Annotated in this window: 165 protein-coding genes and 2 pseudogenes; 115 read left to right on the top strand and 52 right to left on the bottom strand. The window is 52.4% G+C overall.

All coding sequences use genetic code 11. From position 1 onward, the window contains the following. Nucleotides 1-717 precede the first annotated feature (717 nt). The 8 genes from D3P07_RS23860 (at nucleotide 718) to D3P07_RS27220 (ending at nucleotide 8,960) form a co-directional block, all read left to right on the top strand. Nucleotides 718-1,848, top strand: coding sequence for a slipin family protein (locus D3P07_RS23860; RefSeq protein ID WP_119803007.1), 1,131 nt, complete (start codon nucleotides 718-720; stop codon nucleotides 1,846-1,848). Nucleotides 1,849-1,907: 59 nt separating this feature from the next. Continuing rightward, the gene (locus tag D3P07_RS23855) at nucleotides 1,908-2,228 is read left to right on the top strand and encodes a nucleoside triphosphate pyrophosphohydrolase (RefSeq protein WP_119803005.1); all 321 of its coding nucleotides are present in this window, start codon (nucleotides 1,908-1,910) and stop codon (nucleotides 2,226-2,228) included. A gap of 27 nt (nucleotides 2,229-2,255) precedes the next feature. Continuing rightward, nucleotides 2,256-2,924: a peptide-methionine (S)-S-oxide reductase MsrA gene (locus D3P07_RS23850; protein WP_119803003.1), complete on the top strand. Its 669-nt coding sequence runs from the start codon at nucleotides 2,256-2,258 to the stop codon at nucleotides 2,922-2,924. 127 nt (nucleotides 2,925-3,051) lie between these two features. Further along, nucleotides 3,052-3,318: a hypothetical protein gene (locus tag D3P07_RS23845; RefSeq protein WP_259391673.1), complete on the top strand. Its 267-nt coding sequence runs from the start codon at nucleotides 3,052-3,054 to the stop codon at nucleotides 3,316-3,318. Nucleotides 3,319-3,575: 257 nt separating this feature from the next. Continuing rightward, nucleotides 3,576-5,525 carry a LuxR C-terminal-related transcriptional regulator gene (locus D3P07_RS27815; protein WP_310732575.1) on the top strand — a complete coding sequence of 650 codons (1,950 nt, stop codon included), beginning with the start codon at nucleotides 3,576-3,578 and terminating at the stop codon, nucleotides 5,523-5,525. 316 nt (nucleotides 5,526-5,841) lie between these two features. Beyond that, complete coding sequence (locus D3P07_RS23835) at nucleotides 5,842-7,275, top strand: RtcB family protein (RefSeq protein WP_119802999.1); 1,434 nt, start codon at nucleotides 5,842-5,844, stop codon at nucleotides 7,273-7,275. Between the two features lie 2 nt (nucleotides 7,276-7,277). After that, nucleotides 7,278-8,603 (top strand): AAA family ATPase, encoded by a 1,326-nt coding sequence (locus D3P07_RS23830; protein ID WP_119802997.1) that lies wholly within the window; start codon nucleotides 7,278-7,280, stop codon nucleotides 8,601-8,603. A gap of 189 nt (nucleotides 8,604-8,792) precedes the next feature. Further along, nucleotides 8,793-8,960 (top strand): hypothetical protein, encoded by a 168-nt coding sequence (locus tag D3P07_RS27220; RefSeq protein WP_182914485.1) that lies wholly within the window; start codon nucleotides 8,793-8,795, stop codon nucleotides 8,958-8,960. On the opposite strand, the gene D3P07_RS23825 is transcribed toward D3P07_RS27220, so the two are convergent. Then, a complete protein-coding gene (locus tag D3P07_RS23825) occupies nucleotides 8,941-10,071 on the bottom strand; it encodes a hypothetical protein (protein WP_119802995.1) in 1,131 nt (376 codons plus the stop codon). The two genes, D3P07_RS27220 and D3P07_RS23825, sit on opposite strands and share 20 nt — an antisense overlap. 87 nt (nucleotides 10,072-10,158) lie before the next feature. Between D3P07_RS23825 and D3P07_RS23820 the strand changes: the two genes are divergently transcribed. The 6 genes from D3P07_RS23820 (at nucleotide 10,159) to D3P07_RS23795 (ending at nucleotide 15,685) form a co-directional block, all read left to right on the top strand. After that, nucleotides 10,159-10,908, top strand: a complete 750-nt coding sequence (locus D3P07_RS23820) for a polysaccharide deacetylase family protein (RefSeq protein WP_259391670.1) — start codon at nucleotides 10,159-10,161, stop codon at nucleotides 10,906-10,908. A gap of 221 nt (nucleotides 10,909-11,129) precedes the next feature. Beyond that, nucleotides 11,130-11,804, top strand: a complete 675-nt coding sequence (locus D3P07_RS23815; protein WP_119802993.1) for a response regulator transcription factor — start codon at nucleotides 11,130-11,132, stop codon at nucleotides 11,802-11,804. Next, the gene (locus D3P07_RS23810) at nucleotides 11,801-13,228 is read left to right on the top strand and encodes a sensor histidine kinase (RefSeq protein WP_259391669.1); all 1,428 of its coding nucleotides are present in this window, start codon (nucleotides 11,801-11,803) and stop codon (nucleotides 13,226-13,228) included. The genes D3P07_RS23815 and D3P07_RS23810 overlap by 4 nt, the downstream gene beginning before the upstream one ends. 85 nt (nucleotides 13,229-13,313) lie before the next feature. Further along, complete coding sequence (locus D3P07_RS23805; RefSeq protein ID WP_119803038.1) at nucleotides 13,314-14,228, top strand: ABC transporter ATP-binding protein; 915 nt, start codon at nucleotides 13,314-13,316, stop codon at nucleotides 14,226-14,228. Next, a complete protein-coding gene (locus tag D3P07_RS23800) occupies nucleotides 14,225-14,932 on the top strand; it encodes an ABC transporter permease (protein WP_119802991.1) in 708 nt (235 codons plus the stop codon). Before D3P07_RS23805 ends, D3P07_RS23800 begins: the two co-directional genes overlap by 4 nt. Then, nucleotides 14,933-15,685 carry an ABC transporter permease gene (locus D3P07_RS23795; protein WP_119802989.1) on the top strand — a complete coding sequence of 251 codons (753 nt, stop codon included), beginning with the start codon at nucleotides 14,933-14,935 and terminating at the stop codon, nucleotides 15,683-15,685. It abuts the gene before it with no gap. A 155-nt stretch (nucleotides 15,686-15,840) separates the two neighbouring features. Here the strand turns inward: D3P07_RS23795 and D3P07_RS23790 are convergent, their stop codons facing one another. The 3 genes from D3P07_RS23790 to D3P07_RS23780 form a co-directional block, all read right to left on the bottom strand. Continuing rightward, nucleotides 15,841-17,199: an FtsW/RodA/SpoVE family cell cycle protein gene (locus D3P07_RS23790; protein WP_182914484.1), complete on the bottom strand. Its 1,359-nt coding sequence runs from the start codon at nucleotides 17,197-17,199 to the stop codon at nucleotides 15,841-15,843. Further along, nucleotides 17,196-17,528: a PadR family transcriptional regulator gene (locus D3P07_RS23785; RefSeq protein ID WP_119803036.1), complete on the bottom strand. Its 333-nt coding sequence runs from the start codon at nucleotides 17,526-17,528 to the stop codon at nucleotides 17,196-17,198. Before D3P07_RS23785 ends, D3P07_RS23790 begins: the two co-directional genes overlap by 4 nt. A gap of 381 nt (nucleotides 17,529-17,909) precedes the next feature. Next, complete coding sequence (locus D3P07_RS23780; protein ID WP_259391668.1) at nucleotides 17,910-18,704, bottom strand: hypothetical protein; 795 nt, start codon at nucleotides 18,702-18,704, stop codon at nucleotides 17,910-17,912. Nucleotides 18,705-19,245: 541 nt separating this feature from the next. Here D3P07_RS23780 and D3P07_RS23775 point away from each other — a divergent pair. Then, nucleotides 19,246-19,956: a 4'-phosphopantetheinyl transferase family protein gene (locus D3P07_RS23775; protein ID WP_182914483.1), complete on the top strand. Its 711-nt coding sequence runs from the start codon at nucleotides 19,246-19,248 to the stop codon at nucleotides 19,954-19,956. Between the two features lie 71 nt (nucleotides 19,957-20,027). Here the strand turns inward: D3P07_RS23775 and D3P07_RS23770 are convergent, their stop codons facing one another. Further along, nucleotides 20,028-20,840 carry a WYL domain-containing protein gene (locus tag D3P07_RS23770; protein ID WP_119802981.1) on the bottom strand — a complete coding sequence of 271 codons (813 nt, stop codon included), beginning with the start codon at nucleotides 20,838-20,840 and terminating at the stop codon, nucleotides 20,028-20,030. After that, complete coding sequence (locus D3P07_RS23765; RefSeq protein WP_119802979.1) at nucleotides 20,815-22,140, bottom strand: helix-turn-helix transcriptional regulator; 1,326 nt, start codon at nucleotides 22,138-22,140, stop codon at nucleotides 20,815-20,817. Before D3P07_RS23765 ends, D3P07_RS23770 begins: the two co-directional genes overlap by 26 nt. 182 nt (nucleotides 22,141-22,322) lie before the next feature. Between D3P07_RS23765 and D3P07_RS23760 the strand changes: the two genes are divergently transcribed. Then, the gene (locus D3P07_RS23760) at nucleotides 22,323-23,117 is read left to right on the top strand and encodes a nucleotidyltransferase domain-containing protein (RefSeq protein ID WP_119802977.1); all 795 of its coding nucleotides are present in this window, start codon (nucleotides 22,323-22,325) and stop codon (nucleotides 23,115-23,117) included. Nucleotides 23,118-23,174: 57 nt separating this feature from the next. After that, nucleotides 23,175-24,401, top strand: coding sequence for an RtcB family protein (locus D3P07_RS23755; protein WP_119802975.1), 1,227 nt, complete (start codon nucleotides 23,175-23,177; stop codon nucleotides 24,399-24,401). 10 nt (nucleotides 24,402-24,411) lie between these two features. Here the strand turns inward: D3P07_RS23755 and D3P07_RS23750 are convergent, their stop codons facing one another. Then, entirely contained in the window at nucleotides 24,412-24,744 is a 333-nt protein-coding gene (locus D3P07_RS23750; RefSeq protein ID WP_119802973.1) for a hypothetical protein, read from the bottom strand. A gap of 337 nt (nucleotides 24,745-25,081) precedes the next feature. Here D3P07_RS23750 and D3P07_RS23745 point away from each other — a divergent pair, with 337 nt between their 5' ends. From D3P07_RS23745 to D3P07_RS23720, 6 genes are all read left to right on the top strand, one after another. Then, on the top strand, nucleotides 25,082-25,960 hold the full coding sequence (locus D3P07_RS23745; RefSeq protein WP_119802971.1) for an AraC family transcriptional regulator: 879 nt from the start codon (nucleotides 25,082-25,084) through the stop codon (nucleotides 25,958-25,960). A gap of 144 nt (nucleotides 25,961-26,104) precedes the next feature. Beyond that, nucleotides 26,105-27,058, top strand: coding sequence for an ABC transporter permease (locus tag D3P07_RS23740; protein WP_119802969.1), 954 nt, complete (start codon nucleotides 26,105-26,107; stop codon nucleotides 27,056-27,058). A gap of 19 nt (nucleotides 27,059-27,077) precedes the next feature. Next, nucleotides 27,078-27,971 carry a carbohydrate ABC transporter permease gene (locus tag D3P07_RS23735; RefSeq protein ID WP_119802967.1) on the top strand — a complete coding sequence of 298 codons (894 nt, stop codon included), beginning with the start codon at nucleotides 27,078-27,080 and terminating at the stop codon, nucleotides 27,969-27,971. Nucleotides 27,972-28,031: 60 nt separating this feature from the next. Further along, nucleotides 28,032-29,693, top strand: coding sequence for an extracellular solute-binding protein (locus D3P07_RS23730; protein ID WP_119803034.1), 1,662 nt, complete (start codon nucleotides 28,032-28,034; stop codon nucleotides 29,691-29,693). Nucleotides 29,694-29,799: 106 nt separating this feature from the next. After that, complete coding sequence (locus tag D3P07_RS23725; RefSeq protein WP_119802965.1) at nucleotides 29,800-30,792, top strand: N-acetylglucosamine kinase; 993 nt, start codon at nucleotides 29,800-29,802, stop codon at nucleotides 30,790-30,792. After that, nucleotides 30,777-32,084 (top strand): 6-phospho-beta-glucosidase, encoded by a 1,308-nt coding sequence (locus tag D3P07_RS23720; RefSeq protein WP_119802963.1) that lies wholly within the window; start codon nucleotides 30,777-30,779, stop codon nucleotides 32,082-32,084. The genes D3P07_RS23725 and D3P07_RS23720 overlap by 16 nt, the downstream gene beginning before the upstream one ends. A 68-nt stretch (nucleotides 32,085-32,152) precedes the next feature. Here D3P07_RS23720 and D3P07_RS23715 read toward each other — a convergent pair whose 3' ends face one another. Further along, entirely contained in the window at nucleotides 32,153-33,793 is a 1,641-nt protein-coding gene (locus D3P07_RS23715) for a GMC family oxidoreductase (RefSeq protein ID WP_119802961.1), read from the bottom strand. 173 nt (nucleotides 33,794-33,966) lie between these two features. Here D3P07_RS23715 and D3P07_RS23710 point away from each other — a divergent pair, with 173 nt between their 5' ends. Next, nucleotides 33,967-34,356 (top strand): YmaF family protein, encoded by a 390-nt coding sequence (locus D3P07_RS23710; RefSeq protein ID WP_119802959.1) that lies wholly within the window; start codon nucleotides 33,967-33,969, stop codon nucleotides 34,354-34,356. A 59-nt stretch (nucleotides 34,357-34,415) separates the two neighbouring features. Here the strand turns inward: D3P07_RS23710 and D3P07_RS23705 are convergent, their stop codons facing one another. Further along, complete coding sequence (locus tag D3P07_RS23705) at nucleotides 34,416-35,621, bottom strand: DUF418 domain-containing protein (RefSeq protein WP_119802957.1); 1,206 nt, start codon at nucleotides 35,619-35,621, stop codon at nucleotides 34,416-34,418. A gap of 146 nt (nucleotides 35,622-35,767) precedes the next feature. Between D3P07_RS23705 and D3P07_RS23700 the strand changes: the two genes are divergently transcribed. Together D3P07_RS23700 and D3P07_RS23695 are read left to right on the top strand one after the other, a co-directional pair. After that, nucleotides 35,768-36,481, top strand: coding sequence for a response regulator transcription factor (locus D3P07_RS23700; RefSeq protein ID WP_119803032.1), 714 nt, complete (start codon nucleotides 35,768-35,770; stop codon nucleotides 36,479-36,481). Then, nucleotides 36,478-38,220, top strand: coding sequence for a sensor histidine kinase (locus tag D3P07_RS23695; RefSeq protein WP_259391667.1), 1,743 nt, complete (start codon nucleotides 36,478-36,480; stop codon nucleotides 38,218-38,220). The genes D3P07_RS23700 and D3P07_RS23695 overlap by 4 nt, the downstream gene beginning before the upstream one ends. A 134-nt stretch (nucleotides 38,221-38,354) precedes the next feature. Here the strand turns inward: D3P07_RS23695 and D3P07_RS23690 are convergent, their stop codons facing one another. Next, nucleotides 38,355-38,969 (bottom strand): metallophosphoesterase, encoded by a 615-nt coding sequence (locus D3P07_RS23690; RefSeq protein WP_147384563.1) that lies wholly within the window; start codon nucleotides 38,967-38,969, stop codon nucleotides 38,355-38,357. 372 nt (nucleotides 38,970-39,341) lie between these two features. Between D3P07_RS23690 and D3P07_RS23685 the strand changes: the two genes are divergently transcribed. From D3P07_RS23685 to D3P07_RS23660, 6 genes are all read left to right on the top strand, one after another. Next, a complete protein-coding gene (locus tag D3P07_RS23685) occupies nucleotides 39,342-40,124 on the top strand; it encodes a sulfite exporter TauE/SafE family protein (protein ID WP_119802953.1) in 783 nt (260 codons plus the stop codon). A gap of 56 nt (nucleotides 40,125-40,180) precedes the next feature. After that, nucleotides 40,181-40,768 (top strand): sulfurtransferase TusA family protein, encoded by a 588-nt coding sequence (locus D3P07_RS23680; protein ID WP_119802951.1) that lies wholly within the window; start codon nucleotides 40,181-40,183, stop codon nucleotides 40,766-40,768. Further along, the gene (locus tag D3P07_RS23675) at nucleotides 40,765-41,910 is read left to right on the top strand and encodes an MBL fold metallo-hydrolase (RefSeq protein ID WP_119802949.1); all 1,146 of its coding nucleotides are present in this window, start codon (nucleotides 40,765-40,767) and stop codon (nucleotides 41,908-41,910) included. Before D3P07_RS23680 ends, D3P07_RS23675 begins: the two co-directional genes overlap by 4 nt. Before the next feature lie 21 nt (nucleotides 41,911-41,931). Next, a complete protein-coding gene (locus tag D3P07_RS23670) occupies nucleotides 41,932-42,162 on the top strand; it encodes a sulfurtransferase TusA family protein (RefSeq protein ID WP_119802947.1) in 231 nt (76 codons plus the stop codon). Nucleotides 42,163-42,266: 104 nt separating this feature from the next. Continuing rightward, nucleotides 42,267-42,527, top strand: coding sequence for a metal-sensitive transcriptional regulator (locus tag D3P07_RS23665; protein ID WP_119802945.1), 261 nt, complete (start codon nucleotides 42,267-42,269; stop codon nucleotides 42,525-42,527). 158 nt (nucleotides 42,528-42,685) lie between these two features. Next, nucleotides 42,686-43,177, top strand: a complete 492-nt coding sequence (locus D3P07_RS23660) for a DsrE/DsrF/DrsH-like family protein (RefSeq protein ID WP_119802943.1) — start codon at nucleotides 42,686-42,688, stop codon at nucleotides 43,175-43,177. Nucleotides 43,178-43,380: 203 nt separating this feature from the next. On the opposite strand, the gene udk is transcribed toward D3P07_RS23660, so the two are convergent. Next, nucleotides 43,381-44,016: a uridine kinase gene (gene udk / locus D3P07_RS23655; protein ID WP_119802941.1), complete on the bottom strand. Its 636-nt coding sequence runs from the start codon at nucleotides 44,014-44,016 to the stop codon at nucleotides 43,381-43,383. Between the two features lie 239 nt (nucleotides 44,017-44,255). Between udk and glpK the strand changes: the two genes are divergently transcribed. From glpK to mglC, 10 genes are all read left to right on the top strand, one after another. Further along, entirely contained in the window at nucleotides 44,256-45,749 is a 1,494-nt protein-coding gene (gene glpK, locus D3P07_RS23650; protein WP_119802939.1) for a glycerol kinase GlpK, read from the top strand. A gap of 149 nt (nucleotides 45,750-45,898) precedes the next feature. After that, nucleotides 45,899-47,590, top strand: a complete 1,692-nt coding sequence (locus D3P07_RS23645) for a glycerol-3-phosphate dehydrogenase/oxidase (RefSeq protein ID WP_397334619.1) — start codon at nucleotides 45,899-45,901, stop codon at nucleotides 47,588-47,590. A 122-nt stretch (nucleotides 47,591-47,712) separates the two neighbouring features. Then, entirely contained in the window at nucleotides 47,713-48,231 is a 519-nt protein-coding gene (locus D3P07_RS23640; RefSeq protein WP_119802937.1) for a hypothetical protein, read from the top strand. Further along, a complete protein-coding gene (locus D3P07_RS23635) occupies nucleotides 48,228-48,917 on the top strand; it encodes an AIM24 family protein (protein WP_119802935.1) in 690 nt (229 codons plus the stop codon). The genes D3P07_RS23640 and D3P07_RS23635 overlap by 4 nt, the downstream gene beginning before the upstream one ends. Before the next feature lie 136 nt (nucleotides 48,918-49,053). Next, complete coding sequence (locus D3P07_RS23630; RefSeq protein ID WP_119802933.1) at nucleotides 49,054-50,709, top strand: response regulator; 1,656 nt, start codon at nucleotides 49,054-49,056, stop codon at nucleotides 50,707-50,709. Between the two features lie 20 nt (nucleotides 50,710-50,729). Then, nucleotides 50,730-52,538, top strand: coding sequence for a sensor histidine kinase (locus tag D3P07_RS23625; RefSeq protein WP_259391672.1), 1,809 nt, complete (start codon nucleotides 50,730-50,732; stop codon nucleotides 52,536-52,538). Next, the gene (locus D3P07_RS23620; RefSeq protein WP_119802929.1) at nucleotides 52,528-53,538 is read left to right on the top strand and encodes a sugar ABC transporter substrate-binding protein; all 1,011 of its coding nucleotides are present in this window, start codon (nucleotides 52,528-52,530) and stop codon (nucleotides 53,536-53,538) included. The genes D3P07_RS23625 and D3P07_RS23620 overlap by 11 nt, the downstream gene beginning before the upstream one ends. A 246-nt stretch (nucleotides 53,539-53,784) precedes the next feature. Then, entirely contained in the window at nucleotides 53,785-54,807 is a 1,023-nt protein-coding gene (locus D3P07_RS23615; protein ID WP_119802927.1) for a galactose ABC transporter substrate-binding protein, read from the top strand. A 94-nt stretch (nucleotides 54,808-54,901) separates the two neighbouring features. Continuing rightward, nucleotides 54,902-56,464, top strand: coding sequence for a sugar ABC transporter ATP-binding protein (locus tag D3P07_RS23610; RefSeq protein WP_119802925.1), 1,563 nt, complete (start codon nucleotides 54,902-54,904; stop codon nucleotides 56,462-56,464). Further along, nucleotides 56,442-57,461 carry a galactose/methyl galactoside ABC transporter permease MglC gene (gene mglC / locus D3P07_RS23605; RefSeq protein WP_119802923.1) on the top strand — a complete coding sequence of 340 codons (1,020 nt, stop codon included), beginning with the start codon at nucleotides 56,442-56,444 and terminating at the stop codon, nucleotides 57,459-57,461. Before D3P07_RS23610 ends, mglC begins: the two co-directional genes overlap by 23 nt. A gap of 216 nt (nucleotides 57,462-57,677) precedes the next feature. On the opposite strand, the gene fabF is transcribed toward mglC, so the two are convergent. Next, nucleotides 57,678-58,916, bottom strand: coding sequence for a beta-ketoacyl-ACP synthase II (gene fabF, locus D3P07_RS23600; protein WP_119802921.1), 1,239 nt, complete (start codon nucleotides 58,914-58,916; stop codon nucleotides 57,678-57,680). 124 nt (nucleotides 58,917-59,040) lie between these two features. Here fabF and D3P07_RS23595 point away from each other — a divergent pair, with 124 nt between their 5' ends. Then, entirely contained in the window at nucleotides 59,041-59,925 is an 885-nt protein-coding gene (locus D3P07_RS23595; RefSeq protein ID WP_119802919.1) for a helix-turn-helix transcriptional regulator, read from the top strand. Between the two features lie 129 nt (nucleotides 59,926-60,054). On the opposite strand, the gene D3P07_RS23590 is transcribed toward D3P07_RS23595, so the two are convergent. Then, complete coding sequence (locus D3P07_RS23590) at nucleotides 60,055-60,525, bottom strand: CHRD domain-containing protein (protein ID WP_119802917.1); 471 nt, start codon at nucleotides 60,523-60,525, stop codon at nucleotides 60,055-60,057. A 194-nt stretch (nucleotides 60,526-60,719) separates the two neighbouring features. On the opposite strand from D3P07_RS23590, the gene D3P07_RS23585 reads away from it, so the two are divergent. The 7 genes from D3P07_RS23585 to D3P07_RS27215 all read left to right on the top strand — a co-directional run bounded on the left by D3P07_RS23585 (nucleotide 60,720) and on the right by D3P07_RS27215 (nucleotide 69,102). Further along, complete coding sequence (locus D3P07_RS23585) at nucleotides 60,720-61,643, top strand: aldo/keto reductase (protein ID WP_119802915.1); 924 nt, start codon at nucleotides 60,720-60,722, stop codon at nucleotides 61,641-61,643. 161 nt (nucleotides 61,644-61,804) lie between these two features. Then, the gene (locus D3P07_RS23580) at nucleotides 61,805-63,439 is read left to right on the top strand and encodes a diguanylate cyclase domain-containing protein (protein ID WP_259391666.1); all 1,635 of its coding nucleotides are present in this window, start codon (nucleotides 61,805-61,807) and stop codon (nucleotides 63,437-63,439) included. A gap of 140 nt (nucleotides 63,440-63,579) precedes the next feature. Continuing rightward, the gene (locus D3P07_RS23575; RefSeq protein WP_119802913.1) at nucleotides 63,580-64,851 is read left to right on the top strand and encodes an ATP-binding protein; all 1,272 of its coding nucleotides are present in this window, start codon (nucleotides 63,580-63,582) and stop codon (nucleotides 64,849-64,851) included. 159 nt (nucleotides 64,852-65,010) lie between these two features. After that, entirely contained in the window at nucleotides 65,011-66,120 is a 1,110-nt protein-coding gene (locus D3P07_RS23570; RefSeq protein WP_119802911.1) for a sugar ABC transporter substrate-binding protein, read from the top strand. 121 nt (nucleotides 66,121-66,241) lie between these two features. Continuing rightward, entirely contained in the window at nucleotides 66,242-67,744 is a 1,503-nt protein-coding gene (locus D3P07_RS23565; protein WP_119803023.1) for a sugar ABC transporter ATP-binding protein, read from the top strand. Further along, on the top strand, nucleotides 67,731-68,723 hold the full coding sequence (locus D3P07_RS23560) for an ABC transporter permease (protein ID WP_119802909.1): 993 nt from the start codon (nucleotides 67,731-67,733) through the stop codon (nucleotides 68,721-68,723). The genes D3P07_RS23565 and D3P07_RS23560 overlap by 14 nt, the downstream gene beginning before the upstream one ends. A 205-nt stretch (nucleotides 68,724-68,928) precedes the next feature. Further along, nucleotides 68,929-69,102, top strand: a complete 174-nt coding sequence (locus D3P07_RS27215) for a hypothetical protein (protein WP_182914482.1) — start codon at nucleotides 68,929-68,931, stop codon at nucleotides 69,100-69,102. 443 nt (nucleotides 69,103-69,545) lie between these two features. Here D3P07_RS27215 and hflX read toward each other — a convergent pair whose 3' ends face one another. Together hflX and D3P07_RS23545 are read right to left on the bottom strand one after the other, a co-directional pair. Continuing rightward, complete coding sequence (hflX, locus tag D3P07_RS23550; protein WP_119802905.1) at nucleotides 69,546-70,832, bottom strand: GTPase HflX; 1,287 nt, start codon at nucleotides 70,830-70,832, stop codon at nucleotides 69,546-69,548. Nucleotides 70,833-71,441: 609 nt separating this feature from the next. Next, on the bottom strand, nucleotides 71,442-71,783 hold the full coding sequence (locus D3P07_RS23545) for a winged helix-turn-helix transcriptional regulator (RefSeq protein ID WP_119802903.1): 342 nt from the start codon (nucleotides 71,781-71,783) through the stop codon (nucleotides 71,442-71,444). A 232-nt stretch (nucleotides 71,784-72,015) separates the two neighbouring features. Here D3P07_RS23545 and D3P07_RS23540 point away from each other — a divergent pair, with 232 nt between their 5' ends. Continuing rightward, on the top strand, nucleotides 72,016-72,387 hold the full coding sequence (locus D3P07_RS23540) for a DoxX family protein (RefSeq protein ID WP_259391665.1): 372 nt from the start codon (nucleotides 72,016-72,018) through the stop codon (nucleotides 72,385-72,387). A gap of 157 nt (nucleotides 72,388-72,544) precedes the next feature. Here the strand turns inward: D3P07_RS23540 and D3P07_RS23535 are convergent, their stop codons facing one another. Continuing rightward, on the bottom strand, nucleotides 72,545-74,155 hold the full coding sequence (locus tag D3P07_RS23535; protein ID WP_182914481.1) for a bifunctional metallophosphatase/5'-nucleotidase: 1,611 nt from the start codon (nucleotides 74,153-74,155) through the stop codon (nucleotides 72,545-72,547). 248 nt (nucleotides 74,156-74,403) lie between these two features. Between D3P07_RS23535 and D3P07_RS23530 the strand changes: the two genes are divergently transcribed. From D3P07_RS23530 to D3P07_RS23520, 3 genes are all read left to right on the top strand, one after another. After that, entirely contained in the window at nucleotides 74,404-74,682 is a 279-nt protein-coding gene (locus tag D3P07_RS23530; protein ID WP_119802899.1) for a hypothetical protein, read from the top strand. A 228-nt stretch (nucleotides 74,683-74,910) separates the two neighbouring features. Next, complete coding sequence (locus D3P07_RS23525) at nucleotides 74,911-75,303, top strand: hypothetical protein (protein WP_119802897.1); 393 nt, start codon at nucleotides 74,911-74,913, stop codon at nucleotides 75,301-75,303. Between the two features lie 216 nt (nucleotides 75,304-75,519). Further along, on the top strand, nucleotides 75,520-79,365 hold the full coding sequence (locus tag D3P07_RS23520) for a discoidin domain-containing protein (protein WP_119802895.1): 3,846 nt from the start codon (nucleotides 75,520-75,522) through the stop codon (nucleotides 79,363-79,365). 87 nt (nucleotides 79,366-79,452) lie between these two features. Here D3P07_RS23520 and D3P07_RS23515 read toward each other — a convergent pair whose 3' ends face one another. Then, on the bottom strand, nucleotides 79,453-80,271 hold the full coding sequence (locus D3P07_RS23515; protein WP_119802893.1) for a hypothetical protein: 819 nt from the start codon (nucleotides 80,269-80,271) through the stop codon (nucleotides 79,453-79,455). A gap of 140 nt (nucleotides 80,272-80,411) precedes the next feature. Further along, complete coding sequence (locus tag D3P07_RS23510) at nucleotides 80,412-81,221, bottom strand: AraC family transcriptional regulator (protein ID WP_119802891.1); 810 nt, start codon at nucleotides 81,219-81,221, stop codon at nucleotides 80,412-80,414. 111 nt (nucleotides 81,222-81,332) lie between these two features. On the opposite strand from D3P07_RS23510, the gene D3P07_RS23505 reads away from it, so the two are divergent. From D3P07_RS23505 to D3P07_RS23495, 3 genes are all read left to right on the top strand, one after another. Further along, nucleotides 81,333-81,782: an SRPBCC family protein gene (locus D3P07_RS23505; protein ID WP_119802889.1), complete on the top strand. Its 450-nt coding sequence runs from the start codon at nucleotides 81,333-81,335 to the stop codon at nucleotides 81,780-81,782. A gap of 63 nt (nucleotides 81,783-81,845) precedes the next feature. Next, nucleotides 81,846-82,625 (top strand): Cof-type HAD-IIB family hydrolase, encoded by a 780-nt coding sequence (locus tag D3P07_RS23500; RefSeq protein WP_119802887.1) that lies wholly within the window; start codon nucleotides 81,846-81,848, stop codon nucleotides 82,623-82,625. A 98-nt stretch (nucleotides 82,626-82,723) separates the two neighbouring features. After that, the gene (locus D3P07_RS23495; protein WP_259391664.1) at nucleotides 82,724-83,485 is read left to right on the top strand and encodes a protein-glutamine gamma-glutamyltransferase; all 762 of its coding nucleotides are present in this window, start codon (nucleotides 82,724-82,726) and stop codon (nucleotides 83,483-83,485) included. Nucleotides 83,486-83,511: 26 nt separating this feature from the next. Here D3P07_RS23495 and D3P07_RS23490 read toward each other — a convergent pair whose 3' ends face one another. From D3P07_RS23490 to D3P07_RS23475, 4 genes are all read right to left on the bottom strand, one after another. Next, complete coding sequence (locus D3P07_RS23490; protein ID WP_119802885.1) at nucleotides 83,512-83,934, bottom strand: DUF4395 domain-containing protein; 423 nt, start codon at nucleotides 83,932-83,934, stop codon at nucleotides 83,512-83,514. An 86-nt stretch (nucleotides 83,935-84,020) separates the two neighbouring features. Beyond that, nucleotides 84,021-85,214: a lytic polysaccharide monooxygenase gene (locus D3P07_RS23485; RefSeq protein ID WP_259391662.1), complete on the bottom strand. Its 1,194-nt coding sequence runs from the start codon at nucleotides 85,212-85,214 to the stop codon at nucleotides 84,021-84,023. A gap of 146 nt (nucleotides 85,215-85,360) precedes the next feature. Beyond that, nucleotides 85,361-86,137, bottom strand: a complete 777-nt coding sequence (locus D3P07_RS23480; RefSeq protein WP_259391661.1) for a peptidylprolyl isomerase — start codon at nucleotides 86,135-86,137, stop codon at nucleotides 85,361-85,363. A 111-nt stretch (nucleotides 86,138-86,248) separates the two neighbouring features. After that, entirely contained in the window at nucleotides 86,249-86,878 is a 630-nt protein-coding gene (locus D3P07_RS23475) for a TVP38/TMEM64 family protein (RefSeq protein WP_119802881.1), read from the bottom strand. Between the two features lie 137 nt (nucleotides 86,879-87,015). On the opposite strand from D3P07_RS23475, the gene D3P07_RS23470 reads away from it, so the two are divergent. Further along, on the top strand, nucleotides 87,016-87,705 hold the full coding sequence (locus D3P07_RS23470; RefSeq protein ID WP_119802879.1) for a class I SAM-dependent methyltransferase: 690 nt from the start codon (nucleotides 87,016-87,018) through the stop codon (nucleotides 87,703-87,705). Nucleotides 87,706-87,923: 218 nt separating this feature from the next. Here D3P07_RS23470 and D3P07_RS23465 read toward each other — a convergent pair whose 3' ends face one another. The 4 genes from D3P07_RS23465 to D3P07_RS23450 all read right to left on the bottom strand — a co-directional run bounded on the left by D3P07_RS23465 (nucleotide 87,924) and on the right by D3P07_RS23450 (nucleotide 91,814). Further along, on the bottom strand, nucleotides 87,924-88,397 hold the full coding sequence (locus D3P07_RS23465) for a MarR family winged helix-turn-helix transcriptional regulator (RefSeq protein WP_119802873.1): 474 nt from the start codon (nucleotides 88,395-88,397) through the stop codon (nucleotides 87,924-87,926). 226 nt (nucleotides 88,398-88,623) lie between these two features. Continuing rightward, entirely contained in the window at nucleotides 88,624-89,598 is a 975-nt protein-coding gene (locus D3P07_RS23460) for a 2,3-diaminopropionate biosynthesis protein SbnB (protein WP_119802871.1), read from the bottom strand. Continuing rightward, complete coding sequence (gene sbnA / locus D3P07_RS23455; RefSeq protein WP_310732574.1) at nucleotides 89,586-90,560, bottom strand: 2,3-diaminopropionate biosynthesis protein SbnA; 975 nt, start codon at nucleotides 90,558-90,560, stop codon at nucleotides 89,586-89,588. Before sbnA ends, D3P07_RS23460 begins: the two co-directional genes overlap by 13 nt. 33 nt (nucleotides 90,561-90,593) lie before the next feature. Next, nucleotides 90,594-91,814: a phenylacetate--CoA ligase family protein gene (locus D3P07_RS23450; RefSeq protein ID WP_119802867.1), complete on the bottom strand. Its 1,221-nt coding sequence runs from the start codon at nucleotides 91,812-91,814 to the stop codon at nucleotides 90,594-90,596. 241 nt (nucleotides 91,815-92,055) lie between these two features. Between D3P07_RS23450 and D3P07_RS23445 the strand changes: the two genes are divergently transcribed. Further along, nucleotides 92,056-92,865, top strand: coding sequence for a YheC/YheD family protein (locus tag D3P07_RS23445; RefSeq protein WP_119802865.1), 810 nt, complete (start codon nucleotides 92,056-92,058; stop codon nucleotides 92,863-92,865). A 67-nt stretch (nucleotides 92,866-92,932) separates the two neighbouring features. Here D3P07_RS23445 and D3P07_RS23440 read toward each other — a convergent pair whose 3' ends face one another. Then, nucleotides 92,933-94,180, bottom strand: coding sequence for an S-layer homology domain-containing protein (locus D3P07_RS23440; protein ID WP_119802863.1), 1,248 nt, complete (start codon nucleotides 94,178-94,180; stop codon nucleotides 92,933-92,935). 320 nt (nucleotides 94,181-94,500) lie between these two features. Next, nucleotides 94,501-94,839 (bottom strand): bacillithiol system redox-active protein YtxJ, encoded by a 339-nt coding sequence (ytxJ, locus tag D3P07_RS23435; RefSeq protein WP_119802861.1) that lies wholly within the window; start codon nucleotides 94,837-94,839, stop codon nucleotides 94,501-94,503. Between the two features lie 186 nt (nucleotides 94,840-95,025). Here ytxJ and D3P07_RS23430 point away from each other — a divergent pair, with 186 nt between their 5' ends. From D3P07_RS23430 to D3P07_RS23350, 17 genes are all read left to right on the top strand, one after another. Further along, nucleotides 95,026-95,472, top strand: coding sequence for a GNAT family N-acetyltransferase (locus D3P07_RS23430; protein ID WP_119802859.1), 447 nt, complete (start codon nucleotides 95,026-95,028; stop codon nucleotides 95,470-95,472). A 132-nt stretch (nucleotides 95,473-95,604) separates the two neighbouring features. Then, a complete protein-coding gene (locus D3P07_RS23425; protein ID WP_119802857.1) occupies nucleotides 95,605-96,180 on the top strand; it encodes a TetR/AcrR family transcriptional regulator in 576 nt (191 codons plus the stop codon). Between the two features lie 104 nt (nucleotides 96,181-96,284). After that, nucleotides 96,285-98,309 (top strand): YhgE/Pip family protein, encoded by a 2,025-nt coding sequence (locus tag D3P07_RS23420; RefSeq protein ID WP_119802855.1) that lies wholly within the window; start codon nucleotides 96,285-96,287, stop codon nucleotides 98,307-98,309. A 415-nt stretch (nucleotides 98,310-98,724) separates the two neighbouring features. Continuing rightward, nucleotides 98,725-100,542 (top strand): putative bifunctional diguanylate cyclase/phosphodiesterase, encoded by a 1,818-nt coding sequence (locus D3P07_RS23415; RefSeq protein ID WP_119802853.1) that lies wholly within the window; start codon nucleotides 98,725-98,727, stop codon nucleotides 100,540-100,542. 92 nt (nucleotides 100,543-100,634) lie between these two features. Next, the gene (locus tag D3P07_RS23410) at nucleotides 100,635-101,753 is read left to right on the top strand and encodes an ABC transporter ATP-binding protein (protein WP_310732573.1); all 1,119 of its coding nucleotides are present in this window, start codon (nucleotides 100,635-100,637) and stop codon (nucleotides 101,751-101,753) included. Next, complete coding sequence (locus D3P07_RS23405; protein ID WP_119802849.1) at nucleotides 101,743-102,561, top strand: ABC transporter permease; 819 nt, start codon at nucleotides 101,743-101,745, stop codon at nucleotides 102,559-102,561. The genes D3P07_RS23410 and D3P07_RS23405 overlap by 11 nt, the downstream gene beginning before the upstream one ends. After that, entirely contained in the window at nucleotides 102,548-103,354 is an 807-nt protein-coding gene (locus D3P07_RS23400; protein WP_119802847.1) for an ABC transporter permease, read from the top strand. Before D3P07_RS23405 ends, D3P07_RS23400 begins: the two co-directional genes overlap by 14 nt. Further along, nucleotides 103,351-104,424 carry an ABC transporter substrate-binding protein gene (locus tag D3P07_RS23395; RefSeq protein ID WP_119802845.1) on the top strand — a complete coding sequence of 358 codons (1,074 nt, stop codon included), beginning with the start codon at nucleotides 103,351-103,353 and terminating at the stop codon, nucleotides 104,422-104,424. Before D3P07_RS23400 ends, D3P07_RS23395 begins: the two co-directional genes overlap by 4 nt. 231 nt (nucleotides 104,425-104,655) lie before the next feature. Then, complete coding sequence (locus D3P07_RS23390; RefSeq protein WP_119802843.1) at nucleotides 104,656-105,279, top strand: YhbD family protein; 624 nt, start codon at nucleotides 104,656-104,658, stop codon at nucleotides 105,277-105,279. A 17-nt stretch (nucleotides 105,280-105,296) separates the two neighbouring features. Beyond that, the gene (locus D3P07_RS23385; protein WP_119802841.1) at nucleotides 105,297-106,010 is read left to right on the top strand and encodes a hypothetical protein; all 714 of its coding nucleotides are present in this window, start codon (nucleotides 105,297-105,299) and stop codon (nucleotides 106,008-106,010) included. Beyond that, complete coding sequence (locus D3P07_RS23380; protein ID WP_119802839.1) at nucleotides 106,003-106,668, top strand: hypothetical protein; 666 nt, start codon at nucleotides 106,003-106,005, stop codon at nucleotides 106,666-106,668. Before D3P07_RS23385 ends, D3P07_RS23380 begins: the two co-directional genes overlap by 8 nt. Nucleotides 106,669-106,723: 55 nt before the next feature. After that, nucleotides 106,724-108,268 carry an MDR family MFS transporter gene (locus D3P07_RS23375; RefSeq protein ID WP_119803015.1) on the top strand — a complete coding sequence of 515 codons (1,545 nt, stop codon included), beginning with the start codon at nucleotides 106,724-106,726 and terminating at the stop codon, nucleotides 108,266-108,268. 489 nt (nucleotides 108,269-108,757) lie between these two features. Beyond that, entirely contained in the window at nucleotides 108,758-109,423 is a 666-nt protein-coding gene (locus D3P07_RS23370; RefSeq protein WP_119802837.1) for an HAD family hydrolase, read from the top strand. A 138-nt stretch (nucleotides 109,424-109,561) separates the two neighbouring features. After that, nucleotides 109,562-110,059, top strand: coding sequence for a translation initiation factor IF-3 (gene infC, locus D3P07_RS23365; RefSeq protein ID WP_119802835.1), 498 nt, complete (start codon nucleotides 109,562-109,564; stop codon nucleotides 110,057-110,059). Between the two features lie 332 nt (nucleotides 110,060-110,391). Next, entirely contained in the window at nucleotides 110,392-112,749 is a 2,358-nt protein-coding gene (locus tag D3P07_RS23360; RefSeq protein ID WP_119802833.1) for an FdhF/YdeP family oxidoreductase, read from the top strand. Nucleotides 112,750-112,767: 18 nt separating this feature from the next. Next, nucleotides 112,768-113,577 (top strand): formate dehydrogenase accessory sulfurtransferase FdhD, encoded by an 810-nt coding sequence (gene fdhD, locus D3P07_RS23355; protein ID WP_119802831.1) that lies wholly within the window; start codon nucleotides 112,768-112,770, stop codon nucleotides 113,575-113,577. A gap of 90 nt (nucleotides 113,578-113,667) precedes the next feature. Then, entirely contained in the window at nucleotides 113,668-115,386 is a 1,719-nt protein-coding gene (locus tag D3P07_RS23350; RefSeq protein WP_119802829.1) for an ABC transporter ATP-binding protein, read from the top strand. A gap of 409 nt (nucleotides 115,387-115,795) precedes the next feature. Here D3P07_RS23350 and D3P07_RS23345 read toward each other — a convergent pair whose 3' ends face one another. Both D3P07_RS23345 and D3P07_RS23340 read right to left on the bottom strand, forming a co-directional pair. After that, a complete protein-coding gene (locus tag D3P07_RS23345; RefSeq protein ID WP_119802827.1) occupies nucleotides 115,796-117,565 on the bottom strand; it encodes a 5'-nucleotidase C-terminal domain-containing protein in 1,770 nt (589 codons plus the stop codon). Between the two features lie 324 nt (nucleotides 117,566-117,889). Beyond that, nucleotides 117,890-118,717: a purine-nucleoside phosphorylase gene (locus tag D3P07_RS23340; protein WP_119802825.1), complete on the bottom strand. Its 828-nt coding sequence runs from the start codon at nucleotides 118,715-118,717 to the stop codon at nucleotides 117,890-117,892. A gap of 280 nt (nucleotides 118,718-118,997) precedes the next feature. Here D3P07_RS23340 and deoC point away from each other — a divergent pair, with 280 nt between their 5' ends. Then, nucleotides 118,998-119,645 carry a deoxyribose-phosphate aldolase gene (deoC, locus tag D3P07_RS23335; RefSeq protein ID WP_220482047.1) on the top strand — a complete coding sequence of 216 codons (648 nt, stop codon included), beginning with the start codon at nucleotides 118,998-119,000 and terminating at the stop codon, nucleotides 119,643-119,645. On the opposite strand, the gene D3P07_RS23330 is transcribed toward deoC, so the two are convergent. The 3 genes from D3P07_RS23330 to D3P07_RS23320 all read right to left on the bottom strand — a co-directional run bounded on the left by D3P07_RS23330 (nucleotide 119,642) and on the right by D3P07_RS23320 (nucleotide 122,775). Further along, nucleotides 119,642-120,139, bottom strand: coding sequence for a hypothetical protein (locus D3P07_RS23330; RefSeq protein ID WP_119802821.1), 498 nt, complete (start codon nucleotides 120,137-120,139; stop codon nucleotides 119,642-119,644). The genes deoC and D3P07_RS23330 overlap by 4 nt on opposite strands. A gap of 379 nt (nucleotides 120,140-120,518) precedes the next feature. Next, nucleotides 120,519-121,394, bottom strand: coding sequence for an aldose epimerase family protein (locus D3P07_RS23325; RefSeq protein ID WP_119802819.1), 876 nt, complete (start codon nucleotides 121,392-121,394; stop codon nucleotides 120,519-120,521). Nucleotides 121,395-121,596: 202 nt separating this feature from the next. Continuing rightward, nucleotides 121,597-122,775, bottom strand: coding sequence for a foldase protein PrsA (locus tag D3P07_RS23320; protein WP_119802817.1), 1,179 nt, complete (start codon nucleotides 122,773-122,775; stop codon nucleotides 121,597-121,599). 165 nt (nucleotides 122,776-122,940) lie between these two features. On the opposite strand from D3P07_RS23320, the gene D3P07_RS23315 reads away from it, so the two are divergent. The 6 genes from D3P07_RS23315 to D3P07_RS23290 all read left to right on the top strand — a co-directional run bounded on the left by D3P07_RS23315 (nucleotide 122,941) and on the right by D3P07_RS23290 (nucleotide 133,814). After that, nucleotides 122,941-124,956: a putative bifunctional diguanylate cyclase/phosphodiesterase gene (locus D3P07_RS23315; RefSeq protein ID WP_119802815.1), complete on the top strand. Its 2,016-nt coding sequence runs from the start codon at nucleotides 122,941-122,943 to the stop codon at nucleotides 124,954-124,956. A 31-nt stretch (nucleotides 124,957-124,987) separates the two neighbouring features. Next, entirely contained in the window at nucleotides 124,988-126,433 is a 1,446-nt protein-coding gene (locus D3P07_RS23310; protein ID WP_259391660.1) for an HD-GYP domain-containing protein, read from the top strand. A 67-nt stretch (nucleotides 126,434-126,500) separates the two neighbouring features. Continuing rightward, the gene (gene mgrA / locus D3P07_RS23305; RefSeq protein ID WP_119802813.1) at nucleotides 126,501-127,499 is read left to right on the top strand and encodes an L-glyceraldehyde 3-phosphate reductase; all 999 of its coding nucleotides are present in this window, start codon (nucleotides 126,501-126,503) and stop codon (nucleotides 127,497-127,499) included. Nucleotides 127,500-127,546: 47 nt separating this feature from the next. Continuing rightward, nucleotides 127,547-131,410, top strand: a complete 3,864-nt coding sequence (locus D3P07_RS23300; RefSeq protein WP_119802811.1) for a response regulator — start codon at nucleotides 127,547-127,549, stop codon at nucleotides 131,408-131,410. Between the two features lie 109 nt (nucleotides 131,411-131,519). Continuing rightward, nucleotides 131,520-132,236 carry a response regulator transcription factor gene (locus D3P07_RS23295; RefSeq protein WP_119802809.1) on the top strand — a complete coding sequence of 239 codons (717 nt, stop codon included), beginning with the start codon at nucleotides 131,520-131,522 and terminating at the stop codon, nucleotides 132,234-132,236. A gap of 204 nt (nucleotides 132,237-132,440) precedes the next feature. Further along, nucleotides 132,441-133,814 (top strand): putative bifunctional diguanylate cyclase/phosphodiesterase, encoded by a 1,374-nt coding sequence (locus tag D3P07_RS23290; RefSeq protein ID WP_119802807.1) that lies wholly within the window; start codon nucleotides 132,441-132,443, stop codon nucleotides 133,812-133,814. 81 nt (nucleotides 133,815-133,895) lie between these two features. Here D3P07_RS23290 and D3P07_RS23285 read toward each other — a convergent pair whose 3' ends face one another. Together D3P07_RS23285 and D3P07_RS23280 are read right to left on the bottom strand one after the other, a co-directional pair. Continuing rightward, nucleotides 133,896-134,114 (bottom strand): hypothetical protein, encoded by a 219-nt coding sequence (locus D3P07_RS23285; RefSeq protein WP_119802805.1) that lies wholly within the window; start codon nucleotides 134,112-134,114, stop codon nucleotides 133,896-133,898. Between the two features lie 111 nt (nucleotides 134,115-134,225). Next, nucleotides 134,226-134,648 (bottom strand): hypothetical protein, encoded by a 423-nt coding sequence (locus tag D3P07_RS23280; RefSeq protein ID WP_119802803.1) that lies wholly within the window; start codon nucleotides 134,646-134,648, stop codon nucleotides 134,226-134,228. A gap of 158 nt (nucleotides 134,649-134,806) precedes the next feature. Here D3P07_RS23280 and D3P07_RS23275 point away from each other — a divergent pair, with 158 nt between their 5' ends. After that, a complete protein-coding gene (locus tag D3P07_RS23275; protein ID WP_119802801.1) occupies nucleotides 134,807-135,685 on the top strand; it encodes a protein kinase domain-containing protein in 879 nt (292 codons plus the stop codon). A gap of 7 nt (nucleotides 135,686-135,692) precedes the next feature. On the opposite strand, the gene D3P07_RS23270 is transcribed toward D3P07_RS23275, so the two are convergent. Further along, nucleotides 135,693-136,340, bottom strand: a complete 648-nt coding sequence (locus D3P07_RS23270; RefSeq protein WP_119802799.1) for a TraX family protein — start codon at nucleotides 136,338-136,340, stop codon at nucleotides 135,693-135,695. Nucleotides 136,341-136,499: 159 nt separating this feature from the next. Further along, nucleotides 136,500-136,648, bottom strand: a pseudogene (locus D3P07_RS27700) (manganese catalase family protein); the annotation flags it as partial. 456 nt (nucleotides 136,649-137,104) lie between these two features. Here D3P07_RS27700 and D3P07_RS23260 point away from each other — a divergent pair. Next, nucleotides 137,105-141,472, top strand: coding sequence for an AAA family ATPase (locus D3P07_RS23260; protein WP_119802797.1), 4,368 nt, complete (start codon nucleotides 137,105-137,107; stop codon nucleotides 141,470-141,472). Nucleotides 141,473-141,588: 116 nt separating this feature from the next. On the opposite strand, the gene D3P07_RS23255 is transcribed toward D3P07_RS23260, so the two are convergent. Further along, a complete protein-coding gene (locus D3P07_RS23255; protein ID WP_119802795.1) occupies nucleotides 141,589-141,963 on the bottom strand; it encodes a hypothetical protein in 375 nt (124 codons plus the stop codon). Between the two features lie 295 nt (nucleotides 141,964-142,258). On the opposite strand from D3P07_RS23255, the gene D3P07_RS23250 reads away from it, so the two are divergent. Further along, a complete protein-coding gene (locus tag D3P07_RS23250; protein ID WP_119802793.1) occupies nucleotides 142,259-142,609 on the top strand; it encodes a hypothetical protein in 351 nt (116 codons plus the stop codon). 130 nt (nucleotides 142,610-142,739) lie between these two features. Here the strand turns inward: D3P07_RS23250 and D3P07_RS23245 are convergent, their stop codons facing one another. Further along, nucleotides 142,740-144,287, bottom strand: coding sequence for an FAD-dependent oxidoreductase (locus tag D3P07_RS23245; protein WP_119802791.1), 1,548 nt, complete (start codon nucleotides 144,285-144,287; stop codon nucleotides 142,740-142,742). 145 nt (nucleotides 144,288-144,432) lie between these two features. Between D3P07_RS23245 and D3P07_RS23240 the strand changes: the two genes are divergently transcribed. From D3P07_RS23240 to D3P07_RS23230, 3 genes are read left to right on the top strand one after another with little or no spacing between them, the layout of a single operon-like run. Beyond that, nucleotides 144,433-145,221 carry a MerR family transcriptional regulator gene (locus D3P07_RS23240; RefSeq protein WP_119802789.1) on the top strand — a complete coding sequence of 263 codons (789 nt, stop codon included), beginning with the start codon at nucleotides 144,433-144,435 and terminating at the stop codon, nucleotides 145,219-145,221. After that, nucleotides 145,202-145,552, top strand: coding sequence for a DMT family transporter (locus D3P07_RS23235; RefSeq protein WP_119802787.1), 351 nt, complete (start codon nucleotides 145,202-145,204; stop codon nucleotides 145,550-145,552). Before D3P07_RS23240 ends, D3P07_RS23235 begins: the two co-directional genes overlap by 20 nt. Next, nucleotides 145,552-145,866, top strand: coding sequence for a DMT family transporter (locus tag D3P07_RS23230; RefSeq protein ID WP_119802785.1), 315 nt, complete (start codon nucleotides 145,552-145,554; stop codon nucleotides 145,864-145,866). The genes D3P07_RS23235 and D3P07_RS23230 overlap by 1 nt, the downstream gene beginning before the upstream one ends. A gap of 26 nt (nucleotides 145,867-145,892) precedes the next feature. Here the strand turns inward: D3P07_RS23230 and D3P07_RS23225 are convergent, their stop codons facing one another. The 3 genes from D3P07_RS23225 to D3P07_RS23215 form a co-directional block, all read right to left on the bottom strand. Continuing rightward, entirely contained in the window at nucleotides 145,893-146,291 is a 399-nt protein-coding gene (locus D3P07_RS23225; RefSeq protein ID WP_119802783.1) for a hypothetical protein, read from the bottom strand. Then, nucleotides 146,288-146,923, bottom strand: coding sequence for an ImmA/IrrE family metallo-endopeptidase (locus tag D3P07_RS23220; RefSeq protein WP_119802781.1), 636 nt, complete (start codon nucleotides 146,921-146,923; stop codon nucleotides 146,288-146,290). Before D3P07_RS23220 ends, D3P07_RS23225 begins: the two co-directional genes overlap by 4 nt. A 459-nt stretch (nucleotides 146,924-147,382) precedes the next feature. Then, nucleotides 147,383-147,805 carry a helix-turn-helix domain-containing protein gene (locus tag D3P07_RS23215; protein ID WP_119802779.1) on the bottom strand — a complete coding sequence of 141 codons (423 nt, stop codon included), beginning with the start codon at nucleotides 147,803-147,805 and terminating at the stop codon, nucleotides 147,383-147,385. A 205-nt stretch (nucleotides 147,806-148,010) separates the two neighbouring features. Here D3P07_RS23215 and D3P07_RS23210 point away from each other — a divergent pair, with 205 nt between their 5' ends. From D3P07_RS23210 to D3P07_RS23100, 22 genes are all read left to right on the top strand, one after another. Further along, a complete protein-coding gene (locus tag D3P07_RS23210) occupies nucleotides 148,011-148,508 on the top strand; it encodes a hypothetical protein (RefSeq protein ID WP_119802777.1) in 498 nt (165 codons plus the stop codon). Between the two features lie 279 nt (nucleotides 148,509-148,787). Further along, nucleotides 148,788-149,225: a phage tail terminator family protein gene (locus tag D3P07_RS23205; RefSeq protein ID WP_119802775.1), complete on the top strand. Its 438-nt coding sequence runs from the start codon at nucleotides 148,788-148,790 to the stop codon at nucleotides 149,223-149,225. Next, nucleotides 149,222-149,404: a hypothetical protein gene (locus D3P07_RS23200; protein ID WP_119802773.1), complete on the top strand. Its 183-nt coding sequence runs from the start codon at nucleotides 149,222-149,224 to the stop codon at nucleotides 149,402-149,404. The genes D3P07_RS23205 and D3P07_RS23200 overlap by 4 nt, the downstream gene beginning before the upstream one ends. A 1-nt stretch (nucleotide 149,405) precedes the next feature. Further along, nucleotides 149,406-150,725 (top strand): phage tail sheath family protein, encoded by a 1,320-nt coding sequence (locus tag D3P07_RS23195; protein WP_119802771.1) that lies wholly within the window; start codon nucleotides 149,406-149,408, stop codon nucleotides 150,723-150,725. A gap of 1 nt (nucleotide 150,726) precedes the next feature. Further along, the gene (locus D3P07_RS23190; RefSeq protein ID WP_119802769.1) at nucleotides 150,727-151,191 is read left to right on the top strand and encodes a phage tail tube protein; all 465 of its coding nucleotides are present in this window, start codon (nucleotides 150,727-150,729) and stop codon (nucleotides 151,189-151,191) included. Between the two features lie 33 nt (nucleotides 151,192-151,224). Further along, nucleotides 151,225-151,644 carry a phage tail assembly chaperone gene (locus tag D3P07_RS23185; RefSeq protein ID WP_119802767.1) on the top strand — a complete coding sequence of 140 codons (420 nt, stop codon included), beginning with the start codon at nucleotides 151,225-151,227 and terminating at the stop codon, nucleotides 151,642-151,644. A gap of 242 nt (nucleotides 151,645-151,886) precedes the next feature. Continuing rightward, the gene (locus D3P07_RS23180; protein ID WP_119802765.1) at nucleotides 151,887-153,968 is read left to right on the top strand and encodes a hypothetical protein; all 2,082 of its coding nucleotides are present in this window, start codon (nucleotides 151,887-151,889) and stop codon (nucleotides 153,966-153,968) included. Beyond that, entirely contained in the window at nucleotides 153,965-154,672 is a 708-nt protein-coding gene (locus D3P07_RS23175; protein WP_119802763.1) for a LysM peptidoglycan-binding domain-containing protein, read from the top strand. Before D3P07_RS23180 ends, D3P07_RS23175 begins: the two co-directional genes overlap by 4 nt. Continuing rightward, entirely contained in the window at nucleotides 154,669-155,640 is a 972-nt protein-coding gene (locus D3P07_RS23170; protein WP_119802761.1) for an XkdQ/YqbQ family protein, read from the top strand. Before D3P07_RS23175 ends, D3P07_RS23170 begins: the two co-directional genes overlap by 4 nt. Continuing rightward, nucleotides 155,637-155,897: a DUF2577 domain-containing protein gene (locus tag D3P07_RS23165; RefSeq protein ID WP_119802759.1), complete on the top strand. Its 261-nt coding sequence runs from the start codon at nucleotides 155,637-155,639 to the stop codon at nucleotides 155,895-155,897. The genes D3P07_RS23170 and D3P07_RS23165 overlap by 4 nt, the downstream gene beginning before the upstream one ends. Next, a complete protein-coding gene (locus D3P07_RS23160) occupies nucleotides 155,894-156,289 on the top strand; it encodes a DUF2634 domain-containing protein (RefSeq protein ID WP_119802757.1) in 396 nt (131 codons plus the stop codon). Before D3P07_RS23165 ends, D3P07_RS23160 begins: the two co-directional genes overlap by 4 nt. A gap of 9 nt (nucleotides 156,290-156,298) precedes the next feature. After that, the gene (locus D3P07_RS23155) at nucleotides 156,299-157,327 is read left to right on the top strand and encodes a baseplate J/gp47 family protein (RefSeq protein ID WP_259391671.1); all 1,029 of its coding nucleotides are present in this window, start codon (nucleotides 156,299-156,301) and stop codon (nucleotides 157,325-157,327) included. Nucleotides 157,328-157,330: 3 nt separating this feature from the next. Next, nucleotides 157,331-158,782 (top strand): tail fiber protein, encoded by a 1,452-nt coding sequence (locus D3P07_RS27695; RefSeq protein ID WP_259391658.1) that lies wholly within the window; start codon nucleotides 157,331-157,333, stop codon nucleotides 158,780-158,782. Then, nucleotides 158,782-159,399 carry a putative phage tail protein gene (locus D3P07_RS23140; RefSeq protein WP_119802753.1) on the top strand — a complete coding sequence of 206 codons (618 nt, stop codon included), beginning with the start codon at nucleotides 158,782-158,784 and terminating at the stop codon, nucleotides 159,397-159,399. The genes D3P07_RS27695 and D3P07_RS23140 overlap by 1 nt, the downstream gene beginning before the upstream one ends. A gap of 3 nt (nucleotides 159,400-159,402) precedes the next feature. Beyond that, complete coding sequence (locus tag D3P07_RS23135; RefSeq protein WP_119802751.1) at nucleotides 159,403-160,554, top strand: hypothetical protein; 1,152 nt, start codon at nucleotides 159,403-159,405, stop codon at nucleotides 160,552-160,554. A 100-nt stretch (nucleotides 160,555-160,654) separates the two neighbouring features. Next, nucleotides 160,655-160,909, top strand: a complete 255-nt coding sequence (locus D3P07_RS23130) for a hemolysin XhlA family protein (protein ID WP_119802749.1) — start codon at nucleotides 160,655-160,657, stop codon at nucleotides 160,907-160,909. Between the two features lie 24 nt (nucleotides 160,910-160,933). After that, nucleotides 160,934-161,749 carry an N-acetylmuramoyl-L-alanine amidase gene (locus tag D3P07_RS23125; protein ID WP_119802747.1) on the top strand — a complete coding sequence of 272 codons (816 nt, stop codon included), beginning with the start codon at nucleotides 160,934-160,936 and terminating at the stop codon, nucleotides 161,747-161,749. Further along, complete coding sequence (locus tag D3P07_RS23120) at nucleotides 161,742-161,996, top strand: phage holin family protein (RefSeq protein WP_119802745.1); 255 nt, start codon at nucleotides 161,742-161,744, stop codon at nucleotides 161,994-161,996. The genes D3P07_RS23125 and D3P07_RS23120 overlap by 8 nt, the downstream gene beginning before the upstream one ends. A gap of 756 nt (nucleotides 161,997-162,752) precedes the next feature. Continuing rightward, nucleotides 162,753-164,102: a glycosyltransferase family 2 protein gene (locus D3P07_RS23115; RefSeq protein WP_119802743.1), complete on the top strand. Its 1,350-nt coding sequence runs from the start codon at nucleotides 162,753-162,755 to the stop codon at nucleotides 164,100-164,102. Between the two features lie 23 nt (nucleotides 164,103-164,125). Continuing rightward, nucleotides 164,126-165,238: an acyltransferase gene (locus tag D3P07_RS23110; RefSeq protein WP_119802741.1), complete on the top strand. Its 1,113-nt coding sequence runs from the start codon at nucleotides 164,126-164,128 to the stop codon at nucleotides 165,236-165,238. Further along, on the top strand, nucleotides 165,235-166,401 hold the full coding sequence (locus D3P07_RS23105; RefSeq protein WP_259391657.1) for a glycoside hydrolase family 18 protein: 1,167 nt from the start codon (nucleotides 165,235-165,237) through the stop codon (nucleotides 166,399-166,401). The genes D3P07_RS23110 and D3P07_RS23105 overlap by 4 nt, the downstream gene beginning before the upstream one ends. A 126-nt stretch (nucleotides 166,402-166,527) precedes the next feature. Beyond that, nucleotides 166,528-166,920 carry a hypothetical protein gene (locus D3P07_RS23100; RefSeq protein ID WP_119802739.1) on the top strand — a complete coding sequence of 131 codons (393 nt, stop codon included), beginning with the start codon at nucleotides 166,528-166,530 and terminating at the stop codon, nucleotides 166,918-166,920. Nucleotides 166,921-166,988: 68 nt separating this feature from the next. On the opposite strand, the gene D3P07_RS23095 is transcribed toward D3P07_RS23100, so the two are convergent. Then, a complete protein-coding gene (locus D3P07_RS23095; RefSeq protein ID WP_119802737.1) occupies nucleotides 166,989-167,636 on the bottom strand; it encodes an NUDIX hydrolase in 648 nt (215 codons plus the stop codon). Then, entirely contained in the window at nucleotides 167,629-168,096 is a 468-nt protein-coding gene (gene mscL / locus D3P07_RS23090; protein ID WP_119802735.1) for a large-conductance mechanosensitive channel protein MscL, read from the bottom strand. Before mscL ends, D3P07_RS23095 begins: the two co-directional genes overlap by 8 nt. A gap of 214 nt (nucleotides 168,097-168,310) precedes the next feature. Here mscL and D3P07_RS23085 point away from each other — a divergent pair, with 214 nt between their 5' ends. Further along, nucleotides 168,311-170,089, top strand: coding sequence for an ATP-binding protein (locus tag D3P07_RS23085; protein WP_119802733.1), 1,779 nt, complete (start codon nucleotides 168,311-168,313; stop codon nucleotides 170,087-170,089). 99 nt (nucleotides 170,090-170,188) lie between these two features. Further along, on the top strand, nucleotides 170,189-171,307 hold the full coding sequence (locus tag D3P07_RS23080) for a DNA alkylation repair protein (protein ID WP_119802731.1): 1,119 nt from the start codon (nucleotides 170,189-170,191) through the stop codon (nucleotides 171,305-171,307). Nucleotides 171,308-171,381: 74 nt separating this feature from the next. On the opposite strand, the gene D3P07_RS23075 is transcribed toward D3P07_RS23080, so the two are convergent. The 6 genes from D3P07_RS23075 to D3P07_RS23055 form a co-directional block, all read right to left on the bottom strand. Next, the gene (locus D3P07_RS23075) at nucleotides 171,382-171,678 is read right to left on the bottom strand and encodes a transposase (RefSeq protein ID WP_119802729.1); all 297 of its coding nucleotides are present in this window, start codon (nucleotides 171,676-171,678) and stop codon (nucleotides 171,382-171,384) included. A gap of 34 nt (nucleotides 171,679-171,712) precedes the next feature. Further along, on the bottom strand, nucleotides 171,713-171,856 hold the full coding sequence (locus D3P07_RS27210; RefSeq protein ID WP_182914480.1) for a hypothetical protein: 144 nt from the start codon (nucleotides 171,854-171,856) through the stop codon (nucleotides 171,713-171,715). An 88-nt stretch (nucleotides 171,857-171,944) separates the two neighbouring features. Then, nucleotides 171,945-172,310, bottom strand: a complete 366-nt coding sequence (locus D3P07_RS23070) for a hypothetical protein (protein ID WP_147384561.1) — start codon at nucleotides 172,308-172,310, stop codon at nucleotides 171,945-171,947. A 1-nt stretch (nucleotide 172,311) separates the two neighbouring features. Then, on the bottom strand, nucleotides 172,312-172,920 hold the full coding sequence (locus tag D3P07_RS23065) for a TVP38/TMEM64 family protein (protein WP_119802725.1): 609 nt from the start codon (nucleotides 172,918-172,920) through the stop codon (nucleotides 172,312-172,314). After that, complete coding sequence (locus D3P07_RS23060) at nucleotides 172,920-174,086, bottom strand: MFS transporter (protein ID WP_119802723.1); 1,167 nt, start codon at nucleotides 174,084-174,086, stop codon at nucleotides 172,920-172,922. The genes D3P07_RS23065 and D3P07_RS23060 overlap by 1 nt, the downstream gene beginning before the upstream one ends. Before the next feature lie 30 nt (nucleotides 174,087-174,116). Further along, nucleotides 174,117-175,286, bottom strand: coding sequence for an MGDG synthase family glycosyltransferase (locus D3P07_RS23055; protein ID WP_182914479.1), 1,170 nt, complete (start codon nucleotides 175,284-175,286; stop codon nucleotides 174,117-174,119). Nucleotides 175,287-175,417: 131 nt separating this feature from the next. Between D3P07_RS23055 and D3P07_RS23050 the strand changes: the two genes are divergently transcribed. Further along, nucleotides 175,418-176,398 carry an aldo/keto reductase gene (locus D3P07_RS23050; RefSeq protein WP_119802719.1) on the top strand — a complete coding sequence of 327 codons (981 nt, stop codon included), beginning with the start codon at nucleotides 175,418-175,420 and terminating at the stop codon, nucleotides 176,396-176,398. Between the two features lie 73 nt (nucleotides 176,399-176,471). Here D3P07_RS23050 and ilvA read toward each other — a convergent pair whose 3' ends face one another. Beyond that, a complete protein-coding gene (gene ilvA, locus D3P07_RS23045; RefSeq protein WP_119802717.1) occupies nucleotides 176,472-177,740 on the bottom strand; it encodes a threonine ammonia-lyase IlvA in 1,269 nt (422 codons plus the stop codon). Between the two features lie 137 nt (nucleotides 177,741-177,877). On the opposite strand from ilvA, the gene D3P07_RS23040 reads away from it, so the two are divergent. Continuing rightward, nucleotides 177,878-178,426: a hypothetical protein gene (locus D3P07_RS23040; RefSeq protein ID WP_119802715.1), complete on the top strand. Its 549-nt coding sequence runs from the start codon at nucleotides 177,878-177,880 to the stop codon at nucleotides 178,424-178,426. An 854-nt stretch (nucleotides 178,427-179,280) separates the two neighbouring features. Here D3P07_RS23040 and D3P07_RS27205 read toward each other — a convergent pair. Then, nucleotides 179,281-179,900 (bottom strand): annotated as a pseudogene (locus D3P07_RS27205) (collagen-like protein); the annotation flags it as partial.

Below are 179,900 nucleotides of genomic sequence, written 5' to 3'. Positions count from 1 at the left end.
TTCATGCTCCTTCAAAATGGCTAATTTCTCTTCCACGCAGTACTCATTTATTTTGGACATGAAAAAAAACTCCCCTTGATAAACAGGTTTTATTATTTCACCTGTCTACCTAAAGGGGAGCATATCATGATTTGGCTGGCTTTTTTTTTGCGTTGTAATACTTCCGCCATGTTCGCGGTTGCCGGATTCTGGCATGATGAAGGAGGTTTAATCGTTAGCCGCAATGTTCCAAGGCGAGAACTTCTGATGTTCCGCAGTGCCGGTCCGGATCGGTCCAAGTATACTGAGCGATTGGGCGACATTAATCCAACAAAGTTATTATTGGGTTCGAATCCCAATCGTCTATCAGGGCGCCAGGTTGGATACTCGATACAATCAATCGAGCAATAGAGCATGTAGAAACGATCTTCCCGGGAACGGTCGGAGCAGCGGCGGTACGCCCATTCCTGTCCGTCTTCAAAAGAAGGCGCGGCAAGCAATGCGCGAACGCAGCAGGTTCCGCTTTGGCCGGACTATGCAATCAGGGAATACCGCGTAGCAGAAGCCGTTCGCGCCAGGCTGGCTGAAGCATGAGGCAGACATGGATGGCAAGGGCTCCATCGTCTGCTCATGACCAATGCAGCCGATCGGCGGCGCACGCTATTCGAAACTCGGATTCCGTCCCGATGCTGAAGGACCGCTCTTCGCGGAAGATCAACTTATGAAGAGGTGAATGTGATGAAAAAATGGATAGAAACGACAATCGTCAAATCGGATGAGCGGGGACTGCTCTTTCATAAAGGAAGCTATAAACACAGCTTAAAGCCGGGAACGTACCGCAACTCCGCATGGTCGGGGAACGAGATCGTCGTCATGGACGTATCCAAGCCGTTCGCGGTCCACGGCAAAGAGCTTGCGCTGTTCCGCCAGGATGCGGAGCTTGCTCAGGAGCTGACGTTCGTAGACGTTCAAGACCTTGAATATGTGCTGCATTATGAGGACGGTCGTTTCGTCTCCGTGCTGGGAGCGGGCAGCTACGCGTATTGGAATGTGCTGAAGGAGCATCGCTTCATGCGCATCGATATCCGCGAGCCTGAGCTGCCGTCCGAGTTGGCGTCGTCGATTCCTCTGCGGCTCATGCCTTATTGCACGGTCTTCGAAGTGGCGAGCCATGAGCGGGGAATGCTGCATTATAATCAGGTATTCCAGAGAGAGCTTGCACCGGGTAAATATGTTTTCTGGAAAAACGGTCCGGTCGGCGTTCAAGTGAAATTGGTCGATCTGCGCCAGCAGCAGCTGGATCTGACGGGACAGGAGATGATGACGGAGGATAAAATAACGCTGCGGCTTAACTTTGTCTGCCAGTATCAGATCGTAAGTCCGATCAGAACGCTCGAGATACGAGGCTTCGATGAACAGGTCTATATTACGCTGCAGCTTATCCTGCGCGAATATGTCGGCACGATGAAGCTGGATGATCTGCTGCGCGTGAAGCAAGAGATCGGCGGGTATGTGCTGAATCGCTTGAATGAGCATAGCGACCGGTTTGGCGTTCGATTCGCTTCCGCTGGTGTGAAGGACATTATATTGCCTGGCGAGGTGAAGGATATCTTGAATACAGTACTGCTGGCTGAGAAGAGAGCGCAGGCGAACCTCATCATGCGCCGCGAAGAGACGGCATCGACTCGAAGCCTGCTCAATACGGCGAAGCTGATGGAGGAGAGCGGGACGCTGTACCGGCTGAAGGAGCTGGAGTACCTGGAGAAGATATGCGACCGGGTAGGCAGCATCTCGCTTACCGGCGGGGGCAACCTGCTGGAGCAGCTGAACGCTTTGGTCGGCGCGAAGAAAGCCGGAGATCATTCGTGATATAATGATCTCTGGTTTTTTTTATTTTCGGGAACAAACAGATAAAAGGAGAGAGTGGCATGCCCGATTACCAAAAGCTTGTCCGTGACCGTATCCCTCACATCATCAGAGCCAAAGGCGAGAGCTGCCGCATCCGGGTTCTGGGCCTGCCGGAATACCGTAAGGAATTGAGGGCCAAGCTGCAAGAGGAGCTTCAGGAGTATCTGGAGGCGGCTGATCCCGCGGATGCGCTGGAGGAACTGGCGGATATGCTGGAGGTGATTCGCGCCTTGGCGCTTGTACACGGCAGCGATGCAGAGCAGCTAGAGGCGATTAGGTCGGAGAAAGCGGAGCAGCGAGGCGGTTTTACGGAACGTGTGTATCTCATCGATACGGACTAGAAAAGCGGCGAAAGGAGGAACGAACCCATGGATATAGACCAAGCAGACAGCAAGAACGGACCAAATAATGGGGAGGCAGAGCGATTCACGCTGGGCATGGGCTGCTTCTGGACCCCGGAGGCGCTGTTCGGTGCCATGCCGGGCGTGCTTTGTACCCGGGTAGGCTATGCGGGAGGCAAAACCGATAAGCCGTCATACCGTGAGATGGGCGACCATACGGAATGCGTTCAGCTGGAATTTGATAGCGGTAAAGTGGCTTTTGAGGAGTTGGTCGCCATCTTCTGGGAACGGCATCAACCTATCAATATTAACGGCTACAAAGGCAGGCAGTACCAATCGCTGCTCGTTTATGAGAACGAACGGCAACGGGCGGCGATTGAGCGGGTGCTGCACAACCGGGAGCGGAGCGGGCTCGGAAGACCGGAGACGGACATTGTGCCTTGCAGCGCCTTCTATGTCGCAGAGGAGCGGCATCAGAAGTATTACCTCAAGCGGTATCCGCAAGCAATTGAAGCGCTCAGCGCCAGATATCCCTCGCCCTCCCAATTGCAAGATTCCACGATTGCCGCCAGGCTGAACGGGTTGGCGAAAGGCTATACCAGCATGGAGCGCATCAAAAATGAAATAGAGGCATGGCAGATTAGCGATGGGGAGAGAAGCGACATATTGAGCTTGATATCCTCCATTCGTTGGTAGAAAAACGATAGCTGGGTTTGATCATTAATGCTATAATTTGTTAGCATTGTTCCGGCAATCGAAGGCTGAGGGCGCAGGTTGTGCTTCGAGATTGGCCTGTCAGCGAATAGGAGAGATAGGTTTGAAGGTGTATTTGATTCTGACTCAAATTGTATATGTCATTTTCTTGCTGCCCTGGCTGGTGTTCTGGGGATTGTCTTTCATGAGCTTTGACAATGGCATCGGCGTTGCCAATACGTCTTTCGTGCTGGCTATTACGGCGTATCCCATTGCGGTGGTGGCTTGCTCGTTAATCGCTTGGTTCATTCATAAGCGAAAGAAGAAGACAGCGGTTATCGTCAATTTGATACCGATGCTTTGGGTGCTGGGACTTGGATCTCTTCTACTATTATAAAATCAAAGTTCATTCAGACCGTTAGGGTGAGGAGACTCGCCGCTGACGGTTTTTTTAATAATCGCTGTGACCTGATGCTACGGTTGATACATGATTTATGGCGTTAAATGCTCAGCAGTACCAAGAAGCTTGGGGCCTGTGGCGCTACAGATTTGCATACGGAACGGATGCGCTTGTGATCTTTTGCTGAATGCCTTGTCATCCTCACCTGATCATAATAAAGTTAAGGTAGTGAAAAATTCGGAGGCTAATCATCGATGAACATGCCGCGTGAAGAGGTCAGGAGTCGTTTTGTAGGACGGACCAAGGAGAAATCATACCTGAAGGAGTGGCTGACCCATGCGGAAGCCCCTCTCTCCGTGCTGGCCGTTACGGGAATCGGCGGAGTCGGCAAGTCGACGCTGCTGTCGGAATATATGCGCATATGCTCGGAGCGAGGCGTGCTGTGCCTGTGGCTGGACGGGAGGCATTTGGTTCCTTCTCCGCTGGCCTTCATGGATCATTTGACGGCGGCGCTTGTTATGGAAGGCGGGGGGTACCCTGCTGCTGCTCCTTTGGCGCCTCTCTTAAAGGCAACGCCGGAGAAGCGCGTACTGGTCTGCATCGATAATTACGAGGATATGCGGATGCTGGAGCGCTGGATGATGGACGCTTTTATTCCGAAATTGTCCAAGCAAGGCGTAATAGTAGTGCTTGCCTCTCGACCGGCATTCTCGATTGATTGGTCTAGCCATCCGCGGCTGGCCTCATCTTGCCGATTGATTACGCTTGAAAATTTTAATCGTACAGAAACGGAGAGCTACTGGATAACGGCGGATAAGAGGCAAGGGGATCATTCGCTTCAAGAAGCCAGCTTATATGATTTAACCGGCGGCCATCCGTTAACGCTGGCGCTTACGATGGATACGCTCGGGCGGAACGGGGAGCTGCATCTGCCTCCGCAAGGAAGCTTCCATATTTCCAGTCAGCTTAGCGCACGCATGCTGCAGGAGCTGGCCGGTTCCGGTCTGCTCCCGATTGTGGATGTATTGTCCGTGCTGCATACGGCGAATCAGGAGGAGCTGGCGCATATAAGCGGCAGCGCTGTCTCCATAACGGAATTCCAGGCGCTTGCCGGACTTTCGTTTATTCGGCAGACACCGGGAGGCATTACGCTGCATGACTTTGCGCGCCTCCATCTTCTGCGGGATCTGAAGCTTCGCGAGCCGGACCGGCTGCATGCGCTGAGGGATCGCGCTATGAACATGCTGCAAAGCCGATTGCAGCAGAGTGAGATTCCCGCCATGCGGCTGCGAATTGCTACTCAGATGCTGCAGATTTGTAGGGAAGCCCTGCCGCTGCTGAATCGTCAATACGCGAATATCTCAGCGGAGCCTTTCACAGGGAGCCTGGATTTGCCGCGCAAGGAAGATCTGCCGTTGCTTCAGGAGCTGCTAAGGCAATGGTGCGAATATAGCGTCGATCCCGTGCAAGCCGTGAAGTATCATAGGCTGCTGGATGAGCTGTACCTCCACGCGCCGGAAAGCATCGCCGTGCTTCGCGATCGCGATGGGGAGCCGATCGGGATGATTATCGTGACCCTTCTGCACCGGGAGACCAGTGAACTGCTGGCTCGGACCGAGTTCGATGAACTGGAGGAATGCGAGGCGGTGATGGATGTCTATGTCTCGCCGGAGGAGGCCGATACGCATTTGGCTGTCCTGGTTGCTGCCCGGGAGGATTATCCGGGCTATACGAGAGAAGAGCTCGTCGGCCATATGGTTCTGGACAGGCTGTCGCTGCTCGGCGAGGGGACGAGAGTGTTTCTTGTCGCGACCAACGATCATTTGAAGGCATTCCTGTCGGGTCTGGGGTTTGTGGCGGGTCCGACTGTAACCGGCAAATGCGATACGTCTTTCGCGAAGTCCGAGCTGTTATCATTCGACCATCGCAACGGCGGATTCGGCGCTTGGGTGATGGACTTTTGGCGGAAGGCCCATTCCGCCGCCGAGGATCCGGCAGGCTTGCCGCTTGAGTTGACGGAGCGAGAGAAGGAAGTGCTGCAATGGATGGCGGAAGGCGCCTCCAACAAGGAAATCGCCGCCAGGCTGACGGTGACAAGCGAAACCGTGAAGACGCATGTCCGCAACATATTCAGGAAGCTGGACGTAGACCGCCGGATGAAAGCCGTCGCGAAGGCTGAGAAGCTGAATTTGCTGCATTCTTAAGTATGCCAAAACAGTTATAACCGTTTTTTACATTGAAGCTGCTGAATACATGAAGTATGATTGCTCTATTACATTTGGAGAGGAGGCCGAGGGCCGTGATCGTTAAGATGATGAGAATTCGCAAAGCAAACCTAACCTTCCATAGCTTCATTGTCCTTCGGCCTCTACGGGCCTGAGCTGAGATTAGCGGCAGCGCGCATCCATCCGGATATTCGGATGGCGCTCGTGCCGGTTTATTCTTTATGCTTGAAGACCGTAAGCCACTGGGCTTACGGTCTTTTTTCATTTTCCAAAACAAGAGAGGATACACGAATATATGAATACTAGCAATCAAGAAACGTATTACCGGCAGATTGACCTCCCGGCAGGCGATCTGCATATTTACGCGAGTGACGGGCTGTTCCGCGACATGGGAGCCAAAGTGCTGGAGATGGCGAATAACAATTTGCAAATTCCGAATATCCGCTATATGAGCTATACGCCGGATGCCCATGTAGGCGTCGGAACCTGCATCGGCACGACGGCGGTATGGGGCGAGGAGGACGGCTTTGTCTCCCCCTCTATCGTAGGCAGCGACATCGGCTGCGGCATGCGCGTCCATGTGACGAACCTGAAAGCGGACCAAATCAAGGATGTCCGGCTGCGGCGGAAGCTGGTGAAGGCGATCGAGCGGCTCATTCCGGTGGAAAGCCATACGAGAGGCTACTTCTCAGACATCAGACTGGAGCATGTGCTGCGCAAGGGTCTTCACGGCTTGCCGGGCAAATATGTGCCGGATGCCTATACGCCAAGACGCGCCACTTCGCTGACTCATGTGGAGAGCAGCGGGTTCCGCTTCGACGAGAATGCGCTGAACCGCCTGCCGGAGCCGGTATGGCACCGTTCGCACCGCCAGCTGGGCACGCTGGGCGGCGGCAATCACTTTGTCGAAATTCAGTCGCTTCAGATCAACCCTGAGAATCGGGAAGTGGCCGAGCAATGGGGTCTCTTCGACGGTCAAGTCATCGTCATGATTCATAGCGGGTCCCGCGCCTGGGGCGGAGCGGTGAATCAATATTGCAGCACCGATGTAGCCAAGACGATGCGCAGGCTGGGCCTTGGCACAGCCGATCCCAAGCTGCAGTTCGCGCCGCTGGACAGCGAGGCTGGGAACACGTATACGAATCTGATGTACTCCGCTCTGAATTATGCCATTGTGAATCGCCACTTGCTGGCTTATGCGGTGCGGGAGGCGTTCCGCGACGTCCTTGGCCCTGCCGTGGAGCTGAAGACGCTGTACGATTTGATGCACAATTATGCCTGCGGCGAGGGCGAGGAAGAGGAAGAGCGTTATTTCATTCACCGCAAGGGAGCGACAAGGGCGCTTCCGGCAGGGCATCCCGGTAATCCGTCACCTTATGCAGCGACAGGCCACCCCGCATTAATCCCGGGCTCGATGGGAACGTCCTCTTATCTGATGGTAGGAGCGCCTGGCGGTGCCGGCAATTACTATTCCATCTGCCACGGTGCGGGACGCATTCGTTCCCGGAACGCCACGAAGCAGCTGGTAACCGTCGATGAATTCGCAGCCGCCATGCGTGTGGGGCAAGAGGACGAGATCGTCGTCAACCATCGCGCACTGGAGTCGATTCTGGACGAGTCTCCCCAAGCCTACAAGGATGTTGACCAAATCATTGAAAGCGTCGTTGGAGCCGGCCTTGCCACTGTCGTGGCCAAATGCAGCCCGCTCGCGACAGTTAAAGGAGTATAACGATGAGAGCAACCGCACAGTTAACACATGCCGTTATGAGCGCAGCCGCCAAGTCCGAGCCTGTCCCGTTCCTTGCCCCACGGGGCAAGGGCGCTTCCTTGGCGGGAAAGGTTTACTTTGATTATCCAGAGACGGTACGCCGTATCTTCCACTTTCTGCAGGAGCGGTTCGGCTGCCCGTTCCGCCTCTACTATCAGGAGGACAGCAATGACATGTGGGATTCGCTAGAGGAGGATATCCGAAGAGTGCATCCCGGCGTCGAGCATGCAGCCAGCTTGTATGATCTAGTAGAGACCGATATGTTCCGCTATGAATCGGACCCGGTCTTGGCCTTGCGCGAGGGCGCGTACGAGATCAGGCCATCCGTGCGCAATAATCTGTTCCTGTACCCGGACTTTAAGGTTGCGTTCGCCCGCATTCCGAAAATGTTGAATCACGGATTGGGCTACGAGGATCTGATCTTCGCCGAGCATGACGAAGGGATGACCGCGTTCCTGGCAGATATGAGGGAGCGCCAGCTCGCCAGCCGGAAGATTATGCTCTACAGCGATACGCGAGACGGACTGGAGAGGGAGCATATTAGCGCGACCACTCCTGTCGAGCGGAGCGACGTCTTTATGGACGAGACGCTGAAGACGCATATTTACCGCTCGGTCGACGAGTTTTTTAACGAGGAAGGCTCCTTCTTCGAGACATACGGCATTCCTTATAAAAGAGGCATTCTGCTATACGGCAAGCCGGGTAATGGCAAGACGACGCTGGTCAAGTCGATCTCCGGCACGGTGGGAGCGCCAGTCGCCTACTGGCAGATAACGGAATATACGAACAGCGAGTCGATCAGCGAGGTGTTCTCGGCAGCGGTACGGATGGCGCCGATGGTGCTCGTCATTGAGGATATCGACTCCATGCCGGAATCCTGCCGCTCTTATTTCCTGAACATTCTGGACGGAGTGGCTTCCAAGGAAGGCGTCTTCCTGATCGGCACGACCAACTATCCCGAACGGATCGACCCTGCGCTGATGAATCGCGCCGGCCGCTTTGACCGGGCTTACGAGGTGAAGTCGCCGGACGAGCCCCTGCGGCTAGCGTATATGCAGCGCAAGGGGATCGAGAAGCTGGTAGACGGCGAGACGATGCGCGAGGCGGCCAGGCGGACGGACGGCTTCACCTTCGCCCAATTGAGCGAGCTGTATGTGTCGGCGGCGCTGCAGAAGCATTACGAAGGCGAAGTACGGCTAATGGGCATCATTGATGAGATGAAGTCGGACTATTCGAAGGGCAAGAGCGGCGATTGGATGAAGGATAGAGGCTCCGTCGGATTTTTGTAGGAAGTAGAAAGAGTTTCTCCTCTTTATAGTTGAAAGATAGGACCATACAAGGCCATGCAGCGAAGGTTCCGCTGCATGGCCTATTCATGCTGCTTTTTCATACGGGTAGGCATACGCCGTGCAGCGGGCTTTCGCCCGTACATATGCTGGCGATAAGCATCATTTCTGTGAAGGGAAGGTAATGGCGTTATGGCTAAGAAAAAAGTCTCCAAACCGGAGACTTCCTTATCGGACAGCTTGCTTGTTCTCTCGGCGCTGATACTGGTCATCTCCGGTGCATTTGCAATCGCGGGGCTGGAGAAGGCGAGAGAAGAAGACGATACGAGTATTGTTGCTCCTATTGCTGCGACCCTGTAATACTGTCAATTCTCCATGTGTCAAGCGGGGACAGTCTTCCCAGATGAAATACGCTCACGGACTTGTTCACGCATCGGCCTCCGCGCACCTGGCAAGTCTCCACCGGGATGTCAGCTGTTAGCGCCGTGTCTGGAATATCCTCAGGCGCTATAAACAGATGGCGGATAGCGGCTTCTTGGGCGCCGAAGTGCCGGGTATTCGCTTGGGGCGACAGACTGTCGGCAAAAACGCCGCGCATGAGCGCCCGATCGCCGTATTCGTTGGCCAGAAAGAAGGCATTGACCGTATCATACGGATCAAGCGCGCCAATAAAGGGTTCAAGCGTTCCTGATGCTTTGGCGACCATAAGCTGATGACCCAGATCGATATTGCCTTTGCCATGCGTGGAACTGCCCTGGAAGTGGATGCAGAAGTGTCCGTTAAAGCCATTGCCCGGAATGCCGTCTCCGCCATGGGGCATGCCATGCATGGAAGCGGCCAGCGTACGGCCATTGGCCTTGACAAGGATCGCTCTACGATGCCAGCTCCACTTGCCGCCGTAGATTTCTTTCATCGTCTGGCTGTCTGCTTTGGTCAAAGGCTGTACATCCGCATGGCTGCTTCCGGCTCTGCGCTGGGCGTTGAAGGAAAGGCCGGTCTCCAGATCAACGACCGTCAGGTTGGCCTTGCGCGGAACGACCCTCTTCGCTTCCTCCCATGGAAGCAGCTCGCCGTAATGCCGGGCGCGCAGCTGCCCAGCCTCTTGGAGAAGCTTGCTGCGAGCTGCAGGACGCAAAAGGAGGATTTGCCCGTCTTCCCGGTGGAGATTGCCGAGTGCGTCCACTATATAGACGAGCATGCGGTTCCCTGCAGCCTGCCGGATCGAGAGGTAGAGATCGGAGGCGGGCTGCGGTCCTTGTCCTGCATTCGTCGCCCCGTCCAGCAGCGAAGACGGCAATACTTTGACGGATTCATGCCCCGCATCAGGGGAGGAACGGACATGCAGCTCTGCGCGGGAAGGGGCAGCGATCACGCGGCTTGAAGAATACGCCAAGCCGATGACGATAAAGAGAAGAGCGAATAGGATTGCTTTCCTCTTAACGGATTGTAAGCTTTGCAATAAACGGTTCATGAGCATTCTCCTTCGTAAGGTATAGCATGAAGCTGAACAAGGAAATCCTACTCGTTAGGCATCTTGAATCTACAAGTAGGAGTGAGTATGGTGAAATGGAAAGCGGCTGCGGCTTTTTGTTGCGTAATGCTGATGATATCATCGCCTTCCGGTGCTAGTCCGGCAGCAGGTGCGAAGGAACGGAAATATTATGAGACAAGAGGCGAGATCGTCTGGGAAGTGCCAACGGAGAAGAAGGTGATCGCCCTCACGTTCGATGATGGACCAAGCCGGAAGGATACGCCTGAAATCTTGAAGCTGCTGGCGGAATACGATGCGAAAGCTACGTTTTTTATTATTGGAAAACATGCGGAGCGTTATCCAGATATCGTGAGACAAGAAGTAGAAGCAGGGCATGAGCTGGCGAATCATACGTTCAGCCATCCTTTTTTCAACAATCGTTCTTCTCTGGACGCGATGAAGAAGGAAATCGAGCAAACCGAGGAGACGATTACGCGTATTACAGGTCAAAAACCGGCCTTATTCCGTCCTCCGGGCGGTTACTACAGCGATCGGCTGATTGATGCGGCGAAGACTTTTCATTACCAGGTTGTGCTATGGTCCTGGAATCAGGATACGGAGGATTGGAAGCGGCCGGGCGTACATAAGATTGTGAACAAGGTGCTTCGCAATGCAAAGAACGGAGACATCATTCTCTTCCACGATTTTGTGGCGGGTCAGTCCCAGACGGTGCCGGCATTGAAGCAAATCTTGCCTGAGCTGAAGGAGCGCGGCTTCCGGTTCGTCACGGTATCTGAATTGATCGGGTATGATCAGGTGCCTCATGTGAATCAGTAATTATGATGAAAGACCCGGCGGCAACGCCGGGTTTTTTGGCGTTTGCGGCCGAGTTGAAGACATTTGGGTGATGGCTAATGGGCCATGTGCGAGAATGGTAATGGCCATGGTATGATGAATGGGACTAACAAAAGGGTAGAGCTGGCGCATGTCTGGCATGGTCAGGCTGAGTGCGCTGCTCGCTATTCCATGCATTACGCATTGCTGGGGGGAGAGGGCAAGTGTCTGCAACATTGCTGTACATAGAGGATGATCGAGAGATTGGGGAATTCGTAAGCAGCCATCTCGAGAATTGCGGCTATGAAGTGAAGTGGCTGCGGAGCGGGGATCAGGCGCTTGAAGCGGCGAAGGATTGCGATTTGGTCATTCTGGACGTCATGCTGCCAGGGCTGGATGGATTTACGGTCGGTCAGAGACTGAAGAAGTCCCTGCCCGCGCTGCCGATTCTGTTGCTGTCAGCCAGAACGGCCATTGACGACAAGCTGCAAGGGCTGCAGTTCGCGGACGATTATGTCACGAAGCCGTTCCATCCTGATGAACTGACGGCCCGCATTGAAGTGCTGCTTCGCCGCTCCGGTACGGCGGCTCCTGATTGTTTGGCCGTCAAGCATTTGCTTGTTTATGAACGGGAGAATCGAATTGTGAATCAGGATACGGGCGAAGAGGTTGCGCTTAGCGGCAAGCAATTTCATATATTCAATTATTTGCTGAAACATTTGAACCAGATAATGACGAAGGAACAGATCTATGAAGCGGTATGGGGAGAGCCTTATCTCGACGGCGATAAGACGCTGATGGTTCATATCCGCTATCTGCGGGAGAAGATTGAGAGAGAGCCTGCTGCCCCTGAGATCATCGAGACGGTACGGGGCATCGGCTATCGGGTGAGGGCGTGAGCGGCCGTCGGGCGTCCGGCCGAAAGTCCGGCTGGCTGGCGCGGCAATCCTTGCTTACCCGGTACCTGATGATTGTGCTGGGAGCTTTCCTCTTTATTCCGATTATCATTCCGCTCGCCAGCTTGCTCTATATGCTTGCGCAGCTGGCGCTTCACCCCGATACGACAGGAGAGACAAAGTACGGCGGCGCGAGCGAAGTAGAGTCTGCCTGGCATGCCGAAGCAAGAAGGATGGACGGCTTGTCGTCTGCAGAGATCGACGAGCGCATGCGCGCGCTGGCAGTCCAATATCCAGATGCTTCAGTCTTCTGGGTCGACAGAGAAGGTAGAACCCGGCTGGAGCTTCCGGAAGGAGCTGCGGGACAAGGGCAGTGGACGGTGGACAGTGCGATCCGGTTCATGAAAGCAAGGATCAACGGTGATCCGTTCACCGTAGTTTCCTTCCTTGGGAAGGAAAATGCCGATACCGCTTTTATGGTGCTGCAATTGCCAAGGAGCGATCTTCATGCGTCCTCCGGCTCCGCATCGGGTACACCTTTCATTGCGGGCTTTATCTTTCTGATGTTTGCCTTTCTGGCCGCGGTATCGCTGCTGTTCTTCATGCATATCCGCAAGCGGCTTCTGGCGCTGCAAGCAGCTATGTCGCTCAGAGACGAGCATGGATTGCCTGCTCCCGTAGAGGAGAAGCGGCAGGATGAGATCGGAGGCTTGGAGTCCGCCTTTAACGGTATGGTGGAGCAGTTGCAAGAAGGCCGGATCAGACAGTCAGAGGAGGAGGAACTGCGCAAGCGGCTCATCTCGAATTTGTCGCATGATCTCAGAACGCCGCTGACGGTGATGAGAGGACATCTCTATACGCTGAAGAACGAACCTTTAACAGACAAGGGCAAGGAGGCGGTAACCGTTCTGGAGCAAAAGACGGAAGGGCTCGGAGGCTTGATCGATAATCTGCTGTCGTATACGCTTATGACGAGCGGGCGATACCAGCTGTCGCCGGAGCCGCAGGATGTGCTGCGGCTGACGCGCGAGAGCGCCGCATCGTGGTATCCCGTATGGGAGAATGCGGGGATTGAAGCGGATATCAGATTGCCGGAGGAACCTATAATCTGGAAGGTAGACCGCGAAGGCTTCCGCCGCGTGCTGGACAACCTGTTCCAGAACGTAGTCCGGCATGCGGCAGAGGGCCGTTATGCGGGCATCCGCCTGGAGCGGATGGATGGTCAGACCGTTCTTGTCATCGAGGACCGGGGGCCGGGCCTGAATGCCGGCAATGGACATGGCGCTGGTAAGGGGGCGGGCATTGGCCTTGCCATCGTCGAGTACTTGCTGCGGGAGATGGGGCTTGCGTGGCAGCGGGAAAGTCTGGATCAGGGTACGCGTATCCTGATCTATGAATCGAATACAAGCGATGAAGCCGGCAGCTGATGCCGGCTTTTTTTAAACGAAATTTAAACTTGGCCGTCTCTTGTTTTAACCTGGCGCCGGTATGCTGGTAATCGAGGTGATGGAGATGAAGGAATGGATTATCGAGACGAGCGGTCTTAGCAAGAGATATAAAGGACGTTATGCTGTCTCTAACTTGAATTTGAAGATTGGAAAAGGGGAAATATTCGGCTTTCTCGGGCCAAACGGGGCAGGAAAAACTACGACTATTCGGATGCTGCTCGGATTAATCCAGCCAAGCGGGGGGAGTATTCAAATCTTCGGACAGCCGCTGCGCCGCAATCGGCTGCAAATTTTAAGAAGAATAGGCTCCCTGGTCGAATACCCGTCCTATTACGGGCACCTGAGCGCAACGGACAACCTGGAGGCGATTCGACGGATTATCGATGCACCGATGAACAGAATTAGCGAGGTGCTGGAGATTGTCGGCTTGACGAAGGAAGCGAAGCGGCCGGTCAAAGGCTTCTCGCTTGGCATGAAGCAGCGGCTCGGCATCGCCAGCGCCCTGCTGGGCAGTCCGGAGCTGCTGGTACTGGACGAGCCGACCAATGGTCTTGATCCTGCGGGTATTCTGGAGATTCGTGAGCTGATTAAGGCGATGCCGCGCGAGCATGGCATTACGGTGCTGATCTCCAGCCATCTGCTCAGCGAGGTGGAGCAAATGGCGAATACGGTAGGCATAATCCGCCAAGGCGAGATGGTGTTCCAGGATTCCATGGCAGGCCTGCGGGAGCAGGCACAAGGCAGCATGGCGCTGCGCGTATCCGATTCGATGGGGGCGATGCGGGTGCTGGCGGATAGAGGCATTCAGTCGGAGCATGACGGTTCGCTGCTCACCATCGGAAGAACGGATGACGAGTTTGTCGCGAAGGCGGTCAGGGAGCTGGTGGCAAGCGGCCATTCCGTCTATCGGGTGGAAGAGAGGCGAAAGTCGCTGGAGGAGCTCTTCCTGCGCATTGTCGGGGAGGGGCGGGGCTTATGATGCTGAGGGCAATGCGAGCCGATTGGCTCAAGCTGAAGGGGAAGGGCTTCTGGTTTCTCGTCTGTCTTGGACCCGTCGGCCTGATCGCGATGCAGGCGCTTAATTTCGGCTTGCGATATGACTATTTGAAGAAACTGTACGCAGACGATCTGTGGGGCGGTTTGCTCGACAATATGGCTGTTTTTGTGCCGATAGCCCTGCTGATGGGCATTACGATTCTATGCTCGCTTATCGCGAATATCGAGCATAACACAAGCTCGTGGAAGCAGCTGCTTGCTTTGCCGATTTCGCGAACGGCGGTGTTTTTTGCCAAATTTGCGGTCGCCGTGATTATGCTCGGCGTGTCATGCGTACTGCTGGCGTTGGGAACGGCTGCGCTTGGGTTGGGACTTGGCTTCGGGTCGCCGCTCCCTTTGGCTGATATTGCAAAGCTGGGCTTCTATCCGTTCATCGCAGCCCTGCCGCTCCTGGCCTTGCTGCTATGGATGTGTCTGACGCTGCGCAATCAGGCGATTCCCATTACGCTGGGTGTCGTGCTCGCTGTCTTGTCGATGTTCGCCATCGCAGAATGGCTTCCCCTCACCTGGCCGCTGCTTGCCTATAAGGCGCAGAATCAAGAGATTTTTTTGGCGGCAGGAGCTCTGGGCGGATTCATTGTGCTGCTTGCGGGGACGGTTCATTTTGCCAGAAGGGATGTGAACTAGATGAGGTTAAAATCCTTTATAGGCCTGCTGGCATCTGAGCGGCTAAAGCTGGGGCGGTCCCCGATCTGGCTGCTTGTTCCAGTGAGCCCGGTGATCGGCCTCGTCATCGGCCTGCTAGCGTCGTTTGATGGCACGGCTGATGCAGATCGCTATGTCGTGCTTCAATCGGCTGTGCTTACGCTGCATGCGATGCTGCTGCTCCCGATTCTGACCGGCATATTCGCTTCGTTCGTATGCCGTTTCGAGCATGGGGGCGGCGGCTGGAAGAGCATGCTGTCGCTGCCGGTGACAAGAACGGGGCTGTATATGGCAAAGTTCGTAACGGTAGCTGTTTTACTGGCTATTACGCAGCTGCTGATTATGGCCGCACTGGTCCTGGCAACCCAATATCATCATATAGCAGGCGGGGTAGATTGGGCCATCGCTTTGCCTTCGCTCCTGAGTGGATGGGTAGCCTGCTTGCCGCTTGCGGCTTTGCAGCTGTGGGCTTCCATCGGCTGGAGCAGCTTTGCCGCTCCGCTCGCTATCAATGTGGCGTTTACGCTGCCGAATATTCTGATCGTGAATTCCGCAGACTACGGTCCGTTTTATCCATGGGCCCAGCCCGCGCTTGCCATGCTGTCAGTCAGTGGTGGAGGCATGGAATTCGGTGCCTTTACGCTTCCGCTTGAGAATGTGCTTATTACAGTCGGAGGGAGCTTCGTCGTGTTTTTGCTTGGAGGCCTCGCTCACATGCAGCGCAAGGAGATTTAAGTTAACACGTAACTGTACAAACCATAATGAACAAAAGGAATTTGTCCTAAGGAGCGGAGATGTTGCTCGGCAACGGAACTTCGCCTTCTAATAGGTACAAATTCCTTTTTTCTGTCTTGCACGCTAATGGTGTATCGATCACTTCGAATCTCGTATTATGTCTGTGTTGGCGATTGCAAGGCAATGGAACGCCCTACCATATCCTTCCGTCTATACACGCTAAGCATAAGACCGACCAAGGCGAATTCCAAGACGGATACGGAGCTGAGATGGAGGAATGGCAGCTCGATGCCCATGATCGGCAGCACTCCGAGGCACATAAGCAAATTCCAGACAAGACGAATGCCGAACACGGCGCATAAGCCGATCACAAGGCCTCTTCCGTAGAAATCATTAGTCTTGAAGCCCATACGAACAATCCGAACGATAAAAGCCAGGATGAGAAGGGCAATCGCAGCTCCGAATACCCAGCCGAGGCTGTAAATCAGGTAGGAATACATCATTTCATTGCTTTGATGAGGCAATCGGTTATTAGGGATCGCAAGTCCGTGCCCCCACATGCCGCCAGATTGGATGGCTTCCACGGAGCGGACGGATTGGAAATTGGCATCCGGATTGTTACTCAGATATCCTGTGATCCTTTCCCATACATAAGTAAAACGATAGGATGTATGCGTGATCATTATGTAGGTAATAACCGCAAACGACCCTATACATAAGGTCAAAAAGCGAAGTCTGCCATACAAGAGAAGCAAAACGAACAAGCCAAACGAGTATATGATGAGCTCTGCCAACTCAGGAGCGCTCAGATACAAGTAGGCCGGAATTAAAATAAATACAGCTACTCGCTTAAGCCCGTCCATGAACTGACTACGAAAATCGGGGTTAGAAGCAGTATTCTCTTTCTCTCTTTGCATATAGATAATGCCAGCAAACGCGATCATGAGAAGATATGGAGAGTAGGCAAAAATGTTCAGCGATATGGTGCCGATCCTAAGCCATTTCGTAGAGCCATTCATCTCAGACCCGTAGAGTTGTGTAAGTGCCATCAATATAATTGTCGCCCAGTACAGGGGCCACGACAGCTTCAGCAGCTTGTGATAGTTGGCAAAGTAGAGCGCAACGAGCAAAACGATTCCTATTAATCCATAGACGACTTTTGGAAGAAGGGACGTGCTGCTTTGCGTCGATTCCGGCAGGGCGAACAGAAAAGTGAACAACGCAATGCCAATCATGGCGGCGATTAAGCCGATCACGCTCCACTCCGGCTTCGGCTTATGCGCGGCATTGAGGCCAACGCCCACGGGCTTGGCGTCCCCCATTTGCTTCACAGCTGCCTTGATGGCTTCCTCTAGGGAAGTTGATTCGTCTTCCATTAACTCTTCGATCCGCTCCGTAAGATGTCCGAGCAGCTCCAGCTTAATATCTTCATGCACATCTCTGGCTTTCACATGAGCGCAAATCTCTTCTATGTAAGCGATAACCAAAGGGTGGCTGGCGATAGGATCAGTCATAAGCTGCCCTCCCCGATTACGCGATCTACCGTTGTGCGGAACAGCGTCCATTCCTTATGCTTCTCTTCCAGCTGGCGCAGTCCTTCCTCTGTAATACGGTAATACTTGCGTTTCCTCCCGCCTTCTTCATGCCAATAGGCCTCGACCATGCGCTCCACCTCAAGCGTATGCAGAATCGGATATAGCGTGCCTTCCTTGAAGGTGAACACATTGGCCGAGCTCCGTTCGATTTCCTTCGTCATTTCATAGCCGTACATATCCTTTCGGCCAAGTAACGACAGAATCAGGATGACGGTGCTTCCTTTCATCAATTCCTTGTTGATTTTCATGGCTCCGTATCATCTCCTCCCATACCTTTATTTTCAATGCATCGAATATCTAGGTATAAGTATATAACTAGGTTAATGAGATTTCAAGCTATAGGGATTGGAGGTACATGTATTTGTCCGTCATAAGTCGCTACCAAGAATGAACCCGATCCGGCAGATGGAGGGATCGGGCATGATTGAGCGATTCCCATCTTTGTCCGATTGCGGACAAAGATGTTGTTATCGCCCACTTCTACAGACCTACAGCCGCCGACGAATGAGTCCTTCGCCAGGGCGGCTGCCTGTCCAGAGTTCCGGCTGCACCTATAGGCTAAAGGAACCATCATCCTGTTCATGAATGAAGGTTTGTTGGCATACGATGACAGAATAAATGAAGTGTTGTTAGACGAACCAGCTACTCGGCTGTCCCATCCAGACGTAGATTGCCATGAGGCCGAATAATAGCAGCGCGAACGATACAAGTACGCTCGTGTGCCGCAGAATGGGGTTAGGCACTAGACGATGAAGCGTTGTGGAGGCGTCTCTGCCGCCGATGATGAAGACAAGCAGAAGCGTGTGGACAACGGCGTGTCCGATGATTTCGGTTACGCCGAATATCATTGTTGTCGTCAGGAAGAGACCCGTTAACATAAGCGCGCTGAACCGGTTCAACAAGCCGGCTATAAAGGCCCAAGCCAGTCCAATTTCAATAAAGGCGCTGATCAAGACAAAATCCTCTACCGTAAAACCTAAAGAAGGAATGCCGTATTCATGCATCAGCGAGCAAGCGAGCTTGGCGAGCGTGAATTTCTCCATCGCCAGCCAGGCGAGAGAGATTCCCGAGAAGAGATAGAGTACGATGGGGTAGGTGTAGTGAAAGCGAGTATTCGCAACGAACAACGTGTAGATGATACCGAGGTAAAACATATAGTCGAACGCATGAAACAAACCATATTGGCGTGAAACGATAAGGTAAAGCGTAAGAATAGCGGCCCCGCTTATAACAAGCGTTCGCTTGTGAACCAAACCTAGAATGGCGATCGTTAGGATGACATAGACGCCGGGATCATCGGATACAAGTGTTGGCGCCAGGTAGGTGCCGGTAGCCAGTTGCATAATCAACCCGATGCTAAGGCCTACGCGAAGGACGGTAAGCATATGGGGCTTCAGCCGGTTCATGAAGCGGTCGACGGCCATGCTCCATGGATGGCGGTTGAGATATGGGGTGCTTAAAGAAACGATTAACAGTACGAACAGGGTAAAACCTAGCCAAAAAAGAAACGTAGGGGTTATAACGCGAGAAATAGCCTGCGGTGTCCAGTCATGGTCCCGAATGAACCATTTTACGTGTAAGAGTACCGGGACATAGGCCGGCGAAGCAGGGAACATTTTGTAAACCTCCTTCAATCATCGGATTCGTACGTAGCTGGAATGATCGGTATGGTTTATACAATTATGTTTGGACTCCCCCTGATGGTATGGATCGTGCAATCCGAATACGCGAAAGCATTCCCTCCTTTTTCAAAAAACAGTTATAAAAAAACGTAATTAGCATACCTCCTATACAATGCCATTTTCAACCGCTAAAATGACTAATTCATGCAAGATCATTGAAATTTCCCCCAATTCTCACAAAAATCTCCCTTACAAAAGTTGGATGCATTCACTACGATAAGGGTGGGACATGTGTGATGGATATGCGTCCAAAGGCCGACATCGAGTGGGGGTGTTTAACAAGTTGAACGTTGAAATTATCATATTGAACATACCGTCCATTCTGGGGATGGATGACTATAACTGGCTGCTTAATCAGGTATCTGAGGAGAAGAGGGGGAGAGTAAAGAAGCTGAGGTTGTTGAAGGATGCGTATCGGACTCTGCTGGGTGAGGCGCTTGTGCGTGCTGCTATAGTGAGTCGGCTTGGGCTCGACAATGAGCATATTCGTTTTGCAAAAAATGAGTATGGCAAGCCGTCATTAGTCAGCCATGGCTCCTTCCATTTTAACGTGTCTCATTCGGGAGAATGGGTGGCCGTGTTCGTAAGCCAAGCCCCTGTGGGCATTGATGTGGAAGAAATTAAGCCCATTGATATGAATATTGCGGAATCGTTTCTGTCCGAACGGGAATATCAGCGGCTGATGTCCTATAATCACGGGGGGCGATTGCCGCACTTCTACGAATTGTGGACACTGAAGGAGAGCTATATCAAGTGCAGGGGAGAGGGGCTTTCTATTCCGCTTCACTCCTTTTCCATCATGGTGAATGAAGATCGCAGCATTTCGCTGGAGCCGGAAAGCGGGCCATATTTCTTCAAGACGTATGAGCTGGATGAGAACCATAAGCTGGCGGCTTGCTCTGAGGCGGATCAGTTCCCACCGAATGTGACAAGGTGGAGCTTCGAGGAGCTTCGCATGATGCTGGAGTTGGATTGGTCGAAGGGGATTATCTGAAGAGAGCATCGATGGCTGGCATATTGGGCTCTGAGCGGATGGATCATTCCATGAATAAGAGCCTCTGCCCGTTACGGGAGAGGCTCGCTTGCTTCATATCTCATGAGTGCCTTCGTGGAGGCCTCCAGCATCCGTCTTCTCATATAGCCTTGGTCAATCACTTTGACACGGAGCCCGAGAAAACGAATTTTGGAAAGCAAAAATTCACTTTCGTCCGCGAGATGCTGAATATGGATGCGGTACGTATCCGTTTCTTCCTCATAGGACACATTCTTATCGAAGCAGGAGAAGGCTGACAGAATACGGGACAGCTCCGCATTGTACAGCGGATTGACCTCGACGAGTGCCGTCCGTTTGCGCGCCTCCAGCAGTTGGAGAAGTCTTGCTCTGGCTGTGGTTGTACGCTCTGCCGGCAGCTCCCACGGATGCAGCTCGACAATATTGCGAAGCTTGGTCGACATGAGGTTATGCTGCCTTGTGCCGTACCATAGCAGGTACCACTCCCGTTTGACCATGGAATACTCCAGCTTGTAAGGGATGCCGGTCTGATCGGCTTTCTGTCCTCCATGCTTAAGCTTGGTGGTCAGCTTCATGCCTTGGCCCTGTATGATATAGCGTCGAAGCTGGCGCAGCAGGGGATGATACACATGCCGATCCTTGTTTCGGCCCTTCTCGACAATGATGCGCCGAAGATGGAAGGGTGCCTCGTTCTGCAGCAGAGCATTCAGCTTATCCAGCGTTTCCGGCGTAAAGGCATGCCCGGCAGCATCCAGCTCAAGCATCGATTTCAGCCATACCCGCTCCTGAGAGGTAAGGGCGAATGCGCCGCTCTCATCCAGACGCGATAAAATTTGATAGTTAAAGATCTTCTCGAACGGGTTCATAATACGACTGAATCTCCTTCCATTCCGTGATAAATTCCTTGCGCAGCCATAAGGGAGCGAGAACCTCGCAGCTGGAGCCGAAGCTCCTGAGCCAAGGTTTGATCTCCGTTATGCCATTCACGACGATTTCGTAGATGAAGGTCGATTCCGACTCCTCTGTAATCGTCCCCCACTGCCCCTGTGACTCTACACGCTCCCGGACAAAATCATGAGCCGAGCCCTCCGGTCGGAAGAAACGCACTTTGACAGGGAGCGGTCTCATGGAATCGATCACCCAGCTTTGCTGCAATTGCCTCTCGGCATGGGCGAGCCGCATATCGAACTCTTCCTCCGCCACGGCATCGCCTAGCTCCACACCCGTTAATCCTTCCATACGGAATTTCATGACGCCTTGCTTGCCTTGATGCGCGATTAAGTACCATCTGCCATATTGATGGTCATAGATGACGCGAAGCGGCAGGACGGTCAGGTCCGTGCCTTCCGATTCCCGCTCGAAGAGCGGATTCGTATTTTTGGAGGCGTATCGCTTCTCCTTCTTCGGCGACAGATAGAGGAAAGTCAGCTTGCGCCTCCCTTCGATCGCTTGATAGATTGTATAGAGATGCGCTTCGTCCAGAATACGGGAATGGTAGTGGTATTTGTACACATGCGACTCGGTGATATCGGTCTCGAGGCCCCTTAACCTCAGCGCCTTCTTCAGCGTATCCCGCAGCAGATAGCCTTGTACGGAAGGGATCTGCGTATTCGCTAATATATCAACATAATCATAGAGATCGATCAGTTCGTCGTTTGTCAGCGCATCGACAAGTTCCGTTGAGGCACGGTAGCGGTAGGGTCGTTTGCCGTCTGCTCGGAAGATGACCCCGATTTCCTCCAAATATTTTAGATCGCCGCGTATCGTTTTTTCATCGGGCGCCGGATAATCGGCGGGCATGCTCTCGCTGCACAGGTCCATCAGCTCCATGGCGGTTAAAGCTTGCTGGCGCATCGCCGAGAGCAACAGCGTAAGGCGCAGGCTCTCCGAAGCTTTAATAGACTTCGCCCGATAGAGAAACAGCAGCAGCGGATCGGCCGATTCATAGTGGTTGTACCTGATGGCTTCGGTCAATGCCATGTCTTGCTCATTCGTGAGACCCTGTTGGTTGGCGTTCATCATTTCCTTCAAGTAACGCAGCGTTTTGTCATAGGTATGTACGGAGATGCCGAGCCGGGCGGCGAATTGCTGCCGGTTGTACGCATCCCCGGTCAGCGTGAGCAGCCGAAGAAACTGGATTTCCTTATCGAAGCTCTCTCTTGCCATAGCAGCATCTCCTCGCTGGTTGGATTGTTGAATGGTTTACGCTTTATTCTATCAAAAGGATAGAGTGGTGGAAATGGAGGTTTTTTCTTCGGGTCGCCATACTTTCACCCTGTTCGCGCACGCGTAGATAAAGGACAATAGGATCAACGAAAAGAGCGGCTAGAGCTGAAGGGGGTAGGGTAATGACAGACATGACTATAAAGATCCGGCAAGAGCTGGAGCGGCTGGAGCAAGAGGAGGGTGTCCGCATCTTGTACGCCTGCGAATCAGGCAGCAGAGCGTGGGGCTTTCCGTCGCAGGACAGCGACTATGATGTGCGTTTCATCTATGTGCGTCCTGTAGATTGGTATCTCTCCATCTTTGAGAAGAGGGATGTGATTGAGCGGCCGATCAGCGAGATGCTGGATATAAGCGGATGGGATCTCCGAAAGACGTTGAATCTGTTCCGCAAGTCCAATCCGCCGCTGATGGAGTGGCTGGACTCTCCGATTATTTATTCCGAGGCGCTCCAAACGGCGGATCGGCTGCGCCGGCTCAGCTATGAAGCATATTCGCCCAAGGCGAGCATCTATCATTATTTGCATATGGCGCGCGGCAACTACCGGACCTATCTGCAAGGCGAAGTTGTTCGGCTTAAGAAATACTTCTATGTTCTCCGGCCTATTCTCGCCTGCGAATGGATATTGCTCAATGGATCGATGCCGCCGATGTCCTTCGAGAGCTTAGTGGATGAGCTGCTGCCGAAGGACGGCGAGCTCTACCGGTTGATTGAGGAACTGCTTGCTCGCAAGAAGGCAGGAGACGAGCTGGACGATGAGCCGAGGCTTCCGTTGCTCAATGCATATATTGAAGATCGTCTAGCTTCATTGGAGCAAGCCGCAGCGCAATTGCCGGGCGCAAAGTCCGATATTGACGCTAAGTTGGATGAACTGTTCCGCGAGTTGTTGATAGAGGCGTGGAGTGAATCGTTATCATAATTCCTATAATGTATATGTAGCAATGAACGAAAGCATCTAATTAAGGAGAGAAACAAAATGGCTTACCAAACCATAGATGGCGTGCGCGTATGGGGCAATCCCGAGGACGGCGCGCTGTCGCAAGCGAAAACCTGCGCCGAGCACGGCCATGTCGTGCAGGCGCTGCTTATGGCCGATCATCATAAAGGCTACAGTCAGCCGATCGGCGGGGTCGTCGTATACGACGGACAGATATCGCCTTCGGGTGTAGGCTACGATATTGGCTGCGGCAACAAGGCGGTCCGTACCAATCTGATGGCGGCAGACGTCCTCCCACGATTGGATGTAATTATGAACGAGCTCGCCCGCACCATCTCCTTCGGGGTTGGCCGCGTGAATAGCGAACGGGTGGATCATGAGCTGTTCGATGATTCCGATTGGAGCGTCTACGCTCAGGTAGGAAGGCAGGAGCATGACAAGCTGAAGGCGCTGGCTCAGAGCCAGCTGGGAACGGTCGGCAGCGGCAATCATTATGTCGATTTGTTCGTGGAAGGGGAGAGCGGCAGACTGTGGATAGGGAATCACTTCGGCAGTCGGGGCTTCGGACATAAGACGGCTAGCGGATTTCTGAATCTGGCAGCGGGCCGCGAGTTTCTGGGCAAGGCGCCGGGCGAGAGCATGGATCAAGTTCCCGTATTGTTCGATCTGGACAGCGAGCTTGGCGACATGTATTACCGCGCCATGAAGCTGGCGGGCAGATATGCCTACGCGGGGAGGGACTATGTCATCCGCGAGGTGCTATCCATATTGGAGGCGGAAGCAGACTTCGAAGTGCATAATCATCACAATTATGCTTGGAAGGAAACCCATGACGGAGCGGAGCGAATCGTAGTCCGCAAGGGCGCTACACCGTCCGCGCCGGGGCAGCTTGGTTTTATCGGAGGGAGCATGGGCGATATCTCCGTCATCGTAAAAGGGAAGGACACAGAGGAGAATAGGGATTCCTACTATAGCACGGTGCATGGCGCCGGACGAATCATGAGCCGGACGCAGGCGGCGGGGAAGATGAACTGGAAGACGCGCACCCGCTCAGGAGGATTGATCTCGCCGGAGCAGATGCGTGAGGCAGTGCAGCAATACGGTGTTATGCTTAGAGGAGCGGGTACGGATGAAAGCCCGTTCGTCTACCGCAAGCTTCAAGAGGTGCTGGATGCCCACGCCGAGACGATCGACGTGCTCCATGTGCTGAAGCCGATCGGCGTCTGCATGGCAGGTGCAGATGAATTTGATCCTTATAAGGATTAACAACTACCCTTCAGGTACGTTGATCGGCATACAATATGCGATTATGTCTTGGGATGAAGAAATATAGGCATATCGCCATTATGGCGGCAATTAGTGCGCTTTCCTGCAAATCCTTCGTTATGGTTCCGTAGAATATCGCAAAAGCGGCTGCCGTAATGACAATCTCCCGTATGTTGAACGGCTTGTAGCTTGGATTGGAGAACAAATAAATATTGTATCCCAACCATGACCCAATCAATAGCGGAACAACACGTATATCAATAACACTGCCCGCGACCCAAGTGGGAAGAGTGAAGAGAAAGAGGAATATCAGGTTAAGCTTTGCTCGCATTACAAAGGACATACGAATCGCTCCTTATCATGAAGATGGCATGAGTAATCGGTAAGATGTGCGGGTATTCAGTAATACCATTTTACTAGGTATTGGATGCGGTGTGAATGAACTTGATCTTTTTATTTGAAAATGCTTCTGTTACGAAATAGGAAGTTGTCTAGGCGATCTCCTCCGGAAATATCGGATGGAATCGCCTATTATTTTTTATATAGAAGAAAACCGCGTGTGATATTAAATAAATCAGAAAATTACAAAAATATCCTGTTGCCTTGTGGCAGAAATTATGACATATTGGTGTATACGTTAAGCGGTTTCATTAAAACAAGCGTAGCGGAGGCGAGAAAGGATGGAGTCTAATAAACGTGAAGGGGCAATTCCGAAGGAAAAAGTGAAATTAGCTCAAAAATATCCTCTCATTGTCGCAGAGACAGTTGGTGTCACGAGCCTTTATCAGAGGCTGCATTGGCATGATGTGCTGGAGATCAACCTGATCAAATACGGGACAGGGTATTACATCATTAACGGTCAAAGCTATCCATTTCAGCAAGGCGATATTTTCCTCATGAACTCCAACGATTTGCACTGTGCGTACGAGTCGAATGATCTTGTGATGCTGGTCATCACCTTCGACCCCTCCTGGTTTATCCACGGCCTGCGCATCGACCCGGAATTGCTTAGTCCGTTCCGCGAGATGGGAAGGCACTTCACGAATCGTCTCAATCGAGACCATCCACAAATGGCAATGCTGCGAGAACTCCTTCTGGAGCTGCAGGAAGAACATGAGCAAGAACGGCGTTCCTACGCCACTATGGTCCATTCCATCATGCTGCGCTTCCTCGCAATTGTGAACCGCGACTTCCGCAGTGACGGTATTCACCGGCACGATAATGGCATCAGCGAGCAGCAGCTGGAGAAGATGAGACAGGTCATTATGGTCATGGAGCAGCATTACGCTCACCCCTGGACGCTGGAGGAGCTGGCATCGCTCGTCTATCTCAGTCCCTCGCGATTTAGCGATATCTTCAAGCGATCGGTCGGTATGCCGCCTCTCTTGTATCTGATCCAGATTCGGCTGGAGAGGGCTGTAACCCTGCTTGAGAACGGGAGCATGAAGATTACGGATATCGCTCTTGAATGCGGTTTCCGTACGCTCACCAATTTCAATAGGCTCTTCAAGAAGCATGTCGGCGTCACGCCGAAAGCATCGAGAAAGCACCAATGTTAAAAACCAGTGAAATAGTGCTGGTTTTTAATTGTATAGGCAGAGAAACAAGGGCAGGTCTCCTTTACAATAAATATACAGACATCACGAGATTGTGTCAGGAATACTGACGCCAATCTTACTTGTTAATAAGAGAGGGGGAAGCCGATGCCACAAGCCAAATTGGTTGTCGAGAGGCAGACGCATCGCAAAAAGAGTCCTTTCATTCGTTTTCTGAAGCAGTGGGACATTCAACTGATGGCACTGCCGGCTCTGCTGTTTATTTTTGTGTTCAGCTACATTCCGATGTACGGCGTCCTGATGGCATTCCAGGACTACAGCCTGTTCAAAGGTTTCCTTCAGAGCCCATGGGTCGGATTCAAGCATTTTGAGATGTTTTTCAACGCGCCTGAGTTTTGGACGGTCATGCGCAATACGCTGGTTATCAGCATACTGAAGCTCTGCATTGGCTTTCCGGCTCCTATCCTGCTGGCCCTCATGCTTAATGAGATCGGCAGGCGGTTCTTCAAGCGGCTCGTTCAGACGATCAGCTATTTGCCCCATTTCTTGTCTTGGGTTATCGTCTCGGGCTTCGTCACGTCGATTCTGTCCACAGATAACGGAAGCTTAAATCTGCTGCTGCAGAAGCTGAGCCTGATCGACGATCCGATCAACTTCCTGTCCGAACCGAGCTACTTCTGGAGTATTCTGGTCGCAACGAATGTATGGAAGGAGATCGGCTTCTCCTCCATCGTCTATTTGGCAGCGATTGCAGGCATCAATCCGCATCTCTATGAGGCCGCTTCCATCGATGGGGCGAGCCGGATCAGGCAGATTGTAGCCATCACAATACCGTCTATTATGCCGGTTGTAATCGTCTTCTCCATTCTGGCTATCGGCAATTTCCTGAATGCGGGCTTTGAGGATATCTTGCTGCTTGCGGGCAATCCTGTGCTGCGAGAAGTCAGTGACGTTCTCGATACGTATGTGTACCGGATCGGGATACAGAACAGCAGATTCTCCTACGCCACAGCAGCCGGGTTGTTCAAGGCTGTCATTAGTGTAGCGATGCTGGCGGGGGCCAACTACTTGGCGAGAAGGTCGGGGAACAGCTTATGGTAGCAGGAAGGGGCGAGTGGCAATGAAGCTGTCTTACGGAGACCGATTATTCGTTGGCGTGAATTATACGTTGTTGTTCTTACTGGGTTTTGTTGCGTTCTATCCGTTCTGGAACGCTGCCGTCATTTCGTTCAATTCCGGCAGCGATACGATGCTCGGCGGCATTACGTTCTGGCCCCGCGAATTTACGCTATCCAACTATGAGGTTGTATTCAAAGACAAGCGTTTGATCGACGGGTTCGTCATTTCCGTTCTTCGCACGAGTGTCGGAACGCTAATGTCCATTATCGCGACGGCGATCTTCGCTTACGGGATGACGAAGCGCGAGATGATGGGACGCAAATTTTATATGGTCATGTGTATCATCACGATGTACTTTAGCGGAGGCCTCATTCCGAGCTACCTGCTGATCCGCGAGCTGGGACTGATGAACTCCTTCTGGGTTATGGTTATCCCCGGCATCATCAGCGTGTGGAACATGATTATCTTCCGTACCTTTTTCAAGGGCATTCCGGCTGGTCTCGAAGAGTCGGCTTCCATTGACGGCGCTTCGAACTGGGGGATCTTCTTCCGGATCGTGCTTCCGCTATCCGGGCCGGTAATCGCCACGCTGTCGCTGTTCACGGCGGTGTATCACTGGAACGACTGGTTTGCACCGAGCATTTACATCTCGAATGTTGATCTGCTGCCGATTCAGACGAAGCTGCAGCAAATCCTGAATTCCAACATCATGCTGGAGCAGATGCAAAATATGGACTCCGCTGCGCAAGGCCGAATGGGCGCAATGAGAGCGGTCACGACCAAGTCGCTGTCGATGGCAACGATGATGGTGGCAACCGTGCCGATTCTATGCGTGTACCCGTTTGTGCAGAAGTATTTTGTGAAGGGCGTATTGATTGGTTCGCTGAAAGAGTAGCAGAAGGGTGTAAAGCCAATGGCTTTGACCATAGATGAACTTGTGAAGGGAGCGCATGCAATGAAAAGATGGAAACGTAAGCTTCTCGCATCATTGTCAGTCACGCTTGTCATTGTCACAGCTTTAGCGGGGTGTTCGGGTTCTAAAGAGAAAAACAACACGGAGGGTTCGACCAATAAGCCTTCCGAGCCGACGGAAAATGCTTCGGGTGTATTCGAGTTAGGCGCAGAGCCATTGGAATTTTCCTTCTATGGACATTACGACTGGTATACGATGCCGGAGTGGGGAGCCGATCTTGCGACGAAATGGATCAAAGAGAACAAAAAGGTCAACGTCGTACCGATCAGCTCCGGCGGCGCAGCCAAAAATAAGCTGAGCACGATGATCGTATCCGGCGAGCTGCCGGACGTCATGTGGATGGAGCGCGGAGCCGATGTGGAGAAGCTTCGTGCAGAGGGCATGCTGGTGCCGTTCGATGACTATCTAGACAAGTATCCGAATTTGAAGAAGTGGGCCGGCGAATCCACGCTGGATATGCTTCGCTCACCGGATGGCAAGCTGTATCAGTTCCCGAACTGGTATACGACGCAGCCGAACGGAAATGCAGGGTATCTGGTCAATAAGAAGATCTACAATGAGCTTGGAGCGCCAAGCCTGGAGACGACGGACGATCTGTACAACTATTTGAAGCTGGTAAAAGCGAATTACCCGGACGTCACGCCATTGGAAGTTGGTCAGACGGCTTCAGGCGTTGATGTCATGGTATCGGCTTTTGCAGAGAACAGACCGTATACGTTCAACTCGATGATCGCGGTGCCGCAAGGCAATGAACTGGTATCGCTGTTCACGGATCCGGTCTATCGCGAATTGATTCAATATGCCAGCCGGTTGTATCGTGAGAAGCTAATGACACAAGATGCATTCACGCAGAAGCTGGAGCAAGTAGAGCAGAAGATTGTAACCGGCAAGATTGCGGTATACGTGGCGTCCAGCCCGACGGAGTTCGGTTCCAAAGGCAACATGGAGCTGTCCTCGCATGATCCGGAGGCAGGCTACATCATGGTATGGCCGGTTCATAAGGAAGGGCTTGACCGCAACAAAATCTTCCCTGGCGACTACAAACAGCTGGGCTGGAATGTTAGCGTCATTACGAAATCCGCAGATAATCCGGAAGCGATCTTCGCATTCCTGGATTGGCTGACAGGTCCGGAAGGCCAACGTACGATTATGTGGGGACCTGAAGGACTGTACTGGGAAGGTGTAGACGGCGAGGAAGTACCGCTCTTCACTGAGAAATTCACGAGTGATCCGAAGGGACGCGACGAGCTGATGAACTCCACCGTCAACTTCCAATGGAACGGCAACACCGTATATGTCGACAATTCCAAGATGAAATTCGAATCGACGCTTCCGCCAGAGAAGCGCAACTGGGAGACCTATTGGCAGTCGGAGATTACGTGGAAGACACAGTTTAATACGACGGCATACGTCAACTTGGATCCGGCAGGCGATACTGATGAAGGCATCATCGCTCAGCGTGTGCTTGAAATCTACGAGCAAGCAAGAGCAAGGGCGATCAGCACCGCGTCATCGGATGAAGAAGTGCTCGCCATTCTGGATAAAGCAGAAGCCGATGCACAGCAAGCCGGCTATGACAAGCTGCTGAAGTTCAAAACAGAGAGATGGCAAGAGAACGTAAGCAAGCTTAACGCAGCAAAATAATGACCCTGGCTGAGGCCGGCGTACATTGGGCGGAACATGCAGATGGAAGCGCATGTGAGCTGATGGAGCCGGCTTCATCAGTCAGGTGGTATGGGAGAGATCATACTTGACGTATTACTTGGGTATTGATGGCGGCGGGAGCAAGACGCTCGCTGTCGTGTCGGATGGAACGGGACGCATCTTGGGCAGAGGGATGAGCGGCTGCGGCAACCATCAGTTGGGCGTGGAGCTGGCAGACCGGAATATGAGGGAAGCGGCGGAGACGGCCTTGGCGGCTGCCGGCCTGAAGCGGGATGATATCGCCTATGCAATGTTCGGGCTTGCTGGCGCGGACAGGGAAGCTGACTTTCAAATCTTGAGACCAATGGTCGCAGCGATGGGCTACGCCAAGCATGACATTGTCTGCGACACGGTCATCGGTCTACGCGCGGGTACGAGACAATCGGATGGTGTCGTGCTGATCTGCGGCAGCGGGACGAATTGCTACGGCATGAATGCAGCAGGAGAAGAATTGCAGGTAGGCGGGTTCGGTTATGAATTCGGCGATTTTGGCGGAGGCGTCGAACTGGCGAAGGAAGCGTTCCGTGCGGTTATTCGCGCATGGGAAGGCCGAGAGAAGCCGACCGCGCTGACGGAGCTGGTTTTGGATGCTGCTGGTTATGACAATGTGTCCGACATGTTTCATGGTTTTCTCGATGAGGGCAAGCGGGCCCCTCACACGTTTGCGAAGCTGTTATTCCAGGTCGCTGATCGGGATGTCATGGCGCGCTCCATTCTGGAGAGACAAGGGATGGAGCTGGGGCGTGCGGCAAGTGCGGTCATTCATAAGCTGAATATGGAAGCAGATACGTTCGAAGTCGTGCTTGCGGGAAGCATACTCACCCGCGGGGACGGACAATATGTTGTGCCGTTCATTGAGCGCCAGGTTAAGGAAGCAGCGCCGAATTGCCGTCTGCGCACGCTGGGTCTTGAACCGGCAGCCGGCGCATTGCTGCTTGCAATGGATAGAGATGGAATGGCAGTAGAGACAAAGGTATATGAGAATTTGGAGCGCGATCTATCGGTGAAGGAGAGGAACGTCGAATGGGTAATGGACTAAAGGTAGCAGTCATCGGAGGAGGCTCTTCGTACACACCGGAGCTGATTGAAGGATTTATTCAAAGACATGAATCATTCCCGGTCAGCAAGATCGTACTGGCAGACATACCGGAGGGACGACATAAGCTTGCCATTGTAGGCGCTCTGGCGCAACGCATGGTAGAGAAAAGCGGCTTGCCGATTAGTATCGAGTTAACGCTGGATCGGAGGTCTGCGCTTGAGGGAGCGGATTTCGTCTCCACACAGATGCGCGTGGGTCAACTGGAGGCAAGGGGATGGGATGAGTCGATCCCGGTTAAATACGGAATGCTCGGACAGGAGACGACCGGTGCCGGCGGTATGATGAAGGCGCTGCGCACGATTCCCGTCCTGCTCGATATATGCAAGGACATGGAGGAGCTCTGCCCGGATGCCTGGCTCTTGAACTTCACGAATCCTGCGGGCATGGTGACGGAAGCGATCCTGAAGCATTCCAGCATTCGCTCTATTGGCCTGTGCAATTCGCCGATTGCGGCATACAAGTGGCTCTCGTCCCTGTACAATGTCCCAATTGACCGTATTTATTGCGAGTTTGCGGGTCTCAACCATCTGCACTGGATTAGCCGGATTGAGGTCGACGGCGAGTCGAAGCTGGAAGAGCTGCTGGATCGCCAAAGCTCCTATTCGGCAACCAACGTGCCGCAGCTGGCTTGGAACGACAGGCTGGTGCGGGAGCTGGGAGCGATTCCATCTTATTATTTGAAATACTTCTATCTGCACCGGGAGATGGTAGAAGAGGGGAAGGCGGCTGCTGCCAGAGGCGAGAACCGGGCCGAGATGGTGAAGCGCCTGGAGGAGGAGCTGTTCGAGATTTACAAGCAGCCGGAGCTGGCGGAGAAGCCGAAGCAGCTGGAGCAGCGAGGCGGTGCCTATTATTCCGAAGCAGCGGTCAAGCTGATGCACTCCATCTACAACAACACGGGCGATATTCAGACGCTGAACGTGCGCAATGACGGTATCCTGGACTTCTTGCCTGATGAAGCGGCTATTGAAGTCAATTGTATCGTCATGAGCGATGGCGCGGCTCCGGTTCCGGTGAAGTGTGTGCCGGAAGGAACGAAGGGCCTCATCCATGCCGTCAAGACGTATGAGAGCCTAGCAATCGAAGCAGCCGTCACCGGCAGCAAAGAGAAGGCGCTTCTGGCGCTGGCGAGCCACCCGCTCACGGATTCCGCCAATGTGGCCGAGGCGCTGCTGGAAGAAATGCTGGAGCGGAACAAAGCGTATTTACCACAATTTTTTAAAGTCTATTGAATAGTACGAACAAAAAGGCGATCCCTCCGCTCGGTCATAGACCGGGGTAGGATCGCCTTTAGCGATTTTCACTCCTCTTCATTTTCGAACAGATATCTAATTTTTTTGAATTTGCGATGTCTTTGTAATCTTCGCTTATGCATGATTAATTGCCGGGCAATGGTGTAACCAATAAGGAATGATGCGGCAGAGGTATTCCCGTCTACAGTGAACGGGATAATGGAAGCGTCGGCAACCATTAACTTTTTCACTCCGTGGACGTATCCGCGGCGGTCGACAACCCCGCCTTTATTGAGTGGAGCCATGCGGAGCGAGCTTTGCTGATGATGATTGTGGTCGAAGTTGCTTTTAATAAACGCCTCAAGTTTGGAGTCATCGTCAATGATATCGATTGTTGGGGATATAAGTTGATAGGACGAATCGATGGCCGCCAGCTCGGCCGCTATTTTTCGCACATATTCTTTATAGATGTTTTTGACTGCCTCCATATCAGAAGGGTTATCAAGAAAGCCTTCATCTGCCAGCACAATTTTTAGAGGATCTTTGTTTTGGATTTTAATCGAACCACGGCTCAGGGGCCGTAGGTAAATGAGCGCTAACGACAATCGGTTTTCTTCCGAACCGATGCCGACCAATTGTACTGCACGGCGTCTGGGATTTGTGCCAGAAGGCTCCGGCAAGAAGGCTCCCCCGGTATAAAGGGAGTTAGGATCTGAGGCCGGTAATGCCTTGTCATTAGGGTTGGCTGAAAAAACAGCGAAGTTTAAGGTATGGTTTCTTAAGCTCTTTCCTACGTTGGGATTATTAAATATTGGGGTTATTCCTGCTTGTTTAAGAATATGGTACGGTCCAATACCCGATAGCATCAAAATTTGAGCACTATTAATGCCTGCGGAAATAATGACGTTCTTCCGGGCATATGCTTTTACGCATTTCCCTTCTCTTAAAAATTCCACGCCTTTAGCCTCTTTACCGGAAAACAGCACACGAAGAACCGTTGAGTTAGATAACAGTCGCAACCTCCGCCCTCCTACTCCTCGGCCGCCTGGGCTTACAATGTCCGAAGAAAGAAACGCAGTTGACGAGCTCACCCTTCGGCCGTTCGGATTTTGATACAGCTGCCAACGGGTAAAGGGGCCGAGAGGGGTTCTCGGATTATTGTAATCAACGATCTCCGGAAACCCCGTAGCTCGTTCTATAGCAGAAACCAGCTTCTTAGCCATGGCTGTCGGACGAACAGGGGCTTGCCGTATGTCGATCCTCCCGTTATAACCGCGTGCATTCGGATTGGTTGTTTTTCCGTTGTAGTTCTCCAGTTGTTTAAACCGTCGTATAACCCTTGCCGGTGACCAAAGCGGACCCAGGAGCTCTTCCCACTCTTTAAATACGGCGCTTGTATACCGCACATACTGTTCCCCGTTAATCGAGGAGCCGCCGCCGAAAAGCCGCCCGGTGGTCCATTCAAACGTGCGATCGTCTACGCCTGCTTGAGGGGTGCCTTCTCCTTGCCAAAAGTATTTCGGGAAAAACTGTTCCTCCAGTTCAGGAGCAAATGTCGAATGGCTAATCGGTATATCTTTATCATTATTTTCTCCAGCCTCCAAGAGCAGAACGGAAGTTTTTTTCTGGTCGGAGAGGAGTTTGGCAATGACAGCACCGGCGGGTCCTGTCCCTACGATAATGTAATCATAGAATAGTGTGCGTTTCATCCATGTTCTCCTTATTAGTTGGACTCATGCATTATATTGCCTTCTGCTGTCCCATGTACCAGAAGAAAAGAATTGTTTTCGGGCGTTCCTGTTTAATCTAGACGGAAGCCTGCTCCAAACCATGCATATACCCATATAATGCATAGTCAAATTCCCTAATGGAGGCTGTGTATATGGAAATACCAATTACGGGTTTTATCGTCTCGAATGATGATAAGGAATCAGAACACTCGCATCGTTTATATATTACTTCTTGGGATGGACGTCCAGTTCATGTGCACGCTTTTTCCGGCGTAACTTCCTTTGACCAAGGACATAACCATCATTATGCAGGAATGACCGAACCAGCGCCTAGCGGGGGCCAACACGTTCATCAATATTTTGCAAAAACATCATTTAATGACGAGCATATCCATTACATTAGAGGAACGACTGGTCCTTCAATCCCCTTGCCGAATGGGGGGCACTATCATTATTTTGAAGGTCAAACAACCATGAACGGAAGATATCCGCATTCACACATGTACAGAGGAAATACAGGGAATGAAATCATGAATATGTAGAAACGAAAAGGCGTTCCCGCTGCTCGGTCCTGGACCGGGTCGGGAACGCCTTCTTGCGATTAGGCTTTAACATCTATGTCGTTCGTCACTTGCTGTCTCGGCTTGCCGTTCCAGCTCCAATATGTCCAAATCCGAAGCAGCCACTCGACGGGGCCGATCCGGAACCGCTTCAGGTAAAGCGCACTGCCTAATAGCTGGAGCGTATAGATGGCAATGCCTATGCCGATACCTGCGATAATGCCAAGCTTGCCATACCATCCAAAGCCATAGCCATAGAAGAGCGTTGTGCAGATGACGGTCTGCAGCAAGTAATTGGTGAGCGACAGCTTGCCGACGGACTTGAAGCCGTTCCGCAGAGCCGTTGCTCTACCCAGCGAGAGCAGCAAGGCAAACCCCATAATATAACCGAGCGACAGGATCAGCATCCCGAGCGCACCGCTCACTCCGCCAAAGATCGTATCAGGCCAAATCTGCTTTATCGCTTTCATGATCAAACCTGATAGTAGAAAGACGGATGCCCATTTGAAGTAAAAGGCACGCTTGGTCTCAGGCTGATAGAACCAGTCTTTTCTGGCCGCATACATGCCGAACAAAAACATGGGGGCGGTCATGAACGGGACGAGCAGATAAGCGGCAATTAGAATCAGGCCGTCGGCTTCGAGCGGTTTCGGCTCATCATGACGGAAGTCGAATATCTCCGAGTAGCTTCCGCTCTGATACACATCGATAGATTTCAAGACATACGCCTCTGTTTTTTCCTGGATGATTTTTGTTTCTTCAATCAGCGGGCCTGTTGAGTCCATACCGGCCAGACCGATAATCGGCAGAAGCGCGATGCCCCAGATCAAGACCGTTTTGGCCTTGCGTCTTAGGAACAGGAGGAGGAAGAGGCTCATACCGCCGTACAATAATAAGATGTCGCCTTCCCAGAGAAAATAGGAATGCAGCATCCCAAGCCCGATAAGCATGATCGATCGGCGCACGATGACCATCCTGAACCCGGTTCCCTTCGCTTCGAGTCCCTCCATCAGCTTGAGCATTCCGAAGCCGAATAGAAATGCGAAGATGGGCATGAAGCTGCCTTCAATCACGATCTTTACAAGAGTGTGCGCCATGCTATCCGCATCAGAGAGCCCGAACAGATCGATCTCGTCCTTCCCCCACATGCCATACTGAAAGATGAGCAAATTGGAAAGCAGAATGCCAAGCAAGCTCAAGCCGCGAATTTCGTCTACGATGCTTTGTCTTCCTATTTTTTGAATCATTTTCCATCACCTCGATCCCCATTATAGAAACCGTAATTTACCTGCTGTTAATGCCGGTCTTATTTTTTGCTGAAGAGACGGGCATCCGTTAAACGGAAATTAAGGTTTCTATAGTAAAATAAGGATGGAGGGGATAGAGATTGGATATGTCAAACGCGAGAATTGTAATGATAGATGATGAACGCGCTATTACGAAGATGCTGGACATGACGCTTCGCAAGGAAGGCTTCCGTTATCTGTACACCGCCCATAATGCCGTAGATGCTCTCAAGTTGATTGGGAAGCATGGCGCTGATATTGTGCTGCTGGACGTAATGCTGCCGGATCGGACCGGCTTTGATCTCTGTCCCAGGATTAGAGAGCTGTCCGATGCCCATATCATTTATTTGACTGCGCGGGCGTCTGATCTTGATGTGCTGACCGGTTTTGCGACAGGTGGAGACGACTATGTCACGAAGCCATTCAATCCGCTTGAGATTGCAGCCCGAATAAAAGCGCGGCTGCGCCGCGGCGGCGTAACGCCTGTCACGGTACTGGAGGAGAAGCGACAGCGTTATGACTTCGGACGGTTCGTGCTGGACGATGCGGCGGGTGAGCTGCTGGTGGAAGGCAAGGAGGTCGCTTGTCCAGCGATGGCGTATCAGCTGCTTCATTTCTTGTGCAAAAATCCAGGCATCGTTTTTTCCAAGGCTCAGCTGTATGAGGCTGTATGGGGACTCGAGGGCGAGGGCGATGACAATACCGTCATGGTTCATATCCGCAAAATCCGTGAGAGAATTGAGCGCAATCCAAGCGAGCCAAGCCATCTTCTGACCATTCGCGGGCTCGGCTATAAGCTGGCGAAGGTAAAACAGCCATGAAGATTCGAAATGTAAAGCGAAGGCTTACTCTTCATTTTACCTATCAGATGTTATTGCTGTTCGTCTTTGTTCTGCTCATGCTATTTACGATAGTGCTTGTCTTTGTCCAATTATTAGTCAATGAGGATATGAAACAAAGATTTCCGTTCGGGTCGTTGGATGTCATTATGATGGAGACGGATGTGACTCAGCAGAAAGCCATAGTGCCGAAGCGTTGGGTGGATCAGCTGGCAGAACAGCATTACTGGCTCCAAGTGGTGAATAGCCATGGCGATGTGATCTATGAAGCGAACACGCCTGAGGATGTGCCGCAAGCTTATACTACGGGCGAGCTGCTCGTTATCCAGCAGACGAAGCGGTACGGTCCCTACGAAGTGATGATATCGCTGGACGAATCGGTGCCGAACATGGTTCTATTCATGCTTGGTTATGTGAATGACCGTTCGGTTGAGGTGCAGTCCATTTATGCCCAATATGCGAGAGACGGTGTATTGAGGGAAGAATCAGCAGAGCAGCTAAACGAAGAACTGACGAAATCTCGGCATACGCTGCAAATTATAGATGGCAACGGGCAAGTACAGCAATCGGTAGGCGTGCCAATGGAACGGGAACGGTACGCTCCGCTTGAGCTCATTACAATGGAAAAGATGAAGGGGGATTTTCCAACGATCGTATCCGTCCATGCGGATCGTGAAACGAATACATTCTGGGTATTGCACCAAAGCAAACGGGGAGGCTATGTCAAGCAGCCTTTTATGAAAGAAGTCATCATCTCGGCTTCCTTCATTGGAGGAGCCATTCTAATCGCAACACTAGCCTTCTCTATTTATCATGGCTATCGCTATGGCAGGCCGCTGCTGCTGTTCATTGATTGGTTCGCACGGCTTGGCAGAGGACAATATGAAGAGACGTTGTCCGCGAAGGATCAGAAGCGGGTCTATCGCAAGAACGGCAAGCTGCGCCGAAAGTATAAGCTCTACAAGGAAGTCATCGACGGATTCCGCGAGATGACATTAAGGCTGCACGCTGCGGAGCAGGACCGCATTCGGCTCGAGAAGACGAGGGAAGAATGGATGACGGGCATCTCCCATGATTTGCGCACTCCGCTTAGCTCGATACAGGGCTACGGTCATTTGCTGGAGAGCGGGCAATACAGCTTTACAGAGGAAGAGCTGAAGGAGATGGGCGGTACGATTCGGGATAAGAGCGACTATATGATCGATCTGATCCAGGACTTCTCGCTGGCATTCCAGCTTAAGAACAAGCAAGTGCCGTTTGAAGTAAAGCCGATTGAGCTGCAGGAATTCGTCAGACGGATTGTTCTTAACTACGTGAATGATATGACGATGGAAGGCACGACGTTCCAATTCGAGAACGAAGACGAGGAGAAGCGGATTCGGGTGCTTGCGAATGACAAATGGTTCGCCAGGATGCTGGACAATGTGATCATGAACGCCGTCAAGCATAATCCGGAAGGCACGACCGTTACGGTAAGCGTCGCAGTATCAGGCAGCTTTGCCGTTCTGACTGTCGGCGATGACGGCATAGGAATGGACGGGGAGACGCTATTGAATCTGTTCGAGCGTTATTACCGCGGCACCAATACGGAGGAAAAAAACGGTGCGGGCTTAGGCATGAGCATCGCGAAGTCGATTGTCCTCGCTCATAACGGGACCATTGAAGCAAAATCCGATGAGGGCAGAGGCACGACGATTGTCATTTCACTCCCGCTTCTGTAGGAATCGGCGGATATGTGGGCTAGATTCCAAAGCTGAAAACCCTTCCGGGAGAAGCCGGCTGCATCGCAAGAGCGAAGCGGCCGGGCTTTTTTGTGTTTGCGTGGTCGTTTGATGGTTGCAACAAGCTGCTCATTTCACGCGTCTTGCTGCTCGACTCGAAACACGGCGATCTCTGGAGGACAACCAAGACGGACTGGAATTTTAACTGTTCCTAAACCCCGATTGATATAGAAATGTCTCCGGCCGTCCAGAGCTTTAAGTCCACTATGAAAATGCTTGTAGGCGCCAATTGTTCGGTCCCATAATCGGATCTGGCCGCCATGAGTATGTCCTGCAAGCAGCAAGTCGAAGGGCAGCTTGCTTTCCTGTAACAGATCGATAATGCCGGACGAATGGGCAAGCATGATGGTGTAGTCGGAGCGCTCCAATTCCGCGCGGCTGAGCGTTAACCGCTCATTCCCGTAGATGGAGTTATCGAAGCCGTATACGAGACCTTGCTGCCGGGTTATGTAGCTGCTGTTCGTCAATACGTTCACGTTCATTAGCTGCAGCGACTGAATGATGTCCCGGTATTCCTGTTCCGTATATCTCCGCTTGCGGATGCCGCTCCGTGTCTCGCGTTCGTAGTTGCCTGCAAGATCGCCCGTAATGATGATGTGGTCGGGATGAAGGCGATTGACTCTTTGGCTGATACGGCTATTGATGAATCGGGTTCGCCCGTGAAGATCCGTCAGATGCACAACAGTCATGTTCAAGCCGCGTGGGCTTGGCAGGGTATGGCTCGTTAATCTGACCCAATTTGTTTCGAAGAGGACAATCCATACGAACAACAATAGAATGATGCATGCAGCTATCCAAATAATGATCACTACGGTATACCTTTCCCTTTCTGTGGTTGTCAAATTCTAATTTTTTGTGGCAATCTCACCTGTATTCAACAAAGCGGGCACGGTCTCCTTGTTTTAGAGCGGGCTGGCTTGATGCTTCAACTGGAAAATATATACCTGGCTCGCACAGGTTGACTTTCAGTTACCGACAGCTTAATATAATACCCATACGGGTATACCTATAATGCAGACCAGTCATTATGCGTATGCCAATCCAATCAAAGCGAGGTGCTCATGAATGTGGAGATAGGCTGGCTTGTTACGCTATTCGCCATCGGCTTTATCGGTTCTTTCCTATCCGGCATGGTCGGTATCGGGGGTTCGATCATTAAGTATCCCATGCTGCTTTATATACCGCCGGCATTGGGGTTCGCAGCGTTCACGGCGCAGGAGGTGTCCGCGGTGAGCGCGGCACAGGTATTTTTTGCTTCATTGGCGGGGCTGCTAGCTTACCGGAAGGGCGGCTGGATCAACAAAGAACTGATTCTGTATATGGGCATACCAATCGTGCTGGGCAGCTTTCTCGGCGGATTCGGGTCGAAGTTTCTATCCAATTCGGTCATAAACATGACGTATGCCATACTGGCTCTAGTCGCTGCAGTGATGATGTTTATGCCTAAGAGAGGGGAGGAAGGAAGTCTCGACAAGCTGTCATTCAACAAACCCCTTGCAGCGGGATCAGCTGCAGCAGTAGGCATCCTGTCCGGCATTGTCGGAGCGGCCGGCGCCTTCATCACGTTGCCGATTATGCTGGTGCTGCTTCGAATTCCGACGCGCGTAGCGATCGCATCTTCGCTGGCGATCACCTTCTTGTCATCCATCGGTTCGGTGGGCGGCAAGCTGATGGGTGGACATATGCTGCTGATTCCGTCCATCGTTATGATTGTTGCGAGCATTATCGGCTCTCCAATTGGCGCGAAGCTGGGGCAGAGAATGAATGTAAAAGTGCTGCAATGGCTGCTGTCGCTACTGATTACAGCAACCGTTGTGAAAATCTGGTGGGATATTCTAGGGTAAATTTTTTTTGCAGAAACAATACCCCATAGGGTATATAGAGAATGGAGGCATAACGAATGAATGGAAAAGTTCAAGCGGATATGACGCTGGATTGCATCGGTCTGGCCTGCCCGATGCCGATTGTGAAGACCAGGAAGACGATCGGCGATTTGGCCGAGGGACAAGTGCTGGAAATTCAGGCGACCGACAAAGGTTCGCTTGCCGATCTGCAGGCTTGGTCGCAGAAGGCAGGGCATCAATATGTGGGGACGGTCACAGAGGGCGAGGTGCTGAAGCATTACATCCGAAAAGCATCTTCGGCAGAAGCAAAGCCGGAAATCCGTTATCCGCATACAGCGAGCAATGAAGAATTGGCGCAGCGGCTGGCGAGCGGCGATGACATCAGGGTGCTGGATGTCAGGGAAGCGGCAGAGTATGCGTTCCGCCATGTGAAGGGAGCGATCTCGATCCCGCTGGGACAGCTGGAGAATGGGCATCTATCGCTAAGCCCGGATTCCGAGCTTTATGTGATATGCAGAACAGGAACGAGAAGCGATATGGCCTGCCAGTGGCTAAGCGAACATGGCTTCAGCCGAGTGAAGAACGTGGTGCCTGGCATGTCGGCTTGGATAGGCGAGACACAATCTGAAGTGGAGGAGCAATGACGATGACAACAACGGTTAAAGCGATGGAAAGCGGGGAACTGGCGCGTAACTTGATCGACCGCAAGCCGCTGTTTATTCTGGATGTGCGCAATGAAGACGCCTACGGGGATTGGAAAATCGAAGGGCAAAGCATAGAGAGCATCAACATTCCGTACTTCGACCTGCTCGATGGCGTGGAGAAGGCTGTGAAGCAGCTTCCCGCCGGCCGCCCGATTCTCGTAGTCTGCGCCAAGGAAGGATCATCCGTATTTGTGGCGGAGCAGCTTGCGGAAGCGGGTGTGCCAGATGTGCATTATTTGCAAGGCGGCATGAAGGCATGGAGCGAGCATCTGGAGCCGGTGAAGGCGGGCGAGCTTCCGGACGGCGCGTTATATCAATTCGTACGGCTAGGTAAAGGCTGTTTGTCCTACATGGTCGTATCAGGCGGAGAAGCTGCCGTCATCGATGCGATGAGGACAACCGAAGTTTATGAAGAATTTGCCCGGAATCTGGGTGTGACGATCAAGCATGCGCTGGATACGCACTTGCATGCCGATCATATCTCAGGAGGCCGCAAGCTGGCAGAGCGCACGGGAGCGAAGTATTGGCTGCCGCCGAAGGATGCAGGCGAAGTGACCTTCGCTTACGAGAAGCTCGAGGAGGGCGAGCGGGTATCAATCGGTGCTACGGAAATCGGCATCGGCGCCCTCTACTCACCCGGACACACCATCGGCAGCACTTCGTTTGTCGTGGATGGCAAGTATTTGCTGACCGGTGACATTCTGTTTATTGCATCGATCGGGCGGCCGGATCTGGCCGGGCAAGCGGAGGATTGGGCAGGCGATCTGCGCCGGACCTTGTATGAAGGATACCGCTCTCTATCGCCGGATATGATCGTGCTTCCGGCTCATTTTGGCCAGATGGATGAGTTGGGAGAGACGGGTCAGGTTGCGGCCAGGCTTGGCGATTTGTTCCGCGATAATCCGGGCCTTCATCTGGAGGACGAATCGGAGTTCCGCAGAGCGGTTACGGAAAACTTGCCGCAGCAGCCTAATGCCTATCAGCAAATCCGCCAGACCAATATGGGCCGCATGAGCCCGACAGACGAAGAGCAGCAGGAGATGGAGATCGGTCCGAACCGCTGCGCCATTCATGACAAATAACCATCACAGGAGGTATTAACAATGAAAACAGAAGCAGTGGTTGTGGATACGAAAGGACTGGCATGTCCAATGCCGATCGTGAAGGCGAAGAAAGCGCTGGACAGCATGGAGACAGGGCAAATGATGAAAGTATTGTCGACAGACCAAGGTTCCTTGAACGACTTCCGGGCTTGGGTGAAGGGAACAAAGCATGAACTGGTGCAGTATGAAGAAAAGGATGGCTTATTTACGTTTTACGTGAAGAAGCAGTAAGAGCGTAAGCAACCGGCAGTTGCTATTCCCGCAATGACAAGCTATATTACCTCTAGGGGTATCTTTTTCGGCAATATGATTCCAAACAGGCTGGAGGATGTGACATGGAGTACGATGAGAGCGTCATCCGAAGATTGAAACGAATGGAAGGCCAGATTCGCGGCGTGATGCGGATGATGGAGGAAGGCAAGGACTGCAAGGACGTGGTCGCTCAATTGTCTGCTGTGCGCAGCGCATCCGACAAAGCGATGGCCTATATCGTCGCTCATAATTTGGAGCAATGTATTACGGAGGAGAAGGAAAAGGGCGGAGACACCAGCAAATTGGTGAAGGAAGCTGTAGAGCTGTTAGTGAAAAGCCGCTAAGGCTTGCTATAGGATAAGGCGAGGGGGGCTTCTATTAAGGGGCTTGTCTCGGACAGACGGAATGAATGAGCGGGGCAATCCCCCGGGATGGCGTTCCTCTTTTTTTACCGACAACAATACTATTACGGGTATATGTATATTTCGAAAGGAGCGGAACGATGACAACTGCTTTAACGGAGAAGGAAAGAACGACTATTGTGCTGTTCAGCGGGGATTTGGACAAAGCGATTGCGGCATTCATCATCGCGAACGGGGCGGCGGCTTACGATCATGAGGTGACGATTTTCTTCACCTTCTGGGGTCTGAACACCATGCGCAAGGAGGAGGTCGTCAAGACGGACAAAGGCCTGCTGGAGAAAATGTTCGGCTGGATGATGCCGCGCGGTCCGAAGAAGCTGGGGCTGTCGAAGATGAACATGGCGGGTATGGGTCCGCAAATGATTAAGCATGTGATGAAAAAACATAATGCGCTGTCTCTGCCGCAGCTGATTGAGCTGGCTCAGGAGCAAGGGGTGAAGCTGGTCGCCTGTACGATGACGATGGATTTGCTGGGTCTTCAGAAGGAAGAATTGATAGATGGAATAGAATACGCCGGAGTAGCGGCTTACCTGGGCGATGCGACGGAAGCCAAAGTCAATTTGTTTATTTAAGGGTGTAAAGAAAATAAATGCGATAGAGAAGCCCCATGCGCCGCTGATCGGCGCATGGGGCTTCTTGTGGCGATAGACTGACGATTCAGAAAAGTTATCAACAGCCTGCATGAATGTTGGCGGAAAAATAATTATCAACATGTGCATAACGCGTTTAAGCCGTTCATCAACAGCTTCATCCACATATCCATAGCTGCTGGGGATTATGTTTTGCTCCAGATGCGGTCTCCGTTCAAATACTTTTCCGTCAGGATGGAGAGCAGCTGGATGCCGACTTGATTATGCCCGCCTTCTGGCAGGATAATGTCTGCGTATTTTTTGGACGGTTCGATAAATGCTTCATGCATCGGCTTCACTGTATTCAGATATTGATCGTGAATGGATTGGATTGTGCGTCCGCGCTCTTCGATATCGCGCAATACACGGCGAAGAATACGCACATCCGGATCGGTATCTACGAATACCTTAATATCAAGATGCTCGCGCAGCCGTTCGTCGGACAATACATGCAGTCCTTCCAGAATGACGATGCGGCTTGGGAGAAGCTCAATTTGCCGATCGACAAACCGGGTATGCTCCGTAAAGTCATAGACAGGCGCATATGCAGGCTGCCCTTGCTTCAGGAGAAGCAGATGCTCGATCAGCAGCTCGTTGTCGAAGGCCAGGGGATGGTCGTAGTTCACAATTTCCCGCTCCTCCATGCTAAGCTGCGAGTGCTCCTTGTAGTAGTTGTCTTGTGAGATAAAGGTGACTTTATCCGTTCCTTGGTTGTCGATGACAGAACGGGCGACGGTCGTCTTGCCCGATCCCGTGCCGCCTGCGATTCCTATAATAAGCATGAGCGTGTTGAAGCCTCCTGGGACCATATTCGGTTCATAACTTTCGTATTGTAGCACAGCGCGCCGTTGTTTTCATCCCCGCCATGAATATGGAACAAGTTCCAGCTCCTATTCGCTCGCAGCATCGGCAGCGGGAGCCGGATAAAGGAAGCAGGTGAAATCCGGTTTGAATTTTTGTAAAATAAGGTATACCTTTTATAACATTATTGTAAGCGTTCTTATCGATGGGGGAGATCGGAATGGGTCCATATATGCTGGCGATCGATCAGGGGACGACAAGCACACGGGCGCTGCTCGTGGATCGGAACGGAAGCCTGTCGTCTATCGCGCAAGAAGAATTGCCTTTGAGCTACCCGGTGCCCGGCGCTGTGGAGGCGGACGCCGCTTTCATATGGGAGTCTACGAAACGAGTGCTGGAGGATGTATTGAAGAAGAACGGCGTAAGCGCGGATCAGATCGCGGCAATCGGGATAACGAATCAGCGGGAGACGGCGGTCGTATGGGATAAAGCGACAGGCGAGCCGATTCACCCGGCTATCGTATGGCAATCCCGGCAGTCCTCGGACATATGCGAGCGTCTTCGTGCTGACGGCTATGAGGATGAGATTCGCGCTCGGACAGGATTGCTGATTGATCCGTATTTCTCCGGGACGAAGATCACTTGGCTTCTGGAACAGGTGGAGGGAGCGCGGGAGCGGGCAGAGCGGGGGGAGCTGCTGTTCGGCACGATCGAGACCTGGCTGATCTGGAAGCTGACCGGGGGCAAGGTGCATGTGACGGACGTCTCCAATGCCTCCCGTACGTTGATGTTCAATATTCACGAGCGGAAATGGGATGAGAAGCTGCTTGCCATGCTTGGCGTGCCGGCAGCCATGCTGCCGGAGGTGAGATCCTCTTCGGAGATATACGGCAAGCTGGAGATGTCGCTGATCGGCAAGGAGATTCCGATAGCCGGAGCAGCGGGCGATCAGCAGTCGGCTTTATTCGGGCAGAATGCCTTCTCGCGGGGCTCGACCAAAAATACGTACGGCACGGGCTGCTTTATGCTGATGAACACCGGAGAGAAAGCGATCCTATCGCAAAAAGGGCTCCTGACAACCATCGCATGGGAGCTTGACGGCAAGCTGGAGTACGCGCTGGAAGGCAGCGTTTTTGTCGCGGGTGCGGCTATCCAGTGGCTGCGTGACGGTCTCGAGCTGATTGAATCGGCTGCTGAATCGGAGGCGCTTGCCGCCGAGGTGGAGTCGACGGATGGTGTCTATGTCGTGCCTGCTTTTGTCGGGCTGGGTACGCCGTATTGGAATAGCGACGTAAGAGGCTCTGTCTTTGGCCTTACGCGCGGAACGGGCAAGGCACACTTCGTCAGAGCGGTTCTGGAGTCGCTCGCTTACCAGACGAAGGATGTGCTGTCGGTTATGGCGGAAGAGTCCGGACTTAAGCTGCATTCCTTGGCTGTAGACGGCGGCGCGGTCGCGAATGATCTGCTTATGCAATTCCAGAGCGATCTGCTCGGCGTGCCGGTCGAACGGCCGGTGATTGGAGAATCCACTGCGCTCGGGGCAGCGTTCCTTGCCGGACTGGCGGTCGGGTTCTGGAAGGACCGCGAAGAGATTGCCTCCTTGCGCCAAGTGGATCGGCTGTTCCAGCCGAATATGGCGAATGAGCGCAGGGAAGAGCTGTATGGCGGCTGGAAGAGAGCCGTTCGGGCAGCAATGGCCTTTTCTGATAAATAATAGTCCGATACAAGAAACCGTAGGCTGGCCGACGTCCCGGAAGGAAGGGCATGTCGGACACTTGCGGTTTTTATGTTTGGGAATACGCCATGGCGGCAAAGAAGAAGAAATAGCCATATGTTATGAAGAGAGAGACAGGAGGGAGTATCATGCGTGAAGACAGGATGAGCGGGGCAGCATTTCCTTCGGGCAACCGTCTGCAGATGCTGGAGCGGATGGCGGAAGGCAAGTTGGATGTGCTCGTTATCGGGGGAGGCATTACCGGAGCGGGCATCGCGCTGGATGCGGCAAGCCGCGGCTTGAAAGTCGGACTCGTGGAGATGCAGGACTTTGCGGCGGGAACCTCCAGCCGTTCGACCAAGCTGATCCACGGCGGGCTTCGCTATTTGAAGCAGCTGGAGATCGGAGTGGTCGCCGAAGTGGGCAAGGAGCGGGCGGTTGTCTATGAGAACGGCCCGCACGTGACGACACCGGAGCGGATGCTGCTGCCCCTGTATCAAGGGGGGAGCTTCGGCAAGCTGACTACGTCATTGGCGCTCCGCTTCTACGACTTCCTGGCGGGAGTGAGGAAGGAAGAGCGGCGAAGAATGCTCAGCAGCTCCATGACTCTGCAGCGGGAGCCGCTTCTGAGGCGAATCGGGCTGAAGGGCGGCGGACTTTATGTCGAGTACCGGACGGATGATGCCAGACTTACGATTGAAGTGATGAAGAAAGCTGTATCGCTAGGCGTGTTGGCCGTCAATTATGCGAAGGCGGAGGAATTGCGGCGCAGTACGGACGGGAAAATTGCCGGGGCGATGGTCCGAGATAGAATCATCGGCGGGCTGTATCCCGTGGAGGCGGGAATCGTGATTAACGCGACCGGGCCGTGGGTCGATGAGATTCGGGAGTCGGACGGCTCCCGGCAGGGCAAGACGCTTCATCTTACAAAAGGAGTGCATCTGGTGTTCGACGGCTTGCGTTTCCCGCTTCGGCAAGCTCTCTACTTCGATACGCCGGATGGCCGCATGGTATTCGCGATACCGCGAGATGGCAAGACCTACTTGGGTACGACCGATACGGAATATGCGGGAGATACGGCGAATCCGGCCATGACGCAGGAGGATCGCACCTATCTGCTGAAAGCGGCGAATGCGATGTTCCCGACACTGAAGCTGACCCCGGCCGATGTTGAATCCAACTGGGCGGGCTTGCGTCCGCTTGTTCATCAGGAAGGGAAGTCGCCGTCAGAGATTTCGCGTCGGGATGAGATCTTCGTATCCCCATCGGGCCTTATATCCATTGCCGGAGGCAAGCTGACCGGCTACCGCAAGATGGCGGAGGCGGTTGTGGACCGGGCGGTGAAGCAGCTGGGGCAGGCAGCGGGCGCCGCGTCCTTCGGCCCCAGCCTGACTAGAGATATGCCGATCTCCGGAGGCGAGACAGGCGGCTCGAATGGCTTCGCGGCTTACGCGGCGGCGAGGACGGCAGCGGGCATTGCGCTGGGGCTTGAGGAAGCGGCGGCTTCCCGATTGGCTCATCGTTACGGCTCGAATGCCGATAGATTGTTCGGCTTGTACCCGGATGCGCTGATGCTGGCGGAGACTCATGGCTTGCCGATTGAGCTTTCCCTTGGGCTGCTTTATGCTATTCGAGAGGAGATGGCGGCGAAGCCTGTCGATTTCTTCATCCGCCGGACCGGACTGCTGTTCTTCCGTATCCAGGAAGTCCGCAGATGGAAGCGGGCTGTGCTGCAGGCTATGGCCAGCGAGCTTGACTGGAGCAGCACAGAACAGGAGGCGTATGAGAGAGAGCTGGATCAGGCTTTGGAAGCGGCGACCGTGCCAACGTCTGATTCATGACCAACACTTCTCTATTATTGGAATCTTTCAAATGACAGCAATCGACAAAAATATGATAGAATAAGGGAATATACTGTGCGAACATCCTTCGTGCCATCTCGTCCAAGAAGCAGGTGATTCCCATGAGACAGACCAAAGCTATCATTATCGTATTATTGCTACTGATCATAACGTTTCCCCTTGCATCCGCCAAAGCGCATGCAGGCATGTTCGATCGGCTAAAGGACATATACCAGGCGCCGGACAAGCTGGCCGAGCTGAAAGGCCAATACGAGTCGACCAAGCAGATGCTGGAAGGACAGCTGGAGGCGCAGCGCGAGCAGCTTGAGCTTACCCGCCAGCAAGCGTCGGATCTGCTGGCCCAGCAAGAAGCGCTGCTCGCTCAGCAAGAGGGCTTGCTTGCCGAGCAGGAGGAGCTAATGAAGTATAACGAATCGCTGAAATCGGAGAATCAGACGCTCATCGCCCAGATGGAGGCAGCCGAAGCGAAGAAGCAGTCCCTCTACAACAAGGCTATATTCATTGCCGTCTCGCTCATTGCGGTCCTTGCAGCCTATGCCTTGTCGGTCAGAATTTGGCGCTTCGCCGTCTGGCGCAAGCAGAGACGCAGCGGCCACGGTCATGAGGCTATGCTGCCATGAAGATTGACACGCCTTCGCCGACCGGCTATGTGCGGGTGCAGCTGGACGAGCAGGATGCTCTGCATGTGCTCCATCCCAAGTCCATCGTTGCGTATCAAGGCGATCCGCGCAGCCGCGAGGACCGATTTATGGATATCGGGGGCGCATACCGGAAGAAGAAGTGGGTTCGTTCCCGGTTGCAGGGGACCAGCGAATTTCTGCTAGGCCTTCCGCCCGGCTGCTCGCTGGAGACAATCGACATTCCGGCGGACAGCAGCTTGCTGTTCGACTTCCGGCATGTGGCCATGTTCTCTGACGGGATGACCTTCAAGAGCAAAATTCTGAAGTGGAAGACTGCATGGATCACAAGAGAGCTGATACGGATCAAGTTCAGCGGACCGGGTACGCTTGGCGTGCTGACCGCAGGCGATCTGGCAGCGATCCAGCTCCATCCCGAGCGTCCTCTCTTTGTCGACAAGAGCGCATTGGTGGCGTACCCCGAGAATGCGGAGATCAAGCTGTCCGTCTACGGCAACTCACTGGCGAGCCAGCATATGAACGTGCAGTGGGAGCTGCGGGGGAAGGGCCCCGTACTGATTCAGACCGGCTCACGCGATACCGGCCTGCAGGACAAGCTTACGGGCGACGGCTGGTTCAAGCGGCTGCTTCGGGAGGTTCTCCCGTTCGGCAGCGTATATATCAAATAGATTTTGTTCCGATCCATCACCTCGTGAAAAGAGGTGGTGGATTTTTTGCATGGAATGAATAATAATGTTTTACATCCATATGTAAGCGATTCCAATTCAAAGTGGTTATGCAAAGAGACGGAAAGGGGAAACGAAGATGTACAAGGTTCTGCTCGTCGATGATGAAGCGGATGTCAGGGAAGGGCTGCTGGGCGAGATCGATTGGCAGAAGCATGGCTTTGTCATTGCCGGTACGGCCGAGAATGGCCAGGAAGCGTTGGAGCTATGCGAGAGACTGTCCCCGGACGTTGTGATTACCGATATTAGCATGCCTTTCATGAACGGTCTGGAGCTGTCCCATTGGCTGCGCCAGCACCAGCCGCTGGCGAAGATCGTTATTCTTACCGGATACGATGAATTCGATTATGCAAGGCAGGCAGTCAGATTAAGTGTGGATGAATATTTGCTCAAGCCGTTCTCTTCGGACACGTTTGCGGAATTGCTGGACAAGATCAGAAGCCGAATTGAGGCGGAGGTAGCGGAGCGGGAGGATATGCAGCGGCTGAAGGAGCATTACCGCACCAGCCTGCCGCTGCTGGGCGAGGGATTCCTCGCCTCCTTGCTCACACGCAAGCTGTCCAGATCCGTCATTGAGGAAAAGGCGCAAAGCTATGGCTTGCGACTGAAGGGAGCCGGATACGTGGCTGCGGTGCTTGCGCTTCATCAGAGCGAGGATAGTGATAGCGTCGCTGAATCCGATTCATTGCGAGGCTCCGGCGACATCGAGCTGATGCTGCAAGCGATGCTGAATATCGCCAGAGAATGGTGGAGCGCTGCCCAGCTCGGCGGAGCATTCATTCATCAGGAGAGCGTGGCGCTTATCGGTATCGACAGCGAGGGAGATGGAGAAGGATGGACAAGGCGGATGGGCGAGACGCTGGACAATATTGTGCGCAGCATTCGCCACTATTTGAAGCTGTCGACAACGATTGGCGTCGGTTCCGTTGCGGGGGATTTGTCCCATTTGAAGGATTCGTATTCGGATGCTTTGCTTGCGCTTGATTACCGGCTCGTGGTTGGCACCGGCAAAGTGATCTACATTGGGGATATGGAGCATCGCGCTGCCGAGAAGCTGCGGCTTGACGAGTTGAAGACAGGCGCACTCGTTCGAAGCCTGAAGGTCGGCACGCAGGAGGAACTGCGGGAAGCTGTCTCGGCTCTCTTCGCAGAGCCTGCCCGGCACGGGTATGCCTATAGCGATATTCAGGTTTATTTGCTGGAGGTATGCACGGCTGTATGGCGCACGGCTCAGGACGCCGGAATTTCGATGGACGAATTGTTCGGACAGGGCTTTCAGCTTCATATGGAGCTGTTTCGGCTTGCGGGGATACAGGAGATGGAGCTATGGCTTCAAGACGTGTGCCTTCGCATCATGCAGGCGATTGCCAGCAAGCGGCAATATACGTATAAGGATATGGTGGAGAAGGCCATTCGCTATACGAAGGAAAACTACGGCGATCCCGATCTGTCGATTCAGCAGGTATGCGCCATGCTGCATATTAGCACGGGCTACTTCAGCGGGGTGTTCAAGAAGGAGACGCGCATGACGTTCGTGCAATATGTGATGCATATCCGAATGGAAGCCGCAATGGCGCTGCTAAGAGAGACGGAGCTGAAGGCGTTCGAAATCGCGGAGAGGATCGGATTCGCCGATCCCAATTACTTCAGCTTCTGCTTCAAGAAGCGGCTCGGCATATCGCCGAAGGAATACCGCGGACGGCTGGAAGCGGGCAGTGGAGAGCTTCCGTCATGAAAGGCGGATTATTGCGGGTCATGCGCGGCCTCAGGCTGCAGCATTGGCGGGACCGCTTTCGGACCAGCAGCATCCAGTCGATCATTATGTGGTCGTTTTCGCTATGCCTATTGCTTATCGTCATGCTGGCCGCTTTCTTGCTTTATAACAAGTTTTCGCGCACGGCGGAAGAGAATGTGCTGCTTGGAACGAGCCAGATCGTGGATCAAGTCGGCTATAATCTGGAGGATTATGTGGACGGGATGGCACAGCTGTATCGGACAATCGAGCAGTATATGCTGGTCGATGCAGCCTGGGATGACAAGCAGGTGGCCCAGCAGCTGGATATTCTGATGAGCAGCCGGGACGACATTGTGTCGATCGCGTTGTTCGGCGATCAGGGCGAGCTGCTTCGCAACCACCCTGCGGAGCCTGTCCGCCCCAGTGCTCGTGTATCGGCGCAGAGCTGGTTTCATTCCGCCATGCGGGTATCAAACCATCTCAGCTTTTCGCTGCCCCATGTTCAGAATTTGTATGACGGCACCTACAAGTGGGTCGTCTCAATGAGCAAGGGACTAACGATCGAGAAAGACGGCAAGCCCATGAATGTCGTGCTGCTCGTCGATATCAATTTCAAAAAGATCGACGAGCTGAGCAGCCGGATCAGTCTGGGCAAGCGGGGATACGTCTACATTATCGACGAGGGCGCGGGCAATATCGTCTATCATCCGCAGCAGCAGCTGATCTATATGGGGCTGCGCAACGAAAGCGTAGAGAAGGCGCTCACGTCAAGCGGCAGCTATATCGATAAGGCGGATGGCATCAAGCGGCTTAACACCGTCAGGTCAGTCTATAACATAGGCTGGAAGGTCGTCGGTGTGGCTTACCTGGACGAAATGATGACGACGAGGGAAGAGATGAATCGGTATCTCATTCAGGTGGCGGCGATCGTTCTCGTATTGTCTATTTTGATCTCTATGCTGCTTGCTTCTATGCTCGCCCGTCCGATCAGACGAATGGGCGCGACAATGAAGGCAGTGGAGCGGGGAGATTTTGAAGTCGAGCTTCCGCTGCGCGGACCGCTGGAGGTCGTGCAGCTGTCCAGCCGCTTCAACCTGATGCTGGATAAGATCCGGGGGCTGATGCGGCAAATTATCGTCGAGCAGGAATCGAAGCGGAAGTACGAGCTAGAGGCTCTGCAAGCGCAGATCAATCCGCACTTTTTGTACAACACGCTTAATTCGGTCGTGCGAATGGTTGGCATGAGCAAAAATGAGGACATCATTACGATGATTACGTCATTGTCCAAGCTGTTCCGCATTAGCCTAAGCAAAGGGCGGACGGTCATCAAAGTAAGTGAGGAGCTGGAGCATGCGAGGCATTACCTCACAATCCAGCAGATGAGATTCAAGCAAAAGTTCAAGTTCGAGATCGAAGCGGAGGATGCGGCACTGGATTGCTATACGCTGAAGCTGGTCCTGCAGCCGCTGATCGAAAATGCGATTGTTCACGGCATTGAATATTTGGTAGATGAAGGATCGATTCGGCTTCGGGCCAGGCTGGAAGGAGAGACGCTTGTGCTGGAGGTGGCCGACAACGGCGTCGGCATGTCGCAGGAGCAGGCTGCCGGCTTGCTGGAGCCAGAGTCGACTCAACAAGAGGGGACGGCGCGCCCTTCTGCTGGCGGGGGCTCCGGCGTTGCGGTGCGTAATGTGCATGATCGCATCAGGCTCTATTATGGCGTGCGGTACGGATTGTCCTATACAAGCGAACGCGAGGAGGGCACGATCGCTCAGATACGAATGCCTGCCGTGCGCAAGGCGGAAGGAGAGGCTGGCCATGAGGAATAACAAGCATGCAAAGGATGATCGATGCAACCCGTGGTATCGCTTGGTTGTATGGTTTGCTTCTGCGGTATGGATCATGGGAATGGCGGGCTGCTCGTCATCCGATATCGATTCGGGCAGGGCGGAGCCGCGCACAATCTCGCTTATTGCTCCCATTCATGCGGGGGAGCAGGGCGATGCGATGCGGCTGGGTGCGGAAGCGGCGGCGAAGGCATTCGGCTATCAGTTGCAATATGCCTCCTTCAAGCCGGATGAGGATGCAAGCGAGCAGCTGGCTGCTGCGCTGCGCATGGTAGAAGGAGGCGTCTCCGCCATTCTGATCGATCCGGCGAACGAGCATGTACTGGAGGAGCTGGCGGCAGCAGCATCGGCAAGAAGCATTCCGGTCGTGGCGCTTAATGACGAGCGCCTGATCAAAGGCGTGTTAAGCGCGATTACGGTTGACCAGGTTGAGGCGGGGCGGCAAGCCGGAGAGGCGCTGGCGAAGCTGATCGGCGACACGGGTTCGGTTGCTATCATGCGATCCGATCGCAAGGACCCGGATTTGGAGCTTCGGGAAGCTGGGATTCGGGCGTCGCTAGCCCAGCATCCATCCATCCGGATTGTAGAGAGCGCCAGCTGCGGGAACCTGCGAGACGCTTGCTGGAACGCTGCGAAAGGCATGCTTGACGCATCGCATATAGACGGGGCTATTGCGCTTGAATCCGGTGCGTCGCTTGGACTAGCGGATGAGGCAAAGCGGCGGGGCGAAGCAGGCAGCCTGAAAATTGTGGCGTTCGGCAGCCAGGTTGAGCAGCTGTCCTTGCTGCAGGATGGAGTGATCCATCAGCTTGTCGTGCAGAACGACTTCAGCTTCGGCTATATTGGCATGGAGCAGGCAGTTGCGCTGCTTTCGGGCAAAGAGACAACGGGCCATCCGACGATGCTGGAGACGCGGGTCGTTAATGCGGACAATATGTTTTGGATGAATAATCAGAAGCTGCTTTTCCCGTTCGTACAGTGACAGGGCGCAATTGGCGGTGCTTGGACGAATAGCAGCGTCGCGGCAGCGCAGACGCGGAGGACCGGATCGGCAAGAATTGCCGGCTAACAGGACGGGCTGCGTAAAGTGATGAGAATTTTGCTAGAAGTCATGAGAATATTGAATTCGCTTACACGGGGGGATCAGGCATAATGACCATAGCGGGCGGAAGTAAGGGCGATGAAGCCCCGGCGGCTCCGCAGAATGAAATGGAATGGGGGCTATTGGATGAAGAGAACAGGATGGGCGATGCTGGCGATGGCAACGATGCTGGCCATGACGGCCTGCAGCAGCGGAGGCGGCAAAGAATCCTCCGGCGGCGGGGCGAAAATGGGGGTCGCGATCTACAAGTTTGACGATACGTTCATGACGGGCGTACGGAATGCGATGTCAGCGGCAGCGGAGGGCAAGGTATCGCTGGACATTGTCGACAGCCAGAACGCGCAGCCAACGCAGAATGAGAAGGTTGACCTGTTTATCTCCAAAAAATATAAAGCCATGATCATCAATCCGGTCGACCGTACGGCGGCAGGCGTTATTATCGACAAAGCAAAAGGCGCGGACATTCCGGTGGTGTTCCTGAACCGCGAGCCGATTGCCGAAGATATGAACAAGTGGGATAAAGTGTATTATGTCGGAGCAAAAGCAGAGGAATCGGGCACGATCTCCGGTCAGCTGCTGGTCGATTACTGGAACGCGAATCCGGCGGCAGACAAGAATGGAGACGGCAAGCTGCAATATGTCATGCTGCAAGGCGAGCCGGGTCATCAGGACGCGGAACTGCGGACGAAGTTCTCCGTGCAGGCCATTCAGGATGCGGGCATTGAAGTGGAGGCGCTCGCGGAAGACACAGCGATGTGGGACCGTGTGAAGGGCCAAGAGAAGATGCAAGCATTCCTGGCTTCTCATGGTGACAAGATCGAAGCGGTTATCGCCAATAACGATGACATGGCGCTTGGCGCGATCGAAGCACTCAAGGCGGCGGGCTATTTCAGCGGCGACAAGTATATGCCGGTAATCGGCGTGGATGCTACCGCTCCGGCCATTCAAGCGCTGGAGGACGGCACGCTGCTCGGCACGGTGCTGAACGACGCGAAGAACCAAGGCGCGGCATCGGTTGCGCTGGCGGATGTGCTTGCGAAAGGCGAGACGCCGACCAAAGATAACACAGGCTTCGACATTACTGACGGCAAATATGTCTGGATCGCTTACAAGAAAATTACGAAGGACAATGTAGCCGACGCAAAATAAACGGCAGTTGAGGAGGGGGCGACGGCATTCCATGGCGTTGCCCCTTTCGCATCACAGGAGATGGCATAAGAACAACTGACGTGGAGGGAATGCAATGACAGTGACAGATCCTTATGTACTGGAGATGCGCAGAATATCCAAAGCCTTTCCCGGTGTACAGGCGCTGAGCGGCGTGACGCTGAAGGTAAGGCCGGGCACCGTTCATGCGCTGATGGGTGAGAACGGAGCCGGGAAGTCGACTTTGATGAAATGCCTGTTTGGCATCTACAAGCCGGACGAAGGAGAGATTGTACTCGATGGCCAGAGGGCGGCGATCAGCAATTCCAGGGATGCGATCGCGCACGGCATCTCCATGATTCATCAGGAGCTGCATCCCGTGCAGCATCGCAGCGTGATGGAGAATATATGGCTTGGACGGTTCCCGATGTTCTGGGCGGGGCTGTTCCGGCTGGTGAACGAAAAGCGGATGTACCAGGATACGCTGGACTTGTTCCGTGATCTGGATCTGGATATCGACCCCAAGGCCAGGACGGGCTCACTGTCCGTATCCAAGATTCAGTCGCTGGAAATTGCCAAGGCGGTGTCGTTCAATTCGAAGGTGATCGTCATGGATGAACCCACCTCCTCCCTGACCGGCAATGAGGTGGAGCAGCTCTTCACGATTATTAACCGCCTGCGGATGCGCGGCGTCTCAATCATCTATATCTCGCACAAGATGGAGGAGATTCTGCGTATTGCCGATGAGGTGACGATTATGCGGGATGGCTGCCTCATCGGCACTTGGCCTTCGGCAGAGCTGACGACCGACCTGATCATTACCCGTATGGTAGGCCGGGACTTGAAGGAGCGGTTCCCGCAGCGAACGCATATTCCAGGCGCGCCGTTGTTAAAGGTAGAGGGCCTGACTTCCGTGAATCCGAAGTCGTTCCAGGATGTATCCTTCGAGCTGCGCCGCGGCGAAATATTAGGTCTGGGCGGGCTGGTGGGCGCGCAGCGGACGGAGCTGATTGAAGCGCTGTTCGGACTGAGGGGCGTATCCTCCGGCAAGCTGATCATGGACGGCAAGCCGATACGGATCAAATCCCCGTCCGATGCGAAGCGGCATAACATTGCTCTGCTGACCGAGGAGCGGCGCGTGACAGGCATCTTCCCGGTGCTGTCGGTCTACGAGAATACGATTATCGCCAATCTGGGCCGCTACCGGAACCGCTTCGGGTTGCTGGACGAGCGAAAGGGCAGGGAAGAGGCGGAGCGCAATGTTGAGCTGCTGCGGACGAAGACGCCTTCCGTGAACACGCTTATTCGCAATCTGTCCGGCGGCAACCAGCAGAAGGTGCTGCTGGCGAGATGGCTGCTGACGGAGCCGGATATTCTGCTGCTGGACGAACCGACAAGAGGCATCGACGTAGGGGCCAAGTTCGAGATTTATACAATTATTGCGGGACTGGCGAAGGAAGGGAAAAGCATCATCATGATCTCGTCCGAGATGCCGGAGCTGCTGGGCATGTCCGATCGGATCATGGTCATGAGCGAAGGGCGGGTTACCGGCATCGTCGAAGGCAGGGAAGCTACGGAGGCGGAGATTATGCGGTTAGCCGCGCAGCAGCGCAGGACGGAAGCAAAGGGGAATAGCCATGAACTTACAATCCAATTTTAGAGTGAAGGAATATATGGCGCAGCGCGCTATTTTCATTGTGCTGATTGCGCTCGTCGTCGGCATTGCGATCGCGGATCCCAACTTTCTGGCATTCTCGACGCTCCGGGATATTTTACAGCAATCTTCAACGCGGCTAATTATTGCGCTAGGCGCGGCTTTCATTCTCATTACAGGCGGCGTTGACTTATCAGCGGGACGCGTTGTGGGACTGACTGCGGTCATCTCGGCTTCGATGCTGCAGATTGATACGTATGCGAATCGCTTCTTCCCGGACCTGCCGCAGCTATGGGTCGGCATTCCGATTGTGATTGGAATTGTGGCGGGACTTCTGGTGGGGTTCATTAACGGCATTATTATCGCCAAGCTGCATGTGCCGCCGTTCATCGCGACGCTAGGAACGATGGTTGGCATCTACGGCGTCAACTCGATCTACTTCGATATGGAGCCGAACCAGTCTCAGCCAATCGGCGGCCTGCGCAAAGACTTTACGCAGTTCGGCTCAGGCTATATCGATCTTGGCGGCGGTTATTCCATTCCATACATCGTGCTGATTGCGATCGCGGTTGCTCTGATCTGCTGGGTGATCTTCAACAAAACCCGTCTCGGCAAAAACATGTATGCCATCGGCGGCAATGTGCAGGCTGCACATGTCTCCGGCATTAACGTGGCGCGCAACCTGATCATGATTTACGCCATCTCCGGAGCTCTGTACGGCTTGGCAGGGGTGCTCGAAGCTGCCCGCACAGGCGGCGCGACGAACAACTACGGCAATATGTACGAGCTGGACGCGATCGCGGCCTGTGTCGTCGGGGGTGTCTCCACGGCAGGTGGCATCGGCACGGTGCCGGGCGTCATGGCAGGGGTGCTTATTTTCGGTGTCATCAACTACGGCTTGACGTTCATCGGCGTCAGCCCGTATTGGCAGCTTATTATTAAAGGCCTCATCATCGTATCGGCCGTCGCCTTCGACATTCGCAAATATATGGCGAAGAAATAAACGGTTAAGCAAAGGCATCCCTCTATCGATCGACGGAGGGACGCCTTTTTTGATGCGCGGATGGGGTGCTTAGCGTTGTGAGGAAACACTAATAGCAGATGTGCGGCACCGTCATTTTTTTATTTCATTAAGTTTAGGGGGGACAGTGCCGCCACTTTTTATTAGTTACGAATCACCATTAGCAAGATGAACCTTATACGAAACAGCAACTTGGCTTTATTCGTCATAGCGGCGAAGCGCGATGACTGCGTTATGACCGCCGAAGCCGAAGGAATTGGACAAGCCGATTGTAAGATGAGCTTGCCGCGCTGCGTTCGGCACGTAGTCCAGATCACAATCCGGGTCTGGAGACTCCTGATTGATTGTCGGCGGAATGAGGCCTTCCTGCAAGCTTTTCACAAGCGCGATCGCTTCCGCCCCTCCTGCTGCGCCGAACATGTGACCAATCATGGACTTGTTGGCCGTCACGGGGATGTGGCGCGCCTGCTCGCCGAACAGCCGCTTAATGGCGGCAGTCTCGGAGCGATCGCCAAGCTCGGTGCTGGTAGCATGGGCGCTGATGACATCGATGTCCTTTGGCTGCAATCCCGCGCTGCGGAGCGCTTGCTTCATCGCAAGGTAGGCCCCGCTTCCTTCGGGATGGGTGGCGACCATGTGGTACGCGTCGGAGCTGGCTCCGTATCCGATCACCTCGGCATGAATGCGCGCCCCTCTTCGGAGCGCGTGAGAGAGCGACTCCAGCACGACGATTCCTGCGCCTTCGCCCATCACGAAGCCATCCCGTCCGGCGTCGAACGGTCTGCTCGCCCGTGTCGGGTCATCATTGCGCGTAGACAGCGACGTTGCATTGCCGAAGCTCGCGAGGGAAATATCCGCAATAGCGGCTTCTGCGCCGCCTGCGACTACCGCATCGGCTTCTCCGGAGCGAATCAAGCGCCAAGCCTCGCCGATTGCCGTATTGCCGATCGAGCAAGCTGTAACAGGTGATAGAGTCGGTCCGGTAAAGCCGTACCGGATACTGATTGTTGCAGCCGCCATATTGGAGATCAGCATCGGCACAAGCGTCGGGCTGACGCGTTCGGGCCCTCTCTCTGCCAGCACTTTGGCTTGATCGAGCAGCGTGCCGATGCCGCCGATGCCCGAGCCGACGTATACGCCGATCCGTTCCTTGTCCGCCGCATTAAGATCAAGTCCTGAATCCACTAGTGCTTCCTCCGCAGCTGCGAGAGCGAATTGCGTGAATCGGTCCATCCGCCGCGCTTCTTTTCGGCCAAAACGTTCCTCGGCATCGAAGCCTTTTACAAGTCCGGCAATTTTGGTTTTATGCCTGGAGGTATCGAAGGCATCAATGATGCCAATGCCCGACTCACCCCGAATCAATCGTTGCCAAAATGTCGCTGTATCATTGCCAAGCGGCGACAGCACGCCCATCCCTGTTATGACGACTCTCTCCATTTATCTGATCCTCCTTAGCTTATTATCTGAATTGAACCTAGTTTGTCATAGAAGTTATCCTATTACCAGTTTTCGTTTATACTAGTATGAAGAGCACTATGATAATAGCTTGGAGGAAGCACATATGAATTCTGAAGCGAGGCTCCATGCCTTGTCCGAGTTTTTGAAAACCAAGCGAGCCATGCTCCGGCCAGAGTCGTTCGGCATGATATCTGGCTCCCGCAGAAGAACTCCGGGACTTAGGAGGGAGGAGGTCGCTCAGCTTGCGGATGTCAGCCTGACTTGGTATACGTGGCTGGAGCAGGGAAGGGATATCCGGGTATCTCCCTCCGTCTTGAACAGTGTAGCCAAGGCGCTGCAGCTTAATGAGGACGAGCGGAGATATATGCTGACGCTGGCGCTGGAGCCGGACACCGAGCAGCCGGAGCCGGACCATGTCTCGCCGGCCGTCCCGCCGTCTCTGAGGTATATCATTGATGAGCTTAGGCATTGCCCGGTTATCATATCGGATCGCCGCTGCGTTATTGTAGGGTGGAATGAGGCTGCCGCATATGTCTTTCTTGATTTTGCCGAGGTTCCGGTAGCCGAACGCAACATGGTGGAGCTGCTTTTTTCCAGGAAAGAGCTTCGCAGGCTTGCCGCTAATTGGGAGCATTTTGCGGGCGGCTTCCTTGCTATGTTCCGGTCTTATTATGGTCAATACGTTAAGGATGAGTGGTATGAACAATTCATAAGCGAGATGAAAGAAAACTACCCGGATTTCACAAGATTATGGGAGCAAAGCGGGGTCAGCTACGCGCCTGAGGTGTCCCTTGAGTTCCGCCATGCCCAGGCAGGCAAGATGCTGTTTCATCTGACCTCGATGCAGACACAGGGAAGCTCGGAGCTGCGTTGCAGTATCTATACACCGGCACCGGGGTCTCCAACGGAGTCCAAGCTAAGGCAACTGCTCGCTCGCAAAGAAAACCTTGATCGTCACGATCAAACGTTTTCCCTGCCAGGAGATTGATAGAAAAATGACGCGCCAGACTGAAGTCAGTCGGCACGTCATTTTTTTTTGCTGAAATGCGGATAGGCACACGCCAACAGATCCCGCTATTTCTTTCAATAGCGGTTGTAAAAGGCACGGCTGTACGTCTTAACGAAGTTGGCCGCGAATCTCTCCATCCGGGTTCTGGCGAGTGTGCACGTTCACATAAGCATTGCCGCGTTCTATCTCTCGGATCAGGCGGCGAATGGAAGAGCCGGCCAAAGGTCCGACAAGGTCGCTGTCTCGTAATGTGCCGGTAATGACGCCTCGTCTGAACGATACGCCTTGATTGTTCGGGCCGAACAGGAAAGCAACAACAGGACCGTTCTCGCCTGGGCGGCCAAGATGAATGTGAGCCGCGGTTACGCGTCTAATATTGCGAAGCGATAACCGGAATCTGAGGCGGCGATTGCGTCTGCGTCTGTTCCCGTTATTGCGGTCTCCACCATTGTTTTCATCCCCACTGCGGCCGTTGCCGTTGCGGCGGTCAATTTCACGAATAATCACATTGCCGGAAGCATTCGTACGAACAGGCGGCACTTCATTCCGTCCCCTAAGGAACGCTCTGAAGGTTGCGATAGGACATTCCTCCTTTGCGGTTCATACAGTAGCGTATTCACCGCAGGATGGAGCATCCTGTTTTCCTGTACCCGGGGCTTGCATGGAATTTCATAGACTGTAATCTTTTGAAATAAGAACATGTCTTTGTTTTTATTCACGCGTTCCAAAAGGTATAATGGTGTAGAAAACGTATAGCTGAGAGGAGAGTCGTTATGAAGTATAGGCGTTTGGGCAGTACAGACCTGCATGTGTCGGTGATCGGCATTGGGACCTGGCAGTTCGGCGGAGAGTGGGGCCGCGAATATACGCAAGCGGAAGCGGATGCGATTCTGGATAAAGGGCATGAGCTCGGCATTAATCTGATCGACACGGCAGAATGCTACGGCGACCATCTGTCGGAAAGTCTCATTGGCGATTATTTGAGCCGGAGAAATCGCGAGGATTGGATCGTCGCGACGAAATTCGGCCATCACTTCCATAACTTGTTTACGCGTACGGACGTGTACGATGCGGCCGGCGTGACGGCTCAGCTCGACGCTTCGCTGAAGGCGCTGAAGCTGGATTATATCGATCTGTATCAATTCCATTCCGGACCGGATGCCGCGTTCGATAACGATGAGCTGTGGACGACGCTGGACAAGCAGATTCAAGCCGGCAAGATCCGGTTCCTCGGCACATCGATCGGTAAAAATGACAACTTGCATCAGACCGATGCGTCGACAAGCGTCAATTCCCGCACGATCCAGGTCGTATACAACCGGCTGGACCGCAAGCCGGAGGAGCAGGTATTCCCGTCCTGCGAGCGCCAGGATCTCGGAGTGCTTGCCCGCGTTCCGCTGGCGAGCGGCTATCTGAGCGGCAAATATAAGCCTGGAGCGGTATTCGCGAACAATGATGTGCGCCATCGCCATGATGCTGAAGCTACGCGGCAGAAGCTGGAGGAAGTGGAGCGCATCGCGCGCGAGGAAGTGCCAGCCAGTGTGGATATGGCAAGCTGGGCGCTCGCATGGTGCTTGAAGCACCCGGCGGTAACAACGGTTATACCGGGCTGCAAGGATCCGGCTCAGGTGGAATCCAATGCGCGTGCGGCGGAGCTGCTGACGGAGCCTCATCGACAGGATGTAGCCGGGAAGTAAGAAGAGAGCTAATAAACACAGACGCCTCCAAACCCACAAGTCAAGTGGAGATGGGGGCGTCTTTTTTATACCTTCCTTAAATCCCATAAATAGACTATAATACTGCTGAATCCGGCTGCATCCGACACGTATCGACATAGACCGCGGGAGGGGGCGCAACGTTGAAGCTGAGAACGTACTTCTCGTTATCGTTTGCTTTTCTAATTATCGTTGTAATCGTCTCCATGAGTGTAGTGATTAGCCAGAGAACCAGCCATGAGGTCAGAGAGGAGATAGGCGGCTCACTGGCCGCGCTTGCCTATCAAATGTCTGATAAGCTGGATTACTATATGTGGTCGCGCTATAACGAGATTTTATTATTAAGTCATTTGAAAGCGCTACGCATTCCTTCTGATCTGGAAGAAGTAAGCGGGCTGCTGCATGAGCTGAATAAAAATATTCCTTCATTTTCTTGGGTAGGGCTGTCTGATCCTAATGGTGACATTCTTGCTTCAACAGGGGGCGTTCTTGTAGGCAACAGCATTGCCGGCCGTCCGGTGTATGAAGAAGCGCTGGAGAAACCGTTCATTGGTGACGTGCACGACGCGGTGCTCTTATCGGAGCTGCTGCCGAATCCTACGGGAGAGCCGCTTAAGTTTGTTGATATCAGCACGCCTTTGTTTGATGACAACGGGAATCTAACGGGCGTATTGGCCGCTCATCTCAGCTGGGAATGGACCAAGGAAATTAAGTTCTCTGTCCTTAAATCGCTGCAGGGCGACAGCAAAAACGCGATAGAAGTATTCATCTTAAGTGCGAGTGATGATACCGTGCTGCTTGGTCCGGACTCCTGGGCCGGCAAAAAGCTGATGCTTGAAGGAGCCGGGCCATACAGCAGGGCCAATGAATGGACGGTCCAGCAATGGCCGGACGGCCGCTCGTATTTGACGGGGTTCGCGCAGGGCGCCGGCTACAATAATTATCCCGGACTGGGATGGAAGATTATCGTTCGTCAGCCTGCCGAGGTTGCTTTTGCCCCGATTCATTCCCTTATAAAGGACATCGTGCTGCTAGGCATCGTGCTTATGTTGCTCTTCGCCATACTGGCATGGGTATTCGCCGGAAAAATTTCCAAGCCGCTATCCCGAATCGCCGAGGCGGCGGATCGCCTGCGGTGGGGAGAGAAAACGGAGATTCCGCAAACGCGCGGGATTAAGGATATTGAAGTGCTGTCCGGCTCGCTTCGCGAACTAATTGCAGAGCTGACGGCTACGGAATCCGAGTTGGTCAAGATGGAGGACCAGGCTCATCGGGATAAGCTGACCGGACTGCTGAACCGCTCTTCGCTGGAAGCGAGTGTTGCAAGTGCGATCAGGCATGCTGAGGAGAGGGCAGGCGCAGTCGCTTTCCTATACATGGATCTCGACGGGTTCAAGGGGGTCAACGACTCGCTTGGCCATGGAGCAGGGGATGAGCTTCTTCGCCAGGCCGCGACGCGCATAAGGGACTGCATGAATACACAGGATTATGCATTCCGCATGGGAGGAGACGAATTTGTTGTCGTCTTGTCAGTCCCGCTGCAGGGGGCGTTGCTGGAGGCAAACGATGCGGCCAATCGCATATTGGAGATCCTTCGCGAGCCGTTCGAATTGGAAGCCGGTATTGCGAAGGTAAGCTGCAGCATCGGCGGCGCCATGTGGCCGCATAACGGAACGGATCCGTTGCTGCTGCTGAAGCTGGCTGACCAGGCGCTGTACGCCTCCAAGAGCAAAGGGAAAAACAAGCTGACTTTTGCCATATCTGAACACGCTTCTTGATGGAAGGCGCCTAGTAATAGGTGTCTTCTTTGGTTATACGTGTTGCGGATCGATTTTTACGGTAGGAATTTCGTCTTTATGCTATATTTGGGTTGATATGCCGCTGCATAGAGGATCAATAGGTGGTCAAGGGGGCTTATATGGAACACTTTCTCAAAGATTTTCTATTGAATGTGCTTATTATCTCATCCCCGTTCGTGCTGTACCCCTATCTGTACAGATTGAAAAACCGTCTGCTGTATTATCGCTTTCTGATGTTTTTCATTTTTGCGCTGGCTCTGATTGTTACAATGTGCTTCCCTGTAAAAATTAGCGGGTTCAACTATGATTTCCGGTCCATACCGCTGACGATCGGCTCCTTGTATGGAGGCGGCGTCATTGCTCTGCTGCTTTATGGCACGTTGATTGCTACCCGTTATTTGCTAGGCAGCCCCGATAATTTGATCTATGCTATTTCGATATTGCCCACCTATCTTATCGTCTACATTGCCATTCGAAGATTTCAGCATGCATCCCTAGCCTGGAAGATCGCCTGGGCCGTCATCCTCAGCATCCTCATTAAATTGATTACGCTCATTCTCTTTCTCACCATTACGAACCAACCGCAGTTTTTTCTGCATCAGCCGCTTCATATGCTGACTACATATGCCATGCAAGCTTTTATCGTCGGGATTACGGTCTATGCTATTGAATTTCTGAACAGGCATTACCATATGCAAGAAGAGGTCGTGAAAAGCGAGAAAATGCGGCTTGTCAGCGACATGGCGGCATCGGTAGCCCATGAGATTCGCAATCCGCTCACAGCTGTCCGTGGTTTTATCCATTTGCTCGGCTCTCCTGGCATTCAGCCGGAAAAAAAGGAATTCTACAAAACGATTTGTTTCTCCGAGCTGGATCGGGCGGAGCATATTATTGCGGATTATTTGTCGCTGGCCAGAACCGATCCTGAACTGATGGAAGCGATCAATGTGAATGTCGAGGTCGAATACTTGTCGAACATATTGCTTACCTACGCGAATTTCAATAATGTCCATCTGTCGGTTCAACTGGCGAAGGGGGATGTGCCGATGACGATGGGAGACCGATATAAGTTCCGCCAAGCGTTAATTAATATTGGGAAAAATGCGATTGAGGCGATGCCGAACGGCGGAACGCTGGAGCTTGCGACAGAATGCCGCAATGACACGGTTAAGGTAACGATCCGCGATACGGGAAGCGGCATGACGGGCGATCAGTTGAAGCGTCTTGGAACGCCTTATTATTCGACCAAGGAGAAGGGAACGGGTCTCGGTACGATGATCTCCTTCAGCATTATCAAAAAGATGCACGGCAAGATCGATGTCAGGAGCGAGGCTGGCAAAGGAACCCGATTTACTCTTCATTTTCCCCAGCATAAGACTGAAACTATGTGATAGAAGGAAGATGAATCAGGCACCTCTATTGAAAACGGAATAATCTATGAAATTTTTTTTGAAAAAAATAGGGACAACCTATTGACGATCCTAGGTATATCCGATAGGATTACTTGTATTAAAGCGGTGAATGAATCAGTCAGAAGGGGAGAGTTCAGAATGTTTAAGAAAAATAAATTAAGCGTCGTCTTGCTGCTGATGCTGGCGATTGTAATCGCGGCAACGGGCTGTGGAGCGGACACCGGCAAGTCCGGCGGTTCCGTGAAGGAGGTAGAGAACCTTCCTGCGGCATTGAAGGAGAAGGGCGACATTAACATTAAAGTTATCCGTAAAATCGGCGGCGACGATCATACGGCACAATTTTTGGCAGGTGCGAAGCAAGAGGGCGAGGCGCTTGGCTTCAAGGTCGACACGTTCTCCGCGAATGGCGATACGGCGAAGTATCTGGATGCAATCGAGCAAGCGGCTAACAGCGATGTAGATGCGGTAGTGTTGTCCCATGCGGAGGATGCTGCGGTAGTTGAATTGGTTCAGAAGCTAAGAGAGAAAGGAATTGAAGTGGTCGCCTTCGATTCCATCGGCGATCTGAGCACGGTAGAAGGTGTGACGCTGACTTCCCAGAAGGACGAGGCGCTGGCGCAATATGCGCTGGACGAACTGGTGAAGCAGCACGGCGAAGAAGCGAAGATCGTATACCTGTGGGTAGACGGCTTCCCGCCAATGGTTCGCCGTAACCATGTCTACCAAGACGTATTGGCGAAATATCCTGACATTAAAGAAGTAGGCCGCTTCGGCGTTGCTTCCGACAACACATCGGTTGATACGCAAAATGCGGTTGCTGCTATGCTGACCCAATATCCGAAAGGCGAAATCGATGCGATCTTCGCAACTTGGGATGCATTCGCGATCGGCGCTACACGCGCTCTTGTAGAAGCGGGACGTACAGAGATCAAGATTTACGGCATCGACGTCTCCAATGCCGACCTGCAAGCGATGCAAGAAGAGAACAGCCCATGGGTAGCTACGGCTGCTGTAGACGCGAAGATGATCGGCGCGGTTAATGTTCGCATCGCAGCGAAGAAGCTGGCTGACGAAGAGACGCCTGCGACCTTCGATCTGGATGCGGCTCTCATCACGCAAGAGAATCTGAAGAAGTCGAGCGAAGCGGTTAATGTAGCGACACTTGCGGATCTTATTCCGGGCTGGGGCACGACAGATGCATTTGAAGAAGACTGGATGAAGGCACTCAAGGAAGCTAACGCCAAGTAAGCTGGTTGGATGCTATAATAGGATCACATACAGGCGCCCTTATCCGATGGATGGGGGCGCTCAATCCTGTTTGGAGAGGGAGGTGCGCCTCTTGGCGGATCACAATAGGACGAGTCTGGAGATGAAAGGCATCTCAATTGCCTTCCCCGGAGTACAGGCACTGACCGAAGTGGATTTCCATACGGAGAGCGGAAGATCACATGCGCTGATCGGGGCGAACGGAGCGGGCAAGTCTACGCTGATGAAGGTGCTGTCCGGCGCTTACAGCCATTATACAGGCGAGATTCTGCTGAACGGTCAGCTTGCGAATATCCGAAGCCCGAAGGATGCGAAGGGCTACGGCATTCAGGTCGTCTATCAGGAAGTGGATACAGCGCTTATTCCGAATCTGTCTGTCGGCGAAAATATTATGATGGAGCACACCGTGCACGGTATGCACGGCAAGCATATGGTTAACTGGAGGCAACTGCACCGGTCGGCACAGGCGGTATTGGACCGGCTGAAGGTGAAGGTGCCGACTCGGAAGCTGGTGCAGGAGCTGACGCTGGCAGAGAAACAGATGGTGCTCATTGCACGATCCGTCTCCATGGAATGCCGATTCCTTGTGCTGGACGAGCCTACCGCGCCGCTAAGCATCAGCGAGACGGAAGCGCTCTTCTCGCTCGTCAGATTGCTGAAGTCGGAGGGCGTAGGCATTATCTTTATCTCGCACCGGCTGCCGGAATTGTACGAGATTTGCGATGACATCACGATTATGCGGGACGGCCGGCTGGTGACGCGAGACGAGATTGCGAAGCTGGAGCAGCAGGAGATTGTGGAGCATATGCTGGGCGCCAAGCTCGACGGCCAATTCCCGGAGAGGGAAAGCCGTATTGGCGGAGTTGCGTTTGAAGCGAAGGATATCTATGACAGCGGCAAGGTGAACGGGGTTTCTTTGTCCGTGAGGAAGGGCGAGATCGTCGGTCTGGCGGGTTTGGTAGGAGCCGGCAAGACGGAGCTGTGCCGGGCGCTGTTCGGCGCATCGGAGACTGTTAAGGGCGCTCTGTTCCTGAATGGAACCAAGCTGAAGGTGCGCAGTCCGCATCAGGCAGTCCGCAGCGGTCTGGCGTTGGTGCCGGAGGAGCGCCGTCGCGAGGGGATCTTTGTCGAGGAATCGGTCGTTGTGAATGTGACGGCTGCCAGTCTATCCAAGTATACGAGCGGCGCGTCATGGGTGAGCAGAAGGAAGGAACGGGTTGCAGCACAGGAGGTTATTCAGAGTCTTGGCGTGAAGACTCCGAGCCAGCAGGCCAAGGTTCGCAACTTGTCCGGCGGCAACCAGCAGAAGATTGCGATTGGCAAGTGGCTGCTGACAGACGCGGATGTCTATATCTTCGACGAGCCTACGAAAGGCGTTGATGTCGGAGCAAAGCGGGATATCTACAATCTCATTGCGGAGCTTGCAAGCAGAGGCAAAAGCGTGTTGTACGCGTCCAGCGAAATTGCGGAAATTATGGGCATCACGGACCGCATGTATGTCATGTATGACGGAGCGATCTTGAAGGAGCTGGATACGGCTCGCACCAACGAAGAAGAAATTATGCTGTACAGCACGGGGGGCTTAATCACACATGAACAAGGCTAATGCAATCCGGTCCGGCCGTGGCGGCGGGGCATTCCAGTTTCTCTACAAATACGGGACGCTGATTACGATATTGCTGCTGATTGTCTTTTTTGGCGCGATGACGGACAACTTTCTGAACTCCGCCAATATTATCAACATCCTGCGCTCTATCTCGATTGTAACGATTATTGCGATCGGCTTGACGGTATCGCTTGCAGTCGGAGGTTTTGACTTGTCGGTTGGCTCCACCGCCTCTGTTGCGAATGCGCTAGTGATTTCTCTGTTTGTCTGGCATGGGCAAAGCGTAGGCGTAAGCCTGGCGATTACGATCTTTTTCTGTCTGGTCGTTGGCTTGGTGAATGCCTTCCTAGTCATTAATTTCAAGATTCAGGATATGCTGATGACGCTTGCTACGATGTTTATTTTCCAGGGTGTGGCGCTAACGTATACCAGAGGCGCGACCATCTCGCAAAATATGATTATGCCCAATGGCGATTTTGCAACAGGTGTCATTCCGAAGGCGTTCGGGGAGCTTGGCAAAGTGCCGTGGATTATTATCATTATGATCGTTGTCGTGCTGCTGGTGCATATCTTCTTGACCTATACGAAGCACGGCCGGTATATGTATATGATTGGCGGCAACGCAGAGGCGGCCAAGCTGTCTGGCATTGCGGTGAGCAAGTATCGGTTGCTGGCCTACCTGATATCCGCATTGTTCGCAGGCATCGGCGGTACGATCCTGGCAGCGCGTGTGATGACGGCCGAGGTGAATGCCGGAGGCTCGTATTTAATGGATGCGGTAGCGGCGGCCTTTATTGGTTACTCTGTGCTGGGTGCAGGCAAGCCGAATGCATTCGGCACGTTTGTCGGCGCTGTCCTGATCGGCATCTTGTCCAACGGACTCATCATGATGTCGGTGCCATATTACGCGATGGATATCGTGAAAGGCTCCGTCCTCGCACTCGCGCTGGCGATTACTTACTATAAACGCAAGCATTAGCTGCGCTTGGTCCTCACTGTAAATAGAAATGCCCCTCCATGCAAAGAAGCAAGGAGGGGCATTTCTTGTGCAAGCCGAGAATCTCGGCTTAGAGCGTGCGTCCGCGTGCCGCGAGGCTCTGTAAGCCGAGAAAATCGGCTTAGAGAGTGCGTCCGCGCGTCGCGAAGTGCTGCAAGCCGAAAAACTCGGCTTAGAGCGCCCGTCCGTGCGTCGCGAAGTGCTGCAAGCCGAAAAACTCGGCTTAGAGCGTGCGTCCGCGCATCGCGAAGTGCTGCAAGCCGAAAAACTCGGCTTAGAGCGCCCGTCTGCGCATCGCGAAGTGCTGCAAGCCGAAAAACTCGGCTTAGAGCGCCCGTCTGCGCATCGCGAGGCTCTGTAAGCCGAAAAACTCGGCTTAGAGCATGCGTCCGCGCGCCGCGAGGCTCTGTAAGCCGAAAAACTCGGCTTAGAGCGTGCGTCCGTGCGCCGCGAGGCTCTGTAAGCCGAAAAACTCGGCTTAGAGCGTGCGTCCGTGCACCTCAAGGCTCTGCAAGCCGAAAAACTCGGCTTAGAGCGTGCGTCCGTGCGCCGCGAAGTGCTGCAAGCCGAAAAACTCGGCTTAGAGCGTGCGTCCGCGCGTCGCGAGGCTCTGTAAGCCGAAAAACTCGGCTTAGAGCGTGCGTCCGCGCGTCGCGAGGCTCTGTAAGCCGAAAAACTCGGCTTAGAGCGTGTGTCCGCGCGCCGCGAGTCTGTTTAAGCCGAGAATCTCGGCTTAGAGCGTGCGTCCGCGTGCCGCGAGGCTCTGCAAGCCGAAAAACTCGGCTTGCAGAGCGCTCCTTTTCACTATTCCAGCTCGGTGAAGTCTTCCCGGTGGCGCTCATAATCGGCCAGGCTGCATTCGAGCTTCATGCGAGTGCCGCCTTCTTCGTAGCTGGTTTCCAGGACATTGGCGCGTTCGTTAAAGTACGCAACAAGACGCCCCTGATCGTACGGGATCAAAACTTCCTTCACAACGTAGTCGTTGAAGATGTGGTTTTTTACAACTTCTACGAGCTCGGCAACCCCTGCGCGCTCCTTCACCGACATGTATACGCTGCGTTCATTCGCCAGCGGATAAGCATGGTCGGTCAGGTCGCACTTGTTATAAGCGTAGACAGTAGGGATGTCTCCCGCTCCCAACGCATCAAGCGTCTCGTTCGTCACGCTGACGAGCTGCTCATAGTCCTCATGAGCGTAATCGACCACATGGACGAGTAAGTCCGCCTCGGTCACTTCCTCAAGCGTGGAGCGGAAAGCTTTGATCAAGTGATGGGGGAGCTGGCTCACGAAACCGACTGTATCGGTCAGCAGGAATGACTTATTGTCTGGCAGATCGATGCTTCTGACTGAAGTCTCAAGTGTAGCAAACAGCATATCCTTGGCAAAAACCTGCTTCGTTGTCTCGGGATCAAACGTCTCCAGCAACGCGTTCATTAAGCTGGATTTGCCCGTATTCGTATAGCCGACAAGACAGACGACCGGCACATCGTTTTTCTTCCGCTGCTTCCGCTGCTGCTGCCGCGTAGCGACGAGCTTCTCCAGCTCAGCCTGCAAAACGGTAATCCGCTCCTCAATCCGACGACGGTCAAGCTCCAGCTTGGTCTCGCCGGCGCCTCTGTTTCTTAAGCCGGCACCGCCGCCGCCGCCCTGTCTGCCCAGTGAGGCTCTAAGACCGATTAGTCGCGGCAAGGAATATTGCAGCCGGGCTACTTCTACCTGCAGCTGGGCCTCGCGTGTCTTGGCACGTTCTGCAAAGATGTCTAGAATGAGCATCGTGCGGTCCATTACTACGCACTCCAGCTCGGCTTCCAGATTGCGGATCTGAGAAGGGGAGAGCTCATCATTGAATATGGCCATCTCTGTCTCATGTCCCGCTAGCAGCGCCTTCAGCTCTTGAATCTTGCCAGTTCCGATATAGTGGGACGGATTGACCCGCTCCGCTTTCTGATTTAATTCATCCACGACGTCAATATAACGAGCGGCGGCAAGATTGCGCAGCTCCAGCATGGAATATTCAAAGTCCGAATCCTTCTGAAGCTGGACGCCGACGACGACAGCTTTTTGAACCCCTTGTTCTGTTAATTCTTGCATATATTCAACCTCCTATTGATTGTACAGAGTATCAAAAAAACACAGGCAGGCAGCCTGTGTTCACATTATCGCAAGAGGAGATCAGCACCCGGCAACAAAGTTAAAAACCCCATTGCGGATAAATGAATGGTCTTCTATAGCCCGGCATATATGCAACGTACGACCATACGACGGCATGGCTTGATTAAGATAATCACAGCATACCAAATGTAAGGGAAGTGTTGCTCCATATGTCTTGCTATAGATGGTTACGATGAATGTAGACAGACCAATCCTGAGTCCTCTGCGCACAGGCAGAGCTTCGGCGCTATTCAATTAGCCGCGCAAAGACCTAACTCGGATGTAATCTATCACCATGTAACCCTCCATTCCTTGGAATGAACCAAGTGTAGCATAATCGCAAATCCAGATGCAACCGGGGGACGATACAATTGTCAGTAGAGTTTAATTATAATCAAGCCACCCGTAGTGTCATCGACTTGACAAAGGACTTACTCGGCACAGGATTAGAGCGGGGGCAAGGATTAAGATTAATGCCTCAAACGATTCATGCGATTAAGAAACCAAGCCATAAAGAAAGGCGACGGAGCAAGCTCTGCCGCCCTTTCCTTATGGCTTGGTGTCTGTCGAGGGGACAGCGGGATCAATCCATTGTTCCGCCCAGCCAGCAATATCTGTGAATAATGGGGATAATGCTTGGCCTTTCTCTGTTAGCGAATATTCGATACGGACAGGCATCTCCGGATAAACATCACGGCGAATCAACCCTTCTGCTTCCAGCTCCTTCAGCCGGTCTGACAGAACCTTGCCGCTTAGATTAGGCAGACTGTGATCAATATCGGAAAAACGCTGGGGACCGGACAACAGCCGGAAAATGATGAATGCGACCCATCGTTTGCTTAATAGTTCGACGGCTTTCTCGAATCGTGTGCAAAGCTGCTTCTGCTCCATACATGAACACCCTTTCTGTACTTCTATTATAGTACCAGCACGCAAAAGGGACAATGCGAGGGTCTGAACGCAGATGCTGGAATGCAGGAGGCTCCAGAATGAAAGTCGCCTAACAGACAGTGTATACACGCTTATGCAGACAGATAAAAAAGAATTGACGATAAAAGATTACTATACTAAACTAAGTTACAATAAGTAAGTTAATAATTATAGGTAATGAAAGGTAGGATGAATGATGAACATCGCATTGTGGGCTGTTCAAATTTTTCTCGGACTTATGTTCCTGATGGCGGGCTTCATGAAATCGACAATCAACGAGAAGTCGAGGGGAAAGCTTCCATGGACGAAAGAGTATTCGGATGGATATGTTCGTTTTATCGGCGTTTCGGAGCTCTTGGGAGGCTTGGGGCTTATTCTGCCGGGCGCGCTTGGCATTGCGGCCATTCTTACGCCGATTGCAGCGCTAGGCATTGCCATCATTATGGTGCTTGCGATTGTGTTTCATGTAAAACGCAAAGAAAACCAAGCTCTGATTATGAACGTTGTACTGTTGCTGCTCGCATTGTTCATCGTGGCAGGGAGACTGTGGATTGCACCGTTCTGAGGTAAGCTATTATAAATAGGTCCATTGCATATACACTCAGACTCCAGCCGCGCTGCATCAGCGGGACTGGAGTCTTTTTTTGAGTGGAGAACACATCGTTATCAACCGTCGAGAGCTCTGATGATGCGTCAAGGCAGCCTACAGGCAAGCTCATGGTTCACTGGGAAATCCGGCCGCCGGTTACATGCCAATTCGGATTCAGCACCACATGCCAGACATCCTTGGCTGCGAGGGCATTGGCCATAAGCTCAGTGATTTCCGTTGTATGCTGTCTCACCATGGGCGCGTCAAGCATCATCTCATAGCCGCCGCTGCCGCTTGCACGATAGTGGTTCATCGCTACTTCCAGCTCCTGATCCATAGCCAGCGGTGCGCCGTCATACAGAAGACGCGTCACCCGCTCACCCGGAGGGCGCGAAATGTCCAGCGTATAGTCAATTCCATCCCACATATCGTAATGGAACGGCTGCGGCTTCGGATCTAGGAAGGAGGAATGCACGATTATAGCGCCATTCTCATCCAGCTCAAAATATCGGGCCGAATGCTCCAAAGCCAGCTTTACCTGATGACCGCTAAGCCTGCGTACTGTTAACGTGTTGGGGTAGGGGTAATTGGCTGCTATATCGCGTATCGTCACGACTGTGCCGAAGCCGGGTGCGTGATTGTCCATTAGCGCGGTGAGCGCGACACGTGTTCCGGCAGCTTCCATTTGGACGGTATTCAGCCACTGGACGAAAGGATGCTTGCGAAGTCTCGCTTCATGCGCATTCTTGATAAGCAGATCGTGTGCCATACGTCCAAGAGGCTCATCCATCCAGCGGTTAAGCTCCATGAGACTAGACGCAAGCCAATCGGGCTGCTCGCAGTCGTCCGGCACCGTTACCGGAATGAGCTGTGTTGTTGCCTCTTGAAGCACCCAGCGGCCATCGCCTGACTGGGCAAGAGTCAGCCGCACTTCTCCCAGATGGGTGCCATATACGCCGGGCTGGACAATAGCGGTGCCGCCAATGGTTTGACTCTCTATGCGGCGATGCTGGTGGCCGGTCAACAGCACATCGATGCCTTCGACCTCGGTGCATAGTCGGAAGCCTTCATTTTCGCCCGTCCAGACTTCAGTCGGCTCGCCAGTAGCGGGGTCGCTTTCGAATCCGCCGTGATAGGAGACGATTACGACATCGGCTGAATGCTGCGCGCGAAGATAAGGCACCCATCTGCGGGCGGCTTCCAGCGCGGGCAGGAAGGTCAGTCCTTCAATATGGGCGGGGAGCTCCCAATGAGGAATATAGGCGGTCGTTAGTCCGAGTACCGCCACTCTGACTCCCGCTTCGTTCGTCCAGATCCGATAAGGCGCTCCGAAGAAAGGCTCGAGCGTCTCACAATCCACGATATTCGCACAAAGCCATGGACAAGGCGCGCTGGCGGAAATAAGTCGAATGGTCTCTTTGCCGTAATTGAATTCATGATTGCCGGGTACAAAAGCATCGCAGCCTGCCGCCGCTAGCCATCCCGTCATGGGATGGCTCACAGCTCCATGATCACGGATACGCTTCATATAATAATCGGATAACGGCGAGCCTTGATACAGATCGCCATTGTCTATCCATAGCAGCGAGCTTCCGTGCTGCCGCTTCTTGCCCAAGATCAGGTCGGTCATTGCGGACATGCGCTTCCAGTCGGAGAGCGAAGGCGACTGCTCTGGCGGACACCGGAAGCCGTGGATATCGCTTGTTGATATAATGGTAATGGTTGTCGTTATAGAGCCGGACATGTGAAGCACCTTCATTCATTTAAGATAGGGCAATCAGAGACGCCTTCTTTCGGATTCGCCGCCGGAATATCCGATCCTTTAGAACATGAAGCATTTACAATCATTTTAAATAGGAAAGACAGAGCGGTTGCGGGTCATTTGGAATCATGTTACATTAGGTGTAACGAATTGAACGCGGAAGCACCGTGACATCAGAACTTGGTTCTGTTAGTCGCGGTGCTTTTTTAATTTAATCGGAGGTGCAGTTGATGGGCATACAGGAAGGGAATGCGGGGCCGCGCGCTCCGATTGAGCTGTTTCTGGAAAAGGCGCATCCAGCCGAGGCTAGCGCACTAATGGGATACTTGCAGTATGAAGGTGATGGGGCGGAAGGATATCGATACCGGAACAAGGTTACCCGATCTCTCATCGTCGTGGACGGGAATGGATCATTGGTCTCATGCGACAAGAACGCTTTGCATACGATCGCCATCTACAAGAGCATCTACCCCAAGCGGAAGTACAGGCGTAAAGAAAAGCGGGCATAATGCATTGCTGTAGGACATATCCGTCGTTCAAACAGGTTTTACGCCAATTACGCAGAATATAAGCAGAAGCTGAGAATCCTGTTCTTGGCGAGGTCGCGAATCAAGGATAACGGGCAAGACGAATGCCGTCTAAGACATAAGGACTAATGTATGCGGTTACCAGCGAAACCTTGTGACTTTCGGCGCGTCTATTTATGCATAAGGCTGATGGGAGAAGGAGAGGTAACCATGAAATGGATTCCCGCGGCAAAAAGCGGCAAGTGGTGGGGCATCGCGGCTGGAATGACTATAATCGTCGGCGCGGCGATATGGCTCATTCGTTTTGTGCATATGGGTCAAGTCTTCACAGGTGTATATGCTTTTAGAATGCTGCTGCTGGCAGCCGTCGTGTCATTCGCATTCAGTGCTGCAGGCTGGTTCGGGGCGCGCTGGCTATGGGGATTTTCAAATGCGGGATTAATCGCAGGGCTTGCTGCAATGGCCTTATACGGATCGGACAAGACGGGCTGGGAGGACTTGATCAGCTTTCTGTCCTTCATGATGGTGACGGTAGGCGGCATCGCCGTTGGGATCGTAGCAGAGGTTGTTGTTGCAGTATTGCGCTATAGAAAAACAAGATGAGACAAGAGGGGCTAAGCGGGGCTCCTCTTTTTTTATTGTAAGAATAGACATACAAAGCTTAAGAATACGCCTAGGATGGACGGTGAGGGTGCCGTATAGTGTAAGTGACCGGGAAGCCGAGAAGATGGAGAGGAGGCGTGAGTAAAGCGGCATACAGGCGAAAAAGAGTTGTTAGGATTGGCTCAGTATTTGAAAAAAGAATAGAGGAGGAACATAATGAAAACCATTTCCTACCCTAGACATCGAGCTATACTGATTGCTTTGCTAGCGTTCACACTTTTATTGTCACAGCTTACGCTTTATCCGCCGACCACTTCTGCGGCCAGCAACCTGGCAGCAGGCAAGACGATGTCCGCCAGCTCGTTTGTGCCTCCGTACGGCCCGGGCAATGCCAATGACGGCAACCAGGGATCGTATTGGGAAAGCGCGAATAACGCGTTCCCGCAGTGGATCGCAGTAGATCTTGGAGGCTTGTCCAGCATCACTCGTGTTACGCTGAAGCTTCCGGGGAGCTGGGAGGCTAGAAGCCAAACCATATCTATTCAAGGCAGCATAAATGGCAGCGCTTACAATACGATTGTCGCATCTTCGTCTTATACATTTAATCCGAATACGGGCAATACGGTGAACATTGATCTGCCCTCGGCCGACACGAGGTTTGTGCGCATCTATTACACGGCTAATACCGGATGGTCGGCAGGCCAATTGTCGGAGCTGGAAGTGATCGGAACGCCTGTCAGCACTTCTGGCGTCTATGAAGCAGAAGCGGCCACCCTAACGGGCGGCGCCAAGATCAACAATGATCATGCCGGCTACACCGGCTCCGGCTTCGTAGACGGCTATTGGCAGCAAGGAGCGAGCACAGCATTTCAGGTACAGGCAGCTTCCGCTGGAACATATGACGTCACGCTAAGGTATGGCAATGCCTCGGGCAGCAGCAAGACCGTTAGCGTATACGTGAATGGCACAAAAGTAAAGCAAACAACGCTGGCCAGCCAATCCTCTTGGTCGCAATGGGCAACGCAAAAGGAATCGCTGACGCTCAATTCCGGTACGAATACAATTGCGTATAAGTACGATCCGGGAGATTCAGCAAATGTCAATCTGGATTCCATTACGGTAACCCCTTCCACAACACCAACACCAACACCAACACCAACACCAACACCAACACCAACACCAACACCAACACCAACACCAACACCAACACCAACGCTTACCCCAACACCGACCGTATCACCGACACCGACGCCAACGCCAGGCTCTGGCAGCAATCTGGCTGTAGGCAAGCCGATTACGGGCTCGTCCTATGTTCATACATTCATCGCAACGAATGCGAACGATAATGATGTGAACACCTATTGGGAAGGAGCGGGCGGCTCCTATCCTAACTTGCTCACTGTCGATCTCGGCGCCAATGCGAATGTGACGTCCATTGTGCTTAAACTGAATCCTAGCTCCGCTTGGGGCACGAGAACGCAGACGCTGGAGGTGCAGGGCCGCGAGCAGAGCACATCGGGATTCACGACCATTGCCGCCTCGGCCAACTATTCGTTTAATCCTGCTGCGGGCAATACGGTGACGATACCGGTATCGGCTACAGCGAAGGAGGTTCGTCTGCGCTTCACCGCCAATACCGGATCGAGCGCAGGGCAAGTAGCGGAGTTCCAGGTCATCGGCTCGCAGGCTCCAAACCCGGATTTGACGGTTACGGGCTTGTCATGGACGCCTCAATCACCGATAGAGACCAACGCCATTACGCTTCAAGCGACCATTGCGAATACCGGCACACTAGCATCTGGAGCAACGAACGTAAACTTTTACCTGGGTACAACGCTGGTCGGAACCGCTCCTGTAGGCGCACTGGCTGCGGGAGCTTCTACGAATGTATTCGTTAATACCGGCAACCGCAATGCCGGAAGCTATGCGGTGTCGGCGAAGGCAGACGAGGCGAATAGCATCATTGAGCTAAATGAAAATAACAACAGCTATACCAGCCAGTCGCCACTTGTAGTCAGTCCCGTTGCAAGCTCGGATTTAATCGCCTCGTCGGTGAGCTGGTCTCCGAGCAATCCGTCGGCGGGGAATACGGTAACCTTCTCCGTCGCATTGAAAAACCAAGGCACGATTGCCTCGGCGGGAGGCGCGCATAACCTGACGTTGACGATCACCGACTCGACGACCAATGCGGTCCTGAAGACGCTGACAGGCGCATATACCGGCGTAATTGGCAGCGGTGTGACAACTGCGCCAGTCGTTATGGGAACATGGACGGCAGGCAACGGCAAATACAACGTGAATGTGCAGGTTGCGGCAGATGCCAATGAACTGCCGGTGAAGCAGGGCAACAACAGCAGCTCGCAGCCTTTCTTTGTCGGACGCGGGGCTAATATGCCGTACGACATGTATGAAGCGGAGGATGCGGCAATCGGCGGCGGAGCTTCCATTGTCGGGCCTAACCGAATCATCGGCGATCTGGCGGGTGAAGCATCAGGCCGCAAAGCCGTTACACTGAACACCACTGGCAGCTATGTGGAGTTTACGGCCAAAGCAAGCACAAATACGCTTGTGGCACGGTACTCCATCCCGGATTCAGCCAATGGCCAGGGACAGAACTCTACGCTGAATGTATACGTGGATGGCGTGTTTGCGAAAGCGATCCCTCTCACTTCGAAGCACACATGGCATTATGGCAATGAAGCCAGCCCCTCGAACAATCCGTCCGAAGGGTCGCCACGACATATCTATGACGAAGCTAATATTATGTTCGATACAGTCATCCCGCAAGGAAGCAAGATCAGGCTGCAAAAGGATGCGGCCAACACAACAAGCTATGCCATCGACTTTATTAATCTGGAGCATGTATCGCCAATCGCCAATCCCGATCCGGCCAAATATGTAACGCCGTCGGGCTTCACGCATCAAGCGGTGCAAAACGCGCTGGATCAGGTGCGCATGGATACGACGGGCAATCTGGTAGGTGTCTACCTGCCGCCGGGCAATTACGAGACGGCGAACAAGTTCCAGGTGTACGGTAAGCCTGTACAAATCGTCGGAGCAGGCCCTTGGTATACGCGTTTCTACGCTCCGTCGAACCAGAACAATACGGATGTCGGCTTCCGGGCGGAAAGCTCGGCGAATGGCTCTACTTTCAAAGGGTTTGCGTACTTCGGCAATTATACGTCGCGCATTGACGGTCCGGGCAAAGTGTTCGACTTCAGCAATGTCGCCAATATGACGATCGACAACATCTGGGCGGAACATATGGTTTGCCTCTACTGGGGCGCTAATACGGACTACATGAAGATTACGAACTCTCGTATTCGCAACATGTATGCGGATGGCATCAACATGACGAACGGCAGCACGCATAACCTGGTGTCCAACGTCGAAGCTAGATCGACTGGCGACGATAGCTTTGCGCTATTCTCCGCGATCGACGCAGGCGGCGCGGATATGCACAGCAACGTCTATGAGAATCTGACGGCCATACTGCCATGGCGTGCGGCGGGTGTGGCGGTATACGGCGGCTACGGCAACACATTCCGCAATATCTACATCGCAGACACGCTGACGTACTCCGGCATTACGATCAGCTCGCTGGACTTCGGCTATCCGATGAATGGCTTCGGGGCTTCGCCTACGACGAACTTCGAGAACATCTCGATTGTAAGGGCGGGCGGCCACTTCTGGAACGGCCAGACGTTCCCGGGCATCTGGGTATTCTCGGCCTCGAAGGTATTCCAGGGCATCCGGGTCAATAATGTCGACATTATCGATCCGACCTACTCCGGCATTATGTTCCAGACGAAGTACACCGGCTCGCAGCCGGAAAATCCGGTCACCGACACGGTCTTCAGCAATATTACGATTTCCGGAGCGCAGAAGAGCGGCGACGCCTTCGATGCGAAGTCGGGCTACGGCATTTGGGTCAATGAGATGCCAGAGCCGGGCCAAGGTCCGGCCGTTGGCTCCGTCACGTTCAACAATCTGAAGCTGATCAACAATCATCAGGATATTAAAAATACGACATCGACGTTCAACATTATTATTAACCCGTAAAGATAATAGGGACGGTTCTAAGCGGAAATACGGCTTGGAGCCGTCTTTCCCTGTCTGAAGGAAGAGACTTTGTATGTCCACGCATGGCTAGTAGCTCTTCAGCTTGGCCTCTGCTTTGGCTATGACAGAAGCAATCTGCGTCTCGTAATAATGCATATTCGTTTTGTTGATCAGAATCTGTCTAATATGCACCAGCATCCGGGACAGAGAAGCGGAGGTGCCGGATGTGTCGCCGCTGCGCACCGTCTGCAGCAGCACCTTGGATTCTGCGGTGAACAGCTTCTTTGTCTGGCTTGCGGCGCTTTTGGCCGCTTTGATCCGCGACTCCGTCGCTTTGTTGGCATCCAGAATATCCCGTAGGGCTTTTGTTTTGGCGGTGGCGTCCGACTTCGCTTTCTTCACGGCAGCTTCTTTGGCGCTAATATCCTTTTTGGCTGCTTGGACGGCGATTTTTGTTACTTCGACTTTTACGTTAATGATGGAGGTCAGCTCTTTGTTTTTGGCGGCTTTGGCGAGGCTGAGCTGCGATCTCTGCGTATCGTATAGATCGAATAGCGGCTTGTATCTTTGCTTCGTCTTAGCAACGTCTCCTGCCAGCGAAGCGATTTTGCTTTTGTCGATGTCCTTGATCCGCTTGCGCATGAGCGTATCATTCTCCTGGTTTTTGTAACGGAGCGCGCTAATCTTCGTGTCTAATCCGATATCTTGCTTCTGGAGCGTCTGGAGCTCGGCGTAATTCTTCTTGAGCTGTGTGGCGGCGGAAGCTTTGGCGTTATCCACGATTTTGTCGAACGATTTCTTCGCCGTAGCGGAAAATTCGAACGGCGCAGCCGATGCCGCTGCCGATCCGGCTAGCGACAAAGCGAGGACAAGACAAACAATTCGAAGCATGAACGGGGCTTTCAAGATAAATTCCTCCTTTGGCAAATAGGGCCGAAAACGCAAAGAAGCACCCGCAAGGCTGACACGAATGTCAATCCTTGCGGGTGCTTCCCGCATTTCCGTTCCTTATTTTTCCTTACTATACCGTATACCACATCTGAAGGTCAACTCTCTGGCGGGAGTGAATAATAAGATTCCGGCGTCATGCCGAGCATCGATTTGAACGCCCGGATGAAGTGGGACTGATCGAAGAACCCAAGCTCCGCGCTTAGTTTTGCCCAATCATCGGCTTCTCCTCGATCCAGCATCTCCGCCGCATTGTGAAGACGGTAAAGCTGAATCACCCATTTGGGGCTTACGCCGACGTATTTGTGGAATAATCGCTGGAGCTTCCGTATATGCAGATTAAAGTGGGCGCTGAGCTGCTCGACACGGGTGACATCGCGGTTCTGTTGAATGTAGTTTACAATTTCAAGAATGGTTGCAGAGAAAGGATCCTGCTCTGGTATCGCGTTCCTCAAAATTCGGTCGGCATGGCGAACGAGCGCCTCGGGCGGCTCGCCGCTTCGCAAGGCGGACAGCAACGGCTCCCCCTCTGTGCCGAAAGCGTCCATCATGCTCATGGAACCGTCGGTTAACGAGGTCAGAGGCTGTCTCGCAAAGGGATAGAAGCCCCCTGGATGAAACTTGACTCCAAAAGCTCTGCCCGCACCCTCCAGATGCTTCGAATACATATGGCTGGATATGCCGTATACGGCGATGCCGGAATGCTCGACTACCATATTCACGCAGGGATTCGGGATGACATCCTGGTCATAGTGGACCCCATCGCCGAGATTCCAGCTCACGATCCAATAATGCTTGACGAACGGAGCCAGCTCAGGCGACGGAGGGAACCGGAGCAGCTGGAATCGCTTCTCCGCCTCGGTGGGTTTCATTACGCCCATGCTGGCGTGTTGGAGCGGTGAAGTCATCGTCTGAATCACTCCTTAAGCGGCTTGTCGCTTTTTTACAATACAGTCTCTATGAACTCCATTATACTTGCCTTGTATCTATCAAATCTATAGAGGAGCGTGCATGCAGTTATGAGTCATACATTCGTCACGTATATCGGCGCGGAGCCGTCAAAAGTATGGGAAGCTTTGGTCAAGCCGGAAGGGACGCGCCGCATCTTCTTTGATTGCGTACTCCAGTCCGATCTGAAGCCTGGCAGCCCGTTTGCTTATATCGGTCCTGGCAATGACGGACCGGAGACGGTGCATGTATACGGCGAGATCCTGGAGATCGAAGAAGGCCGCAAGCTGACGATGCTGGAGCATCCGGGACCATCCTACTACGAGAATCATGCGGAGCTGACATCGCGCATCGTGTATACGCTGGAGCAGGCCGGGGCATGCACAAAGCTGACGCTTGTCAACGATCAGTACACAGACAATCATCCGAGCGAGGCGAAGGCGGTAGAGAGCTGGGCGGTCGTTCTCAGCAGCCTAAAAACCTATGCCGAGACGGGCAAGTCGCTAGATTTTGGCTGGTAACGGGGCTAGCCGCCACCTCTACTATTCTTTATACTAAAGGAAAAAGGATAGGAGAATGGCAGCATGAGCTACAAAATCGTATTTTTTGATATTGACGGTACGTTGGTGAACGAGGAAAAGGTAATTCCTGCTGATACAATTAAGGCAATTAGCGAGCTGAAGGAGAAGGGGATCGAGCCTGTTATCGCAACGGGCAGGGCGCCGTATTTCATCAAGCCGCTAACCGAGAAACTGGGCATTGATTCGTATGTATGCATGAACGGCGCATATGTCGTGTACAAGGGTCAAACGCTCTATAAAAGGAAGATTACAAAACAGTCGCTGGAAACGCTGGTTGCGCTTGCGGCGCAGCATGACCATGGCCTGGTGTTCGAGGGTGAGGTCCGCTACTGCTCCGATCGGGACAATCACCCGTTCATTACGGATTCGATTCAGTCACTGAAAATTGATCTTCCTTCCTTTGAGCCGCAATTTTGGCGGGATAACGATATTTTCCAAGCCTTCCTTCATTGCGAGAGCCATGAGGAGCATCTGTACGAGACATTGAAATCCGAATTTACGCTTATCCGCTGGCATCCGCAGGCGATGGACGTGCTGCCGCTCGGCGGCTCCAAGGCGCAAGGCATTGCAGCGCTCCTGGACAAGCTGGGGCTTACGCCAGAGCATGCTGCGGCCTTTGGAGACGGCCTGAACGATAAGGAGATGCTGGAGTATGTCGGCTTCGGCGTGGCGATGGGCAATTCGCATCCGGAATTGCTGCCTTTCGCCAACTATGTGACGACGCATGTGGACGAGAACGGCATCCGCAACGGACTGATCGAAGCGGGATTGTTAATGGCATAAATTTCCTAATTGCGCCTGTCTGCTGTTTTTTCAACTCACCAAACGACGATTGCCCACGTACAATAACCTAATCATACCAACAGCTTGGGGGAAATGACGTGATCGTAATCTCGGACGGCAGCCCCGTACAGTTCCCGCCGGGGATGCTGACGGAGCTTGAGAGGAAGACGTTGAGGCAGAAACAAGGCAGTCCCGTAATGTACGGGTACCGGTCGCTGGAAGCCTTGCTCTTCGAACTGAAGATGAGGACGAATATCGTGGAGGCTGCGAAGGCGATGTACCAGAGCGGTGTCAGCTTTGCGACCTTCAGCAATTCCCGCTGCAACGGGAGGTACTGGATTCGTACGCCGGATGGCGGCTTTCTGCTCAGGCCGGGCGTGCCGCCTTCCGTTGGAGTGAGGGATATCTTCGAACAAGGGCATTTGTACGCCTTCGAATGCGCCGGGGCCATCATTATTATGCTGTACAAAGCGGTGCTGGAGACGATTGGAGAGGCCGCGTTCAACCGGCATTTTCAAAGACTGTTTTTGCGGGACTGGCAATATGACAGAGATCTTCGCCTGACAACGAGCAATAACCTGAACGAGACGTATGCCGGAGATGTGATGTACTTCAAAAATCCCGATCATGATCCCGGTTCGCCGGAGTGGCAGGGCGAAAACGTGATCAAGCTCGATGACAATCTGTTCTTCGGCCACGGGATCGGTATTGGCACCGGACAGGAGATTATTGCCCAGTTGAACAGGGCGAGGGTGCCGGGCAGTATGGTTTCGGCGTATCTGCAGGATCTGGTGCTGAGGCCGGACTTTGAGGCCGTGCGTATGCTGACGATGCGCGAGGATGAGGAAGCGCTCGTATAACGACATGAAGAAGGCTGGGCAGCGGGTTAACCGCGGCTCAGCCTTCTTGCGCGAAGCTGTTTGTATTGGAAATAAATCGTGCAGCCGATGCAGTAGCCGAACAAAGCGCCAAGAGCGGCGGCTCCCATCATGCCGGCGAATACATATCCGGCCGCGCTCCAGCCCAGCAGGAAGCTGAGCAGCGAGCAGGTCAGAAACAGGATGCCAAGCGAGTTGTTGAATCGCTGGAGCTCTGCTGCTTCGGTCTTGCCGGATGCCGTATATTTCGATACGAAAGGCCGGACAATCGCGATAAACAAATTAGCTTTAGGTCCGAGCAGCAAGCCGAGCAGCTGTACGATCCATAACACGACGATCAGCCACGGCAATTGGAGGATGATGGCGATCAGCAATGTCGCGACGATGCCAGCCTGGTTGCTGCGAACGTAGGCGAGAGGAATTTCCTTCATATTATTACCTACCTTTCCGATAGGATTTATTCAATCCTATTATAGGGCAGGGGAGGGGCAATTACAATTGCAAATCTAAGTGCGAGCTACGCTTTTTGCCATACATCCGATTGATCCGGCTTATCACCCATCGTCCACCAGCGCGCAATGTAGGTTTCGCCGTTATACGTGACGCGGTCACCGCCCAGATAAGCTTTGGAGCTGTGCCATTCTACGGTCACATTGCTCAGCAGCTTCCATGCAGCGGAAGCATCGGGGGCATTGTTCTGCGTCCAGTATTGCGCTTCATAGTCCAGTCCCTTGTACTGGACTTTGTTGCCCTTCAGATAGACCGCTTTGGCATCCCACTGCGGAAGCTGGCTGTTGCCGTTTTCCCCGCCGTTATTGCCGCCGCCATTATCTTCCTTAAGCGTACGTTCGGTTAGCGGTGTGGAGAGAGGGGATGTCTTTCCGTTCACGTCAACGGCTCGTACAGTGTACGTATAGGCCTTGTCCGCTTGCAAGCCCTCATCCGTATACGTCGTGTGCGCCGTCGATCCACAGAGTACGCCGTCACGGTAAATATCGTACTTCTGGATTTTCAGCTCCGACGAGGAAGGCAGCCAGCTCAGAACAATCGACTTTGCCGTTTGCAGAACGGATTCCAGCTTGCCAGGGGCGCTTGGTGGCTCAGGCTGAGGCTGAGGCGTAGAGCCGTCGTTGGTCAGATTGACGTCAATCACTTGGTAGAACGCGTTCACGGTGTCCGCGATTTCCCAAACGCCCAGAATGAGGTGGTAGCCGCTCCTGTCTGTCGGCACATTGCACTCATGGGAGACGGTGAAAGGCGGCTTGGCGCCTTTGTAATCGATGAAGCAGAATGGCTCTGGCTCAAGATCGGCGCGCGTTAGCGGCTTGCTAGGGTCCCAGTCTTTTTTCGTCATATAATATCTCCAGTTGTCGGAGACATGCGCGGCAGTGAGCTTCCAGGTGAACGTTTGCTTGCCGCCTGTCATATTTACTTTTTTCCAGCGGGTATTCGTTTGCTCGTAAAGCTCCTTGAAGATGCCTGCGCCGGTAATTTGACCGTCGGCAGGTCCCGTCTGCGGGAAGCCGCCGATCGCTTCCAAGCTTTGCGGTTCATATTGAACGGCTCCGCAATTGGTATTTTGCTTATCCTTGCAAAGCAAGGCGCGGCTTGCCGGAGATTCCATGTAACCATGCGCGGATACGTTCTCGGATAATACGATAGATAAGAGCAAAGTGAAGGCCAGGGCGCCTAGTGCAGTTTTGTGAAGCAAAACTTGCTTCGAAAGCATGGAAGGGGGGGGAGTGATGCTGCCGCCGTTGTCTTTGTGCCTACAAAAAAGGAACTAGGCGCATGAAAAAGCATGCACGGCCTTTTCCCTGAAAGAAAAGATCGCACATGCTGATTGTTGGATTAAAGCTATGGAGTTGAGGATGGGACAGGAATGGTCTCAGGCTGCTCGAAGGTCATGTCTTTTTTGTCAACGGTCACTTTCTTCATCGACAGCGGCTCCAGCGGCTTGTCCTCCGCATCGCGCTTCTGATTGACGATCGTCTCCACTGCTTCCATGCCTTCAATCACCTTGCCGAATGCAGCGTATTGATTGTCCAGATGCGGAGAGTCTTCCGTCATGATGAAAAATTGCGATCCCGCGGAGTCGGGGACCATCGTTCGGGCCATGGAGATGACGCCTTTGGTATGCTTCAAATTGTTGGTGAAACCATTGAACGTAAATTCTCCTTTGATCATATAGCCGGGTCCTCCAGTGCCGTTGCCCTGGGGGTCGCCGCCTTGAATCATAAAGCCTGGAATGACGCGGTGGAAGATGACGCCGTCATAGTAGCCTTTGTCAATCAGCGAGATAAAGTTGTTGACGGTATTCGGCGCAACCTCCGGGTACAGCTCGACTTTGATGATTTCATCGTTGCTCATCTCAATCGTCACGACCGGATGCTTCTCCGGTCCGAGCAGCTCCAGCTCATCGGCCGGCTCCTCGGAAGGCGAAGGCGATGGGGTAGGAGATGGCGATGGCGAAGGCGAAGGCGTAGCCGTCTCTGTCGGCGTTGAGCCGCCAGCGCCCGGCTCCTTGTCGGCGGGCTTGCCCTGGTCGACCCCGCAGCCCGACATGATCAGCGCAAATATGATGCACAGCAGCAGCGCGGCGCCAAAGCTTCTTTTTAACCTGAAACGTTGCATAAATTGGATTCCTCCTAAAAGGTTCGTTAGAACAATGATGTTGTAATTGTAGGCAGTTACCGACCTTATTCTACCATAGGGCCGGCTCTAAAATCTAACCTGCCATTAGGCTCATGCAAGTCCTTGAGAAGCGCGTTTCTTCAGCCACAGACGATAGGCTCCCAAGGAAATGACGAGAAAAATACCGTACACGGCTATCGTCGTTATGCTGCTCTTAGGGTCGCTCATCAGATTGTCGCCGACCATCGCAAAGAGGAGCATGGCTGGAATTTTGCCGATGGATGAGGCGATGGCATAGGAGAGAAAGCCGACCCGGCTGAGTGCCGCGTATACATTGATGATGATAGAGGGGATAAAGGGCAGCAGCCGGGCGAACAAAATCGCGAGGAACGCATTCCGCTCGAACAGGGTGGTTACTTTGTCGATGCTTTTGTACCGGTGAAGCGCCCGCTCTCCCCACTCCTGAAAGCCGTATCGGATGAACAAAAACATCAGAATAGAAGCGGCAGCCGATCCAACCCAAGTAATGGCCGCCCCTAATGATGGTCCAAGAGCAGCGCCAATGACTCCGCCAATGACGGGATAGGGGATGATGGGGAAAAGCGCCATGACGATAGCCATCAGGGCTACCAGAAGCAGATTCTCCGACAGCTGGAACCAGGCGAGGATCGCCTCTCCGTACAAATAAATGACAATGGCGACGCCAATGTAGCTTAGCGCCATTAGTAGCTTTTTGCGCACAAGTGTACCTCCGGATTAGTCTCCTGCCTATTATAGCATGTCTGCTGCCGGAAATACCCTTGCGGAAGCGGCTTGACCTTCTCGTAACGGCAACGTTTAGAGTAGGGGAAACACGTACTTGAGGGGGATTGTTTGGGATGCCAAACCATGACGAGATTTATAGCAGGGAAGCGGAGCGATATGATCAGTTGATTGCTTCGCAGCCTAATTTAATGGAGATTGTGAATGAGCTTATGCCGATCGCTGGGCTGGATGTATTGGATATGGGGGCGGGTACAGGAAGGCTGACTTTGGCGCTTGCGCCGTGCGTAAAGTCGATCCTGGCTACGGATGCGTCCGCTGCGATGCTGAAGCTTACGGGGGAGCGTCTGAGGGCATCAGGGATGCAGCACTGGGGGACGGCGGTTGCCGATCACCGCAGCTTGCCGCTGGAGGATAGCTGCGTCGATCTCGCGGTGTCGGGCTGGAGTATCTGCTACTTATGCGCGTCTGGCGTGCCGGAGTGGAGAGAGAACCTGAGGCAGGTCATGAGCGAGATAGAGAGAGTGCTGCGCCCGGGCGGGACGGTGATTATTTTCGAAACGATGGGGACCGGATACGAGACGCCTCAGCCACCAGAGTTTCTGTTGGACTATTATCGTGCGCTGGAGGAGGAGTACGGCTTTCAGCACCGCTGGCTGCGTATGGACTACCAGTTCGAATCGGTGGAGCAAGCAGAGGATCTGACGGCGTTTTTCTTCGGGAAGGGGTTATCCGAGCGTGTGAGGAAGGAGCGCCTGACGGCGCTTCCCGAATGCGCCGGATTATGGTGGAGGCAATTTCCATGAGCCGAGCCGTGAGTGGGGGTAAGGCGGGCGAATAAGTTGGTAGAACCGACTTAAATATGCCTGAGCGGCGGTGAAGTGGGGAGATAGTCGGTAGAATCGACTTAAATGTGCCTGAGTAGCAATCGAGTGGGGAGCAAGTCGGCAGAATCGACTTAAATGGGTCTGAGTAGCAGTCGAGTGGGGAGCAAGAACCAGCGCATTAAAAAAAGGAGACGAGCTTATTCGTCTCCTTTCGTGTTCGAATCGGCGGTATTCGCGCGCTGTTGCACGCGAGCCATGAGCTCTTGCATCTGTGCAAGCAGGAAGGCGCCTTCCTCTGGCGATGCGTCCAGTTGGCACAGCAGCTTTTCCGGAATATCTAACGCCTGCTCGCGGAGCTGACTTCCTTGCTCTGTGAGGGCGATGACGACGTTGCGTTCGTCGTTTTTGTCCCGGGTGCGGGTAACGAGGCCTGCGGCTTCCAGTTTTTTTAGCAGCGGAGTCAGCGTGCCGGAATCGAGATATAGTTTGGCCCCAAGTGCACTGACTGTGACCTGATCTTGCTCCCACAGGGCAAGCATCGTGACGTATTGGGTATACGTCAGTCCAAGCTCTTGCAGAAGCGGGCGATAGAGCTTAGTCAACTCCCGCGAGCAAGCGTAGATCGCAAAGCAAATTTGGTTTTCCAGCTTCAACGTTTGATCCGGTTGCATAAGAGTGCCTCCAACATGGGCTCGACAATAGAACGGCCAACCTCATCTATTTTAATGGGTTCAATTAAATTGCATTAAATTAAATAGTAGCGAATGACCCTCAATTTGTCAACGAATACTCAGTCCCCTTTAAATAGGGGGATTCCAAGTATAAATGAAACCCGCAGAAAAGGGGGGAGGTGGAGTCGAAGTATAGCGGCGACAAGTACGTCTCGTATCCGAACTTTCATTCCAGCATTGTCCCGATGCCTAGCATCTCCCCTTGCTTAACGAACCAATCTGCGACGGCGACGTCGAAGGCGGCCATGCCCATGGGGCAGAAGAGCACCGATTCCCCATCGGCAAGCTCGCCCAGAGCGTCCCGGCAACTGACATCGCCGAGCGTCATAACATCCTCCGCTTGCAAGCCCGCTTCCCGGTGCAGCAGCTCGATGTCGGTGTTCTCCCGGCATACCTCTGTCCAGTCGTCTACGACAATGGTGCGAACCTCCCGGATCGCCTCCAATTGATAATCGCGGAGGGAGACATCCAGAAGCAGCGTGCCGGGAGCGGGAGGAGTGTCAATGTAGCGTGCGGAGCTTGCTGTACAAGTGAGGATGACGTTGCAATGCGGATACCAGGTTTGCCAGTGCTCTGTCACACTAATCCGGTCATTCATATCTTCTGTGAGTCTGACCTCCAATTCCACGCCCCGAATATCGGTCAGGTAAATATGATCGATATGCTCCCCGAACAGCGAGCGGCACATCTCGTAATGGATGCGTCCGATCGGCCCCCAGCCAATAATACCGATTCGAAGTCGCTGATTGTCCGCCGAGCGGCTGGCCAGCCAGCGATCCAGCATCAAGCTGCTCACAGCCGCAGTACGCACAGCGCTGACCGCCGCAGTATTCAGAATGGCGGAAGGCTTGCCGGTGTCGGCGTCGTTCAATACGGTGACACTATGCGCGCGCGGGAGGCCGGCGGAGAGGTTGCCGGGGAAGCTGGCGATCCACTTGATGCCGGCCGCATGGATGCCGCCGCCAATATAAGCGGGCATCGCGATGATGCGATTAGCGGAATTGCCGTAGCGCAGATAGGGTTTAAGCGGCTGGGCGTACTCGCCCTGATCAATCATCCGGGAAGCTTCTCCGATTACGCCGAGCAGTTCGCGCCAGCGGAAGCCGATCACCCGAAGGTCCTTTTCGCCTAGGTAGAGCAAGCGTAGTCGCCTCCCTCCGAAAGTATCGCCGCGCCGAATTGCTCGCGCATCCATGCATCGTTAAAGACCGTATCCATATAGCGTTCTCCGCGATCATGCAGGATCACGACGCATGTCGAGCCATCCGGAATATCGTCAAGCATCCCGGTGAGGGCAGCGATAACAGCGCCGGAGGACGGTCCCGCGAGGATGGCCTCAGTCTCTGCCAATCTGCGACAGCCTACGGCCATCTCTCGGTCCGTGATGTTCACCGCATAGTCCATGAAGCGGGTCTCGCCGAATGGAGGGATGATGCCCGCTCCAAGGCCGGGGAAGCGGCGCGGGCCTTTCTCTCCGCCGAAGATGACGCTGCCTGCCGCATCCACGGCAATGACTTTGGTTGCCAATCCGTGGTCGGCGATGTATCTGGAGCAGCCGAGCATCGTGCCGCATGTGCTGACGCCGCCAGCGATATAATCGACTCTGCCCAGCGAAGCTTTGATCTCGGGCATGGTTCCGTCATAGTGCGCCAGATAATTGTTCGGATTGGCATATTGGTTCGGCCAGAAGCTGCCGGGCAAGGCTTCCCGCAGCTGACGGACGCGCTCCAGCCGGGCGGGCAGGAATTCGCCAGTCTGCGGATCGGGCGTATCCACGTAGGATACCTCGGCGCCGTATGCCTTCATAATGGCGATATTGGCGGAAGCGGTGCGGGGGTCAATGACGCTTATGAAGCGGATGCCCAGAATGGAGCAGATGGCGGCAAGGCTGATCGCCATATTGCCGGAGCTTGATTCGATCATGACGGAGCCGGGGGCGATCAGCCCCTCATCCCATGCGCTGCGCACGATGCGCAGAGCCGGACGGTCCTTGGCGCTGCCGCTTGGATTCATCAGCTCCAGCTTGCCGAAGACACGTATGCCGCGTGTATTGCCGAACAGCCTGTTCAGCGGAACGAGCGGCGTATTTCCGATTCTATCCAACCAGCTTTCCCTCATGGTCAGCAGCACCTTTCATTAATATAGCTTCTTGGCTTTCACAGGACCGGCAGGAAGCTGATCCCGCTCGCTTACGTGTATAACCTCTATGCCCTGCAGCAGCCGGTTGCGGATCATCATGCCGATATCTCCGATCTTATGCTCGACATCATGCTGAATAGCGCTCGCGACAGAGTCGTCCAGCCGGCTGCTCTTGATAAACAGCTTCAGCTTGTTAGATTCCACTTGCACTCTTAGAGAAGCGTCCGCCAGATGTCTGTGCACGGCCTCTTCAATGTCGTATAGGCTGATTTTCTCTCCGTGCTTCAATTCCGGCCCGATGCGCTTGGTCATGCATGCGAAAGTATGAAGCGTTCGTCCTTGATGGACGACAATGCGGAAATCCCGGACGATATCGTATGTGACGTAACGCATGGCGGGAAAGAGGGCGCGGGAGAAAGAGGTCAGCACCAGAACACCTTCATCGGGCCCTAAGGGCTCATAACCCAGCGCTTCAGCGGGGAGAGACTCTCCGTACACATCGTCCGACAAGACATAGCGGCCGAGCTCGTGAGAAAATGCGGCAATGGCGCCGATCTCGATCGAGCCGTACGTATCCAGTACATCGCTAGCGCCTATCCCGAAGCGGCCAGCCATATTTGCTTGCCACTCCGCCGAAGCCAGCTCGCCCACCAAAATGATTTTGCGCAGACCAAGGGAGAGGGGGGAAGAGAGCGCATCCGCAATGGCTTCCAGAATAGACGGCATCGTATAGAGGAGCTGCGGTCGATAGCGCTCAAGCTTAGCAACATGCTCCTCAACAGGCGCGGTAAAAGGGATAGCCTCTGCTTCCATGCCAAGATCCTGAAAGATCGCAATAGCGGTGCTGGCGGCATGGCCCGTGCCGAGATCCGCCATCGCTTTCGCAATAGCGTGACGGGGGCCAAGCCAATCCAGAAAAGAAGCCTTCTTGGCTTCGATATATCGAAGATCATCTTCGTGAGAATAGTAGATCGACTTGCGGATGCCGCTCGAGGTGCCGGAAGTCCGATAGATGGACAAGCCAGGTTCCATACGCTCTGGCTGCGCGTAATAATAGCGGTCCAGCACCGCTGCGGTTACGAGCGGCAGCTCCGCCAGAGCGGGAGGACTGCAATCTATCTCTGAGAGAGTAATGCCAGATTGGCGCAATAACGGCTCATACCAAGGATGCAGCCGCGCGATGAGGCGCAGCTGATCGGTCAGCTTCCAATTATTCATGGCTATAGTCATCCTCCTAGCATTATGATGCGATCGTCCATCATGCCGTTACTAAAGCATATGTGCGAGCGTACCGATGGTTCGGCTATGACGACAGCGGCCTAAAGCGATTTTTATATATTTTCGTATAGTAGTAATAGAACGAGATTGGGAGAGATACAAGTCTATAGACAGGAGCCGGAGACGACAAAATAATATCGCCGTTCACGCGGGCGGCGTGAAGGGAGCAAGGTTGAGGACAATGGCTAAGCTTAAAGTGAAAGCAAGCGGAAAGCCATATCGGGTATCCGACAAATGGGCCAAGACAAATGTGATGATGCGGGATCAAGGATTGCGCGGGTATATTCCGCTTACGAGGAAGTTCAGCCGCTTGTCGCTGCATAGTCTTCTTAATGCGCACCAGATGGTCTATGTGAAGCCGACATATGGATCGCTGGGCAAGGGAGTCATGAGGGTCGAGAAGCTTGGCTCAGGAGAGTATTGGTATCAGCTTGGAGGCGACCACAAGACGTTCTACAGCTTCGACGGGCTCTACCATTCTCTGAAAAGGGACACGCTGGGCAAAAGCTACCTCGTGCAAAGAGGCGTTCATCTGTTGAAATACGAGGGTAGACGGTTTGACCTGCGCGTTGTTGTGCAACGCTCGCCGCAAGGCGGGTGGGAGATGACCGGGATAGTCGCTAGAATTGCTCATCCGGAGAAGATCGTCACCAACGGCAGCCAAGGAGGCTCTATCTTGACCGCGGAGCAGGTGCTGAGCGCCCATATGAGCCCCTCGCAACTAGACAGCTTGAAGGAGAGGCTGGAGGACATCGGTATCAGCACAGTCAAGCGGCTGCACCGCAAGTATCCACGGCTGAATGAAATCGGCCTGGATGTTGCCATAGACAGCCAGTTCAGGCCTTGGATTCTGGAAGTGAATACGACGCCGGATCATTGTCCGTTCGCCATCTTGCCGGATCAGACGATGATCCGCCGAATCATCTATTATGGAAGCCAATATGGCAGACATTACAGATTGAATTGCTTCAAGGCGAAAAATACACTGTAGCCGCAATATAAAACAGGGCAGCATGCGAAAATGCATGCTGCCCTGTTATGTCCGCAAGCGCCGATCATTACTTTTTGGCTGCGACCGAGAAGATCACTTGCTTCTGCTTGCTGTCGATCAGTATGTTGATCGTATCATTGCCGATGGATGCGTGGGTCTGTGTAACCGCCTCACCCTTCTCGACTTTCTCGCATACTTCACTAAACAACTGCTTGAAGGCAATGGCGTTGTAGCCGAACAGCCCGTTGGCGAACATCTCGACGGCTTCCTTGTTGCGCGCCAGCGAGCCGTCGCGAAGTCTCATCGTGATGCCGTACGTATTGTATTGCGGATCCAGCCAGATCGCAGCTTCTTCATTGATGACCGTGGTGCCTGCCGGACGGTTCAGAACGTTCTCCTTCTCTGTCTGATCCTTGAACAGGCGCAGCGTCGTATCATACAGGTCATGGTTAGCGCCTCTGAGCTGTCCGACAAGCAGCAGCGATTCATAAGCGTCCCACATCCGTTTGTCCGGGAAGACGATAACCTTGCTGCCGCCGCCGAACGTAGGCACGATACGCTCCAGCTTGTCAGGGGATACGTTGATCTTGAGTCGCTGCGGCTTGACCGTCAGACGTTCCAGAATGACAAGCGCCTGAGCGCGCGTCACCTTCTGGCCGACGCCGAAGAAGCCGTTCGGATAGCCTTCCATGATGCCCTTCACAAGCGATTCCGCGATGAATCGCTGCTCCCGCTCCGTAGCTCCTTTAATATCGCCGAAGGCTTGCGCCATTTTTTGCCCATAGATGCTGTCTTCCAAAAATTCCGTTTCCTGCAGCGTATAGTAGACGACCTCCGCCACATTCTCGCGCGTCATGTCCATTTGAAAATCAGAATAGCGGCTTTTATTCAGGAAGTGGAGATCGCTTGCAATATCAATAAAGTCCTTGGCCCAGTAGCCGACCGTATTCGGCGCAAAGGTAAAGTAGCGGTAATCCTGCTTCAGGATCGCCTGGTTCTCCAGACTCAGGGCGTTCATGAAACCGCTGTTCCAGCTGCGTGAGCCGTTCTGATGAAGATCGGTGTACGAGAGAATGAGCATTTTGACGAATTGATCCACTTTCACCGTTTCCTCTGGTCGAAAAGTCCCGTCCGGATAGCCTTCCAGAATGCCGCGATTGACCATCTCGATGATCGTTTTCTCCGCCCAATGGCCTTGGGTGTCTTGGAATGGAGAGGCCTCCGTTGCCGCAACCGCTTTTTCGTATGCGGAAGAGGGCATAATGGCCGCCCAAACCATCGTGATGCCTATCATAAGTAGTGCCAACCGTTTCATCTATCCATGTCCTCCCAAAATCGATTTATTCCGACATCCTCTAGATAACCATATCCGGGCGTTATTGAGAATGGGCAGAATGATGCAACCTTGGCATTCGGGAAGGCCCTACTGACGCTAGCGCTTTGTGCATAGGGATGGGCGATAGCTATAGTCTCATTTACATATATTTGGCAAAAGGGCTCAGGGGGCAAAAGACGCAATAACGAACAATGGCATAGGTACTAAGGGATAACGTCCATGCTGGCGCATGAACGAAAAAAAACGGCTCCAAGAGCCGATCAAGCTCTCGAAGCCGTCTTAAGGGTAGGTAATCTCAATTAGTCCAATACTGCGCCGATATGGGCTTTGGTAACGGACCAGTGGGACGCCGTCCATACTTTTGCCTTCTTATCGATATAGATGATTTGCGGAGACTCATGCTTAACGCCTGTGTCTTCGGCAATCTTATTGGAGACAGGGCGGGATTCGATGACCTTCACCAGCACGTAGTCGATATTATCCTTCGGGCTGCCGCCGAGGTATTGGCTGAATTCTTCATGCGCATTGGCGCTGACCGGACAAGTCGTGCTGTGCTTGAACACAACGAGTGGCTTGGTCTCGGACGCTTGGAATATGTTATCCCATTCTTCAACGGTTGTAATTTCTCTGTATGTCATATGCGTGACACTCCTTCATCTATAGGTGGATTGAATCGGCTCATACCGTATCCTGTCGTTATTATATCTCTAGTTTGCGATTAAAGTCATCCTTTGGCCAATCTTCTCACCATGTTGATTATGCTATAATGGCGGGAATTACTGGAGAATTTTTTTTATTTAATACTAATAAGGGGGGAATCGCTGGTGATGATTCGATCCGTACGTGAATCCGATTATTTCGAAATCGTTCCTGTCGTTAATGAATGGTGGGGCGGCCGTCAAGTGGACCATTTATTGCAGCGGCTGTTTTTTGTCCATTTTCAGAATACAAGCTTTGTAATGGAAGAAGAGGGGCGCATGGTCGCTTTTTTGATCGGTTTTGTATCTCAATCGCAAGAGAATGAAGCGTACATTCACTTCGTAGGCGTTCATCCGGATTATCGAAATAAAGGAATCGCGAAGCAATTATATGAAATGTTCTTTAACAAAGTGCAGGAGCTTGGATGCTGCACGGTCCGATGCATCACGTCGGCGGTCAATGAAGGGTCCATTCAATTTCATTCGAAATTAGGATTTTTAGTATCGCTTGAGAAGGATTATGAGGGAGAAGGGCAGCATTATATAGGCTTCACGAAAAGGATCTCCTCTTAAGTGTTAAAAAAATCACAGCTTGGGGTTGATTTTCGAAAATAAATCGTGATAATATGTGTACAGCAACGAAATGACCGTTTTAGTATTTTGGTCATTCAGTCACGAAGTCAGAGGAAGAAGGAGGCGTTGCGAGTGGCCATTGATCGACGACAGCTCATTGTAGATGCGGCAGCGAAGTCATTCTCGCTATTCGGATACAAAGCGACGACCATGGACGGGGTAGCCAAGATCGCCAATGTCGGCAAGGGCACCATCTATACGTTCTTTACGAATAAGGAAGAGCTGTTCCAGGAGATCATGAACCGGATGATCGGGGATATGAAGCGGCTCGCTGAGCAGGCGATCGATCCCGGGAGGAAGTTCTTCGATAATCTGAATGCGGCATTAGAGCTGCTGCTCGACTTCCGCGAGGAACATGAGCTGGCGCTGAAGCTGTCGCAGGAGATGCGGGAGATCGGCACGCCGATGGCGCTGGAAGGCTTGCAGCAATTGGAGCGAGCGGTAGTCGGCTACATTGCGAGCCAAGTGAAGTCCGCGGTAGAGAAAAGCGAGATCAAGCCTTGCGAGCCGGAGATGACGGCGTTCGTTATGCTGAAGCTGTATATGGCGCTAACGGTAGATTGGAAGAAAACACATGAGCCGCTGAAGAAAGAGCAAGTAGCGGAGCGATTACGGTTTTATCTGGAGCAAGGCCTGGCGCCGGCGTAAGCGGGATGCCTTTTTTTACGGCATAAAATGACTAATTGTCCAAATCAGTCAATTCGTACTGGCAATGCTGGCAAACATACACAGACAAACAAGGAGTGGGAAATATGAAGTTAAAGGGATTGCGGCAATTCGGCAAAGAGCTGTCGGCGATCGCACGCAACAAGAAGGTGCTGATTCCGGTTATTGCGGTTCTGACGGTTCCGGTCATGTATACAGCGATGTTCCTCGGCGCGTTCTGGGATCCATACGCCAAGATGGAGGATCTGCCGGTAGCGGTAGTCAATTCCGACCAGGGAACGGAGTTTCAAGGGAAGCAGATGCATATCGGCGATGATTTTGAGGGGAAGTTAAGAGAGAATCCCAAGTTCGATTGGGCTTTTGTATCGAAGGATGAAGCTGTTCAAGGCATGAAGGACAACAAATATTATATGGCGATTGAGATTCCGGCGGATTTCTCCGAGAAAACGACATCGCTGACTTCGGATAAGCCGGAACCGGCAAAGCTGGTGTTCTTGCCGAACGAAAGCTACAACTTCCTCGCCGCGCAAATCGGCAATACGGCGGTTGAGCAAATGAAAGGCTTGCTGAATAAAGAAGTAACGGAAGTATACACCAGAACGGTGTTCGAAAAACTGGAATCCGCTGCTGACGGTATTGTGAAAGCAAGCGACGGAGCAGGCAAAATTGCCGACGGCACAACAAAAGCGAAGGATGGCGCGCAGCTGCTGGAGCAGAATCTGAGCAAGCTGACGAGCGGCACGGCCACGCTGCAGGATGGTGTCTCCAAGCTGAATACAGCAGGCAAGCAATTGCAAAGCGGCGCATCGGAGCTGAAGAACGGCGCGGCATCGCTGGATAACGGCATGGGGCTGTTGGCCGATGCAAGCGGCCAATTGGCAAGCGGTGCAGCAAGCGCTCATGACGGTGCATCGAAGCTGGCGGGAGGACTGACGGCATCCGCAGCCGGCACGGCGGAGCTGGAGCAAGGTGCTGCCAAGCTGACCGCCGGATTGGAAGGACTAGCTGCACAGAACGAAGCGTTAGCCGCCGATCCTAACTTCCAAGCGTTGATCGCGGCAAGCAAAGGCCTTGCCGGCGGACTTGAGAAGTCGTCCGCAGGCCAACAGGAATTGCTCGCCGGTGCGCATGGTTTGGAAGCTGGATTGAAGCAGCTGAATTCCGGCGCAGATACGCTGCAATCCAAATTGGGTGAAGCAAAGACGGGAGCAAACACGCTGGCTGGCGGCCTTGCCAAGCTGTCAGGCGGTACAGTCGAGCTGTCCCAGGGACTGGGCAAGCTGAATGATTCGGCAGGCTCCATGACTTCCGGCGCGAAACAGCTGGAAGAGGGTGCAACACAGATAACATCCGGACTAGTGGAATTGGAGGACGGCACGCATGAGCTGTCCACGAAGCTGAGCGACGCATCGTCGCAGACATCGGAGCTGTCCATGACCGATGAAATGGTCGGCATGTTCGCCGAGCCAATCCAGCTTGATGTGGACCGGGTAACGGAAGTGCCGAACTACGGCACAGGGTTTGCCCCTTACTTCTTGTCGTTAGGTTTGTATGTAGGCGCGTTGTTGATTACGATTGTTTACTCTGTTAAAGAACCTGCGATTCGCCCGGCGAACGGCTGGAGCTGGTTCTGGAGCAAGGCGCTTACGTTGATGCTGGTCGGTACGATTCAGGCGTTGATCGCAGACGCGGCGCTGATCTTCTTATTGAAGCTTGAAGTACAGAATATGGGCTTGTTCATTCTGTTCTCGATCATTACAAGCATCACCTTCATGATGCTGATTCAATTCTTTGTTGCATCAATGGGCAATCCGGGACGCTTCGTAGCGATCGTACTGCTCATCCTGCAGTTGACAAGCTCCGCAGGCACATTCCCGCTGGAACTAATCCCGGGCTGGCTGCAGCATGTAACGCCTTGGCTGCCGATGACCTATTCGGTCGCAGGCCTGAAGGATGTCATCTCCAGCGGCGAGACAACTCGCATGTGGGGAGACGCCGGCTTGCTCGGCATCTATGCTGTTGTCTTCGCAGGCTTGACGCTGGCTTACTTCATCGCAAGCCATCGCAAGGAAGGCGGCACAAGAGAAGAAGCATCCACCTCAATTGCATAATTGGACTAAGGGCATCGTAAGCATCATATACGATGCCCTTATGTTTGCGGCATGCCCGCATGCGCGACTAGCTAAGCGGTGAAATACCTTTCCATCCACCTACGCTGCATTATCAGCGAGCAAACGGCACCTTTATCAGGTGCCGTTTTATTATGGTCTGGCGGCATTTATTGGTAACCTTCGAATCATGGGTAGACAGCTCGTCCGGTGATCGAACATATATGGTGGGGCATAGGCACGCGCTAGTCATCTGAATCTCGACATTCATGGAATCAAGGAGGGGCTGCTTTCACAAAAAAGATTGCGCATGCCAAAAAACAGAAGGAATCCCCTATATGATATGGAAATTTGTAAGTGGAAGAATCTAACTCGGATCAAGCCGCAAATAATAGCCGATTAGGGGGCATCGCGATCGATGAAATGGAAGCAAGCCTGGATAAAACGCCTTATACAGATAACACCCCTTATCGTCATCTTCCTTACGGCGATATCTCTTAGCCTCAATACGATCAGCTCCGTCAGCAGCTCGCAAGGCCATATGTTTGCTCTTGTATTTGCTGTGTTTATCTTAGCTTCCATTCTGGTCAAACCGCTGTGGCTCAAATACGGCCTTGCTGTTGTTGCGTTTGTCTCTTTTTTCAACGCGCTGCCGGAGCTTTCATTCGACAAGCTGATTAGCGTTATGTATTTGACGCTCGTCTTACTGGCGTTCCTGCTGCCGTCGCCGATTCCTGTGTTTGCAGCAGCGGGCTACTACCTTTATATTACGCCGATTGTCTGGCCCGAGGAGTCGCCGGCAATGCTGCAGGCGATCTTGGGCGGCGTCATCATCAATATGATTCTTTATTCCCTGCTAGCTTTTTACTTCCGGAACCTGAGGAAAGAAAATGTGGCCAATGCCAAGCTGAATGCCCAGCTTAACGAAGCTCTCTTGCAGCTCGAGCATATGGCCTATTACGATACGCTTACCGGTCTGCCGAACCGTCAATCGTTAATGAAGCATCTCAATACAGATATCGCTCAACAAAAGCCGCTTGCTGTCCTGTTCCTGGATCTTGATCAGTTCAAACATGTGAACGATATGATGGGGCACAGAGCGGGGGATCAACTGCTGCGGGACGTTGCGGACCATCTTCGCCATTTCGCGGATTCGTCCTGCTTCCTTGCCCGCTACGCCGGGGACGAGTTCGTGCTGCTGTGCTCCTATCGGAGGGAGGAGGAAATCGCTGATCTGGCGGAACGGCTTGTCCGCTCCTTCCAGAACCCGTTCCACATCGAGCACAAGCAGGTTTATACGACCTCCAGCATAGGAATCAGCTTGTTTCCCGAAGATGCGGAGGAAGGGGAGACGCTAATCCAATATGCGGACAAAACGATGTATAGCATAAAGCGCGGCGATAAAAACGGTTATCGCTTCTTCTCTGATATCAAAAACGAGGAGCTGCTGCGTCAAGTCAGGCTGGCGAACGACATCCGCAGCGCCATAACCAAAAATGAAATGTCGATACACTACCAGCCGCTAGTAGAGCTGGAAACTGGGGTTATCCGCGGGGTGGAGGCACTGCTGCGCTGGACGCATAGCGACATGGGACCGATTGCGCCAACCCACTTTATTCCGCTCGCCGAACAGAACGGCGTAATCGTGGAGCTGGGGGAATGGGTTCTGGAGGAAGCATGCAGGCAGGTTAAGAGCTGGCATGAAGCTGGGAATGCCAAGCTGACGTTAGCCGTCAACCTCTCCATTCGTCAGTTCAAGTCGCTGAACTTCCCATCCAGAGTGCTGAACATATTGGAGAAGACGGATTTTGACCCCGCGCTGTTGGAACTGGAGGTTACGGAGAGCATGATGCAAAACGTAGAGGAATCGGTTCCTATTTTGAACGAGCTTAAGCGCCACGGCATTAAAATCTCTATTGACGACTTTGGGACAGGCTATTCTTCTCTGAGCGTCTTGGGGCAGCTGCCGCTGGATTACCTGAAAATTGATCGTTCCTTTACGAAAGAATTAACGAGCGACGTTTCCTCCGCATCCATTGTGAGGCTTATTATCGACATTGGACACAGTATGAATCTGCAAGTCATTTGCGAAGGGATTGAGACGGGGCGTGAAGTCGAGGCGCTCCGGCAGTTTGGCTGCGAATATGGACAAGGCTATTATTTCCAGCGCCCCTCTCCGCCTAATGAGATTGAGCGGCTATTGGACTTAAAACAACTGCATCAGTCAAAGGTTTGAATGGCGACTATTTGGTTTCCACTTGCCCTTTTGCGGAGATGCTGTATAATCACTATGGATTTCTTTTATATAGGACGAAGGGGCTGGTGGGATTGGAAGAGACGATCATTCGTTTCGAGCATGTGACGAAACAATACGACCATAACGACCCTGCGGTACTCAAGGATGTAAGCTTTGAGATTCAGCGGGGCAAATTTTATACGCTGCTAGGGCCGTCGGGCTGCGGCAAGACGACGATTCTGCGCTTGATTGCCGGATTTACGGAGCCGTCGAAGGGGAACATCTATTTCAATGGCAAAGTCATTAACCGGGTGCCTGCGAACGACCGGCAAGTGAATACGGTATTCCAGGACTATGCGCTGTTCCCGCATCTCAATGTGTTCGAGAACGTCGCATTCGGCCTGCGCATCAAAGGGCTGAAGAACGACGCGATCAAAACCAAGGTGCTTGAAGCGCTGCGCTTCGTCAACTTGAGCGGCTACGAGAACCGTGAAATTACGGAGATGTCCGGCGGCCAGCGCCAGCGTGTCGCCATCGCTCGCGCGATTGTGAACGAGCCGGAAATCCTGCTGTTGGACGAGCCGCTGTCGGCGCTTGACCTGAAGCTGAGAACGGAGATGCAGTACGAGCTTCGCGAGCTGCAGCGCCGCCTGGGCATTACGTTTATTTTCGTTACGCATGACCAGGAAGAAGCGCTTGCGATGTCGGACGAAATCTTCGTATTGAACGAAGGTACGATCCAGCAGTCCGGCACGCCGACGGATATTTATGACGAGCCGATCAACCGCTTCGTAGCGGATTTCATCGGCGAATCCAATATTGTTAAAGGCCGCATGCTGCGCGACTTTGAAGTAGAGATTGCAGGCCGCACGTTCGAGTGTGTCGACCAAGGCCTTAGTGAAGGGGAAACGGTCGATATTGTCATCCGTCCGGAGGACTTGGAGATTACATCGCATGAGAGCGGCAAGCTTCAGGTGCGCGTGGACACGCAGCTGTTCCGGGGCGTGCATTACGAGATCAGCTGTTATGACGACACCGGCAATGAGTGGCTAGTCCATTCAACGCGCAAGGCGACGGTCGGTGAGCGAATTGGCCTGACGTTCGAGCCGGAAGCGATCCATGTCATGCGTCTGGGCGAGACGGAAGAGGAGTTCGACAAGCGTCTGGAGTCGTACGAGGAAAGCGGCGGTGGGGACAGCCATGGAAGCTAGAGCCCGCAATCTGTACCTTGTTCCTTATGTGCTGTGGATTGTCTTGTTCGTGATCGCGCCGATTCTGCTGATCGCGTATTATTCCTTCTTTAATGTGGAAGGGCAATTCACATTCGAGAACTACGAGAAGTTTTTTACGCCGGTCTATCTGCGCATGACGCTTAGCTCGTTCTGGTACGCTTTTTTGATTACCTTATTTTCGCTGTTGGTTGCTTATCCGACGGCCTACTTGCTTACGAAGACGAAGCATAAGGCGCTATGGCTGTTGCTCATTATCCTGCCAAGCTGGATCAACCTGCTGCTGAAGGCATACGCGTTCATCGGCTTGTTCGGTACATACGGCTTCGTCAATACGGTGCTGGAAGTAACGGGCATCGGCACCAAACAAATCTTGTTCACCGACTTCAGCTTCGTGTTCGTGTCGGTCTATATCTTCATTCCGTTCATGATTCTGCCGGTCTACAACGCGCTGGAAAAAATGAATCCGACACTGATCGACGCAGCGCGCGACCTTGGCGCATCGCCCTGGATGACGTTCCGCCGCGTCGTATTTCCGCTGACGATTGACGGGGTGAAGGCGGGCTGCATGGCGGTATTCATACCGGCGCTGTCGCTCTTCATGATTACAAGACTGATTGCGGGCAACCGCGTCATTACGCTCGGCACCGCGATCGAGCAGCATTTCCTTGTGACGCAGGACTGGGGCATGGGGGCGACCATCGCCGTGTTCCTCATCATCGCCATGGCGATTCTGATGCTGCTGACCGGGAATCGAAAGCGAGGGCTGATCGACATTGTCAAAAGGTAAATGGCGCTTATCCAACCTGTACCTGATCGCCGTGTTCATCATCCTGTATGCGCCGATCTTCTATCTGATGTTCTACTCCTTTAACAGCGGCGGAGCCATGAGAAACTTCGAAGGCTTCACGCTGGAATATTACGGCGAGGTGTTTCAGGATACACGCCTGCTTATTATTGTATTGAATACCTTTGTGATTGCGTTGCTGTCCGCTGCGATCTCGACGATTATCGGGGTCATGGGCGCCATCGCGATCCACTATATCCGCAGCAACCGGCCGAAGGGCACGCTGCTCACGCTGAACAACGTCTTGATCGTCAGCCCTGATGTCATTATCGGGGCATCGTTCCTGATTCTGTTCACAATTGCGGGCATTCAGCTTGGCTTTGTGTCGGTGCTGCTGTCGCATATCGCGTTCAGCATTCCGATCGTCGTCATTATGGTGCTGCCGAAGCTGCAGGAGATGGGCGGCTCGCTGCTCGATGCTGCGCGCGACCTGGGCGCAAGCTCCTGGCAAGTGCTGACGAAGGTCATTCTGCCGTATATCAAACCCGGCATTTTCGCGGGATTCTTTATGGCGTTAACGTATTCACTGGATGACTTCGCGGTGACGTTCTTCGTAACGGGCAACGGCTTCTCGACGCTGTCAGTCGAGATCTACTCACGGGCGCGACAAGGCGTATCGCTGTCGATCAACGCCCTGTCTACGCTGATCTTCCTGTTCACGGTGCTGCTGGTGATCGGCTACTACTTTATTAACCGCCGCAACAACCGTCCGGCAGGCAAGGGGGTGCGCGCATGAGCCAGCTAGTCCGTACGTTTCTGCTTGTCTTTCTAGCCGCATTCGGCTTAATGTATGTGACATCGCAATTGAACTCCAGCGCTGGCTACTCCGGAGGCAATACGCTGACGGTCTACAACTGGGGCGACTATATTGATCCTGAGCTGATTGCGCAGTTCGAGGAAGAGACCGGCATTAAGGTGATCTATCAAACCTTCGACTCCAATGAGGCGATGATGACGAAAATCAAGCAGGGCGGCACGACCTTCGACGTGGCGATTCCATCCGAATATGCCATCAGCAAGATGAAGGAAGACAATCTGCTGCTGGAGCTCGATCATTCGCAGCTGCCGAATCTGTCGCATATCGACTCCCGCTTCATGCATCTGTCCTTTGATCCCGACAATGCCTATTCCGTGCCTTACTTCTGGGGTACGGTCGGCATCGTCTTCAATCCTGATCTGGTCGGCGATCTAACCTTCGATAGCTGGGATGATCTGTGGGACGAGAGTTTGCGCAACAATGTCTTCTTGCTCGATGGCGCGCGCGAGGTTATCGGCATGGGACTGAACAGCCTTGGCTATTCGCTGAACGATACGAATGAGGAGCATCTGCAAGAAGCGCTTGCGAAGCTGTCGAAGCTGACGCCGAACGTGAAGGCGATTGTCGGCGACGAGATCAAGATGCTGATGGCGAATGAAGAAGCGGCAGCCGGACTCGTATGGTCTGGTGATGCGTCGGAAATTATGGACGAGAATGAAGCGCTTGACTATATCGTGCCGGAAGAGGGCTCTAACCTGTGGTTCGACAACATGGTGATTCCGAAGACGGCCCGCAATCTGGAGGGCGCGCATCAGTTCATCAACTTTATGCTTGACCCCGAGGTTGCGGCGCTGAATGCCGAATATGTCGGTTATTCCACACCGAACAAGGATGGGCTTGCCCTGCTGCCTGAGGATATATCTGGCGACGAGCGGTTTTATCCCGACGAGGAGCTGACAGAGCGACTGGAGGTTTACGATAATCTGGGACCACGCATGCTGTCGCATTACAATGAGCTGTTCCTGGAGTTCAAGATGCATCGGAAGTAATCGCAATTCTCCTGTATGGAAACGGCGAGAGGGTGAAAGCTTCGGTGAAATTAAAACAATAGTTCTAAACCCGACGTTCAATCGCGTAACGTCGGGTTTTTTGCGTTATGTTCAGACGAGAATGGATGCACGCCAAGGATTGACCCATAGGTGCAGGTGCGCTCAGTCTGTAGACCGATTTGGAGCGTAACAATGTTATGTTACACTGTTTTTGTGACAGGAGGGGCATGAATGGAGATTGAGCTCATATCCAAGAAGGAGCTGCTGGAGACGACGGGTATCTCCTACGGCCAGCTCTATCGGTGGAAGAGGAAGCAGCTGATCCCGGAGGAGTGGTTCATCCGGAGGTCTGCTTTTACGGGACAAGAGACGTTTTTTCCACGGGAGCTAATACTGGCGAGAATCGATAAGATTGTAAATCTGAAGGATGATTTATCCCTGGATGAATTGGCCGATAAGCTGACAGGCAAACAAGCGGGTATTGAAATGCGAAAAAGCGAGTTCGCCGCGAGAAACATCGTGTCGGATATGGTGTTGAAGCGCTGGAGCGGCACGGAGAGCGGGAATGAGATCTACGCCTTTCAAGACATGCTTTATCTATTTACAGTGGATGCCTTGCTTAAGGCAGGCGAGATGAGTATGGAGGAAGGGGACGCGCTGATCCATACGCTTCGCGAGCATTATCCTTCCTTCAAGGGGATGCCATGCGAGCTGGTGTTCATCAGACGAATGGGGATCGCTTCATTTGCTCTGATATCCGCTTCTGCGGAATTGTACTTCGACAGCGGTGTGAAGGTGATCGCGCGGGTGGCTATGACGGACTGGGCGGAGAAGCTCATCGAACGATTGGTATAAGGAAAGGAGGATGTACGATGTACAGGGAAGAGCAGCATACTTGGCCGAGAGGCCTGCCGAATCTTAGAATGAACGGGGTCATTCGTGCTGTTGGAGGCACGTATGAGCATGTGCATGTCGATGGCGTCGGACGGATTGCAGGAGATGTGGGGGTTGCTTCTGCGGCCAGGGTGAATGGCGTGTTGACGGTTGAAGGCAGCATGGATACGCCTGAACTGAGGGCTGACGGAAAGCTTAACATTGAAGGTGTCCTTAAGGGGCGTATGATTAACATCAACGGAATCGTGAAGGCGGAAAGCCATGTCTTTGCGGAGTCCATCAAGATCAGCGGCATCCTCAAGGCTGACGGTAACGTGGAGGCAGAGAAGGTTCATTTGCAAGGCGCTTTGAAAGTGGAAGGTCTGCTAAACGCGGGCGAGATGGAGCTGGGCCTCTCTCATATGGAGAGCAGAGCCGGCGAGATTGGAGGAGAGTCGATTCGCGTACGCCGCCTTCGCGGCAGTGGCTGGAAGTGGCTGCTCAAGTGGATCATACCGGGCAGTGAGACAAGATTGGTCGCGCATGTCATTGAAGGTGACGACATCCAGCTTGAATATACGCATGCGGATATTGTAAGGGGACAGCGGGTGATCATCGGAAAAGGGTGCAAAATCGGACGTGTGGAATATCGAGACCAATTAACCAGGCATCCAGATGCCGAGATTGGAAGGGAGGAGAGAACGTATGGCTGAAAAGCTGCATGATGTCAGACTGGTTGGCGATACAGAGTCGCTTGGCGGCCGCTTCGGGCGCGTCCGGATTACCGGCGATGCTATCCTGGCAGGTGATGTGGCTTGCGAAGGGTTTTATTTGACGGGGACTTCGCATATTAAAGGGAGCCTGGATTCCGAATACTTGAAGTTTACCGGTGAGGTGCTGGTAGACGGCCCGATGAGCTGCGGAAGCTTGCGGGGTACAGGTGAGCTGCGGCTGGGGCGGAATTTCCGCGGGAATCAGGTGCGCATGTCCGGGCATCTGACTTCCCAAGGAGCCATTGAAGCCGAGAAGCTGGAGCTGCGCGGAGCCGTATCGGGCGGCAGCGTGAATGCCGGGCAAACGCTGATCAAGCTCTATGGCCCTTCTAGGGTCAGTGAAGTTGTAGGCGGGCTCGTTACGGTTCGCAGAAGCAGAGGCGTTCTGTTCAAAGAGCTGTTCCAGCAGGATTCCATTGCGGAGCTGCGTGCCGGTCTGATCGAAGGCGACCGGCTTGATCTGGAGCATACGGTTGCGGATGTTGTTCGCGGCAATACGGTCCGGATCGGACAAGGCTGCGTTATTGGCAGGGTTGAATATCGCGATTCTTACGAGAAGAGCGGCAATGCCATGGCGCAATCAGAGTATCGCGTATAAAAGAATCGACTCGTAAAGAGTCTGATAGTAGATGAAGAAGAGAGGTCGCGAATTTATGTCTGCATCACAACAAAAAAATCGTCTCGGCATCGTCATTGCCGGACTATTGCTCGCCATTCTGATGGCGTCGATGGACAATACGATCGTCGCTACGGCAATGGGCAATATTGTAGGGGAGCTGGGCGGACTAGATAAGTTCGTATGGGTCACTTCCGCCTACATGGTAGCGGAGATGGCGGGCATGCCCATCTTCGGCAAGCTGTCGGATATGTACGGCAGGAAGCGGTTCTTCGTATTCGGTTTAATTATCTTTATGATCGGTTCGGCGCTATGCGGTACAGCGTCTACGATCACAGAACTGGCTCTCTTCCGGGCCATTCAAGGCATTGGCGCAGGTGCGCTGATCCCCACATCATTCACAATCATGTTCGACGCAGTGCCGCTGGAATCCCGCGGCAAGCTGGGAGGCTTGTTCGGCGCAGTATTCGGCATGTCCAGCATATTCGGTCCGCTGCTCGGCGCCTACATTACCGACCATATTGCATGGCAATGGGTATTCTATATTAACCTGCCGCTTGGTGTGATTGCCTTCTGTATGATTGCTTTCTTTTACAAAGAGTCGCATGACAGGTCGAAGCAGCCGATTGACTGGCTGGGCGCCGCTACGCTAATCGGTGCGGTTGTCGGTCTCATGCTGGGCCTTGAGCTCGGCGGGAAGACGTTCCCTTGGGGGTCTTGGGAGATTATTGGGATGTTCGCGGCGAGCGCTGTTCTGCTTGCGATCTTCCTTTATGTCGAGACGAGAGCGAAGGAACCGATTATTACGTATGGACTGTTCAAAAACCGCGTGTATGCCACGAGCATTCTGACCTCATTCTTCAGCGGTGCGGCATTTATCGTCGCGTCGGTCTATATCCCGATTTTTGTTCAGGGTGTGCTTGGCGGGACCGCAACGAACTCCGGCTTAGTGCTGCTGCCTATGATGGTGGGTTCTGTGGTTACCGCATCGTTCGGCGGCTTCCTGATGACCAAGATTCCGTATCGGAACATTATGGTGTCGACTCTGATCCTCCTGGTCATCGGTACGCTGCTCGTAACGACCTTGTCGCCAGAGTCGAGCCGCCTGCAAGTGACCTTGTATATGATCCTGATCGGCCTTGGCATTGGCGCATCGTTCTCGGTACTCAGCAATGCAGCTATTCACGGCATCTCGACAAGGCAGCGCGGCACGGCGAGCTCGACGCTTACGTTTATCCGCTCGCTCGGCATGACGGTCGGCATTACGGTGTTTGGCATCATCCAGAGCAATGCGTTTACGAATAAGCTGGCGGATGCGTTCGCTGCGGGCGGGGCACAGGGCGGAGGCGATATGGCCTTCGGCGATCCGCGAGAGCTGCTGAAGCCGGAGTCGCGCGCAAGCTTCCCGGCGGAAGTATTGGATACGATCACGACCGCATTGTCGTCGTCGATTACCTTGACGTTCGCCCTGGCGGCGATTCCTGCGGTGCTTGCGCTCCTCGTAGCCTTCTTTATGGGCAGAAGCAAGCTGGACCTGTCGGCCATTGCGAAGGGGGAAGAGGGGCAGCACGCATCCCATTAACATGGGCAATAATTAATGGAGTGAATGAACGGAATGAATATAGAAGGATGAATTAGAGCTCGTAGTGACATCTCACTTGATAAATGTGAATCGGCGAACATGAAGAAATGGCGGTGCCAGGGGTGTTATCTCTGCACCGCCATCTTTGGCTTTTAGTTGTCTTTCACTTTAGAGCGGGGCGTTCCTTAGTTATCTAGCCATTAATTCCGGACAATTCCGTACTTTCGGCGCAATTAGCGGTGTGCGGCACAACTATATCGCCTTATTGGACAGTCCCTTTTCTTTTTTTAAAAAAATATAGGGACCTATGTCATCGCTCTTAGAATCCGTATCCATCACAGTTTTATCAATGGATGTCGCCAATATTCTTGAAGGGAATCAGTTTTGTGTTTGGCGGCTATGCTGGAGGGCTTGGCTTGACGTACCTATTTTGTCATGCTACCGTCTTGATAACATAACGATTGCGAGATGCTGGAGAGGAGCACACCTATGATTAAAGCTATGATTTTTGATTTTGACGGAACTATTCTTGATACGGAGACACCTTGGTTCTATGCTTTCCGAGATGCCTACAAGGAGCATGGCGTTGATCTGACAATCGATCAATATTCGGAGTGCGTAGGCACGAATAACCATACCTTTAATCCTTATGAGTATCTGATGACAGAGCTGGGCCTGCAGATCGACAAGGAGCAATTCCGCTTGAAGATTCATAATGATCACTCTACTCTGTTGGCGAAAGAAGTCGTTCGCGAAGGCATTCTGGATTACTTGAAGCTGGCTAAGGATGCGGGCCTTCGAATCGGACTTGCCTCCAGCTCCGGGCGTGATTGGATTGACCGGCATCTGGATGCGCTAGGCATTGGCCATTATTTCGAGGTCATCTGCACAGCGGATGATGTGAGCCAGGTGAAGCCTGATCCGGAGTTGTATGTGAAGGCGATGGAGAAGCTTGGCGTCGAGCCGGAAGAAGCGATTGCCATCGAGGATTCTCCTAATGGCGCCAGAGCAGCAGTAGCGGCAGGCATGTCTTGTGTAATTGTGCCCAACCCGCTGACGCAGATGCTTACCTTTGACCAAGAAGCGCGTTATATCTATGCAGAGTCGCTAGCTAAGCTTGATTTCCGATCGCTTGTAGGCATGCATGCCGGATAAAATTTTATGGATAGGCTGAGGAGAAGGAAGAGCGTCACCTCGGCCTTGCGATTGCGGTCTGAGTTGCCCATAATAAGGGCAAGGTGTCGTCCGGTGAAGCCGCGATGATCAAGATGGACACGTTGAAGGAGAAGAACCATGGCATCGAAATTAGTAATGAATGAAGCGATCAAGGCTGTCGAGGTATCACTGACGGGTTTGGATGGCGAGCGGATTGGGGTCGTATCCCGGCAGGAAGCGCTCGAGCTGGCGAAGCAGCTGAAAGCGGATCTGGTATGCGATTCGCTGATGAGCAGCCCTCCGCCATGCCGGCTGGTCAGCCGGGGAGCGGCAAAGCAGGAGAAGGACAAGGCCGGCAAGGAAGCCCGCCAGAAGGATGGGCAGGTCAAGGTGAAGGAAATTCGCCTGACAGCAAGCATTGAAGACCATGATTACGAGACGAAGCGCAGGCAAGCGGAGAAGCTATTGGAGTCAGGCTATGGCGTTCTGCTGGTAGTTCGTATTCAGGGCAAGGAAGGACCAGCCGCCAAGGCGCTGCTGGAGGGACTTGCCACCGATCTCAAGGTGAGAGGAACCCGCAAAACTGGCGTTCAACTAAGCGGCAAGCAAGCGGCTCTGGAGCTTATGCCGAAGTAACCGGCCGGGCTCCTGTACGTAGTCATGATTATAACGGCCAATCTTAGATGCTAACCGGGTTATATATGGTTGCAAAGTTCAAGCGGACGTACTGATGATTTTGACGGTTAACTCTAATCATTTGCCATGCAGGCAGCCTGATGATTCAGGCTGCCTTTGTTTACATTGTCATGTAAACGTTTTCTTGATACACTGGGCTGAATCGAACTGTTCAACGAATGAACGATAAGACTGCCAAAAATGAGCTTTGGAGTGGGAACACTTGGGATCATTGCGAAAGCGGTCTTTTTTCGATCGCTGCTCGATAGATTGGGATTGGGAGGGGAATGGGCATGGGCAAAACAAAGCATACCGGGCGGATCAAGCTGCCTAAGAGCTGGGATTCCCGGTTGTGGGTGAGCAAGCGACCCTTCGGGCTCGGTCTTGTAAAGCCGCATCATATTCGCGATACCTTCAAGACGGTATGGGATAACCGCAACAATCTGCCTTACGCTTACCGGATCTTGACGCAAGGAGTATGCGATGGCTGCGCGCTCGGTGTATCCGGGTTATATGATCAGACGCTGGAAGGGCCGCATGTCTGCACGACGCGCCTCAACGTGCTGCGCCTGAATACGATGCCTGCCATCAAGGAGCGCTGGCTGCATGCGGACATCGCGGAGCTGCGGAAGCTCAACAGCGCCGAGCTTCGACAGTTGGGCAGATTGCCTTATCCGTTGATCCGGCGGAGAGGCGAAACCCGCTTCAGCCGATTGAGCTGGGATGAGGCACTGTCGCGAATTGCGGACAAGGCGCGGGCGATTGATCCGAAGGGAATCGCGTTTTATTTGACCGGAAGAGGCATTACGAACGAGACCTATTACGCGGCGGCTAAGGCTGCCAGGGCGATTGGCACGAATCATATCGACAATGCCTCGCGCATCTGCCACTCGCCGTCCAAGGCCGCCTTGAAGCGTTCTATCGGCGTTGGCGCATCCACTTGCAGCTACAAGGATTGGATCGGGACGGACGTGCTGCTGTTCTGGGGCAGCGTAGCGGCGAACAACCAGCCGGTATCGACTAAATATATGTACGCGGCCAAGCGCAAGGGAACGAAGATCATCGTCATTAACCCTTATCGCGAGCCTGCTATGGACGGGTATTGGATTCCTTCTATTGCAGAGTCGGCTTTGTTCGGGACCAAGCTTGCGGATGACTTCTATCAGGTCAGCATTGGCGGGGATATCGCATTCATGCACGGCATCATGAAGTGCTGGTTCGAGATGGAAGAAGCGGCGAGCGGTTCCGCGATTGACCATGAGTTCGTCGGCCGTCATACGAATGGCTACGACGCGCTGCGCATGCATGTGGAAGCTCTGGAGTGGGCGGATATCGAGCGTTCTTCAGGGCTTGCGCGCTCTCGTATGGAGGAGCTGGCTCGTCTGCTCGCTGGCGCCCGCTCGGGCGTCTTCGTATGGAGTATGGGATTGACGCAGCATCGCTTCGGGACGGACAACATCTCTCAGGTTGCCAACCTGGCTTTGCTGCGCGGTTTTCTGGGCAGAGAGCATTGCGGGTTGATGCCGATTCGCGGGCATAGCGGCGTACAGGGTTCTGGCGAAATGGGGGCGGACCCGTTCAGCTTGCCGGGAGGGGAGATGAGCTCGGCGGAGGATCGTGCCAGAATCGAAGCGGTATGGAAGTTTCCCCTGCCAGCGTGGCAAGGGGATATCGTCGGCGTGTCGCTGGAGAACGCATTGCTGCCGGAGGGGCATGAGAGCAAGCTGCGGCTGTTCTATACATCGGGCGGGAACTTCCTGGAGACGATGCCGGACCCGCTGCATGTCCAGGCCTGTCTGGAATCGGTCGAGCTGCGTGTGCATCAGGACATTGTGCTGAACAGCTCGGCGCTCGCCGACGCCGTAGAGGACGTTGTGGTGCTGCCGGCCATGACCCGTTATGAACAGCCCGGAGGGGGGACGTCGACATCGACCGAACGAATGGTCTACTTCTCGCCGGAGATCGAGGGGCCGCGCATTGGCGAGGCGCGGGCGGAATGGGACATATTCGGCGAGCTTGCCGAGCGTATCAACAGGGACAGGGGAGCGCTGGCCCGCTTCCACAGCGCGGAGGATATCCGCAGGGAGATCGCGGCAGCCGCGCCTAACTATGATGGCATCCAGCTCCTTCGCAATCGCGGTGACGTCTTCCAATGGGGCAATGCTTGGCTGTGCGAGGGAGGTTCTTGTCCGACTCCTGATGGGAAAGGGCAATTGATACCGATCTTGATTCCCGACTTGCTGCGGTCAGCGGAACGAATATATGCGACCACCCGGAGGGGCAAGCAGTTCAACTCCATGATCTATGGCGAGAAGGACAGCTTCAACGCCGCGGCCCGGCATGACGTGCTAATCAGCAACGAGGATGCCGGCAGGCTGGATCTGAAGGATGGGGATGATATCGTGGTGCATAACCGCCACGGCCTTTTCCATGGCCGCGCGAAGCTGGCTCCGGTCGCGAGCGGCAATATTGAGCTGTATTGGCCGGAGAGCAATATGCTGTTCAAGCGGGGTGTCTATGAGCCCCATGCCGGGATACCTGAATACAATGCGTCAGTTCAAGTAGAACGGGCGGACAGATACCATGCGCATAAGGATACGCGCTACGCGGAGCAGACGGTCGCCGAGCTGGATATGGAGCCGCCAACTTGACCTAAGGGGGACTGACGTATGGAGAGAGGCAATCTATCGGTATGGGGAGCGATGCGGTACCGTGTCGATACGGGGCAATTCGAAGCCATGGAGGATCAGATCGCAACCGAATATGCGCTGACGGTCAAGCTGGATGGCGAAGAATTTGCGACGGTCGTCTGTTCTCCAACCTATCTTCGCGAGCTTGTTTATGGTTTTCTCGCATCCGAGGGGATGATAAGGGAGTCGGCTCAGGTGAAGCGGCTGCATATCGACGAGGGTAGCGGTTACGCCTACGCGGAGCTGGCTGGCAAGCCCTCCATGGCGCGGGAGAAGGTGTCGAAGCGGTTCATCGGGAGCTGCTGCGGGAAGAGCCGCCAGTTTTATTTTCACAACGACATGCTGACTGCGCGCACGATTATGACCAGAGGGACGTTAACCCCGGAGCAATGCATCTCGTTCATGGAACAGCTTCAGAATAGCTCTAGCGACTTCCATAGCTCAGGGGGCGTTCATAATGCCGCGCTCGCTGAAGGAGAAGGGCTTCTGGCCGTTATGACGGATGTCGGCCGCCATAATGCGCTGGATAAGCTGTATGGTCATTGTTTGCTGCAGCGAATCAGCACGGTTAACAAGGCGATTGTGTTCAGCGGAAGGCTGTCGTCGGAGGTCGTGTTGAAGGCGGCCAAGATGGGCTGCGGGATTGTGCTTAGCAAATCTGCGCCGACCGACCTGGCGCTTCGGCTGGCTCATGATCTGGGCATAACATGCGTGGGCTTTATCCGCGGCCGTCAATTTACGGTCTATACGCATGCTGAACGAATCGTTATAAACCATTCATTACCTTGACACTATAAAAGGGATTGGGTATGATCTTCCTATTGAAAATCATTATCATTTAGTCCCACTGACAAAATAAGGGCAGAATTGGAGTTTATAATGTTAAGACGTTTTTTCTCGTATTATAAGCCGTACAAACGGCTGTTTTTCCTCGATTTTACCTGTGCGGTTATTCTCGCTGTGCTGGAGCTGGTGTTCCCGCTTGCGGTCGGATATGTCGTGAACTCGTTGCTTCCTGACGAGAACTGGGGGCTTATTGTTGCCGGTTGCGCTGTGCTGCTGGTTATTTATATCATCAATACGCTCTTAAGCTACGTAGTCACCTACTGGGGGCATATGCTGGGCATTAACATTGAGACGGATATGCGGCGCAAGCTGTTCGATCATGTGCAGAAGCTGTCCTTCCGTTACTTCGACAATACGAAGACAGGGCATCTGCTCTCCCGGCTGACGAATGATTTGTTCGAGATCGGCGAGGTTGCCCATCACGGACCGGAGGATATGTTCATCGCAGCGATGACGCTGATCGGCGCATTCGGCATTATGCTGTTCATTCAGCCGGAGCTGGCGATCATGACGTTCATTATCGTACCGGTTATTATTTGGCTGGTGCTGTACTTCAACAAACGGATGACCAAGGCATCCAACCGCCTCTTCACAGACATGGCCGACTTCAATGCGCGCGTAGAAGATACGGTGGGCGGCATCCGCGTTGTGCAGGCGTTCGCGAATGAGAAGCATGAAGGCAAGTTGTTCAAAGGCAATAACATGCGTTTCCGCGAAGCGAAGCTGATCGCGTACAAGATTATCGGCTTGAACGCTTCGGTCTCCTACATGTTAATGAGATTGGTACAACTGTTCGTGCTGATGGCAGGCGCGTATTACGTTTTGAAAAAAGGAATGCCATACGGTGACTTTATGACATTCGTCTTGCTGACGAATATTTTCTTCAAGCCAATTGAAAAGATTAATGCCGTTATTGAAAGCTATCCGAAAGGCATTGCGGGCTTTAAGCGTTACGTGGAGCTGATGGATACGGCACCGGATGTTGCGGATTCGCCGAACGCGATTACGGTTGATCGTCTGCATGGCAATATCCGCTACAAAGACGTTACGTTTGGTTACGAGGGTGAATCCAAAGTGCTGCAGGGCATTGACCTGTCCATTCGGGCAGGAGAGACCGTCGCCTTCGTCGGTCCGTCTGGAGCGGGTAAGACGACACTTTGCAGCTTGCTGCCAAGATTCTATGAGGTTGAAAACGGCAGCATTACGATCGACGGACTGGATATTCGCGATATGAAGCTGGAATCGCTTCGCAAGGGAATCGGCATCGTGCAGCAGGATGTATTCCTGTTCTCGGGTACGATTCGGGAGAATATCTCTTATGGTAAGCTAGGCGCTGATGATTGGGACATTCTGGAGGCGGCAAGACGGGCAAGGCTGGAGGAATTCATCGCATCCTTGCCCAATGGACTGGATACGGTCATCGGCGAACGCGGCGTGAAGCTGTCCGGCGGCCAGAAGCAGCGGCTAGCGATCGCAAGGATGTTCCTGAAGAACCCGCCGATTCTGATTCTGGACGAAGCGACTTCGGCACTGGATACAGAGACGGAAGCGGCGATCCAGCAATCGCTGGCAGAATTGTCGGAAGGACGTACGACGCTGGTTATCGCGCATCGTCTGGCCACGATCAAGAACGCGGATCGCATAGTCGTTGTGACAGAGAAGGGCATTACCGAGCAGGGCCGCCATGATGAGCTTGTTGCGGCAGGCGGCATCTACAGCCGCTTGCATACAGCGCAGTTCGGCAGAGCATAGGCTGTGAGGCGGGTGTAACCACCTAACCCCATGTCGCTTATTCCGATGGATTGGCTTCAGTCTGGCATAGGTTATGCGTGATGTGGAATCGGTGAATGACAAGTTGAAAAGCATATAGAGAAAGGGCGAAGCAGGAGGTTAATCTGCTTCGCCCTTTCTTGTACTGCCACCATTGTGAGCTCCAGTGCAGCAACCAATTGCAGCTTGTACGGTTAACCGGCTTGTTTCTTAGGGCTTGGCGGTGCAGTGTGGCTTGCATGGGGTGCTGCAGCCGTAATGCTATGCCCGGTTCGCTCGTCGGCTGGTTCTGCTGCAAGGAGCCTATTAGGGGGAATCATGAAAAAAGAAAACCAGTCGCATGAGCCTTGGGCTAGCGACCGGTTCTCTTTATGCCGTTTATATCCTCGTTCTAAGCTTTGGCAGGCAAAATGATTTTTTGACCCGGGAAGATCAGGTTCGGGTTTTTCAAATGGTTAAGGTCGCGAAGCGCCTGCCAGGTTGTACCGTGCTTGCGCGCAATGCCCCATAGCGTGTCGCCTTTCTTCACAATATAGACAGGCTGCACTTCCGGGTTAGATTCTGGTTTTGGTTCTGGCTTAGGCTCAGGGTTTGGCTTTGGTTCAGGTTGCGGTGTTGCAGTTCCGGGAGCGGCATATTCCTTGATGCGGCCTTCAACCTTCGGGTCCGCGGAACCCAATTCCTGAATATAGGCGATAAGCGCCTCATCCAACGAGCCGTACATACCGGCCTGCGGATATTGGCCGAACATGGTGTATTCATCCCCGCCTGCTGCAAGGAAGTCATTCGTCGCAATCGTGTATTCCGCTTGGAGGTCTATTGCTTTGCTGCCGACCTTCAGATCATGCACGCGCGAGCCTGGAGCCGCAGCGGGATCAATCTTGAAGCTCATCCCCCCGACCTGGGGGAAGGCTCCTTTGGCGTTCGGGTAATCGGAGACGCCATTTTCCAGCGCAGACTTAATATCAGCGCCTTTCACCTTAAGCGTGACGATCTGGTTGCCGAATGGGAGAACGGTAATGACTTCTCCCTTCGTAATGACGCCTTGATCGATGGATGCACGAATGCCTCCGCCGTTGGTCAGAGCAACATCCGCCTTAGTGACGAAGAGCAGGGCATCCGCAATCAGATTGCCAAGGTTAGTCTCGCTTGCGCGTACTTTCTCGCGGGCACCTTCGAGAGCTACGGAGGTGTTGCCGACTTTCTCTGCCAATATGACTTCCTGTGCCTTAATGATTTCGGCTACTTTGGCTGTAACGGATTCATTCGGTGTGATATTGGCGGAGTCTTCCTGATTGATCAGCTTCGCTTCACGTTTTGTTATTTTGCCATCCTGCAGCCAAATATCAACGACGCCGACATGCTGCGTATATTCGCCTGTGCTGACGATAAGCGTATCGTTATCGGACAGAAGTCCTTTCTCCAGCAGAGTATGGCTGTGGCCGTCTACGAAAAGATCGATCCCTTTCACGGCTTTGACGACCTTGAAGCTGTTATCCTCGCTTGATTTGTCCATGCCCAGATGTCCCAGCGCAATAATAAGATCCGTTTGATCCTGCAGCTCGTCGACGATGGATTGCGCTTCTTTGACCGGATCGGTGAACGTGATTTTTTCGACGTTTATCGGATGCGTCTTGTAAGCCGTCTCTGGTGTGGAGAGACCGAAGATGCCCACCTTGATGCCGTCAATCTCTTTGATGATATATGGCTTGAAGATCTGATCATTCTGTTTGTCTCTGACGTTGCCGCTAATAACGGGGAACTTTAGGCCTTTTGCCAGTTCCAGCAGCCTGTCGGTTCCATAGTTGAACTCGTGGTTGCCCGGTGCCATGGCATCGTACCCCATCAGGTTCATCACATCGGCGACGCTTTGCCCGCCTACTAGAGTGGCGAACGTTGTGCCGTGAATCGCATCGCCTGCATCGAGGACGAGCGTATTCGGATTGGCTTTGCGATAGCTGTCGAAGATACCGGCTACCTTGGCAAATCCCATCTCGGCTCCGTTTTCGATTGACCGTGCGTGCATGTCGTTCGTGTGTAAAATGGTCAGATGCTTGACGCCTTGCTCCGTATTGCCCTCTGCCGCCGCCCCGCTTGCAAGCCCCAGCACCAAAGCCAGGCTCAGCACAGTGGACAGCAGCCAATTCCATGGTTTTCTCATGAACGAATCATCCCTCCATCGCCTATTTGTATAGTGTGAATATTGGAACAGGGAGATATTCGGCGGCGCGGTTTGGAAATCCTGTACCGAAAAACTAAAGGTTTTGTAAAACAATAGAGGAGAGGTTCTTATTCAAGGGCTCCAAGGGGGGAATACTTTCGAATCATGCTAAATGTAAAAACGCCGCAATGAGTTTGCGGCGCTTCATATTTTTGTGCGGAATTGGAAAAATGGTAATGGGCCAGTAGATACTCACTTGATGAGTATGCTTGCCCTGATCGAAATCGTTTATAGCAATCTTGTTAAACGTTCGATTCAGCAGGATTAAATCTGAAATGCGCGCACCGATGCTTTGACCAGTGAGATGAACTTCGGACGCGTCTCATTGGCGACTTTGACCACTTGTTCATGCGTCAGCGGCTCCAGCTCGTCTCCGATCGCCATGTCGGTAATACAAGTGATCCCCGCTACGCGAATGCCGCAATAATTCGCCGCAATGACCTCAGGTGCTGTGGACATGCCAACTGCATCGGCGCCCCAACGGGCCATCATTGTAAGCTCTGCAGGCGTGCAATAGGTAGGGCCGGTAATGCTTACATATACACCTTGCTGCAGCTTGATACCCTGCGATTGGGCTTGCTCGGCGATAACGGCGCGAAGCTCCTTGTTATAGGCGCCCGACATATCCGGGAAACGCGGGCCAAGCTCGGCAATATTTGCCCCGATAAGCGGGTTGTCGCCGGTATTGTTAATATGATCGGTAATCAGCATCAGATCGCCTGCCGCGAACGCGCGATTCATGCCGCCTGCTGCATTGGTGACCAGCAGCGTGCCGATGCCGAGCTGCTTCATCACATACACAGGGAAGACAACTTCCTTCATGCTGTAGCCTTCGTAGTAATGGAAGCGACCCTTCATCACCAGCACGGTTTTTCCTTCCAGTTCTCCAATAACCAACTCTCCAGAGTGTCCCTCTACGGTTGATACCGGGAAATGAGGGATGTCTCCGTAAGGAATGACAATGGCATTCTCTACTTCGTCAGCCATAACCCCAAGGCCGGAGCCGAGAATCATGCCGAGCTGCGGCTTGGATGACAGCTTGCTTTCGATATAGGCTGCCGCTTCTTTTATTTTGACGAGCATATTGTCCATATGTAAAATCTCCTTTGTGTATAGCCGGCTACCGGACTGACCGGTCGCGGCAAATATGGGAATGTGAGGCACCCTCATAATAGCGTAGAGAAGGGGCAAAGTAAACCTCAGCTTCCTGCCGCAGTTTCCCAGTTAGGATTGCCGGCATGAAAGAGGCTGCTTTGTTGTTGTTTGCGGAAAAGCTTCGTATAATAGTACGTGACAGACACCCTGGGATTAAGGGAATGGAGGAAAAACAGTGGAACAAAAGACTAGCTGGTCATCGGCGGAAGTAGCAGCGATGATCGATCATACCATATTAAAGGCGGATGCGACCAAGTCAGATATTATCGCGATCTGCAAGGAAGCAAGAGAGCATCATTTTGCGACGGTCTGCGTGAATGCGGGCTGGGTTCCGCTTGTGGCGGAAGAGCTGAAGGGCTCGGGCGTCGGCATTACGACGGTTGTCGGATTCCCGTTAGGTGCGACTACTACGGCGTCCAAAGCATTTGAGGCTACGCAAGCCATTAATGACGGCGCAACCGAGATCGATATGGTGCTGAACATCGGCCTGTTGAAATCCGGCGATTACGAAGGTGTTCAACGTGATGTTGAGGGCGTCGTAGCTGCTTGCAAAGGGAAAGCGGCGCTCAAGGTTATTTTGGAGACGGGACTGCTGACGGATGAGGAGAAAGTGAATGCGTGCGAGCTGTGTGTTGCGGCTGGCGCCGATTTTGTTAAGACCTCAACAGGCTTCGGAAAAGGCGGAGCTACTGCGGAAGATATTGCGCTCATGCGGCGTACAGTAGGACCGACTATTGGCGTAAAAGCATCCGGCGGCGTTCGGGATCTGGAGACCGCCCTGCAGATGCTTAATTCCGGAGCGACCCGCATCGGCGCAAGCTCCAGCGTCGCAATCGTAACCGGCGGCCAAGGCGAAGGCTACTAAAAGCATCGCCGTTCGAGCGCCTCGCTGTGCTCCAAGCCGAGAAACTCGGCTTGCAAGCGTCGCTCGCGCGGAAATCCGCGCTCTAAGCCGAGAAACTCGGCTTGCAAGCGCCGCCCGCGCGGAAACCCGCGCTCCAAGCCGAGAAACTCGGCTTGCAAGCGTCGCTCGCGCGGAAATCCGCGCTCTAAGCCGAGAAACTCGGCTTGCAAGCGCCGCCCGCGCGGAAACCCGCGCTCTAAGCCGAGAAACTCGGCTTGCAAGCGTCGCTCGCGCGGAAACCCGCGCTCTAAGCCGAGAAACTCGGCTTGCAAACGCCGCCCGCGCGGAAACCCGCGCTCTAAGCCGAGAAACTCGGCTTGCAAGCGTCGCCCGCGCGGAAACCCGCGCTCTAAGCCGAGAAACTCGGCTTGCAAGCGTCGCTCGCGCGGAAACCCGCGCTCTAAGCCGAGAAACTCGGCTTGCAAGCGCCGCCCGCGCGGAAACCCGCGCTCCAAGCCGAGAAACTCGGCTTACAGGCGCCGCCTGCGCGGAAACCCGCGCTCTAAGCCGAGAAACTCGGCTTGCAAGCGCCGCCCGCGCGGAAACCCGCGCTCTAAGCCGAGAAACTCGGCTTACAGGCGCCGCCCGCGCGGAAACCCGCGCTCTAAGCCGAGAAACTCGGCTTGCAAGCGCCGCCCGCGCGGAAACCCGCGCTCTAAGCCGAGTTTCTCGGCTTGCAAGCGCCGCCCGCGCGGAAACCCGCGCTCCAAGCCGAGAAACTCGGCTTACAGGTGCCGCCCGCGCGGAAATCCGCTTATGCGGCTAATTTATATGAGCCGCAACAGAAGAGGCCTCCCAAGCCAATGGCAAGGGAGGCCTCTTCATTATACAGGCTTACTTCGTCTCACAGCCGATGACGAGGTCGGCGCGAAGTTCTTCGCCTGGCTTCACGTAGAGCAGCTCATTGCGGTTGTTCATTTCGTTCGGCAGTCCCATCCAAGGCTCGACGCACACGAACGGGCGCTCCTTGACTGACCAAATAACTACATATTTGAACAGATCATCATAACGCAGGTTGACGGTTACGCCTTCGCGAATAGGGAAGGAGATGCTGGGTTCTTTTGCGCCGAACAGGCAGATGGAATCAATGAAGTCATCCATGTTGGCGCGTCCAGTATAATCGGCCTCTTCGCCGGTCGTCAGATCGACATAACGCGGAGCGTCCGTTTTGTACGGAATATCCTTGCTGCCTTCGATCGCAAAGTACGGATGGAAGCCAGGGTATAAAGGCATGGCTTCGCCTTCGCCAATATTGCGATATTGCTGGCGGGTATGGAGCTCGCCGTTCACCAGCACATAGGTGAAGATCAGCTCAAATTGGAAGGGATATGCGGCAAGAGTAGCTTCGCTTGCGCGAAGACGCAGCGTAATGGAAGCTTCGCCTTCCGCCGAAGTGCCGACTACTTCCCAAGGGTAGATGCGAGCAACGCCGTGTTGGCCCATCTTGTAGGTCACGCCGTTCCACTCATAAGCGGAATCCTGAAGGGATCCGGAGATTGGGAACAGAATCGGATTGCCGCCACGGATGTTGGAGGCAGGATTCTCGAATGTCGCTTTATCCAAAAAGAAGAGCTCCTCGCCATTCAATTGGCAGCCGATCACGATGCCGCCGCGTTCCGGGCATACGAGCACGCGTGATGACGTGGAATTCTCCTTTAACTCATAGATCGTATACGTATCTTGATAGTGGCTAACTTCAAATGTACTCACGCTGCTACCTCCAAAAGTGAAATCATGATGTCTACTATTGTGCCTTAATTCAGCGCATGAGTAAAGGGCCCGGCACAAGGCAGCTTGTACAGCTGCCCGGTGCCAGGCCCTGGAAGAACATGATAAGGATGTACGATGCCGCAGCCTCAGATAGAGATAACACTGCAAGGCATCGATCGAAATTCTACTTACCAGATACGGATTATTCCTTAACCGCGCCGCCTTCAGCTCCAGTATTTGCTGCTCCGTCTGCAGGCGTTTTCGTAAGGTTGTTCGTAATTTTCGCTTTCTCGCGGATCTCAGTAATCCATGCGCTGGACAGCGTACGAACTTCATCGGCAACCAGCTTTGTGCGGATCAGATCTTTATTCTCATCGAAGTTTGCTTTTGCAGCTTCTCTGTAGTCGGTTTTCTTGATGATGTGGAAGCCAAAGTCGCTTTGCACAACTTCACTGACCGCTCCGGTTTCTAGGGCAAAAGCAGCCTTGGAGAACGGCTCGACCATGTCTTCTTTGGAGAAGAAGCCCAAATCTCCGCCGTTAGCAGCCGATCCGTCGCCGGACTTGGCTTTGGCTGTCTCGGCAAAGTCAGCCCCGCCTTTAAGTTCAGCCAGAATAGCGTCAGCTTCTTCCTTGGTCTCTACAAGAATATGGGAAGCGCGAACTTGTTCACCATGCTCGCCGAACTTGGCCAGATTCGCGTCGAAATACGCTTTTACATCTTCATCTGTAACGGTAGTTTTAGGCTCCAGCACTTTGCGGATCATTGCGCTTAGGCGCATGTCCTCGCGGAGGTCTTCCATGGTCAGATTGTTTTGCAGCAATACATTATTGAAGTCGTCTTCCGAAGGGAAGTCGATCTTGATCACATTAATTTCATCTGTAATGTCCTGATCCGTAAATTTAACACTGGCCGCATCAGCCTCTTGCTTCACCAGCTTCTCCAGAATCAGGTTGTCGAGCGCAGGCTCGCCGTTCACTTTCACCAGCAGGTCATATAATTCCTGCTGCGAAATGTTAGCGCCGTTAACGGTAGCAACAGTCTCATTGCCTCCGCCGCCAAAAGGAGGCTTAATCAATACAACGATCAGCGCGATTGCAAGTACAGCGGATAACACGATCCAGCCCGTTGCACTCTTCTTCGCTGGAGCAGCTGCTTCCGGACGAGGCGATACGCCTGCCGCAGCGGAATAAGGAGCCGCCGCCGCAACCGCTGTCTCGGCAACTGCGCGTTCGGAATCGGTCGCACCCTCAGGCTTGTCCGTTTCGACAGCGTTCTCCTGAGTTTCACCGTTTGTATCGTTCTCTTGAACCTTGTTTTCTTCTTTCGCAGTTTCGTTGTCTATAGGTGTATCGTTGGACTGCGATTCCTTGTTGTTCATTCCATAAACTCCCTTCAATTTGCAATTCTTCACCTACTATATCAAATCATGATCAAAAAAACCTTAATCTAAAATAAAAAAGCTTGCATTGCTTGTCGAATCGTATTAATTGTATAGGTAGACGAAAAAAAGAACGTGTAACAAGCGTTGACACGGAGGGATATATTGATCAGATTACTGGGGAGCTACGACAGCTGGATCGTGTTGCTGTCGCTTGTTATCGCGTTGTTCACTTCTTATTCCGCACTTAATCTTTCCTATAAAATATCGAACTCGAACGGCAGGTCCAAGCTAGGGTGGCTAATCATCTCCGGATTTGTGATGGGGTGCGGCATATGGACGATGCATTTTGTCGGAATGATGGCCTTTCATTTGGGCGTAGAAGTGAACTATGACGTGTTAACAACCGTTATATCTATATTGGCCAGTATACTGGCTTCTTTGCTGGCCTTTTATGTCACGATGGCTAAGCAGGTAACACAGGCGAAGCTGGTTGTCGGAAGCTTGTTCATGGGATCGGGCATCGTTACGATGCATTATACAGGCATGGCTTCTATGGAGTCCTCGCTTCTGACGATCACCTATAATGAAACGCTGTGGATCATCTCCGCCATAATCGCGGTAATTGCATCATACGCCGCGTTATATCTGCTTACCCGCTTCCGCAATGAAAGCAGGGCCCGCTGGTTCAAGCTTGCAGCGGCACTGCTAATGGGGCTGGCCGTGACAGGCATGCATTATACCGGCATGGAAGCGGCCATGTTCTGGTGCTCGACGCCCGAAGCGCTTGATCAGTTAAGAGAAGAAGGCATCGACTTGTCGCTGCTGATTCCTGTGTCGAGTGTCATGATTTTAGTTGTTCTTGTGACGTGGACGGCTCTCTATTGGGAGAGGCTTGTCCTGAAACGGATGGCTTACAGCGACCCGTTGACAGGATTGCCTAACCGCCATGCGATGAATCACGAATTCGATGAGACGCTGCGAGGCAGTCAGGAATTTGCCGTTCTCTTTATTGATTTGGATCAATTCAAGCTTATTAATGATACGTTAGGCCACGATGTAGGCGACCTTCTTGTAAAAGAGGTAGGCAGCCGGATTAACCAGTTCGTCAACAAGCAGCGGCATATCTTCAGGTTAGGCGGCGATGAGTTTTTGCTGGTGACCAAGGATTTGAGGCAGCTTACGGCAGAGTCGCTGGCCGAGCTTATCCTGGAGGAACTCAGACGTCCATTCTGGCTGGAGGGGAACGAGCTCTACGTCACTAGCAGTATCGGCATCAGCTTTGCGCCGCAGCATGGGCAGAGCCGGACGGAGCTGCTTAAGGCGGCAGATACGGCTATGTATTATGCCAAGAGCCAAGGGAAGAACCAGTATTGCGCATATAATGAAGAGTTGGACCGAAAGCTGGCCAGGCGGATGGAGATCGAGAAGGGGCTTCGCACGGCGCTTATGCTGGGCGAGCTGTCGACTTTCTATCAGCCGAAGTGGAATGCGGCCATGAATAAGCCGGTCGGATTTGAAGCGCTGCTCAGATGGAAGCATCCTCAGCTTGGCGCGATTGCGCCGGATGAATTCATTCCGATTGCCGAGGAGACCGGATTGATTGTTCCGATCACGAGATGGGTGCTGGATCAGGCGTGCAAGGACTGTCAGTCTTGGAATGGCAGGGGGAGCAACGCGTTAGGCGTATCCGTCAATTTGTCGGCGAATGTATTCGAAACACGCAGTGTTCAGGATATGGTCAATGAAGCGCTGGTCCATTCCGGCTTGCGTCCGGAGCTGCTAGAGCTGGAAATTACGGAGTCGACGGTGATGTATCATGCAACCGAGGCGACAGAGCAGCTTGTGCCGCTTCAAGAGGCAGGCGTGCGTGTATCCATGGACAACTTTGGTTCGGGCTATTCGTTTTTAGGCTCAATTGATCGTATCCCATTCCAGACACTGAAAATGGATAAGCTGTATATGCAAGATTTCGAATCGCCTTCCAAAAGAGCAATTGTCAATACGATCATTACGCTAGCCCAGCAGCTGAATATCGAGCTTGTAGCCGAGGGAGTAGAGACCGAGCGTCAGCTCCAATTTCTGCGCCAGGCCGGATGCTCCATCATGCAAGGCTACTATTTCAAGAAGCCAATGCCACGTGAGGAAGTGGATGCTTGGCTGGATGGATTGAGCGCTTAAGTTATTGACAATGGTTGGAGGAGGATAACCTTTGAGAAGAGACACTCGCATATTAGCCAGGCTTGCGGTATTCATACTGCTGCCGCTCGCCGGTTATTTTCTGTATCAGCTGTCGCCTTACGATATGAATATCCATGCGCCGCACGGCCACTTCTATATTGTCAGCCTGGTCTCCATACTGGCGCTGGCTGTCGCGACCGCGATTGGTATCGTGGCGATCCGTATCCGGAATATAAAGGTTAGCTTCTTGTCCTTATCCTATGTATCCTTGGCAGCGATGTTCATTCTCCATGGATTATCGACGCCGGGATTTCTGATCCATCATTCCTCCATCTCGGGCAATGTCGCCCAGCTCAGCGTATTGTTATCCGCGTTCTGGCTATGGATGTGCTCTATCTCGGCCGATCATAAGCTCGTCCGCCGGCTGTCCATGCGCCAGAAGTGGCTGCTGCCGGTCTGGTCCTCCATTTTACTGCTGTCCGGCTTATATGTATGGTTCAATCCCGATGTTGTCCATCTCCTTCACTTGAAGGGAGATGTCAGCAAGTGGGTGACGACCGCTTTGATTTTGCTTATGAACGCTTGGACGATCTATCGTAATCTGCAAACCTATCTAGCCTCCCGCTTCCCGCTTCAGCTTGCGATCGTCTACAGTACGGGCTGGATGTTCAGCGCGCAAATCATTATGGTGACCGGGGAAGCGTGGATGGCGAGCTGGTGGCTGTACCACTTCCTGCTGCTTGCTTCCGTTATCGTCATGGTCGCCGGCATCGTCAGAGAGCATTTGAATACAGGTTCCATTACCGCCGCAGTCAAAATGCTGTTCCGTGCCAATCCCCAAGACTGGATCCATACGTATATCTCTCCAAGTGTCAGAGAGCTGGTGATGGCGACAGAGTCGAAGGATTCGTATACGGCAGGGCATAATTATCGTGTTGCCTTATATGCGCTGAAGCTGGGAGAGGAGATGGGGCTGTCTACCTCGCAGCTTCGCGCGATTGCGCAGGGCGGTATCGTCCATGATATCGGCAAGCTATACATACCGGACGGCATCTTGAACAAACCAGGCAAGCTGTCCGAAGAAGAACGATCGATTATTGAATCCCATCCGGTCTCCGGCTATAACGTCTGCAAGCGGCTTGGCTTTATGGTAGAGGAACTGGCAGTTATCCGCTCCCATCATGAGAAGTGGAACGGCAGCGGCTATCCGGACCGGCTGTCGGGCGAAGAGATACCGCTTGTCGCCCGAATAACGGCAGTGGCGGATGTCTACGACGCACTTACCTCATCCCGCTCCTATCGGAAGGCGATGACTCATGAAGAAGCGATGGAGATCTTGCTGCAGGAGAGCGGAAGACACTTTGACCCCCGCTGTATTCATGCCTGGGAGAGGCTTACGGTGGAGCAGGAGACATTCTTCCGGGAGACACTGCTGAATAGCCCGACCATTAAGCTGGAGCAAAGACTGGCCCGATAGTGTTTTGTTGCCGATAAATCATTTAGAATGAAAAGGTATACACCTAAAAATGGGGAGGTATTTGGAAATGAGCTATACAGCAGATCATAAGCGTTACGATACAATGACATACAATCGGGTAGGCAGAAGCGGTCTGAAGCTGCCCGCTATCTCACTGGGGCTTTGGCATAACTTCGGCGGCAACGACCGCTACGAGAACAGCAGGGCGATGGCGCGTCGCGCGTTCGACCTCGGCATTACCCACTTCGACCTAGCTAACAACTATGGACCTCCGCCGGGCTCGGCGGAAGAAGCGTTCGGTGCCATTCTTCAGCATGACCTCGCACCTTACCGGGATGAGCTGATTATTTCGACCAAAGCGGGCTACGGCATGTGGCCGGGTCCTTATGGAGAATGGGGCTCCCGCAAATATATGCTGTCCAGTCTGGATCAAAGCCTGAAACGGATGAAGCTGGACTATGTGGATATCTTCTATTCTCATCGTCCGGACCCGGACACGCCGCTGGAGGAGACGATGGGAGCGCTTGATCATGCCGTCCGCCAAGGCAAGGCCTTGTATGCCGGCATCTCCAATTACAGCGCAGAGCAGACTGCCGAGGCCTCCCGTATTCTGAAGGAGCTGGGCACGCCGTGCTTGATTCACCAGCCTTCCTACTCGATGTTCAACCGCTGGATCGAAGGCGGCCTGCAGGATGTGCTGGATGAGCAAGGCATCGGCTCCATTGTATTCTCGCCGCTAGCCGGCGGGCTGCTGACGAACCGGTACTTGAACGGTATTCCTGCTGACTCCCGCGCAGGCGGACCAAGCATCTTCCTGAAGTCGGAGCAGATTACGGAAGGCAAGCTGGACAAAGTGAAGGCGCTGAACGAGCTGGCGCAAGAGCGAGGACAGACGCTAGCCGGCATGTCACTAGCGTGGGTGCTTAGAGGCGGCAGAGTGACGTCCGCCTTGATCGGCGCAAGCCGCGTGGAGCAGATCGATGACAATGTGGCTGCGCTTGCCAATCTAGCTTTTAGCGAAGAAGAATTAAACCGGATCGAAAGCATTCTCTCCAAGGAGGAATAGGATACGCTCCGATATTAGACAGGTCAGGCCGTAAGGGGGGATAAGCGATGTCGAATATGTCGCTTAGAACAAAGGGATTAATTCTAATCGTACTCATATCGTTTATCCCGCTCCTGCTTGCCGGATGGGGCAATTATTCCACAGCCAAGGACGCGATGATGCGTTCGGAGATGGAGAAGATTAGCAGCAAGCTATCCAGCCAAGCCAGCAATATCTCTGCCTGGATGGATATTCGCCGGGCCGAGGTGCTGGTCATGAGCCGCACGTCCGCTCTACGTTACGGTACGAACGCCGAGCGGCTGAATTATTTTCAGCGAGAACTGGTACGAAGCGGATTTACCTATCATGCGATTGGATTCATCGGTCAAGACGGGATCGCCTATCGCAGTGACGGAGCGTCCCGCGATATGAAGGGAGAGCCGTTCTTCGAGCCGGCCATCAATGGCGCTATTACCATTACTGATCCTTACAAGCCGGTTTTCTCCGTTGTGGAGCAAACCTTTATTGCTGTGCCCGTTTATGGGGTGGGGACGCAGATTGAAGGCGTCATTTATGCGTCTATTCCATTTACTGCGTTTAACCGTTTTTTTGATTTTGCGGATGAAAACGCTCCTGTACGCTTCTACAATGACGAAGGAGAGATCATCTACGGCTCTGCGCCAGGCGTTGCACGCATGTCATCGCTGCGTTCAGACTCTACGTTAAGCGAAGTCGCCCATGAGATTCTGAGCCACAATGAAGGCAAGGTTAATATTCAGGTAGATGGCGAAGCTTATGTCGTGTTCTATGCCAAGGTGGCGGGGACGCCGTGGCGCATTGCGCTGCAGGAGCGATACTCCCATATGAAGGAGATGCTGACGCCGATATTCTGGCGCATCGTCTCGACCATAGCGGTCGCGGAAGTTTTTATCGCGCTGTCCTTCTATCTCTATTTCAATCAGATTATTAAGCGTCTGGAGCGGATATTGTCTGTCACGAAGCAGGCGGCGGCGGGGGAATTCCAGGCCGAGCATCTGGATACATCGCAGTATGATGAGATCGGCAAGCTTGCCCATTCTGTAAATGGGATGATGGAGCATCTGCAGGAAATGTTCGACCGTCTGAATGCCATCATTAATCAGAATCAATATGGTTTCATCGTCCTCGATAATGAATACAAGGTGGCATATTTGAACAAGACGGCGGAAGAGATGCTGGGATATACAACTCAGGAGCTGGCGGGTCATGCGACACCGCTGTTATTTATGGACAATGAGGAAATTGCAGTTGAGGCCGAGCGCCTGACGGAGCAGCTGGGCAGACATATTCAGCCGGGCCTGGAAGTCTTCCGGGAGCTGCGCGACGACAGGTTCTCGTATGAGCGTGAGTGGACGTTCATCCATAAGGATGGCCACCGGATTCCAATCCTGCACAGCTCGAACGGCCTTCGGGACCGGAACGGCAAGTTTTCCGGCGTCGTTGGCATGTTGCGCGATATCTCGGACCGGAAGCAGGTCGAGAAGGCACGCAACCGGCTATTGGATATCGTGGAGTCCGCCAAGGATCTGATCGCATCCGTCGACATGAATGGGGAGCTTATCTACATGAACCGGGCAGGCAAGGAGATGCTTGGTTTGCCGGGAGAGGAGAAGGATGCTTCCACCGTCAAGGACCATATCGATCCTCGCATGTACGAGCAGATTCTTCAAGGCGCGGAGCTTGCAAGAGAATACGGCTACTGGGAAAGCAATACGCAATTGCAGAAGAGCAACGGCGAACCGCTGTTCGTCTCGATGGTCGTCGTCACGCATGTGGATGCGTCTACGGGCGAGCCCTTCTTCTCTTGTATCGCTCGTGACATATCCGAGCAGAAGCTTGTTCAGGAGGAGCTTGTCCGCGCTACGTTGGAGGCGGAGGAAGCCAATCAGGCCAAAAGCCGCTTCCTGGCGCTGATGAGTCATGAGATTCGCACGCCTCTGAACGGGATTATCGGGCTGACCCAGCTCTTGCGCAAGACAGAGCTGTCGATCGTGCAGAAGGATTATTTGGACAAGATGAGCATGTCTTCGGAAACGCTGCATCGCATGATTAGCGATGTCCTCGACTTCTCCAAAATCGAAGCGGATAAGATCGAGATGGAGCGTCTGCCGTTCCAGCCGGAAGAGCTGCTCCACCGATTGGCAAACGGGCTGAGCGTATTCCTTGGCGGCAAAGAGCAGTTCGAATTTATGATTAAGACGCCGGACGAGCTGCCGCAAACCCTAATCGGAGATTCGCTCCGTCTGGAGCAGGTGCTGCTGAATCTATGCGTGAATGCGATCAAGTTCACAGAGAAGGGCCTTGTGAAGCTGGAGCTGGATATTGTGGAACAGCATGCGGATGCGGTCAAGCTTCGGTTTCTTATTGCGGATTCTGGAATTGGGATGAGCAAAAGCGTCATGGACAAGCTGTTCAAGCCGTTCACGCAGGCGGACAGCTCGACGACTCGAAAATACGGAGGCACGGGACTTGGTCTTGTCATATCCAAAAGCCTCGTAGAGATGATGGGCGGGGAGCTTCATGTCAGCAGCAAGGAAGGCGTAGGAAGCCGATTCGCATTCGCGTTGTCGTTCCAGGTGAACCCATACCGCCATGAATTGGATGTAGCGGCGGCCGCGCCTGTGCCGGAGGGGACGGTATGGATTGTCGAGGACGATTCCAAAATGCGCGATCATTGGACCTACCTCTTCGAGTCGCTTGGGTGGTCGGCAATCTCGTACAACAGCTGGCAGAATACCCGTGAACGGCTTCGCCGAGTCGGGGAAGGTGTGCTGCCCGACCTGCTGCTGATGGATATGGAGATGCCGGATATGTACGGAATCGAGACATGGCGTTTATTCCGCAGTGAAGCGGAGGCCGCAGGCGTGCCGATTATCGCGTTGACGACAACGTACGGCAGGGATGAGCTGCAGCAGCTGAAGGAAGAGGAACGCCCCGTTGCCATTCTGACCAAGCCGGTCACAAGAGGGGCGATCGTCCGATCGTTGAATGAAGCACTTAGAAGCAGACTGGCTGTTCGCCAGTATACGATGCGGGAAGAGCATGCCGATCGGCCTTATGCTCATAGTCAGTCAAATGCGCAGCGGGTATTGCTGGCCGAGGATAACAAAATCAATCAATTGGTAGCGATTGAACTGCTCAAGGAGAACGGCTACGAGGTTGGTCTTGCCGAGACGGGAGAGGAAGTGCTGCGCCTCCTGGAAGCGGGATCATGGGATATCATCATGATGGATATTCACATGCCGGTCATGGACGGCACAGAAGCCGTCCGCATTATTCGAAGCCAAGAGCGGTACAAGCATATTCCGATTATCGCGGTTACGGCTAACGCCGTGAAGAAGGATCATGACCGCTATATTCGCCTTGGGATGAATGATGTGATGACCAAGCCGCTATCCGGCGATCGTCTGCGAGAGATTATGAAGTATTGGCTGGAGAAGGCGGCTTCGCTGCCCAAGGCCCAATATGTGTTGGGGGATGGAAGCAGCAGCTATGCGGGGATAAACCGGGGCAGCAGTCCAGGGAGCCACGCGCTTGCCCCGATTGCCGGCATGGATGTGGATAGCGCACTTGAGCGCGTGAACGGCAAGCAGCAAATTCTGTTTCATATGATCGAGCAGTTCCGCCTCGACTACGATTCATTCATGGATCAGCTGCGCATGATGCTCAAACAGTCCGAGACGCAGACGGCCCTTCGTATGCTTCACACGCTGAAGGGCGCAGCAGGCTACTTGTCTGCTCGCGAGCTTGGAGATGCTGCGCATGAGGCCAGTGAAGCAATCAAACGCGGGGAGCAGCCGAAGGAGCTGGCGCTTGTGCTTGCCCATCTGGAGAAGGAGCTGGTTCAGCTGCTGGCGGGTTTACACGAAGCGGTCAATCGTTTCGACAATTAAATCTAACAATTTTCTAACAATCTGTTGTTCCTAATCTTTCCGTATTGTATAGTAGAGTTACGATACGACTACTCGACAGATATCTTCAATTTATTAAAGGGTGACGCCAATGTATAAAGTTTTGGTTATTGAAGATGACGTCATGATGAGCAATATGCTGTCCATGTATCTGCAGGAAGAGGGATACATTGTGAAGCAGGCTTATCGCGGGAATGATGGGCTACAGCTTGCGGACTCATTCGATCCGCACCTGGTTCTGCTCGATCTAATGCTGCCTGATATGGATGGTATTGAGGTATGTGCGCAGATACGCAGCGTCTCTCAAGTACCGATTATGATACTGTCCATGAAGAGTGAAGTGTCCGAGCGCGTCCAAGCGCTGAAGACCGGAGCGGATGATTACTTGTGCAAGCCATTCAGCATGCATGAGCTAACGGCGAGAGTCGAGGCATTAATTCGAAGATCGCATACCGTATTTGGAGAGTCAGCCGCACAGGTCGCCGCAGCTTCAATGACGGTAGAGGAAGAAGAGCCGATTCAGCTTGACGTAGAGAGACGTCTGATTCTCGTTCGCGGACAATTGGTCGAGACTACCTTCTCGGAGTATGAACTGATGAAGCTGTTCCTTGCGCACCCAGGCAAGGTGTTCAGCCGGGAAGAGTTGATTAATGCCATTAGAGGCTTTGATTCGTTTGTCACTGACCGAGCGATTGACGTACATATTGTGAATCTTCGCAAGAAGATCGAACAGAATCCGAAGGAACCTAAGCTGATTCGAACGGTATGGGGGTTTGGCTACAAGTATACGGCACAGGCTGCTACTTAAAGCATCGGGAGAGTATTCGCATACCCGGGCAAGTCTGTTCATATGAAGAGAAAGATCGTATTCCGCTAATAGCGGGGTACTTTTTTTTTTGCCAATATCCCCTGCACATGAATTATTTAGGTAATCCGTTAAAATTTCTAACATTCTTCTAAAAGTCTGTTCGGCACATTTCTAATAATTCTATGCGACTATAGAAGTACGACAATGGAACGAAAAAAGGACGGGGGGATCCAGATGGAGGGGCCAATCGAATTATCTGGACGCGGCAAAGCATTCATGCAGCTAGAGCTTGCGATACAGGGCGCGCGCGTAGCAGGTAAGCGATTGCTGGTTGCATTGGTGGATTTGGACAAATTTTATCGTGTCAATGAGACGAGAGGAACAACTTTCGGCAATGACGTATTAACAATCGTTGCATCTCGCCTGGAGCATACGGAAGCGACGCATTTGGAGGCGGCGAAGCCGGGCGTGTACAAGGTTGACGGGAATACGTTTCTTGTGATGTTGGAGGTAGAGAAGGAAGCGCCGCAGTGCTGTAAGGCGGTGGATGCAATCAAGCATGCGGTGGAGAAGCCCGTCTCCGATTCGGGAAAGGAGCTTTATATGACTTGCAGCATCGGCGCTAGTCTGTTCCCTCAGGATGGGCTAACGAGCGAAAGATTGCTCTGCCGCACGGAATCTGCGTTATATCAAGCGAAGGAACAGGGCGGCAACCGTACGGTATTCTATAATGCGGAGGATACGAATCGTATGAACAGGCGTGTCGCTATCGAGATGGGACTCCGGCCAGCCTTGTTCTTGCGACAGTTCCATCTCAGCTATCAGCCGATTTATCGGCTGTCGGACGGACGGCTGAGAGGGTTCGAGGCGCTTATTCGCTGGCAGCATCCTGAGCTTGGCCTCATTTCGCCGAATGAATTTATACCTATCGCAGAATACAACGGATTGATTATACCGATAGGCGAGTGGGTGCTTCGTGAGGCCTGCAAAATGCTGGCGGGCATGACGAAATACGGGTTGAACGAGCTGACGATGTCCGTGAATATTTCACCAGTCCAGCTTCAAGATCCCTCTTTTGTCCAGACGGTATGGAACGTTCTTCAAGAGTTCGGGTTGTCTCGCCAATCGGTGGAGCTGGACATTACCGAACATATTATGATGCATTCATCCGAGCTGTCGATCAAGGCTATTACGAAATTGCGGGCGGGCGGAATACGCATCGCACTGGACGGATTCGGGGCTGGATTTTCTTCCCTGCATCATCTCATGGAATTGCCGGTACACAGCCTAAAGCTCGACAAAAGCTTTATCCGCAGAATCGATCTGCAAAGCGCAGAACGGCATGTCGTTGAGGCGATCATCGGGCTGATGCGGAAGCTCGGTCTGGAAGTGGTCGCAGAAGGGGTGGAATACAAGGAGCAATATGAGCTGCTGAAGGAGTGGGGCTGTCATTATGTGCAGGGCTATCTGCTCGGCATGCCGATGGACCCGACGGTCATTGATACGTCGATGCTGGCTAGCTGCATAGAGGCGGCCGACACGGGCGAACAGAAGCAGGGAGCCGTAAGCCGCATATAGAGCTGCGTTATCGGATCAGACAAAAACTAGCCGGGCCCTCAAGGGCCCGGCTAGTTTTTTGTGGTTGAATCGTGAGTGGTTCTAACTGACTTCCAAATATAACTTCGTGCCGTCGCTATATTGGAATATAGCAACGTCTCGCACCATCTCGACCGATCTGATCCGTTTCCATCTTTTTCTGAAATCAAAGTCCAGTTCCATCTCGTACAATTTATGATGAAGCATATCTACAGATGCCGATTGTTCGTTAGGGTAATAGACAGGGACCGAACGATTTTTGAAGGTAATGACTCGCATCATCGTACTATGCACCTCCGATTGCGTTTTTCCCATTTTACCTTGAACGTTTTAGCCTCTTATGAATCTATAGTAAGGAGAATGTTTATTTTGCTCACACTTTCCTAACAAGTGCTAGGAGCTGCTGTATTTCCACTTTTTCTTGTAATAGCCGTGGCCGTAATGATGATTATAGCGATGCGGCGGGTGTGGCGGATAATACGGCTGTCCTGGCGGATACGGCGGTTGGCCCGGCGCATATTGATTCGGGTAGGGCGGCTGTCCGTTCGGATACGGCGGCTGTCCCGCGGCATGCTGATTCGGGTAAGGCGGTTGTCCTTGCGGATACGGCGGCTGGCCCGGTGCATGTTGATTCGGGTAAGGCGGCTGTCCGTTCGGATAAGGCGGATGTCCAGCATGCTGATTCGGATATGGCGGATGATGAGGATGCGGATAATGCGGCGGCGGATAATAACCTTTCTTGAAGTCGCTGCTGCTGTAGTGGTGGTAGCCGTAACGCTGGCGACCGGATAAGGAATATAAGATGCGTTTGAGCATGCGATAACCTCCTTTATTGAATGGGGTGAATCATTAATGGCGTTGTTAGATTATACGCACCTGCTATCAAGTGGTTTCTAAGTTGAATGCCTTTTCTTACACTCGACTCGACAGGAGCGATGCTCGTCTGTAAGCTAGAGACAGGAGCTGATGAATGAATGCTGGGCAAAATTGCCGGAAAACTCAAGGAGATTATCGATGCTTGGCGCGACTATCCACTGCAGCCGGGAGTGATCTGGGAAGGCAGATACCGGATTGATCGCCTGCTCGGTATGGGCAGCTACGGCCAGGCTTATGCCTGTACGGATCTGTCAACAGGCAGCGTGGCGCTGCTCAAGCGCAATAAGCCGAGCAAAGGCAGCACAGGAATCGAGCTGCTCAGAAGAGAAAGCGACTTGATGAGCTCGCTTGAGCATCCGCAAATTCCAAAATGGCTGAATTACAGCGTCAGGAGACGGGATGAAGCGCTCATCATGCAATATATTGAGGGTCACAACCTGGAGTTCGGGATATACGAGCAAGGTGTTGCATACTCAGCTTATGAAGCGCTTGCGATATTGAAGGCACTGTTAGCTCCGCTGACGTACCTTCATGCACAAGGCTATGTGCATCGTGATGTACGTATACCGAATGTCATGCAGCAAGACGGAAAGCTGTTCCTCATTGATCTTGGGCTTGCTTGCCGGATCGGCGAGCGGCTTCCATCTAAGCTGCAAGAGGCATTGGGTGAAGCGGAAGGCTCCATCGCTTCCGATAGCGCTTCTGCGATCAAGAGGCGTATGCGAAGCCCGCTCCCGTCCAGCGACTGGTTTGGCCTCGGCCACTTGTTCCTGTTCCTGATGTATGCCGGTTACGAGCATCCGGAAGGGCAGCCGGAGAAGACCTGGGAGGAGGAGCTGAGCCTTCAGTCTGAAGTGCAATGGTTCATCTCCAAGCTGCTCCATGACGAGTCAGCCTGGGAGACGACCGAACAATGCCAGCAAGAGCTGGATGAACTGCTGACCAGGCTTGAGCTTGCTGAGAAGTCCGAGATATAAGCTTTAATTAAGGATTGATCGTATAAGAGATAATCGCAATGATGAGCAGGTGCAGCGGATAGAAGCTACGCCATAAGAAACGCGGCATGCGTATGCGATCCATGCTCCGCATAAGATCAGGCATATAAACGATCCATAACGTGGACAACAAGCTGAACAACTGAAGCGTCCAGCCTTTATAAAATATACTAAACACATTAATCGCCAAATGAAGCAGAACCATCATGTGAGGCGTGGCATATCGGTAAATAAGCATTAATAACAGCGCGTACCCGCCATAATCGAACGGAAGGGCTTCTAGTAGCACTATGATTGCGGCTGTCGTCAAGACGGAAGCCATCATTTTTCCTTTTAGCAGATCCAGCAAAAGCATGGTCAGCAGGCAGAAGAACAGTGTGGCTATGACATTGATCTCCAGCCCATGTGTTCGAAAGGCAAGATGGTAGGGAAGCTGGGAGATGATTGCTAATAGGCCAACTCTGGTCAAATAGCGGGTAACGTCCCGCGTTCGGGAGTAGCCGGTGACCATGGCGTACACATAGAACGGCAGCGCCAATCTTCCGATTATGCGCCAGGCCGTATCATCCGGATGCCATACTACTCCGATATGATCGATTAACATTGTTAACATGGCCAGAAATTGAATGCGGATCACCTTCGTCCGTCGCGAGTTTAGCTTTATTCAGTATATCATAAGGCAGCTGCGTCGCTAAGGAGACGGAGAAGGTTAAGGAGAAGACTGCATGACCTGCTCGAGCGCGGTCAAGAGATTCATTCTGGTAGCATGGCCTAACTCTTCGGCCGTTATACTGGCGACCCTTAAAGTTGAAGGACTGATACAGGTAGTTGTTAAGCGTCGACATCTCGCCAAACTCCCCTCAAGCAGCTCCTGTACGGCGGCTCTGGCGTCGGCATAAGGAGAGGGGGCAGCTCGATCTGCAGCCTGCTTTGACGTTGAAACATGTGAGGCATCACCTCTTTTCTAAAAAACTTTTTTATCAGCTGGACTGGCTGAGAGGAATTTAAGATTACGTAACCAACAAGGTAATAACGTGCAATTCGTAGAGCACGAGCGGCAAAATAGCATTGTACGGCGCGATGAAGGCTCGCGGGTCATGCATCGTGACCTAAAGGTACAGTATGCTGCGGATTCGCTTCGTAGATGACGGGAATTACGCAGCTCAGACAGGAATAGGAGTTAACCTCCTGTTGTAGAGTATTATTACATAGGTATGCGAACAGTAGCGGCGGCATACGTGCGGGGGCGGGGGAGTTCATAGGCAGTGTGGATGGGGATGATTGATGAGGTAGCCGTTTTATTTTGTTTGAGAAATTGTTACAAAGCTAGACTCTGCTCCCACCGCGTATTAAAATCAATCTAACTAACAAGTTACCACTATGATGTAGACAGGTGAGTTCATGAGCAGCAACGACAACATGCTTAAGGAATATGGGCCGGGCGCGTCTATCGACTTGCTGGACTTTATACGGCTTGCCGTTGTATTGACGGAGATGGTCTGCCGCGAGCATCAACAGATGGCTGTCATTGGGAATTTGAACCCGTGTAATATAAAAATGGTAAGAGAAGGTAAGGAAGCGCGTCTGACCGGGAGAGAAGAGACGCAGGCCGCTTACCGGTCACCTGAGCAATCGGGACGGCTTAACCGAATACCGGACGGACGCTCTGATTTATACACATTAGGCGTTATATTATATGAACGGTTGTCGGGGCAATTGCCGCTTCAGCCTGACGCAGACCGGGATTGGGAGACTGCGCATATCTTCAAGACGGCGCTTCCTCTATCAGAAATTCGGCCGGAGTGGGGTGGCCCGATATCCACTATTATCATGAGGCTGCTGGCCAAATCGCCGGATCAGCGCTATCAGAGCGCATACGGCTTGCTGGACGACTTGAATCAATGCAGAGTCATGCTGGAGGATGACGGCAAGCTGACGCCATTTGAGCTGGGAAGATTGGATCAGGCTCGTACGTTTCGGTGGCCGGGAAAAGTGTACGGGCGAGAAAGCGATTTGCCTACGCTGGAGTCCGGGCTTAAGCAGGCGTTGCAAGGCAATCAAGCAATCCGATGGGTAACAGGCCCGGAAGGAAGCGGCAAGACGGCACTCGTTCACCGGTTCCGAGAGTATGTGGTGCGGCAGGGAGGCCGGTTTGTCGAAGGCAGGTCTGTGCGTGGGCAAGAAGCCAAGCCATACGAGCCGCTTATTCATGCGTTAGAGCAATGGCTTCAGCAGTTTTGGAGCGAGCCTGTTGGTGTGATTGAACGATTGAAAAAAAAGCTTAGAACGGATTACGGTCGAGATGCTGAGATACTAATGAAGATGTTGCCTGGAATGCGAACACTACTCGGAGACACGGCAGAGAAGGGCAGCATTCCTAAAGAGAACGCTTGGAAGCGATTCGGAGAGCTGGCGCCTGATTTGATCGTTGGCATGGCTGAAAGCATACCGCCGCTTGTTCTATTTATAGATAATATGGAATGTGCCGACCATGGCACGCACGAAGTGATAAGAGCGCTTGCAGAGCGGGACAAGGCTTCAGGATTGCTTCTGATAGGAGCATTCCGCACGAAGGGGTGGAACGAGGGGCTAGATGGAACAGCGGATGAGATAACAGCTACTATCTCAGGTCTGTCCGCCAATGAAGACGGCATTTCCGTTGAGCAAGCGGACTTGCTGCCCTTGTGTTATGAAGACGTACGGTGTTATTTGTCTGATGCTTTGCATGAGGAATCGCCTCGTCTTCGTCTATTGGCCAGTTCTCTTTTCTATCAGACGGGCGGAAACCCCGGTACAATCGAGCTTCTGCTGAGAAGCTGGCTGCAGGAGAACAAGCTGAGCTTTGATGAAAGACGGCGCCGATGGATATGGGACCCGGAAGTGATACAACAAAGCAGCGGCTCGGAGTTGAATCGCGGACTCATGGAGGCGGACTTTGCTAGTTTAGCGAATGAAGATAAGTCACTGCTGGCAATGGCGGCTGCGATTGGACAGTCATTTCGTCTGTCGATATTGGCTGCAGCCTGTGAATGTACACTGGATTCTGCTGTCCTTATGCTTCGTGCTGCTGTAGACAGGGGCATGATTGGATACGAGGATGACACGATAGCAGAGTGCGTACAGGGGAGAACTTATTTGTTCCTGCATGACTATATACGCGAGGTTGCTTATGCCTTTGATCCGGAAGCGAATATGCAGCGACATCTGACGATTGGAAGACTGCTGCAGCGCAGACAGTCGGAGGACGATGTGCGTACGACGCTTGTGGCAGTGGATCAATTGAATTTGGGTTCAGGAGCCATGTCGCTCCAAGAAAGAAGACAACTGTCTAAGCTTAACCTTGCAGCCGGGCAGAACGCGCTTGCTGAAGGGCAGTACGCCAGAGGCAAACGTTATGCATACGCTGGACTTTTGCTAGTAGAAGAAGAGCAGAAGCCGCAGACGAGCTCCGTGTATGTGCAGCTGCGCCTCGCTGCCGCTTGGTCGGAATATATGAGCGGAAATACTCAACTGGGACGCGAGATCGTGTTTGACTTGAAGAGCCGCGACCGTATGTTGAGCAGAGCGGAGCGGACCCCAATATGGACGTCGCTGATACAGTTCCATACGTTTGTGGAAAATGATATTGCAGTCAAGTATGCAAAAGAAGCACTCGCGGCATACGGCTGGGAGTATCGGGAAGGGATATCAAAGCTGGTTGTTATGAAGGAAGTGATGCAAACGCAATCCGTATTGTATCGAAAGCGCAATAACTTGGCATTGCTGCCCTTTCATAATGATGAAGAGTACTTAAACCTATGCAAGCAAATGGAATTGTGTTTCCTCCCGCTGCTTGTGAATAATGCGGAGGCGCTTATCGATCTCTGTGCCCGATTTATCCGTTACGGAATTGGGCGGGGAATGAACGAATCGCTGGCAATGCTGATTTGCACCTACAGTCTCTTGATGCAAAGAGTGCTCCCGGGTTATGTCCAGGTTGTTCCTGCTTGGGGCATGGAGTCGATTGCAGCAGCGGATTTGTCCAGAGTTCATCGAATTCTTTTTGTTAGCGGAATGGCCAAACAACTGGAGAAGCCGCATGAGGCGTCGAGATTGCTCAATAAAGCTCTTCGCCGATGTGTCGAGCATGGGGATAGAGAGTTTGCCAATATCGCGATGATCACTTGCTTGATTACGCATAATGGCAGCCTGTATGAGCTGACGGATTTGCTGGAGTTTTTCACGGAGCATATAGGTCAAAGCGCCAATGACAAGACGCTCGAACTGGTGCATATCGCAAAAGATTATTTGTCTGCGCTGCAAGATGATTCTCTTATGGCTGGTTTCGTGGCGATTCCGCACCATGCAGAAGGAAGTACCGGACAGCGCGAGGAGGATAATTACAGCTGCATATGCAAGCTTGAGGTTGCTTATTTGTCAGGCAGATACCGGGAAGCGCTGTACTGGGCAAAGTGCAGCAGGATAAGCGAACTGGCAGAGGATTGGGCGCGTATTCGGAAGCAGCGTTTATTCGAGGCATTGACATTAGCATCGTTATATCCCGAAGCCAGCACGGAGGAAAGCAATCGCATTCGCAAGGCACTGAACTCGCAATTGCGAAGTATGAAAAAGTGGAAGGGCTTTCTTGGTTCAGGTTCTTCGGCCCATATGCTCGTGAAAGCGGAATGCGAGCGATTGGCCGGTAATGAGCAAAAGGCGCTGCGTTATTATCTCGATGCTGTTAAGCAAGCCAGAACTGAGAAGTACGGCTTAATGGAGGGAATTATCTGCGAGCGGCTTGCGGTATGTTATGAGCAAGATCTAATCAGCAGCGGGGGAGCCACGATTGCTCTACTGGACGCAGGTACGGCTTATTCGAACTGGGGCGTGACCTCCAAAGTAACGCAAATCCGAAGTGAGCATGCAAATTTGTTAGGTGTTGCACCTAAGCTATATGAAGTCGAAGAGAAGCGGACAGAGAAGGGCGAGGCAGATCTTGTTCGTCTGCACATGCCGCAGCATGTGAGCATGAAGAAGCCGGAAGCGTCTATAGGCGAGGAGAAGCTGCTGCAGCAGCTTCTTCATGGATTTGATCAGCCGGGCAACGGGCTATGGACAGAGAATCTCTTGCATACTGCCCTTCGTCAGTCAGGCGCTGATCGCGGACTAGTGCTGCGTGGCGAGCAAGCGAACTATATGATTGAAGCTGTGTTGGAGTTGTCGCCGCACAGGGGAGAGGGACTATATGCGGATCGAGTCTTACGGCATGTTGTAGCGGTGAACGAACCGATCGTCATTCATGACGCGATACAAAGCTATTGGATAAGGGACGATTATATTGCCTCCCGGAAGCCCAGATCGATTCTGTGCATGCCATTTTCAGTTCCGGGTGAGCATTCTGATTTCTTCCTCTACTTGGAAAACAGGCATGTGCCTGGCGTATTTACGGAGCGTGACTTGAAAGTGCTTGAGCTGATCGCAACACGCGTGATTTATATCAGTCTGCTTGAAGGGAACCCGCAAGGGACTTTGGCTATGGCAAAAGAGAGTCTCTCAGCAGTTGCTCCAGACCGCGTTCAAGAGGACTTGCTGGAGCCGCTGACCAAGCGGGAGCTGGAAATATTAGAGGCTATTTCTGAGGGAATGTCCAACAGGGATATTGCAGAGCGGCTTGGCATTACCGAGACGACGGTTAAGACGCATGTATCCAGAATCATTGGCAAACTGGGGGTCAAGCGTCGCGGGCAAGCCGTCGTGCGGGCGAATGAACTGCAGTTGCTCCGAAAATAGAGTAAGCTCTTGCTTTACCGATCAGCCAGAATCGCATAAGAATGAACGTCAACCGCCCCATTCCACAACAGCAGTCAAGGCTGCCGTCGAGGAATGGGGCGGTAGTGTCAATTGGGCTATACGAGTGCGCCTTCCTCCTGCACGATAGCCATAGCTTTATCGAAGTCGTCATCTTCGATGACTATTGTTAGTAGGATATTGCGTCCTGACGTTTCGTTGTCTTCGCCACCAGAGCTCATTCCGCTAGCGCTTACGCTTGTAGATGCTAAAACCCCAGCGTCGGGGTCTGGAAAATCGCCACCTAACGTGAGGCTGGCCAAGCTGTCGAAGTTGCTGGTTAGTGGATTCATGATATGGTCAACACCGTCACCGGTATACCCATCGAACCTGTCTATCGAGCTGTCGACGAGCTTAAGGCTTTTTATTCGATGAAGCGCTTTTTCAGCTTGTTTGGGACTGCGGAAGTAAGCCAGAATATTTTTCTCTGCCATCGCGTAGACTCCTTAAAAAGTAAATGGTTTTCCGGAACAAGCCCGGCAATAGCTTATATATTGCTCGGCTCCATTATGAAGTATACGCAGTCCCAGGATAAGGCCTGCATGAGATCGGGTAAAGAACTCAAGAGCTACACTTGAGTGAAAAATGGCTTTAATTCTGCAAGGTACTAAGGTGATTAGTTGGAGTGAGCATCACGAGTCTTGCATACGTTGAAGTTTCTGTATGATTTTAATTCCTTTGAAAGATAATAAGTTGGGTTACAACCATAAACTTTCGAGGAGGCAACACATGAATAACTTCCAATCCGGCAACGCATCCAGTCAGCTGAATCAAATTGAAGGCATCGTGCAGCAATTGATTCAACAAACACAGCAAGCATCCGCTCAGTATCAACAATTATTGAAACAAGAGCAGGAGAACGCGCAACTCCTTCAACAGATTGCACAGCGCGAGCAGCAAGCGGCACAAACAATTCAAACAGCCCTGCAAGGACATCAGACAGCCGTTCAACAAATGCAGCATATTACAAGCCTGTGCAACCAAATTTCCCACTCGACAGCAACAACTGGCAGCTATGCAGCAAGCACTCAACAACAGCCATACTCGAATTACGGCAGCTCCAGCTACTATCGTCAATAGGTATAGCCTTAAGTTGACTATGATTTAGCAGTCTAAGAAATACGCATCGCAGCAAGTTCCAGCCTACATATGGGACTGACGACCAAGTGAACCCCCAGGATCATGACGATCTGGGGGTTCTTTGCTTGCACTAATGCTGTTCCGAGAGGAGGGGAAGAGGCCTCTCAGCAGGGCCTTCCATAACTTCGCCTGTAATCGAAAATCTGGAGCCGTGGCAGGGGCAGTCCCACGTGCGTTCTCCGTCATTCCATTCCACTTCGCAGCCCATATGGGTGCATGTCGTGTCTACGATGAACAGCTTTCCTTCCTTATCCCGGTAAGCGCCTGCTCTTCGCCCGTGCAAGGTGATGGCTGCCCCTTCATCAGGCTCCAGATCCTCAGGCTTACGGTGAACCATCTCCAGCTTGCCGCCGATGAGGTGTCTGGCGACATCAAAGTTGTCGACGACCAGGTTTTTGAGTGTCTTCACGGAAAGTGATCGGGATGGCGAGAATAGCTCTGCGTACCGATTTTCCTTCTCTTGAATGAGATCGCTGATGATCATCGCGGCAGCCGTTCCGGTGGTCATCCCCCATTTTTTGTAGCCGGTGGCGATATAGATATTAGACTTGGTATCCGCATCGGTTATCGTTCCGATATACGGAAGTTTATCGCCTGTAACGAGGTCTTGTGCCGACCAGCGATAGAGAATCTCCTCCGTCTTGAATTGACGGGAAGCATACTCCTGCAAGGCTTCATAGTGATTAATGGTGCATATGCCCTGGCCGGTCTTATGCTTCTGCCCGCCGATGATGAGGAGAGGCGAGCCGTCCTCTGCGGTTGCGCTTCGAATTGAGCGCTTCGGGTCTTCTGCACTGATATACATGCCGCCTGGATAATCCAGAGTGGATTTTACGCCAAGCGCATAGGAGCGCTCCGCATGCATGCGGGCGAAGAAAAATCCGTATCCGTCGTAAAACGGGAAATGCGAGCAAATCGCCACATGTCTGCATGTAACAGCATGTCCGTCAGCCGTTCGTACAGTGGGCAGCTGCCCTTTTTCAATATCAATGGCCGTTGTGCCTTCGTACAGATGTCCGCCAGCTTCCGTAATTTCGCGAACTAGAGCCTCAAGGTAACGAAGCGGATGGTACTGGGCTTGATCGTTCATCTTCACAGCAGCCTTCGAAGGAAGATTCGTTAGCGGAATTTGCTCCAGATAAGCACCGGGAATGCCGAGTGCATCGTATGCGGCCATCTCGATCTCCAGCTTGCGGACGTAGTCATCCGAGTTGGTGAAAACATAAGCATCTTGTTTCAAAAAACCACAGTCGATCGCATGCTGATTGACTGTGCGTTCAATAAAGCGGAGCGCATCCTGATTTGCCTGAAAATAAAGCGAAGCCTTCTCCTTGCCTTCCTGCTTAATAAGCTCATCGTAGATTAGATCGTGCTGTGCGGTTATTTTCGCTGTCGTATGGCCGGTTGTTCCATGAAGCAGCTTGCCGGCTTCGAGCAATACGACGCTGAGTCCAGCTTTGGCAAGCAAATAAGCGGTTGTAATACCGGAGATGCCCCCTCCAATTACACACACATCGGCTTCTGTATCATGCTGTAGCTTGGTGTAGGCGGGAAGTCCCTTGAGTGATTGGAGCCAGTAGGATTCCGGGTAAGTTGGCAGCGGTGGCAATTTGGCCATCATAATCCCCTTCCTGAAGTAAGTGCTTCCTTCATTCCTTCCCTAAATCCGGCATTCTATTCGGTCATCTTTCTGTGGAAAAAAGAAGAGTTGACTCTTACGTATACTGGAGAGTTTATAATGAGGTCAGAAGGAGGCGAAGCGTATGTATTCCATCGGTCAATTGTCCCAAAGAACCGGCATCTCCATTCGGACGCTGCGCTATTACGATGAACTGGGTTTGCTCAAGCCGGCCAAGGTGGCGGAATCGGGCAACCGTTATTATTCCAATGAGGAGATTCGTCTGCTCCAACATATAACGGCACTCAAGGAGCTTGGCTTCACGCTAGCTTCGATCAAGGAACTTTTGTCCCAGGGCAAAGATTCAGCAGATCAAGAGCAGCGCTGGATGTCCTATCTGGATGTGGAATTGGAGGCGATCGAGCGGGAGCGGGCGAGGCTTGATCATATGGCAAAGCTGCTGCAAACCGCTAAGCATGCTCTTGTGATCAAAGGGGAGTTTGATCCGGAGGATATCTTCTTGTTTATCCGCGCGATACAGTCGCCATCTGAAATCAGGGATCGTTTTTTGGCGCAGCATTTTACCGAAAGAGAGATTGCGATTATTAAAAACCTGCCGGATCTTAGCTCAAAAGACCCGCGCGCGATGAAATGGGCGCAGCTCATACGCACCGTCAAGTTGCATATGGACGAGCCGCCATCATCGGTTGCTACACAACAGCTTGCAGCGGAGATCGTTGAATTGACTATGGAATGGTTCGAGCAGGATGAGATTCTGCTGCAGAAATATTGGACATTGATTCGCCCGGAAGAGGGAATGGACTCGAAGGTGTATGCTCTCGATGCCGGTGTGATGGACCATATCGATCACATTGTCGACTGGTATTTGCTGCATGGGGAAGGAGCGGCTTCAAATGACGGAAAAGATCAATAAACCGATTAGTGAAGGCAAAGCATGGACTTATGTCGTCATTGGCGGCATGCTCGAAATCGTATGGGCAAGCGGCTTTAAGTATGAAGCCATACCCTCATTGGTCGTGCTTATCGCGTTGTTGACTAGTTTCGACCTCATTATTCGGGCTGCCAAAGTGCTCCCGGTCGGTACGGTATATGCAGTATTCGCAGGAATGGGGACGCTCGGCACAACTGTTATGGAGATGATATTATCGGGCGAGGCCATAAATCCGCTGCGAATCGTATTTATTTTGCTGCTGCTAGCCTGCATGATCGGTCTGAAGCTAACGGCGAAAGGAAGTGAGCGCTAATGGACTGGCTTATGCTTATTGCCGCAGGATTATTCGAAATCGCCGGTGTAATCGGCATTAAGCGCGTCGCTCAGAACAATAATTGGACGAACAATCTTATTCTGATCGGCGGATTTATCATCAGCTTTCAGCTATTGATTCAAGCTATGGGGACAATTCCACTGGCGACGGCTTACGCGGTATGGACGGGAATCGGCACGGTCGGAGCGGCAGTCGTCGGCATGATTTTTTTCAAAGAACCGAAGAGCTGGCTCCGAACCGGCTGCATTCTTGGCATTATTTTTTCTGTCGTTGGGTTGAAGCTCGTTAGTTAATGGATACGTATGCGGCAAAAGAATGGTTATCTACGATCCGATCGGTCCCATTGCACCCGGTCGCGCACCTCAACTTGCAAGGTGTCCTCAATGTCGGAGATGCGAAGCATCAGCCGTGACAGATCGTGGAGCGAGAAAGGATGCTCGGCCAGCGCAGCAATGCGCTGGACGTAAGCCCTAAGCGCGGGAAGATGGATGCCGAATACAGATGGATCATCAAGATTGCGGACATAGACATGATCAGGGACTGACAAGGCCATGCTGTCGATGTCGCAATCATCAAACAGAAATTGTTCGAACGGTGCGTCTAGCTGCACATATAACGTACTGTTCCAGTCGAGGCACTCCGTTTTTTCAATCATCAACCACATAGGCAAGGGTTGGCCTGTATCGCCATCCTGTTCGTAGAAGACCGCTTGTCTCATCGCTGGCTGGTCGCTCCTTTCTTTTCATAGGTTTGCCGCTGCAATTGCACGAGCAGCTTGGTTGTCGCCTCCGAGTAGCCGTGCTTGAAGGCGGGTAAAGTAGCCAATCTGGCGCGCAGATTGCGATCCCGTCGCTCTTGGTTCATCCGCCGGGTAATTCGCTCTAGCCGCGCTTCCGCAAACTCAGCAGGCACGCCGAATGCCTCGGCAATTTGACGGTAACAAGAAGGCGGCTGATTTTGAATAGCCATTACATCTCTGAGCATATGAAGGGGCATAGCGCTGTACTGCTGGAATAACCCGGCTTGTGTCTCTTGCAGGCTTACAAAGGAGGGAGGAAGCTCTCTCTGATTGCCGGCATGCAGCGCTGGATGGCACAGCTCATGAAAAAAAGCGAGGCGCTGCTCATAACGATCCATATGTATATTCAAGAATATTAGACAGTCCCCGTCTTCATCATAAATAACCTTGGTCTCACCCTCCGTATAAGCGATGAATGCGTCAAAGAGGGAAGCGATATGATCCAAATCCTCCAAATCCTCGGGAGTCCGAATGCCTCCTTCCTCGAATTTGGCTTGAATCCACAGCTCCATAGCTGTAGGTCGATAGAGTTCAAAGTTCAGAATCTCCATGCCGCTCCTCCTCGTATAAGAATGTATGTTCGCTTATTTACCGAAAAATAAAACCCCTTGGGGTTTATTGACAGCTGCCTCTATTGAGTCGCTGGGTAGGAAACTCGTGCAAGCCGAGAAACTCGGCTTAGAGCGCCTGCGTGGCAGGGAAAGCTGTCTGTAAGCCGAGAAATTCGGCTTAGAGCACCTGCGTGGCAGGGAAAGCTGTCTGTAAGCCGAGAAATTCGGCTTAGAGCACCTGCGGTGGCAGGGAAAGCTGTCTGTAAGCCGAGAAATTCGGCTTAGAGCGTCTGCGTGGCAGGGAAAGCTGTCTGTAAGCCGAGAAATTCGGCTTAGAGCGCCTGCGTGGCAGGGAAAGCTGGTCTGTAAGCCGAGAAATTCGGCTTAGAGCACCTGTGCATCAGGAAAAAAAGTTATAATTCACACATATTTCATTTGTTGGTTTATCTAATTAATCATTTACTCGATTAAGGATTCCCGGTCCCGGCGGCGTTTTTCTTTGAAAGCCCGGAACATCTCCAGCTCGCGCTTCAAATGCTCCGCTTCTTCCTCGTCCATTTCTTCAGGTGGACCGCCTAAGTATGCAATATACACGCCAGATTCAGGCTGAGCGCTTTTTCCGGGTGCCAAGCCTTTTGATGTAGACGAATTTTCAGCTTGTTGAAGTGCCTTTGGATCGGGATTATCGGAAAGATCCAGCAAATAGTCAGCGTTCGTGTGGAGCGCGTCTACTAAAGCTGCTAACGTCTCATGCGGTGGTGCGCTGCGCCCTTGCTCGTAGTTGCTAATCGCGGCCTTTGTCAGGTTAACCTTGTGCGCAAGCTGCTCTTGCGTGAGCTTATGATGCTTTCTGCGTTCCGTTAACCGATCGGCTCTAAACACGATTATCTCTCCTTAAATGTTTTGCAGAAGCAAAACTGGACTAGCTAAACTCTAATAAATTCAGGTACAAGTATATTGTACTATATATCTTCAATTTTTTAAAGAGGATTACAAATTCAATGGTTTTCAAACTTGACATACAAGAATCTTGTACATAAAATAAGGGTTATTAGTACAAGTATCTTGTACAACGGAGGTTGATATCATGATTAGCGGACAAGCAGCACTAGCTTATTTGACAAAGCCTACGGCGGAGGAGAAAAAGCAGGCGCAGCGCATGCTGAGGAAATATAGAGAGCTTAAGTTGATAGTGGAAGATTATAAGGCTCATTCAGAGCTTCTCAAGCAAACGATCTATGAAAGCGAGATTACGCGCAGGTTGGATGGTGATGACCTCTACGCGAACAAGACAGTCAACGCGGTGCAGCTAGCCCAGAACCAAAAGCGGGCTGCCGAGGAATGCGATCTTATACGGAGTGCGATTGAAAGAGCCGTCTCAATGATTCCCGATGAGGAGGCTCGGCAAGCAATTACGCTGCGGTATTTGAAAGGATATACGTATTCAGAAACACTCTATTATATGAAGCGGGGCGACAAGAGCTCCACCGTAGACCGGCGAATGAACGATGGAATGTTGTCCGTAGCGCACACACTGAAGATGTGGGGGCTGCTGACTTGGGATATAAATAGTGAAAGCGATTGAGGCAATGCGTAAGCTTGCTTCTTCAATAGCTGTTGCAGCAGGGATCGATATCTACCGGATATCGATTTTTTTATTTTCATATTGCACCGCTCGTATGAAGGAAAGTTGAGGGTAGATTGGGGAGCACTCGGGGCTGTTCCTATGATAAGCTTTAGTTGTTAAAAAAGCGAACAGACGTTCCTGTTTTATGTAATATCCTAGCTATCTAGTAAAGGCAGTATGGATAAAGCTCAGCGAGAACAGTTGTTATGCATCGACAGAAAGGAGGGCTTGCGCACCATGACCGTTACGGCAAATAGCGTCAGAGAAGATATGATCCGTCTGTTGGCTAATCATTTTCCTCATCTAATCGTCGTAGGCGAATCTTCGCAGGGAACGGTAAATCCGAAATCCATGCTTCTTGAGCTAAAAACGATGTCTCAGACGGCGATGCTAGGCGGTTACAGCAGCCGAACGCATACATTCGGGATCACTTATCCAGTCCCAGCCGGCACAGAAGTCGCTATTGCAGAGCTGCATGATTTGGCGGAGGACTTGTATGAATTGCTTGGGCAAGTGGAGATTGAAGGTACGAGATACCGCATGTCAGATCTGAAGCATGAGGTACGGGAAGGAAAGCTTCATTTTGCCATGCAAATGGTCATGCGAGTGAAGCGAGTGGAGCCGCAAGCGCCAAGAATGGGCGTTATCGAACAGAAGGCGGTGATGATAAAATGAACGGCGAATCCGGAGAGAGCGTGGAGCGAACGTTCACGAAAGATCAATTGCTGCGAGCCAGATGCTGGTCCGCACGGGAAAAAAATTTGCTGGACGCATTGCTTGAAGTCGGATCAACTTTTTCGATCCAACAGGTAAAGCAGCTGGCGCAAACATTTACGAATAGGAGAGTGGAGTAGAATGACCGGAGGAAATTGGACAGCAACAAATAAAGTAAGACCAGGTGTATATGTAAATTTCAATAGCGCACCACAGCCGCTTGGGGCGGTTGGCGAGCGCGGCATCGTGACGATGCCTGTGACGCTTTCTTGGGGTGAAGCGGGGCGTATCGTCACGATCGAGGCAGGCGAAAACACAACAGAGAAACTGGGCTACCCGGTGTCGGCACCGGAACTGCTGCTGGTACGCGAGGCGCTGAAGCGCGCCAAAACATTGCTGCTCTACCGGGTGAACGAAGGCGTGAAGGCATCGGCAACCCTGGGAGAACTCATTGCGACAGCTCGCTATGGCGGCGAGAGAGGCAACGACATTACGGTAGTTGTTGAGGCTAATGCAGATAGCCCAGCATTGTTCGATGTAAGTACGCTCGTTGCAGGCGTGGAGAAGGATCGACAGACGGTAGCTCATATTGCCGGATTGAAGGCCAACGCATGGGTGGAATGGAATGCTTCCGGCGGCTTAACAGAAAGCGCGGGTATCCCGCTGACTGGCGGCTCGAACGACAACGCCGTTAACCAAAGTTATATCGATTACCTTGATGCCATCGAGACGCAGCAATTCCATGCTATGGCGCTTCCTTCGACGGATGCGGAATTGAAGGCTCTATTTGTATCCTTCATCAACAATCTGCGCGACAACGAAGGCCGCAAGGTTGTGCTGGCGGTAGAAAACTACCCGGCAGCCAACTACGAAGGCATTATCAGCGTGAAGAACGGCGTTGTTCTAGCAGACGGCAGAACGGTTAATGCTGCCCAAGCGACAGCATGGGTCGCAGGCGCTTCCGCTGCAGCAGGAGCGAACGAGTCGCTCACTTATGCGGGGTATGACGGTGCGGTAGACGCTTCTCCACGGTTTACGCACACTCAAATCGTTGCAGCTTTGCAAACCGGAGAATTTCTGTTCTCACAGGATGGCGCGCGCGCATTCGTCGAACAGGATATCAATACGTTCACGGCGTTCACGCCGGATAAAGGCCGCTACTTCAGCAAAAATCGGGTCATTCGCGTGCTGGATGCGATCAATAACGATATTTCCCGCGTGTTCAGCTCCTACTATATCGGTAAAGTGGCGAACAATGCCGACGGCCGTACGCTGCTGAAGAATGAAATCGTCAACTACATGACGAACCTGCAAAACATCGGTGCGATTCAAAACCTGGACTCCGATGCGGATATTACCGTAGCGCCTATTGAAGGCCAGTCGGATGGCGTTCTTGTGGGACTCTATATTCAACCGGTAGACGCAGTTGAAAAAATCTATATTTCCGTGGAGGTAAAATAATATGTCATACATGAACGTACAAGACACGATTAGCGGCAAGCAGGCGAAAGCGACAGTCAGCATTGACGGTGTGCTTGAGGAACTGTTTTATGCCAAGACGGGTGAAGCGACGATTGAAAAGACTAAGGCTGACGTGCCTATGCTCGGCAAAACAACTGTGGGTAAGAAGACCGTAGGCTGGACAGGCACTGGTACTTTGACGCTTTATTATGTCACGTCCAAATTCCGTGAGCTGACGAAGGAATACGTGAAGTCGGGCAAGGATTTCTACTTCGACCTTACCATCGTCAACGAGGACCCGGCTTCTAGAGCGGGCAAGCAAACGATTGTGCTTCGCCGCTGCAACCTGGACAGCATTCTACTCATGAAGTTCGACGCTACGGCGGAGGATTCCCTGGAAGAAGAGCTTCCGTTCACATTCGAGGACTTCGACATTCCGGATAAGTTCAACTCGCTTCAGTCCTAAGATTACCTAAATTATTGAGGAGGCCATTATTTTATGAGTACATTGCAAGATTTTCTGAACAGTCACCCCGTGGATAATTTGACGGAGGAGGTTGTGATCTCCGACCGGTTCAAGGGCAAAGACGGCAAGCTGATGAAGTTTACGATCCGTGCGATGAGCGCAGACGATATGGCATCGTATCAGAAACGCGCGATGAAAATCAATCCGAAAAGCAAGGATCGCAAGGTCGAGATCGATTCTGGCGCGATTTCGAAAGCGATTGTGATTAACCATACGGTTGTTCCTAATTTCAAAGACGCTGCAAGCATTCAAAAGCTGGGCTGCTTTGATTCGGACGGTTACTTGCAAAAGGTGCTGCTGGCCGGTGAAATCGAAGAATTGTCGAAGGAGATTCAGCGAATCTCCGGCTACAATATGAACTTCGAGGAGCTTGTAGACGAAGCAAAAAACTAATCCGCGAGGGCGACAGCGATGCTAACTATGCGTACTACGCCCTCATGAAATTCCACATGACGCCTCGCGAATACATGAGCCAGACCCGTGAGGAGAAGGCCTTCATGATTGCCTGCATCCAGGAACGCATCGCAGCGGAGCGGAAGCAGAGTGCGAGGAAAAAGTGATTATTTATATACGGGGGACTGATTCTCTTAATTTAGAGAGCAGTCCCTTGATCGTACCAGAAAGGTGGTGAATCGATGAGTACGACAAAAGCTTTGGCGAGAGGACAAAAGCACATGCTAGGCGTCGTTCGGGGCATGATGGGTTCTATGAACCTCGCTGCTTTGGCCGTGGATAACATGCAGCGTTCGATGGTAATAGCCGAACGCAAGGCAGCAGAACGCATGCAAAGCAGCTTGGGAGCGATGGAACGAGCGGTTACGGCAATGGTTACGCCGTTAGACGAGGCGGCTAAAGGCATAACGGCATTGGCGGAGGCGATTGAAGCAGCTGGCAAGCGAATGATAAGCGTTTCCCAACCGATGGTTACGGCGGGAATTTCCACAGCAATACAGCTTCCGAGTGTAGTTCCCTCGGAGCCTCCTGCACAGGAAGCTAAAGCGGTATCCTTAGAGTCGGAACGAGCCAAACTGGAGGAGAAAATCAAAAAAGAAGTTATCCCCAAATTTGGGGAGTTTATTGAAATGATCGGCTCTAATATACCGGATATCAATACTATTACAGAGACTGAAAAGAAAAAGACAGAAGAAAAGAAGAAGCAAGAAACCGAGATGTCCTCGAGTAAGCAAATAGAAGCTATGCTGAGCAGTCAGGCTGTCGTTTTCGAAGAAATGTCCACGAAACTGTCTGGACTTGCAGTTCTGAATACATCAATTGCCACTAAATTAGGTGAGTGGTTGGATTCCATGCATAAAACGATCCAAAGCGGTCTCAGCAAAGCTAATGATTCCCTAAGCGGCATACTGACCAAGATTTCGAGTATTGTCTCTTCAATTGCCCAGGTTTCTTCAGGGCGTGGCTCTGAAGTAATAGAAGCTCTTCCATACGGCGGGTCTTCCAATCTATTGCCGGTACCTTACGAAAAACCGGAAAACAGCATTGTACTGGCGAAAAAGGCCACTAGCGATTTGCAAACTACCAATGCTATGGCTGCGGCAAATATCATAGAGCATTCTCCAAGCAATACGCTTGCTTTGCCGGCTCCGGCAGCCGAAGCAGCCGAAGCTGCTGCGGCAGAAGCTACGCCAGCGGTTGAAAGCCAAATTCCTAAAATAACAGAATCTGTTGCTCTTCTAAAAGAAAGTCTTACTTCTTTAATGACAGAGAATGCTGCAGTAGCAGGCTTTATGGCGGATAATTGGTCGACTGTTGGACCGATCTATGAAGGTGTGAACAAAGCGGTGAGTGTTTATAACACTCTTCAACAACTGAGCCAGGTATATACTGCACTAACGAATATTGCAATGGGTATCCATAAGACTATTACAGAAGGCGTGGGGAAAGCTTGGAACGGCTTGAACACAGCGATGAAGGCCAATGTGATCTTCCTCATCATTTCACTAGTTGCAGGTTTGGTTATGATGCTGATCAACTTGTGGAAAACGAATGATACTGTAGCGTTGTTTATGTTGAAAGTATGGAATAAAATCCTGAACTTCTGGGATCAGCTTGTTATTTTCTTTTGGACGCTCGTAGATGCTTTATCCGAGCCATTCTTAATGTTTGCCAAGACCATTGGCAAAATAATTGATGGTGTAGTGAACGGCATCATTGATGAAATCAATGGGTTTCTGGATGTTGTCAACTCCGTATTCGGTACAAGCTATCAGATTTCATTCAAGGCGGATATGGAGAGTTTTGTCCAGGATTTGGTAGATAAGGCGCCAGATGAAAAGCAAAAAGCAATAGCCCGCGCAGAATTCAATAAGCAGCAGCGAATTGAGGAGGAAAACAACTTCCTTGCCGAACGTGCAGCTCAGCGTGCAGAACAAGAAATAGCCGCGGAAGAGAAGGCTGTGACTCCATATGAAGATCCAAGCACTCAATTCCAACAAAACGCTGCAGTGTCAGTTGGAGGCGGCCGTCTGGACGAGGTCGGCAAAATCAACGATACCGTCGACATCAGTAGCGAGGATCTGAAGACGATGCGGGAGCTTGCGGAGATGAAGAATATCCAAAACTTCGTTACGCTGCAGCCGTCTGTTAACGTGCAGACCGGTGATATCAAGAACGGCATGGACGTTAGCTCCATGGTTCAAGCGATTACAACGGTTTTGCAAGAGGAGATTTCCGTATCGGCTGAGGGGGTATATCGATGAGCTATCGGATGGAACTAAGCTTTAACAATGGTAAAGAGGTTCTTGATATTCAGGTGCTGCCTGCTTCTATCGAAATCTCAGATGGAGGTAATGGCAGCACGTACGACGTTGTAGGCTTGGGCGAAATTAATGTCATAAAGGCGCGTAAGCTATCCGAATATGCGTTCAGCAGCTTCTTCCCAGCGAAGTTATATCCGTTTATGCTGCCTTCTCACGATGACGATGACAATGAGGAAACGAAGAGTCTTGCTCCAGTTGTTAAAGTCGTGCCGCCAATGGAGCAAGTCCGCAAAATTTCCAGATGGATGGAGAGCAAACGCCCCATCCGTTTTATTTTTCAAGGCGGGCCAACAGCTTCTGATGTTGTCATTAACACACCTGCCACGATTGAGTCCTTCCAGTGGAAGGAAGTAGCTGGTGGCATTGGCGATATTGAATATTCCCTTAAGCTGAAGCACTACCGATTCTACGCAGCGAAAAAAGTTGTTGTACAGAATAATACGGTGGTGCCGAAAGGAGAGCAGCGCCCGGACGATCGAGCCAAGCCGAAGACCTACACGCTGATGGCGGGAGATACGCTTTGGAAAGTAGCGAAGTCGAAACTTGGAGACGGCAATCGTTGGGGCGAGATTCAGAAGCTGAATAACATTAGCGACGCCGAGACGAAGAGACTGCAGGTTGGAAGGGTGCTGAAGCTGCCATGATCCGAGTGCTGATTGACAATAAGAACGGCAATGTATGGGATATTTCCGACATCGTCGGAGACCTCAGCTGGAAGACGAGCCGGATCGGCAAAGCGGGCAGCCTTGATTTTTCGTTAATCAAAGGCGGGCTTTATGAACTGCAGGCCTTTCAGATTCAGAACGGCGATATCGTTCATGTGACCAAGGACGGAAAGCCGGTCTTTTACGGCTATGTCTTCAGTATTGAGGGAGGCAGCTCAGAAGCAGTTAAGGTGAAGGCGTATGACCAAATCCGCTATTTGCTATCCTCGGACACGTTCGTTTTTGAAAATAAAAGGGCTTCTGAAATTATTCGAGAGGTAGCCAACAAGCTGAAGCTGAAAGTCGGACAATTGGCGGAGACGCCTTATGTCATTCCCGAGATGGTAGAGGATGGACAGAAGCTGCTAGATATATGCGACAAGGCATTAACGCTTACACTCATTCATAAAGGGCAAAACTTTGTTCTTTATGATGACTTTGGCTCGCTGACGCTTCGGAATATTGAAGATATGCTAGTTGATTTCTATCTTGGCGAGGGCAGTCTGTTGACGGATTACAGCTTGTCCACATCGATAGATCAAGACACATATAATCGTATTGTTCTCTATCAGGACAATAAGAAGACGGGAAATCGGGAGCTTCATGTGAAGCAGGACAGCAATAATATTGCCAAATGGGGGACGCTTCAGCTCTACCAATCTGTCGATGAGAATAAAAATCAGACGCAAATTGAGGAGCTCCTTGATCAGTTGGCCACCTTGCACAACAGGGAGAGCAAGACGCTTAAGCTGAATGCGATCGGCGACATGCGCGTACGTGCAGGCTGTTATGTGCGGGTATGGATTAAGGAATACGGCGTGAACCAGCCCTTTCTTGTGGATGAGTGCACGCATAAATTCGATAGCGTCGCCCATACGATGGCGCTGGATGTGAAGGTGATTTCATGAGTATGTTAGAGCTGATCAAAAAAGCCGGAGCAGGTGCCGTGGAAGCAAGCAACCCCGTCAATATCCTGTACGGGGAAATTGTATCCGTTCACCCGCTGAGCGTGCGAGTCGATCAACGATTCACGCTGCCGGCGGGTTTTTTAATCCTGACGGAAAGCCTGGCGCTGCGCGGATTGGAGCAAGGGGATCGCGTCCTCCTGCTTCGTATGCAAGGCGGACAGCGTTATGTGGTGCTTGATCGGACGGTGAGCGCATGATTCCTCAAGGAGGTGTGTTAAGCCAGGCGATCGAGGTGGGTGAACAGCCCTCCCGCACATGGAAGCTGGACGTGGATCGCGGTCGGGTGACAGGTATGACAGATGGTATAGATGCCTTGCGGCAAGCCGTCTACAAAATCCTACAAACCGACCGATTCAGGCATCTGATATATAGTACAGATTACGGACATGAACTGAAAAGCTTATTCGGCAGACATCCCTCGATAGCGGCAGCTGAGGCAAGAAGAATGCTTGAAGAAGCGCTGACGCAGGATGACCGCATTGAAGCGGTTGAGGGGATTAGCGCCAGCATGGAAGGCGACCGGATGGTGCTTTCGTTTATTGTAGTCTCCCAATATGGAACGTTTGATGCCGCGATGGAGGTGAGTTAGTTGGACAATGTGCAAACAATGGAAGTGATTTTAGAGCGTATGCTGGATCGCGTCCCGGGCAGCATCGACAAGCGGGAAGGTAGCGTTATTTACGACGCGCTGGCCCCGGCTGCGGCTGAGCTGGCGCAGCTTTATGCGGAGATGGAGCTGCAGCAGCGGCTAGGTTTTGGCGTGACGTCTAGCGGTGTATATCTGGAGCTTCGTACAGCCGATTTTGGCGTAAACAGGCAGCCGGCGACATCAGCTCAACGCAAAGGGCTGTTTTACGGTGAAAGTCAGACTCCGTTAGATATTCCGGTTGGCAGCCGATTCGGAGCAGAAGGAATTAGCTACGTAGCTCGAGAGCGCTTGTCGGCCGGCGTATTCAGACTGGAATGCGAGACGCCTGGAGTGGCAGGGAATCTGTATTATGGCCCATTGCTGCCGCTTGATTTCATTACCGGCTTGGTGAAGGCTGAGCTGTCGGAGGTTATCGTGCATGGCGAGGATATTGAATCCGATGACTCGCTGCGGGCGAGATATTTGCACCGGGTGCGCAACCCGTCAAGCGGCGGCAATGCAGCCGATTATCGAAGCTGGGCACAGGAGGTTCCAGGTGTTGGCGGCGCGAGAGTGTATCCGCTATGGAATGGGCCGGGATCGGTGAAGGTCGTTATTTTCGATAGCCAGATGAAGCCAGCGGCGCCGGTACTGGTCAATACAACGAAGGCCTATATTGATTCGGTAAGGCCGATTGGCGCTGCGATTACCGTCGTATCAGCTGCTGCCAAATCAATTGTGCTTAGAGCCAAAGTGAAGCTGGCAGAGGGCTATGTTTTGCAGGAAGTGACAGAGATGCTTACGTCGTCCGTTCAAGCTTATCTGAGAAGCGTGACGATCGATTCCGATTATGTAAGCATTGCTCAGATCGGAACCATTTTGCTTCGTACGCCAGGCGTAATCGATTATTCCAATTTGACGCTGAACGGAGCGGCAGCGAACGTCGAGCTGGCTTCGGAAGAGCTTCCTGATCTGACAAGCGTACAATTGGAGGTGTAGGCTATGGCTTATCCTGAGGAAATTAATCATTACAATGAAAAGCTGAATAAGAAGCCAGATGGCAGCTTTTACACCATTGAAGAAGTCATTGTACTGGCAGATGGCAAATATGAAGGTCCGCTGGCGCATGACAATATTGCGAATAGCACGATTAGAGCTTATTCAGGCCCGTTGTTGACGGGAACGGCGATTACCGACTTTGTGGTATCCATTCCAGCGGAGACTCCGTGGAAAAGGATGCTGAGGATCTTCTCTGATTCAGAGAGGGTTTATATTACGTATCAGACGCAAGGAGATCAAGTAGAAGCTGACGATATCAATTCAGTACAAGCGGCTATTACGGCAACTCAGACCGAAGTGGAGCGCTACAAGCTTGCGAATGATGCGCTGACGAGCAATTTGAACAGCCGGTTGAGCGCAGGGGAGATCTCCAAGGCAGATAAAACGTATGTGGATACGCATCTGCTGGCCAAAGCAGACAAGGCGTCGACTTACACGAAAAGCGAGACGGACCAGCGCATTCAGCATGTGATTGGAGCGGCTCCGGAAGCGCTCGATACGCTGCAAGAGCTGGCGGATGCTTTGAACAATGATCCAAACTTTGCCGCGACGGTAACAACACAGTTGGCTGGCAAGGTGGATAAAGAATCTGGCAAAGGGCTCTCTTCGGAAGATTACACAACAGCGGAGAAGAGCAAGCTGGCGGGAATTGCGGCGGGCGCCAATAACTATGCGCATCCATCGACGCATCCCCCATCCATCATTGCACAAGATGCGAATAGCCGGTTCGTATCCGATGCGGAGAAGAGTACATGGAATGCCAAGGCGAGCTCAACCGTGGCGACAGCTTCGACGGCTGGACTCTTGTCCGCTGCGGACAAAACCAAGCTTGACGGCATTGCTGCTGGCGCCCAAGTGAATAGCGTATCGAGTGTAGCCGGTAAGACAGGAGCTGTCACGCTGACGAAGGCTGATGTCGGCCTCGGAAGTGTTGAGAATTATGGCATTGCCTCGCAAGCGCAGGCTGAAGCTGGAGCAGCTGCCAACGTGTATATGACACCTGAGAGGACGGCACAAGCTATTGCCGTAAAACTGAGTGGTACCGGCAATGGAGATATGCTAAGGTCCGTGTACGATAGTAATGACGACGGAAAAGTGAATGCAGCCGATGCAGCAGACACGGTTCCTTGGGCTGGGGTGACGGGGAAACCATCCACATTCCCGTCTGCAGCACACCAGCATAGCGCAGCGGATATATCAGCAGGCATACTTGCCGCGGCGCGGTTGCCGGCGGCTTCTGTCAGCGCGCCTGGAATCGTACAGTTATCCGCCGCTGTTAACAGCACCAGTACTACAACTGCTGCTACAGCCAGCGCAGTTAAGATCGCCTATGATTTGGCGGCTAGCAAGCTCTCTAAAGGTGTCACATGGAGCCAATTGCGGGGTGATGCCTAATGGTATATGGAGAATCACAGCTAGGGCTTCGACCCTATGGCAGTTCATTGAACGCTGCTGAACAGCCAGATAACAAGAAGGTGCAGCTTATCGAGTATTTGCCTCATTACTGGCGCCAAATCCGCGACATGGAGGAGCTCCAAGCTACACTATCGGAAGAAGTTGGACAAGCTTGGGCGAACAATACTGATGCAATGAGACAGTGGTTTGTATCGACAACAACATGGGGGCTTGACGACTGGGAGAAGGAACTGGGTTTGTCAGCAGACATTTCAATGACGCCGGAGTGGCGCCGTGAGATTATCATCGCCAAGCTGCGCGGGCATGGCACGCTGACAAAGCAAAAGCTGATCGATATCGCCTCTGCCTTTTCCGGCGGTGAAGTCGACGTAAAGGAGTACCCTTCAGAAAAACGTTTTATCATACAGTTTATCGGCGTGCTTGGCGTACCGGCCAATATGGCAGGTTTCGTACAGACGCTGGAGGCGATTAAGCCTGCACATCTTTCAGTATCATTTGTATACACATTTACAACTTGGGATATGGTGTCTGGCTTGAATTGGCAGCAAGCGGGCACGCGAACCTGGAATCAATTAAGAACCTACGGAGGTGAGTGATCGATGCAATTAACACCGAATTTGAAATTGAAGAAGCCGGAAGGAACAGACAACGTCAACATTGATGACTTTAACGGAAATGCAGATATTCTCGATACCGCGATTACAGGGAAGGTCGATAAAGTCACAGGAAAGGGATTATCTACGGAGGATTATACACCAGCCGAGAAGTCTAAGCTTACTGGTATTGCAGCGGGGGCGAACAACTATGTTCATCCCGCCTCGCATCCGGCTTCTATGATCACACAAGACGCAAGCAACCGATTTGTAACGGATGCAGAGAAAACTGTTTGGAATGCGAAGGCTAGTACATCTTCCGCTACCGGGTCTGCCGCAGGACTTATGTCAGCAGCGGATAAGAGCAAGCTCGACGGTATTGCGGCAGGAGCTCAAGTGAATAAAGTAACGAGCGTAGCAGGTAAGACAGGCGCAGTAGTTTTGACGAAAGGCGATGTTGGATTAGGAAGTGTTGATAACATCCAGCAAGCATCACTGGCCACATATAATGCTCATTTGGCCGACTATATCCGTCAACCGGGCTATGGGATAACTGCTGGTTCGGGGACGGTATATGCCATAACATTAACACCTGCGATGACTGCTTATACGGATGGGGTTTCCGTTGCTATTAAAACGCATGTCACTAACACAGGGGCTGCTACTTTAAATGTCAATAACCTAGGAGCCAAGTCAATTCTCGATTCAAGTGGGGCGAGTCTAACGTCCGGTAGACTAATAGCTAATGGAATATACACTCTTAGATATAACGGTACGGCTTTTATATTACAGGGTGAAGGGGGTGGTTTACAAATAGCATCCGGAACACTTTCAATTAGTTCAACGACATTGAGTTTTTATAAAGGTGATTCAAGTAGAGTTCCATTAAATTATGTCGAGACTGAATTGCCGTTTAATCCAAGATATATATATATATGGGGCAGAAATCCTTCTATAGGAAATGGTAATTATACATTTTTTAATAGAGATAACGTTATTGGTGGTGTATCAATTGCACCGGTAGTCGCTATTTCCTCTCCACAAATTTATTACATTCAGTGGGATGGAAACTATATTTGTCATGCGCAAAATGGGTTTAGAATGCCCGTTGTTTCTCTTAACGGAGTCACTAGTATGAAGTATGTAGCGTTAGAATAATAGCTTTATCCTCTGAAATGGTGTATTTAATTGATAATTGTGAAACCAAAGTTTACTGATAAGAGATTTTAAACAAGGTTTCATTAATGGAGGGAGAGCTATGCCAAATAATGCAGGTGAAATGTTATCGGAGATTCGTGAGCGGATTGTACGTGTCGAGACGAAGATCGATGTGATGACGGAGACGAAAGAAACGGCCATGGTCGCAGCCAAGAACGCTGCAGAAGCGCTGCAGAGCGTAAAGGCGGCGCACCATATTATTAATGACGTACAAGATAACCAAAAATGGCTATGGAGAACGGTGATTGGCGGTATTGTAGCAGCAGTCGTTTCCTTCTTTTTTCGGGGCTTGTAGTACGCTTAAGGAAGGAGAAACCACATGAAACCCATAGGAGTTCTTAAACCCGAACTCATCATCGACCCCGGTCACGGGGGGAGCGACCCGGGGGCGAGCGGGAACGGAATTGTCGAGAAGGCGATGAATCTGGATATCTCGCTGTATCAGTTCCAGCGCTTCAAGGAGCTTGGAATTAAAGTGGCGCTGACCCGCAATTCGGACATCACATTAGCGTCCTCGGTTCGGACTGAGCTGGTCAAGAACAGCGGGGCCAAATATTGCATCAGCAACCACATCAATGCGGCGCCATCGAGCGCCGCTGCCGGTGCGGAGACGATCTATAGCGTCTATTCGGATGGGAAACTGGCCAATACATTGCTTAATGCCCTTAAAGATGCAGGCCAGCCATCCCGCAGGGCGTTCTCCCGGTCTAATGAATCGGGCGGGGACTATTACTTTATGCACCGATTGACCGGAGATGTAGCAACGGTCATCGTCGAATATGGTTTTTGCACGAATTCAACCGATGCGGACAGGCTGAGACAGCATTGGAAGAAGTATGCTGAAGCTGTTGTGGAAGGGTATTGCCGATTTGCCGGCCATCCGTACAGTCCGCCCAAGACCGCTCCAGTCAAGACTGGTCCGAGTCTACCTGCGGAACCGTCACAGACAGAAGGTTTTACCGATATTCAAGGACACTGGGCGGAGGCGTCGATTCGCAAAGCAAGCCTGGCTGGACTGCTGAATGGCGTAACGCCTGGGCGTTTTGCACCGGAGGAGCCGTTGACACGGGCACAGGCTGCAGTGCTGCTGGATCGGCTGGGCCTGCTGGAGAAAGGAGGTATCGCATATGATTAACGAGTTTATCCAATATGTAACCGAAGAAGCACTGGTCTTGATGCCGGTGCTTTTTATTATGGGGCTGCTTCTTAAGAATACGCCCAGGGTTCCTAATTGGACGATTCCGTGGGCGCTTCTTGCCATCGGCATGACTGGAGGTATTGTCATCGTAGGTTCTCCCGTTCAAGGAATCATTCAAGGTGTCCTGGTAACAGGAGCTACGGTATTAACCCATCAATTGGTCAAGCAAACGACCGATAAGTAAGGGAGGTCAGTAGCCGCAAGGGGTACACCCAAAGTTCAATTCGCTCGCTTTCACCCTTGAATTTCAAATCGACTATGATTTATATCTGGATCTTATTGATGTTACTGTTAATCGGCCTGTAGTGCCAACAGAGGCGGATGAATGAAGAACAGTTGATATAGGCTTCTCGTTGTCGACATTCGCAATAGGTTTCTTAAGCTCTCCGGGAATCGGGAGCATCCCGTTTTATAAGATATACCGATTCACAAGCAGACGAATTAGTTCGTATCGTACCATAAAAAAACTTTTACCCCGAGTCAGTCCCACAAATCCACACAACCAAAAGCCCTCCAAGGAGAAGGCCGGATAGGCTGCCGCATACAGGTTCTTTCCACAAGAACCGAGCAAGCGGTTAACGGCGTACCGTCCTTTTTCCCTCAGAGGGCTCTTTTTTATGAGTAAAAATCACACCTAACGTTATGATAGCTAACGCCTCTTTTTGACAAAAATGTTCACCAATGATTAATACAGGGAGCGAAAAAGGATAAAACAACGAGCATTTGTATAAAAAAGGACTATTGTTATCGTTTTCTTACTTTTAAATCCGATTTTACAGATGAATTCCGTTGGGATAGGGTATTAGAACAAACAAAAACAATTATTGGTTACAAGGGAAAACACTTCTTGATATAGGCTGAACTTGGCTCGAGCTGGCAATTGCCCAGTCTAACCTTCCTAATGACATAAAGTCCCGTAACCAGGAAGGAGTGAATGTCCATGTATTATGTGCTTTATCTGACGACGGCTAGCTTTCTTTTGTTTCAAGTGCTGTACACGGTGATCCCTCTCCTGTATAGCAAGGTGAAGAAGCTCGATCCCGCATTGGACGAAAAATCTCTGTCTGTCCTTGTGCCGGCTTACAACGAAGAGAGGACGATTCAGAATTGCCTGGACGCAATGGACGGCCTGAATTATCGCAATCACGAGATCATTATCGTGAACGACGGCTCCAAGGACCGCACATTCGAGCGGCTGCAGGAGCTGTTAGATTTGCGCATCAATTACCGCAAGCCGAATCATCGGCTAAAGTATAAGCGGGTCAGGGGCTTTTACCAGTCTGAACTCTACCCGCATATTTACGTGATTGATAAGCTGAATGGCGGCAAGGCGGATTCCCTGAACGCGGGAATCGACTATGCGGATGGCGAGATTGTCATTACGCTGGATGCCGACAGCATGCTGGAGGCCAATTCGCTTAAGTATGTGAATCAATACTTCCACGATCCATCCATTGTCGCGCTGGGCGGCACGGTCAAGATCGTGCAAGGAGCGAAGCGCAAGGACGGCGAAATCCACGAGAGCTTTACAGGCAAGGGCATCGTGCGCAGCCAAATGATCAGCTACATCCATAGTTTCTACGTACGGAAGCTGACTCAATCCTATTTCAACTCCATTGTCGTAATTTCCGGTGCATTCGGCGCGTTCTACAAGGAGCTGATGTATGAGGTGAACGGCTTCCGCAGCACAGTCGGCGAGGATATCGACATCACGCTCAAAATTCACGAATATATCAAAGCGAATAAGCTGAAACAGAGGCTCGTCTATGCGCCTGAAGCGGTTTGCTTCACCGAATGCCCGGAAGATATGAAGAACTTCTACAAGCAGCGTATCCGCTGGCAAAAGGCGTTCGTAGACTGTATTCTCATTTATTGGTCGAAGCTCTCTCGCAGCTTTAAGCCGGGCATCAGCGTCTTTTTTGCCATCGACGGTTTTATTCTGGGAACGCTGACGGTATTTACGACAGTGTTTCATTTGATCGATGCGGCGTTCTCCGGCAGCAATATGCTCATCGCTTTCCTGCTGCTCATCATTACCATTTTCATTAACGCCGTACAGCTCGGTATTTCTTTTCTTCTCTGCAGGAAGTACGGCGGCCACTTCACACTATGGGAGTATGTCAAAATGCTGGCGTTCAGTCAGTACGATCTCATCTCCTACAGACTGGTGCTCATGTACATCAATGTAATCGGCACATTCAAATATTTCGATAACGACAACGGCTGGGGCTTTGTCGAGCGCAAGGGCGTCGCATCAATAGGACGCAATACGTCGGCAAGCGCCAGATAACAGATACCGGACGGAGGCAGACCATGAGCAGCGTAAGCACCGCCAAAACGGCGGGAAAACGTATTATTTATATCGATTTATTACGTATTATTTCTATTGTAGCCGTCATCGTATTGCACATCTCGGCTTCGCTGCTAACCCGCACGAACGATTTTTCGACGACCTCCTGGTGGGTGAGCAATGTATTCAACTCCATCTGCCGATTCGCAGTGCCGGTATTCTTTATGATTAGCGGTGCGATGATTCTGCGCTCGGAAGTGAAATCCTTGAAGGACTTTTATTTGAAAAGGGTGTGGCCGCTCGTCGTAGCCTTGCTTTCCTGGTCGCTTATCTACGGGTTGTTCTACCAGTACTATTTGCTAAAGAGCGACATGAATGCGCTGGAGTTCGTCGCGGACTACGGCTACAAGCTGCTCACCGACCAGAACTACGTGCATCTATGGTTCCTTTATGCGATTATCGCGGTCTATATGACCGTGCCGCTAATCTCCAAGTTTGTGAAGGCGTGCAGCGAAAAGGATTTGCGCTATTACTTGCTTCTGTGGTTCGTAGTGAGCATCTTATACCGGCTCGTCTCCGATATTGTATATCGGGTTACGGATCAGTATCTCTATATCCCAAGCATGAACATTCCATTGTTCATGGGCTATCTTGGCTACTTTATATTAGGCTACTATCTGTTCCACTTCGAGCTGCCGACCATATGGAAGCATGTCTTGTACAACCTGGGCATTTTATCGTTTGTCTTGACGCCTGTCCTGACGTATGGGGTATCGAAGCTGAACGGCACGCTGGATGAAATGTTCTACGGCAACTATTCCATCACGAGCTTCCTAATGGCGGTAGGGCTCTTCCTCTTCTTTAAGGAGAAGGATGCAGCCATATCGCGAAAGACCAACGACAAGGTGCGGAGGGTCATTAGCTCTGTCTCGGCGGCAAGCTTCAGCATCTATCTCGTCCATCTGCTGGTGGAGACGATGGTCGCACGCAGCGTGGGGGTAGAGGCTTCGTTCATCGAAACGGCGGGAAGTCTGATCTTTAATCTGTCAGCAGTGTTCGCAGTCAGTTACATTGCGGTTAAGGTCTTGAATCTGAATCGTTATGTGACGGCGATATTATTCGGCGGGAGAGGGTGACGAATCTGAGAGCGAACAAAGCAGTCAAAATCAATGCATGGACAAAACTTATCGTCGCAATCTTATTCATCGGTCTGGCGGTCTATTATGTGCAGAGCATCGGCGGGGAAGAACGGCGTGTCAACACCGTTTATATCGAGGCCTGGCGCGATCCGGCGAGTGTGAAGCTGTCAGAGAAGGGCGTAGACATCGCATTTGTTGCCTTTGCGAAGATTGCGGGCACAGACTTGTTCTTTCATGAGGATGAGGCGGCGAACGAGCAGATTAAAAACAATATCAAGCAGCTGAAAGAAAACAATCCGACAACCAAGTTTGTCTTGGCGGTTGGCGGCTACAGTGTGGACGGCTTCTCCGACGCCTCCATGGACGGCACGCGTTACTTGTTCACGGAAAGCATCATCGAGCTGGTGAAGGAGCTGGATCTGGACGGCGTCGATATCGACTGGGAGTTCCCGGGGCATGACGGCTGGGGCACGGTGAAGGCCAGCCCCAAGGATACGGTCAACTTCACGAGCCTGATGAGGGAGCTGCGCGAGAAGCTCAATCTGCTTCCGCATAAGGGGGACAAGCGCTATATCCTGACATTCGCCGCTGGCTCGCAGGATTGGTATTTCGAGAAGGTAGAGCTGAAGGAAGTGGAGAAGTACGTCGACTATATTAATGTGATGAGCTATGATTTGACCGGGCGCTGGTCGGACAAGACCGGCTTCAACGCCAATTTATATACTGACAGTCAGGGACAGTCTCCGCTTAGCATCGACCAGATCATCGCGAGCTACTTAAAGCATGGTGTGGACAGCAAGAAGCTTCTGCTTGGCATACCGGCCTATTCGTACGGCTGGTCGGGTGTGAAGGATGTTGGGGACGGCCTCTTCCAGACGGGCGAACCGATTGATATCGTAGAGACGAATCTGAACTACCAAACGATCATGAAGGATTATTTGGACAAAAATGGCTTTAAACGTTACTTCGATGAAAAAGCGAAGGCTGCTTATCTGTATAACGGCGATATCTTTATCAGCTATGAGGATCTGGAAGCCGTGGAAGCGAAAATTAACTTCATTAAGAAAAAGAATTTGGCCGGCGCTATGGTATGGGAATACGCCCAGGACGCGGAGGACGGCATTATTCAATATTTGACGGACAACCTGAACGAAGACTAATCTCGCTGTACTGCAGGACAAGGGACAGCTGGTCTTATTTTTCAGCATTTGTCGGACATGATCTACCCATACGCCTCTCTTAATCTCGCATATGATGAAGTAAGCATGATAGAGAGGAGGATCTACATGTCCGCAAAAGCAGAGATTAGCGGTTTGAGGAATGGCAGAAGGGTTGCCGGTGCATCAACTGGACGCCGCAGACATCATCATGACGATTTTGCAGTGGAAGGCATTCAAGATCTGGGCGGAGAGCTGAGCAGATCATTCGCCAAGCTTCGGAGACGCTGCAAGGCGCGCAAGCTCGTAGCTGCGATTCGCCATTGCGACCGCAGAGCGATCAATGAAATTTTTGACTGGAAGTGCAGAGAAATTTGCTTCTTCAAGAAGCCTGGCTATGATTGTGTGAAGATCAGCTGTTGTTCTGGACGAGGCTCCGCTGTCATCACGTTCGACATTTGTGTTAGAAGCTTGAATCGTCGCAACGGCTATGGCTATGGCGGCGGCTACGGTTTCTATTAATTCGCTAGACTTCTCATGAATACGAGAAGCCCGGTCTGCGTCGGAGCAGACCGGGCTTCTCCCGTTTGTCAGGTTAATTGCGCTAATTGCTTCATGATTTCAATATAGTAGGAAGCCTCTCGCGGGACGAATTGATCCGTTCGGATGACGCAGGTATCCGGGACGAGTCGGTATGCGCCTGGCACAGGCTCTTCATCCAGCTTCATGCCATGGACGGTAAGCTTGTCTGCCGAACCCTCCAGAAGCCTGATCATGTCGGCGATATCCGCCTCATAGATGCCAGCCACCTCTTCGGGCTGCAGGCGGAATTCTGACAGCGGCAGCTCACATACGAGAGCGAACACGTCGCTGACCTCCCGATCGATAAATGCAGCACCGCCAACTATGCCTTCCGCTTCCTCGCGAATTTGCCCCAGAGGGATAAGCTGATCGAAATCGGCGCGGATGCCTAGCTCTTCCTCAAGCTCTCGGGCTGCATCCCGGATCGTCTCGCCCGCAGTCAGATGGCCAGCCGCCGTAATGTCGAAGCTGCCTGGATTCGTGTCTTTGCAAAGCTGGCGCCGTTGGAACACGACCACCGGACGGCCTTCGACCCGCCGAGTCAGCCAGCAATGGAACGAGCGGTGCCAATATCCGTGCTTATGGGTCTCGGAGCGGGTAGCCGTACCAATCGGATTCATCGCTTCATCATAGATGTCGAATCTCTCCTCAGCCATTAGCGGCCGTCTCTAGCTGCGACGTGCAGTGCTTGCAGCGGGTTGCTTTCACCGGCACCTTGGACAGGCAATACGGGCAATCCTTCTCCGTAGGCTCAGCCTTGGCCGCATCCGGATCTTCCTTCTTGCGTCGCAGGGCATTAATGCCTTTGACCATCAGGAAGATACAGAATGCAACAATGACAAAATCGAGTATGACATTTATAAATTGACCATACTTGATAACAGGTGCAGTAGCCTTTTCTGCTTCACTTAGTGCAGATAGATCTACCAATGGAATCTGCAAATCCCTAAAATCCACTTCTCCCAATAGGTATCCAATAGGAGGCATAATAATGTCGTTTACAAGAGAGGTGACGATTTTGCCGAAAGCACCTCCTATAATAACACCCACCGCAAGGTCTACGACATTGCCGCGCATGGCAAATTCTTTAAATTCACTGAACATCTTCACTTTCATCGATCTTTCCTCCGTTTTCTACTCAGGTACCCTAGTAACTCTAGTATGAACCAAATCTAGCATTGCTAATCCAGAATAGCAAGACCTAACAAACGGGGCGAACGCCCTAATTCAACAAAAAGCGTCAGGATATCCTCGAAAGAAAAAGGATATTTTGGTAATTTGTCGAACTCACTTAAGATGTAAGATATTCAGTAGCAGAGGAGGAGCGCTAATGAGCCACCCGATATTGTTCGGCAACCCTTACTATTTGCTGCTATCGCTTTCGATCATGTGCTTTGCCTCCTTTACGATGATGAGTTTTGACCATATGAGACCAAAAGCGGGCCTGCAATCGATTTATTGGATGCTGGGTGCCGCATTAGTGTTCAGTCTGGGCTTATGGACGATGCATGTTGTATCGATGATGGCCTCCGACTATATGCTGGTTGTCGACTGGAGCATGATGGTGACCTTCTTCGCATGCGTGGTCACGACCTTTGCCGCACTGTATATCATCTTTCGCAAGGCGGATATCTCGCGGTTATGCGAGGGTATTGCTGCTTTTATACTTGCCTGTTCATCTATGCTGCTGCATTACATGTCCATTCTTTCAAACTCGATTCAGGCTTATTCCATCCATTATGGCTGGTTTGTGCTTTCCTTCGCTGTCAGCTTCGCCGGTGCCTATACCGCAATCCTCTTGCTTAAGAAGAAACCTTCCTTCTACAAAATGATTAACGCCCTCGTGCTTGGAATTTCCAGCATGGCGATGCACCAGATCGGGATGCATGCCATAACGGTGCAGTATCGCGATATTATGACGATGGAACGATTCAATGAATATTTGCTGCTGCTGGCCTTCATTCTCTGCATGACCACCTTTCTCATCATCAGCTTCAGCCTGACGACTTGGTTCAACATTAAGAAATTCGCCGTTATTCATGGACGTTACAAGCTTCTCGTCGAGAACTCGATGGACACCATCGCGCTGATCAAGGACGGCAAATGGGAGTATATGAATCCTTCCGGACTCGCGTTGTTTGATGCGAGGCATGAGCGGGAGCTGATTGGCGCCAGTGTCTACGAATTATTGGAGCCGAATCATCATGACGATATTGCGGAATGGATGGATGCGGAGCTGCCGGCGGACGGGGCACCTGCACTCACGACCGAGCTGCGGTGGCGGACGTTGCGGGGCAAACTCATTCATACGGAGATGGTTCGAGTCCGCGCCTCCTTCTATGGGGCTCCGGTCGAGCAAGTTATTATCCGGGATATCTCGGAGAGGAAGAAGAATGAGGAGCTGCTTATTAAAGCCGAGAAGCTGTCCATTGCAGGACAATTAGCGGCCGGGATTGCTCATGAGATTCGCAATCCGCTTACCTCGCTCAAGGGATTCATGCAGCTTCTTTCCTCGGGACGCATTCATAACAGTCATTATTACGCCATCATGAAGTCTGATCTTATTCAGATCGAGTCGATTATTAGCGAACTGCTCATGTTATCGAAGCCGCAAGTGTACGAATATGCGCATATCGATCTTCAGCAGCTCCTCACGGAAGCCGTATCCAGCCTGAGAGCGCATGCTGATATGTACCGGGTCCGCTTGGAGTATGGACAAGTGCAGCATCCGTTATGGGTGATGGGAGTCGGAACCCAGCTGAAGCAAGTATTTATTAATGTGATTAAAAATGCGATTGAATCCATGCAGGACGGCGGCACTGTTCGTGTAGATGTGTGTGTAAGCGATCGGGGCATGACCATTATCCGTATCCGTGACGAAGGGATGGGGATCTCGAAGGAGCAGCTGGCGAAGATGGGACAGCCTTTCTATACAACCAAAGAAAAGGGAACCGGCTTAGGCCTCATGGTGTCTTACAAAATAATCGACAATCACGAGGGCTTTATTTCTGCCGAGAGTGAGCTCGGCATCGGCACAACCTTCACGATCCGCCTCCCCCAGCGCTGTCCGGCAGCGGGCAAGCTGGAACTGCTCAATCGACATGCATAGGTTGCAATGAATCGCTGTTCCATGGTATATCTCTAGTATACAAACATACGTTCCTAAGTGATGGATGGCATTCCATCCTTTCGAAGAAGGAGATAAGAGATGGCGGAGCCGCTAAAGTTGATGTATGACGGTACATTTTTGGAGCAGTTCGGGACAAGACTGAAGGAAGCTTGGCAGCCGTTCGATGTGAAGCGATTCCTGAATGAGGCCAGGAGAGAGGATTGGGCGGAGCTGGAGCTTAAGCCCCGTATTCGGAGAATTGCCGAAGCGCTTGGAGCTACATTGCCTGGCAACTATCCAGAGGCATTGGATGTGCTGTATCGTATAGATGAAAGCTGCGTAGGTTTTCCTTATCTGTTCTTCCCGGACTTTGTGGAGGTATTCGGAAGAGGGGAGGAGCACTGGGATCTGTCCATGAAGGCGCTGGCTCGGTTTACTCGGCGGTCCAGTGCGGAATTTGCAGTAAGGCCGTTTATTATCGAGCACCCGGAGCGGATGATTCCGCAATTGCTGCAATGGGCTGGAGATTCGGATGAGCATGTAAGGAGACTTGCAAGTGAAGGCTCAAGACCAAGGTTGCCTTGGGGACAAGCGATTGAGATGTTCAAGAAGGACCCTTCGCCCATGATACCGCTCTTGGAGAAGCTGAAAGCTGATCCATCTTTGTATGTGCGCAAGAGTGTCGCCAATCATCTGAATGATATTACTAAAGATCATCCCGAACTTGTCTTATCCGTTGCCGAGAAGTGGCTGGGACAGCATGAGTGGACGGATTGGATTGTCCGACACGCTTGCCGGACGTTAGTGAAGCGTGCCGATCCTCGGGCAATGGCCCTATTCGGATATACTGCCCATGAGGAATCTGCTGCGTCACTGGTGCAATCTGCGGATTTGACGTTATCAGAGACCGATATTTCCATTGGCGGGGAAGTGAAGCTGCATTACCGCATTCAATTCATCGATGCTGGTTCATCGGAGCGCTTCAAGCTGCGTGTAGAATATGGGATTGATTTCGTGAAGTCCGGAGGCAAATCCTCGCTGAAGCGATTCCTGCTATCAGATCGTGAGTTCAGTCAAGGCGAGATCATCGACCATACGCGAGTACATCGATTTGCTGATTTGACAACACGCAAGCATTACCCTGGTCCGCATGTGATCACGCTATGGGTGAATGGCGTGGAGGCAGCCAGAACAGAGTTACAGCTGCATAAGGAATAGCAAGCAGGAGAAGGGAGAGCAAGGTGCATGCGCCCGGCTTCTCCCTTCCTTGTTCGTATGGATGGATAGCGAGATTAGTCGTCTTTATCCTTGTTGCTTGTCGTATGGCGTCTTGGATGCTGCATGTGAGCTTCCGGGTTGTCGTCGTCATCATGGGGCGTAAGTCTAGGATCAGTGCGCCCTTCGTGATGGTTGTCGAATTCAAGCTCGACCTGTCTCCACTCCGTTGATCCGAGAATCGGATCGGCAGGGAAGACGTCGCCCCGCTCAAGCTTCTCGTCCCGTCCCCATTCATTGCGGTATACGCCGTCTGCTTCCACCGGCTCGCCGGAGATGGGATCCATTCGATGCTCTTCATGAGAGTTGCTCATATGCCTTTATCCTCCTTAGCTGTCTTCATAAAGCTTATAGGCCGTGCTTGGGCACAGCGGCACGGTCAGCTTCCGATTGCAGATCCCTGGCCTGTTCTTTGCTTGCCTGATGACGGTCTGCGAGCGACTGGGCCTTGCTTGCTGCCTTCTGGCGATCGGATGGATTTTTGCCGGACATGGGCTATCGCTCCTTTGCAGGAAGTATGATCTATCGTAAAGGATGATCAGTATTAGTGTGCCACGGGAGAAGGGAAGATATAAGTTCATTACAGCAATCGGAGCTCGCAGGAAGGACAGGTGACATCGCGTTCGGTTACTTCCTCGCCGCATCCAGGGCAAGGCTCGCGGTAGAAGGCTTGAGGCTTGCCGCTATTGGGGGAGGAGGAAGCGGGCGGTTCTTCTTGCTCGTTCCTCAGATGAGCTGGTGTTCCGAAGATGGCTTCCACCATGCCGCGGATACTCTTATAGTTGTCGGAGTCATCCGACATGACGCGTATGACGAGAAACATGGCTCCGAGCAGTCCGCAAGCTAGAAGAAGCACAAGGGCTGTCGCCCCGATATTCAGCCAGGAGGACAATGGGGGGAGAGCTGCGTGGGGATGCCATAAGGTTATGCTCTGCATCTCAGTCACCTCACCCGTTCACCTGATAACGTTTCTCCAGCGTCTTTCCTCCAAACCACATCACAAGCACAGCTGTAATGGAGACGAATATGCGCCATGGCTCATTCACCAGGTTGGTAATGTCAAAGCTGATGAGCGAGATGACGAAGATCATAACCGCCTTACCCATCATCGTCGCCAGCAAAAATGTATGGAAGGGAACTTTGCTAAGACCGGAAACGACGGTAATCACTACCGATGGCGTAAACGGAAAGCAGGCGAGCAGAAACAAGGGAGTGAAGCCTCTCTTCTCAACCCAGTTGAAGAAACGTTCTGACTTCGGAAATCTGCCCATCAGTTTGGTTTTTACATTGCGTCCGAGAGTACGGCATATAAAAAAAACACATATCGCGCCTCCCGTGACACCAATCCAGGAGAAGAGAAACCCAAGTCCGAGTCCGTAGATGTTCACATTAGCCGCAATAATAAGAATGAGCGGCAGGAAGGGCAGAAAAGCTTCGATGAAGGGCAGCAAAATGCCCGGAAGCGGACCGAACTGCGAATAGCTCTCCAGCGTTTGCTGAATTTGGTTCAGGTCCATATTTTTCAAATCTTGAATCCAGTCTTGCCAGTTGCTCATCAATTCCTAACCCCGATCTTCTTAAGTGTTGAATAGTAAAGGCCGATTAGGCCGAATAGGATGGCGCTTGTCCAGAACACAGCGGTTTCGCCGCCCCACAGGGCGATTACGCCACCCAGTATAGGTCCGATCATGACGCCTACACCTTCAAAGGTCGACAGAAGACCCCAGCCGACTCCCTCTTGCTTAGGTGGTACGTATGTGGCCAGCAAAGCGTTCCAGGTCGGCAGAATAGCCGAATAGGATAATCCAAGTCCCACCGCTATAACTAAACAATACCAGAATGAAAGTCCCCATGCCAGTACATACAATCCAAAGGCAAAAGCAAGAAATCCGACGACTAGAAACCATCTGTTTCCGCCAAGTCTGTCGGATAGCTTGCCCATGGGGATAAGGCCCCCTACAGCGCATAATCCGCCTACCGTCAGAAGAATGGAGTATTGCGCTCCTGACAGTCCAAGCTCGTGAGTTGCGAAGCCCGGCAGGATCGGAATGAGCATGCTGGCGCCGGTCGTCTGCAGAATCATGCCCGGAAGAAGCTGTTTCATGCTGACAAGCTTATCGCGAAGGGCGTGAATCTGCGCTTTGATCGGGATATGGTGCATCGATGACACCTTGCTTTTTCTCATGAAGAAAGACAGCAGCAAGGCCGCAACCGACATCAGGACGAGCAAGTTATAGGTTAGGTCTGAGCTGTAATCGAGCAAAATGTTGCAAATGATCGGTCCGCTTCCCAGTCCGAATAACCAGATGGTGTAGAGGAAGCCCATTTGGGTAGCTCGATGCTCCTCGGACACTCTGGTCAAGCAGACAATCCAGATGGGGGACATGCCTATTCCGTAGATTGCGGCGGCGCCGATGAACATCCAGGGAAGATCGGCGAATTGGAGCGCATAGACCCCGACAAGCGCAATGGCCAAGCTGATTTGTACAATCAGACGCGGAGAGAAGCGGTCAAGCAGATAACCAATGGCGATCTTCAGCAGCGTATCCGTAATGTAGTGGGCAGATATCGCCAGACCGATAACGTCAGGAGATAATCCGAGAGAACGAGCTCCATAGATGGGAAGAAGGCTGACAAGCACAGCTCCCCGTACGAATTCGACAATAAACAGAATGACGGATAAGAGCCGCATATCCGGCCCAACCCAATGATTTTGGCGCATAGTACGAATAGACTCCTTTTCCACACTGACTTAAAAGAAGGAAGCTTTATCTTGCACATGCAATTTGGTTACAATATCCATTATAATCGTCTCAGCGGCAGAATGGGAGGAACCCTTCGCTTGAAGGCTCCGGATGCGTATGCGACAGTTCATGAGCTTAATCGGATCATTCACCAACTGGAGCAATTGACGAACCAGTTCATGGCTGTCTCTGGAGATGAATGCTGCGCCTTTGGACTGCAGATACAACGCGTTCTGCTTCTCTTGGCCGGGGACGGGACGATAGAGAAAGGCTGGCAGCTCAGCAGCGATCGCTTCGGCTAACGTAAGACCGCCAGGCTTGGTGATCAACCCGTCTGCAAGCGCCATTAATTCATGAATGCGATCCATATATCCGAATGCCGTGAGGCGGTGTGCCGAAGGATGGGAGCGGAAGCGCTCTTGGATCATCTCTTTTAGCTGGCGATTATGTCCGCAGACAACGGCAACTTGCACATGCGGATCATGCAGAAGCTGCTCGCATATTTTATCGATGTTGGGCATGACACCTTGAGCGCCAGCCATAATAAGTATGGTGGGGCACCCATATTGAAGTCCGTAACCGCTGTACAGCTCAGGAGAACGCTCGATGGAGCGGAATTCTTTCTTCAGCGGCAGTCCGCTCACTTTTATCGCGCTGCTTCGAATGCCAAGCTGCTGAAGCTCGCGGTACAGATCCTTAGTGGCTACATAATAGCGTTCTATGCTGGGGTGTACCCATCTGCGATGCAGGTCGAAGTCGGTAATCACCGCATAAGAGGGAATAGATGAAGCAAGCTTCCTCATGCTCTGAATCGCATAGAAGGGAAAGGTGTAGATGACGGCATCGGGCTTCTCCGCCAGCAGCAGTTGCTTCACCTTATGGCGGCCGAAGGAATGCAGCCAGTTGCCCAGCAGGGAATTATGCTTCATCGGTTTGGTAATGCCATACATCCAGCCATAGAGAAAGGGCAAATGCGTGTAGCTCTTGTGATAAAAGCGCTTGGTCATTTCATTCAGCCATGGATGTGATTCCGCCATCAGATCGTATAGGACGACCTGATGATACCCGGAATCGATGTAGGCATCGCGAAGTGCTTTCGCTGCTTGGATATGTCCTTCGCCGTATGAGGCGTAGACAATCAGCAATTTCAATTGCCGGTTATGAGAATGAATCAGCATGACGCACCTCCTACAGCATAGTCTAAGGATGATTTGTAACACGAACGTGAACGACATGTGGATCCTTTATATTATTTTTGTAGATTTATTGTAATATCCGTCTCATTCTAAATTGAAAAGGGGCAGCGGACATGAAATATACGTATCTTGGAAATTCCGGATTGAAGGTAAGCAGGCTATGTCTAGGCACTATGAATTTTGGCGTGGATACGGATGAGAAGGATGCATTCCGAATTATGGATGCGGCGCTGGATGCCGGCATCAACTTTTTCGATACGGCGAACATTTATGGCTGGGGTGAGAATGCCGGGCGTACGGAGGAAATGATCGGCCGATGGTTCAAGGAAGGGAGCGGGAGAAGGGAACGTACCGTTCTGGCTACTAAAGTGTATGGCGATATGCATGACACATATGACGGACCCAATCGGGAGCAGGGCTTGTCATCCTACAAAATCCGCAGGCATCTGGAAGGCTCGCTCAAGCGCTTGCAGACGGACCATATCGAGCTGTACCAAATGCATCATGTGGACCGGAGAGTGAATTGGACCGAGCTATGGGGTGCTTTTCAGACTGCTCAGGCACAAGGGAAAATCGGGTATGTCGGCTCCAGCAACTTCGCCGGCTGGGATATTGCGGTGGCGCAGGGTGAAGCGAAAGCCAGAGGGATATTGGGTCTTGTCTCTGAGCAGCACAAGTACAATTTGTTGTGCCGTCTGCCGGAGCTCGAGGTGCTTCCGGCATCCCAGGCATTGGGACTTGGCGTCCTGCCATGGAGCCCGCTTGATGGAGGCTTGCTCGCGGGGAACCAGCGCCGCAGAAAAGGCGGCGGACGTCGAAGTGGGGATGAGAAGCGTCTCGCCAAGTTTCAGGATCAACTGGAGGCCTACGCCAAGCTTTGCGATGAACTAGGCGAGCCGGAGGATGTCGTGTCGCTTGCATGGCTGCTTGCTAATCCAGCGGTCACCGCACCGATTATCGGTGTGCGTACGAGCGAGCAATTCGAACGTTCCCTTCGGGTTGTTGATGTGAAGTTGGACGAGGAAACGTTAAAGCGTATTGACGAAATCTTTCCTGGTCCAGGTGGAGATGCGCCAGGCGCGTATGCTTGGTAGAAGTATCGTGACATGCGAACAGCCCGAGAGACGTCTCTCGGGCTGGTTGTTGTGTGTCTGGTGCTGGCTGGACTCAAATGAGCAGATTAAATAATACAGGATCCTTATTCAATTCAACGAACTGGAAGCCTTTCTTCTGCATGCGTTCAACGAGCGGCTGATAGTCCTCGCGATGCTTGAGCTCGAGTCCGACCAATGCGGGACCGTTGTCTTTATTTGATTTCTTAGTATATTCGAAGCGGGTAATATCGTCGTTCGGGCCTAATACCTGATCAAGGAATTCACGGAGCGCTCCAGCTCTCTGCGGGAAGCTGACCATGAAATAATGTTTGTATCCTTCGTAAATCAAGGAGCGTTCTTTGATCTCCTGCATACGGTCTACGTCATTATTTCCGCCGCTGACGACGCAGACAACCGTTTTGCCAGTAATCTGATCCCGGTAAGCGTCAAGCGCTGCAATAGGAAGGGCACCTGCAGGCTCGGCTACGATGGCATTTTCATTATACAGATCAAGCAGCGTCGTACATACTTTGCCTTCCGGTACGGTGATAACATCGTCCAGCAGCTCTTGGCAGATCGAGAAGGTCAAGTCGCCAATGCGCTTGACCGCAGCTCCGTCTACGAATTTGTCTATCATCTCCAGCGGCACGACTTCGCCCGCATCAAGTGAGGCGCGGAGCGATGGAGCTCCCTCAGGCTCGACGCCTATGATTTGGGTTTGGGGAGCAACGATCTTTACGTAGGAAGCTACACCGGCGGCGAGTCCGCCTCCACCGACTGTCACGAAGATATAATCCGGCGCAGTCTCCGCCTTCTCCATCAGCTCTTGGCCGACCGTTCCGTTGCCTGCAATAATCTTCCGATCATCGAACGGATGGATGAAAGCGAGACCGCTGCGCTGGCTCTCCGCTATTGCTTCCGCATAAGCATCATCGAACGTGTCACCGGTCAGGACGACTTCGACCATGTCACCGCCGAAGAAAGATACTTGCTTTACCTTTTGTCTCGGCGTGGTGGTCGGCATATAGATTTTGCCTGGTATTCCTAGCGTCTGGCAGGAGTAGGCTACACCTTGGGCGTGGTTGCCGGCGCTTGCGCAGACGACGCCTTTCACCGTTTCCTCGAGGGAGAGGGAGCGCATCAGATGATAGGCACCTCTTATTTTGAACGAACGGACGACTTGCAGATCTTCGCGTTTGAGCCAGACCTGGCAATTATAGCGTTCCGATAATACTCGATTATATTGAAGCGGGGTGCGGGAGATCACATCTTTCAGATGCATTTGGGCCTGTACAATTTCTTCGAGTCTTATATGGTTATGAGATAAAGGATGAACATTCATAGAGAACCTTCCTTCCGTCAGTCGTGTGCATCTTGGATAATGAGTGGATTCATTATACCATTATGACAGGAAGAATGAAGGGACTGGCTTCAAAATAGCTAATTCGATAGAATAGGAGCTGGACGAGGAGGTAGAGAATGGGGAAGTTTTTGAAAAGATTGTTTATTACCTTAATTGTGATGTTGCTGATCATAGGAGGGGCTGCATGGTGGTTTCTGTCGTACATCTCACCGGATAAGCCTCTTAATCTGAATTATAATCCGATAGATGTCAGGCAGAAGGCTGTGGACATGGTGAAACGCCTTAAGCCGGAGCTGGTGCTGAGTGAGGCGGAAGTGAATGATTTGATCAAGAAGCATATAGACCGTGATGTGGCCGAAGGTGTCGAGCTAGATGGTGCGGAGTTCGAGCTGAATGGAGACCGGTTGATTGCGGATTTGAACATCACGTACAAAGATAGGATTCCAGCTCACATCCGGGCCGAGTATCGGTTGGAGTGGCAAAATCCCAATCTGGCATTGAGACCCCAGTCGTTGACGATGAAAGGAATTCAATTGCCGCTTCGTATGTTAGAGACGATCGTCGTACCGCTCGACTTGCCGACGGGGGATATGGTCACGGTGGATGATGTTAAATTCGAAGAGAAGCAGGTTAAAGTGTTATTCCAAATCAAGCTGCCGTTCTAGCGGCATGAAGAAATCCCTTCCGATTGCAATCCGGAAGGGGTTTCTGTCGTCATTCACGACGCTGCCCAGAATTGTTCTTAAACTAAGCAGAAGGGCGATGTTGAGGTTCAGGATAGGGAAATCGGCTATAATCAGATCCGTTATTCCGGGAGAGGTGCGCCTCACACGGAAGGAAGGGAAGATACTTGCTCCTAATGCAATGGAAATGACGGCGTTAGTCGTGTAGTTAATTGTAGCTTTGATCGAGTATCTGCCGGTGGTCCTCGTTTACCTCTAGGGGACCAGTTGGTTCCGTTGGACCTTCGATACAAGTTTTGGGATTTTCTTATTTGTTGTGCATGGATGTCTCTTCAGAGTGTCTTTTTTTTTTGAAATATTATTGCTTGTATTTTTGGGTCCCCAGCCATCGTTAATTCGCCTATGTATCATATGTACTTGTTGTGAAGAGCTTTCCAAAAAAAATACTAGTAGAGGAGGACACAGGAGGCTGCAGAAAATAATGGTCAGGGCTTTAGAAGAGAACCAGAGTGTCGAGAAAGTCCAGTGGACCTTCTGCACAAAAGTTTATATAGTGGTCTCTTTAAGAAAAATCGTAGCCTAGGGGATTTGATGAAAAGACCAAATGACACCTGTGCTCCTTGGTTCACCATGAGTTCGTGTTGGTTCATTCGGTGTAATTTTTCAAAAAATTTGAGGATACTGCAGCAGCATGAATCGGCAGTTTGTAATTTGAAGCATTATCCTTGAGTTGATAGTTAATAACGCCAAACCCACACAAAAGGCCTTTGGTCACTCCAAGAGGACCAAAGGCCATCAATTCTAGTGATTATTGAACTGGCAGGGCAAAATTTAGATTACGCAAGTTGGTTAATGGACCAAATGACGCCGCTTCCTGCTCCCCCTAAATCCAATGGAATGGTTAAACCGTCAGCAACGTAGAATAATCCAATCGTTTCCCCGGCTGTAAGTTCTACTTCCCCAGCCAAAGCTACTGAACCGTTACCAAGTATTGCACGTAGTGTAAGAAGCAAGGCGACATCGACGTTTAATACAGGGAATAATCCAGTTATAAGATCTGTTGCATCGGTAATTCTGCGTACAACAAAGGCTGGGTTGACACCGGCTCCTAAGTTAACTGTAATGGCAGCAGTTGTTGTATATCCTATTGTAGCAGAGATTAAATATCTGCCAGTTGCAGGAACAGTGTATACGCCCGTCACTGGGTCGAAGCTTGGGTCTGCAAAGTAAGGATTAGTAACAGTCCATCCAATAACTTGCTGTGAGGCAGCAACTCCAGCGGCTGTTGTAAAAGCAGAAAATCCTTCTGAAGTTACTATTGGTCCAGTTGCCCCTGTCGGTCCAGTAGGTCCAGTTGCGCCATCGGCCCCTGTCGGTCCAGTAGGTCCAGTTGCGCCATCGGCCCCTGTCGGTCCAGTAGGTCCAGTTGCGCCATCGGCCCCTGTCGGTCCAGTAG

Source organism: Paenibacillus sp. 1011MAR3C5 (genome assembly GCF_003591485.1).
GTDB lineage: Bacteria > Bacillota > Bacilli > Paenibacillales > Paenibacillaceae > Pristimantibacillus.
Note: the sequence above shows the minus strand (reverse complement) of the source record. Positions and strands in the feature narration are given on the sequence as shown.

Bases quoted from the DNA above. Each gene is read 5' to 3' on its own strand.
- deoC (WP_220482047.1), top strand. From the start codon at position 118,998: ATGATCGATCATACCATATTAAAGGCGGATGCGACCAAGTCAGATATT.
- D3P07_RS23060 (WP_119802723.1), bottom strand. From the start codon at position 174,086: ATGCGCCAAAATCATTGGGTTGGGCCGGATATGCGGCTCTTATCCGTC.
- D3P07_RS23755 (WP_119802975.1), top strand. From the start codon at position 23,175: ATGGCTTACCAAACCATAGATGGCGTGCGCGTATGGGGCAATCCCGAG.
- D3P07_RS23520 (WP_119802895.1), top strand. From the start codon at position 75,520: ATGAAAACCATTTCCTACCCTAGACATCGAGCTATACTGATTGCTTTG.
- D3P07_RS23395 (WP_119802845.1), top strand. From the start codon at position 103,351: ATGAGCCAGCTAGTCCGTACGTTTCTGCTTGTCTTTCTAGCCGCATTC.
- D3P07_RS23570 (WP_119802911.1), top strand. From the start codon at position 65,011: ATGTTTAAGAAAAATAAATTAAGCGTCGTCTTGCTGCTGATGCTGGCG.
- D3P07_RS23290 (WP_119802807.1), top strand. From the start codon at position 132,441: ATGGAACGAAAAAAGGACGGGGGGATCCAGATGGAGGGGCCAATCGAA.
- D3P07_RS23615 (WP_119802927.1), top strand. From the start codon at position 53,785: ATGAAGAGAACAGGATGGGCGATGCTGGCGATGGCAACGATGCTGGCC.
- D3P07_RS23235 (WP_119802787.1), top strand. From the start codon at position 145,202: ATGACGGAAAAGATCAATAAACCGATTAGTGAAGGCAAAGCATGGACT.
- D3P07_RS23405 (WP_119802849.1), top strand. From the start codon at position 101,743: ATGGAAGCTAGAGCCCGCAATCTGTACCTTGTTCCTTATGTGCTGTGG.
- D3P07_RS23490 (WP_119802885.1), bottom strand. From the start codon at position 83,934: ATGAAGGAAATTCCTCTCGCCTACGTTCGCAGCAACCAGGCTGGCATC.
- D3P07_RS23450 (WP_119802867.1), bottom strand. From the start codon at position 91,814: ATGAATAATTGGAAGCTGACCGATCAGCTGCGCCTCATCGCGCGGCTG.
- D3P07_RS23620 (WP_119802929.1), top strand. From the start codon at position 52,528: ATGAGGAATAACAAGCATGCAAAGGATGATCGATGCAACCCGTGGTAT.
- mglC (WP_119802923.1), top strand. From the start codon at position 56,442: ATGAACTTACAATCCAATTTTAGAGTGAAGGAATATATGGCGCAGCGC.
- D3P07_RS23635 (WP_119802935.1), top strand. From the start codon at position 48,228: ATGAAGATTGACACGCCTTCGCCGACCGGCTATGTGCGGGTGCAGCTG.
- D3P07_RS23780 (WP_259391668.1), bottom strand. From the start codon at position 18,704: ATGGCCGTCGACCGCTTCATGAACCGGCTGAAGCCCCATATGCTTACC.
- D3P07_RS23625 (WP_259391672.1), top strand. From the start codon at position 50,730: ATGCGCGGCCTCAGGCTGCAGCATTGGCGGGACCGCTTTCGGACCAGC.
- D3P07_RS23705 (WP_119802957.1), bottom strand. From the start codon at position 35,621: ATGATTCAAAAAATAGGAAGACAAAGCATCGTAGACGAAATTCGCGGC.
- D3P07_RS23545 (WP_119802903.1), bottom strand. From the start codon at position 71,783: ATGGAGCAGAAGCAGCTTTGCACACGATTCGAGAAAGCCGTCGAACTA.
- D3P07_RS23645 (WP_397334619.1), top strand. From the start codon at position 45,899: ATGCGTGAAGACAGGATGAGCGGGGCAGCATTTCCTTCGGGCAACCGT.
- D3P07_RS23380 (WP_119802839.1), top strand. From the start codon at position 106,003: ATGGCTGAAAAGCTGCATGATGTCAGACTGGTTGGCGATACAGAGTCG.
- D3P07_RS23585 (WP_119802915.1), top strand. From the start codon at position 60,720: ATGAAGTATAGGCGTTTGGGCAGTACAGACCTGCATGTGTCGGTGATC.
- D3P07_RS23295 (WP_119802809.1), top strand. From the start codon at position 131,520: ATGTATAAAGTTTTGGTTATTGAAGATGACGTCATGATGAGCAATATG.
- mgrA (WP_119802813.1), top strand. From the start codon at position 126,501: ATGAGCTATACAGCAGATCATAAGCGTTACGATACAATGACATACAAT.
- D3P07_RS23540 (WP_259391665.1), top strand. From the start codon at position 72,016: ATGATGAACATCGCATTGTGGGCTGTTCAAATTTTTCTCGGACTTATG.
- D3P07_RS23285 (WP_119802805.1), bottom strand. From the start codon at position 134,114: ATGATGCGAGTCATTACCTTCAAAAATCGTTCGGTCCCTGTCTATTAC.
- D3P07_RS23350 (WP_119802829.1), top strand. From the start codon at position 113,668: ATGTTAAGACGTTTTTTCTCGTATTATAAGCCGTACAAACGGCTGTTT.
- D3P07_RS23720 (WP_119802963.1), top strand. From the start codon at position 30,777: ATGGGTAATGGACTAAAGGTAGCAGTCATCGGAGGAGGCTCTTCGTAC.
- D3P07_RS23500 (WP_119802887.1), top strand. From the start codon at position 81,846: ATGAGCTACAAAATCGTATTTTTTGATATTGACGGTACGTTGGTGAAC.
- D3P07_RS23125 (WP_119802747.1), top strand. From the start codon at position 160,934: ATGAAACCCATAGGAGTTCTTAAACCCGAACTCATCATCGACCCCGGT.
- D3P07_RS23850 (WP_119803003.1), top strand. From the start codon at position 2,256: ATGGATATAGACCAAGCAGACAGCAAGAACGGACCAAATAATGGGGAG.
- D3P07_RS27695 (WP_259391658.1), top strand. From the start codon at position 157,331: ATGGCTTATCCTGAGGAAATTAATCATTACAATGAAAAGCTGAATAAG.
- D3P07_RS23480 (WP_259391661.1), bottom strand. From the start codon at position 86,137: ATGCAACGTTTCAGGTTAAAAAGAAGCTTTGGCGCCGCGCTGCTGCTG.
- D3P07_RS23385 (WP_119802841.1), top strand. From the start codon at position 105,297: ATGTACAGGGAAGAGCAGCATACTTGGCCGAGAGGCCTGCCGAATCTT.
- D3P07_RS23370 (WP_119802837.1), top strand. From the start codon at position 108,758: ATGATTAAAGCTATGATTTTTGATTTTGACGGAACTATTCTTGATACG.
- fabF (WP_119802921.1), bottom strand. From the start codon at position 58,916: ATGGAGAGAGTCGTCATAACAGGGATGGGCGTGCTGTCGCCGCTTGGC.
- D3P07_RS23120 (WP_119802745.1), top strand. From the start codon at position 161,742: ATGATTAACGAGTTTATCCAATATGTAACCGAAGAAGCACTGGTCTTG.
- D3P07_RS23675 (WP_119802949.1), top strand. From the start codon at position 40,765: ATGACGATGACAACAACGGTTAAAGCGATGGAAAGCGGGGAACTGGCG.
- D3P07_RS23510 (WP_119802891.1), bottom strand. From the start codon at position 81,221: ATGACTTCACCGCTCCAACACGCCAGCATGGGCGTAATGAAACCCACC.
- D3P07_RS23115 (WP_119802743.1), top strand. From the start codon at position 162,753: ATGTATTATGTGCTTTATCTGACGACGGCTAGCTTTCTTTTGTTTCAA.
- D3P07_RS23130 (WP_119802749.1), top strand. From the start codon at position 160,655: ATGCCAAATAATGCAGGTGAAATGTTATCGGAGATTCGTGAGCGGATT.
- D3P07_RS23715 (WP_119802961.1), bottom strand. From the start codon at position 33,793: ATGAAACGCACACTATTCTATGATTACATTATCGTAGGGACAGGACCC.
- D3P07_RS23195 (WP_119802771.1), top strand. From the start codon at position 149,406: ATGACCGGAGGAAATTGGACAGCAACAAATAAAGTAAGACCAGGTGTA.
- infC (WP_119802835.1), top strand. From the start codon at position 109,562: ATGGCATCGAAATTAGTAATGAATGAAGCGATCAAGGCTGTCGAGGTA.
- D3P07_RS23255 (WP_119802795.1), bottom strand. From the start codon at position 141,963: ATGGCAGAGAAAAATATTCTGGCTTACTTCCGCAGTCCCAAACAAGCT.
- D3P07_RS23735 (WP_119802967.1), top strand. From the start codon at position 27,078: ATGAAGCTGTCTTACGGAGACCGATTATTCGTTGGCGTGAATTATACG.
- D3P07_RS23825 (WP_119802995.1), bottom strand. From the start codon at position 10,071: ATGAACCGTTTATTGCAAAGCTTACAATCCGTTAAGAGGAAAGCAATC.
- glpK (WP_119802939.1), top strand. From the start codon at position 44,256: ATGGGTCCATATATGCTGGCGATCGATCAGGGGACGACAAGCACACGG.
- D3P07_RS23560 (WP_119802909.1), top strand. From the start codon at position 67,731: ATGAACAAGGCTAATGCAATCCGGTCCGGCCGTGGCGGCGGGGCATTC.
- D3P07_RS23795 (WP_119802989.1), top strand. From the start codon at position 14,933: ATGAGGTTAAAATCCTTTATAGGCCTGCTGGCATCTGAGCGGCTAAAG.
- D3P07_RS23860 (WP_119803007.1), top strand. From the start codon at position 718: ATGAAAAAATGGATAGAAACGACAATCGTCAAATCGGATGAGCGGGGA.
- D3P07_RS23710 (WP_119802959.1), top strand. From the start codon at position 33,967: ATGGAAATACCAATTACGGGTTTTATCGTCTCGAATGATGATAAGGAA.
- D3P07_RS23100 (WP_119802739.1), top strand. From the start codon at position 166,528: ATGTCCGCAAAAGCAGAGATTAGCGGTTTGAGGAATGGCAGAAGGGTT.
- ytxJ (WP_119802861.1), bottom strand. From the start codon at position 94,839: ATGACATACAGAGAAATTACAACCGTTGAAGAATGGGATAACATATTC.
- D3P07_RS23830 (WP_119802997.1), top strand. From the start codon at position 7,278: ATGAGAGCAACCGCACAGTTAACACATGCCGTTATGAGCGCAGCCGCC.
- hflX (WP_119802905.1), bottom strand. From the start codon at position 70,832: ATGCAAGAATTAACAGAACAAGGGGTTCAAAAAGCTGTCGTCGTCGGC.
- D3P07_RS23740 (WP_119802969.1), top strand. From the start codon at position 26,105: ATGCCACAAGCCAAATTGGTTGTCGAGAGGCAGACGCATCGCAAAAAG.
- D3P07_RS23535 (WP_182914481.1), bottom strand. From the start codon at position 74,155: ATGTCCGGCTCTATAACGACAACCATTACCATTATATCAACAAGCGAT.
- D3P07_RS23610 (WP_119802925.1), top strand. From the start codon at position 54,902: ATGACAGTGACAGATCCTTATGTACTGGAGATGCGCAGAATATCCAAA.
- D3P07_RS23730 (WP_119803034.1), top strand. From the start codon at position 28,032: ATGAAAAGATGGAAACGTAAGCTTCTCGCATCATTGTCAGTCACGCTT.
- D3P07_RS23205 (WP_119802775.1), top strand. From the start codon at position 148,788: ATGACCGTTACGGCAAATAGCGTCAGAGAAGATATGATCCGTCTGTTG.
- D3P07_RS23185 (WP_119802767.1), top strand. From the start codon at position 151,225: ATGAGTACATTGCAAGATTTTCTGAACAGTCACCCCGTGGATAATTTG.
- D3P07_RS23785 (WP_119803036.1), bottom strand. From the start codon at position 17,528: ATGAAAATCAACAAGGAATTGATGAAAGGAAGCACCGTCATCCTGATT.
- D3P07_RS23275 (WP_119802801.1), top strand. From the start codon at position 134,807: ATGCTGGGCAAAATTGCCGGAAAACTCAAGGAGATTATCGATGCTTGG.
- D3P07_RS23790 (WP_182914484.1), bottom strand. From the start codon at position 17,199: ATGACTGATCCTATCGCCAGCCACCCTTTGGTTATCGCTTACATAGAA.
- D3P07_RS23210 (WP_119802777.1), top strand. From the start codon at position 148,011: ATGATTAGCGGACAAGCAGCACTAGCTTATTTGACAAAGCCTACGGCG.
- D3P07_RS23340 (WP_119802825.1), bottom strand. From the start codon at position 118,717: ATGGACAATATGCTCGTCAAAATAAAAGAAGCGGCAGCCTATATCGAA.
- D3P07_RS23180 (WP_119802765.1), top strand. From the start codon at position 151,887: ATGAGTACGACAAAAGCTTTGGCGAGAGGACAAAAGCACATGCTAGGC.
- D3P07_RS23690 (WP_147384563.1), bottom strand. From the start codon at position 38,969: ATGACTGTTGTGCATCTGACGGATCTTCACGGGCGAACCCGATTCATC.
- D3P07_RS23135 (WP_119802751.1), top strand. From the start codon at position 159,403: ATGCAATTAACACCGAATTTGAAATTGAAGAAGCCGGAAGGAACAGAC.
- D3P07_RS23750 (WP_119802973.1), bottom strand. From the start codon at position 24,744: ATGTCCTTTGTAATGCGAGCAAAGCTTAACCTGATATTCCTCTTTCTC.
- D3P07_RS23680 (WP_119802951.1), top strand. From the start codon at position 40,181: ATGAATGGAAAAGTTCAAGCGGATATGACGCTGGATTGCATCGGTCTG.
- D3P07_RS23505 (WP_119802889.1), top strand. From the start codon at position 81,333: ATGAGTCATACATTCGTCACGTATATCGGCGCGGAGCCGTCAAAAGTA.
- D3P07_RS23670 (WP_119802947.1), top strand. From the start codon at position 41,932: ATGAAAACAGAAGCAGTGGTTGTGGATACGAAAGGACTGGCATGTCCA.
- D3P07_RS23390 (WP_119802843.1), top strand. From the start codon at position 104,656: ATGGAGATTGAGCTCATATCCAAGAAGGAGCTGCTGGAGACGACGGGT.
- D3P07_RS23320 (WP_119802817.1), bottom strand. From the start codon at position 122,775: ATGAACAACAAGGAATCGCAGTCCAACGATACACCTATAGACAACGAA.
- D3P07_RS23200 (WP_119802773.1), top strand. From the start codon at position 149,222: ATGAACGGCGAATCCGGAGAGAGCGTGGAGCGAACGTTCACGAAAGAT.
- D3P07_RS23665 (WP_119802945.1), top strand. From the start codon at position 42,267: ATGGAGTACGATGAGAGCGTCATCCGAAGATTGAAACGAATGGAAGGC.
- D3P07_RS23470 (WP_119802879.1), top strand. From the start codon at position 87,016: ATGCCAAACCATGACGAGATTTATAGCAGGGAAGCGGAGCGATATGAT.
- fdhD (WP_119802831.1), top strand. From the start codon at position 112,768: ATGGAGAGAGGCAATCTATCGGTATGGGGAGCGATGCGGTACCGTGTC.
- D3P07_RS23770 (WP_119802981.1), bottom strand. From the start codon at position 20,840: ATGAACCCGTTCGAGAAGATCTTTAACTATCAAATTTTATCGCGTCTG.
- D3P07_RS23820 (WP_259391670.1), top strand. From the start codon at position 10,159: ATGGTGAAATGGAAAGCGGCTGCGGCTTTTTGTTGCGTAATGCTGATG.
- D3P07_RS27210 (WP_182914480.1), bottom strand. From the start codon at position 171,856: ATGTCCGGCAAAAATCCATCCGATCGCCAGAAGGCAGCAAGCAAGGCC.
- D3P07_RS23800 (WP_119802991.1), top strand. From the start codon at position 14,225: ATGATGCTGAGGGCAATGCGAGCCGATTGGCTCAAGCTGAAGGGGAAG.
- D3P07_RS23050 (WP_119802719.1), top strand. From the start codon at position 175,418: ATGAAATATACGTATCTTGGAAATTCCGGATTGAAGGTAAGCAGGCTA.
- D3P07_RS23260 (WP_119802797.1), top strand. From the start codon at position 137,105: ATGAGCAGCAACGACAACATGCTTAAGGAATATGGGCCGGGCGCGTCT.
- D3P07_RS23575 (WP_119802913.1), top strand. From the start codon at position 63,580: ATGGAACACTTTCTCAAAGATTTTCTATTGAATGTGCTTATTATCTCA.
- D3P07_RS23065 (WP_119802725.1), bottom strand. From the start codon at position 172,920: ATGAGCAACTGGCAAGACTGGATTCAAGATTTGAAAAATATGGACCTG.
- D3P07_RS23230 (WP_119802785.1), top strand. From the start codon at position 145,552: ATGGACTGGCTTATGCTTATTGCCGCAGGATTATTCGAAATCGCCGGT.
- D3P07_RS23530 (WP_119802899.1), top strand. From the start codon at position 74,404: ATGGGCATACAGGAAGGGAATGCGGGGCCGCGCGCTCCGATTGAGCTG.
- D3P07_RS23565 (WP_119803023.1), top strand. From the start codon at position 66,242: ATGAAAGGCATCTCAATTGCCTTCCCCGGAGTACAGGCACTGACCGAA.
- D3P07_RS23465 (WP_119802873.1), bottom strand. From the start codon at position 88,397: ATGCAACCGGATCAAACGTTGAAGCTGGAAAACCAAATTTGCTTTGCG.
- D3P07_RS23440 (WP_119802863.1), bottom strand. From the start codon at position 94,180: ATGAAACGGTTGGCACTACTTATGATAGGCATCACGATGGTTTGGGCG.
- D3P07_RS23835 (WP_119802999.1), top strand. From the start codon at position 5,842: ATGAATACTAGCAATCAAGAAACGTATTACCGGCAGATTGACCTCCCG.
- D3P07_RS23245 (WP_119802791.1), bottom strand. From the start codon at position 144,287: ATGGCCAAATTGCCACCGCTGCCAACTTACCCGGAATCCTACTGGCTC.
- D3P07_RS23075 (WP_119802729.1), bottom strand. From the start codon at position 171,678: ATGAGCAACTCTCATGAAGAGCATCGAATGGATCCCATCTCCGGCGAG.
- D3P07_RS23170 (WP_119802761.1), top strand. From the start codon at position 154,669: ATGATCCGAGTGCTGATTGACAATAAGAACGGCAATGTATGGGATATT.
- D3P07_RS23765 (WP_119802979.1), bottom strand. From the start codon at position 22,140: ATGGCAAGAGAGAGCTTCGATAAGGAAATCCAGTTTCTTCGGCTGCTC.
- D3P07_RS23420 (WP_119802855.1), top strand. From the start codon at position 96,285: ATGAAGTTAAAGGGATTGCGGCAATTCGGCAAAGAGCTGTCGGCGATC.
- D3P07_RS27815 (WP_310732575.1), top strand. From the start codon at position 3,576: ATGAACATGCCGCGTGAAGAGGTCAGGAGTCGTTTTGTAGGACGGACC.
- D3P07_RS23095 (WP_119802737.1), bottom strand. From the start codon at position 167,636: ATGGCTGAGGAGAGATTCGACATCTATGATGAAGCGATGAATCCGATT.
- D3P07_RS23055 (WP_182914479.1), bottom strand. From the start codon at position 175,286: ATGCTGATTCATTCTCATAACCGGCAATTGAAATTGCTGATTGTCTAC.
- D3P07_RS23640 (WP_119802937.1), top strand. From the start codon at position 47,713: ATGAGACAGACCAAAGCTATCATTATCGTATTATTGCTACTGATCATA.
- D3P07_RS23445 (WP_119802865.1), top strand. From the start codon at position 92,056: ATGGCTAAGCTTAAAGTGAAAGCAAGCGGAAAGCCATATCGGGTATCC.
- D3P07_RS23525 (WP_119802897.1), top strand. From the start codon at position 74,911: ATGAAATGGATTCCCGCGGCAAAAAGCGGCAAGTGGTGGGGCATCGCG.
- D3P07_RS23360 (WP_119802833.1), top strand. From the start codon at position 110,392: ATGGGCAAAACAAAGCATACCGGGCGGATCAAGCTGCCTAAGAGCTGG.
- D3P07_RS23165 (WP_119802759.1), top strand. From the start codon at position 155,637: ATGAGTATGTTAGAGCTGATCAAAAAAGCCGGAGCAGGTGCCGTGGAA.
- ilvA (WP_119802717.1), bottom strand. From the start codon at position 177,740: ATGAATGTTCATCCTTTATCTCATAACCATATAAGACTCGAAGAAATT.
- D3P07_RS23375 (WP_119803015.1), top strand. From the start codon at position 106,724: ATGTCTGCATCACAACAAAAAAATCGTCTCGGCATCGTCATTGCCGGA.
- D3P07_RS23080 (WP_119802731.1), top strand. From the start codon at position 170,189: ATGGCGGAGCCGCTAAAGTTGATGTATGACGGTACATTTTTGGAGCAG.
- D3P07_RS23345 (WP_119802827.1), bottom strand. From the start codon at position 117,565: ATGAGAAAACCATGGAATTGGCTGCTGTCCACTGTGCTGAGCCTGGCT.
- D3P07_RS27220 (WP_182914485.1), top strand. From the start codon at position 8,793: ATGGCTAAGAAAAAAGTCTCCAAACCGGAGACTTCCTTATCGGACAGC.
- D3P07_RS23760 (WP_119802977.1), top strand. From the start codon at position 22,323: ATGACAGACATGACTATAAAGATCCGGCAAGAGCTGGAGCGGCTGGAG.
- D3P07_RS23175 (WP_119802763.1), top strand. From the start codon at position 153,965: ATGAGCTATCGGATGGAACTAAGCTTTAACAATGGTAAAGAGGTTCTT.
- D3P07_RS23040 (WP_119802715.1), top strand. From the start codon at position 177,878: ATGGGGAAGTTTTTGAAAAGATTGTTTATTACCTTAATTGTGATGTTG.
- D3P07_RS23700 (WP_119803032.1), top strand. From the start codon at position 35,768: ATGTCAAACGCGAGAATTGTAATGATAGATGATGAACGCGCTATTACG.
- D3P07_RS23595 (WP_119802919.1), top strand. From the start codon at position 59,041: ATGAATTCTGAAGCGAGGCTCCATGCCTTGTCCGAGTTTTTGAAAACC.
- D3P07_RS23745 (WP_119802971.1), top strand. From the start codon at position 25,082: ATGGAGTCTAATAAACGTGAAGGGGCAATTCCGAAGGAAAAAGTGAAA.
- D3P07_RS23160 (WP_119802757.1), top strand. From the start codon at position 155,894: ATGATTCCTCAAGGAGGTGTGTTAAGCCAGGCGATCGAGGTGGGTGAA.
- D3P07_RS23805 (WP_119803038.1), top strand. From the start codon at position 13,314: ATGAAGGAATGGATTATCGAGACGAGCGGTCTTAGCAAGAGATATAAA.
- D3P07_RS23140 (WP_119802753.1), top strand. From the start codon at position 158,782: ATGGTATATGGAGAATCACAGCTAGGGCTTCGACCCTATGGCAGTTCA.
- D3P07_RS23855 (WP_119803005.1), top strand. From the start codon at position 1,908: ATGCCCGATTACCAAAAGCTTGTCCGTGACCGTATCCCTCACATCATC.
- D3P07_RS23685 (WP_119802953.1), top strand. From the start codon at position 39,342: ATGAATGTGGAGATAGGCTGGCTTGTTACGCTATTCGCCATCGGCTTT.
- D3P07_RS23110 (WP_119802741.1), top strand. From the start codon at position 164,126: ATGAGCAGCGTAAGCACCGCCAAAACGGCGGGAAAACGTATTATTTAT.
- mscL (WP_119802735.1), bottom strand. From the start codon at position 168,096: ATGAAAGTGAAGATGTTCAGTGAATTTAAAGAATTTGCCATGCGCGGC.
- D3P07_RS23660 (WP_119802943.1), top strand. From the start codon at position 42,686: ATGACAACTGCTTTAACGGAGAAGGAAAGAACGACTATTGTGCTGTTC.
- D3P07_RS23225 (WP_119802783.1), bottom strand. From the start codon at position 146,291: ATGAGACAAGCGGTCTTCTACGAACAGGATGGCGATACAGGCCAACCC.
- D3P07_RS23085 (WP_119802733.1), top strand. From the start codon at position 168,311: ATGAGCCACCCGATATTGTTCGGCAACCCTTACTATTTGCTGCTATCG.
- D3P07_RS23190 (WP_119802769.1), top strand. From the start codon at position 150,727: ATGTCATACATGAACGTACAAGACACGATTAGCGGCAAGCAGGCGAAA.
- D3P07_RS23220 (WP_119802781.1), bottom strand. From the start codon at position 146,923: ATGGAGATTCTGAACTTTGAACTCTATCGACCTACAGCTATGGAGCTG.
- D3P07_RS23240 (WP_119802789.1), top strand. From the start codon at position 144,433: ATGTATTCCATCGGTCAATTGTCCCAAAGAACCGGCATCTCCATTCGG.
- D3P07_RS23250 (WP_119802793.1), top strand. From the start codon at position 142,259: ATGAATAACTTCCAATCCGGCAACGCATCCAGTCAGCTGAATCAAATT.
- D3P07_RS23280 (WP_119802803.1), bottom strand. From the start codon at position 134,648: ATGCTCAAACGCATCTTATATTCCTTATCCGGTCGCCAGCGTTACGGC.
- D3P07_RS23630 (WP_119802933.1), top strand. From the start codon at position 49,054: ATGTACAAGGTTCTGCTCGTCGATGATGAAGCGGATGTCAGGGAAGGG.
- udk (WP_119802941.1), bottom strand. From the start codon at position 44,016: ATGCTTATTATAGGAATCGCAGGCGGCACGGGATCGGGCAAGACGACC.
- D3P07_RS23415 (WP_119802853.1), top strand. From the start codon at position 98,725: ATGAAATGGAAGCAAGCCTGGATAAAACGCCTTATACAGATAACACCC.
- D3P07_RS23300 (WP_119802811.1), top strand. From the start codon at position 127,547: ATGTCGAATATGTCGCTTAGAACAAAGGGATTAATTCTAATCGTACTC.
- D3P07_RS23695 (WP_259391667.1), top strand. From the start codon at position 36,478: ATGAAGATTCGAAATGTAAAGCGAAGGCTTACTCTTCATTTTACCTAT.